A 226,480-nucleotide genomic window follows, 5' to 3' on the forward strand; every position below is an offset into this window, starting at 1 on the left:
CATCAGCTGCTCACGGCTGATGCCACGGGCGATGCGGGTGATCTCGATGCCGTCGACATTGCGTTCCTTGCCGAGCGAATAGATGTGGAAGACCTTGTCGGTCAGCATGGCGAGATCACGGATGCATTCCAGATGGCGAACCGAGGGATGGATATCGATCGGCTCGACCGGATAGCCGCCGGTGCAGTTCAGGATGTTGTGCATCTGCGCCAGGCGCAGGAAGTTGCGGTAGTCGGCCTGGTTGCCGGGCCGGCGGCCGCGGTCGAGGTCGGAGCAGTTCGGCGCCGAGGCCATCATCGACAGGATGACGTTGTTGCCGCCGAAGCGCAGATTGTGCGCCGGGTTGCGGGCGTGCAGCGTGAATTCCGACGGGCAGTGCGAGACGAGCTCGAGGATCATGTCGCTGTCGAAGCGCACGCGCTCCGAGCCTTCGCGCACATCCGCGCCATGCGCCTTCATGATGCGGCGGGCTTCGTCGTGCAGAACGTCGACGCCGATCTCCTTCAGCACCCGCAGCGAGGCGAGGTGGATCGATTCCAACTCGTCGTCGGAGACGAACTTGGTCGGCGTCAGCGGGTTCTTCAACTGCCGGAAGGCGGGCTGCTCGAAAGCGGCCGCGCCGCCGGCGCGCTTGCCCGCGCGGCCGCCACGGCGGGCGCGATCGGTAGCCGGTGCCGGTTCGGCGGGAAGGAGGGCAGCGGTCATGAAATGCCTCGTCAGGGTCCGTATTTGGCCGGCATAATGGACCGGCGGCCATGCAGCCGGTGAGGAGGCGGCGACCACTAGGGCGAGGGAAGCGACATGCCGGGACGGCAACCGGGCGCCTGCCGTTTCGCTACGTGAAGCCTGTTACATTCCCGTCTTTTACTTTTGCTATACTTGCTGGCCGAGCATCTTGAGGGGGATAGCGATGCCTGACGTCATTAAAGTGCGCGCGGCGACCAACAACGAGGTCGCGTTTCTGGCATGGGATATTGATGGGATGATCCCCGGCTGCCTCGGCTTCGAGATCGTCCGCCTCTATCCCGATAGCGGGGAGGAGCGTTGCCTGGCGGCGTGGGTGCCGTTCAAGGGACAGCGCAATCCAAGATGGATACCGCAGGACACCGGGGTGTGGCCGGTGCAGAAGACGTTCTGGCGCGACCTGACGGTGCGCCGACGCCGCGATAGTATCGATCTCAGGCCGGAGGGCGAGATGATCGCCTACCGCGTGCGGCCCGTCGGCGACATGAAGCCGGGCCTCGAACCAGTGCCGGTGCGTCCCGATCAGGTCGTGGATGGCAAGCCTGCCTATACGGGTACTCCGCGTCCGCTCGGCTATCTCGGGCAGGGCGCCGTCAGTCCGCCGATTTTCCTCGGGCAGATGTTCGGCAAGGCGCGGGTCGCCTTCACCAATGGTGTCTTGTCGACGCAATGGATGTCGCGCGCGCTGGCGGAAGCCGGCATCAAGGTCGGGCAGCGCGACAAGATCGCGGCCGAGCTGCAGAACCCGGCAAGCAAGATACGCGCCTATCTGCATGGCGATGTGCCTGACGTGCTTACCAGCCTGATGAAGCGGGCCAAGAGCGAAGGCGGCACCGTCAGGCTTGCGCTCTACGAGCTCGGTGACGGCGAATTGTGCGACGCGATCATCGCCGCCAAGGACGTCGTGGAGGTCATCCTTTCCAATTCGGGCCGGGACGACAAGACCGGGAAGTGGGACTTGGGCAACGCGCCGTTCAGGAAGCGCCTGCATGACGCCGGCGTCGTGGTGACCGATCGCCTGTTCAACAACAACCATATCGGCCACAACAAATTCGCCGTCTATCGCGATGCCCAGGGCGATCCGCGGGCGGTGATGACCGGCAGCACCAACTGGACCTCGACCGGTATCTGCGGCCAGTCGAACAACGCCTTCGTCCGCGACGATCCGGCAATGGCCAAGGTGTTCAATGCCTATTGGGAGCGCATGAAGACCGACGTTTTCCCGCCGCCGGCCAGCGAGAGCGCCGCCGGACATACGGCGCAGACCCAAGGCGTGCCGTTCCGCAAGGACAATCACATGGCGAACCCGTTCGACGGCGCGACGGCAGCGCTGGACGGCATGACGGTCTGGTTCTCGCCGAACGACCCGGAGCGCAACAAGAAGGATATCTCGGTGCGCCCGGTCGACCTCGAGGACGTCTTCGCCCGCATCAAGGCGGCGAAGCGCGCGGTGCTGTTTCTCGTGTTCAATCCTTCGCTGCTCGGCGAGAACTCGATCGTCGACCAAGCGGTGGCGGCGGCGAAAGCCGATCCGAAGCTGATCGTGCAGGGGGCGATCAGCGACGAAACGGCGATGCCCAACTACGTCGCGCCGACCAAGGATCCGGTCACCCACAAGTCGAACAAGGACGGCAAGTCGCCCTTCGTGTTCCCGGAAAAGGTCTGGGAGGCGCCGAACGTCTCGATCGTCAGGGCGGCGAACTTGACCGGCGCGACGATCGCCCGCGATTTCCAGGCGGAAGTGCTGACCGTCGGTCACGCCATCGTGCACGACAAGATCGTCATCATCGATCCGATGGAAGACAATGCCACCGTCATCACGGGCAGCCACAACCTCGGCTACAAGGCCTCCTACGAGAATGACGAGAACCTGGTGATCGTGGAGGGCGATAAGACGTTTGCCGCCGCCTACGCGGTGCACATGCTGGATGTCTTCGACCACTACAAGTTCCGCGCCTGGCGCCGGACGATCGGGAAGGGGCCTTCGGACGACGACGGGATTTCCGTCGACGACAAATGGCTGAAGCCCTATGCCGACGGCAAGAAGGGGGCCATCGCCCGCTACTTCCCGTAGCAGCCTCCGCCGGCCCCGCCCATGCGGGCGGCGGTTGACGCAAGCGGATTTCGCCGCCGGCCTGACCGGCCCGGCCGAGGCTCCTGACAGGGTTTGGCTGGAGCAAGCGGTTTTCGCGCGCGAGGGCTTACGGCTGCCCAGGCGAACGGCTAAGGCTGCCGGCCGAGGACAGCCATGAGCACGGCGGATTCAAAGAGCAACGAGAGGGTACAGTGGGCCGCGATCACCGGCGTGATCGCGACGGTGTCGGTGTTCGCCATCGCGCAGGGCCTCTCCTATCCGCTGCTGAGCTTCATCCTGCAGCGGCAGGGCGTTTCGCCGGCGATGATCGGGCTGTCGGCGGCGATGACGCCGATCGGCTTCATCGTTTCCTCGCCGCCAATTCCGGCGTTGGCGCGCCGCTTCGGAGCGGGGCGCACCGCGCTCACTTGCGCGGCGCTCTCGGCGCTGGTGCTGGCGCTGGTCGGCTGGACGCAGAATGTCTATCTGTGGTTCCCGCTGCGCTTCCTGATCGGCGTGGTGACCAACCCCCTTTATGTGCTCAGCGAAATCTGGGTGATCGCGCTGGCGCCGCCGTCGCGGCGCGGCCGCGTCATGGGTATCTATTCGACAATCATCTCGGCGGGCTTCGCGGCCGGGCCGCTCTGCCTGCTCGCCGTCGGCACCGAAGGCTGGCCGCCTTTCCTGGTTGGCATCGGCGCCTTTCTCTTCTGCGGCGCCTGCCTGGCCGCGGTGGTGCGCCGGCTGCCTAAGGTCGACGAGGCCGAGAACAAGGTTTCGGTGCTGGGCTTCATACCGTTGGCCTGGCTGCTTTTGTCGTCGGTCGTCGTCGCGGCCGGTTTCGAGCAGGCGATACTGGCGCTGCTGCCGGTCTATGGAACGCATCACGGCATTCCCGAAGCGCGCATGTCGGCGCTGCTTTCGGTGATGATCGCCGGCAACATCGCCATGCAGGTGCCGCTCGGCCTGCTCGCCGAAAGGCTGACGGCGCGCCTCGTGCGCTTCGGCTGCGTGGCCGTGACCATCCTTGGATGCGTGCTCTTGCCGGCGCTGATCGAGACGCCACTGATCTGGGTCTGCGTCTTCGTCTGGGGCGCGGTGTCCTACGGCATCTACACGATGTCGATCATCGAGCTCGGCGAACGTTTCAGCGGCTCGGCGCTGGTCGCCGGCAATGCCGCCTTCTCGCTGATGTGGGGCCTTGGCGGCATCATCGTGCCGCCGCTCACCGGCGGTGTCATGGATGTGATTGGCGCCCCAGGCCTGCCGGTCACGCTGGGCGTGATTTGCGCCGGTCTAGCGGTGGCGACGGTCGTGCGCCGGCGGGTTTTGTGACCGATCTCGCCAAGGCTCTTGAATATCCAAGCAGCGAACGCGATGTAGGCGGGGCCGCCAGATGGAGACCCGCATGACCAGCACGATGACCAAAACCCAGCCCGAGTCGACGGCTGACGATCCCTTCCTTTGGCTGGAGGATCGCAACGGAAAGCAAGCGCTGGACTGGGTTCATCGCCAGAATGCGCTGACGGTGGCCGAATTGCAGGGCGACCCTTCCTATCAGCCGACCTTCGAGACCGCGCTCGATCTGATGACGGCCGAGGACAATATGCCGGTCGGGGCTGCACTTGCCGGTCACGTCTATAATTTCTGGCAGGACAAGACCAATGCGCTGGGCCTGTGGCGGCGCACGCCCGTCGCTTCCTACAAGACCGAGAAGCCGGATTGGGAGACGATCATCGATTTCGATGAACTCTCGGCGAAGGAAGGCGTGAAATGGGTGTTCGGCGGCGCCAGCCGGCTCTATCCCGATTTCAACCGCTGCCTGCTCTACATGTCGCCAGACGGCGGTGACGCCAGCGAGATGCGCGAGTTCGATATCGCGACGAGATCCTTTGTCGAGGGCGGTTTTTCCGCGCGCGCGTCCAAGTCGGGCTTTTCCTGGCTGGACAAGGACACGGTGCTCGTCTCGGCGGCGTTCGAGGAGGAAGACAAGACACAGTCCGGCTATCCGCGCGTCATAAAACTCTGGCGGCGCGGCACGAAGCTCGAGGACGCGGCGCCGATCTTCGAGGGCGAGAAGCAGCATCTCGCGGTCGGCGGCGGTGTCGAATATGACGGCGACAAGCGGCATGTGCTGCTCGGTAAGACGCTCGACTTCTTCACCTCGCACAGTTTCCTGCGACTGGCTTCGGGCGAAAGCAGGCGCATCCCGCTGCCCGACGACGCCACCGATACGGCGATCTTCAAAGGCCAGCTCGTCTTCGGGGTGCGCAGCCCGTGGACGGCGCCTGACGGCACACGTTGCCTGCCTGACGGGCTTTACTCGTTCGATTTCGACCGGTGGATCGACACGGGCGAGTTCGGTCCGTTCGAGACCGTGCTCGCGCCGGCGCATCGTGTTTCGATCGCGGGGCTGGCCAGGACGCAGGACCGGCTGTTCATCAACCTGATGGACAATGTGCGCGGCAAGGTCATCGCCTGCGATCGTATCGGCAACAGCTGGTCGCTGAAGCCTGTGGCGCTGCCCGACAACGGCAATGTCGGCATCAGCCATGCCGAGCATTTCGGCTCCAGCGTGTCTTTCTCCTTCACCGACTTCCTGACGCCGAGCTCGATCATCTGGTCGGACGACAATGGCGAGACGCTTGAAACAGTGAAGTCGCAGCCGGCCCGCTTCGATGCCTCGCCCTATGTTTCGGAGCAGTTCGAGGCGCGCTCGAAGGACGGCACGATGATCCCGTATTTCGTGGTCAGGCGCCGCGACCAGAACGGACCGGTGCCAGCGCTGCTTTATGGCTATGGCGGCTTCGAAGTGCCGCTGCTGCCTGGCTATGCCGGCATTCGCGGCAAGCTCTGGCTGGACAAGGGCAATGCCTATGTCCAGGCCAATATCCGCGGTGGCGGCGAGTTCGGTCCGGCCTGGCACCAGGCGGCGCTGAAGGGCAAGCGCCAGAACGCCTTCGACGATTTCGCGGCGGTGGCCGAGGATGTGGTCAGGCGCGGAATCACCACGGCGGCGCAGCTCGGCATCCAGGGCGGCTCCAATGGCGGCCTGCTCACCGGCACGTCGCTGACGCAGCGGCCGGAACTGTTCGGCGCCGTCATTATAGACGTGCCGCTGCTCGACATGCTGCGCTACACCGAACTGCCGCCCGGCGCCTCGTGGATCGCGGAATATGGCGATCCGTCGAACCCGGAGGAGGCGGCCTGGCTTAGCGCTTATTCGCCCTATCAGCATGTCGCTGCCAATGTCGCCTATCCGCCGGTGCTGCTGATGACCTCGACCGCCGATGACCGCGTCCATCCTGGCCACGCGCGTAAGATGGCAGCGCGGCTGCAGGAGGCAGGTCATGGCCGGACGCTCTTCTTCGAGGAGACCGAGGGCGGCCATGGTGGGCGCGGCGACCGTCGGCCGCAGGCGGCGCAGACGGCGATGCGTTACATCTTTCTGCAGCGGTCGCTCCGTAAGACTGCATGACTGGGGTGGCTTGAATTTTGGGCCTCGGGCGGCATAAGCTGCCGCCATGATCCGCTTCAGCACATCTGGCGCCTTCGGGGTCGCGGTGACGCCGTCACCTCGGACCCTTCGCGCCGAGCTTTTGCGGCTGTGCGCCCGCATCGGCTATTCGCCGCCCGCTTTCCTCTGAGAATCCGCCCCGGCCGTTGCCGGATTGATTCAAGAGGAAAGACCAAATCCATGACCTATCAGAACTATTCGCTGAAGCAGCTTCAGCAAATCGACGCCGCGCATCACCTTCACCCCTTCACCGACCACAAGGAACTGCGCGAGGCGGGCTCGCGCATCATCACCCACGCCAACGGCCCGTTCATCTACGATTCCGAGGGAATGGAGATTCTCGACGGCATGGCAGGCCTTTGGTGTGTCAATGTCGGCTACGGTCGCGACGAGCTGGCCGAGGCCGCTTACGCGCAGATGAAGGAGCTGCCTTACTACAACTCCTTCTTCAAATGCTCGACGCCGACGCCGGTGCTGTTGTCCAAGAAGCTGGCGGAGCTGGCGCCGAAGCATGTCAGCCAGGCCTTCTACGGTTCCTCCGGCTCGGAGGCCAACGACACGGCGCTCAGGCTCGTGCGCCACTACTGGGCGCTCGAAGGCAAGCCCGAGAAGAACCGCATCATCTCGCGCAAGTCGGCCTATCATGGCTCGACCATCGCCGGCACCTCGCTCGGCGGCATGGAGCCGATGCACAAGCAGCTCGGCGGCGCGGTGCCCAACATCGTCCATGTGATGATGCCTTACGCCTATGAGCTGGCGCTGCCGGGCGAGAGCGACCACGATTTCGGCATCCGCGCGGCCAAGGCGGTCGAGGACGCGATCCTGGAAGCCGGCGCCGATAAGGTCGCCGCCTTCATCGGCGAACCGGTGATGGGCGCCGGCGGGGTAAAAATCCCGCCGATGAGCTACTGGCCGGAAGTCGAGCGCATCTGCCGCAAATACGATGTGCTGTTGATGCTGGACGAGGTCATCACCGGCTATGGCCGCACCGGCGAATGGTTCGCGGCGCAGACCTTCGGCATCGAGCCCGACACCATCACGACCGCCAAGGCCCTGACCTCGGGCTACCAGCCGCTGTCGGCGCTGCTGGTCGGCGACCGCGTCGCCAGGACGCTGGTGGAAAAGGGCGGCGAGTTCTATCACGGCTATACCTATTCCGGTCATCCGGTGGCCTGCGCGGTGGCGCTCAAGAACCTCGAGATCATCGAGAAGGAAGGGCTGGTGGAGCGCGTCAAGAACGACACCGGGCCGTATTTCGCGCAGGCGCTGCAGGAGCGGATCGCCGGGCACAGGCTGGTCGGCGAGGTGCGTTCGATCGGCCTGATGGGCGCGATCGAGATCGTCAAGGACAAGGCGACCAAGGAGCGTTATCTGCCGTCGGGAAGTGCGGCGGTCGTGGTGCGCGACCATGCGATCGCGAACGGCATGATGCTGCGGGCTACCGGCGACACGATGATTCTCTCGCCGCCGCTGATCTGGACGCGCGACACGATCGACATGGCCTGCGAGCGCATCGCCAAGGCGCTCGATCTCGCGGATGCGGATTTGCGTAAGCGCTGAGGGGCATCCAAGCTCCGTCGTCATCCACGGGCGAAGCAAGGAGCGAAGCGACGCAGCGCAGACCCGAGGATCCATGCCGTTACATCGACGCTCCGCCAGCAGTGCAGAATTCTGCCCCGCTGCGCCCTGCGTCCGAGGTAACGGAATGGATCCCAGGGTCTCCGCGACGGAGCTTCGCTCCTGCTCCGCCCTGGGATGACGACGCTGCTGATGTCTCCAAACGCAAAAACCGCGCCCCAACGGGAACGCGGCTTTGCCAGATACGCATGGCGTTTCGCTACGAAACACTTGCGAAACTTACGGGCTCCGGTACGCGAGACCTGATCCGGAGCGCCGGGCGGACGCGCTGTCCGCCTCGCAGTCCGTTTTAAAGGCACATCGTTACCGGTGGGTTAGCGAGACCTTAAGCAAATCTAAATTTGCCGGCTTCGCGCTGGCAAATTTTTCAAATAACCTTTGAAAAGCAGTGGCTTACGCCTGGTTGCCGCGCAGGAAATTAATAATGCCGGAAAAATCGACGCCGGCATGCCCTTGCGCGTCGAACAGCGCATAAAGCTGCGTGGCCTCGGCGCCGAGCGGGGTCACGGCGCCCGCGCTTTGCGCGGCTTCCTGCGACAGTTTCAGGTCCTTCAGCATGAGCGCGGCGGCAAAGCCCGGCTTGTAGTCGCGATTGGCCGGCGAGGCCGGCACAGGGCCGGGCACCGGGCAATAGGTGGTGAGTGACCAGCATTGGCCCGACGATGTCGAGGCGACGTCGAACAGCGCCTGGTGCGACAGGCCGAGCTTTTCGGCGAGCACGAAGGCTTCGGCGACGCCGATCATCGAGATGCCGAGGATCATGTTGTTGCAGATCTTGGCCGCCTGGCCGGCGCCGTCGCCGCCGCAATGAACGATGCGCCCGGCCATCGGCTTCAGGATCGGCTCGGCGGTGGCGAAGGCTTCGTCCGAGCCGCCGGCCATGAAGGTCAGGGTTCCGGCCGTGGCGCCGCCGGTGCCGCCGGAGACCGGCGCGTCGATCGAGGGCAGGCCGTGCCTGGCGGCAATCGCATGCGCTTTGCGCGCCGATTCGACATCGATGGTCGAGGAATCGATGAACAGCGCGCCTTTCTTGGCTTTCGGCGCGATGTCTTCGTAAACCGACAGCACATGCTTGCCGGCGGGCAGCATGGTGATCACCACGTCGGCGTCCTTTACCGCCGAGGCAGCGTTCGCCATCACTGTCACGCCGTGCTCTTTCGCCACCTTAAGGTTTTCGGGCACAAGGTCGAAGCCCAGCACCGCATGGTCAGCCTTGACCAGATTGGCGGCCATTGGATTGCCCATATTGCCCAGGCCGATGAAGGCGATGGTGCTCATTGTCTCTCTCCCAAAGTCTGTTCAGCGGCCGATCAGCGCTCGCGCGATGATGACGCGCATGATCTCGTTGGTGCCTTCGAGGATCTGGTGGACGCGGAGATCCCGCACCAGCTTCTCGATGCCGTAATCGTGCAGATAGCCGTAGCCGCCATGCAACTGCAGCGCCTGGTTGGCGATGTCGAAGCCGATATCGGTGACGAAGCGCTTGGCCATAGCCGACCATTTGCCGGCATCCGGCGCCTTGCGGTCGAGTTTCGAGGCGGCGGCGTAGAGGAAGATGCGGGCCGCCTGCAACTCCGTCTCCATGTCGGCCAGCCTGAACTGCAGCGCCTGGAACTGGTTGATCTTGGAGCCGAAGGCCTTGCGCTCGGCCGTATAGGCGAGCGCCTTGTCGAGCGCCGACTGCGCCCCGCCGAGCGAGCAGGCGGCGATGTTGAGGCGGCCGCCGTCGAGCCCGGCCATGGCGATGCCGAAGCCCGCGCCCTCGGCGGCGAGCAGGTTCTCGGCCGGCACCTTGCAGTCCTCGAAGATAACCTGGCGGGTCGACTGCATGTGCCAGCCCATCTTGTGCTCGTTGGCGCCGAAGGACAGGCCCGGCGCATCCTTGGGCACGACGAAGGTCGAAATGCCTTTCGGGCCATCGCCGCCGGTACGCGCCATCACGACATAGAGGTCGCTGTCGCCGGCGCCGGAAATGAACTGCTTGGCGCCGTTCAAGACATAATCGCCGCCGCTCTTCACCGCGCGCGTCTTCAGCGCCGCGGCGTCCGAGCCGGAGCCGGGCTCGGTCAGGCAATAGCTCGCCAGCCACTCCATCGAGGTCAGTTTCGGCAGGAAGCGCTGGCGCTGGTCGTCCGAGCCGAAGCGGTCGATCATCGAGGCCGCCATGTTGTGGATGGAAATGAAGGAGGAAAAGGCCGGGTCGGCGTGGGCGAGCGCCTCGAAGATCAGAACGGCATCGAGCCGCCCAAGCGCCGAGCCGCCGACATCGTCGCGCACATAGATGCCGCCGAGGCCGAGCGCCCCGGTCTCGCGGATCACATCGGCGGGAAAATGCTTTTGCTTGTCCCAGTCAAGCGCGTTGGGCGCGACGCGGTCCGCCGCGAAGGCCTGGGCCATCTCCTGGATGGCGCGCTGTTCCTCGTTGAGTTCGAATTGGCCAGTGCCCGCATCGACTGCCGCGTCCATGGCGTGCTCCCTGTCGTTTCAGGCCTTGTGGCCTGTCGTTTTTGGCTTTGCGCGCCGTTCAATCTAGACCAATGATGCCGCCGCGCAACCCGGGCCGTTGAGAACCGGCTGTGCATGGAATGACTAACGGAGCTCTTGCGTGCCGACAATTTTCGATGATTTGCTGGAGCGCTTCCATGTCTATCTCGCCGGCGTCGACAACGATCTGGCCGCGGACGAAGTCGCGCGGATCAGCTGGGATATGCCTGCCCGTCCTCTCGAACCGCGCGCGCTTGGCTGCCTTGGCTATCTCGATCGCATCGCCGAGCTTGCACCGGCGGACGCGAAGCCGCTGACGCGGTTGGTTGCCGACCATCGGGACGAGCTGCGCTGGGGGCAGACCTACACCGCAGCCGATTTCGGTCAGGGTTTTGTCGACAATTACGGCTGGCTGGAAGTGTTCGGCACGCGCGGGCATTTCGTCAATAACGAGGTCGCGGGCGGCCTGCTGATTCTCGGTCCGAACATCGTCTATTCCGACCACCACCATATCGCCGAGGAGATCTATATCCCGCTGACCGGCGGCACCGCGTGGCGGATGGGCGAGGGGAATTTTCATATTCGCGACGCCGGCGAGGTCATTCACCACGCCTCCAACGTCAATCACGCCATGCGCACCGGCGAGGACCCGCTGATGGCGCTCTATCTCTGGCGCGGTGGGCCGCTGGCGCAGAAGTCGACCATCGGTTCGGGGAGCAGGGGCTGATGGCAAAAGCGATCATGCTGCAGGGCACCGGCTCCGATGTCGGCAAGACCGTTCTGGTGGCCGGGCTTTGCCGCGCCGCGAAGAGCCGCGGGCTGAAGGTCAGGCCCTTCAAGCCGCAGAACATGTCGAACAATGCCGCCGTCGCCGACATTCCCGGCGAGGTCGGCGAAGGCGAGATCGGCCGTGGGCAATGGCTGCAGGCGCTGGCCTGCGGGGTTCGGCCGACCGTGCATATGAACCCGGTGCTGCTCAAGCCGCAGAGCGATATCGGCTCGCAAGTGGTGGTGCAGGGCAAGGTCCATGGCGAGGCGCGGGCGCGCGACTACCAAGCGATGAAGGCGGGATTGATGGAGGCGGTGCTCGATTCCTGGAGCAGGGTCGGAGAGGGCGCCGACCTCGTCATCGTCGAGGGCGCGGGCTCACCCGCTGAGATCAATCTCAGGACCCGCGACATCGCCAATATGGGCTTTGCGACGCGCGCCAATGTGCCCGTGATCCTGGTCGGCGACATCGATCGTGGCGGCGTCATCGCCTCCGTCGCCGGCACGCATCTTATCCTGCCGGAGTACGACCGGCGCATGATCGCCGGCTACCTCATCAACAAGTTCCGTGGCGATGTCTCGTTGTTCGACGACGGCATCAAGGCGATCGAAAAGTTCACCGGCTGGCACTGCTTCGGCGTCGTACCGTGGCTGAAGGCAGCCGGCCGGTTGCCGTCCGAGGATTCCGTGGTGCTCGAACGCCTCGCTTCCGGCCAGAAACGGGCGCTGAAGGTGGCGGTGCCGATGCTGGCGCGCATCGCCAATTTCGATGACCTCGATCCGCTGAAAGCCGAGCCGCAGGTCGAGGTAATGTTCGTGCCGCCGGGCAAGAGGTTGCCGGAGGATGCCGGGCTGGTGGTCATTCCCGGCTCGAAGTCGACGATCGGTGATCTCATCAAATTCCGCGAGAACGGCTGGGATCGCGATCTTCTCGCCCACCGCAAGCGCGGCGGCCATGTCGTTGGCATCTGCGGCGGTTACCAGATGCTCGGCCGCATGGTGCGCGATCCCGATGGCATCGAAGGCAGTGTGAGAGAGGCCAAGGGCCTCGGCCTGCTCGACATCGAGACAGTGATGGAGCCGGAAAAGACCGTGCGCAATTCGAGCGCGCATTCGGTGCAGTTCGGCCTGCCGCTTGAAGGCTACGAGATCCATCTCGGCCGCACCACTGGTCCGGACACGGCGCGGCCGTCGACGATCCTCAACGGCGCCGAGGACGGCGCGGTCTCCGCCGACGGCAAGGTGATCGGCACCTATCTGCACGGGCTGTTTTCCGCCGACGCTTTTCGCGCCGCTTACCTGGGGAGCCTTGGCGTCAAAGGCGGCGGCATCGACTATCGAGCCGAGGTCGAGAAGGCGCTGGATGAGGTCGCTGCCGAGCTGGAGAGGCATCTCGACTGCGACGCGATTTTCGGCTTGGCGCGTTAGGCGGATCGAAGTTCCACTTTCCATTCGCTAACGTCGGCAAAATGCGATGCCGCTGGCCGATGGGCGGCTTTTGCGGGAAGATGGACGCAGCAACGGAGACCACGCAGATCGAATAGAGTTCACCAACCAGAGATATTGGGGGTATGAAATGGCTCAAGGCACACAAGCAAGGCAGCTTAACCCTGATCTCCTCCTCGGCAGTTGGAAGATGACGTCGTGGATGACGAGAGACGTCGCAACTGGGGAGCGGCGAGAGGCGCTGGGCCAGGATCCGCAAGGCATCGTCATCTATACGCCGGAGCGCGTCATATTTTTCATCCTCAGGAACAATCGCACTCGGCCCGAGCGGTTGCCACCATCGGACGAAGAGAAGATCGCGCTGTTCGAATCGATGTTCGCCTACTCGGGCAGCTATACGGTCGAACCGGACCGGGTCGTCCACCATGTCGACATGAGTTGGAATCAGGCATGGAGTGGCACCGAGCAGGTGCGGTTCTGCAGTGTCGACGAACATACGCTGTCTTACACGTCGCCTCCCTCGCAAAACCCATTCGACGGGCGCGAGATCGTCCATGAAGTGACCTATGTACGAGAGAGGCGCCAGGCCGCTTAAGCCTACTTCTCCGCCGCCTTCGGCCAATAGGTGCCGAAGGACCAGACATTGCCTTCGGGGTCGAGGCAGATGAATTCGCGGCTGCCGTAGTCGCGGTCGACCCGTTCCTGGATAATTTTCGCGCCGGCCTTCTTCGCCCGTGCATAGGCGGCGTCGACGTCATCGACGGCGATGTAGATCGACTTGCCGCCGCCACCGCTTGGATCACCGACCATCTTGCCGTAGTCGTCATCGCGCGCGGTGCCCAGCATGATCATCGAGGAGCCGAAGGTCAGCTCGGCGTGGTGGACGATGTCGCCCTCGCCATAGCGGGCGCGCACTTCAAAACCGAAGGCTTCGCCCAGCCAGTCGATCATCTTGGCTGCGTTCCGGTAGCGAAGGGCGGGATAGATGCGGGGTGCTTCGGTTGACGAGGGCATGAGGATCTCCTTGTTCGCGTCGATCGGCCCACTGTCCATCACGGCCGTGTTGGCGTCTTGAAGAAATGTTACCTCGGCTCAAACCTACATCAGCGCCGCGAGACTGGTCGGCGTTTCGCCGGCAAGCTGGCGGAATTCGCGCACCAGATGTGCCTGGTCGGCATAGCCGCAATCGGCGGCGATGCCGGCCCAGTCATCGCCCTGCCGCTTCGACAGGGAAAGCGCGCGGTTGAAGCGCACGATGCGCGACAATGTCTTCGGGCCAATGCCGATCACGTCGGTGAACTTTGCCGCCATATGCTTGCGGCTCCAGCCGATCTCGCCGGCGAGCGCCGCAATGCGGGTGCGACCGCCCGACGCGATGACCGTCCGGTAGGCCCAGGCGATTTCGGGCGACAGCGCATTCGCTTCCGCAAGGCGGCCGGCAATGAAGCCCTCGGCTATGTCGAAGCGCGCGTGCCAATCCGACGCCTCACCAAGCCGTTCGCGCAATGCCATGCCGTCAAAGCCCAGCGCATCGTCGAGCCCGACCATGCGGTCGCGCAGCTTGCTCATCGGCAGGCCGAAGAACCGTCTGGCGCCAAGCGGCGTGAAATTGACCTGGACGCAGCAGGCGCCGCCGAAGGATTCGATCATGACCGGACCGGCATAGAGACCGGCGGCGAAGCTGGCGTGGCGGTCATTGTCGCCAGGCGTGTGGCCGAGCCCGATGGCGAAGGCTTCGGCGAAGCTGATCACCAGCGGCACGGTGAGCGAGGCATATTCGACGATGCGGAAATGGCCGGGCCTTGTCTCGCGATAGCCGCAGAGATCGGTGACGATGCCCGAAAGCGAGGCGGTTGGCTTGCGCCGCACCATCTCGAAATGGAGGGCGGGCGAGTGGTTATCCTGTCGATGGTGCTCTGTCTCGTCGGACATGGCGCGAGCCTATCAGAACATGCTCGCAAGAATCAAAAGCGCCCGGCAGGGCCGGGCGCTCCCGAGTTGCCTGAGATCTGCGAATTTCAAGCGCCGCGCATCAAGCAGCCGGCGGCGAGCACGATATAGGCGATGAGCATGATCCAAACGGACGCAAGCGGAATGAATGCAAGAACGCCAAGCGCGGCGAGAAGACCGATGACGGCGATGACCAACGAAATGATGAACACGATTTGGGTAGGCGCACTGAGATTCATGTCTAGTCCCTCCAACATGATTCGCGCGCGCATATTGTACCAGTGGTGCGGTCACATACCAATTAGCTGGCGCAAGGGATTGGCCGGGTCGGCCAACAGCTTCGCGGCGAGCGCCAGGCAGACGACGACGAGCAGCGGCTTGATCAGCCTGGCGCCGATGCGGATGGCAAGGCTGGCACCAACACGGGCGCCGATGAACTGCGCCACGCCCATCATCAGGCCGATCTTCCAGTCGATGACGCCGACGGCGGCGAAGACGATGAAGCCGCCGATGTTGGAAGCGAAATTGAGCAGCTTGGTGTGCGCCGTCGCCTTGAGCACGCCATAGCCTGCGAGGGTGACGAAGGCGAGCATGTAGAAGGAGCCGGCGCCGGGACCGAAGACACCGTCATAGAACCCGACCAGCGGCGGGATGATCAGTCCGAACAGGAAAGGCGACAGCCGTTCGGCGCGGTCGACGTCGTCCATGTTCGGCTTCAGCGCGAAATAGAGCGCGATGGCGATCAGGAGCAGCGGGAGCAGGGCGCGCAGGAAATCGCCGGGCACGACCGTCGCCAAAAGCGCCCCGACCGCGCCACCGGCAAGCGCGAGCAGCGCCGACGGCAGCTGGCGGCGCAGGTCGACCTGGCCGTTGGCCGCATAATGGATGGTGGCCGAGCCGGAACCGAACATGCCCTGCAATTTGTTGGTGCCGAGGGCTGCCACCGGCGAAAAGCCGGCAAGCAGCAGCGCCGGGATGGTGATCAGCCCGCCGCCGCCAGCGATCGAGTCGACAAAGCCAGCGGCAAAGGCCGCGGCAATCAGGATGAGGGCGGTCTGCAGGGTAAGGTCGATCATCGGGAAGGGATGTTTGGAAGGAAACCGCAGCTTCCACCACGCTTGCCCCGTTTGCGCAAGAGCGATTCCAAGCTAACAATCTCGACTGAATCGGAAAGGGGAGCTTGATGGCGATGGCGCTGCTCGATCAGATACGTTCGATCTTCGATGGTGACCCGGGCGTACGCAAGGTGGCGGACGATCCGGTGCTGTCGGCGGAGCTTTTGATGCTGTTCCGCATGATCCTGGCCGACGGTACGGTTTCGGAGAGCGAGATGGTTGTCTTCCGCCACATCTGCAAGGAAGCCTTCGGCATCCCCGAAACCTCGATCGACAGCGTCATCGAATATCTCAACGACTATGGCTACGAGACCAACGGCTCGCAGGCGATCGCGCTGTTCCGCGATCTCGATGTCGAGCGCCGGAAACTGCTTGCGCGCCACATGGCCGAGATCGCCAAGGCCGACTCCAAGCTGGCGGAGAGCGAGGTGAAGCTCCTGCGCCGCACGCTCGACCTGCTCGATATCAGCCCTGTCGATTTGGTGAAGCCGGAGGAATAGCCGGCCCGGCCGGTTACCGGCTGCTTAGCCCTGTTCCTGCATTTTGCGCGCGATCGCGCGGTGAAGGTCGGGCGCCGCCGCCACCAGGGCCTGCGCCGCGTCGGAGCGCGGATGGTCGAGCACGTCGGCGGTCCGGCCACGCTCGACGATCTTGCCCTCATGCATGACCAGCACCTCGTCCGCCATGGCGCGGGCGACCGTCAGGTCATGGGTGATGAAGAGATAGGCGATGCCGAGCTTCTGATTGAGCTCGGCGAAAAGGTCGAGGATCTGGGCGCGGATCGAGACGTCGAGGGCCGAGACCGGCTCGTCGGCCACCACCAGCTTCGGGCGCGTGATGATGGCGCGGGCGACCGACAGGCGTTGGCGCTGGCCGCCCGAGAATTCATGCGGGTATTTGTCCATGTCGCGCGGACCGAGCCCGACTTCATCGAGCGCATGCGCGACCATCTCGCGGCGCTCGGCCTGCGTCGGCTGTTTTTCCAGAAGATGCAGCGGCTCGGCCACCAGCTTCTCCACCTTCTGGCGCGGGTCGAAGGAGCCGTAGGGATCCTGGAACACGACCTGCATGTCGCGCCGGGCCGGCTTCAGCGCCTGTTCCGGCTTACCGGTGATGGCCTCGCCGCGAAAGCGGATCGTGCCCGCCGTCGGCTTGTCCAGTGCCAGGATCATGCGGGCGAGCGTGGACTTGCCGCAACCCGAGCGGCCGACGAGTGCCACCGATTGCGCCGGCTCGATGGTGAGCGAGACATCGTCGACGGCGCGGATCGGCTCTGCCGGCCGGAACAGGGATTTGCGCCGTCCCGGATAGTCCCGGCTGACGCCTTCGACGTCGAGCAAGGGCTTTGCCGATCCGGCAAGGTGCTGTTTCGGCCGCGCCGGCACATGCATGGAGGCCAGCGCCAACTCGCGCGTGTAGGGATGCTGCTGCTCGGACAGCGTGCGCGCCGTGTCACCGGCCTCCGTCACCTCGCCATGGCGCAGGATCGTCAGGCGATCGGCCATCTCGGTGACGACCGCGAGATCGTGCGAGATGAGCAGCAATCCCATGCGATTCTCGCGGACCAGATCGCGCAGCAGGTCGAGGATCTGTGCCTGCAGCACCACGTCGAGCGCCGTCGTCGGCTCGTCAGCAATGAGGAGTTTCGGCTTCAGCGCGCAAGCAATTGCGATGACGACGCGTTGGCGCTGGCCGCCGGATAATTCGTGCGGATAGCGCGACAGCGGGAATTTGGCTTCCGGCAGCCCGACGCGGTCGAGGATTTTTCGCGCGCGGTCCTCGGCTTCGGCACGGCCTGCCTTGGTGTGCCAGCGAATGCCTTCGGCCACCTGCTCGCCGATCGTCTTGACCGGGTTCAGTGCCGTCATCGGCTCCTGGAAAACCATGCCGATATCGTCGCCGCGCAAGGCGCACATCTGGTCTTCGGTGGCGCCGAGGATGTCGATGCCGTCGAAAGCGACGCGGCCTTCGGCGCGCGCCAGATGGGGGAGGAGCTGCATGATTGTCAGCGCCGTCATCGACTTGCCGGAGCCGGATTCGCCGACAAGGCCGACGACCTCGCCCGGCGAGACCGTCAGCTCGACGCCTTTCAGGATCGGTGTGGCGCCGATCGTCAGCGACAGGTTCTCGATTTCGAGCAGGCTCATCGGCGCCGCCGCGATTTCGGATCGAGGATATCGGCGATCCCGTCGCCGAGCAGGTTCAGCCCAAGCACGGTGATGACGATCGCCATGCCGGGAAAGATCGCCATCCAGGGCGCGGTCACCATGCGCGTCTGCGCGTCGAACAGCATGCGGCCCCAGCTCGGCATCGGCGGCTGCGCGCCCAGGCCGACATAGGAAAGCCCGGCTTCGGCGAGGATGCCGAGCGCAAACTGGATCGTGCCCTGGACCAAGAGCAGCGTCGCGATGTTGGGCAGGATGTGCTCGATGCTGATCCGCGCCAGGCCCTTGCCGGCGGCGCGTGCGGCGAGGATGAATTCGCGCGGCCAGATCGCCAGCGCGCCGGCGCGGGCGACGCGGGCGAAAACCGGGATGTTGAAGATGCCGATGGCGATGATGGCGTTGACGGCGCCGGGGCCGAAGATCGCGGTGATCATGATTGCCGAGAGCAATGCCGGGAAGGCGAAGACGAGGTCGTTGAGGCGCATCAGCGCCTCGTCGGGCAGACCGCCGCGGGCGGCGGCGAAGGCGCCGAGCGGCACGCCGATGCCCATGCCGATGCCGACGGCGACCAGCGCGACTGCGATCGAATTGCGGGCGCCGACCATGATCATCGACAGGATGTCGCGGCCGAAATGGTCGGAGCCGAACCAGTGCGCCCAGGAGGGCGCCTGCGTCTTGTCGGCGATCACCAGCCTGGTGACGTCGTAAGGCGTCCAGACGAAGGAGATGAGCGCGACGGCTACGATCAGCAGCGTGATGACGAGCCCGATCAGGAAGGAGCGGTTGCCGAAGGCCTTGGCGAGCACGCCGGCAAGCGTTTCCTCGGGCAAGTCGATACGCATGGTCATTGCCGGCCTCTAAGACGCGGGTCGACGATGGCGTAGGAGAAATCGACGAGGAGGTTGATCAGGATCACGGCGGCGACCAGAAGCATGACGATGCTTTCGACCACGATCAGGTCGCGCTGGGTGATGGCCTGGAAGATCAGCCGGCCGAGGCCAGGCAGGTAGAAGACATTCTCGATGATGATGGTGCCGGCAAGCAGGAAGGCGAATTGCAGGCCGAGGATGGTGAGCACCGGGATCATGGCGTTGCGCAGCGCGTGGCGCCACAGCACGGCGCGGTAGGGCAGGCCCTTGGCGCGCGCGGTGCGGATATAGTCCTCGTTAAGCACCTCGATCAGCGCCGAACGCGCGACGCGCCCGAGGATCGCCGCCTGCGGCAGTGCTAGCGCGATGGCGGGCAAGATCAGGGACTTCAGCGCAAGCCAGATACCGGCGCCCCAACCCGGAAAGCCGCCGGCCGGTACCAGCCGCAGCCAGACGGCGAAGAGGTAGATCAGCATCAGCGCGAACCAGAAATTCGGGACCGCGACGCCGAGCTGGGCGGCGCCCATAGCAAGCGTGTCGCCGGCGCGACCCTGGCGGCTGGCCGAGAACACGCCGACCGGAATGGCGATGATGGTCGAGAGCGCCAGCGCGATCAGCGCCAGCGGCAGGGAAACGGCAATGCGCTCGCGCACCAGCTCGATGACGGGCACCGAATAGGTGTAGGAGCGGCCGAAATCGAGGCTGAGCAGCCCTGCCACCCAGTGCAGGTAGCGCAGCAGCAGCGGCGCGTTCAGCCCCATCTGGTTGCGCAGCACCTCGACCTGGTCGGCGCTGGCGTTGAGGCCCAGCATCAGGCGTGCCGGGTCACCGGGGAGGATCTCCATGACCGCGAACACCACCATCGAGGCCAGCACCAGGGTGAGGGCCGCTATGATGAGGCGTTTCAGGAGGTAGGCGGTCATTGCGGAATGGCTTGGTTGCCGGGTGTAGAGACTGGGCAAGGATGGCGTTCTGGCGCCCCCCTCTCTGGCCTGCCGGCCATCTCCCCCTCAAGGGGGGAGATCAGCAGTTTCTGCGCCGGTGGCACCAACGCGGCACAGGTAATTGGCGAAAGCAGAGAAGAGAGCGCAATCTCCCCCCTCGAGGGGGAGATGCCCGGCAGGGCAGAGAGGGGGGCGACGGAGCGCAACGTTTGCCCTTGGCCGACAGACCTCACTCGCTCCACTTCACCTTGGTCAGATCATCCGCCTCGATCGGCCAGTTCGTCCACATGCCCTGCAGCTTGGCGTCCCAAACGCCAATCTTGGGCAGCTCGAACAGGTAGACGGCGGGCACGTCGTGCGCGAGAATCTTCTGCGCCTCGCCCAGCAGTTCCAGTCTCTTGTCCTTGTCGACCGTGGTGCCGAGCGCCTTGATGAGATCGTTGAACTTCGGATTGTCATACTGGAAATAGTAGCCGGGCCGCGAATAGATATCGATGTCGTTTGGCTCGACATGGGAAACGATCGTCATGTCGTAGTCCTTGTTGGTGAAGACCTGGCTCAGCCACTCCGCCCATTCGACCGGAATGATCTGCAGATCGACCCCGATCTCCTTCAGTTGGGACTGAATCACCTGGCCACCGTCGCGTGCGTAGGGTACGGGCGGCAGCTTGATCGTGGCCGAGAAGCCGTTCTCCAGCCCCGCTTCCTTCAGATACGCCTTGGCCTTGGCGATGTCGTGCGGATAGACGCCGGTGAGATCGATATAGCCCGCGTCGCCTGGCGAGAAATGAGAGCCGATCGGCTTTCCAAGACCGTTCGAGGCGGCTGCGATGATGGCGCTACGATCGATCGCGGAGGCGAGCGCCTGCCGCACCGCCAGCTTGTCGAAGGGCGGCTTCTTGTTGTTGATGGACAGGATCGTCTCGCCCTCGGTCGCGCCGATCACGACGCTGAAGCGCGGATCGGACTGGAGCTGCGCGAGCGCGTCTTGTGCTGGCATGTTGGCGAAGGCCTGGATGTCGCCCGAGAGCAAGGCGGGAACAGCCGCGGCGGCGTCGGGAACGATGCGGAATGTCGCCTTGTCGAGCGCGGCGGGCGTACCCCAGTAGTCCGGGTTCTTGACCAGCGTGATCTCGGAAGCCTTGGCCCAGTGATCAAGCTTGAACGGACCGGTGCCGATCGGCTTGTCCTTGTTGCCGTCGGCCGATCCCTTCCCCACGATCACCGCCGCAACCTGGCCCATGTCGTAGAGGAAATTGCCCTGCGGGCCGTCGAGGGTGACCTTGGCCGTCGCCGGATCGACCGCCGTGACATCGGTGATGTGCGCAAACAGCGGCTTTTGCGGATTGAGCGAATCCTTGGCGCGCGCCCGGTCCAGCGAGAATTTCACGTCGTCGGCGCTGAAGGCCGAGCCATCGTGGAACTTCACGCCGGAATGCAGCTTGAACGTGTAGACCTTGCCGTCGTCGGAGACGGTCCAGCTCTCGGCGAGCCCGGGCTGAACCTGGCCGTTATCGTCGATGCGAGTCAGCCCTTCAAAGACATTGGCATAGGTGATTTCGCCGATGGCCGCGGCCGCGCCGGCGGTCGGATCGAGATGCGGCGGCTCGAGCACGATGCCGAGCGTGAGGTCGGTGCGCGCGGCAAAGGCCGACGTGGCGGCGGCAAGCGACAGCATAGCCGCGGCCAGGGTGGTCTTCCACAGTTTCATCGCTGAACTCCCATTGCTTGCTCAAGCCGGCGGATAGAAGCGTGATTTGGCGTGCGAGTAAATTGCGTTTCGTGCTGCCGGGCGGCGCCGGACGGAATGTTTTTACCTGTCATCCGGTCGTGCCGCGCAAGAGCACATTGAGGCCGATCGCCATCACCTTGGCCGATTCCACCATGTCGGCGATGGCGACCCATTCGTCCGGCCGGTGCGCAAGGTCGAGAATGCCCGGGCCATAGGCGATGCAGTCATAGAGGTGGCCGATGCGCGCGACATGCTTCTGGTCGTAGGTGCCGGGCGAGATCACGTAGTCCGGCTCGCGGTCGAACACCTCCATGATGCCTTTCGCGACGGCCTTCACCACCGGCGCGTCGCGCTCGGTCATCAGCGGCAGCACCTCCATCAGGTCGCGGATCTCGTAATCGAATTTCTTGCGCTCGCGCTTCAGCCGCTCGAGGATGCCGGTGACCTCGCCTTTCACGGTAGCGATATCCTCTTCGAGCAGAAAGCGCCGGTCGATGGTGAGCCGGCACCAATCCGGCACATTGGGCGAGGGAAGTCCGGGCCGGAAATCCTCGGTCTGGCCGCCATGGATGGAATTGATGTTCATGGTCGAGCGCCGGGCGCCCTGCGGCACCACCGGCATGCGCGTCATCTTTCGGTCGAGCGCCGGGAACAGTTCCTCCTCGAAAGCCTGCAGCACGGCGCCCATATGGCGCACCGCATTGTCGCCGAGGAACGGCATCGAGCCATGCGCGATCTCGCCCTTGGTCTCGATCTCGGCCCACCAGACGCCGCGATGGCCAAGGCAGATGCGATCCTTGTTCAGCGGCTCCGGGATGATGACGTGGTCGACCTTCGGCTTTGAGAAATAGCCGAGCCGCGCCAGATGGGCGACGCCGCCGAAACCGCCTGATTCCTCATCCGCCGTGCCCGAGATTTCGATGGCGCCGGGGAAATCCGGATAGGCTTTCATGAAGGCCTCGACGGCGATGACGGAGGCCGCTAGGCCGCCCTTCATGTCGCAGGCGCCTCGGCCATAGACCTTGCCGTCCTTCACCACGCCGGCAAAGGGATCGACGGTCCAGCCGTCGCCGGCCTCGACCACGTCGATATGCGAGTTGAAATGCACGCAGGGGCCGGGCGAGCGGCCGTCGAAGCGCGCGACCACGTTGACTCGCGGATAGCGGTCGCTGTCGCCTGGCGCGCCTTCGGCACGGATGAATTCGGTTTCGAAGCCGAGTTTCTTCAGACGCGCGCCAAGGAACTCTGCGCAAGGCCGATAGGCCTCGCCTGGCGGATTGACCGTCGGGAAGCGGATCAGGTCCGCCGTCAGCGCAACGAGTTCGTCTACCCGGTCGTCGACTGCCCCGAGAAGTCGCTCATTCATGCGAAGTCGTTCATTCATCCGGCGGATTGAAGAAGGAACGCAGCGCTTTTGCAAGCAACCAGTTGCTCATTGCCACATGACGATCCGGGCATGGCCCAATGCCCGTGTTTAAACTCAAGAGGGTGCGTGTCGCAGCGGCAACTATGCCGGGAAAATCGTTCAAATTCACCGCATTGGATTGGCGGAATCGTCAAGGAGTGTGTGGTACTTAACGCATCTGCCGGCAAAAAGATGGAAAAACCGCGTCAATGGCAGGGGGCAATCAAAGGGGTTTGATCGCATGAAAAACTTCGTTCTCATGGCAACCGTGCTGGCGACCGCGTTGTTCGGCATGTCTATCGCAAGTCGGGCGGCCACGCTGGTCGCCAATATCGACGTGTCGTCGCAGACCATGACCGTCAGCAAATATGGCCAGGTGCTCTACCGCTGGAGCGTGTCGACGGCGCGTCCTGGATATTTCACGCCGCGCGGCAGCTACCGGCCGCAATGGACCGCCCGGATGTGGTATTCGCGCAAGTATGACAACTCGCCGATGCCTTATTCGGTGTTCTTCCACGGAGGCTTCGCCATTCACGGCACCGGGGCGGTCAGAAATCTCGGACGCCCGGCGTCGCATGGCTGCGTGCGCCTGCATCCGGCCAATGCCGCGACCTTCTATTCGATGGTCAAGGAAGTCGGCTTCGGCAACACGCGGATCGTCGTCACCAACTGAACCGGATGACAACGCATCTCTGACAGTCGCGGGCAGCATTTCTGCCTGCTCGTTAGCGCGGCGTTGCAGCGATGCCTCACATGCTCCGAAAAACAACGGCTTATGCATTCAGTAGCATTGCCGAAGCTGGTTTGCATGAGGCCACGGTGGTAAGTACGACGTGTTAGTTCTGCTGCTGGGGGGCTGTAATGTATCGATTTCTTTTGGGCACCGCGATCGCGGCCACTGCAACGGCTGCTTTCGCTGCAGACGCGCCGGTTGTTCTCGATCAGGAACTCGCCCAGCCGCACATTTCCGGCTACGGCGAACTCTATGTGGGCGGTCTCTATATATCGGTCCCTGGTGACCACGCCACAGGCACCGCGGCAGGAGGCGCGGCTAGGGTCAACTTCCCGATCGACGCCCGCTGGAACATTCAGACGGACGCGGTGGTGGACTCGATCTGGGTCCAGGGCGTGAATATCTACAGCTACGGAGGCGCGGTCCACGGCTACTGGCGCGACCCAAGCTCTTATGCGCTCGGCGGGTTTGCCACAATCACCGGATACGGCGGCGACGAAGGCATCAGTGACGCGAACCTCTATAGCTTCACCTTCGGCCCTGAAGCCCAAGCCTATTTCGGCAATGTGACCGTCTATGGCCAGGTTTATTATGGTCAGTTGCGAGCCAGCGGCGAGTCCGAACATTTCGACAATTGGGGCGGTCGCGGCGTGGTGCGCTTCTTCGCCCAAGACAACCTTCGGTTCGATGGCGAACTCGGCTTTTCGCGACTTTCGGCCGATGGCGGACACCTCGATACTGTCACGGCTGCCCTACAGGCCACCTACCGGTTTTCCGGTACGCCTTGGTCGGTGTTCGGACGCTACCAACTGGATCATCTGACGGCAACCGGATCTTCGGATAGCGTGAACGTGCACAAGTATGTCGTCGGCCTCAGGGCAAGCTTTGGCGCAGATACCTTGCTTTCCGAGGACCGCAACGGCGCTACCATGGATACTTATCGGCCGAACTTCACATTGCCGCTCTTCTGAAATTGCCGCGCAGGCCTGACAGTTAGCCAATATCGAGGCCGCGAGGATCAATCTTCGGGGCTTTTCTTTTTTGGGCGGCAAGCGCCGGGTATTGTCCAGGCGTGCTCCGGCAGGTCACGATTACTGAGCATCCAGGTTGGCTTGTTTCGCCTGTCTGCGCTTGCGGCGGCGGCCGCTGATTTCCCAACGCTTGTGGAACCACATCCACTGTCCTGGATCCTCGCGCACCCAGCGCTCGACCACATCGGTGAGCAGTTGGGTGGTGGCATCGACGTCGACGCTGCCGTCTGCGGTGCGCGGCAAGTCCAGCTTGTCCTCGATCTCCAGACGAAAGCGGTTGCCCGGCAGCCTGACGCAGCGGGCGGGGTAGACATCGCAGTCGTAGTGGCGGGCCAGCATGCCAAGCATCGGGTTGGTCTGGCACGGGCGGCCGAAGAAATCCGTCTCCACGCCGCCCGAGAATTTCTGATCGACCAGCACGCCGATGTTGCCGCCTTTCTCGAGAATGGCGGCGAGGGCGAAGGAGGCGCCGGCGGCGGAGGGCAGCAGCGCGCCCATCGAGGAGCGGCGCGTCGAATGGATGTAGTCGGCGAGGTAGGGGTTGTTCGGCGGGCGAAACAGCGCCGTGATGTTCATGCCGAACGTGGCCGCGGCCACCGGCAGCAGCTCGAAATTGCCGAGATGGCCCGTAAAGAGGATGTGAGACTTCTTCTCGCCGGCGATCTCGACGAAATGTTCGACGCCGCGAACCTCGACCCGGCCGGGCTTCGAAGCGTCCGGGTCGAAGTCGAACAATGCGTCAAGGAAGATGTACTCGGCCGCGAGGCGGGCCATGTTGCCCCACATGTCGCGTGCGATGGCCTCGATTTCGGCGTCGCTCTTCTGCGGATAGGCCAGGCGCAGATTGTTGACCGCGACGCGGTGGCGCCCGACCAGCGGGCCCACCCGGCGGGCGGCGCGGTCGGCGAAATTGAGCGCGCTGTCCGGCGGCAACAGGCGCAGCAGCCAGAGCAACACCATGGCGAGCCTGGCGACCAGCCAATGCTCCATCTGGCGCAGCCGCCTGCCGTAGCGGAACATGAAGTCCCGGCGGGCTTTCCTGAGCGCGTTGCCGACCATCCACCTTCCCTGTTTAGGAAACGCGCAGGATGATCTTGCCGAAGACGTCGCGGCCTTCCATGCGCTTCAGCGCCGCATCGATGCCGTCGAAACCCACCTCGGTATCGATGACGGGGGCGACAAGACCGGCGGCCATCTTCTGCATGGCGTTGGCCATGTTCTCCATGCGGCAGCCGAAGGAACCGAGCAGCTTCAGCTGCTGCTGGAAAAGCTGCATCAAATTGACCTGCGTCGACACGCCCGAGGTCGAACCGCAGGTGACGAGGCGCCCGCCGCGCTTCAGGGACAGCATCGAGCCGGCGAAGGTGTCGGCGCCGACATGCTCGAAGACGACGTCGACGCCTTTCTTCTTCGTCAGCTTGCGCACGACGCCTTCGAAACGGTCCTCACGGTAGTTGATGACATGGTCGGCGCCGAGCGCCTTCGCCTTGTCAATCTTGTCGTTCGAGCCGACCGTAGTGATGACTGTGCAGCCCATCTTCTTGGCCAACTGGATGGCGGCGGTGCCGATGCCGGAGCCGCCGGCATGGACGAGAATGGTCTCGCCAGGTTCCAGCTTGGCGTTGTCGAACAGCATGTGCTCGACCGTGCCGAAAGTCACGGGCGCGACCGCCGCGCCGATCTCGGTGACGCCGGGAGGAGCGGGTACCAGCAGGCGCGCCGGCAGGTTAATCTTTTCCTGGGCGAAGCCATCAAGATGGAAGCCGTGCACGCCGGAAACGTGCTCGCAGAGATTGTCGCGGCCTTCGCGACAGGCACGGCACAGCCCACAGGTGCGCGCGCCGTAGATCGAGACCAACTGTCCGGGCTGGAGGTTGGAGACGCCAGGGCCGACCGCTTCGACCTCGCCGGCGGCTTCGGCGCCGACGACCAGCGGCAGCTTGCGCTTGGCAAAGGCCATGCCGCGCCAACCCCAGACGTCGATGTGGTTGAGCGCCACCGCCTTGATGCGCAGCGTCACTTCGCCGAGCGAAGGCGGCGGGGGAGGCGGCAGGTCCACCGTTTCAAGACGGCGGTCCTCGATAAGTTGCAATGCGCGCATAGGGCCTGTCAGTTCGGTTCTAAAGCGCAATGCGCTTTAGGTTCTTTGTTATGCATGTCGTTGTCGCAAAACCGATTTCACTTTTGCGCGACATGCATTGGCGGAAAAACGTCCGCTTAGACCGGTTCCCGCGCCATGACAAGGCAGGTGTTCTGGCCGCCGAAGCCAAAGGAGTTCGACAAAACCGTGCCGACCTCGGCGTTGCGCTTCTGGTTCGGGACGACGTCGAGGACAATAGCCGGATCCGGATTGTCGTAATTGATGGTCGGCGGGATGACGCTTTCGCGCATGGTCATCAGCGAGAAGGCGGCCTCCACTGCGCCAGCGGCCGACAGCGTGTGGCCGATCATGGACTTGTTGGACGAGACCGGCATCGAGCCGATACGCTCGCCGAACACGGTGGACAGCGACAGATGCTCCATCTTGTCGTTTTCCGGGGTCGAGGTGCCGTGCGCGTTGACATACTCGATCTCGTCCTCGCTCATGCCCGCATCGGCAAGGGCGGCGCGCACCGCCGCGATCGCCGGTGACGCATCTGGCTTGGAGCGGGTGCGGTGGAAATCGTCGGCCTTTTCGCCGCAGCCGCGCATGATACCGAGGATCGTCGCGCCGCGGGCCAGCGCGGCTTCCAGCGATTCCAGCACCAGCGCGCCCGACCCCTCGGCGAGCACGAAGCCATCGCGATCCTTGGAGAAGGGTTTCGACGCCTTTTCCGGGATGTCGTTGTGGGTGGAAAGGGCAGAGAGCAGCGAGAAGCGGATCAGGGCCTCGGCGGTCGCCGAGCCGTCGGCGCCGATCGACAGCGCCTTGTCGCATTCGCCGCGCCGGATCGCCTCGACGCCAAGCTGGATGGCGGTGGCGCCGGAGGCGCATGCGGTAGAGAGCGTGATCGGCAGGCCCCGCGTGCCGAAGCGGTCGGCCAGGCGGTCGGCGATCGAGCCGAACTGGGTGGTTTCGAAGATGTCGAGCTCCTTCAACGCGCGGGCGACGCGCAGCAATCTCTCGGAACCGCCATCCTTCTTGTCGGAATTGTAGAGCGAGAAACGGTCGGCCCAGTCGAGCTCGACCGGCGGCGAGGCAAGGAACAGCGGGCCGCCGAAATCGCCGGAATCGAGGCCTGCTTCCGATACGGCTTCCTGGGCAACGGTCTCGGCCAGTTCGTAAGTGAGGTGGCTTGCGCCCTTCGAGCTCGACGGCAGGAAGTCGACCATGCCGGAAATGCGGGTGTTGAGCTGATCGACCGGAAAGCGGGTGATCGGATGGATGCCGGATTTGCCCGAGGTCAGCGCCGCCCAGTTGTCTTTCTTGCCGACGCCGAGCGAGGTCACCACGCCGATGCCGGTCACGGCGACGATCGGCCTGCCCATGTGGTCGCGGAGATTGGCCATGATTCTTTCTTTCTAAGCGGCCTTAACCAGCCCAAGGCCCTCGAATTGGTGATAGCCGATCGCGGTTGCAAGGACGGAAGTCGGTGTGCCTTCGAATGGGCGTTCGACTGTTGCATCGAAGACAGGGTAGCCGGCCTTACGGTCGACGGCCATCGCGGCGAGCGCTACGGCGAAGGGAAACTGCGCCTCCTTCATATGGCCGGTCAGCGTCGAGAAGGCGCGCACGGCCAAAGCCGGGTTGGCGTCGAGTACCGCTTTTTCGGCCGCGGTGGCCGCATGGGCGCCAGAGGCGGCGGAAATCGTCAGCAGGTCGCCGTCGGGAAGGGCGGCCTGCTTGAGCAATGCGGCGATTGCGGCATTCAGTTCGCCGCGCCGGCGCCTGGCGCGGCCGGAGACTACGGGGCCGAGCTCGGCGTAGATCTTGCGGCCCCGGTTTTCCGCGTGCTCGCGCTGCTCCAGCACCAGGAAAGCGCCGCCCGAACCGGTGACCACGCCGCCGCCCTCAGAGCCCTGGCGCTGCCAGACTGGTTTCCACGGGCCGCGATGCAGGTAGCCGGCGAGCTCATAGCCGAGCAGCATGTCGGAATGCTCGGTCTGGAAGGCGCCGCCGACCAGCACATGGGTCGACTGTCCCGAGCGGATGCGTGCAGCCGCCGTCTCGACAGCCGAAACGCCGGCGCCTTCCTCGCCCATGAAGGTGCGCGACGAACCGGTGACCTTGTGGACGATCGAGATGTTGCCGGCGAGCAGGTTGGAGAGCTGCGCGAGGAACAAAGTCGGCCGCAATTCCGTCGTCAGCTTCTCGTTGAGCAGCACGTCGCGATCGTTGCGGTTTTCGGAAGCGGCAAGGATCGCTGCATCGACGGCCTCGTCGCGCTCGCCGCCGCCGGCCGCCACCACCATGTCCATGGTCGTGGAAAGCTCGTCATTGCCCTTTATGCCCGCATCGTCCAGCGCGAGCCCGGCGGCATAGGTGCCGAGGCGCTGCCAGGTTTCCATCTGGCGCTGGTCGCCGCGCTTGGCAATCTGTAGGTTCCAGTCGATCTCGGGCAGGGGATGGATGGTGTAAGGGGCGAAGCGTTCGGCCTCGAGCACCGGCTGGAAACCGGGCCGCGTCAGCTTCTGCCAGTGCGCGTCAGGCCCTTCTCCCAGTGAAGAGACAAGGCCGATGCCGGTGATGACGACGTCGTGGGAACTCATGGGCGGCTGTTGTGGGTCAGCTGGCAGGGCGCGTCAAGACCGCGCCCGAGCCGCTTCAGGCGGCCTTGGCCGCGACCAGCTCGTCGATCTTGGCGCACAGGTTCTTCATGACGAAATAGTCGTCGGTCGAAGCCTTGCCGTCATTGACCTCCTGCGTCCACTTCTCGAGCGGCACCTTGATGCCGAATTCCTTGTCGATGGCGAAGACGATGTCGAGGAAATCGAGGCTGTCGATGCCGAGATCGTCGATGGTGTGGCTCTCGGGCGTGATGGTGTCGATATCGATCTCGCTGGTGTCGGCAATGATCTTGGCGACTTTCTCGAACGTGGTGGACAAGGGCTCTTCCTTCGGTTGCGGGCGGAATCTGTCCGCATCTTGTTTGGGCGCTGTCTAATCGGTTTTTCCCGGCAGGAAAAGGCCTGATGCGCCGGGGGCAGATGGGTAGCGGGTTGTGGGAAGGCAAGAAGGGCCGCCGTTCGAACCGGCGGCCCTTCTCATCTTACGCTGCGTCAATCCCGCTATTCGCGGAGCTTGAGACCAGGTCATTGAGCAGCCCGCCCGTTCCGTTGTGGACGGTGAGCCGCTCGACCTTGCCGGCGATGGCTTCGAGAGCTTCGAGCTCCTTCAGCCGCAGCATCACCGGGTTCTCGGCCATCACCTTGGCCGTGTTGAGCAGCGAACGCGTGGCGTTCGTCTCCTCGCGGCGGCGGATGACGTTGGCCTCGGCCTGCTTCTCGGCCGAAACCACCTGGTTGAGGATCTCGCGCATATCGCCTGGCAGGATCACATCCTTGAGAGCGATATCGCTGACCTCGACGCCGATCGCGGCCATGTCGTCGCGCACCTTGGCCGCCGCGTCCTCGTCGACCGTGACCTTCTTGTCGAGGATCTGGTCGAGCGTGAGCGCGCCAAGCGTCTTGCGGAAGGCATACTGCAGGGCGCGGTAGAGGGCTTCCGAGAAGTCCTTCACCGTGCTCACCGCCTTGACCGGGTCGACGACCCGGTATTCGGCGGCGATGTTGACGCGGATCGTCACGCGATCCCTGGTCAGCACTTCCTGCCCGGCGACATCGAGCGACTGGCGCTTGATGTCGACGACCTTGACCTGGACCATGCGCCCGACATTCCAGAAGGCATGCACGCCCGCTTCAAGCGTGCGAACGAGCACACCATCCACGAAGAGCAGACCGACCTGACCGTCCACGACCGGGTTGAGGAACATGTGTTCCGTCTTCCGGGCCTGGCCGAGCCGGCGCATCAGCGCCGGATCGATGGCGAGGTCGGCCGCCGTGTCGACGGTCGTGACCTTCCACGGACCGGCATCCGTCCACAGCACAAGCTTGCGGTCCGGCGACAGCACGGAATGCAGCGCGCCGTCACGCTCGACCACGGCGATCTCCATGCGTCCGGTGCGGACGACGGTGAAGTGACGCGCGGCCACGTCCGGGAGCTTGTCGAACAATGCCTTCTCGTAAGCCGAAACGAATTCCGGGTTCTTCAGGTCGTGCCTGGAGATTTCCAGGTTGCCGCGCCGGTTGGCGAGCCAATGTTCGCCCGGCATCAGGACAGCCTGGATCTCGCCCTTGTAGAGGGCGACGGCACGCTCATTTTCCTTTACGAGGACGCGCTGGCGTCCAAGAAGCTTTTCGAGAATGGTCTTCATTGTCTTACTCCTGTCGGGCATGGCCCCATGCGAGGCGTCACGGCATGCGTCGATCATCCTTTTCGTTTCTCGTTTCACGTCGTCGTACTTCATGTTCCTGGGCACGAATGATCCGGAGACCGGTGGCATCGGCGCGTGGCGGGCCTTCGGGAGCGGATCGCGGGGCGGCGAAGCGGGCGCCGGAAGCCGAAGCTTCCCTTGCCGGCCGCGCCGCGCCTTGATCGTCACCGCGGGCCTGGCCGCGAGCCGATGGCGCAGGACATCGCCGCCCGGAGAGTCGAAGCCCTGCCGTTCGTGAAGTCCTCGCATTCCGGTCCCCGGACCGTTTTTTCGAATAACACCGTGAGAGGGTGCTGGCTTTCGAGGCCAATGGAGAAGGATTCGAACCTTCGACCGTCAGATTATCAGTCTGATGCTCTACCCAACCTGAGCTATCCGTGGTGGGATGAGGGGACTCGAACCCCTGACCTCCGGACCCAAATCCGGCGCTCTAACCTCTGAGCTACACCCGCAATCCCTATCCCGAAACGGCGCCGTACACAGTGCGGCAAAGCCGCCTGCGCGGGCGGAGGCAGAAGCTCCAACCGTTGTGCTCGCTTCGGTTTTCGTGACCGGGAGCGCGCCTATAGACCCTGCGACGGGTTGTCGCAAGCGGCATTGTCACAGCGAATTTGCGGCTTCTTCCGGGAGTTGTATTTCGGCAACACTGGCTGCCGCCACAGCTCAGAAAGTCACGCGTCCCAGCACCTTGAGGCCGTCGCCGTCCGGCGCCACCACCACGGCCTCGCCCTCGCGCGGCGCCACGCCGGTAAGCGCTTCGATGTTTTCGAGATGCGTGACCAGCACCAGATTGTCGGAGCCTGAATAGCCGCGGATCTCCTTCATGATTGCCGCCATCTGGGCGGCTTTCTCAGCCGGGTCGGTCTTCAGCAGGTCGAGGGGCGCGAAGGGCTGCGGCTCGGATTCGAAAGCGATGCGGGCAGTGTCGAGGCAACGGCAGTAGCGGCTGGAGAGCACGTGGTCGATGGGTGCTGCGCGCGCCGCGAACAGTGCGCCGATGCGGCTCGCCTCCTGCTTGCCGCGCTCCGACAGGTTAAGTTGGGTCGCGCAATTGCCGATGTCGAAATTCGCCGGGTCGGTCGCCCCAGTGACAAAGGCATGGCGAAGCAGCACGACATGGCCGCCGTCGCGCAGCAGCGCCCAGCCGGCGTCGGTCGCGTGGGCAAGGCTCGGAACAGCAAGCAGAAAAAGCGCCAGAACAAGTCGCAGCATTTGAAGTCCTATGGCGGCCCGGGCGGGCCGTGATTGGCATATAGGGACCGCAAAGCCGGCCGGAAAACAAGCGCAGGCGCAGGAGATAGGCGCGCGGCGCCAATTGCACCGCGGTCGGGGCTCGCCTATCACGGGAAAAATGTCTCCGCCCGCAAAATGACTCCGCTCACCGAAACCGTCCTCTTCGTCTTCAGTCTTGTGGCGCTCGGCTATCTGGCCGGGCTGACCGGCTATCTGAAGCCGGCGAGCGGAGAGGGTATCTCTGAGTTCGCCGTCAACGTGGCGATGCCGCTGCTTCTGTTCCAAACCATGGTCAAGTCGGATTTCCATGGTGTGGCGCCATGGTCGCTGTGGGGTGCCTATTTCGCGGCTGTCGCCGTCACCTGGGCCGCGGGCCATCTGGTCACGACGCGTGTCTTCGGTCGGGATGCCCGGGCCGGCATCGTCGGCGGCGTTTCCTCGGCCTATTCCAATGTCGTGCTGCTCGGAGCGCCCTTCATCCTCGGCATATTCGGCGCCAGCGGCTTCGAGGTGCTGTCGCTGCTGGTCTCGATCCACCTGCCGATCATGATGATGGCCTCGATCGTGCTGTTCGAGATGTTCGGACGCGGCAGCGGCGAGACGGTCCACCCGCTGCGCGTCGTCAAAAGCTTCCTCAGGCGCCTGTTCATCAATCCGCTGATCATCGGCATCCTGGCGGGGCTGGCCTGGCGCCTCACCGGCGCGCCGCTGCCGGACCTCGTCGAGCGGCTGGTCGACACGCTTGCCGATACGGCAGGCCCGGTGGCGCTGTTCGCCATGGGCTCAGCCTGCGCCGCTTCGGCATCTCCGGCAACATCCGGCCGGCGCTGGCGCTATCGGGGCTGAAGCTGTTCCTGATGCCGGCGCTGGTGCTGGTCTTCGTCTGGCTGCTCGGCCTGCCGCCGCTGACGGCCAAAGTCGCGGTGGTGGTTGCGGCGCTGCCTTCAGGCATCAATTCCTACCTCATCGCCGTCCAGTTCAACACCGGCCAGGCGCTGGCCTCGAACCAGATGACGCTTGCCACGGCAAGCGCGGTGGTGACCACGTCATTCTGGCTGACGGTCGTCATCCACGTCTTCGGATAAGGGATGTCGTTCTCCAGGTGAGTCCGGCCTGCAAACAGAGATTTCCTGCGCTTCCGGTGCTCACGTACTTTAAGTACGCTCCGCTCCGGTTCTCGAAAATCGCTGTTTTCGGCTCGGCCTGACCTGAATCTCAACATCCCTGCCAGCGATTGAGGCGCTCGCCTTTGCTGGCCCAACCCCTATATGCCATCTTGTGATTGCTTGCCTGCCTTTCCCTAGGTAAGAGCAATGCGCCGGCGTGCGGCACTTGAAGCACGCTTCAACGGATATCCAGAAAACGGCCGATCAGCGCGCCGAACGGAGGCCAGACCATGCTTCAGAAAACCAGCCATTTCATGCGCCAGGCCAATCTCATCAATGGCGAATGGGTGCAGGCCGACAGCGGCCAGACCATCGACGTCAACAATCCGGCGACGGGCCTGAAGATCGGCACTGTGCCGAAGGCCGGCAAGGCCGAGACCCGCCGCGCCATCGAGGCGGCCGAGGAAGCTTTCAAGAGCTGGCGCAAGACCACCGCGCTCGAGCGCTCGAAGCTGTTGCGCAAGCTGCATGACGCGATGATGGACAATCAGGACGTGCTGGCCGAGCTGCTCACCATCGAGCAGGGCAAGTCGCTCACCGAATCCAAGGGCGAGATCGGCTCGTCCGCGGCCTACATCCTGTGGTTCGCCGAGGAAGGCCGCCGCGTCTATGGCGACATCGTGCCCTCGCCCTGGGGCGACCGCCGCATCCTGGTGACCAAGGAGCCGGTCGGCGTCATCGCCGCCATCACGCCGTGGAATTTCCCGTCCTCGATGCTCGCCCGCAAGATCGGCCCGGCCTTGGCCGCCGGCTGCACCGCTGTGGTGAAGCCCGCTTCGCAGACGCCTTATTCAGGCCTCGCCTGGGGTGCGCTCGCCGAGGAAGTCGGCTTCCCGAAGGGTGTCGTCAACGTCGTCACCGGTTCGGCCGGCGAGATCGGCGACGAGCTCTGCACCAATCCGCTGGTCAAGAAGATCACCTTCACCGGCTCGACCGAGGTCGGCAAGATCCTGATCCAGAAGTCGGCCTCAACGGTCAAGAAAGTGTCGATGGAGCTCGGCGGCAACGCGCCGTTCCTGGTCTTCGACGACGCCGATGTCGACCGCGCGGTGACCGGCGCCATCACCGCCAAATACCGCAATTCCGGCCAGACTTGCGTGTGCACCAACCGCTTCCTCGTCCAGGCCGGCATCTATGACCAGTTCGTCGAGAAGCTTGCCGCCGCCAGCAACAACCTCAAGGTCGGCTCGGGCCTCGAGGAAGGCGTGCAGCAGGGACCGCTGATCGACGAGAAGGCGGTCGAGAAGGTCGAGGAATTCATCGCCGACGCCACGTCCAAGGGCGGCAAGGTCGTCGCCGGCGGCAAGCGCCATGCGCTTGGCGGCTCGTTCTTCCAGCCGACCGTCATTTCCGGTGCAACGCCGAACATGCGTTTCATGAAGGAAGAGATCTTTGGGCCGATCGCGCCCGTGTTCAAGTTCGAGACCGAGGAAGAGGCGGTGGCCTTGGCCAACGACACCGAGTTCGGCCTCGCTGCCTATTTCTATACCGGCAATCTCGGCCGCGCCTTCCGGGTCATGGAAGGCCTGAAATACGGCATGGTCGGCGTCAATGAGGGCCTGATCACTACGCCGGAAGCGCCCTTCGGCGGCGTCAAGGAATCCGGCCTCGGCCGCGAAGGCGGGCATCAGGGCATCGAGGACTATCTCGACACCAAATACGCCTGCTTCGGCGGCTTGGGGCTCTGATATCGACCGGCCGTACCTGGATAGGTTTGAAGAGTCGTCCGTCGTTTCACTGAAACGATGGGCGGCTCTATCTGTCTGGTTCGGCGAAATCCGGGGCGAAAAACAGTCAGACACCTGGAATTGCCTGAGCCTGCCCTTGCCGGATCATCCATCGCCGGCCTAAATCCATTGATCGACAACTTACATTTTCGGGCATGGCGATGAAGGACGGCGAGGTCTTCGGCACCACACAGGCGGGCGAGGCCGTGCGCCGGTTTACGATCCGGGGAGGCGGGCTCACCGCCAACATCATCGGGCTCGGCGCGATCGTCCAGGATCTGCGTCTTTCCGGCCACGATGCGCCGCTGGTGCTGGGCTACGACCGCTTCGAACCTTACGAGACCGACCGCGCCTTCTTCGGAGCGGTCGTCGGCCGCTTCGCCAACCGCATCGGCGGCGGCCGCTTCACGATCGCCGGCAACCGCTACCAGACCGAGCAGAATTTTCTCGGCAAGCACACGCTGCATGGCGGCTCGGAAGGCTATTTCCACCGGCCATGGACCGTGTCGCTGCATGGCCGCGATTTCGTGACGCTGACCCTGCACGACCCGGACGGCGCGATGGGATTCCCGGGGGCGCTGGATGTCACCTGCACCTACCGGCTGAAGATCCCTGGCACGCTCAGCATGGAATTGACCGCGACTTGCGAGGAGCCGACGCTCTGCAATCTGGCGCAGCATTCCTATTTCAATCTCGACGATGGCGGGGCCGGCGACATTCTCGACCACCGGCTGATGCTCAACGCCGGCGCCTACACGCCCGTCGATGACGAGATGATCCCGACCGGCGTCGTGAAGCCGGTCGACGGCACGCCTTTCGACTTCCGCCAGGCGCGGGCGCTGCGCATGGAAATGGAAGGCGAGCAGCTTCAATACGACCTGAATTACTGCCTCGCCGCCAGCCGCGGACCGCTGCACCAGGCGGCATGGGTGCAGGGCGCCAATTCCGGCGTCGAGATGGAAGTCTGGACCACCGAGCCCGGACTGCAGCTCTATAGCGGGCAGTATGTCGCGCCGACATCGCCGGGGCTCGACGGCCGCCATTACAAGGCGTTCTCAGGCCTCTGCCTTGAAGCGCAGACCTGGCCGGACGCGCCGAACCGGCCCTATTTCCCGCAGGCGACGCTGTGGCCCGGGCAAATCTATCATCAGGTCACCGAATACCGGTTCCGGCTGCCCTAGGATTTAGGTGAGGCCGGCCTGCAAATGGCGGCTTCCTGCGCTTCCGGTGCTCACGTACTCTAAGTACGCTCCGCTCCGGTTCTCGGATGCCACCCAGTTTGGTCGCTTCGCGCCCGTCTTCGACTCCGACTCGGCCTGACCTAAATCTGACAGGTCCTAGCTGTCGAACGCAGCCCTCAACGTCTCAAACGGGGCAAGCGCACCGCGAACCTGCACAACCGCGGCGGCGACTTTGTGCGCGCGGCGCGCCGCGTCGGCGGGTGCATGGCCGGCAAGCCGGGCAGCAAGATAGCCTCCGTTGAAGGAGTCGCCCGCGCCGGTCGTGTCGACAGGGGTGGCAACATGCACCGCGTCAACGAATTGTGAAGCGCCGTTCAGCGCGATCAAGGCCGGCTGCTCGCCATTTTTGACCACGACCTCGCCGGTCAACCTGCCGAGGCGGTGGGCGGTCGCCTGCGGCGTCGGATCCCCGAACAGCATCTGCTCGTCCGGAAAGGTCGGCAGCGCGATGTCGGTAACGGCAAGCGCCTCCAGGATCGCTGTCTGGGCTGCCTCGCGGCTCGGCCACAGACGCGGCCGGTAGTTCGGGTCGAAAGCGACGAGCGCGCCGGCCTTGCGGGCAGTCGCCACAGCGAAAAGGAGGGTTTTCCGCGCGGCCTCGTTCAGAATTGCCAGGGTGATTCCAGAAAAATAGACAAGCGCCTGGTTTTCAAGGCTTTTCGCCAGCGCTGCCGGATCGGAGGCGAGCTGGCGCGCTGCCGCGTCGCTTCGCCAATAGGTGAAGGCGCGTTCGGCTCCGGTGAGCGTGATGGCGTAAAGGCCGGGGCGCGCGCCGGCAATGAGCGGACTGTTGCCGATGCCGATGCCGTTCCGGGCGAAGAAGGCGATCTGGTCGCGCGAGAAGGGATCATCGCCGAAGGCCGAGACATAAGTCGCGGGGCGCTCCGGGCTCAGCGCGTGCAATGCCCACAGCGTGTTGAAGGTGTCGCCGGCAAAGCCCATGCGCCAGCTGTCGCCGGTCTGTCCCGACAATTCGATCATGCATTCGCCGATCGACGCGATACCCTTGGCGGCCATGTGGGTTCTATCCTTCTTAAGGTCTTGTTGCTGTAGCTTTTTGCGGCCGGCAGCGCCATGCTTGGCTGCCGGCGAATTTTGCGCCAGAAACGATTTCCCACAGGCAGGGCGGGACGCGGCGAGCGGCCCGCGACGTTAGCAGCCGAAGAGGAACGGGTTTGGCATCGATATGGCGTTACATCCTTGCGGGGCTCGGCCTGGCCGCACTGCTGGTCGGCATCGTGGCCGCCGTCTATCTGACGCTGCCGCATTCGGCGTCCGGTCCGGACCTGTCGCGCTCCAAGAAGACGGCGAACGGGCTGTTCGTCGCGAGCTTCGAGCCGGAGCGTGGCGTCATCCGGCAGGGCGAGCTGCAATCCTGGCTGCTGACGCTGAAGACCGCCGCCGGCGCGCCGGTGGAGGGGGCGGCGATCACCGTTTCCGGCGGCATGCCGCAGCACAATCATGGCCTGCCGACCAGTCCGCAGGCGACCGATTATCTTGGCGAGGGGCGCTACCGCATCGACGGCGTGAAATTCACCATGAGCGGGTGGTGGCAGCTGCACTTCGGTATCTCGGCGGCGGCGGGTTCCGATTCCGTCGTCTTCAACATCGTGCTGTGAGCGGGCGATGGGGCGTCTGACGAGCGTCGCATGTCTTTTGGCTTTGGCTGCTCTCGCCTTGCTGGGTGGCTGCGGCGAGCCGCAGTTCAGCGATGCCGAGAAGAAGACCATCGCCTCACTGGCGCTGAATACGCTGCCGTCATTGAAACCCGACACCACGAACCAGTATGCGGATATGCCGGCGGCTGCCGCGCTCGGCTCGACGCTGTTCTTCGATGCCGGCATGAGCCGTGACGGCACGGTGTCCTGCTCGACCTGCCACAAGATCGACCGGCAGTTCCAGGACGACCTGCCGCAGGCGGTCGGCGTCGGCCGTACCAACCGCCGCACCATGCCGCTGGCGGGCGTGGCGCGCAATCCGTGGTTCTTCTGGGACGGCAGGCGCGACAGCCTGTGGGCGCAGGCGCTGACGCCGCTTGAAAACCCGCTGGAGCAGGCCGGCAACCGGGCTGCCTTTGCGCATTACATCAAGAAGCGATTCAGCGAGCGATATGAGCGCATCTTCGGGCCGCTGGCGGATCTTTCCACCGTGCCGGCCAATGCCAGCCCGTTGGGCACCGATGCCGAGAAAGCGGCTTGGAACGCGATGCCCGCCGCTCAGCAAGATGAAGTCAACCGCGTCTATGCAAATATCGGCAAGGCGATCGCCGCCTTCGAGCGGTCGATCGAACCTCAGCAGACGCGATTCGACCGCTTCGCCATCGATCTCGCGACCGGCGCCAAACCCGAAGGGGACGCGGCTTTCTCGCCGGAAGAGATCCTCGGGCTGAAACTGTTCATCGGCAAGGCCAATTGCGTGACCTGTCACAATGGTCCGCGCTTCACCGACAACGCCTTCCACAACACCGGCGTACCGCCCGTCGAAGGCCTGCCGCCGGACCGCGGGCGGGTCGATGCGGTGGCGCAGGTCCAGGCCGACCCGTTCAACTGCTTCGGCAAGTTCCGCGACGGCGACGAAAGCGCCTGCCGCGAGCTGCGCTTCATGGTCAAGGACGGTCCGCAAATCATGCGCGCCTACAAGACGCCGTCGCTCAGGGGCGCGGCGGATCGCCCACCTTACATGCATGCCGGCCAGTTCTCGACGCTCGACGAGGTCGTGGCGCATTATTCGAAGGCGCCGCCCAGCGTCGAAGGCGTATCGGAAGTGCACCGGCTCGACCTGTCCGATCGCGAGCGCGCGGCCTTGGTGGCGTTCCTCAAGACGCTATCGGACTAACGATCCTTGACCGTCTCCATCGCCACGAAGGTCGAGGTCTGCGCGACGTGGGGGAGTGCCGAGATGCGCTCGCCAAGCACCCGGCGATAGGCGGCGATGTCGGTGGTGCGGACCTTCAACAGATAATCGAAGCTCGATGCCATCATGTGGCATTGCTCGATCTCCGGCACGCCCTGCACCGCGCGGTTGAAGGCGTCGAGCGCCGCCGAGCGCGTGTCCGACAGCTTCACCTGGACAAAAGCGACATGGCCTTCGCCCATGCGTTCGCGGTCGATGATCGCGCGGTAGCCCCTGATATAGCCGTCTTTCTCAAGTCGTTTCACACGGGCCTGCACCGGCGTCTTCGACAGGCCAACCTTCAAAGCCAGTTCCGACATCGAAAGCCTGCCGTCGCGCCCGAGCGCGGACAGGATATTTCGGTCGATGCGGTCCAATTGGTCTTCGGTCACGGATTTGGCAGTCAAAAACATGCAAATGGTGCCCATATGATAGATCGATCGGACTATCTTGTCGATTTCTTTGGACCGACTGAAATTTCGCGACTGTGCTAGCTTGCGCCATTCGGTCCGGCGACCGCCAGACCGTTCGCTCACGCTCGCTTTCATGGACCCGATATGTCGCTCGACGCCATCCGCCAGCAGATCCGCGCCAATTATTTGCCCGACGAAGACGAGGCGGTGAAGCGCCTGTCGGCGGCGGCGGGCTTGTCAGCCGAAGAGCGCAAGGCGATCTCGGTCCGCGCCGCCGATCTGGTGCGCGCGGTGCGCGGCTCGACCGACCCCAGGCTGATGGAGGTTTTTCTCTCGGCCTATGGGCTGTCGACCAAGGAAGGCGTGGCGCTGATGTGCCTGGCCGAAGCGCTGCTGCGCGTGCCCGACACCGAGACGATGGACGATTTGATCGCCGACAAGATCGCGCCGCATGACTGGTCGGCGCATTCGGGCGGTTCCAGCTCGATCTTCGTCAACGCCTCGACCTGGGCGCTAATGCTGACCGGCCGCGTGCTCGACGAAGGCGAGGGCGGCATCGAAGGCACGCTGCGCGCCATGGTGCGCAGGCTGGGCGAGCCGGTGATCCGCAAGGCGGTCGCCGCGGCGATGCGCGAGATGGGCGAGCAGTTCGTGCTCGGCCGCACCATCGCCGAGGCGGTCAAGCGCGGCCGGCCGATGACGCAGAAGGGCTATCTCTATTCGTTCGATATGCTGGGCGAGGCGGCCCGCACCGAGGCCGATGCGCTGCGCTATCACCGGGCCTATGCGGATGCGATCTCGTCGCTGGATGCCGGGTCGAACGGCCCGGACATCCGCTACAATCACGGCATTTCGGTCAAGCTCTCGGCGCTGCATCCGCGCTACGAGGTGGCGCAGCGCGAGACCATGCTGCCGGTGATGGCCGAGCGGCTTCTGTCGCTGGCGCTTGCCGCCCGGCATTCGCGCATGGGCCTCAACATCGATGCCGAGGAGGCCGACCGGCTCGATCTGTCGCTCGACGTCATCGAACGCGTTCTGGCGGAGCCGGAGCTCGGCGGCTGGGACGGTTTCGGCGTCGTCGTCCAAGCCTATGGCCCGCGCGCGGCCTTCGCCATCGATTGGCTTTATGCGCTGGCGAAGAAATACGACCGCCGGATCATGGTGCGGCTGGTCAAGGGCGCCTATTGGGACACGGAGATCAAGCGGGCGCAGACGCTCGGCCTGTCCGGCTATCCGGTCTTCACCCGCAAGGCCAACACCGACGTTTCGTATCTGGCCTGCGCGAAGAAGCTTTTGTCGATGACCGACCGCATCTATCCGCAGTTCGCCACCCACAACGCGCACACGGTGGCCGCGATCCTGTCGATGGCGAAGGACCGCGACACCTTCGAGTTCCAGCGCCTGCACGGCATGGGTGAGGCGCTGCACGAGACGGTGCGGCAGGCCGAAGGCACGCGCTGCCGCATCTATGCGCCGGTCGGCGCGCATTCCGACCTGCTCGCCTATCTGGTCCGGCGTTTGCTGGAAAATGGCGCCAACTCCTCCTTCGTGCACCAACTGACCGACGAGGAAGTCGAGCCCGAGGAGATCGCGCGCGACCCGCTCACGGCGGTCGAGACGCAAGGGCCGGCGGCCAACCCGGCAATCGCGCGTCCAGCCGCGATCTTCGGCGCCGGGCGCCGCAACTCGAAAGGCTTCGACATCACCGATCCGGTGACGCTCGCGGCCATCGACAAGGCGAGGGCGGAATTTGCCGGACCGGACCGCTGGCACGCAAAGCCGGTCACGCGCGCGGCCGGCTATGGCAAGCAGCGCCAGATCGTCAATCCGGCCAAGCCCGACGAGGTGGTCGGCACCGTGCATGAGGCGGCGGCCAAGCAGGTGGCGACCGCCGTGCGCATCGCCGTCGACGCGCAGCCCGCCTGGGCGAAGCGTCCGGTTGCCGAGCGCGCCGCGATCCTCAACCGCGCCGCCGACCTCTACGAGGCCAATGCGGCCGAGTTCTTCGCTCTCGCCACCCGCGAGGCCGGCAAATCGCTGGCCGACGGCGTCGCCGAAGTGCGCGAGGCAGTCGACTTCCTGCGCTATTACGCGGCCGAGGCGGCCAATGCCGAGGCAGGCACCGAGGCGCGCGGCGCGATCGTCTGCATCTCGCCGTGGAACTTTCCGTTGGCGATCTTCACCGGCCAGATTGCCGCGGCACTGGTCACCGGCAATTCGGTCATCGCCAAGCCCGCCGAGCAGACGCCGCTGATCGCCTTCCGCGCCGTCGAGATGCTGCGCGAGGCCGGCGTGCCGGAGGATGTCATCCAGCTTCTGCCGGGCGACGGGCCCTCGGTCGGCGCGCCCCTCACCGCCGATCCGCGCATCGCGGGCGTGTGCTTCACCGGCTCGACCGAGGTCGCCAAGCTGATCGAGAAGCAACTGGCCGAGACCGCGGCGCCTGATGCCATGCTGATCGCCGAAACCGGCGGGCTCAACGCCATGATCGTCGATTCAACCGCGCTGCCGGAACAGGCGGTGCGCGACATCCTCGCTTCCGCCTTCCAGAGTGCCGGCCAGCGCTGCTCGGCGCTGCGGGTGCTCTACGTCCAGAAGGATGTCGAGAAGAAGATGCTGGAGATGCTGAAGGGCGCGATGGAAGCGCTCAACATCGGCAATCCGTGGGCCATCTCGACCGATGTCGGGCCTGTGATCGACGACGAGGCGCAGGCTTCGATCAGCGACTATTGCAAGAAAAAGGGGCTGGAAGGCCGGCTGATCGCCAAGCTCGAAGCGCCGGCTTCCGGCCGCTTCGTCGCGCCGCATGTGTTCCGCGTCAAAGGCATCGAGGAAATGGAGCGCGAGGTGTTCGGCCCGGTGCTGCATGTCGCGACCTTCGACGCCGACGAGATCGACCAGGTGATCGCCGCCATCAACCGCAAGGGCTACGGCCTCACCTTCGGCCTGCACACCCGCATCGAGGGCCGCGTCCAGCATTTCGTCGACGGCATCCATGCCGGCAACATCTATGTCAACCGCAACCAGATCGGCGCCGTGGTCGGCTCGCAGCCCTTCGGCGGCGAGGGATTGTCGGGCACCGGCCCGAAGGCCGGCGGCCCGCACTACCTGCGCCGTTTCCGCAAGGGGCCGGAGGCCGGCACCGAGGTTGCCGACGGCCATAAGGTGACCGCGACCGAGCTTGCCGACAATCTGCCGGATCCGACGCTCGGCGGCTGGTCGACGCGGCCCGATCGCGTCGCGATCCTGAGGAAGCACCTGCGCGGCAAGGGCGCGGCGGCGATCGCTGCCGCGGCCAGCCTCGATTTCGGCCAGGTCGACCTGCCCGGGCCGACCGGCGAGGCCAACACTTTGTCGCTCGCGCCGCGCGGGCGGGTGCTGTGCCTCGGTCCGGATGCGGACACGCTGCTTTCCCAGACCATCCAGGCACTTGCGGCCGGCAACGCGGTGCTTGCCGTGGCGCCGGGCGCGCCGGCGGCGCTGTCGGCGTTGACCGGCAAGGGCCTGCCGCTCGCGGCCATCGACGGCCGGCCCGATCCGGTCGAGGCGCGCTCACTGCGTGTCGATGTCGTCGCCTTCTCCGGCACGCCCGAAGCGGCACGCATCGTGCGCAAGGTGATCGCCGACCGCGCCGGGCCGATCGTGCCGCTGGTCAGCGAAGTGCTGAACCCCGCGGCCTACGCGCATGAGCGCGCGGTCTGCGTCGACACGACGGCGGCGGGCGGCAACGCCAGCCTGCTCGCCGCAGCTTAGGTGCAGGCCAAAAACGATCTATCGAAGGCGCGTTTCAGGCGCCTTCCACGACCGAGAAGCCCTCGAATTGCGGGTGGCCGAGATAATGCACTTTCGAGCCGCCGGCGTTGCGATGGGCGGCGCGGAAATTTTCCGATTTGGTCCAGGCGACGAAATCCTCCTGGCTTGCCCACACAGTGTGCGAGGCAAAGAGCGTGTAGCCCTCGGTCTCATTGACCGGGCCGCGCAGCAGGTGGAATTCCTTGAAGCCTTTCATTTCCGAGAGGCTTGAATCGCGGTTCTTCCAGACGTCCTCGAAGGCTTCTTCCGAGCCGCTCTGGACTTTGAAGCGGTTCATGGCGATGTACATTGGTTTCCTTTCATGGCGATGCTGATGGCTGACGCCGTGTTGCCGCGTCTATTCAAAATGGGCCGATATTGATTTCGAACTCGAAGCTCGGGCTTGCTGCCTCTGGCGGGATTGGAGGGAAGGGAGCCGCCTTGCGCACGATACCGAGCGCGGCCTGGTCGAAAACCTCCGATCCTGAGGTTTCGAGAATGCGCAACTCGTCTATGTTGCCCTTCCTGCCTACCACGAAGGCGACTACCGCATTGTTGCGCGCCGCCAGCTGCAAAGAAGGCGCGAGAGTCCGATTGACCTTGCCGAGTCTTGCAAAGACATCGCCGCGATAGCTGTTTTCGGCAGAGTTGCCGACCTCGTTCTTGTTCTTCTTACCCTTGCTCGCCGTTGGCTCAGCCCGGTTTTCGCCATCCGCCGCGCCGCTTTTCACATCGGGCGCCTGGGATTTGGCCACAACGGGTCTGACGGTCGGGACCGGCGGACGCGCCGGGGTGGGCGGAGGGCTGGCGCTTTCATGCTGAACAGTGACCGGTTCGGTCGCCTTCGCGTCAGGCGCCATACTGTCGGCGTCCTCACGCGGGGCATTCGCCACCAGTATGTCAGGCTCCGCCGGAGTTTTGCTGGCCTCCGACGCAGGTTGCGGCTTTGCGGCTTTGACCAGCGGCGCCTTTTCGGCTGGCGGCATCGGTTTCGCCGGCGGCCGGGGAGGCGGCACCAAGGCGACGTTGATCGACTGCTGCTCAGGGTTGAGGGCGCTGCCGGCAACGTTGGCGCCGGATCGATCGCTGCCTTCCGCCTGCGCCGGATCCTGGAGATTGGCCTTCGAGCCCGGCGAGATCAGGAAGGCGGCGGCCACCGCGCCGTGGACCAGGCATGAGGCGGCAATCGCCATCGTCCACTTGCCATGTTCGCCACGCGGACGAGATCCGGCCAACGCCTCGCCGGGAGCGGCCGTCAAAACGCTGTCGGTATCCGGGATGTCGCTGGTGTCCTGCATGGCGCGGGCCGGAAACTGCCGCGACAAGCGGGAAATTGTCAAATCAAGATCGGTTGCCGCAAACGGCGCGACACGCATTCCAGGCGAAGGCCGGAGAACGGCGTTGCGCGCGAGTGCCGGCTCCATCCCCACGGCCGATTCAGACCCCGAAAGCGATGCTGGTCCTGGTAGATGTCTTCAGGCCACGCATGCAGGCGGCCGGCTCGACGCCGGTGCCGGCGCATTCGGTCGCGCTGTTAATCAGCACGCGGCTGAGCTTGCCGCAGTCGGCGCCGGCAAGGTCGAAGCGGGTGACCTTGGTCTTGCCGGCGGGCAGGTCCTTGAAATCGAGCACGGTGAGCCGGTCGACGACGCCGGCCTCATTGAACAACGCGATCTCGAACGCGGCCTTCGACAGGTCGGTTCCGAGCGCGTTGTTGACGACGAAGGTCAGCCGGCAGCCTTTTTCCGAAGGCTGTGCGGCGTTGAGCTCCAGGCTCAATGCCGCACCTTGGGCCGGAGCAGGCGCGGACTGGGCCCACGCGGGCGCCAGACCGAGCGACATCGCCAGCGCCGAGGTCAAGAGGCGAAGCGGTGTCGTCGGGCTTTTCATCCCTCAGCCCCCGAAGCGCATGGTTGCCGCCAGCTTCAGCGTGACGCCAGGCTCGTAGAGAACTGCGGTCGTGCTTCCGTTGAGCGGGTTGGTGTATTTGACGTCGAAGAGATTGTCGGCGCGGAAGTCGAGCTTGAGCTTGTCCGTCGCCTGGTAGCTGGCGAAGGCGTTGACCAGGGTGAAGTCCTTGGCCACCGGATTGCCCTTGGGCTTGCCGTTGTATTGCACCTCGCCGCCGACAGTCAGCTTGTCCTCGAGGAAGCGCAGGCCAAGCTGCGCCGTCACCTGCGAGGAGGGGATGGTGGCGAGGTCGGCCCGCTCGCCTTCATAGGAGATGGTGTGGCCGTTGATGACGGAGGCCGACAGGCCGGCATAGCCCCAGCCGGCGTCGTAGACGCTTTCCAGTTCGAAGCCGTTGATCTTGGCCTTGGCGAAGTTCTGGTACTGGAAGCAGATCGGAATGCCTGGGCCGAACGGACAGCCGCTGGTCGGGTCGACGGGCGAGAGCGTCACGCCGTCGATGTAGTCGTCGACATTGTTGTTGAAATAGGCGGCCTTGAGCCGCAGCGCGTCGCCGCCTTCGATGATGTCGTTCTGCTTGTAGTTGACGCCGAACTCGGCGGTCTTGCCGGTCTCGGGCTTCAAGTTCGGATTGGGCAGGAACGGGAAGCTGACGCCGGCGGGATGGTTACCGCTGATCAGCGTTTCGGTCAGCGAGGGCGAGCGGTAGCCTTCGGCATAGGTGCCATAGAATTGCAGGCCGGCCAGGCCGACGGTTTCAAAGGGCGAGACACCGACGGTGATGCGCGGCGAAACCCGGTCGCCGGAGGTCTCGTTCGTGTCGTCCTTCAGGCTGTAACTGTCGTAGCGCAGGCCGCCAATGACCTCGAGCCACTCCCAGGTCAGCTTGTCCTGAATATAGGCGCCGGAGACGTTACGCTTGCCGCCAGGCGTATAGAAGCTGTCGCCGCCGGCGCTGCCGCCGGTATCGACATTGTCGCCGACCCAGTCGCCGCCATAGGTCAGCTCATGCGCGACGCTCGCCATCTCGAAGCGCGACGTGTTCCAGATGTCGATGCCGGTCGTGCCGACATCGAAGGTGGACAGCGAGCCGGCCGGCAGCACCACGGGCAGGCCAGTGGTCGGATCGAAGCGGTTCTGCGCGGTAAGCGTCGTCAGGTCGAGCAAGGTCTTGTTGTAGGAGGCGTTGATGTGCAGGTCGAGCCAACTCTTGGCGTCGTCGGTGATGTTGTAGCGGGCGGTAAAAGTGTTCGACTTCAGATCGACATCGTTGGCAGGCACGCCGCCGCTGGTTTCGGTCCAGCCGTCCTTGGAGCCGACCCAACCGAGCTTCAATTCGCTGTTCTCGGTCGGGCGTATTGTGGTCTTGAGCATGCCGCTCAGCACATCGAAACCGGTGCCGGCAACGGTGTCGCCGCCGCCGTTCTTGTAGTCGCCATAGTCGCGGTAGACGATGTTGCCGAGAACATCCCAGTTGTCGTTGATCTTGTAGGCGCCGGTGGCGCTGGTGGTCCACCCCTTGCCGTTGCTTTCATAGCGCCCGGTCAGCGAGCCGGCCCAGGTCTCTTCCGGCCTGAGGAAATCCGCGGCGTCCTTGGTATCGAAGAAGACGACGCCGCCGATGGCGCCGGAGCCGTAGGTGTTGGCGACCGGACCGCGTATGACGTCGACCGACTTGATGAGCTCGGGATCGACATAGAAGGTCGACTGCGTGCCGTGGTCGGAGCGTTGGAAATCCTGCCTAGCGCCGTCGACGATCACCGCGACGCGGCCGAAATCCTGCAGGCCGCGGATGTTGATGCTCGAAGAGACACGCCGCGCGTCGGCCTGCACGGCGACGCCGGGCACGCCGAGCAGCATCTCGTTCGGCGTCGTCGCCATGCGGCGGTCGAGCTGTTCCCGGTCGACATGGCTGGCCGAGGCCAGCGACTGGATCGCCGTTTCGCCGGTGCGGCTGATGACGAGGATCTTGTCGAGCAGGGTTCCTTCGGCGGCGGCCTTCTCATCAGCCCTCTTTTTCTGCTCGGCCTGCTGGTCGGCTGCCGGCTGCACGGCCTGTTGAGCTTTTGCCGCTGATACGCTGATTGCGATCGCCGCCGCTCCGGCCATCAAGATGGCAATGCCGCATGCCATCGATTGGAAGCCCGGACCCGCGCTATTGCCCGCCAGGCCCGTCCGTCCCCAAGTCACCAACCCCATGCCCCAACTCCAGATTTTCAGGCTCGTAGCTGGCTGGCCAGTGGCTCGCTCGCATTTTTGATCACGTCCGGCGTCTTAAATGTTGACTCATTTACTCCGGTAATGCAGTGACTAGTAAACATGATTATTCGAGTCAAGAATTGAATCGGCATTTTATGAGCTGCGGCCAAGGCGGCCGTCAGAGGACAGGGACCGACCCGATGAACACGCACAATCCCAATGATTTCCGCTACCGCGTCCACCGTCCGGAAGACACGCAGATGCCTTACGAACGGGTACCGCTGGCGGTGAGGACGCTGTCCAGCAACACGCTGTTCCAGGGCGAGCATGAGATCGGCATCGAGCATCACGGCGCGCTCTACCGCCTGAAGATCACCCGCCAGGGAAAGCTGATCCTCAACAAGTGACCGCAATCGGCGGGCGAGAGACGAACATCAGGCAATACAGGTGAACGACATGGACCAGCGCGTAAAACCATCGCCGGAAGAGATCCGGCGGGCGCGAGAAGAAAATCCGAAAATGCGGGAGCGCGATCTCTCGGCGCAACTGGGCATTTCCGAAGCGGAACTTGTGGCGGCGCAATGCGGCATCAGCGCGGTGCGCGTCGAGCCGCGTGTCAATGATCTGCTGACCGGCCTCGAGGCGCTCGGCGAGGTCATGGCGCTGACCCGCAACGAAAGCGCCGTGCATGAAAAGATCGGCGTCTATGACAAGGTCGTCACCGGCAATCACAACGCCATGGTGCTTGGCGAAAATATCGACCTGCGCATTTTCCCGAAGGTCTGGGCGCATGGCTTCGCCGTCGAGAAGCGGGACGATGGCGAGATCCGCCGCAGCCTGCAATTCTTCGACGCGGCGGGCGAAGCGGTGCACAAGGTGCATCTGCGCCCGGCCTCCAACCTCTATGCCTACCAGAAACTGGTGGCGAGCCTCGAATCGTCGAACCAGGAACCGGCCGTCGCGATCCTCCCAAGCGCCGCGGAAGGAGAGGGCGAGGGGCAGGGTTCGGAGGCCTCAACCGACGATCTGCGCGACCGCTGGAGCCGGCTGACCGACGTGCATCAGTTCTTCGGCATGCTGAAGACGCTGAAGCTCAGCCGCCGCGAGGCGGTGCGCATGGTGGGCCAGGACTATGCCTGGCTGCTCGACACTGATGCGGTGAGCGCCATGTTCCACCACGCGGCGGAAGGCGGGATGCCGATCATGTGCTTCGTGGGCAATCGCGGCTGCATCCAGATCCATTCGGGCCCGATCAAGTCGTTCAAGCCGATGGGCCCGTGGATCAACGTGCTCGACGAGACTTTCCATCTGCATCTGAGGACCGACCACATCCACGAGGTCTGGGCAGTGCGCAAGCCGACCAAGGACGGCCATGTCACCTCGCTGGAGGCTTATGACCCCAAAGGCGGCATGATCATCCAGTTCTTCGGCAAGCGTCATGAAGGCGAAGGCGAGCGGGAAGATTGGCGTTTTCTCGCCGAGAACCTGCCCCGCATCCCCAGCCCGACCGCTGCATGAGGTAGCACCCAATGCACTTTGTTCTCAATTTCCGCGCGGCGCTTGCGCCGATGCTCGGCGTCCTGCTTGCCGTCGCCATCCAACCAGTCAGGGCGGAAGAAGGCACGACCGTTGTTTCGGACACCTCGCGCATCGCCTCCATAGGCGGATCGATCACCGAGATCGTCTACGCGCTCGGCGAGGAGGGCCGTCTCGTCGCCCGCGATTCGACCAGCGATTATCCCGAGGCGGCGGCGAAGCTGCCGGATGTTGGTTATATGCGGGCGCTGTCGCCCGAGGGCGTCCTGTCGGTCAACCCGACCGCAATCCTGGCGCTGCAGGGCAGCGGCCCGAAGGAAGCGGTCGACGTGCTGAAGAAGTCGAGCGTGCCTTTCATCGAGGTGCCGGACCACTACAATCATGAGGGCATCCTCGAAAAGATCCGCATCGTCGGCACGGCGCTGGGCGTCGACGCCAAAGCGGAGAAGCTCGTCGCGGAGACGGACGCGAAGCTGACGGCGGCGGAAAAGCAGACGGCCGCCATCAAGGAGCGCAAGCGCGTGCTGTTCGTGCTGTCGACGCAAGGCGGCAAGATCCTTGCCGCGGGCAGCGACACGGCGGCCGACGGCATCATCAGGCTGGCCGGCGCGGTCAACGCGGTCGAGGGCTTTTCCGGCTACAAGGGGATGACGGACGAGGCGATCGTCAGCGCCAGGCCGGATGTCATCCTGACGATGAAAGGCGGCGGGCCGCCGATCTCGGAAGAGGAGCTGTTCGCCAACCCTGCCGTCGCCTCGACCCCGGCAGGCACGAACCGCAAGATGATCAGCATGTGGGGCGGCTATCTGCTCGGCTTCGGCCCGCGCACGGCCGAAGCGATCCACGATCTTGCCGTCTCGCTCTTTGGCAATCAGGTCACGGACTGAGCGGCGATGTCCGAACAGTCCATTGCCGGCGCGGGCAGGGCGATGACGGCCGAGGGCGATCGTTCAGCGCGGGCAAGGTTCGTCATCGCGCTTTTGTGCCTGGCGCTGGTCCTTTCCCTGTTCCTGTCGCTGACGTCGGGCGCTTCCGATGCTTCCGCCGTCCGCGTCATTCGCGACTGGTTCACCGGGGCCGTGCCGGCGGATGCGGCGCTTGCCGCGCGCGACCAGCTGATCGTCCATGACATCCGCATGCCGCGCGTGCTGCTCGGCGTGCTGATCGGCGCGGCGCTCGCCGTCTGCGGCGCTGTTATGCAGGGCCTGTTCCGCAATCCGCTTGCCGACCCCGGCCTGATCGGCGTTTCCGCCGGCTCCAGCCTCGGCGCGGTGGCGATCATCGTGCTCGGCACCACCTGGCTTGCGCCCGTCACGCTTGCGTTCGGCACGCTCGCCTTGCCGCTCGCGGCATTCTTCGGCGGGCTCGCGGTGACGTTGCTGCTTTATGCCATCGCCACGCGCCAGGGACGGACGTCGGTCGCCACGATGCTGCTTGCCGGCATCGCCATAAGCGCTCTTGCCATGGCGCTGACCGGCGTCCTCATCTTCATGGCCGACGACCGGCAGTTGCGCGACCTGACCTTCTGGCAGCTCGGTTCGCTTGCCGGCGCGACATGGCCGAAGATCGGCACCGTCGGGCCGGTGATCATCCTGGCGCTGGCCGCCATGCCGTTCCTGTCGAGCGGCCTCAACGCGCTGGCGCTGGGCGAGGCGACCGCCGGCCATCTCGGCATTTCGGTGCAGCGGTTGAAATACATAGCGATCGTCGGGGTGTCGGCCGCGGTTGGCGCATCGGTCGCCGTCAGCGGCGGCATCGGCTTCGTCGGCATCGTCGTGCCGCATGTCCTGCGCCTCGCGATCGGACCGGACAATCGCTATCTGCTGCCGGCGTCAGCCTTGCTCGGCGCCTCGCTGCTGCTGCTCGCCGATTCGGTTGCCCGCACCATCGTCGCGCCGGCCGAACTGCCGATCGGCATCGTCACCGCGATTGCAGGCGCGCCGCTCTTCCTGTGGATCCTGCTGCGCAAGCGCGGCGTCATTGATCTGTGAGCCTGCCATGATCGAAGCGCGCGACATCTCCGTGGCGATCGGCGGCAAGCGCATCGTGGCGGATGTCGATTTCGCGGCGCGGCCGGGCGAGGTGTCGGCCATCGTCGGACCGAACGGATCCGGTAAGACGACCCTGCTCAAGGCGCTGACCGGCGAGCTCGCCTATACCGGCACCGTCACGCTCAACGGCCGCGACCTGTCGGCCATGAAGCCGGTCGAAGCGGCCACGTTGCGCGCTGTGCTGCCGCAGGCCACGGCGCTGTCCTTTCCCTTCACCGTGCGCGAGATCGTGCGCCTCGGCCTGATCGGCGGACGCTCCGGCGTGCTGCCCGGCGAGGATGCGCGTTTGCCCGAGCGGGCGCTGGCGCGTGTCGACCTCGACGGCTTTGCCGGCCGCTTCTACCAGGAGCTTTCAGGCGGCGAGCAGCAGCGCGTGCAGCTTGCCCGCGTGCTTTGCCAAGTCTGGGCGCCGGTGCTCGAAGGGCGGCCGCGCTATCTCTTCCTCGACGAGCCAGTCTCTAGCCTCGACGTCAAGCACCAGCTCATCATCATGAACATCGCCCGCGATTTCGCCCGGCGCGGCGGTGGCGTCGTGGCGATCCTGCACGACCTCAATCTGACAGCCATGTATGCCGACCGGATTTTCATACTCTCCCGCGGCCAACTGGCGGCCGCCGGGGCGCCGACGGACGTGCTCAATGACGAACTGATCGAGAAGGTGTTCGACTGCAGGCTGAAGGTCGGCGCGCTGCCTGCGGGAAGCGTGCCGTTCGTGCTGCCGCAGTCGGCGGCTTAGGCCGCCGGGGCGCGTTGCTCCAGAAGGTCGATGCCGAGCAGATGGCGCACGTTCGGGCGCGCCGCGATCAGATCGGCGATCGTGTAGCGGGAAAGCACGGCGAAGAAGGCGTTGAGCGCCTCGCGCAGCGCCGAATTCAGGGCGCAGCTGTCGACCAACGGGCATTCGGCGGCGTCGTTCTCGAAGCACTCGGCCATGGCGAAGCTCTCTTCGGTGACGCGCACGACATCGAACAGGCTGATCTGCTCGGCCGGACGGCCGAGCCTGACACCGCCGTTGCGGCCACGCACGGTTTCGACAAGGCCGGCCTCGACCAGCGGCTGCAGGATCTTGAACAGGAAGAGTTCCGACACCGAATAGGCGGCGGCGATCTCGGGGATGCGGCTCAGCCTGTCGGTATTTGCGGCGCAGTACATGAGGATGCGCATCGCATAATTGGTCTGGCGCGTGAGCCGCATGGTATCCTCGCGAAAATATTAGCTTAAAGCCGAATATGGCCCATAGTTTGGAACAATTCCAGACTGGACCGGTACATAGCTGAATAATCGTGTCAACTTTTTGTGCGCGCCGGCGGGGATGGTGACCCGATATGGCTCCCAAGGTTCGAGCGAGCGTTTCGCAGGCGCAGGCACTAGATAGAGGCGGGTGCAAACAGGAAACGGCCTTTTCATGTCTCAATCAGCTCCGGCCCTCGCGCCGGTTCGATTCGACGCCGATGCGCAGGCAAAGCGCTCGGCGCTGCGGCGGACCAAGTTCATCGCCGCGGCCGCGCTTGGGCTGTGCATCCTTGTCTTTGCGCTGGCGAAGTCCTTCCAGGCTGTCTATCCGTGGCTCGGCTTCGTCGCCGCTTTCGCCGAGGCGGCGACCATAGGCGGCATCGCCGACTGGTATGCCGTGGTGGCGCTGTTCAGACGGCCGCTCGGACTGCCCATTCCGCACACGGCGATCATTCCGGAGAACCAGCACCGCATCGCCGACAATCTCGGCCGCTTCATAGCGGCCAATTTCCTGGCGCCGGAGCCGGTGCGCGAAAAGCTTGCCGAGGTCGATTTCGCCGCTCTGGTCGCCGACTGGCTGGCCGACGCCGAGCGTGCCGCCGGCCTGTCGCGATTCGTCGCGCGGCTGGTACCGCAGACGCTGACAGCGGTGGAGCAATCCGGCCTGCGCGACTTCGTCACCAGCCGCATGCTGGAGCAGATCGAAAAGGTGCCGCTGGCGCCTTTGGCCGCCGACCTGCTGTCGGCGCTGACCGACGATCGCCGCCATCAGAAGTTGTTCGATGAATTCACCAGGGTCGTCGGGCGCTTCCTCAATGAAGAGCAGGCGCTGGCGACGATGCGCGAGAAAATCCGCGAGGAATTGCCGTCGCTGTTCAACCTGTTTCGCGCCGATGCTTACCTCTTGAAGAAAATCGTCGCCTCAGCGGGCTCGCTGCTGGATGAGGTGAGGGCCGATCCCGATCATCCGATGCGGGCTGAATTCGACCGTTTCGCGCTTGCCTTCATCGAGCGGCTCAGGACCTCGAAGCAGTATGCAAGGCGCGCCGAGAAGCTGAAGCGCGATTTCCTCGGCCGCCCGGAGGTTAGGGCGCTGGCCGGCGATGCCTGGGCGAGCCTGCGCCTGTTCATCGAGCAGGACGTCAATGCGCCGAATTCGACGATCCGCGAGCACCTGGCGAATATGTTCGTCGAAATCGGCCGGCGTCTGGCCGATGACGCGCAGATCAGGGCCGACATGAACCAGGGCTTTGTCGTGGCGCTGTCCTCGTTCGTGGAAAGCCAGAAGAGCGGCGTGTCGAAATTCATCGCCGACCAGGTCAAGCGCTGGGACCTGGCGCAGCTGACGCGGCTGATCGAGACGAATATCGGCAAGGACCTGCAATACATCCGCTTCAACGGCATGATCATCGGCGGGCTGGCCGGCTTGGCGCTCTATACGGCGGAGCGGCTGTTTCTGGTCAATTGACGCCGGCCCGGCGTGCACTATTCTGCCTTGGGTCCTAGGCAATTCCGGACGGAAGGCTACGGCAAAGTCGCCGAGCTTAACCGTTACACACTTTTCCTGGAATTGCTCTTGGGACGCCGCGAACGCGGCAAACGGGAGGCAGGCATGGCAAAACAACCGGAATCCGACTCGTTCCTCGACATGTTCAGCAGGTTCGGCCGCGACCTGAAACTGCCGAATGTCGATGTCCAGGCGATCCTCGATCATCATCGCAAGAACCTCGAAGCCCTGGAAAAGTCGGCGAGGGCAGGCGCGGCCGGCGCCTCCTCGGTGCTGGCGAGGCAGCATCAGATGGTGCAGAACGCCATAAACGAAATCACGCGGATGGCGCAGAACTACCAGACGCCCGGCAACCCACAGGACCTGATGAGCAAGCAGGCTGAATTTGCCCGCAAGGCGTTCGAGACGACGCTGAAGAACGCCAGCGAAGTGGCTGACCTTGTGCGCAAATCCAGCACTGAATCGGTCGAGATCCTGCGCGACCGGATCAGGGATGCGATGGCTGAAATCCGCGCCGGCTACGAAAAGAAATAGGCTGCCCGGCGGTTTCGGACCCACATCGACTGGCATGCGATGCAACCGGTCCAAGCGCGGGCGCGTTCTCCGCTTGCCATGAAAGCATCAACTCTGCCGGCGAAAATTGCGAAGCGTCGAATTGACAGAGGCTGCCGCTTCATGGTCGGGAGACAGGCTAGAGTGACGGGAAAGCCGGAATGACCGAACCACGGCGGAGGACGCCGCCGACTTTTGAACAGTTGCGCACGATGTCCGGGCAAGAGCTTGGCGTGTCCGATTGGACGACGGTCGACCAGCGGCGCATCGACCAGTTCGCCGAATGCACGGGCGACCATCAGTGGATCCATGTCGATCCCGAGCGGGCAAAGCGGCAGAGCCCGTTCCGCACCACGATCGCGCATGGCTATCTGACCTTGTCGATCATCGGCGCGCTGGCGCTGGAGATGGGCATCGTGCCGGAAAACACGCAGGCCGCCTTCAACTACGGCTTCGACAAGGTGCGCTTCCTGGCGCCGGTAAAAGCCGGGGCGCGCATCAGGCTGCGCATCACGCTGCTTTCCATGGAAGATCGCGGCCCCGGCCAGTATTTGATGAAGGCCGCCAACACCGTCGAGATCGAAGGCGAGCAGAAGCCGGCGCTGACCGCCGAGACGCTGGTGATGATGTATGAGCGCCGCAAGCGGGCAGGCGCTTAGGGGTCTCTGAGAACGGCATCATCCATGATAGCCAAGGCAGATCGCGCCTAGCGCGACAACGCCGCAGGCCGCAATGCGCTTCGGCGTCAGTGTCTCTCCCAGGAAGAGCCGTCCAATCAGCACCGCGAAAACCACGCTCGTCTCGCGGATGGCCGTGATCGGGCCGGCCGGCCCGAGCGCGAAGGCCGCAACCACGGCGCCGTAGGCAATCAGGGCGAAAATCCCGCCGCCAAGCGCCTTCAGCGCGTCGGGCGAACGAAGGTCGACGGTGAGCTTGCCGCGGCAGATGATGAAGGTGACCGGCAGCAGCATGCCGTAGACCAGCAGCACCCAGGCCGTGTAGGCGCCTGAGCTTCCCGCCGACCGGACACCGACGGCGTCGACTGTCGCATAGGCCGCGATGATCGCGCCGGTCGCCAGGGCATACAGGATTGATGTGGTTGCCGCACGCCCTTTGCCAAGCGAAAGGCTCATGATGCCGAGCGCGGCGAGAACGACGCCAAGGGTCTGAAGCGTGCTCAGGCGCTCGCCCGCCAGAGCGAACCCGCCGAGTGTCACCAGGAGCGGCACCGAGCCGCGAACGATCGGGTAGACCTGTCCCAATTCGCCGTAACGGTAGGCTGCCACCAGAAAGAGGCTGTAGCCGACCTGGAGGCATGCCGAGAGAACGATATAGGGCCAGGCCGATGGCACCGGCAGCTGATGGAAGAGCGCCAGCGGAATGGCGGCGACCGTTGCCGAGAAGCTCATGACCGTGACGGTCCACAGCCTGTCGCTGCCGGTTCGCAAGAAGGCGTTCCAGCTGGCGTGCAGGATCGCGGCGAACAGCGCCAGGCCAATGACTGTCGCGCTCATTGCAATCTCTCCCGCGCGGCGAGGATGGCCATTGCCGCCTTGCGGGCGTCGCGAATGGCGGTGTCTGGCTGTCCCATCCGGGCCATCAGCGTCGCGCCTTCGATCAGCATCAGCAGGGCGGCCGAAATACTGTCGGCCTCGTCGGCGGGCATCATCTCTTCGAGGATCAACTGCATCCGCCGCTTGAGGTCATTCTTCTGCCTGGCGGCGGCCTGAAACACCGGGTGCGCCGGATCGCCGAATTCGGCCAGGGCATGCGCGAACAGGCAGCCGTGGAAGTCGGCGCTGTGGAACCAGCGACCGTACCAGTCGAAGATTGTGCCGATTTTCTGTTCGGGCATGGCCGCCGTTTCAGCGACACGGTCGAGTTGACGCTCGAAGCGCCCCGCACGGTAGGCCAGGACCTCGACCATCAAATCGTCCTTGCTGGGAAAGTGCCGGTACATGGTCATCTTGGCCACGTCGGCTTCGGCGATGATGCGGTCGATGCCGGTGGCGTGAAAGCCCACGCGCTTGAACAACGCATAGGCGGTTTCAACGATGTGCTGGCGCTTGTCGGTTCTGGTCGGTTCGGTCATGACAGCAGTTGTAGTGAGACAGGTCTGTCTATCTATGTCTTGCGCGACTAGGCCTGTCAATTGCCGGTTGGACCGGAGGCGGGAGGCAAGCGCAACCGGCATCCGGCTTTGAGCCCCCCGCAAGATCGCTTGGGCAATCGACGGTCGCGCCTACGCGGCTTTGCGGCGGGATGCCGCCATCGCTTTGTCCAGGGCCCTGAAAATGCGCTGGTCTTCGCATTGCGCCACATTGAAGCGCATGAAGCGGCCCGCGGTGTGCGACAGGCTGAAGGCGTTGCCAGGCGCCAGCACGACATTGTCCGACAGTGCATGGCGGGCGACATCGGCGGCATCGATGCCGTCGGGCAGGCGGCACCAGAGGAACATGCCGGCCGGCTGGTCGATCCAGGGCGTGATGCCGATCGCCTTCAGCCTGCCCGCGGTCTCGGCCATGGCGCGCGACAGGCGCGTGCGCAACTGCTCGACATGCTTGCGGTAGCTGCCGTCCTTCAAAAGGGTCAGCACCAGTTCAGCGGACAGCCGCGCACCGCCGAATGTCGTGGCGATCTTGAGATCGGTCAGGCCCTCCATCCAGTCGGGTGGCGCGGCGATGAAGCCGCAGCGCACCGAGGCCGACAGCGTCTTGGAGAAGGAGCCGATCTGGATGACGCGCTGCAGTCCGTCAAACGCCGCGAGCCTCGGGGCAGGGCTGTGTTCGAAGTCGGCAAAGATATCGTCCTCGACGATGGTGAGATCCGCCTGGTCGGCGAGCTTCAGCAACCGATGCGCGGTGACCGGCGACAGGATCGCGCCCGTCGGGTTGTGGATGCCGGAATTGGTGATGTAGAGGCGCGGGCGGTGCTCGGCGAGCGCGGCGGCGAAAAGCTCGATGTCCGGTCCCGAAGGCGTGTAAGGAACGCCAACCACTTTGGCCTGGTGCGCGCGCAACAGCGCATGGAAGTTGAAATAGCAGGGGTCGTCGACCAGCACGGCATCGCCGGGTTCGAGCAGGAAGCGGCACAAAAGGTCGATCGCCTGGGTGCCGCAGTCGGTCAGCATGATCTGGTCCGGCGAGACCTCGATGCCATGCTCGGCCATGCGCCTTGCCAGCAATTGGCGCAGCGGCGGCAGGCCAAGCGGCGTGCCGTAGTCCGCAAGCGCCACGTCCTCCGCGCGGGCCGCGCTGCGCAACGCCCGGCGCAGGGCCGCCTGCGGCATCCAGGACGCCGGCAGCCAGCCGCAGCCGGGTTTCAGCATCTCCTCGCCCGCTTCCAGCGATTGCCGCGACACCCAGAGCGGGTCGACGGCGCGGTCAAGCCGAGGGCCGATCTCGGCCAGCGACAATGGCGCAAGCTGGCCGGCGGCGTAGAAGCCGGAGCCCGGGCGCGAACGGATCGTGCCTTCCGCCGCAAGGCGCTCATAGGCCTCGACCACGGTCGACTTCGACACCTGCATGGATTTGGCCATGGCCCGTATCGACGGCAGGCGGGCTCCGGGCGTCAGCGTGCGCGCCGCGATACGCTGACGGATTGCCGCCATGACGGTTTCGACGAGGGTGGCGCCGCTGGCATTTGGGCCTGATACGTCCATCTGTACTTCCCCGCTGACCATTACAGTTTTGTGGAATTGTACTCCATTGTCTCTGGCGACACCATGGCCGGCGCCGGTAGGGAAGCGCAAACGGAGCAGATCATGGAAAAGAGTTTCGACGGCTGGCTCAGCGGCTTCATCGGGGTGCTGATCTTCAGCGGATCACTGCCGGCGACGCGAGTGGCGGTGATGGATTTCGACCCGACCTTCCTGACGGCGGCCAGGGCGGCGATCGCCGGTTTGCTCGGGATTGCGATGCTGCTGCTGTTCCGCGAAAAGCGTCCGGAGCGAGGAGATCTGATCTCGCTCGCGGTCGTCGCGCTGGGCGTCGTGGTCGGCTTTCCATTGCTGACGGCGCTGGCGCTGAGGCATGTCACTTCGGCGCATTCGATCATCTTTGTCGGCCTGCTGCCGCTGGCGACCGCGATCTTCGGCGTGCTGCGCGGCGGCGACCGTCCTCGCCCGGCTTTCTGGCTGTTCTCGTGCCTGGGCAGCGCTTTGGTCGCCGGCTTTGCCCTGGCGCAAGGCGTGACCGCCTCGCCGGTCGGCGACGGCCTGATGCTCGGCGCCATCATCGTCTGCGGGCTGGGCTACGCCGAAGGGGCCAAGCTGTCGCGCAAGCTCGGCGGCTGGCAGGTGATCTGCTGGGCGCTGGCGCTGTCGCTGCCGGTCATGCTGGCGCTGAGTTTTCTGACGCTGCCGCCGTCCTTCGCGGCCATCGGCTCAAGCGCCTGGATCGGCCTCGCCTATGTCTCGCTGTTCAGCATGCTGATCGGCTTCATCTTCTGGTATCGCGGCCTCGCGCAAGGCGGCATCGCCGCCGTCGGGCAGCTGCAGCTCCTGCAGCCCTTCTTCGGCCTGGCGTTGGCGGCGAGCCTGCTGCACGAAAAGGTCAGCTCGATGATGATGGTCGTCACGCTCGGCGTCGTGGCCTGCGTGTTCGGGGCGAAGAAGTTCGCGCGGTAGGGGCTTGGTGAAATTGAGCCCTATTCGTTTTGAGGTGGGTCAAATGAACAGTAGGTTTCGTCAGCCACCCCACGATGTGTCTTGCCGAAGCTGCTGAAATTGCGACCATCCCATTCAGCAACCGACTCCGCACAGTCTGCCTCATTACCATTTAAGCCGTCTATCCATCGGGCCTTTATCAATCGACTATCCAACGAGTATTTCAGTTCCAAATTCGAGTATTCCATACCGCCAAGCGGGAAATCCCAAACTTTTCCACTATTTGTATCCGCGAAATACACACATAAATAACCTGTACCGCATCCGATTTCGACAATCGTGTAATGTCCGGCAAAATTCGCGCCGGATTTCATCGCATCTGATATTCTTGTGCGATATTCCCGCGCCCCGCGGTCTCTGCCATCGAACTGAGGCAGTTTAACAGGCCCGTTTTGAAAAACCCTCGCCGGAAAGGTTTCGAAGCTCAATTCATCGCCGGGCGATATCTTCGCCTCATCAGACGGCATGCGGACTTTATCAATCGGCTTTTCACATTGTAGACCAGTTTCAAGCTGCTTGTGCCTTCCCCACCCAACGGGAAGGCGTGGATCGCGCCGCTTCGTCCGTAGACAACCCAAGCAGATTTACATTCAGTGCCGCATGCCACTTCGGCGATCGTATAGTGTCCGGCGAAATTGTAGCCGGATTTCACCGCTTCCCTAATTTTGGCTTTGGTTTCCGGCGTCCAGTTTGGTCCGTTGAAGCGAGGCATTGCCCCAGGGCCTTCGGGGGTCGGCTTGCAGGGTATTTCTCAAAGCGCGGAGCATCCCATCCTGGCGATGCTGCCGCAGGGGCGGGTGGCCAATCTGGGGTTGCCCCACGGCTTACTTGCTCTGCAGCAGCCGCATCAACCGTAGAAACCAGCAACACAAACAAAAATAAGTACGAAGCAAGCCTCATTGCCCTCAGCCCAACATACATTGGTTTATTCCAATATGATGTTCACTTTATGTTCCTTATAAAAATACTGCAAGCACGATAAGCGCGGGCGCTCGCCGCCTTTGCCTAGCGCGTGCTAAAACTTCGTCACCACCCCGATGCCGATCCCTTCGAAGCCGCCCATCGCCATGAGAGCGGCCGGCGCTTCCTCGAGGCTGATCTTCTTGCCGACCAGCAGTTCCGGCTTCAGCTTGCCGGTGCGGATCATCTCCATCATCGCGGAGTAGCGGTAAGCTTGCATGCCGTGGCTGCCGAGGATTTCGAGCTCGAAGGCGATTATCTTGTCCATCGGCACTTGCGGGCGGGCATGCTCGCCCAGCATCAGCCCGACCTGAACGTGGCGGCCGCGCCGGCGCAGGTTCGAGATCGAGTTGAACGAGGTGGTCGGGTGTCCCAGCGCGTCCATCGACATATGCGCGCCGCCATTGGTGATCTGCTTGACCGCCTTGACGACATTCGGCGTCGTCGAGGCGTTGATCGTCGCCACGGCGCCGATCTTTCTGGCAAACTCCAGCTTCTCGTCGGTGAGGTCGATGGCAATGACGTTGGCGCCCATCGCGCTGGCGATCATGATCGCCGAGAGGCCTACTCCTCCGCAGCCATGCACCGCGACCCATTCGCCGGGCTTCACCCGCCCCTGGTCCACAATGGCGCGAAACGAGGTGACGAAGCGGCAGCCGAGGCTGGCGGCGGTCGCGTATTCCATCTCTTCGGGCAGGCGCACGAGATTGGTGTCGGCGTGCTCGATGCCGACATATTCGGCGAAGGAGCCCCAGCCGGTGAAGCCAGGCTGCGTCTGGTGCTCGCAGACCTGGTGATTGCCGGAGGTGCATTCGAAGCAGCGGCCGCAGCCGACGGCGAAGGGCACGGTGACGCGGTCGCCAGCCTTCCAGCGGCTGACCTGCTTGCCGGCGGCCACCACGACGCCCGCCAGTTCATGTCCAGGGACGTGCGGCAGCGTGATGCCGTCGTCATGGCCCATCCAGCCGTGCCAGTCGCTGCGGCAAAGACCGGTCGCCTCGACCTTGATGACGACGCCGTCCGGGGCCGGCTTCGGATCGGGCACGGTCTGGATCGTCGGCGCCTCGCCGAATTTTTCGAAGACAACGGCTTTCATCGGCAACTCCCACATTTTTGAGGTGACGATAGCCGATTCCGCCGCCGGTCGACCGGAAATCGATTCTGCCAGTGTCGGGGCCGGCGGGTTGCGCGGCTAAACCGGCTGCTCGCGGAAATCGGCCAGCCGCGTGTCGTCGGGCGCAAGCACGCCGGCATCGGCCTGGCTGCGCTGGCGTTCTGGGCGGTGACGCTCAGAGTGGGGCGTTAGTTATGGTGGGGCATCAAGCAGTGGCTGCCGTTTGCGAAACCATTCGTCGGCTTCGGCATCCCATGGCCAAACACCGGACGTTGTCGGAGAGATAAGCTGCATAATCCGGAAATCCGGGCCGTCGTAGAACCATATGTCCCAGCCGAAATATTCTTGGTAGTGATCGGGATGGACCGCACCGAACTGGCAGTCGAAGCCACCTCCCAGAAAGCCCGACGCCCGCTCACCAACACGGAACTTCTCGCCGCTGCGCACCCGTCGGCAATACTCGTTGATGATGGTCATCGAAAGCTCCGGCTTGAGCCCGATGACGACCAATTCCGGGACGCCAAAATTGTGCTCGATCCCGACCGAGTATGCGAATGGCGGATGCTCGTCCTCCTCCAGCACATAGAGGATGTGGCAGCCGTACTCTTCGATGTCGGCGAGCGCCTTGGCCTCCTCGGCGTCTTTCGCTTCCCTACTCGGCATCGATCTGGTTCTGCGGCGCTGCCTTCTGGAACGCCGGCAGCGCCATGCAAGCGGCGTTGATGCGTGAAATCACCGGGTAGGGCGCCATGTCGACGCCGAAGCGGGCGTTGTTGGTCACCTGGGCGGCGAGGCAGATGTCGGCGAGGCCCGGTGTGTCGCCGTGACAGAAGGTGCCGGTCTCGGGCGAGGAGGCGAGAATCTTTTCAAGCGGCTGGAAACCTTCGTTCACCCAATGCCGGAACCAGTTGACGACGTCCTCATCGCCGGCGCCGAACAAAGCGCGCAGCGAGGTCAGCACGCGCAGATTGTTCACCGGGTGGATGTCGCAGGCGATCATCTGCGCCAGCATTCTCACGCGCGCACGGCCCGGCGCATCCTTCGGCAGCAGCGGCGGCTCGGGCTCGATCTCGTCGAGATATTCGATGATCGCCAGCGACTGCGTCAAAAGCCTGCCGCCGTCCAGCACCAGCGCCGGCACCAAGCCTTGCGGGTTGACCGCAAGATAGGCGGGCTCGAGATGCTCGCCGTGGCGCAGATGGTGCGGCACATAGGTGTAGTCCAGCCCCTTCATCGCCAGCGCGATCCGCACCCGGTAGGAGGTGGACGAACGGTAGTAGTTATGGAGCACGAGGTCGCTCATCGCCTCGGCTGTCCGATAGCCACATCGACCATGCCGATGCCGTCGACGCCGCCGGTGATCCTGTCGCCGGCCTGGACCGCGCCGACGCCGGCCGGCGTGCCGGTGAAGATCAGGTCGCCCGGCCGAAGCTCGACCGCCTCGCTGCAGATCGAGACGATGTCGGCGATCGGCCAGATCAGCTCGGCAAGATCGCCGTCCTGCTTCACCGCGCCGTTGACGGCGAGCCAGATGCGGCCGTTCTCCGGGTGGCCTGATTTCGTAGCCGGAACCAGCGGACCGCAAGGTGCTGACTGGTCGAAGGCCTTCGACCAGTCCCACGGACGCGCGGCTTTCTTCGCCTGATCCTGCAGGTCGCGGCGCGTCAGGTCGACGCCGACGCCATAGCCCCAGACATGGGCGAGCGCATCGGCGCGCGGAATGCGGAAGCCGGCCTTGCCGATGGCGACGACCAGCTCGATCTCGTGATGCAGGTTGGAGGTCAGCGGCGGGTAGGGGATATCGGCGCCGCTGTCGACAACCGCATCGGCCGGCTTGGTGAAGAAGAAGGGCGGATCGCGCTCGTCATTGCCGAGCTCACGCGCGTGTGCTGCGTAATTGCGGCCGACGCAGAAGATACGGCGCACGGCAAACCGTTCCGCCGATCCGGCAATGGCGACCGAGGCGATTGCTGGCGGCGGAAGGACGAATTCTGGCATGGACGGTCTCTATGCTGGCATGAATCTGCGCACTCTCGGCCGATTTCGACGGCCGGGCAAGACTGAGGACGCTCACGCGCACGTCCGCCTGTCGTTTCAATCGCACGCCCTGTACCATTGGGCGATATACTATTTGCCAATAATCTGGCCATGGTCACCGGACTATCCTGTGCCAGACGAAATCGAACCCATGCCCGAACCTCTGCCATGAGCTCCGTCAGCGACCGCGCCCGCTTTCTGATCATCGACGACCACCCGCTGTTTCGCGAGGCGCTGCACAGCGCCGTGCAGATGGCCTATCCGGACGTCGACACGGTCGAGGCGCGCTCGATCGCGGAAGCGATCGAGCTTCTTGCCGACGCCAAGCCCTTCGATCTGGCGCTGCTCGATCTCAGCATGCCCGACGTGCATGGTTTCGAGGGGCTGTTGCAGCTGAGGACCCGCTATCCGCGGCTGCCGGTGGTGATCGTCTCAGGCTATGAGGAGCCGAAGATCATTTCCGAGGCGCTGTCCTATGGCGCGGCCGGCTTCATCCCGAAATCGGCGCGCAAGAGCGATCTCGCCGCCGCCATACGCTCTGTGATGGAGGGCGCTGTCTACGTGCCGGAGAACTACGAGGGCCAGAAGCCCGACCCCGATAGCACCGACCGCGCCGACATGGTGCAGCGCCTGGCCAGACTGACGCCGCAGCAGCTGAGGGTGCTGCAGATGCTGCGCCAGGGCATGCTCAACAAGCAGATCGCCTATGAGCTGCAGGTTGGCGAGACCACCGTGAAGGCGCATGTTTCGGAGATTTTGCGCAAGCTCAATGTGTATAGCCGCACGCAGGCGGTGATCGAAGTGTCGAAGCTGGACAATGCGGAGCTGTTCAGGGATCAGGCTGGATTTTAACCCTGCACTGTCACCGCAATTCCAATTTTAAGCTACCTTGGTATATCAAGGAGCTTCAATCTCCGAACAGCCTCATCAATTGCTGACAGAAGTAAGTTTAGTTCGATACATACCTCCGGTGTGTTTTTGTTTCTTAGAATTTTTCTCGGCCGTCTGATATGAACGAAAAAATTGAAACGTCTATTCTTTCGCGGGACTCCTCTTGACTAAGTATTAGTCCAAATTCCTTCGAAGGAAATCTAACCTCGGCCACTAAATTTTCGTATGACTCGTCGTCGATAACCGCAACCTCAAACGGCACTTCCTTTTCCATTTTGTCCTTCTCCGGCCGTCTAGTTCTCTGACTATCTAGCTGTTTGCAAAATCACTCACCACTGCGTGGATTTTTAGGAGCAGACGGCTTTCCCGCAACGTCGGCGCCGCCCCTCATCCGGCCGCCGCCACCTTCTCCCGTATGGTGACGGGGAGAAGGGACCAGAGATCCTAAGCCAGCAGATGCGCCAGCAGCGCGCGCAGCTGCGCCGGCTTCAGCGGCTTGCGCATCAGCTCTATGCCGGCGGCGCGCGCCGCCTTGGCGACGAGCTCTGACCCATCGGCGGTGACGATCAGCGCCGGCACCGGACGGCCGAGATAGTCGCGCACTTCGGCTATTGTCGCGGTGCCGAGGTCGCCACCGTCGAGATGCTGGTCGGCGATGACGATGTCGGGCACCCAGTCGGTGTCGCCCAGAAGATCGAGCGCGTCGTCGGTGGAGGTCGCTGCGCGCACCAGGCACTGCCAGCGTTCGAGCAGCGAAGTCATGGCGGAGAGCACGTCGGCGTCGTTCTCGACCAGCAAGACCTTGGTGCCGAAGAGGCCGTAGCCGCGCGGACGGTCCATGTCGGCGATGGCCGTCGCCGGTTCGGCTGCCATGCCGATCGGCACGTCGATGTGGAAGATGGTGCCGCGCCCAACCCTCGAGGAAAAGGTGACGGGATGGCCTAGTGCGGCCGCCATGCGGCGCACGATGGCGAGGCCCAGCCCCAGTCCGCCGGCCAATCCGCCGTCGGCAAGCGTCGAGGTGCCGCGATGGAACTCCTCGAACACCGCCTCGCGCTGGTCCTCGGCAATGCCGCAGCCGGTGTCGGCGACGTCGATGCGGATGGTATCGCCGCGGTGCCTGGTGCCGACCAGCACGCCGCCGGAGCGGGTGTAGCGCAGCGCGTTGGAGAGGATGTTCTGCAGGATGCGCCTGAGCAGCGTGCGGTCGGAGCGCACCACGACATTGACCGGCCGGAACTTCAGCGACAGGCCTTTTTTCTCAGCCTCGGGCTGGAAATCCGAGCGCAGCGACGAAAACAGCGTTTCCAGGCTGACGTCTCCGATTTCGGGCTGCACAACGCCGGCGTCGAGCTTGGAGATGTCGAGCAGCGTGCGTAAGAGGTCTTCCATCGTCTCCAGCGAGCGCTCGACCTGGCGCACCAGCTTTTTGCCTTCCTCGCTGGTCTGGACCTCGGCCAGCGCCGAGACCGACAGATGCGCGGCGTTGAGCGGCTGCAGCACGTCGTGGCTGGCGGCGGCGAGGAACCTGGTCTTGGAGAGGTTCGCCAGCTCGGCGTTTTCCTTCGCCGCGCTGAGATCGATGTTCGATTGCTCGAGCCGGCGCAGCGTCGCGTGCAGTTCCTCGGTGCGGTTGCGCACCCGGTTTTCCAGCGAAATCGCGGTCTGGAACAGCGAGAAGGCGTTGCCCTGCTGGTCCATCGAGCGCTCGACGCGGCTGACAAGCGCCGCGTTGATCTTCTTCAGCCTGTCGACGTCGGCGATGTCGCGCAGCGGCATCTCGTTCACTCGGCCGCCTGGCGCTCGCCGAAGGCGATGCCGGTAAAGGTCTGGTTGAGGTGCATCGAGCGGTACTGCTCGCCATAGGTGCCGAAGCCGATGACCTTGTTGGTCCGGTAGAGCTCGGAGATATCGCGAAAAACCTGGCGATTGCGGGCGTCGAGCCGGCGCAGCACGCAGTCGAAGCCGAGGATCATATCGATGCCGCCCAGTCTGTGCTCGACATCCTGGAGGGCGCTGCGCGTCGCTTCCACCATGTTCTTCGGCTGGGCGATGGACAGAACCACGCCGTCGTCGATGGCGCAGAAGAAAGACAGCGAGCCGTCAGGGTGCATGCGCTGGATCGAGCGGCAGTAATATTCGCCGCCGACCTTCACCACGACGGGGTGCGAGGCAAAGCTCAGCGGCGTCAGCGTCTGCGGCAGGATGCCGACGGAGGCTGCGTATTCCTCCGCGGCGTTGGTGGCGTTGAATTCGCGCACGACGCGATGATCCGGGTCGGATGCCGTCACCACCAGCTTCTCGTCGGTCGGGATGAAATTGTCGGTCTTGAAGACGTGGAAGGGGATCTCGGTCGCGACCAGCACGACGATCGCGCTGTCCGAGGCGACCTTGCCGTTGGCGATCAGCCTGGTCGTCTCGAATTTGAGGTCGTCGCCGGCCGAGCCGCCGATCAGCGGGACGTCGTCCAGCCCCCAGTGGATGGCCGAGGTCACCGCTTCCTCGGCATAGGACAGCCCGTCGATGAAACAGAGCGCGAAAATCCCCTTGGAGCGGTCGTGGCCGATGCGCCCGCGCAGCAGGCGCCGCAACGCCACGACCTCGCCGGTGATACTGTCCATGCTGGACGAAGAGAGGTTTTCGACCATGGTGGAGACGGTTGAAAACGACGCCGAGGGCAAAAGCAGGGCAAGGATATGTCCTTCTTCCAGTCCCTGCGGCGTGATCTCGCCGGCGGTCGAGCAGCCGGCATAGGCGAGCGACGGCGCGTATGCTTTCAGCGCCTGCGCCAGCGCCGCCGCGTCGACCAGGCCTTGGGAGAAGAACAGAAGCGCGAAGCCGGCGTCGACGATCGCCGCTTCGGCCGCGATGGCCCGCGCAAAGGCATTCGGGTCGGGCTCGTCCGTGGTGAGCGCCGATAGGCCCGACGCATAGCGTGTGCTCGAACTGGCCAGCTACCTTCTCCGCAATTCCTCCAACGCGGTTTTATGCGTTTCTTTTCTTATGCGTGCCAGGCACGCTCCGCGTCGAGGGCATCTTTGCCCTCAATCGCTGATTTGGCAATGGGCCTGCAAGCGTGCCCCACAGCATGCCGGCCATGACCGAAAGTACAAGGAGCGGAGCGCTGGCAGCGCTGTTTTGCCCGTTGTACGCTACCCCAATAACGCACTGCCGAAGCACGGCATCGGCAAGTGATAACCAAGGTTAATACCCAGGGAGGTTGCATGTCGGACGTGTCGTTGACTGTGAATGGGAAACGGGTCAGCGGGAGCGCCGAGGACCGAACGTTGCTGGTGCATTTCCTGCGGGAACATCTGGGCCTCACCGGAACGCATGTCGGCTGCGATACGTCGCAATGCGGCGCCTGCGTCGTGCATGTCGATGGCCGGGCGGTGAAATCCTGTACGATGCTGGCCGTTCAGGCCTCAGGCTCGACCATCGTCACCATCGAAGGGCTGGCCGACGGCGCGGAGCTGCATCCGGTCCAGGCCGCGTTCAAGGAGCATCACGGCTTGCAATGCGGCTTCTGCACGCCAGGCATGATCATGACGGCAACCGATATGATCGCGCGTCATCCCGAAGGCCTCGACGAGGCGACGGTGCGCACCGAGCTCGAAGGCAATATCTGCCGCTGCACGGGCTACCACAACATCGTGAAGGCGATCCTCGCCGCATCGCAAACGATGGCGAAGGGGTCGAAGGGCAAGGCGAAGCAGGCAGCGTGAGGATCGAGCGAGTAGCGAAATAGTGAGTAGCGAATAGTCGATATTTTTCCGGCCGCTCTGCGCTCCACCAATTCACTACTCGCTATTGGCTACTCACTACTCGCTATTTTCGGGAGGAATTTCCTAATGGGTATCGAAGGCGTCGGCGCCCGCGTGGCGCGCAAGGAAGACAAGAGGTTCATCACCGGCGGCGGCCGTTACGTCGACGACATGGTGGTTCCCGGCATGAAGCATGCCGTGTTCGTGCGCAGCCCGCACGCGCATGCGCAGATCAAGAAGATCGACGTGAAAAAGGCTCAAGGCATGCCCGGCGTCGTCGGCGTGCTCACCGGCAAGGAGCTCAAGGCCGACGGCATCGGCAATTTGATCTGCGGCTGGATGATCCATTCCAAGGACGGCACGCCGATGAAGATGGGCGCCTGGTCGCCGCTCGCGGTCGACAAGGTGCGCTATGTCGGCGACGCGGTCGTCATCGTCGTCGCCGATACCAAGGGCCAGGCGCGCGACGCGGCGGAAGCGGTCGAGATCACCTACAAGGAACTGAAGGCCGTGGTCGACGCCACGAAGGCGATCCAACAGGGCGCGCCGCAGATCCATGCCGAGTCCGACAACAATCTGATCTTCGACTGGGAGATCGGCGACGCCAAGGCGACCGACGCGGCGATCAAGTCGGCGGCCCATGTCACGCGCATGAAGATCGTCAACAACCGGCTGGTGCCGAATGCCATGGAGCCAAGAGCGGCGCTCGGCCATTACGACAAGGCAGAGGACCACTATACCTGCTGGACGACATCACAGAATCCGCATGTCGCGCGGCTGGTGATGAGCGCCTTCTACAACGTCGCGCCCGAGAACAAGCTCAGGGTCATCGCCCCGGATGTCGGCGGCGGCTTCGGTTCCAAGATCTATATCTATCCCGAAGAGATCGTCTGCCTGTGGGCCTCGAAGAAGACCGGCGTCCCGGTCAAATGGGTGGCCGACCGCACCGAGAGCTTCCTGGCGGACGCGCATGGCCGCGACCACGTCTCGATGGTGGAGATGGCCTTCGACAAGGACAACCGGATCACCGGCCTCAAGGTCGACACGATAGCCAATATCGGCGCCTATATGTCGCTGTTCTCGTCCTGCGTGCCGACCTATCTCTATGCCACGCTGCTGTCGGGCCAGTACAACATCCCGGCGATCCACGCCAATGTGCGCACCGTCTACACCAACACCGCGCCGGTCGATGCCTATCGCGGGGCAGGGCGGCCGGAGGCCACCTATCTCCTGGAGCGGACGATGGAAACCGCCGCGCGCGAGCTCGGCGTGTCGCCGGCGGAACTCAGGCGCAAGAACTTCATCACCTCCTTCCCGCACCAGACGCCGGTGATCATGAACTATGACGCCGGCGATTATAACGCCTCGCTCGATGCGGCGATGAAGGCGGCCGACTATGCCGGTTTCGCCAAGCGCAAGGCGGATGCCGCGAAGCGCGGCAAGCTGCGCGGCATCGGCATGAGCTGCTATATCGAGGCCTGCGGCATCGCGCCGTCGGCGGCGGTCGGCTCGCTCGGCGCCGGCGTCGGGCTTTGGGAATCGGCTGAGGTGCGGGTAAACGCCGTCGGCACTATCGAGGTGCTGACAGGCTCGCACAGCCATGGGCAGGGCCATGAGACGACCTTCGCGCAACTGGTCAACCAGCGCTTCGGCGTGCCGATCGACTCGGTCTCGATCGTTCATGGCGACACCGACAAGGTGCAGATGGGCATGGGCACCTATGGCTCGCGCTCGGGCGCCGTCGGCATGTCTGCCATCGCCAAGGCGCTCGACAAGGTCGAGGCCAAGGCGAAGAAGATCGCGGCCCACCTGCTCGAAGCGGACGAAGGCGACATCGTCATCGAGAACGGCGAGGTCAAGGTCGCCGGCACCGACAAGAGCCTGCCCTGGTTCCAGGTGGCGCTTGCCGCCTACACCGCTCACAATCTGCCGGCCGGCATGGAGCCGGGCCTGAAGGAAACCGCCTTCTACGATCCGGCGAACTTCACCTTCCCGGCGGGCTGCTACATCAGCGAGGTCGAAATCGATCCGGAGACCGGTGTCACCGACATCATCCAGTTCGTCGCGGCGGATGATTTCGGCAACATCATCAATCCGATGATCGTCGAGGGCCAGGTGCATGGCGGCATCGCGCAAGGCATCGGGCAGGCGCTGCTCGAAGGAGCCCATTATGACGGAAGCGGGCAGCTGCTGACCGCAAGCTATATGGACTACACAATGCCGCGAGCGGGCGACCTGCCGTCTTTCAAGGTCTCGACCTCGAACACGCCGTGTCCCAGCAATCCGCTTGGCATAAAGGGCTGCGGCGAGGCCGGCGCGATCGGCTCGCCGCCCGCGATCATCAATGCCATCGCCGATGCGCTCGGCATCGTCGACATCGCCATGCCGGCGTCGCCGTCGACCGTGTGGTCGGCGATCCGTGCGAAGAAGCACTGAAACAGGAGTGAATGGTGAATTGTGAATGGTGAATGGAAGATGGGCCGCGATACCGCGCCGGTCGGACCATTTACCATTCACTATTTCACCATTCACCATTCATTTTAGGGGAGGATCCCATGTACTCAGTCAACTATCACCGCGCCGCCTCGGTCGCCGATGCCGCCAAGCTGCTGAAAAGCGGCGACGCCAAGCTTCTCTCCGGCGGCATGACGCTAATCCCGGCCATGAAGACGCGGCTTGCGGCGCCGTCGGACCTTGTCGACGTGTCGAGGCTGAAGGAGCTTCAGGGCGTCAAGGTGTCCGGCAGGACGGTCACCATAGGTGCCGCGACCACGCATTACGATGTCTCGGCCGACGCGAATCTGAAGAAGGCCTGCCCGGCGCTTGCCCATATGGCATCGCTGATCGGCGATCCGGCGGTGCGCTACAAGGGCACGATCGGCGGCTCGATCGCCAACAACGATCCGGCGGCCGACTATCCGGCGGCATTGCTGGCGCTGGGCGCGACAATCATCACCAACAAGCGCGAGATCGCGGCGGACAAATTCTTCAAGGGCCTGTTCGAGACGGCGCTGAAGGAAGGCGAGATCGTCACGGCGGTGAGCTTCACCGCTCCGGCCAAGGCGGCCTACCAGAAGTTCCGCAACCCGGCCTCGCGCTACGCCATCGTCGGCGTGTTCGTCGCCAAGGGCAAGGACGGGGTGAGGGCGGCGGTGACCGGGGCCGGCGAGGACGGTGTCTTCCGCTCCAAGGAAATCGAGGCGGCGCTGGCGAAGAGCTTCGACGCCTCGGCGCTCGACGGCCTCAAAGTGCCGGCAAAGGGGCTGATGAGCGATATCCATGCCTCCGCCGACTACCGCGCCAATCTGATCGCGGTGATGGCCAAGCGCGCGGTGGCAGCCGCCAACGCCTGAAACGTTTTCAACCCGGATCAAAGGAAGGGGCTCGTCGCGGCCCCTTTTCCTTTTGTATTCGCAACAACTTGGCGGGAATACCCGAGAATTCGCAGCTTCGCACTTGCACAATAATATCCCGCACTGCAAAATAAACGCGGCGGGAGACGAAGCGGTTCCGGTACGGCGATCCCGTGCTGGCCTCGAGTTGCGAAAGACGGGCATGACCGACATCTCCGCGACCGCCGGTGCCTTGCCACGGGCCTCAGAAGACAAAGCGGCACGCGCAAGGCTGGCCTATCTCGATGGTTGGCGCGGCCTGTCGATCGCCCTGGTGCTGATCGGCCATTTCTTCCCGGTGCCGGGAATCAATCTCGGCGTGCTCGGCGTCGAGTTCTTCTTCGTGCTCAGCGGTCGGCTGATGGGCGAAATCCTGTTCATCGAGCGTTATCCGCTGAAGAAATTCTTCAAGCGCCGCTTTTCGCGCATCTATCCCGCGCTTGTGGTGTTCGTGATTGCCGCCATGATCGGCCTTGCCGGGACCTTCATCATGTTTAAATGGAGGGCGGCGCTGACGGCGCTGACCTTCACCTACAATTACGCCGGCATCTTCATCAACCGGGCCGGCGCGCTCGACCATATCTGGTCGCTCTGCGTCGAGGAGCACTCCTATATCCTGCTGGCGCTGATCAGCGTGATGGTCACCGGCAGGGCGAATGTCGTGCGGCTTCTGGTCGTGCTGGCGCTGCTGGCAATGGCCAACGGCGCCATTTCGTATGGGCTTCTCGGCATGAGCTACGAGACCACCTACTGGCGCACCGACGTGCACATCGCCTCGATCCTGCTATCCGCCGCGATCTGCCTGCTCAAGGCCGACGGCCGCCTGCCGGCTTTCCTGAAGAGCCAGCATGTGGCGCTTGCAGCCGCAATTGCCGGCGTATTGCTGTTCCTCGATCCGGTGCCGACCCCGATCCACTATCTCGTCGCCGTGCCGCTGCTGGCGCTTGCCGTCAACACGCTTGACTTCGCCGGCGGCTACCTGACGGGGCTGCTGTCGTCGCGGCCGATGGTCATGCTCGGCCTGTGGTCCTACTCGCTCTATCTCTGGCAGCAGCCTTTCTACAAATTCGTCGATGAGCGCGGCAGCGTGCCGGTGCCGATGCTGGCGGCCGTGTTCGCCTGCGCGCTGGCGAGCTATTACATTGTCGAGAAACCGGCTCGCGGCTGGCTCAACCGCAACTGGTGAGGTCAGGCCTTGCCGTTCCTCCGAGCGGCGAGATAGCGGCGAAGTCCGGCTTCGCCGCGCGGCGTCGTCCAGCGATGGTTCCAGGCGAAGGCCGGTCTCAGCAGTGGCGCCAGCAGCTTGAGGATCGGCCTCTCGACGGTGACCTGCCAGACCAGGTCGACATGCGTGCCGCTTCCGAAAGGAGACAGCTCCGCTCGCCAGAGCCCGTCGAAATCGCCAAAGGTTTTTACCACCACCAGCCGGCCGGGTATGAGCTCGGCAGCCTCGATGATAAAGTTCAGCTCATAGGGCAGGGCGCCGCGCGCTCTCGCCCTGGCGCGGGCGCCGACAACGCCCTTGCCCTTCTTGTCGAGCGGCTCCACCTCCTTATAGGCATCGCCCCACCAGAGCGGCAGCAGTTCCGCGTCCGACAGCACGTCCCAGACTTCCTGCGGCGTGCCTTCAGGGATGTTCCAACTTTCGTCGAAGCGGAAGACATTGCTCGCCATGATGTCGCGCCCCCAGCCAGCCGAGCGGTTATATTAGCTTCGGCTTGTTCTTCTGGCCAGCAGCGTTCAAGTGTGTTCAGGTGGCGATTGGTTTTGCCCAATAGCGCACCGATTTCTTGCCGCCATGGATCACCGCATCGCCGACTTCGGTGAAGCCGAGCGCGGCGTGGAAGGCATCTGAAGCCGGGTTGGGCGGATCGGCATTAACCTCGCATGTGACGATCGTGTGGCCGGCGCGCCGCGCCTGCTCGAACAGATCCTCATAGAGGCGGCGGGCGTGGCCGCGGCCGCGCGCCGCGGCGGCGACCACCACGCGGTCGACATAGACGAAGCGCCGATAGCGCTCGCGGAACCAGAGGAAGTTCGGGCTGTCGTAATCTGCGTCCTGGTCGAAGCATAGGATGAAGGCTTCGAGCGCGCCGATGCGGCGGGTGTAGAAAGCCTCGCCGAGCAGGAATGAAAGCCGCTCCGGCTTGAGCCAGGACAACTCCGCCGCATGCTCGTTGTTGAGCGCCAGGATGACGGCCTCGTCGGCGGGCGAGATCTGTTCGATCGGCGGCAATTCCTTGCTCATTGTTTGCGCCTTTAGGCTCTCGCGGCCGCGATCGTCGTCGCCACCAGGGCTTCGTCAGTCACCGTGTTGCGGTATTCGCGGTCGAGATCGGTGCCGCCCATGCCGACATTCGGGTTGCGGTAGCGCATGGCGCTCGGCACGTCCGCAAGGGCTGCAAAATGCATCTCGGTCAGCCCGGTCCGCCTGCGCACCTCGCCGATGGTGTCGGGCGCCAGCGCCCCGCAGCCGAGGATAATGATGCGATCGCCCGCCAGGCGCACGAGCTCAGTCAGAAGCTCCATGCCTTCGACGGCCGTGTCGCGCTGGCCGCTGGTCAGCACGCGGCCGACCTTGCAGCGGATCAGGGCTTCGAGCGCGTCGGCCGGGTCGCGCGTCATGTCGAAGGCGCGGTGGCAGGTGACATTGAGCGGGCCGGCGGCCGCAACCAGCGCGCTCATGCGCGCCTCGTCGATGGCGCCGTCAGCGGTCAGGCAGCCGACGACGACACCGGCAACGCCGAGCTCGCGGAGCGCCTCGACATCGGCGAGCATCGAGCGGTATTCGGCCTCGCTGTAGAGGAAATCGCCACCGCGTGGGCGCACGATGACATGGAAGGGAATGGTCGCGCTTTCGAGCGCGGCGCGCACCGTGCCGAGGCTCGGCGTGATGCCGCCCTCGATCAGGCTGGCGCAGAGCTCGACCCGGTCGGCGCCGGCGGCCTGCGCGGCAAGCAAACCGTCAATGCCTTCGACGCAGATCTCGATCAGGGGTTTTTGCGTGTCCGCCACCGTTTTCCATCCATGCTTTCGAGGAGATGTCCTGCCCTAGCATCGGGCGTGTCGCCGCGAAAGCCGCAACCATCGGTCCAGCCATCAGAGCCGCTTGACAATGCATAACTGCAAAGTTATGGGTAACTCATAACTGGAAAGTTATGTATTGGTACGGGCCTGTCGGCCGCACTTACCTGAGGAGACGGATGATGGAAGCAAGATTGAAGAACCCGGTGATGCTCATTCCCGGCGCGCTGCAGGCGCTCTTGGCGCTCGACAAGTCGACCGAAGCCGGCGACGTGCCCTATGTCACGCGCAAGCTCATTCACCTGCGCGCCAGCCAGATCAACGCCTGCGCCGTCTGCGTCGACATGCATGCGCGCGAGCTGAAGAAGGCTGGCGAGAAGGATGAGCGGATCTTCGCTGTGTCGGCATGGCGCGAGACGCCTTATTTCACCGATGCCGAACGCGCGGCGCTTGCTCTGACGGAGGCCGCGACGCGCCTGGCCGACCGCTCGGACGCGGTGCCCGACGACGTCTGGGACGAGGCGGCGCGCCACTATGACGACAAGGCGCTCGCCGCTTTGGTGATCCAGATCGCGCTGATCAACGCCTTCAACCGCCTCAACGCCACCACGCGGCAACCGGTGGGTGCTTGGGGGTAGGCACAATGGGCCTCCGTCGAAGGGGAGGCCTTCTCGCCTTCAGCCCTACTGCTTCAGGATCGTGTTCTTGGCGCCTTGCTCGACCTGGTCGATCACCAACAGCTTCACCGGATCGGCGCCGATATTGGTCGCCTGATGCCATTGGCCGATCATCTCGATGATGAAGTCGCCGCTCTTGTAGGTGTTGGCGACACCGGTCTCGACATTGGTCACCTTGAGCGTGCCTTGCTCGACATAGGCATAGCGCGGGAAGGGGTGCTTGTGCACCGGAAGCGTCGTGCCAGGGGCGATCTGATAGGCAGAGACCTGAACCTCTACGTTCTTTTGCGGCAGTGTGATCGGCTGGCCGGACGCGGTCGTCGTCTTCGACGCCAGCGGCGTCACCACGACCGGCGTGTTCGAGCTGTCCAGCGCGCTCGCGCTGGTCGTGAAGAATGCCGCCGCCAAAAACAGCGCCGATGCCGTGATGTTACGCATGAGATTCCTCCAGAGATCGCCAGCTTGGCGCGGAGGACGCTAAGGCGCAAGCTCGGGACAATGGAATAGCTATCGTTTCGCTGGCGCCTGTTTGGGCGGCCGCAGCAAGAGGGCAAACGGCACCAGCACTGCCGTTGCAATCGCGCAGTAAAAGAAAACGTCGACATAGGCGAGCAGCGAAGCCTGCCGGCCGATCTCCTGGCCGATCCAGCCGACTGCCTGCTGCCTGGCTTCGACCAGCGGAGAGCCCTCGGCAACGAAATGGTTCGTCACCTGGCGAAGCGTCTGCTGATAGGTATCGCTCGACTGCGCGGTGTGGCCGACCAGCACCGACTGGTGGAATTGGGCGTTCTGCGCGATGACCGTGTTGGATAGCGATACGCCGATGCTGCCGCCGATGTTGCGGGCAACGTTGATCAGCGAGGATGCCTGGTCGGTCTTTTGTGGCGGCAGCCCGACATAGGCTGCGGTCGAGATCGGAATGAACAGGAACGGCAATCCGATCATCATGAAGACGCGAGCGTAGGCGAAGAAGCTGAAGCTGGCGTCGGGCGTCAGCGAGGTCGTGTGCCAGAGCGCGACCGCGACCACCGACATGCCCAACATGATGAGATAGCGCGGCTGGATGACACCGGCCGCAAAGCCCGAGATCGGCATCAGCATGAGCATAGCAATGCCGCCCGGCATCATCGACAGGCCGGAGAGCGTGGCGGTGTAGTCGAAGGTCGTCTGCTGCAGTTGCGGCAAAAGCTGCGTGGTGCTGAAGAGCACGGCGCCCACCGCCATCATGACTAGGAAGGACATGCCGAATTGCCGGCTGAACAGCAGGCGGATGTCGACGATCGGATCGCGCCTTGTCCACTCCCAGGGGACCAGCAGCAGGAACGATACCGCCGAGATCACGGCGAAGGTGGTGATGAAGGTCGAGGCGAACCAATCGTTGCGCTGACCTTCGTCAAGGAAGACTTCGAGGCAGCCGAGCGCCATCGCCACCAGGATGAAGCCGATCCAGTCGACCTTCAGTCCCTTGCTCAACCGCTCCTGCCGCTCGCGTTCCAGGATGTCGGGCTCGATCACCAGCCATTGCACGAGCGCCAGCGACATGATGCCGAACGGCACGTTGATGAAGAAGATCCAGTGCCAGGAGAAATTGTCGGTCAGCCAGCCGCCGATGGTCGGCCCGACCGTCGGCGCGACGATCACCGCGATGCCGTAGAGCGCAAAGGCCTGCGAACGCTTTTCGGGCGGAAACGTGTCGGCGAGGATCGATTGCTCGCTTGGCGCCATGCCGCCGCCGCCGAGCCCCTGCAGGATGCGAAAGGCGATCAGCGTCGGCAGGTTGGGCGCCAGCCCGCAGAGCAGCGACGACAGCGTGAAGGTCGCCACGCAGATCATGTAGTAGCGCTTGCGGCCGATGATGCTGGTCAGCCAGCCGCTGACCGGGATGATGACGGAGTTGGCGACGAGATAGGTGGTGATCACCCATGTGCTCTCGTCCATGCCGGCGGCCAGGCTGCCGGCAATGTTGCGCAGCGCGACATTGGCGATCGAGGTGTCGAGCACCAGCATGAAGGTCGCGATCGAGACGACGATGGCGATCAGCCAGGGGTTACGGCCGCCGGCCGCCGACCGGCTCTGGTCACCCCGGGCTGTTGCGGCGGCATCGCTCATCGTACCTTGACCGTCGGCACCACCGACATGCCGGGACCGACATACACGCCGGGCGGCTGGTCGAAGACGATCTTGACCGGCACGCGCTGCACCACCTTGACGAAATTGCCGGTGGCGTTTTCGGCCGGCAGCAGGCTGAACGCCGTGCCGCTGCCGGCCTGAACGCTGTCGACATGGCCATGGAAGGTCTTTTCCGGATAGGCGTCTATGGCGATGTCGACGGGCTGGCCCGGCCGCATCAGGTCGAGCTGCGTCTCCTTGAAATTGGCCTTCACCCAGACGTCGGTGGGCACGAACATCATCAGCACCTGGCCGGGCTGCGCATAGGTGCCTTTCGCCGCTGTGATGCTGGTGGCATGGCCGGCGACGGGTGAGGTGACGGTGGTGCGGGTGAGGGTGGTCTTGGCCTGGTTCTCGGCGGCCTCAGCCTGACGAAGCTTGGCCTCGGCGCTCTTGCCTTGCGCCTGCAGAACGGCGAGCTGGCTTTTCGCCGCCTCGGCATTGGCGTTGGCGGCGTCCAGCGCCGCCTGGTCCTGACGCAAGGTCGAAGTGGCCTGCTGCGCCTGCTGCTGCGTTGCCGTGCCCTTGGCCAGGAGCTCGCGGTTGCGCTGGTCCTCGGATTTGGCGAATTCGAGCGCCGCCTGAGCCTGCGCCACCTGCTTGCCGGCGGCATCGATCTTGGCGTTCTGCGCCTGGGTCTGCGCCTGCACGTTGGCGATCTCGGCCCGCGCCGCCACCACGCCGGCTTCCGCCTGTTTGAGCGAGGCCCGATAATCGCTGTCGTCGATGCGCAGAAGCACGGCGCCGGCCTCGACCGGCTGGTTGTCGGTGACGGCGACATCGGTGATGCGCCCGGCAATTTCCGCGCCAACCGTCACCGTGCGGGCGTCGATGAAGGCGTCGTCGTCCATTCATACTGCCGCGCGTTGATCCACCAGACGACCACGGCCGCGATGACCAACAGGATGAGGATGGCGACGATCGCGGCTATGTAGGGATGGCGTCTGATGAGGCCGGGTTTGTTGCTGTCGGACCGACTGTCATTCGCCTGCGTGTCTTGCGCGCGCTTATCGTCCGCGCGCTCATTTTCCACGCGTTTTTCGTCGCCCGGCGGGCGTCGATCGGAGCGGGGCTGAGCCCGCGTTTCTTCGGCGGGAGCGGTTTCGCGCTCTTTTCTTTCAGTTTTGGCGTCCATGGGAACGGGTCCCAGATATCGTTGGCCCCCTCGCAGGAGGGTCAACGAGCGGTTTCCGCAAAGGTTCCTGTCGCCGGGGACCGACCCGACCGTCAGCCGGCCATCCAGCCGCCATCCACCATCAGGTTGATGCCGGTGACGTAGCTCGCCATGTCGCTGGCGAGAAACAGCGCCGCGCTCGCCACGTCGTTCGGCTGCCCGAGCCTTGGCCAGGGTGTGCGACGGCGCGAATAGTCGAGCGCATCAGGGTCGTTGGCGACGCCCGGCTTGCCGGTGATGATCTTGCCCGGTGCGATGGCGTTGCAGACGATGAGGTCGTCAGCATGGTCGACCGCGATCTGGCGCGTCATCTGGACGATACCTCCCTTGCTTACGGAGTAGGGAAAATCGCCGGGGCAGGCGACCATGCCGTGCTGCGAGGAGATGTTGATGATGCGGCCGCGCACCTCGTTGACCGGCGCCTGGGTGAGCATCTGCGTGACGGCCCGTTTGTTGCAATAGAAGAACCCGGTGAGGTTGACGCCGATGACGCGGTTCCACTGTTCCGGCGTGGTCGCGATCAGGTTGGTGCTGGTGTAGATCGCGGCGTTGTTGACCATCACATCGAGCCGCCCGAAGCGATCGACGGTTGCGCCGACAAGCGCGTCGACGGCGCTCCAGTCCGAGATATCGGTTCTGACATAGATGGCTGTGCCGCCGGCCGAACGGATCATGTCGACGGTGGCTTGGCCGCCCTCGATAGGCTGCTCCACCGTGTCGGCGACGACGATGTTGGCCCCTTCGGCGGCGAATTTCAGCGCGATGGCGCGGCCGATGCCGGAGCTCGCTCCGGTGACGATGGCGGTTTTGTCTGCGAGCAAGGCCATGAGGCTTCAGTTCTCCTGGGTGACGATCTTTCCTTGCGCGGCGCCGACCAGTTTTCCTTCGCGCACGATCTCATCACCGCGCAGGAAGACGCTGATCAGGCGCGCTTTTGCGGTCCAGCCGTTGAAAGGCGTATAGCCCGCCCGCGATACCTGATCGGCATTGGCGACGGTGCTGGATTGGTGAGGGTCTAGAATGAGCAAATCGGCATCGTAACCGACGGCGATCCGCCCCTTGCGTAGGCCGAGGCCGAAGCGCTCGGCCGGATTGGTTGAGCACATACGCACCAGGTCGGACAGGGCGATAAGCCCCTCGTCGACCAGCCTCAGCATGGTCGCAAGCAGCGTCTGCAGCCCCGGCATGCCGCCCGGGATGTCAGCGAAAGCCGCGTAGGGCGCCGCCTTCTCGGCCGGCGCGTGCGGGGCGTGGTCGGTGGCGACGATATCGATCAGCCCGGCGCTCAGCGCGGCGCGCAGTGCGTCGACGTCGTGTGCGAAGCGCAAGGGCGGCGAGGCCTTCAGGTTGGCGCCCTGCGTTTCGTAATCTTGCGCCGTGAAGAACAGGTTCTGCGGCGTCGTTTCTACGCTGGCGTCGGCCATGCCGCGCAGCCGGCTCCAGGTCTCGACGCCGAGTTCGGAGTTGATCTGGCGGACATGGATCCTTGCCTCGGTCGAGGCGGCGGCAACAAGCGCCCGCGCGATGCCATTGGCTTCCGCGAGCGGCGGCCGGCTGTCCAGGAATGCGGCGATGGTGCCCGAGCGATCCCGCTCCGTGCTGCCGGTCAGGATCGACTGGTCGCCGGGCGAGATGCCGATCATCGTATCGGCGCCGGCGAACGCCTTCAGAGCTTCGGCGACGTTGTCGAGCGTTGCGAACAGGAAAGCGTCCGGCACGTCGGCGGTGAACAGCTCGAAGGAAACCGGGGCGTGGTCGAGCAGGCGAGGGATGAGCGACAAGTCCCGGCTGACCACGGCCTGCAGGCCGACATCGACATGGATGCGGTTTGCGGCGGTCGCCATCTTGTCATCGAGTTGCTCGGCCGTGGCCGTCCAAGGCTCGTCGGTCGGCATGTCGAGCACGGTGGTCACGCCACCGAGCGCCGCCGCATGGGTTCCGGAGGAGAAATCCTCCTTATGGGTCAAGCCGGGGTCGCGCAGATGCGCATGCGCATCCACAAGACCGGGCAACAGAAAGCTGCCGGAGGCGTCGACAACTGTCCTGGCTTCGGCGGCTTCGCCTGGCGCGACGATTGCGGCGATCCTGCCCGCGGCAATGCCGATATCGCCGCGGCTGAGGCCATCGGCGTTCACCACCGTCGCGCCGCGGATCAGCGTCTCCAACATCCCTCAGCCGCGCTGTTCGAAGCGGGCATGGTTGGCGTGCCAGAAGCGGGCGATGTCCTCGCGGCGCATGAAGGCGGCGCCGTTGCTTTGCTGGACATGCTCGATGACCTCACGCAGACCCGAGGCGCGGTTGGGCTGGCCCGTCCAGCGGGCGTGAATGCCGATGGTCAGCATGCGGCCGCCGGTCTCGTCCGCCTCGTCGAGCATATAGTCGATGGCCGAGCGGCAGTCCTCGGCGAAGTCGCGCGGATTGCCGTAGCCGGGCGCCACGAGATAACGGCTGTCGTTGAGCGCCTTGGAGTAAGGGACAACCAGGATCTCCGTGCCGCGATGGTCGAGGAAATAGGGCAGGTCGTCGTTGCAGGGATCGGAGTGGTAGAGGAAGCCGCCTTCCTCGACCAGAAGATCGCGCGTGTTGACGCTGGGCAGCGAGCGGCAGTTCCAGCCCAGAGGCCGCTTTCCCAGCAGCTTCTCGTAGAGCGCGATCGCCTCATGCAGATGGTGCTCTTCCTCGGCTCGTTCCATCGTCGTGTAGTCGATCCAGCGCAGGCCATGTCCCATCAGGTCATGTCTGCGCGCTTTCATCCACTCGACCAGAGGCGGGTTGCGCTCCAGCGCAACGGCGCAGGCGGAAAAGGTGACCGGAATGTCGTAGCGGTCGAACAGCCTGGCCAGGCGCCAGACGCCTGCGCGGCTGCCATATTCGTAATGCGTCTCGGTGCCGAGGTCGCGCACCGGCATGCTGCCGGTCAGATTGTATTCGCCCCAATTGTCGTTCCGGCCGTCCTCCAGCCAGTTGTACTCCGACCCTTCCTCGTAGTTGAGCACGAGGTTGACGGCGAGCTTGACGCCGCCCGGCCAGGTGACGAAGGGCGGGTGCGGGCCGTAGCCGACAAAGTCGCGCGGCTGCTGCGCTTGCTGCGGATCGGTCGGCATCGGCTGGTCTCCTCTGATCTCGTCGGCTTCAGTTCTCGTTGGCGGCGATCCAGTCCATGTAGGCGTGGAAGGCTTCCTTGCCGGGGCGTGGCCGCCATGCTGTGTCGCGCATGATGCGGGCGATGTCATAGGCGCCCCACATGCCGCCTTTCAGCGTCACATCCTGGACGATATTGGCGTCTTCGCCTGACGTCACCTCGGCCTTCAGCCCCGGCACGCGCTCCCTTGCCCAGCCGATGATCTCGCCGATGGTCTGGCTGGAGCCGGAGCCGATATTGTAGTGGCGGTAGTTGAGGTGCTGAGCATCGATCAGCGCCAGGATCGCGGCGGCAACGTCGGTCGAGCTCAGGTAATCGCCGACGGGCTCGAGGCTGTTCGGCCTGATCGTCTCGCCGGCCAGGGCCATATGCGCCACGCGGTTGGGAACATGGCGAAAATCGCGGCTCTCGGTGGCGCGGTCCATCGGACCGTAGACGGAAGCAAGCCGCACCGAGACCGCCGACAGGCCGAACAGGTCGGCATAGCGGTTGGTGACCATCTCGGAAGCGAATTTCGAGATGCCGTAAAGCGTCAGCGGCGCGACATAGCCATCCTCCGGTAGCGGCTCGCCGCTCCAGTCGGGGCCGTTGTGGCGGTAGACGGAACCGGAACTGACATAGATGAAGCGCTTGATACCCGGTCTTGCGCGCGCCCAGTCGAGCATCCGCACGGTGCCCATTAGATTGACGTCGACGATGCGAGCGGGGTTCTCGGCCTCCGGCTGGCGTTTTGCCTCCGAGGCGCTGCCGCGCGAGATCGGCGTGATCGTCGCGCCATGGACGATCGCCGTGATGCCTTGCCTGTCGAGCGTCGCTGACCAGACCTCCAGGTCGAGAATGTCGGCGGAAATCACCGTCAGCCGATCGCGCACCGGCGCGAAATGCTTTTCGGCCGCCGCGTCGAGGCCGGACCGGTCGAGGATCACGGCGCGGGCTTCGGGGTCGCGATCCAGCCATGCGCGCGCAACCACGCTCATGACGAAGCCGGTGCCGCCGGTGACGAGCAGGGTCATGGGAACTCCTTTGAAAACACGGGTTCAGCGCGTCGCATAGCCGCCATCCACGAGCATGTCGGATCCGGTGACGAAGGAAGCGTCGGAGGAAAGCAGGAAGGCCGCTGCCGCGGCGATCTCGTCTGGCTCGGCGATGCGGCCGAGCAGGTGCGCAGGCCCGAGACCGGCATTGGCCGCCTCGAAATCGGAAAACCGGCGCAGCAATCGCGTCGTGGCAACCGCGCCCGGCGACAGGCTGTTGACGCGGACCTTGTCGGGCGCGTGGTCGACTGCCATCGCCTTGGCCAGGTGGATCAGCCCGGCCTTGGCGGCGCAATAGGCGACCGCCCTGGTGGTGGCGACGCGCCCGAATTGCGAGGCGATGAAGACGACGGAGCCGCCGCCGCTGGCAGCGATCAGCGGCACGGCGAACTTGCTCATCAGGAAAGCGCCGGTCAGGCCGACATCGATCTCGTGCCGCCATGCGCTCTCGTCGAGATTGACGACGGTGGCGCTGGTCGAGGACGCCGCCGCGTTGTGCACCAGCCCGTCGAGCCGGCCGTATTTTTTCTCGGCGAAGTCGACGGCTGATTTGGCGGAGTCAATGTTCGTCACGTCGCACTGGCAAGCGGCGGCGGAAGGCCCGAGCGCGTCAGCGAGTCTTGTTGCCGGCTCCAGATCGTAGTCGGCGCAAACGACCTTCGCCCCTTCCGCGATGCAGCGGCGGGCAATCGCAGCCCCAATGCCGCTGGCGGCGCCGGCGATCAGGATGACGCTGTCTTGCAGGCGGTTCTTGGCTGGATTCGTCATCAGACCTGCTCCTCTATGGCCTGCAGCGTCGCCGTGGTGACTGGACGGCGCAACAGATTGTAGCAGGCAGCGAGCGTGACCAGCACGGCGCCGCCGCCCAGAAGCAGGAACATGGCCGGCGCGCCCATATGCTGCATCAGGCCGGCGGAAATGCCGGGCGTCGCCACATTGCCGATCGAATAGAGCAGGAGCAGCGTGCCGGACGCGCCGACCATGTGCCGGCTGTGCAATTGCGAGGCGCCGAACGCCATCGCCACCGGATAAACGGTCAGCGCCGTGCAGCCATAGACGAAGAACAGCACGAAGAGCAGCGGCACCGAAGAATTGCCGAGCCAGGCGATCGTGGCGCAGAGCGTGACCGACAGGATGCCCTGGACAAGCAGTATGATGCGCCGTTCAAACCGGTCCGACAGCCAGCCGACCGGGGTTTGCGCCAGCATGCCGGCGATGCTTACGGTGGTGACCAGCCCGACCGTCGTCGCCGCCGACAGGCCGATCTGCGTGCCATAGATCGGCGTCAGCACGAAGATATTCATGTTGGTGATGCCACCCTGGAAGATGGCGACGACCGTCACCGGCGCCAACCGGAACAGCGCCATCGGGCCGAGGCGCTTGACCGGTCTTGCTGAATTCGCGTGCTCCGGATCGGTGGCAGGCAGTGCCGGCCAACGTCCGCCGACAAATTTGGAGACCAGCGCCAGCAGCACCGTCGCGGCCGCGACCAGGAAAAGATGTGGCGATTGCGGGCCGACCAGGCCGACAAGAACCTGTCCGAGCAGCACGGCAATCGCCGTCGTCAGCATGTAGAGCGAAAACAGCACGCCGCGATTGTGCTGCTCGGCGTAGAGGTTGATCCAGCTCTCGCAGACGACGAAGAGCGACGCCATCGCCATGCCGCCGAGCAGGCGGAAGCAGATCCAGCTTGGCAGGAAATCGGTGAAGACGAAGCCGCAAGCCGCCAGCAACGCCAGCACCTGGATCACCACGAAGGTCCGCTCATGGCCGTATTGCGCGACCGCCGGGCGGGCCACCAAGCATCCGACGAGGAAGCCCACTGGGTAGGCGGTCAACACGATCTGCACGACCTGGGGAGACATGCCGGGCTTGCCGAGATGCAGCGATACGGCGGTGGTCAGCATGGCGCTGCCGATACAGGCCAGGCAGACGCCGACCAGGATCGGCAGCATGGCGCGGGAGCGCTCTGCATTTTGCCAGAGCCGCGCCGCGGATTGAGCGATCGACCTCATGGATGCGGCTGCAGTGGCTCCCCTGGCGTGACCGTTGACCGACGGCAGCCCGAGAAGAAGCTACACTCTAGCGTGGTTGCCACAAACGAAGATTGACGCGGCTATGGCTAAAATTTTTTTGGCCATGCCCGCGAAGGAAAGCGGCTTCTTGGCTTCCGCCGGGCTTTACAGCCGTTTTGCACCCTCCTTACCATAGGCAAAAGCCAAGAACCGGGAACCTGCGGAAGGGAACATCATGACGATCGAACGCCTGGAAAACGGCCAGCGCTTCTGCCGGGTGCTGCGCTACAACGGCACCGTCTATGTGGCCGGCCTGACCGCCGATGACCTTTCGGGCGACACCACCAGCCAGACCAGGCAGATCCTCGCCAAGATCGACGCGCTTCTGGCCAAGGCCGGCAGCGACAAGTCGAAGCTCTTGAGCGCGCAGATATGGCTCCGCGACATCGCCGACTTCGAGATGATGAACACGGCCTGGGACGCGTGGATCGACCGCAGCGCCATGCCGGTGCGCGCCACGGTGGAAGCGCGGCTTGCCGGCGACCAGTATCGCGTCGAGATCATGGTGACGGCGGCTGTCGGTTGAGCCGGCCGGCAGGGGTAAGCCGATGCATGAGCTGGTGATCAAAGGCGGGCGCGTGGCGCTCGACGACGGCTGGGCCGAGTGCGACGTCGGCATCGACGGCGGCCGCATCGCCGCCATCGGCAAAGATCTCTCCGGCCAGAAGTCGATCGACGCCGGCGGCCGCTGGGTGATGCCCGGCGGCATCGACGCGCATTGCCATCTCGACCAGCCGGTCTGGGGCGGGGCGGGCAATGCCGACGATTTCGAATCCGGCACGATCTCCGCTGCCTTTGGCGGCACCACCTGCATCGTGCCGTTCGGCATGCCCGGACAGGACATGACGACCGTTGGTGCCATCGACCGGGCGCTGGAGCGCGCCGCGGGACGCGCCGTGATCGACTACGGGCTGCATGCCGTGGTCACCATGGGCACCGGCGCCGATGTCGAAGCGCAGCTTGAGGCGCTTGCCGGGCGCGGCATCGCCTCGGTCAAGCTGTTCATGACCTATCAGGGTTTTGCCGTCGACGACGATTTGTTCTTCAAAGTGCTCGACGCGGCAAGGCGCCTTGGCTGGATCGTCATGGTCCATGCCGAGAACGACGCCGCGATCCGGCGCACGCGGCAGCGGCTGATCGATCTCGGGCGCACGGACATCCGCTACCACGTCGTCGCCCACAGCGAGACGATGGAGCGCGAGGCGACGCATCGTGCGCTGGCCTTCGCCGAAATGACCGGCGCACGCATGACCATCGTGCATGTATCGTCCTGGCAGTCGGCGGAGGAGGTGGCGCGGGCGAAAGCGCGCGGTGTGGCCGCCATCGCCGAGACCTGTCCGCAATACCTTTTCCTGGGCGCGGGCGATCTTAACCGCCCGGCAATCGATGCCGCGCGCTTCGTCTTTTCGCCGCCGCCGCGCTCGCCGCACAGCCATGAGCACCTGTGGCAAGAGCTGATCAATGGCGGCATCGACCTCTGGTCGTCCGACCATTCGCCATACTATTTCGCGGACAAGATCGGCCGTTCCGAAACGCCAGGCTTCACCACGACGCTGAGCGGCATTCCCGGGATCGAGACACGGCTGCCGCTGCTGTTTTCGGAAGGGCTGCTCACCGGCCGGCTGACGCTCGAGCGCTATCTCGACCTGACCTCGCGCAATGCCGCCTCGACCTACGGTTTCGCCGATCGCAAGGGTCGCGTTGCCGTCGGGCTCGACGCGGATCTGGCGCTGTGGGATCCGTCGACACGCTGGACGATCGGGCACGCGGCGCTGCATTCGCGCGTCGATTTCACGCCTTATGAGGGCAGGGTCGTTACCGGCAAGCCGACCACGGTGCTGGTGCGCGGCGTGCCGGCGGTCGCCGACGGCAAATTGCAGGCGCGGCCGGGCTTCGGACGCTTTGTCCAGCGGACTGCGGCAGATCCGGCGCATCTCAGAAAACCAGTCGAGGATTGGACGCCATGGCTCGATGCCTGACCATCGCCGTTTGCCAGACCGGGCCGATCCAGCGCAGCGCCTCGCGCGCCGAGACGGTCGGGCGCCTGGCGCATCTGCTGGAAAAGGCAGCGGCTTCCGGCGCCGAGATTGCGGTCTTTCCGGAAATGGCGCTCACCACCTTCTTCCCGCGCTGGCGCATCGACGGCCAGGCCGAAATCGACGCCTTCTTCGAAGCCTCGATGCCAGGCCCGGAGACGCGGCGGCTCTATGACGCGGCGGCGCGGCTGAAGGTTGGCTTCGCGCTCGGCTACTGTGAGCTTGCGCAGGAGGACGGCCGCACGCGTCATTTCAACACGATGGATCTGGTCGGGCCGGACGGCGGCTTCATCGGCCGCTATCGCAAGATGCATGTGCCGGGTTCGAGCGAGCCGGAGGCGGGCACGACCACGCATCTCGAACGGCGCTATTTCGAACCGGGCAATCTCGGCTTCCCAGTCTTCGATTATCGCGGCGTTCGCGTTGGCATGGCGATCTGCAACGACCGCCGCTGGCCGGAGACCTATCGCATGCTCTGTCTCAACGGCGCCGAGGTGGCGCTGCTCGGCTACAACACGCCGCTGCTGCTCGACGAAGCGCCGGCGCTGGCGCATCTACGCATGTTCCACAACCACCTGCCGATGCAGGCCGGCGCCTATCAGAACACGCTCTGGATCGGCGCCGCCGCCAAGGCGGGACTAGAAGACGGCCAAGCGCTGATCGGTGGCTCCTGCATTATCGCGCCGACGGGTGAGATCGCCGCGCAGGCGATGTCGCTCGACGACGAGGTGATCGTGCACCGCGCCGATCTCGACCTGATCGAGACATGCCGGAAGGTGAATTTCAACTTCGCGCTCTATCGCCGCCCGGACCAGTACAAGCGCATCTCGGATCCGGTCTGACATCGATGGGCCCGATCGAGACCAGATGCAGCCAGGACACAGCGCCGCTTGGGCCCGATCCGCTGTCGCTCGGGGAGATCATCGAGAATGGTCTTTGCATCGGCTGCGGCCTCTGCCGGTCGATCGCCGGTCCCGGTGACGTCGAGATGGTGACGACGCCCGAAGGGCGCGAGCGGCCGGTGGCGTTGCGAGCGTTGGACAAGCCGACACTGGCGAAGATCAACGCCGTGTGCCCGGGAACTCGCATCGCCGGTCCGCTGCCGGCGCAGATAAGCGAGGCTGCGTTGGCAGACACGGTCTGGGGGCCTGTCGAGCGTATCGTGCTTGGGTCCGCCGGCGATCCCACGGTCCGGTTTGTCGGCTCCGGCGGCGGGACCCTGACGGCGCTCGGGCAATTCCTGCTCAACTCGGGGCGGGTCAAGTTCGTGCTGCATGTCGCGGCCTCGCGCTCGATGCCGATGCGCACGGAACGCAGGCTGAGCTTCGACGCCGCTTCGGTGCTGGAAGGCGCCGGCTCGCGCTATGGGCCGGCGGCGACGCTGGTCGATTTCAACGACATCCTCGATCGCGGCGAGCCGTTCGCGCTGATCGCCAAGCCCTGCGACATCACCGCCGTGCGCAACCTGGCACGGCTCGATCCCCGCGTAGACGAGCACATGCGCTACGCTCTCGCCTTCGTCTGCGGCGGCGCCTCGGACCTGACCAAGTCGGAGCAGGTGCTGCAGCGTTTTGGCCTCCGCGAGGACGAGTTGTCTTTCTTCCGCTACCGGGGGCACGGAAACCCGGGCCTCAATCGGATCGAAACCAAGGACGGCCGCGCTTTCGAGATCAGCTACCGGCAGCTCTGGGAAGACGAGGACAAATGGATGATCCAGCCGCGCTGCAAGATCTGTCCCGACGCGATCGGCCAGGTGGCGGACATCGCGGTCTCGGATGCCTGGCTGAACGGCGGACCGGCGGTCGAGGACGAGGCGCTCAACGGCATCATCGTGCGCACGAAGCGTGGGCTGGAGCTGTTCGACGCGGCTGTCGAGGCTGGCGTGCTGCGGATCAAGCGGGAGAGCGGTATTGCCGAGATCAGCGAATTGCAGTCGCATCAGGTGCGCAAGCGGCGCGCGGTTTGGGCGCGGCTGAAAGGCATAACAATCGCCGGCAAGCCGGTGCCTTTGGTCACCGATCTCGCATTGCGGGATTGCGCCTTGCAGAACTCGCCGGCCGACAATCTCGCCGAAGGGCGAGGCGCTCGCGATCGCGCGCGGCGCGGCCGGCTGGGCGAGCCGCCTGCCGTGCCGCGCGGACCAGTTTTGGGGGATCCATGAACGAACAAACCGACGTGATCATCATCGGTGGTGGCATGGCCGGCGCGGGTGCGGCCTTCGAGATTTCGCGCGACAGGAAGGTTGTGCTGCTCGAGCGTGAGAGCCATTGCGGCTACCACACCACGGGACGGTCGGCGGCGAGCTTCACCGAGAATTACGGCAATGGCGTCATCCGTCGCATCGTGCTCGCCAGCCGCGCATTCCTGACCGAGCCGCCGACAGGTTTTTGCGATTATCCACTGCTCAGCAAGCGTGGCATGATCACCGTGGGGCGTGCCGACCAGCTCGACCTGTTGCACGAGGATCTGGCGGCGGCGCAGGCGCTGGTGCCTTCGATCGTCGCGATGACGCCGGACGAGGCGATCGCGCGCGTGCCGGTGCTGCGCCGGGATTATCTCGCCGGCGCGTATATCGAACCGCATTCGATGGATATCGACGTCAACGGCCTGCACCAAGGTTTTTTGCGCGGTGCCCGGGCGCATGGCGCACGCATCTTGACCAAGGCCGGTGTGAGAGGCATCGGCAGGCAGGGCGGCCAATGGCGGGTCGAGACGGAAGCGGGCACATTCCTTGCGCCGCTGATCGTCAATGCCGCCGGCGCCTGGGGCGACGAGATCGCGCTGATGGCGGGCGTGCGCCCGGTCGGCCTGCTGCCGAAACGCCGCACCGCCTTCAACATCCCGGCGCCGGCCGGTCTCGACATCAGCGACTGGCCGCTGGTCAACGATGTCGGCGCGGAGTTCTATTTCAAGCCGGATGCCGGGCAGCTGTTCGTGTCGCCGGCCGATGCCACGCCGTCTGAGCCGATGGACGCCTTTGCGGAAGACATCGATGTCGCGATCGGCGCCGAGCGTCTCGAACGGGCGACCACGATCGAAGTGCAGCGCGTGTCGCGTTCCTGGGCGGGCCTCAGGACCTTCGTCGCCGACGGCTCGCCGGTGGTCGGGCCTGATGACGAGTTTGCGGATTTCGTCTGGCTGGTCGCACAGGGCGGCTACGGCATCAAGACGTCGCCGGCGCTGTCGCGCGTTTGCGCCAGCCTGATCGCCGGACGCGGCCTGCCGGACGATGTCGCGAGGCAAGGCGTGTCGCTGGACGATCTCACACCGCACCGGCTGCGCAACGTCTCGCCCGAGGCCAGCAAGGTTGCGTCATGAACAGCGCCGTCCTGACGGCTGGAGGCGAACTGGCCGGGCGCATCCTGGATGCGCTCGCTGACGCGACGACCGATGCGCCAGGCATTACACGGGTCGCCTATGGACCCGGCGAGCGCTTCGCCCATGATCTCGTGCGCAATGAGGGGGAAAAGGTCGGCGCCATCGCTCGCACCGATGCCGCCGGCAATCTCTATCTGACGCTGAAAGGCCATGACCCGGATTTGCCGGCGATCGTCATCGGCTCGCATCTCGACAGCGTGGCGCATGGCGGCAATTTCGATGGGGCCGCAGGCGTCGTGGCCGGTCTGGCAGTGATAGCCGAGCTGGTCGCGCAAGGCATCCGATTGCCGCGCGATCTGATCGTTCTGGCGACGCGCGCGGAGGAGGCGGTCTGGTTTCCGCTGTCCTATCCGGGCAGCCAAGCTGCACTCGGTTTGCTGGAGCCGCAAGCGCTCGAAGCGAAGCGTTCCGACAGCGGCCACACACTGGCCGAGCACATGCGCGAGGAAGGGTTCGACCCCGATGCCGTGCGGCGCGGCGTGCCAGGCATCGATGCCGGCCGGATCGCGGCCTTCATCGAAGTGCATATCGAGCAGGGACCGCGCCTTGTCGCCGCCGGTGCGGCGGTTGGCATCGTCACCGGGATTGCCGGCGGGTTCCGCTATGTCGACGCCAAATGCCTTGGCGCTTATGCCCATTCCGGCGCCGAGCCGCGCTTCGCCCGGCATGACGCCGTGCTCGGCTTTGCCGATCTGGTCGCCGCGCTCGAGATCGAATGGGATGCGCTCGAACGCGAAGGGCATGAAGTCACCATCACCTTCGGCCGCGTGCAATCCGATCCGACACAGCATGGCGGTAGCCGCGTGCTCGGCGAACTCGGCTTCACGCTCGATGTGCGCAGCGCCGAGGCAGCCGTTTTGGAGCGGATCGAAGCGAGGCTGCGAACCATTCTCGGCGAGATCGGCAGCAAGCGCGGCGTGACCTTCGAGCTTGGGCCGCGCTTCACCTGGGAACCGGCGACGATGTCGCCGGCGCTGATAGCGGGCTTGGATCGTGCCGCGGCCGAACTGCAGATGCGCGCACCGCATGTGCCGAGCGGCGCCGGGCACGACGCGGCGACCTTTGCTGGCGCCGGCATTCCGACCGCCATGCTCTTCGTGCGCAATGAGAATGGCAGCCACAACCCGCATGAAGCGATGGAGATCGCCGATCTCGATCAGGCGATCCGGCTGCTCCTGCGTTTCGTCACCGATTTCGACAATCCCCTGGATCAGCCATGAACCTCGCCAAGGCCGCCTTGCTCGTCATCGACCTGCAGAATGAATACCGCCCCGGCGCGGCTTGGCCGGTGGTCGGCTATGATGCGGTGCTTGTCAACACTGCCCAGTTGATCGAAGCCGCCCGCAAGGCGGGCCTGCCGGTCATCCATGCGCAGGCCTGGGTAAAGCCGGAAGAACGCGACGGCTATGCCAGGCAAGAAGAGATCCTGACCGAGGAATTCCGCTCCGCCGTCGCCGGCAGCGAGGGGGCTCAAATCTGCGCCGAGGTGGCGGCGCTGCCGGGCGACATCGTCATCCACAAGCACTGGCCGAGCGCCTTTCGGAGGACCGATCTTTCGCAGCGGCTCGCCGTGCTCGGGGTTGAGAACCTGATCGTCGCGGGCGTGCTGACCGATAGCTGCGTGACCGCAAGCGTCTTCGACGCGGTCTACCACGGATTTCGCGTCTGGCTGGTCAAGGACGCCTGCGGCAGCATGACGGAAGCCATGCACCGCACCGGCATGCTCGACATGGCGAACCGGCTTTATGGCGGTGGCATCCTTCGTCTGCCCCAGGCGCTGAAGGCGCTTGCCGGGCAGCCTTTCGACGGTTGGCGCTGCACGCGGCCGGTGGAGTTCGCCTACACGCTGGAGACGGTCGATAGGATTTACGAGGCGCTGTGATCGGCGCCGCAGCCGCATGCGCCTCTGACGGTCGGTTTTGAAGCCGATGGTTTCAGAACCAAACCCGGCAGCGCGCCGGTCGCCCTGCCGCCGCGCCACACCGATACGCCGTTGACGAAGACATGCTCGATGCCGGCGGCGGGCCGGCGCGGCTCCTCGAAAGTGGCGGTGTCGATGATCGTCTCGGGATCGAAGACGACGAGGTCAGCGAAATTGCCTTCGGCAAGCAGGCCGCGTTGCGCGATGCCGAATTCCCGTGCGGGCAGGCCGGTCATGCGGAACACCGCTTCCTCGAGAGTGAGCAGTCCGATGTCACGCGCGTAGTGCCCGAGCACGCGTGGAAACGTGCCCCAGAGGCGCGGATGCGGATGGATGTCATGCGGCAGGCCGTCGGAGCCAATCATCGTGCGCGGATGGGCGATGATGTTGCGGACATCGTCCTCGTCGAGCTGGAAATAGACCGCGCCGGCAGGCAGCAGGCGCTGACCGGCATCGCGTTCGGTGCAGTTCCATTCGCGCGCGATGTCCGCGATCTCGCGCCTGGCCATCTCCGGATGCGGATCGGACCAGGTGATCAGGATCTTCAGCCCGGTGTCGCAGCGTTCCAGCCGAAGCACGGTCGAGCTCGCGGCATAGGGGTAGACATCCATGCCGATGTCCATCGTCTCGCGCGCCCGGTCAATCCTTTCCAGCGAGGGCCGGCTCTTGCCGAAATTGGCGCGGCCGGTGCACTGGTGGTGCGAGATGAACAGCTTGCCGCCAGCATGGTCCGCGATGTCGATCGCTTCCTCGATCGCTTCGTCCATCGTCTCGAAATAGTTGCGCGTGTGGGTGACATAGGGGCCGCCGAGGCTTGCCGCCGTGGCGGCGAGGGCCTTGACCTCTTCGGTCGAGGAGTTGACGGCCGGCGGATAGTCGAGGCCGGTGCTGAGGCCGAACGCGCCTTCCGCCATCGCTTCGGCGACCGCTTCCTGCATCGCCGCCGTTTCCGCTTCATTGGCCGGCCGGTCGGTCACCGCCATGCAGCGCTGGCGCAAAGTGGTGTGCCCGACGAGCAGGGCCGCGTTGGTGGCAATGCCGCGGCGCTTCAGCTCGGCGACATAGTCGGCAAAGCGGTCGAAGCGGAAATTCTCGCGGCCGCCGACCAGCGTGAAGGGCGGGGGCGGGGTCTTGTCGAGCAGCAGCGGCGCGAGGCTGACGCCGCAATTGCCGGCAATCACCGTTGTCACACCCTGGCTGATCTTCGGGTCCATGCCGCGCGGGGCTAGCAGCGCGCCGTCGTCATGGGTGTGCACGTCGATGAAGCCCGGCGCGACGACCTTGCCTCGCGCGTCGATTTCCTCAACGCCTTTCGCATCGCCGAGCCGCCCGATCGCCGCGATCCTACCGCCGGTGACGGCGATGTCGGCCTCGAACGGTTTCGAGCCATCACCGGCAATCAGCGTCGCGTGACGAATGACGAGATCGTAAGGCATTAAACGAATTTCCTAAGCTTCCGGATTGGCCGCGATCTCCTCGCGGCGGCGCGCGACATAGGCGTCGAGCTCCTCGCGGATCGTGGGGTCCATCACCGGTTCCTCGTAATCGTGCAGCGCCTGCTGCCAGAGCTCGGTCGCTCGCTCCAGCGCGTCCTTGCCGCCGGCCTCCTCCCAGGCGCCGTGGTTCTGCCAGTTGGAGAGCATCGGCTGGTAGAAGGCGGTGGTGTAGCGCGACATGGTGTGCTCGGCGCCGAAGAAATGGCCGCCGGCCGGAACCGACTTGATCGCTTCGAAGCCGAGGTCGTCTTCCTGGAACGGTAAGGGCCGCAGGAACTCCATCATGTTCTGCAGGATCTCGACGTCGAGCACGAGCTTCTCGTAGGACGCGGTCAGGCCACCCTCCAGCCAGCCGGCCGCGTGGTAGATGAGATTGGCGCCGCCGAGGACCGCGCCCCAAGTCGCCATCTCGGTCTCATAGGCGGCCTGCAGGTCGACGACGTTGGAGGCATTGGCGTTGGAGGTGCGATAGGGCAGGTTGTAGCGGCGCGCCAATTGCCCGGCGATGATGTTGGCCTTGGCGTTCTCCGGCGTGCCGAAGGCGGGCGCGCCGGACTTCATGTCGACATTGGAGGTGAAGGCGCCGTACATTACCGGCGTGCCGGGACTGACGAGCTGCGTCAGCACCACGCCGAACAGCGCCTCGGCGTTCTGCTGGCAAAGTGCTGCGGCAAGCGTCACCGGCGTCATCGCGCCCATCAGCGTGAACGGCGTCACGGTGACCGGCTGGCCATGCTCGGCCATGGCGATCAGGCCTTCCGCCATCGCATCGTCGAATAGGCGCGGCGAGTTGATCGAGATGATCGTGGTAACGCCCGGCGAAGCGCGCATCTCTTCGACAGAGATGCCGCGCGCGATCGCCATCATGTTGATGCCGTCCATCGCCCTGGCGCGGCCGATCGCCGTGCAATGGAAGGAGAGGTCGCTCAGCGTCAGATTGGCGTGGTAGGTGTCGAGATGGCGCGAATTGGCCGGCAATTCGATCGGCGCCACCACCTGGTTGCCGATGATGTGGATGGCGTTGAAGTGGTGCGCCAGCCGGATGAAGTTCTGGTAGTCGGGGAGGTTGCCTGGACGGCGGCCGTTGATGCGGTCATGCACGTTGGGCGGACCGGCGACCAGGCCGAAGACCAGCGAATTGCCGCCGAACTCAACCTGCTTGTCGGGGTTGCGGCTGGTCAGCGTGAAGGAGGAGGGAACGTTGCGCAGCGCCTCGGCGACGATGCTCTCGTCGATGCGGATGGTGTTGCTCTCTCGGTCGACGATGGCGCCGGCCTTGGCGAACAGGTCCATCACCTTCTCGCTCATGACCCGGATGCCGAGTTCGGACAGGATGCGCATCGACGTCTTGTGCAGCTGATCCATGCGCTCCTCGTCGAGGAGCTGCATCGGCGGGTAGGGGTTTCTCACGCTCTGCCACGGCAGTTGCGCAATACCGCCGCCGCTGCGCCCAAGTTTCGATCGGCGGCCGCCGCCACGTCTGTCCTGTGACATCGGATTATTTCCTCCCGGCTTTCAGTACCCGCGTTCCGGATTGACCACATTCTCCAGCGGCTCGCCTTTGCGGTAGCGCGCCAGATTGTCGGCGAACATGTGCACCGACTTGATGTCCCAGCCGTCATAGACGGCCGCGCAATGCGGCGTGACGGCGACGTTGTCGTAGCCCCAGAGCGGATGCTCCGCCGGCAGCGGCTCGGTCGCGAAGACATCGAGGGCCGCGCCCCTGATCCGCCCCTTGTCGAGCGCGCTGAGCAATGCGGCTTCCTCGACGACGCCGCCGCGCGAAATGTCGATGAGCACGGCGGAGGGTTTCATCGCGGCGAAGACGGCCTCGCCGAGCAGCCCGCGCGTGGTCGGCAGCAGAGGCACGCAGCAGACGATGAAATCGGCGCGGCCGATCAGCGCCAGCAGCGCGTCGGGACCGTGAACCTCGTCGAGCGAAGGCATCGGCTTCGGCCGTGCGCGGACGCCAAGCGTGTGCAGGCCCATCGCCTGCGCACGGCGCGCGACGGCTTCGCCGGTCTTGCCGAGGCCGAGGATCAAGACGGTCTTGCCCTCGATCGGCTCGACGCGGCCGCCGCCCCATTGGCGGGCCCGCTGGCGGCGCTCGAATCCGCGCAGGTCGAGCGAGAAGGAGAGCATGGCGCCAAGCGCATATTCGGCCAGCATGCCGGCGGCGACGCCGGCCGAGTTCGTCACCGTGACATGCGTGGGATCCCAGCGCCCGAGATGGTCGGTGCCGGAGCCGCCGATCGACACCCATTTTACCGTCGGGCTCTCGACAAGGGCCTGGCGCGGATAGCGCGGCGTGCCGTCGAAGCGGATCGAATAGACCACCTCGGCGCTGGTCTGCTCGATCAGCGCGGGAAGGCCGGCATAGGTATCGCAGGCATGGACATCGAGGTCCGGATGCGTCTCGGCGAGCACGGCAAGCGCGCCGGCCGGCTTGTCGGTGTGCAGGATGATTGTTGGGCGCGCCGACATCGCTATCTCAATCGCGGCCGATATGGTCGGCGGCGCTGCCGAGGGTGGCAAGCAAAGCCTGGCCGTTTTCCAGCGTCGCATTCTCGTGCGGGGCGCGCAGGTTCAGCCAGCGCCGGTCGCCGGACTTGACCGCAAGCACCGCCTTCATCGCCGGGATCAGCCCGGCATCCTGGATCACCTTGCGGAACGCCTTGACGGCCGCATCCGCCTCGGTGACATCCTCGCCCTTGCGGGCCGCGTCATAGAGGCGGCGGATGGCGGCGGCGTTCAGATTGACGGTCGCCGAAATGCAGCCGGCCGCGCCGCTCGCAAGACCCTTGGTGAGCTGCGCTTCAGAACTCGGGAAGACCGAGATGTCGGGCGCTGCTGCGATGACGGCGGCGGTGTTGTTCCAGTCACCGGCGCTGTCCTTATAGGCGACCACCGTGCCCGGGAACGTCTTGCTCAATCGCGCCGTCAGCGCCGGGCTGACCGGCACGCCGGAATTCTGCGGGATGTGATAGAGGATCACGCGCATCGAAGGCTTTGCCACCTTCTCGATCAGCTCGCTGTAATAGCGCGCCTGCCCGTTGTCGCCGGCGCCGGTATAGAAGAAGGACGGCAACACCATGACCGCGGCGCAGCCGAGGCCGACGGCATGCGCTGACAGCTCGACGGTTTCGGGCAGCGCGGTAACGCCGGTGCCAGGCATCAGCTGGTCCGGCGCGATGCCGGCCTCGACCAGCCATTCCAGCGCCTGCATGCGTTCGCGCAAGGAAACCGACAGCGCTTCGCCCGTCGTGCCGAACGGCGAGAGGAAATGCGCGCCTTGGCCGAGCACCCATTTGGCGTGAGATATCCAGAGATCGCGCGCGATGCGGCCGTCGTCTTCGAACGGCGTCAGGATGGGAGCGATTGTTCCTTGCGGGCGGGTCATGAAAGTCCTCTGTGCTGGTCGGTGTGGCCGGCCACCGCCGCCACGGTGCGGGCGAAGTAGGCCGAAGCGGTGATGTCGAAGAGTATGTCGAAACCCGCCGGCGAACGGAACGTCACGGCTTCGATGTGGCCGACGCGGGTCTGGGCGATGTCGTCGGCGCCGAATTTTTGGGGTCTCAGGTCCAGTGTGCAAAGCGCGCTCATCGCTTCGGCGAGGCGAGGACCGGAAAGGCGCATCCATGCCCAACCTTCGTCGCGCCACGACGAATAGCCCTTCGGCGCTGACGCGCTCTGCCAGGCGGCTTTGACCTGGGCGAGCGCTTCGCCGGCGTCCTCGGCGAGAAGCAGGATGTCCTCGTTGCCGAGGCGCAGGACGCGCATGCCGCAATGCTCGCCGATGCGGTTGACGGCGGGGAGAGGAATGCCCTGCGCGGCAAGCCAGGCGGCGCTGCCGCCGCCTTTCAGGCCGAAGCGCGGCTTGTCTATAAGATCGCTCAGCGCGACCGCGCCGGAAACCAGCTTGGTGCCGTCGGCCGCGCCGCCGGGCATGAAAGGATAAATGCGAGTCGCGGTGCCGGCGGCCATCTAGATCTCCTGCCGCCCGTTGGTCGGATCGAAGAAGGCGTGGGCGACAACCGGGGCCTCGACCAGTTGACCATCGCGGCACTTCACCGTCACCCGGCTGCCTTCCGCCTGGTCGTCGACATGGACATAGGCCAGCGCAATGTGGCGCCTAAGCGATGGCGAATATCCGACCGACGTGATCTGACCGACGGGAGCGCCATTGCGCAGCACCAGGCAGCCTTCGCCGGGGATATTGCTGGCGCCGGCGGGGTATTGCAGCCCGACGAGCTTGCGGGTCTGGCCGAGCCTCGCGCGCATCTCGATGGAGCGCTTGCCGACGAAGAACGGCTTCTTCTTCGAGACCGCCCAGCCAAAGCCCAGCTCATCGGGCGTGGTGATTGCATCCGTATCCTGGCCGATCAGGATGTGGCCCTTCTCCAGGCGCAGGATGCGGGACGCTTCCAGGCCGTAAGGACGCAAGCCGTGGGGCTTGCCCGCGGCCATCACGGCATCCCAAAGCGCGGGCGCCAGGCTCGAAGGGCAATGCAATTCGTAGCTGAGCTCGCCGGTGAAGCCGATACGCATCACCCGCACCGGGACGCCGGCGACCATGCCTTCGCGGCCGCTCAGATAGGGGAAGGCGTCGCGGCTGAAATCGATGTCACTCTCCAGCGCCTGAAGCACCTGGCGCGCCTTGGGTCCAGTCACGTTGAGGCCTGAGAAGGCGCCGGTAAGGTTGAGCACGTCGACTTTGAGGCGCCACTCGGCATTCCAGAACAGCATGTCGGCATAGACGCGCGCCACGGCGCCGGTGGTCGCCGTCACATAGAACTGATCCTCAGCCATCCGGTAGGCGACGCCATCATCGACCACCGAGCCCATCTCGTTGAGCATCAGGCAATAGCGGACACGGCCGACGGGCTGGTTGGCGTGCGCCATCGTGTAGAGGCGGTCGAGGAACTCGCCGGCGTCCGGCCCGCGGATCTCCAGCTTGCCGAGCGTCGAGACGTCGAGCAGGCCGATGCCTTTGCGCACCGCAAGGATTTCCTCGCGGACGGCTTGCTCAGGGCTGCTGTCGTTGCCGTAATAGTAGGGCCGCCACCATGCGCCGACCGGCTTCATCGCGGCGTTCAGCTCGACGTGCCGCGCATGCAGCGCCGTGCGGCGCTCCAGCACCTCATGGTGGCCGGCGAGGACGCCGAGCGTTTCCGGCCCGACGGGAGGACGCGCCGTGGTGATGCCGATCTCGCCGACTGTCCGCCCGGTTGCCTTGGCGACGATGCGGGCGGTCGCCAGCGCTGAATGGCGTCCCTGGCTCGGGCCCATGCCGACGGTGGTGAAGCGCTTGACCAGCTCGATCTCGCGATAGCCGTCCTTGGTCGCGTTCTGCAGATCCTTGACCTGCAGGTCCTCGTCTAAGTCGACGAAGTCGCGTCCCTTGGGATCGGCGACGATCGGCTGCACGTATCGTGGCCGAGCGCTCTTTGACGTCACCGGCGGTTCTGCCGCTATTGCATGACCGAGCCGCAAGAGCGCGGCTGCCGCCGCGCGCCGGCCGCTGGCGATAGCGTCCTCGAGCTCGTCCGCGCCGGTAACGGCGCCGGCGAGATGGACGGAGCCTTGCGGCAACGTGATCGTCATCATTTGCATGGCGGCGTCGTAGCCGACCTTGCCGCCGGCCTGGCACGGCAGCTGCCATGCTGGCGCGCTGCCGATCGAAAGGGCCAGCAGGTCGCAGGCGATCCAGCTTCCGCCGACACGGACGCGGGCGAGGTGACGGTTGCCGGCCCTGCCTTCCGCCGCCTCGACGGTTGCGGCTTTACGGATGGTGACGCCTTTGCCGCGGAGTTCGGCTTCCAAGGCGCTGGCGTCAGCGGCCGGTCTGGGATCGACAAGCTCGACTACCAACACGCCTGCGTCCAACAGGTCCAGTGCCGTCCGGTAGCCTTCGTCATTGGCCGCCAGCACCACGGCACTGTGGCCCGGCCGTACGCCATAGTGCCTGATCAGGCGCTGGGCAGCGCTGCCGAGCATGATCCCCGGCAGATCGTTGTTGCGGAAGACGGCCGGCTGCTCGATGGCGCCGGTCGCCAGGATCACCTCGCGAGCGCGGGTGCGGTGAAGCCGGTTGCCCTGGATCAGCGGCAGCCAATTGTCCTCGTACCAGCCATTGCAGACGGTGCCGGTCAGCAGCTTGAGATTGGGCAGCGCCGCGAGCCGCGACGACAGCCCGGACAGGATGGCCGGATCGTAGCGGCCGTAGCTCAGCGCGCCGCCGATCTCGGGGTTCTCGTCGCACAGCACCACATCGGCGCCGGCCTCGGCGGCGGCGATCGCGGCGCTCAGTCCCGCCGGGCCGGCGCCGACGACGAGCACGTCGCAATGCAGATGCGTCTTGTCGAAATGCCGATGCGGAGCCTTGGTGTCGACGACGCCCAGGCCTGCCTTGCGGCGGATGATCGGCTCCCAGAATTTCAGCCAGCTGTCGCGGCGCGGACCCATGAAGGTGCGGTAGTAGAAGCCGACCGGCAGGAAGCAGCCGAATCTGTCCATGATGGCGTCGCGGTCGCGCTCGAGCGAGCCGTTGACGTTCTGGGCGCTCACCCGCAGCCCCTCGCTGATTGGCGTGCGCTCCGCGGCGGCGTTCGGTTCGGACAACAATTGCACCAGCGCGTTGGCGTCGGCTCCGGTCATTGACAGGATGCCGCGCGGGCGGTGGTATTTGAACGAGCGCGACAGCACCCATTGACCGGACGCGGCAAGCGCGCTGGCAATGCTGTCACCTTCATAGCCTTCAAACGACTTGCCCTCGAAGGTGAAGCGGATACGGCGGCTTCGGTCGATCCGGCTTCCGAAAGGGGCGGGCAGCCGGTTCATGCGCGGTCCCGCAGTTCGGAGGCGTCAAAGGTGCGGATGACCTCATTGCTAACCAGATCACGCTCGGCCAGGAAAAAATAGTTGCTCGGCACGTGCCGCCACCACTCGACCACGATGCCCTTGCGGTTTTCGGCGCGGAACAGGTGCCGCGACCAGTCCCTGTCGGCGGTTGCGTTCGGATCAAGTCGCGCGCGCACCGGCCCGAAAGACTGGAACTCGTCGATGTTGCGGGGGCCGTTCATGGGGCAGGTCAAAAGCTTCATCGTCAATGGCTCGCGGCGGTCGCGCCCATTTCATTGAGCAGCCGAAAGGTTTCGAACCGCTCCAATGCAAATGGTTTCAGGATGTCGGGCACACGGCCGTCGGCGATGGTCTGCGCCATGCGCTTTCCCGCGACGGGCGTCGCCTTGAAGCCCCAGGTGCCCCAGCCGCAGTCGAGCCAGAGATTGGCGAGCGGGCTGGCACCCATGATCGGGCTGTAGTCCGGCGTCATGTCGGTGATGCCGGCCCATTGCCTCAGCAGCCGAACGCCTTGCAGGAAGGGAAAGAGGTGGACGGCGCCTTCGGCGAGATGCTCCTTCATGTCGAGCGTCGAGCGCGTCGAATAGAGCTGGTAGGGATCGGAGCCGCCGCCGATGACGACCTCGCCGCGTGAGGATTGCACCAAATAGGTGTGCATCGAGACCGACGAGACCAGCGTGTTGAGCCATGGTTTCAGAGGCTGGGTCACCATGGCCTGCAGTGGGTAGCAGCGGATCGGAAGCTCGACGCCGGCCATCAGAGCCACGTCGTAATTCATGCCGCCGGTGGCGATCAGCACCTGGCCGCAGGCGACGCGGCCTCTGTTCGTCTTGACCGCCTGGACGCGGTCGCCGACGACATCGAAGCCTTGCACCTCGGTGCGCTGGTGGATCTCGACGCCGCGCCGCGACGCCTGGGCGGCGTAGCCCCAGGCGACGGCATCGTGGCGTGCCGTTCCGCCATCGGCATGCCAGAGCCCGCCGAGGATTTCGAGCGGACCGCCATAGTCCATGTTCAGCAGCGGGCAGAGCTCCTCGACGCCCTTCTGGTCGACGACCTCGGTGCGTGCCCATATGCTTGCCCATCTCGGCGCGCATGTGGAAGCTGCGCATCGTCGCCTCTGTATGCGCCAGCGTGAGCTGACCGCGCTGCGAGAACATGACGTTGAAGTCGAGCTCTTGCGACAGGCGCTCGAAGAGTTCGACGCCCTCCTTGTAGAAGGCGATGCCTTCCGGCGTGATGTAGTTGGAGCGGATCGTGGTGGTGTTGCGCGCAGTGTTGCCGCCGGCGAGATAGCCCTTCTCCAGCACCGCCACGCTCGTTATGCCGTGGTATTTTGCAAGATGATGCGCGCAGGACAGTCCATGCCCGCCGCCGCCGATGATGACGACGTCGTAGGCCGGCTTCAGCTCCGGCGTTGCCGGGATGTCGCCGCTGACCGGATAGTCCCTGCTGAGACCGTATTTCAGGAGCCTGAGGGGCATTGCAGGCTCAGCTCGAAGCCGTGGGAGGATCGTAAAGCAGCGCCGAGAGATCGGAGAAGCGGCTGTCGCGGTCGTCGAGCGAAAGCACCGTGTCGCGGATTGCCGCAGCGCGGTCGGGTCCGAGCACGGGTGTGGCGAACTCCATGTATTTGGCCTCGACGTCTTGCCTGGTCATCGGCGCTTCCGGGCCGCCGCGCGCATGCACGTCGCCCGACATCAGCACGCGTCCATCGTTGGTCGTGATGACGACGTCGGCCCAGCGGCCGGCCGGGAAGCGGGCGCTGTGGCGCTCGCATTCGGTGACCGCGATGCGGGTGAGCATGTCGGCGACTGCGGTATCGGCGAGCCCGGCCCCGGAAATATGCTCCAGCCCGATGCGCCCATGAAGGATGAAGGTCGCGACGGCGAAGCGCAGGCTGTACTGCGCCTTCGAAGTCGTGTCAGGCATGCCGTCGAACAGCGTCACCGCGTAGTGGAAGCTGTTGACCTGGACATGGGCGATGTCGGAGGGGGCAAGATTGTGCGCCAGGCAAAGTCCGCGCACGGCGTCGATGGCCGCATGCGCCCAGCGGCAGATCGGATAAGGCTTCACATACTGATGCAATGATTGCCAGAAGACGCCGAGGTCCTGCCAATGCGTCGCAACCTCCGGCGCCTCCACCGTGATCGCCGGCGCGCCGGTGAAGCCGCGTTCGGCCAGCACCGCGGCCGAAAGGCCGATAAGGGCGCCTGGACCGGAGCCGTCATGCAGCATCGTCGGCGTGGTGATCTCGCGTATCATCTGGCTGCGCGGGCCGTGATACTCGGCAATGCCCAGCGCCTCGCGCAATTGCGTTTCGTCGAGCCGCCGCAGCCTCGCCGCGATCGCCGCCACGCCCAATGCATTCCAGGCACCCGAGGTGTGATAGTCGCTCACCGTCGCATGCAAGGCGATGCCGGCCCGGCCGGCGACTTCGTAGCCAACGACCAGGGACGCCAGCGTTTCCGGTCCCGTAAGATCGGGCCGCGCCTCCGCGAGAGCGGCAAGCGCCGGCACGACCGCGACGCCGATATGACCCTTGGTCGGGCTGTAGCCGTCATGGCCGTCAAGATTGTCGGTCTGCGTGGCAACGGCGTAGGCCGCGCCGGCAATGCTGGCGCGGCGCCCGTCGAACAGCATGCGGGCCGAATAGTGCGGATCGTTCGAACCGTAGAGCAGCACGGCGGCATCGCGCGCGATCCGGCCCGCGTCCATCGGACCGGCCGCGATGGCGATGCCCAGCGTGTCGAGCAGGAGGTAGCGTGCCTGTTCGAGCACCGGTTGAGGGAAGACGGAAGCCGGACGCCGCAGCACGAAATCGGCGAGCCGCGTGAACGTATCGGAAATGACGACAGGCCCCTCACGCCGGTATGACGGCACAGCCACGCGCTTCTCTCCCCTGTCTCTCCACAACATCATTAAAATGGGTTCATCGCGCAGGCACGCGATTAGTTTGGCGGCTTTGGCCAAAAATATTGATGCCATGTCGCCTGTCTGCGATTGAACGGCCGGTTGCCCATGCTATGGCAACTGTGGAACAGGAGACTGGGATGAAGCCGCCACCCCCCTTGAACTATATCCGGTCGTTTGAGAGCTCGGCCCGTCATTTGAGCTTCACCACGGCGGCCAAGGAGCTGGGCTACACGCAAGCCGCGGTCAGCACACATGTGCGTGCGCTGGAACATTATATCGGCCGGCAGCTCTTCATCCGCTATCCGCGCAGCCTGAAGCTGACCGAGATGGGGGAGGCGTTTCTGCCGACCTTGCGCCAGGCGCTCGACCAGATCGACCAGGCGACCGAAGCGATCGTGGCTTCCTCACGCAACCGCACCGTGGTCGTTTCCTGCCCGATGAGCCTTGCCGAGAACTGGCTGGCCGGCTGCATGGCGGCGTTCCGCAAGAAGCATCCCGAGATCGAGATCGTGCTGCACGGCACGATTTGGGAAGACATCGGCGAGCAGATCGCCGACATCACCATCTCGACGCGGCGTTTCGACGACCGGCCGCCCGCCGCCATTCCGCTCTGGAACGACGAGCTGGTCCTGCTCTGTGCCCCCAGGCTGCTCGAGGGCGAGCATGCGCTGAAGACACCGCAGGACATGCTCAAGGTTGACTGGATCTTCGTGCATGGCCGCCAGGAATACTGGCAGGTGGTGACCGAGGCGCTCGGGGTCGATCTGGAAGAGCACGACAAGGGCCTGTCGACCAATGCCTCCAACATCGCGCTCGAGCTCGCCGCCATGGGCGCCGGCCTGGTCGCCACGCAGCGTTCGCTCTCGCACGCCTATATGGATCGCGGGCTGCTCGTCGAGCCGTTTCCCGTGCGGCCGTCAAGCCCCTGGAATTACTATCTGACCGAGGGCCAGCTTTCGAAGGGAAACATCGCGCGCACCGTCAAGGAATGGATCCTTTCCAGGGCCAGGGAAGACGCCGCGCGACCTTAGCACCCGTTTCACCCTCAAAAATTTGACGGGCCAATGGCATCGTTTTTTTAGGCCTCAAAGGCCGGGTTTCTGCGGTTTGTGAAGGATCGAGCCCTTCCGGGATTTTTGCATCGCCCCTAACATGCATGCCGCAAGGGGAATGCAACGGGCAAAAAGCCCTGAACCGGAGAACAACGATGACGATGTTCAAGAGCAACGGTGACCGCGTCCCGGCGGTCATCGAAAGCTACGCAGCCGAAGTCAAAAAGGGCGGGATGGACCGCCGCGAATTCCTGGCCATGGCAAGCGTGATGGGCGCTTCCACGGCGCTCGCCTATTCGATGGCAGGGATCGAGCCGGCCAAGGCCGCTGCACCCTTGCCCGGCAAGAAGGGCGGCATCCTGAAGATGCAGATGATCATCAAGGATATGAAGGATCCGCGCAGCTGGGACTGGTCCGAAATCGCCAATGTCATGCGCCAGTGCAACGACTACATGATCCGCTACACCACCGACTTCACCTTCGAGGGCCATCTGGTCGAGAGCTGGGAGGTGAGCGACGACGCCACCGAATACACGCTGCATCTGCGCAAGGGCGTGAAATGGTCGAACGGCGACGACTTCAACGCCGACGACATCGTCTACAATATCGGGCGTTGGTGCGATAGGGCGGCCGAAGGCAATTCGATGGCCGGCCGCATGAGCTCACTGATCGATCCCGCCACCAAGAAGGCCGCCGCCGGCGCCATCACCAAGGTCGACGACCATACGGTGAAGCTGAAATGCAACCAGTCGGACGTCACCATCATCCCGGGTTTTTCCGACTATCCGGCGGTCATCGTCCATCGCGACTTCGACAAGAACGGCGCCGACATGCTGAAGACGCCCGGCACTGGCCCCTATGAGCTGATCTCCTACAAGGTCGGCGAGTCTGCCTCGGTGCGGCGGCGCAAGGACTTCACCTGGTTCGGCGGCGAGCCCTATCTCGACGGCGTCGACTGGACCGACTACGGATCGGACGCCTCGAACCCCGCCATCGGCAGCGCCTTCGAAGCCGGCGAGATCGACTGCAACTACCAGACGGTCGGCGGCACGGTCGATCTCTATGACAGCATGGGCCTGGTCAAGGAGCAGGTGGTCACCGCCGGCACGATCGTGCTGCGCACCAACGTGACCAACAAGCCTTACGACGACAAACGCGTGCGCAATGCCATTCAGCTCGCGGTCGACAACGAGACGGTGCTGAAGCTCGGCTATAGCGGCTTGGGGCAAGTCGCTGAAAACCATCATGTCTGCCAGATCCATCCGGAATATTACGCGCTGCCCAAAGTTCCGCGCGACCTGGCAAAGGCCAAGGCGCTGATGGCCGAGGCCGGCCAGACGGATCACGAGTTCGAGCTGATCTCCTACGATGCCGACTATGTGAAGGACCCTGCCGACGTCGTCGCCGCGCAGATGCGCGACGCCGGATTCAAGGTCAAGCGCACCATCATCCCGGGCTCTTCGTTCTGGAACGATTGGACGAAATATCCGTGGTCGACCACCGACTGGGGCATGCGGCCGCTGGGCGTGCAGGTGCTGGCGATCGCCTACCGCAGCGGCGAGGCCTGGAATGAGTCAGGCTACGCCAATCCGGAGTTCGACAAGAAGCTCAACGAGGCGATGGCCGTCGCCGACCCGGCCAAGCGCAAGGAGCTGATGAAGGAGGTGGAGTTCATCCTGCAGGATTCCGGCATCCTCGTCCAGGCGTTCTGGCGCTCGCTCTACCGCCACCATGCCCCTTACGTGAAGAACCTCGGCATGCATCAGACATTCGAGCTGCAGCTGGACAAGGTCTGGCTGGACAAGGCCTAGACTGGCGGCTCAAGCACCAATTCAGGGGCGCGGTTAGCGCCCCTGAATTCACCGGCGACTGGGATCGATCAGTCAGCTAGATGAAATTCCAAAAGCGCTGCCAAAGAGCGCGAAAAAAGTCGCCGAACCAAGGGAAGAAAGCTCAACGATGCGTACTCAAGCACAAGCCGTCGTCATTGGCGGCGGTCTGATCGGCTGCTCGATCCTCTATCATCTTGCGAAGTTCGGGTGGACGGATGTCGTGCTTTTGGAGCGCAGCGAGCTGACCTCCGGTTCGACATGGCACGCGGCGGCCAACATCCACGGCCTGCATGATTCCACCAACATCAGCCGGCTGCAGCACTATACGATGGCGCTCTACAAGGAGCTGGAGGCCGAGACAGGCCAGGGCTGCGGCATCTTCCAGCCGGGCTCGCTCTATCTCGCCCAAACCGAGGCGCGTGAGCATCAGCTCAGGCTCCAGGAAGCCAAGGCGCGGCGCTACAAGATGAATTTTTACGAGGTCAGCCGCGACGAGGCTGAGCGGCTGCATCCGCTTGTCGATTTCGACGGCATACGCTGCATCATGTACGAGCCGGAGGGCGGCAATGTCGATCCTTCAGGCGTGACGGCGGCCTACGCCGCCGGCGCGCGGCAGCGCGGCGCCGAGATCCATCGTTTCACGCCGGTCACGGCGACCGAGGCGCAAGCGGACGGCAGCTGGATCGTGCGCACGCCGAAAGGCGACATCCGCACGCAATGGGTGGTCAACGCCGCCGGACTGTGGGGCAGGGAGGTCGCCGCCATGGCCGGGCTGCAACTGCCGCTGATCCCCACCGAGCACCAGTATTTCGTCACCGAGACCATCCCCGAAATCGCTTCGATGGGTCGGCGCCTGCCGTCCGTCGCCGATCGCGACGGCGAATATTACCTGCGCCAGGAGGGCCTCGGGCTGCTGATCGGCGCCTATGAGCGCAATATGAAATTCTGGGCCGAGGAGGGAACTCCGCTGGACTTCGGCCACGAGCTGTTTCCCGACGATCTCGACCGCATCGAGGAGAACATGATGCGCGCCGTTCAGCGCGTGCCCGCGGCCGCCACCGCCGGCGTCAAAAAGGTGATCAACGGTCCGATGATCTGGTCGCCGGACAGTGCGGTGCTGTTCGGGCCGGTGCCGGAGCTCAGCAATTATTTCTGCTGCAACGGCATCATCCCCGGCTTCTCGCAGTCGGGCGGCATGGGCAAGCTCGCGGCCGAATGGATGATCGAAGGCGAGCCTTCGCTCGATATGTTCGGCTGGGACATGGCGCGCTTCGGCCATTGGGCCGGCAAGGCCTTCACCAAGGCGCGGGTGCAGGACCAGTACAGCCACCGCTTCAAGATCCATTTCCCGAACGAGGAGCGCGCCGCCGGCCGCCCGGTGCGGACGCGGCCGGCCTATGACATGCAGAAGGAGATGGGCGCCGTGTTCGGCCTCAATTTCGGCTGGGAGCATCCGCTGTGGTTCGCGGCCGCAGGCGAGCCGCGCGAGGAAACGATCGGCTTCACGCGCCAGAACTGGTGGGGGCCTGTCGGCCGCGAAGCTCGTATGCTGCGCGAGCATGCCGGCATCATCGACATCTCCAATTTCGCCAAATACGAAGTGAAGGGTCCGGGCGCGGAAGCCTGGCTCAATGCGCTCTTCGCCAACCGCATGCCGACCAAGGTCGGCAACTCCTGTCTCACGCCGCTGATCGGCAAGCGCGGCGGCATCGCCGGCGACTTCACCGTGACCAGGCTGGCGGAGGACGAGTTCATGGTGATCGGCTCAGGCATGGCCGAGCGTTTTCATCGGCGCTTCTTCAAATCGGTGCCGCTGCCGGAAGGCACGACCTTTCGCTCGCGCACCGAGGAACTGGGCGGGTTCAACGTCGCCGGGCCGAAATCACGCGAACTGCTGCAGCGGCTCACCAATGACGACCTGTCGAACGAAGCCTTCCCCTTCATGCGCTCGCGCCAGATCACTGTCGCCGGCGTCGATGTCGTGGCGCTCAGGGTCTCCTTCACCGGCGATCTCGGCTGGGAACTGCACTGCAAAGCCGCCGACCAGGTCGAGCTCTACCGCGCGCTGCTCAAGGCGGGCGCGGAGGTCGGCGCCGGGCCGGTCGGCTCGCGGGCGCTGATGTCGCTGCGCGTCGAGAAGGGCTACGGCAGCTGGAGCCGCGAGTATTCGCCGGAATACTGGCCGCAGGAGGTCAAGCTCGACCGCCTGATCAAGACGGACAAGGAATTCCTCAACCGCGACGCCTATCTCGCCGTCGCCGAGAAGCCGGCGCGCGACGAGCTGATCATGCTTTCGGTGTCGGCCATGGATGCCGACGCCACCGGCGGCGAGCCGATCTTCCTGCCGGACGGCACGCCGATCGGCCAGGTGTCGTCGGGCGCCTATGGCTATTTCGTCGAGCAGTCGCTGGCGATGGGCTACGTCAAGGCGGGAACCGCAAAGGCCGGCGACAAGGTGACCGTCGCCATCCTCGGGCGACCGCATGATGCGGTGCTGCTCGCGCATCCGCCCTTCGATCCGGAAGGCAAGCGGCTGCGGTCGTAAGCCGCGAACGCTTGGCGACTGGGAGTACGCGACATTTGAAGAGGACTTCAAGCAACTAAAAATAAAGGGGAATCGCATGATCAAACGGCATTTGCTGGGCACGATGCTTGCCCTGGTGCTGACGACTGCCGCACAGGCGGCCGACGTCAAGGTGGTCAACGACGACGCGTGGTTCGCCGAAGGTCCGATCTGGTATCAGGACAAGCTTTTCTACGTCGAATACGGTCGCGGCTCCGTGGACGTGTGGGACGGCAAGAAGAACGATATCTTCTGGAAGATGGATGGCTGCGGGCCTTCGGCCGTGCTGCCGACGACGACCGGCGAATTCCTCGTCACCTGCTACGACAACAACACGATCGGCCGTATCTCGGCCGACGGCAAGACGCTGCCGGCCTATGACAAGGATACGGATGACAAGCCGTTCAGCGGGCCGAACGATTTCGCGCCCGACAAGGATGGCGGCGTCTATTTCACCGGATCCGGCAAGGTCGGCCCGCTGATCGACCCTTCGGCTTATTACATCGGCAAGGATGGCAGCGTGAAGAAGGTCGCCGGCGACCTGCACAATGCCAACGGCCTCGTCCTATCGAATGACGGCAAGATCCTCTATCTGGTCGAGACCGAGGACAACCGGATCATCGAGTTCGATGTTTCGTCCGACCACAGCCTGAGCAATCGCCGCGTCTTCCTGCGGCTCGACGATCTCTTCCCGAACCAGCCGCATATCTGGCCCGACGGGATCAAGATGGACAAGCAAGGCGAGATGTATATCGGCCAGAGCCCGCGCTCGCTCGACGCGCCTGGCAAGATCATCGTCGTCGACAAGGACGCCAAGCTTTTGCGCACGCTTTCGGTGCCGTCGCCTTCCATGCCGAACTTCGCCTTCGGGCCGGACGAGAAAATGCTTTACGTGATGGCGCTCGACCAGATCGACGCCGCGCCTTGGCACGGCAAGGTCTATGAGGTGCCGAACAAGTAGGGGCTTCGCCTACGGGCGGCGCTGGCTGGCCCCGCCGGCTAATCGACTGCCGATAGCTGGCTCAGCCGCCGAAGCGGCTCAGCCAGTGGCGGGCGAGGTCGGAGCGGCGGCAGACCCAGATGTCTGGGTTGGCAGTGATCTTGTCGAGGAAGCGTTCCAACCCGATCATGCGGCCCGGCCGGGCCGCCAGCCGGCAATGCAGCGACACCGTCATCATGCGCGGGGTCTTTTGGCTTTCCTTGAGCAGCCAGTCGATGCCGTCGCTGACATAGTCGAAGAACTGGCTTCCCGTCTCCAGGCCTGAGCCGCGCGAAAAGCGGCTGTCATTGTTGTCGAAGCTGTGCGGCACGACCAGATGCCGTTTGCCGCCGACATCGACGAAATAGGGCAGGTCGTCATTGTAGTCGTCGCAGTCGAACAGGAAGCCGCCATGCTCGACCACCAGCCTTCTGGTGTTGAGGCTTGGCCGGCCGGTGTACCAGCCCGTCGGATCGACGCCGGTGATCTCGCGGACTGCATCCACCGTCATGGCGATGTGCTGGCGCTCTTCCTCTTCGCTGAGCGGCGCGTAGTCGATCCAGCGCCAGCCATGGCAGACGATGTCGCTGCCGAGCGCAGCGATCGCCTTGCCGGCAGCCGGGTTTAGCTCCAGCGCGCGGCCAACGACGTAGAAGGTCGGGATGACACCCTTGTCCCGGAACAGCGAGATCAGCCGCCAGACGCCGACGCGCGAGCCGTATTCGTAGAGCGATTCCATGTTGCGGTTGCGCAAGCCGGGTACGGCCGGCGACACGGCAAGATCGGACAGGATCGTCTCGGAAACGCCGTCGCCTTCGCCGATCGAGTATTCAGCGCCTTCCTCGTAATTGACGACGATGTTGAGCGCCAGCTTCGCGCCGCCGGGCCATTCAGCCTGTGGAGGCTGCTCGCCATAGCCGATGAAATCGCGGGCGGGCAGATACGGCATGTCTGACGTCACGTCTCGAAATCCCCTCGGATAAAAACCCTTACCAGCATTGCCGGCCGCGCAGGGCGGTGAGCGCACGCAGCGTGCGGTCCATGATGTCCTGCGGCCCGATCGTGATGCGCAGGCAATCGGTTAGGCCGTAGCCGGAAAGGCCGCGCACGATGATGTCGGCGCCGCGCAAAGCATTGTCGGCGGCAGCCGCTGCCGCCGTGTCGGCAAAGCGGACCAGGACGAAATTCGTCCGGCTTTCCGGGACCTCGTAGCCGGCCGCCCGCAGGCCCTGCGCGAAGCGATCGCGAATGTCCGACGTGCGCGCCACCGTCGCGCGCATATGGGCCTGGTCCTCGACGGCCGCGACGGCCATGGCGAGGCTCACTCTCGAGACCTGGTTTGAGTTCTGCATCTTGCGCACTTCAGCGGCGATCTGGGGCGCGAACAATCCCCAGCCGATGCGCGCTCCGGCGAGACCGTATGCCTTGGACAGACTGCGCAGCACGACCGTGTCGCCGCGCCCGGCCAACGCAAAGATTGCTTGCGGATCCTGGTCGTCGAATTCGCCGTAGGCCTGATCGACCATCAGGAGAACGTCGCCGGGCAGCGCCGCGCGCAGGCGCAGCAGCTCGGCGTTCTTGATGCGCGTGCCGGTGGGGTTGCCCGGATTGCAGACAAAGATGATGCGCGTCGCAGGCGTCACCGCCGCCAGGATCGCGTCGATCGACACCTCGTAGCCGCGCTCCGCGGCCTTGACGTAGGTCGCCCCGGCACGGGCTGCCGCCGAGGCGGCAAAATTATAGGCATAGTCCGTGCCCAGCACGGCCGCGCCGGGACCGGCGAAGGCCGCGATAGTGCAGGCGATCAGCTCCATCGAGCCGGCGCCGCACAGGACAAGGTCGCGCTCGACGCCATACGCCCTGGCGATCGTATCGCGCAGCAAGGTCCAGTCCGGATCCGGATAAAGGTGGCTGCGCGCCACGGCGTCGCGGCCTGCTTCGATTGCGCTTGGGCTGGGTGGGAAAGCGCTCTCGTTCTGCGCCAGCGTCGGCCGGTCGTAACCGCCGAAATTCGCCAGCGCGAAAGCGGACATGGCCTCGATATGGGCGGTGGCTTTCAAAGGCACGGCATAGAGGTCCGGCTATCGGCTTGTCGGCAAGGTGTTGCGCAACGAGGCTAAGGCAGGCCGATCAAGCCGCAAAGCAAAATTCGCCGGCACAATGCCTATGGGATTTTGGCCCATGCGGGTGAGGGTAGAGGCGGTGGCGCATGCCATCTCGTCGTTAGCCGGGCCAGCCGGCTTTCCTGCGATTGGGTTTTCGTGATTGTCATCAACTCGTCCTGCGAGGCGTTCGGGATTTATTTAAATGCGTCGTGGTTGACGGTGATGGCTGGAGGCTTCCACCCGCCGCCTCCCGGCATGTCCAACGATGCGTTACGGAAACTCCGCTCGACTTCGGCGGTGTAGGTGCCGTCGTTCTCGAAGCGGTCCCAGAGAATGAAGCCAATAATGAGCGCGATGACGAACAGGGGCCAACGCATCGGACAAACCCTCAGATGCCCGATCGATATTATCCAACTGCGGGACAACAAATACAAGCTTTTGCTAATATATGGCCTGACAACGGCATAGGGCGACAGTGCACAAATTGCTGTGAAGGCCGTTGATCAAGCCCCAGCGCATTCGCGAATACGAGGCAGGTCGCAAACGGCTACATGTCGTATCGGGGACCAGCTTCGGCGACGCCGATGTTCCCCATCAGGCCGGCGCCGGAGCCGGTCAGGGTGACGGACGATCCCGCGGGCGGTTACTCGCCCTGCAGCTCCGGAACATGTTCGTTGAGGCTGTCATCCACAATCGCCTGATAGCTGGCATGGATCGAAGGTAGCGGCGACACGCGCCGGCGCTCCGCATGCCGGAACCATTTCCACTTGGCGCCGGCGAGTCGGAGTGACCGTGCTAGTATACTGGTCGCCGCTACTGTGATGTGTGCTGGTTGTTCGGTGATAGGCTATCATGAAGGGAATTGAGGAAGGCATTAGTGCCGCCTGATCGAACAATAGCTTTTCCCAAAAGAGCAGGGGTCTCCTAGCGCTGGTTCAGTGTCTTGCGAATGGCTGGCGGATACCAGAGGCATCAGCTTGCCCACCTGATCAATTCCGACCTCCATTCGTCGGCATAAGCACAATGCTCATAGCCGGGCATGGCGGGGGTTCCATCCGTAAAATGCACGATGGAGGGATCAATCCCTGGGTCGGAGTGACCGACCAGCCAGTTCCACTCGGGCGACAGTTCGCCGATCAGATCGTCTTCCAGCCAGCAGAAACGGTGCAGGTCCCGCCCGGGTACGGAGTTGACAAGTTCAAGCGTCAGAGCCTTGTTCGCCGGATGGTCGCAGTTGAAAAGCATGACGCTCGACCAGTTCTTGCGGGCGTAACGGAGCTGGGCTTGCCCATCCATTTTAACGTCCATCGTCGGCTGGTGATTGTGCTTGACCACCATCACCGCCTTTGACGGGTCCGCAAGACCGAAAAGCCGCTGCAGGTCCCTGCGGACCAGCATGTCGCAATCCATAAACAACGCCCAACCCGAATTCGCCAGATGCGGCACCAGGAAACGAGAACAGGCGAACTCCGTTGCCATTGGAGCTTCAGAAATCTCATCCCACAGGCGGCCGTCCTTGCGGCTTGTCGGGCGGGTGTAGAGCCCCCGAGCCCTGAGGTCTGCCAACACCACCCCGCGCGCCGATACGGGTGAGATCATGTGGCGTCTTATCGAGTTGCGAGCGACCGCAAATGCATCGATTTCACGAGGATCGAAACCGATCCAGATTGACTGCTTACCCGCCATCTAATTCCCTGCGCACAATAGTTATCAGGAGATCTGCGATCGCAGATTTGCTCAATTCGTTTTTATAGCCGGAGTTTCAGGTACGTCGGTGCAGGAGCCGGACGGCAATGCTGCCCATTTGCTATAGGTGTAACTTGCGCAATAGCCGGCGACAAGCAAACCAACCGCTCCATCAAGCATACCGAAGCGAATAACATACCCATTAAGATAGGCCCAGGCAGAGTGAAGCAGCGCCTTTGTCGTCGATCCTTTCTTACCCATGCTTTCTATATGCTTGGCTGACGCTTCGGCATACATCCGGATCTTACGGTGCGCGTCGCCGAGATCGGTGATGCATTCATGCTCCAGGGGGTGCGAAAGGCGAGACAGATTACCGCGCAGGACAACCTTTTCGTGGACCGGATAGTCGGTGAAGCGACCGGCATCTTTGCGAAACAGGCGCAGGACATAGTCCGCAGACCAGCTTCCATGGTTTACAACGCGTCCGCAGAAGCGCGATTTCCGGGGAATCTCGAAACCTGCACAGCCTCGCGGGTCCGCAATGGCCTTCTTTATTTCCGCGGCGAGAGAAGCGTCCACCCACTCATCGGCATCCAACGACAGTACCCAGTCTCCGGTGGCTGCGGCAAGCGCACGACCTTTTTGCACGCCGAACCCCGGCCAGTCTTCGGTGACGTGCACTTTTGCGCCCATGGCACCGGCGATCTCACGGGTCCTGTCGGTGCTGCCGCTGTCGACCACGATGATTTCGTCGGCAAAGTCAACCGAACGCAGACAACGCTCGATGCAGGCCTCTTCATTGAGGGTAATGACGATGACCGATAGCTTCGGCATCATCTTGCCCCTCCGATGAACAGCCAAGGCTCGTTGACCTTGTGGTGATTAGGCATCCGCCCCCGGGACCTCCAGCGCCAGAATGGCGCCGCACAAAATCGACACCACGAGGCATAACGAATAAGCGGACGGCCCTCATCCCGTCCCTCCAGCACATTCGTGAAATCGAATATGCCCCAACGGTAGCTGCCAGCGCAAGCCCGCCAGGGCTAAGGGTCGCAACAATGGTCGTCCTTGGCTGAGCGCCTTGCGCCGCGGTCACGCTTATACCCGCGGTGCGGCCGCCGCCTCTTCACCACGCTTTTCCGCCAAGACCCTTTCATAAAGGGAGAGGGTTCTGTCGATCATGGTGTCGAGATCGTACTGCCTCGCCGCCTGCCTGACCAAGGATGCGGCCTCAGGGGAGCGGGAGTGCTGCAGAGCGCGCAAGAGGCTCGCCCCGAGCTCGTGCCGCTTCGCAATGTTGCACACCAGGGCAGGGTCGAAGCGCTCGACCAGCTCGCGGCCGCCGCACATCGTGCTCACCACGGTCGGCAGCCCGCATGCCATCGCCTCCAGAACTACGGTCCCGAAGGGCTCGTACACCGATGGAAGGGCGGCGATGTCGGCCGCTCCGTACCATGGCCTCACGTCCTTTTGCGGCCCGACGAATTTCACACGGTCACCCAGGCCGCGCTTTTGCGCGAGGCGCCTGAAAGTCTCCATTCGGGAATCGTGCCCGACGACCCACAATTCCGGCAGAGGGTCCAGGCTTGCGGCGGCTTCGATGAGAGGTCCGAGACCTTTCCTGGTGAAACCCGAGCCAACGAACAGGATGACGGACCTGTCCGCGGGAACATTGAGCTGCGCCCTGACCCTTGCCCGATGTTGCTCGCGCAGCTCGAGACTATATGTGGCGAGCGAGACACCATTGGGGATGTGGTGGATCCTGTCGCCCGGAAAATCATCATAATGGCGACGAATGTCGTCAGCCACCATCTTCGATATGGCAATCACGGCCCTTAGCCTCAAGCTTCGAAAGGTAAGCCGCTCAAGACGCAGCATTTCCTTGTGAAACAGGCTGAGCCTGAGCCCTGCGCCGTCCAATTTCGACAGCCGGCGGCGCTCGGCGAGGTAGGCCGCATGGACACCCTCTCCGGCGCGAAAGATATCACAGCAGGGCAACCTGTCGTTGCTCTGGACAAGCGCCGGCGCCGGGTCAAGCTGCGAAATCCTGCGACACGCCGCCGTGGCGAAGGATTTAGCCCGCCACGCACGCGGGAAACTGCGGCCGGTGCAGCGAATGAACTCTATGCCTTCACCAGCCGGCCAGTCGCCGGACATGATCGCGACCGCCATGTCCCTCGCGCGGAATTCCTTGGCTATTGTGTCGAGCATGATCTCGCCGCCGCCGAATGGGGAATATTGCCGGCGCACGAAGAGAATGGGCTGCACGCGATCGGGGCGAGGCCGTTTATCAAGCCGTGAAACGGACATTTGATCTCACTGCGCCTTTGATTATCCGCGCCATATCATCTTGCGATGCACTACGGACTCACCCGTTGATGTGATATGCCGCGCAACAGCGATTTCGTTCGACGCTGTCCGCGGAGGTTGCCAATGATCACTGGTCCAGTCGAGACTACTGATACGTCTGTCACGCGCAAAGCCAAAGCCGGCGCGATGCGGCGCATCGAGCGCTCTTTACGGCCAGGGTTGCAAGGTCTTCGTGATCGGATCAAGGAACCATTTCTTGCGTGGGCATATCCTGAGGCGTTGTCATTCTACCAAAGAACCATGCGAGGTGCATATTTGCCGGACGACCTGATTGATGTGGTCCCGCAACTGAAGATTCTCTATCTGGCTGTTCCCAAAGCGGCAAGCAGTCGTATTCGAAGCAATCTCGCGGCTTTGATTGGCAATGACACCATCTCCGGCTGGACAAGCAGCCGGAACTGGAGGGTGCACAATCGAAAGGCGTCTGGGCTTCGGGCGCCACGCCATAGCATTCTGCAGTTTTACCATCTGGCTGTGAGCCCCGAGGCCTTGCGGTTCACCTTCGTTCGCAATCCATACGCCCGGCTTTTGTCATGCTGGGCCGATCAATATCGCGACCGTCCACTCGTGCCCGGATACGGAAGGGTCGAGGTCTATCTGGCCCACCGCGAAAAAGCCGATCCGGCGCTGCCGGTTGGTCCGGATAAAACGCTGTCTTTCCAAGACTTCGTTGCCTTCACTTGCGCGACTTCCACATGGCGCATCGACAAGCATTGGCAACAGCAAGGCGATATCGTTGAACTTCCAGGCATCACATTCGACCTAATCGGCAAGACCGAGACTTTCGCAAGAGATTTCAATCGCGTTCTCGATCATGTCGGCGCCAGCGACGAGGTACGGCGCGCGGCAATGCCGCCGCTCCATACCTCAACTCGCCGCGGGCTCTCCGACTATTTCACGTCGGAACTGGCGGGCCGCATCTATCGTGCCTACGAGCGCGACTTCGATCAGTTTGGTTATCCACGCGCTCTTCCGGAGTAAGATCGGCGCCGTTTCAAATATAGCCGAATGCCTGCATCAGGAGCTTTCCCCGCCCTTCGGTGAGCTCCTTCAATTGAGGCTCGCCGAGTTCGCTCTTCCACCGGCCACGTCCATCGTAGATTGGTTGGTTGATCTGTCTGTTGCGCAAGTCAGCATGTTCAGGCCGCGCGTGGGCCGTGAACCATCGTTGCGGCTTTCGATAGTAGTTCAGCAGATCCGGTTTGAACGACAATTCCAGGAAGGTGCAGATCCTCCTGACGATCGTTTCCGGGTCTTCGACAAGATCTTCATAACGATAGATCAGGACATCGGCGCAACCCTGTTCGGCCAGCACGAGGCTATTGTCCGAAATCCAGCGATCCAGGCTCGCCGCCGCGTCGCCAAGCCGCTTCGTCAACGAAGCAACCGAATCCCGTCCGTCGCGCACCGGCATCACAAATTTCGCGCCGGGCACTAAGCGTCGTATCCGGTCCACGCGCCTGACGTGGCGTGGTGTTTTCTCGATCAACGCAGGTTTGCCCGCCAGAACGGCCGCGCGCTGCAGCTTCGAGTAGCGATAAAGAGCAATCGGAGTCCACTTGAAGAACACATTTGTTTCCTCGAACGGGAGGTGGACATCGGGGTGCGAGGCAAGAATCGTTGCTATAAGCGTGGTGCCGCTATGCCCGCACCCGCAAACAAAACCCCGGCAGCGGATCAATTCACACCCGCCTTGGATTCATCGTCAGCGCGATATGATATGCCATAGCGAACAATGGCCTCGTCCAATTGCCTCCAGTAATCAAGCCGTGCGAGCACACCGTCACAGTAGGCAATAGCTTCGGCATCCAGATAGTCCAGATAGCCGCCGACCTTGCCTCTTCGCACTTTGAAGCTCTCGGGATCATCCGGGTCCCGCGGGCGCAGTTTTCCACCGTAGCGCAAGCCCAACTCCCCGGAGGCTTCCGATTGGCGCATGCGCTCGAACGATCTGTTGTAGGTCACATCGGCAAGGTCGGAATCCGCAAAATGCCGTCCGATAAAGTCTCCGATGGCTCGCAACGTTCCCTCGGTGTCTCTCTGCATGTCCTCATAGCGTAAAAGGGCTATGTTCTTCATCTGCCTTGCGGCCGCAAACCACTGAAGGTTGAAAAGCGCGATCTTCTCGATGCCGTGTTGCGCACTTCTTACAAAATCGCCGATCGAGCCGGCTTGCAAATGATGACGTTTGCCAACCTGGAAAAAACCCGAGACCGCGGTGTCGCGAGGGTCCCGCGCCATGAACAGGACACGATCCCGTCTATAGCGGGTTTTGTCTGGGTCGATTTGCGCGATTTCGCGGAGCTCCTTGTGATCGGAACCATCATGGGTATAGGCAGCATCAACGCCGAGGTCGTCAAGCATGACCCTCAACCAAGTCCGCCCCGACTTTGGAAACGAGACGACAAGCAGACGCGGCCGTTTTGCAAAAAGGCTGGACACCAAACTCAATCTTCATGACTCCGCTTGTGGACAGTTTGATCGTCCAAATTAGCGATTGTAAATATGGTGCAGTGCGTCGGCGATCCGCTGTGCTGCAGGAATTTCTGGATCGATCGATAAATTCGCATTCAGGAAGCGCATGCCTTGCTCGAAGTAGGTGGGCCTCGACCTGATCGCCGCGCGGATATCCTCGACGAGGTCGTGCCTCGATGATGTCGGTTTGAAAGCACCTTCGGGTCTGTCAAATTCGACCATGGGTGAAACAAGTGGAAACAAGACTACTGGTATGCCGCACGCAACAGCTTCATAGACGGTGGTGCTCGGGCGAGTAACCAGCACCATTGCATCTGGAAGCAGCTGAGCGAAATCCGCGGCAGATTTGTTCGGCATCTCAACCTTGGCGAACATCGTTGGATGAACGCTGATGACACAGGCTAAGCCGAGCTCGGCGCATGCTGCCGTTACCGCTTCAAGTGAGTCCCGGTCAGTTGGATCGTCAATGTCTCCCTTGAAGTTCACCAGCACAAAAAGTCCCTCCGGGTGTCGTGCGCCGGCGTTCTTGATCGCGCGCTCGATCACTGGAGAACCGACGACATATGTTGGCTGGTATCTTTGTCGGAGCGCCGCTGGGCCCATCGCAAGGATATAGTCTGCTCTGACAAACCTATGCGGCTGCAAAAGCCGCGCTCCGCCTATGTAACCGACAACACGAACCATCTCAAAGTTGATAGAGTCTATAAACCGCCTAAAGAACTGCGGAGCGTAATCATTTCCGGTCACCAGCATATCGCGGGGTCTAATCGCCTGCTCGAGTTCAGCAAAGTCAATATAGCGCAAACCGCGAGCCTCCAACTCGGGCCGTGCCACGCCCCCGCTTTTCAGGCCGTCGAGATGTGCGAACACGCATCCGATGCCCCGCCTTGTCAGAATCTCTGCGGCCTCGGTCAACAGGCGAACGTTGTTGCGATTATGGGGTACGAAATATACGGTCCGCGTGTCCCCTTTTCCCCGAGCATAGATGCGCGCTCGTCTTAGCAAATTGCTGGGGTGCATCAGCCGACAGATAGTGAGGAAACGTTGCTCGAACCTCTCCTTGGGAGATGCACTATTTCTGGTCCGTGCCTTTCGTCCACGCATCGACAATGGTCCCCTCGCATCTCGAATATCCATACACCGGAAGTGCAGCCTTGCGTGCCGCGTGCTGTGATCAGATCCCGCCGATGAGGACGCGCAAGTTATCTGGCACTTCTTGCATTGCCGCAGCCGGTCCCGATGCTTCTTCGAGACAAGCCCGGCAGAAGGGTAATAAGCTGTGCGGCGGTTGCCTTCGACCGGCCATCGGCGTTTGAAGCCGTCACACAAGATAAGACCGACGGAACATCCTGCGCGTTCGCCAAATACGCGGCATCCATGGTCGCGACTTGAGCCGCGAAGAGATCCACATCGACGATGGCTCTTTCTAACAGATCTCGTTTATCGTTAATTTCTATTTTCAGGCACCTCAATCCGGGACTGCTTCTCATCTCCTTTCCGAGAGGATCGAAAGCGCTTCTCCATATGCGTCGTTCATAGCGGCCAACCAATCCCTTCCTGCCCTGTGGATCAAGTGCACTGAGGGATACTGCGCAATCCGATTGCCGGAAGCTGGCCACATCAAATGGAACCGGTCTCCAAGCATTACGATGGCTGGTACGCCTAACGCTCCTGCCAGATGAGCAGCGGTATTGCTGACGGTCACTACCATATCAAGCGCAGAGACTTGCGCGGCGAACCGATCCATGTCCGCAAGTTGGTCCACCGAACTATCTTGGATGATGTGCTCAGGCACCCAGCGCTCGAAGTCGGAAAGCGCTGGGCGGACTTCGCCATATTGCAAACTGACAAAACGACCTGGCAGCCTACCGAGCAGAGCTCGCCAGTCTTCCAAGGCCGGCAGGTCCTTTTTTTTGTTCAAACTGCCCCAGGCAAATCCGATCAAAGGACCCGGGCCGCGATCAAGATAGCTGCGGCGTAGTTCGTCAACCGATGCTGGATTGGGCTTCAATGGAACAAACGGCGCACGGATTTGCGGTTCGTCCGGCCAGAAGTGCTCCGCCAGTGTCTCGAAGCAGGCGAAAACGTCGGCGCCCACAGCATCCGGCTCGTCTTCTCCTTCGATCCTGACATCGAGTGCCGGATAGGTCCGGCGGTAGAGCGACGCCAACCTGGGTTCGACGAACAGGACGCATCGATCGGCGGCCGCGACAGCCGGACCCATCAGCGATGCGAACTGAAGGAAGATCGCAAGGTCGCCGGCGCGACGGTCGACGAGCAGCGTTCGGCCGACAAGATCGCTGCCGTCCCATTCAGGTCTGCCCGATACGCGCTTGCTCCTCGCTATCAGTTGCCAGGCGCGGTTGCCGCCCTTGAGACGTCTCAAGGCTCGCCCTGCCTTCGTGACCAACTCGGCGTCGCCGAAGCGCTCGCCGAGTTCGCCCAGCGCAAGCGCGTGGTCCCTGGCGGCCAGCCAATCCTTGCGCCCGATGCTCTTCTCCATCAGCTGCATGTGCCGCTGGACCGTCCCGTCCGCATGCCGTGGAGGCAGCTCGAAAAAGTCTCTCGCCCGGTCGATAATCACCCGCAGGCGCTTGCCGGCACTGCTTTGTGGCCGAAGGTCCGCTGACCTCGCCTTCTCGAGGATCGACCGCGTCATTATCGGCTGCCTCCAGTCGAGCCATGCATAGCAACCCCGCCAAATACAGGTGGCTGATTCTCCACGATCAGTCGCTTCGCCAGCGGATGCCGAGTGCGGCTGAAATTCGTTTCTTCGCACTCATGCCGCCGTCCTTGCCGACTCGAAGTTGTCTGGCGAACTGTTTTATCGTGCCATGGAATGGCACGAAGACTGGATCTAATTCTGTCTGTGGCGTCCTTTGCCGAGACAGTCAATGGGCCGCAGGGTTGCTCCATGCTGGTGGCATTTCGGCACTAGATCAGGATGGCGTTCCGTTGAATCGCATCCTGATCTGACTCTATCCTGGAGCATGATCTTATCCGAACCGAAGGTCAGCGAAGCAAAAAAATCGGTTCCCGCTTTTCGGATCATGCTCCAGCGACGACGGGCTCTTTCGTGAATGCCCCGATCTCCTCGCCGTCTGTCGGTCAGAAATGGCGAGCACGTCCTGAAATCAGCGGTCACCCTGCTTAGCTGTCCTATATGTTTCGGCGACCACGACGGCATAGTGCAACAGTAGCGGGATTATGATGATCAGGCTGAATTTCAAGATGGTTCCATGCACGAGGCAGCCTGTCTTGCAGAAGTTCTGGATTTCCTCGTTCAATTCCCCCGAGAAACCAAAAATGATCAAACGTGCGCAAATGATGTTGAAGAGCATCGTGGCGACAAGGATCAAAACTGTTTTTCGAACGGTGGTCCGAAACCCAGTTAAAATAGATCCTATCTTCCAGTCGTAATTTAACAATTGAACGGCATGGATGGCTCCGATGAAGATCGTCGACAACCCATCCAGTATTGCTATCAAAACGGCTGCGCTGATCATGATATCGGCGTCAAACGCCCAATCGATCACGATCTTGAAATACAAAAACGTCCCAATTACCCAAGCAATAAACAGTCCCGCCATCAGTGATCCCCGACCTTGGCCATAAATATGTGGCGATCTCCAGGCGCGGCAAGGCGGACCAAGGTCGGCGGTCAGGCGAGCAAATGGTCGCCAAAATTCCGGCCTTCAAACGATGGATCCAGAATTTCGGATCTGCGGAAGGGTGATCTATGATCCGCTTCACCTTCATCCGCGCATGGCGCGAATTTGGCTGGAAGGCGACGATCCTACGCTCGACGACGTTGATGCGCGTCCGGGGGCGGCCCGATCGTTTCGCGCACAGAGCGTGCAAGGGGTAGGGCAAAGGTCCGAGTGGAGGCCGGGCAGGGCGACCAAGCGGCGAAGCGAAATCGGCCGTATAATGGCCATGACGGCGACCGTCCGAGTTTACCGCATTTTTGCGCGGCCGCGGTCGAAAGCGGGCCAGGCGTAGGCAGTCTTGGAATTGTTGGCTCCCCGGGCCGGATTCGAACCAGCGACCAACCGGTTAACAGCCGGTTGCTCTACCACTGAGCTACCGGGGAACGGAGGCTCTGACGTGAGTGGCGCAGCCTATAGCAAACACCTTTCGGCTTTGCAAAGAAGCAATTCGCAATTTTTCTCCAGTTTTTGATGCGGCTATTTGTGCCATCGTTCGGCGTGCCCACATATGAAGGGCTTCACACCGGCAGGGAACAAAGCGGCCGGTGATCGCCTTTTGGCTTTGCCCGTGGATAGGATTTGGTTTTGAATGACGGCAGCTGACGACGACAACGCCCCGGCGCGGAAGATCTCGATCTTCGGCCGCGAATTCACGATGCCGCGCTCGCGCGGTTTGCGAATCGTGATTGGCATGCTGCTCACCCTTGGCGGGATTCTTGGCTTTCTGCCGATTCTCGGCTTCTGGATGATTCCGCTCGGTCTCCTGGTGCTTTCCTATGAATTCGCGATGATCCGGCGTCATCGGCGGCGTTTCGTCGTCTGGTGGGAACGTCGGCGTCGACCCGACTGAGGAGCCCCGGCGGCGGGCCACCGGCTCGGCGACTGCGATGCTCCAGCCATCACAACCGATTGGTAATCACCATTTTCGCCGCTCTACGCGAAAGCGTCGGGAATGACGCGCCGGCGCTTGACGACCCTTGAGCGTCAACATAATGAGTTCGCTCGGAACGCCGGGAGCATTGCGAGGCCTCGTGGCGGAGTGGTTACGCAGAGGACTGCAAATCCTTGCACCCCGGTTCGATTCCGGGCGAGGCCTCCAGATGCTTGCGGGCTCCAGCGCAACCGCGCCGGGGCGGGGGTTCCGGTTGAAATTCTAGCCGCGCATTTGGCGCGGGGAGCGGATTGTTGGGACATGAGCGCTGATTTTTCCGAACGCCGCGTGAAGATGGTCGACGGCCAGGTCCGCACCACCGATGTCACCAGCGCGCCGCTCATCGAAGCGATGCTGACCGTCCCGCGCGAGGCCTTTGTCGGCGCCGGACAACAGGATCTGGCCTATATCGACGAAGACATCCGCATTTCCGATGGCGCGAATGGCGCCGCGCGCTACCTGATGGAGCCGTCACCGCTCGCCAAGCTTTTGCAATTGGCCGAGATCGACGCGAGTGATTCGGTGCTCGATATCGGTTGCGGCAGCGGCTATTCCGCCGCATTGCTGTCCAGGCTGGCGCGGTCGGTCGTGGCACTGGAGAGCGATCCCGCGCTGGCCGAGACCGCGAAATCCACGCTTTCCAGCCTCGGCTGCCAAAATGTCACGGTGGTCACCGGGCCTTTGCCGCAAGGGCATGCCGCTAAAGCGCCCTACAACGTCATCTTCATCGGCGGCAGCGTCGAGGAAGTGCCGCCGGCGCTGCTCGAACAGCTTGCGGAAGACGGACGCCTGGTTGCGGTCGAAGGACAAGGCAACTCTGGCGTGGCCCGGCTGTTTTTTAAAGCAGGGGGGGTTGTAACCGGAAGACGGGCCTTTAATGCGGCAATTAAGCCACTACCGGGCTTCGAACGTGCTCACGCGTTTGAATTCTGAGCGTTTTTGCCTTGCAGCGAAGGCGCTGTCATGATCGCTTGCGCCTGACAATCGTTGCTGATTTGGTTAACCGAGCGTTTGCGGGAGGCCGTCAGCGGGGGAACGATAAACAACGCGGCGCCGGCCGATCCGTAAGGGTAGGCTGACGTGGCGTGGTTCCCATGTAAACGAATGAGGGAAATAACGTGCCGCCCCGACACAAAAAAGTTTTAGCAGCTATTCTCGTTTCCGCGACGGCGCTGTCGCCGCTGGCCGCCTCCGCCGAGACCATTACGGGCGCGCTCGCCAAAGCCTACCAGTACAATTCGCAGCTCAACGCCGCTCGTGCCGGCGTACGCGTGACCGACGAGGGCGTGGCCATCGCCAAGTCGGGCTGGCGCCCGACCGTCACCGGTTCGAGCAGCATCGACTACACCAGCACCCATGCGCAGGGGGCCACCCAGAACATCACCACGGGCAGCTTCGGCGTGCAGATCAATCAGACGCTGTTCGACGGCTTTCAGACAAAGAACAATGTCGCCGCCGCCGAATCGCAGGTGAAGGCTTCGGTCGAGAGCCTGCGCAACACCGAAGAGAACATCCTGTTCAACGCGGCCAGCGCCTATATGGACGTGATTCGCGATCGCCAGGTCGCGGTGCTGACCGAGCAGAACCTGCAGTTCCTGACCGAGCAGGCGCGCGCCGCCCGCTCGCGCTTCGAGGTCGGCGAGGGTACCCGCACCGACGTCGCCCAGGCCGATGCCTCGCGCGCCACGGCCGTGGCGCAGCTCAGCGCCGCCCGCGCGACGGCGCTGGCGAGCGCCGCCACCTATCACCAGATCGTCGGCGACGAGCCGGGCAAGCTCAAAGCGGCCTCGCCGCTGGGCAAGCTGTTGCCGGGCAACCTCGATTCGGCGCTGGCCGTCGCTTCCGCCGAGCATCCGGCCATCCTGGCAACCCAGCACCTCGTCGACGCGGCGGCGTTTTCGGTGAAATCATCGGAAGGCGCGCTGCTGCCGCAAGTGACGGCCTCGGCCGGCGTTTCGGACAATTATAGCCACTCCGTTCCCGACTTCAGGGGCACCAACGGCACTTCGACGTCCGCCAATATCGGCGCCACGCTGACCATTCCGATCTATTCGGGCGGGCGGACTGAAGCGCTGGTGCGGCAGAACAAGGAATCGCTCAGCGAGGCGCGCATCCAGGTCGACGTCAGCCGCGACCAGGTGCGACAGGCCGTGGTCTCGGCCTGGACACAATATGTCGCGGCGCGCGAAAGTGTGGATGCCAACCGGCAGGTCATCGACGCTGCTCAGCTGGCGCTCAACGGCGTCATCGAGGAGCGCAATGTCGGCCAGCGCACGACGCTGGACGTTCTGAACGCGCAGAACGCCGTCATCACCGCCAAGATCAACCAGGCGAGCTCCGAACGCGACGTGGTGGTGGCAAGCTACGCCATCCTGTCGGCGATGGGCCGGCTGTCGGTCGATCGCTTGGGCCTGGCGGTCACCAAATACAGGCCGGAAGAGCATTACAATGCCGTCAAGGACAAGTGGTTCGGACTGCGCACGCCTGACGGACGCTGATTTCCGATCCGAGCTTTGACAAACGCCGCGCGTCCATTGGATGCGCGGCGTTTGTCTTTTCTGGATGGCTGACCGGGTTGCGCTTCGCCTAATCTGTTGAAATCCAACGAGTCCCCAGATTGGGGATTCTCGGATGACGATCGGTCGGTTACGCTGTCACCATTGATTCGAATTCCGGTCCGGGCAGGACGGAATTGCGTAACGGGTCACAAGGGCGGCGGATGTGACGATGGCGACGGCAAGCAGCGCGCAGCGCGAACCTTCCATGGAAGAGATACTGGCTTCCATCCGAAGGATCATCGAGGACAGCGACACCGGTCGCAAGCAGCCGGCCGAGGCCGGTGAACTGCGCCAGGACCTGGAACCGGCCGTCGTCAACACGCCTCCCGCTGTCGAGGTCGACGCCTTTCGTTCCGAACTGCATGCCGAACCCGGCCCCCGCAGGCCGGCGACGCTGGCGGAAGTGCAGGCCCAACTTGCAGCGACCGATCCCGTGCTTGCGCGCGCCGAGGCTCGCCCGGAGCCGGTGAAGGCAGCGCCGGCGCCGGCGACCCCGGCGGAGGCCGATGCCAGGCGCGCGGTCGAGCCGAGCCCGCCGGCAGCCGCCAACAGGCCCGCCGCTGCAAACGCGCCGCAGACCGCCGAGACCATCGTCGCCGATTGGCGGCGGGAAATCGCCGCTGCCGGCGGCAGCACGGTTACCGCGAAGCCGGCTGTCCGCGCGCCGGAAGCCGTGCCGCGGGTCGAGATCGACAAGGAAGAGCCCGCGGTCGAAGCCGCCGTGCATGCCGGCGCTCCCCAGGCATCCGCGCCTGAGGCTCAGCCGTCTCGTCCCGCGATCCTTTCCGAGCACACGGGCAGGCAGGTTGCCGCTGCCTTCGGCGAACTTTCCGATGCCTTTGCCAGCCGCGGCAAGAAGAGCTTCGATGAAATGGCCGAAGAGATGCTGCGGCCGATGCTGCAGGATTGGCTCGACAACAACCTGCCGACGCTGGTCGAAAGGCTGGTGCGCGAAGAGATCGAGCGCGTGGCGCGCGGCGCGCAGTAGGCTGCCGCAACACGCAAGCTGAAAAGTGCCGCCTTCGGGCGGTGCTTTTGTTCAAGGCTGGTCAGGTGAGCGCGCTTTGCTCCCGCTCGGCCGGGATTGTCGCCGGTCGAGGGCAGGCCTATCTGTGGCAGTGATCGCAGCTCTCGCGGTTGACTCGGCCAAGACCTTCCGATTTACAGCGGACGCTTGTTACCGACAGTTCGGACCTCCTCCATGCTTGAAAAGACCTACGACGCCAAAGCCGTCGAGCCGAAGATCGCCAAAATCTGGGAAGAGGCCGACGCCTTCCGGGCCGGCGCGGGCGCGGAGGAAGGGGCGGAAGCCTTCACCATCGTCATCCCGCCGCCGAACGTCACCGGCTCGCTGCATATGGGGCATGCGCTCAACAACACGCTGCAGGACATTCTTGTGCGCTTCGAGCGCATGCGCGGCAAGAACGTGCTTTGGCAACCCGGCATGGATCACGCCGGCATCGCCACGCAGATGGTGGTCGAGCGCCAGCTCATGGAAAAGCAGATCCATCGCCGCGATCTGACGCGCGAGCAGTTCATCGAGAAAGTCTGGGAGTGGAAGGCCGAATCCGGCGGCGCGATCTTCAACCAGTTGAAGCGCCTCGGCGCCTCGGCCGATTGGTCGCGCGAACGCTTCACGATGGACGAGGGCCTGTCCAAGGCCGTGCTGGAAGTCTTCGTCACGCTCTACAAGGAAGGCCTCATCTACAAGGACAAGCGCCTTGTGAACTGGGACCCGAAGCTGCTGACCGCCATTTCCGACCTCGAGGTCGAGCAGCAAGAGGTCAACGGCAATCTCTGGCACTTCCGCTATCCAATCGAAGGCGAAGCGTTCGACCCGGAGAACCCGAAGACCTTCATCACGGTCGCCACGACGCGTCCCGAGACGATGCTTGGCGATACGGCCGTGGCCGTGCATCCGGGGGACGAGCGCTTCACCGATCTCGTCGGCCGCAACGTCGTGCTGCCGATCGTCGGCCGCAAGATACCGATCGTCGCCGACGAGTATTCCGACCCGGAAAAGGGCTCCGGTGCGGTCAAGATCACGCCGGCGCACGACTTCAACGATTTCGAGGTCGGCAAGCGTCACAAATTGCCGGCGATCAACATCCTGACGGTCGAAGCCGCCATCAAGCTCAAGGACAACGAGGATTTCCTCGCCGGTCTCGAGGCCACGCCGGAGCGCCAGGCCGTGTGGGACGAGCTGGACGGGCTCGACCGTTTCACTGCCCGCAAGAAGATCGTCGAGCTGATGGAGGCCGGCGGGGTCCTCGACAAGGTCGAGCCGCACCGGCATACCGTGCCGCATGGCGACCGCGGCGGCGTGCCGATCGAGCCGTTCCTGACCGACCAGTGGTATGTCAACGCCGCCGAGCTCGCCAAGCCGGCGATCGCCTCGGTGCGCGAGGGCCGTACCAATTTCGTGCCCAAGAACTGGGAAAAAACCTATTTCGACTGGATGGAGAACATCCAGCCTTGGTGCATTTCGCGCCAGCTCTGGTGGGGCCACCAGATCCCGGCCTGGTATGGGCCGGACGGGCATGTCTTCGTCGAGAAGACAGAGGAAGAGGCTTTGGCGTCGGCGGTCGAATATTACCTGGCGCTGGAAGGGCCGTGGAAGGCCTGGGTCGAGGATAAGCTGGAGAATTTCCAGCCGGGCGAGATCCTGACCCGCGACGAGGACGTGCTGGACACCTGGTTCTCGTCGGCGCTGTGGCCGTTCTCGACGCTCGGCTGGCCCGACCGAACGCCCGAGCTCAAGACCTACTACCAGACCGACGTGCTGGTGACCGGCTTCGACATCATCTTCTTCTGGGTCGCCCGCATGATGATGATGGGCCTGCACTTCATGGACGAGGAGCCGTTCCACACCGTCTATGTGCATGCGCTGGTGCGCGACAAGAACGGCGCCAAGATGTCGAAGTCGAAAGGCAACGTCATCGATCCGCTCGACCTGATCGACGAATACGGCGCCGATGCGCTGCGCTTCACGCTGACCGTGATGGCGGCTCAAGGGCGCGACGTGAAGCTTGATCCGGCGCGCATCGCCGGCTACCGCAATTTTGGCACCAAGCTGTGGAACGCGACGCGCTTCGCCGAGATGAACGAGGTCGCGCGCGACGACGATTTCTGGCTGAACGACGCCAAGCTGCCGGTCAATCGCTGGATCCTGACAGAGCTGACGCGGGCGGCGCGCGCAGTCACCGAGGGCATCACCAGCTACCGGTTCAACGAGGCGGCGGGCGCTGCCTACCGCTTTGTCTGGAACCTGTTCTGCGACTGGTACCTGGAACTGTTGAAGCCGGTGTTCATGGGCGCGGACGAGACCGCCAAGGCCGAGAGCCGGGCCTGCGTCGCCTTCGTGCTCGACGAAATCTACAAGCTCCTGCATCCGATGATGCCGTTCATGACCGAGGAGTTGTGGGCGCAGACCGCTGGCGAGGGCAAGGAGCGCTCCTCACTGCTTTGCCATGCCGCCTGGCCGTCGCCCGACTTCGAGGACGAGGAGGCCGCCGCCGACATCAACTGGCTGGTCGATCTGGTCTCGGGCCTCCGCTCGGTGCGCTCGGAAATGAACGTGCCGCCGGCGGCGATCGCGCCGCTGATGGTGATCGGCGCCAACACGCTGACGCAGGAGCGGCTGGAGCGCCACGCCCAGGCGATCAAGCGGCTGGCGCGCGTCGGCGATATCGCGTTGGTCGACGCGCCGCCAAAGGGCTCGGCCCAGATCGTGCTCAACGAAGCGACGATAAGCCTGCCGCTCGGCAGCCTGATCGATCTCCAGGCCGAAGCCGCGCGACTGCAGAAGGAATTGGCGAAGGTCACCGAAGAGATTGCTCGCCTGCACAAGAAGCTCTCCAACGAAAAGTTCGTCGCCAACGCGCCGGAAGAGGTGGTCGAGGCCGAGCGCGAGAAGCTCGCCGAATACCGCGAGGCGCAGGAGAAGCTATCGGTGGCTTTGACTAGGGTTCGTGACGCCGGCTGAGGGCAAGAATCGCCCTCGGCGCGGAGGTGCTTTCCGGTACGTTAGCTGCCTCGAAAATAGGCATTCCGCCACGTTAATTTTGACGTAAACGGAAAGTTTGAGCCGCATTGTTGCCATAATGTAACAATGGGCCTTCTGAGGCTCAAAATCGGCTGTTTTTGGCCTGTTTTTGGTGGGTTTTCCGGATTTTTTCGGTCGTTCGAGGTCGGTATGCGCGATTTATGCGCCAATCGCGGCGCCCCTCACCATGGCAAAAATAAGCGTTGTCAAGGTGTACGTGTACAGCCCTTGAAAACGTTGTTGCGTCGTTAACCCGAATTGGTTCTAGCTTGAGCCACTTGTATTTGGGGAGGGATTTCCATGAACAATCTCCGGCTCAAAGCGCTGCTGGGGGCAGGCTGCTTTTCGCTGGCTCTGCTCGGCGCCGTGATCCATCCCGCGCATGCTGGCGGGCTGGAGCGCGGCGGCTACGATATCGACCTGCTTTTCGATTCTTCGCCGGTCGCGTCGGAAGCGGAAGCGACCTATGTGATGCCGGATCGCAAGTATAAGAATGCGCTCGGTCCGGGGGGGGCTCCCTTGGGTCCGGGCTTTAGTTCTACGGCAGACGGAGCGGAGCCTTACTGGGTCCCGCGCATCGGCGTCAAAGCCCAGGTTGTCCAGGGTGTCGACTGCATGTTCGATTACTCCCAGCCTTGGGGCGCCCATACCGCGCCTGGTAGTAACTGGAACGGCGCGATCTCGAACATTGAAACCGACATCAAGAGCGACAATTACGCGGCGACCTGCTCGTACAAGTTTGACGCGGGCAAAGGCCAGCTTCGGTTCTTGGGCGGTGTATTCTATCAGAAGGTCTACGGCTTCAAGGAAGGGCTAACGGACATCGGCTTTGGCCCCATGGTCGGGCGGGTGGATCTTGACAGCAGCGGTTGGGGGTGGCGCGCGGGTGTTGCGTATGAAATTCCGGACATCGCATTGCGCGCCAGCCTTGTTTACAATTCGCAGGTGAAGCTCGACAATATCTCCGGCACGTTGGACATCGGTGGCGTCGTCTCCACCCCGATCTACGCTCCAACCCAATCCATGCCGGACACGGTCGAGTTCAAACTGCAGTCGGGCATCGCGCCCGGTTGGCTTGCTTTTGGCTCGGTAAAATGGGTGAATTGGAGCGTTCTGCAGATTGTTCCGATTTGTAGCGATGCCTCGAGGGACCTCGGCTTCGCCTGTAACAGCGGAGTGAATATCCCGGCTGTCCGGCCAACTTCGCTTGACCTGATGTATCGCGACGGCTGGACCATTTCCGGCGGCATCGGTCACAAGTTCAACGATGAGTGGAGTGCTGCAGGCCAACTTTCCTGGGATCGTGGCACTTCTCATGGCTATGGAGTCCAAACCGACACCTGGACGCTCGGCGGCGGCGTTGCCTACACGCCTCGGCCAAACATCGAGCTACGCTTGGCAGGTGCTGTCGGCGTCATGACCAGCGGCCATTCTGGAACGCTTACCGATGAGAATGGCTTTATTGCGGGCGAAGATGCTACCTATGACGTCGGCAACGATCTAGTCACGGCGATCTCGGGCGGAATCAAGATCAAGTTCTAAGTTACTGAAAAGTCATCGAAAAGGCCGGGCATTGCCCGGCCTTTTTCGTGTGTGCGACCGCGATCAGATCGTATCCCCAACTCGCTGTTGCATATTCGCGTCACAGCCGGCGCCTCGTACGATTGTGACGTTTTGGCAACAGTTTATGAACAACCCCCGCGCTACAAGTCCGGCAGAGGGAACTGCCCATTTCCCGCCATAAACCCGGAGCAACCCGGATAGGTCTCGGGATGCGTGCCAGGTTGGCCCGGCGATGGGACCGGCCGCGGGGTGTGCGGCAAGGACGAGTATGGACGCCAGGGTAATCTCCAAGGCCAAGCTGCCCAGCCGCTACGTGACCGAAGGTCCGGCGCGCGCACCGCATCGTTCCTACCTCTATGCCATGGGCCTGTCGGCGGCCGAGATCGCGCAGCCACTTGTCGGCGTCGCCAGCTGCTGGAACGAGGCGGCGCCCTGCAACATCTCGCTGATGCGCCAGGCGCAAGTGGTCAAGAAGGGCGTTGCTGCCGCCAACGGCACGCCGCGCGAGTTCTGCACCATCACCGTCACCGACGGCATCGCCATGGGCCACCAGGGCATGAAGTCGTCGCTGGTGTCGCGCGAGGTGATCGCCGATTCGGTCGAGCTCACCATGCGCGGTCATTGCTATGATGCCCTGGTCGGGCTTGCCGGCTGCGACAAGTCGCTACCCGGCATGATGATGGCGATGGTGCGCCTCAACGTGCCGTCGATCTTCATCTATGGCGGCTCGATCCTGCCCGGCAGCTATCGTGGCCGGCAGATCACCGTGCAGGACGTGTTCGAGGCCGTCGGCCAGCATTCGGTCGGCACGATCAGCGACGCCGAACTGCTCGAGATCGAGCAGGCGGCCTGTCCTTCGGCCGGCTCCTGCGGCGCCCAGTTCACCGCCAACACCATGGCCACCGTCGCCGAGGCGATCGGCCTGGCGCTGCCCTATTCCTGCGGCGCGCCGGCGCCCTACGAGATGCGCGACCGTTTCAATTTCGCCTCGGGCGAAAAGGTCATGGAGCTGATCGCCAAAAACATCCGGCCGCGCGACATCGTTACGTTGAAGGCGCTGGAAAACGCGGCCACCGTGGTGTCCGCCACTGGCGGCTCAACCAATGCGGCGCTGCATCTGCCGGCGATCGCGCATGAGGCCGGCATCAAGTTCGACCTCTTCGACGTGGCGGCGATCTTCGAGAAGACGCCCTATATCGCCGACCTCAAGCCCGGCGGCAAATATGTCGCCAAGGACATGTTCGAGGCCGGCGGCATTCCGCTCCTGATGAAAACGCTGCTCGACCATGGCTATCTGCACGGCGACTGCATGACGGTCACTGGCCGCACTTTGGCCGAAAATATGGAGCACGTTTCCTGGAATGAGAGCCAGGATGTTGTGCGTCCCGCCAATCGGCCGATCACCAAGACAGGCGGCGTTGTGGGCTTGAAGGGCAACCTTGCCCCCGAAGGCGCGATCGTGAAGGTCGCCGGCATGTCGGAACTGAAATTCTCGGGGCCGGCGCGTTGCTTCGATTCGGAAGAGGAGTGCTTCGAAGCGGTCACGCAGCGCAACTACCGGGAGGGCGAGGTTCTCGTCATCCGCTACGAGGGGCCGCGCGGGGGTCCGGGCATGCGCGAGATGCTGTCGACGACGGCGGCGCTCTACGGCCAGGGCATGGGCGGCAAGGTGGCGTTGATCACCGACGGACGGTTCTCGGGCGCCACGCGCGGCTTCTGCATCGGCCATGTCGGACCGGAGGCGGCGGTCGGCGGACCTATCGGGCTGATCAAGGATGGCGACGTGATCTCGATCGATGCCGTGAACGGAACGATCGAAGTGGCCCTGTCGGACGCCGAGCTGGCGGCCCGGGCAAAGAGTTGGAAGGCGCGCAAGACCGACTATCAGTCCGGCGCGATCTGGAAATATGCGCAGACGGTAGGGTCGGCACGCGACGGTGCGGTCACCCATCCGGGCGCGGCCAAAGAAACGCACTGCTATGCGGACATCTGAGGTGTTGAGGTCGTCTGTCTTTTCGGCACTGGTCGCTTTGGCGACCTTGGGCGCCGTCGGGCAGGCCATGGCCTTCGACGACAAGGTGTTCGACGACAAGACCGGCGTGAAGCCGCAGTCGAGCCCTTGGGCGGTGTTCCAGTTCGGCTTCTCCGCTTACAAGAGCGGCCACAAGGACCAGGCGGTCGAAGCTTATAAATATGCCGCCGAGAACGGTCAGATCGGCGCCACCTGGAAGCTTGCGCGCATGTATGCCGAGGGCGACGGCGTGACGCGCGACGACTATGCGGCCTTCAAGTTCTTCTCGGAAATCGTCGACCAGGATGTCGAGCCCGGCTCGCCGGAAGAAAGCTATGTGTCGGACGCGCTGGTGGCGCTCGGCGACTATCTGCGCAAGGGCATTCCGGGCACGCCGGTCGAGGAGAACGACGTGGCGGCGCAGGAATATTACATGCGCGCCGCCGCCAACTACCGCAATCCGAACGCCCAGTTCGAGATCGGCCGCATGTTCCTGAAGGGCGAGGGCGGCGTGAAGGCCAGCGTCAAGCAGGCCGGCCGCTGGCTGCAATTGGCAGCCGAGAAGGGCCATGCCGGCGCGCAGGCGACGCTCGGCAACCTCCTGTTCCAGAGCGGCAAGATCGTGCGCGGCCTGGCGATGATGACGGCAGCACTCGAGCGGGCTCCGGCGGCCGACCAGCCCTGGATCCGCAACATGCAGGAAGAGGCCTTCGCCGCGGCCGGCGAGGCCGATCGGCGGACCGCGATTTCGCTCGCCGACGATATCCTGACCAAGGGCAACAACGGCGACCAGTAACCGCAGGTTTGGCGATAGCGTGCATGGCAGCTTGGCGCGTGCATCGTCTTGTGCGGCGCTGGTCGACCCCCACTCCTCTCGGCTTCGCCGAGCCACCTCTCCCCCGATCGACGGGGTAGAGGAAGGCGCCAAGCTTTTTGCCGTCAACGCTCGTCCAGCAACGCTCCCTTCCTTTCCCTCCGGAGGGGGAAAGGTGGCGCTGCGAAGCAGCGACGGATTGGGGGAACCACATGGCAATCAAGCCTCGGCCCGATCAGTTACCTGTGCATGGCGTACTCTGTATGGGGTTGATCGGCAGCGCCTCAGTTCTCGGTCGGCTCCGTCGGGGCGGGACCAGGCATCGGCGTCGAGATCGATGTCGGGTGCGGTTTTGGTGCGTCTCCCGGACATTCGTCCTTGATCCTGGTCCAGGATGTGTTGTTGAGAACCATGTCGCAACGGGCGAGGTGGCTTTCGCCGGCAATAGTCAGGCACGCCGTCTGGCCGACATTGAAGGACTTGCCGTTGGCCAAACAGGTCGGCGCCGCCAGCGATGGCGTCGGCGCGGCAAGCGCCAAACCAAGGCCGACCGGCCAGATAAGATAACGGATCGCCATCCAACCCCCACAGCAACCCGTATCAAAGACGGGATTTGTGGCGATATCTGGGTCCTCGCGGCGCCTCAGGCCGGCTGCAGGCTGAGCTCGATCGCGACCGGCACGTGGTCGGAAGGCTTCTCCCAGGCGCGGACGTGCTTTTCCACCGAGGCCGACGAAAAGCGGTTGGCGGCTTCCGGTGACAGCAGCAGGTGGTCGATGCGGATGCCGTTGTTCTTTTGCCAGGCGCCGGCCTGATAATCCCAGAAGGTGTAGACGCCGGCCGAGTCCGTCACCGCGCGCACCGCCTCGGTGAAGCCGAGATTCTTCAGCCGGCGGAAGGCCTGCCTCGTCTGCGGCTGGAACAGCGCGTCGCCCAGCCAGTTTTCCGGGAAGCGGGCATCGGCCGGCTCTGGAATGACGTTATAGTCGCCGGCCAGCACCAGCGCCTCTTCCAGGCGTAGCCGCTCTTCCGCCCAGCGCTCCAGCCGCGCCATCCAGGCGAGCTTGTAGGAAAATTTCCGCTCATCGTCGATCGGATTGCCATTCGGCAGATAGAGCGAGACGACGCGCAGGGCGCCCTGGTCGGTCGAAAAGACGCCTTCGATGAAGCGGGCGTGGTCGTCCTCGTCATCGCCTGGCAGGCCGCGGTTGACCTCGTCGAAGGGAAGCTTCGACAGGATGGCGACGCCGTTGAAGCTCTTCTGGCCGTTGGTCTCGACATTGTAGCCCAGCGCCTCGATCTCGGCGCGTGGGAACTGGTCGTCGACCGTCTTGATCTCCTGCAGGCAGACGATGTCCGGCGCGCTTTCGGTCAGCCAGTGGGTGAGGTTGCCGATGCGGGCGCGAACGCCGTTGATGTTCCAGGTGACGATCTTCATGCAGGCCTCGATGCTGTTCGGACGGAAGGCGTTCGACGAAGCGGATCGTATTGCCTGTACGGACCTTTCGAAAGGCCGTCCATTCGCATTCCTGCCAATAGCCGGGGACAGCCACGCGCCCCCCGGTTCACCCCGGTCATGGGCTTGCAGGTTTTCGGTCGATCAGATGGAGAAGCTGGTGCCGCAGCCGCAGGAGGCGACCGCGTTCGGGTTCCTGATCTGGAAGGACTGGCCCATCAGATCGTCGACGAAGTCAATCACCGAGCCGCCCATATAGACCAGCGACAGGTCGTCGATCAGGACGGTCGCGCCGTCCTTCTCGATGGCGACATCGTCTTCGTTCGCACCTGCAACGAGGTCGAATTTGTAGGAAAAGCCGGAGCAACCGCCGCCTTCCACGGAGACGCGCAGAGCCGTTTTGCCGGGTTCGCCGGCCACGATCCTGGCGATCCGCTTTGCCGCGGCGTCGGTCATTTCGACCTTCATGGCAGTCTTGGCATCCGCGCCCATCGGCGTCACCTTGCTTTCGGTTTCACATGATAGGTATGAAGCAGGCGGGGCCAAGTCAACTGGTGGGTCAATGGAAGAGCAGCGGGGCAAGGATGCTCTCGGCGACATCGGGTTCGGCTACCGGCCGCGCGCCGTCTATGCGAGCGACCCGGCGCGTTCGCGCGGGCGCCTGTTCCCGGAGGCCGAAAGCCCGACGCGCACGCCCTTTCAGCGCGATCGCGACCGCATCATCCATTCCACCGCTTTCCGCCGGCTGAAGCACAAGACCCAGGTCTTCGTCGCGCATGAGGGCGACCATTACCGCACCCGGCTAACGCATTCGATCGAGGTGGCGCAGATCGCGCGTGCGCTGGCGCGGGCGCTGCGCGGCGACGAGGATCTCGCCGAGGCCGTGGCGCTGGTGCATGATTTCGGCCACACGCCGTTCGGGCATACAGGCGAGGACGCGCTCAACGAGAAGATGGCTGCCTGGGGCGGCTTCGATCACAATGCGCAGTCGCTGCGCGTGGTCACGCGGCTTGAGCGGCGCTATGCCGAATTCGACGGGCTGAACCTCACCTGGGAGACGCTGGAAGGGCTGGTCAAGCACAACGGTCCATTGACCGACGCGAGCGGGAAGGGGCTCAAAGGTCCGGTACCGCAGGCGATCCGCGACTATTCCGAACTGCATGATCTCGAGCTCGACCGTTTCGCCGGCATCGAGGCGCAGTGCGCCGCGATCGCCGACGATATCGCTTACAACACCCACGACATAGACGATGGCCTGCGCGCCGGTCTGCTGACGCTGGACATGCTGGGAGGCGTCGGGCTGCCGGGCTCGATCCTGAAGGGCGTGCGCGCCAAATACCCCCAGCTTGACGATGTCCGCACCGGCCACGAGTTGATGCGCCGGCAGATCACCTTGATGGTCGAGGATGTCATCGCATCGACCACCGCCAATATCGAACGCCTGAAGCCGGACAGCGCCGATGCGGTGCGGATGGCGGGCGAGACCCTGGTGACATTTTCGCCAGGCATGGCGGCGGCCGAGAAGGAACTGAAGGCCTTTCTCTACAAGCATCTTTACCGGCACGCCGAGGTGATGCGCGTGCGCTCCGAAGCCGAGCGCATCGTGCGCGAGCTGTTCGACGTCTATTTCGCCGATCCGCGCGCCATGCCCGACGGCTGGCGCGAGGGGCTCGATCGGGCCGAGGATCGCATCAAGGCGCGCAGCGTTGCCGACTTCCTGGCAGGCATGACCGACACCTATGCGCTGAAGGAACATCGGCGTCTGTTTGACCATACGCCGGATTTGAGCTAGGGCGAGCCTCGATTTTGCCGGCCGTTGGGCCGGTCGCCTCTTAAAGCCCAGAGCATATCCAATGAATATCTTCGCCGATTTCAACGCGCGGATCGTAAAGGCCGTCGAAGCCCTTGACCTGAAGGACAAGGACGGGGCGGCGCTCGACCTGTCGCGTATCGCAGTCGAGCCGCCGCGCGACGCCAGCCATGGCGATCTCGCAACCAATGCAGCGATGGTGCTGGCCAAGCCAACTGGACAGAACCCGCGCGCGCTTGCCGAGAAACTTGCCGGAGCGCTGCGGGGCGACGCCGATATTGCCTCGGCCGATATCGCCGGGCCAGGCTTCGTCAACCTCAGGCTCAAGAATGCGTTCTGGCACGCGCATCTGGGGGCGCTGCTTGGCGAGGGGCGCAATTACGGCCGCTCGACCATCGGCGGCGGCCGAAAGGCCAATGTCGAATATGTCTCGGCCAACCCGACCGGCCCGATGCATGTCGGCCATTGCCGCGGCGCCGTGGTCGGCGACACTTTGGCCAATCTGATGGCCTTCGCCGGCTACGACGTGACCAAGGAATATGTAATCAACGACGCCGGCTCGCAGATCGATGTGCTCGGCCGTTCGGCGCTGCTGCGCTATCGGCAGGCGCTTGGCGAGGACATCGGCGAGATCCCGTCTGGTCTTTATCCGGGCGACTATCTTGTCCCGGTGGGCCGGGCGCTGGCCGAGGAATTCGGCCTCGGCCTGCTGGAGGTTCCCGAAGACGAAGCGCTGGCGATCGTCAAGGACCGCACCGTCGATGCGATGATGGCGATGATCCGCGAGGATCTGGCGCTGCTTAATGTGCACCATGACGTGTTCTTCTCAGAGCGCACGCTGCATGCCGACAACGCCAGGAAGATCCGGGCTGCGATCGCCGACCTGACGCTGAAAGGGCATATCTACAAGGGCACGCTGCCGCCGCCGAAGGGTGAGAAGCCTGACGACTGGGAAGACCGCGAGCAGACTTTGTTCCGCTCAACCGCGGTCGGCGACGACATGGACCGGGCGCTGGTCAAGTCGGACGGCTCGTTCACCTATTTCGCCGCCGACGTCGCCTATCTCAAGGACAAGGTCGAGCGCGGCTTCGTCGATCTCATCTACGTGCTTGGCGCCGACCACGGTGGCTATGTGAAGCGGCTCGAGGCGCTGGCGCGGGCGGTGGCCGGCGACACCGTCAAGCTGACGGTGCTCCTTTGCCAGCTGGTCAAACTCTTCCGCGACGGCGAGCCGGTCCGGATGTCGAAGCGGTCCGGCGATTTCGTCACCTTGCGCGATGTCGTGGAGGAGGTCGGCCGCGACCCGATCCGCTTCATGATGCTTTACCGCAAGAACGACGCGCCGCTCGATTTCGACTTTGCCAAGGTGACGGAGCAGTCGAAGGACAATCCGGTGTTCTATGTCCAGTACGCTTCGGCGCGCTGCCATTCGGTTTTCCGGCAGGCGAGCGAACAGCTTGGCGAGGCGAATTTCGACCGCAACCGGCTCACGGCCTCGGTGGCGGCGCTGACCGACGAGGGCGAAATCGCGCTGATCCGGAAGCTGGCTGAATATCCGCGGCTGATCGAATCCGCGGCGCTTTCGCTCGAGCCGCACCGGCTTGCATTCTACCTCTATGACCTGGCTTCAGGCTTCCATGCACAGTGGAATCGTGGCCACGACAACCAGGACTTACGTTTTGTTAAGGTTAACGACCGAGAATCAACTTATGCCAGACTAGGGCTGGTGCAGGCTGTTTCGGATGTCTTGACCTCCGGCCTGACGCTGATCGGGGCTGACGCGCCTACCGAAATGCGTTAGGTTTAACTAAAAAACCTGTCACCTTTTGCCCACATTGCGCTGGTAAGGGCCAACCCTGCGCGACGTCCATGGCGTCCGACTGTGTGCGAGTTCGGGAACAATAATGGCAGACAGAACCCCGCTGAAAGCAGCCGACCACAACAATATCGCCGACGATGATCCGTTCGCGGAGCTGACCCGGATCATGGGTTTCGATCCGCGCCAGCCGGTCAGGCAGCCGGCCCCCGCGGCCGAGAAAGCCATGCCGGCTAACCAGGCTCCTGCTGCGGACGACTTCGACATCGACCTCGAGAAGGAGTTGATGGGCGAGTTCGATTCCGTCGAGGAAAGCGAGCCGGTCGCGCAGCAGGCTGTCGTGCATCAGATCAGGCAGGAACCGGCTTTTGAGCCTGCCGGCGTCGCCGCGAATGCCGACGAGCTGACGGCATCCTTCGAGCAGGATTTCGTCTTCGACGACGCGGCCGACCACGCCGACTTTGCCGTGGCGCCCGCACCGGAGCCGCAGTTCGCTCCAGAGCCGCGCGTCGCGGCTCAGCCGGAAGTCGCGCCAGAGGCGCATCTCGCATCCGAGCGTTTCGCACCGGAGCCGCAAGCGGTTCCCGAGCCGGAAGTCGCTTTCGACGATGATTTCGACAAGGCCGTCGCCAGTTCGCTCGATATCTCGCCGGTCGAAGATGAGCTTCCGATCGATCATGAAATGGCGGCTTCGCTGGACCAGGATTTCCGGCTCGACCATCACGAGCCGGCGGACGCCCGTCAGGATGCCGTCGAAGCCATGCAGGCCGCGAGCGAGGAGGCGTTCGACGCCGATTTCGATAGCGCGGTCCAGATATCGCTCGAAGACGAGCTGTCGTTTGAAAGCCATGAGCCCGAGCAGCATGCGCAGGCCGTCGAGCCGGTCGAAGTTCATGCAGCCGCTCCGCTGATTTCCGAGGATGATTTCGCCGGTCATTTCGACCAGGCGCTGAGCGATGACATCAATCTCGGCCAGGATCAGGGCCTTCAGGAGCCGGAGCTGTCGCTCGGCGACGAGCCTGCGCCGGTGGAAGAGGCGGAGGCCGCCCACTTTGCCGCTGAGCCGGAACCCGTCGCGCCCGGACCTTCCGCCGCGCTGACCCTCGATGACGATTTCGAGCTGAGCTTCCGCGACGCGCTGAACGAAGAGCCGCAAGCTCCGGCCGTCGAGCCCGCCGCCGTATTGCAGCCGGCCGCGCCGGCCCCGGTCGTTGCCGCTCCGGTCCCGCCAGTCGCCGCTGCTCCGGTTGCGGCAGTGGAGCCGGCAAAGCCGGCCGCCAGCGAGCGTAGCCTGGAGGACGAGCTCAACGCGTTGCTCGGCGCCATGACCGCGCGGCCGATGCCCACGGTCAAGGAGCCTGCTCCCGCGCCACGGCTGGTTGCCGAACCCGAGAGCCACGCCGGTGGGCACGCGGCCGCCGACGATCTCGACTGGGATATCGACGAGCACCAGCCGGCGCAGGACGGGCAGGATGCTCAGCCGGTCGAGAGCGATCTGGACGACCTGCTCGCCAGCGAGCTCGACCGCCAGGATTTTGCGCCCTCGGCCAGGGCCGAACCCTCCGGGACCGAGTCTTCTGCGGCCGAACAGGGCATTGATTTCGACGACGACGCGTTCGGCGCCGCTTTCGCCAAGAGTATCGAGGCCGAGCAGGCGGCCGCCAGGGCGAAGTCTCCGGCAAATTCGTCCGATTGGATACATCCGACGCCGGTCGAGCAGACAAGGTCGTGGAGCCGTTCGACCCCGACCGCCGCTCCGCCTGTGCAAGCCTCGTTTGCGGCACAGCCGGCCCCCGCGGCGCCGGTGCAGATGGCAGCGCCTTCAGTGCCGCTGCAGATGACCGCGCCTGCTTATCGCAACGAGCCGGCACCGGATTATTCCACCTATGCCAAGCCGGCGCAGGCCCCGATGGACGCGCCGCAGCCCAGCCAGCACGACGAGGTGCCGGACGTCGAGACGGTCGATGTGCCGGAGCGCGTGGTCGCGCTCGCCGACGATCTCGACATTCCGGAGCTCAGCTTCGAAGAGGATCAGCCGGCGGCCGCCGCTTATGACGATCTGGACGCGGAATTCGCGAGCCTGCTTACCGACATGAACGCGACGGAGATCGCATCGGCGCCCGTGCAGAACCGCGGCTATGACGACGAAACCTACGGCGCCGGCTTCAACGGCTATGACCGTCGCGACCTGCGGGCCGAGGCTCAGGCGGCTCCGGCCGCTCCGGCTTCCTTCGCGGCCGCCAATGATTACGACGCCGACGATCTGCCCGGCAGCCGGCCGGTGCAGCAGCAGGACGAGTTCGCCGCCGATGAGCTCGACTATGATCCTGAGCTCGAAGAGTCGATGGCGATCCCCGGGCTTGGCGAACGCGAAGCGGCGCAGCCAAGCCGTCGCGGCATGATGATCGCGGCCCTGGTCGGCGCCGTGGTGGTTCTCGGCGGCCTCGGCGCGCTGGCCTTCTCCTTCGGCGGCAAGGGCGGCAGCGAGGCTCCGGTTATCGTCAAGGCCGACAATTCGCCGATCAAGGTGAAGCCCGAAAATCCAGGTGGCGCGGTGGTGCCGAACCAGGACAACAAGGTTTATGACGCGGTCGCCAAGGGCGGCGGCGCGGCCAAGCCCGCCGAGCCGGTGCAGCAGAAGCTGGTGAACACCACCGAGCAGCCTGTGGACCTGGCCTCGAAGGAACCGCCGCCGAGCCGCGTGGTCGATCTTTCGCCCAACGACAACGACGCCGCGGCCGGCACTGACGCTGCTGGCAGTTCGAACACGGCATTGCCCGGCGTCGAGCAGGCGGCTGCACCCGAAAGCGTCCAGCCGGCCGCGCCGGCAAGCACGCAGCCGGCGGCACCGGCGCCGAAGTCCGAAGACCGCATCGCCCAGGTGCTGCAGCAGGATGAGGCCAACACCGCCAACAACAACGATGTCGTCGCTGTCGCGCCGCGCAAGGTGAAGACCATGATGGTCAAGCCTGACGGCTCGCTGGTGCCGCGCGAGGATCCGGCTCCGGCCGCGCCGAAGGTCGCGGCGGCCGAGCCGAGCGATCCGGCACCGCAGCATGTCGCGCCGGCCTCCGACGGTCAGCAGACGGGAACCGTTGCTTCCGACACGGACCAGGCCAATACGGGCCAAGCCAATGCGGGCCAAGCCAATGCGAGCCAGGCCGATGCGGCGACCGTCAAGCCCGCGAAGCCCACGAAGAAGGCTGAAGCCAAGGCGCAGTCGACCAACACCCCGGCGGTGGTGCCGGTGGCGCCGGCGCGCCCGTCCGACCAGCCGGTCGATATCGTCGGTGAGGTCAAGCCGGACCAGGTCGCTTCCATCGATCCGGCGGCGGCCGCCGGCGGCGGCTCGTGGTCAATGCAGATCGCCTCGCAGCCGACGGTCGAAAGCGCGCAGTCGACGTATCAGGATCTGCAGCGCCGCTATGGCAGCGTGCTCTCCGGCCGTACCGCCAACATCGTCAAGGCCGAGGTCGCGGGCAAGGGCACCTTCTACCGCGTCCGTGTCCCGGCGCAGTCGCGCAACGATGCGATCAATCTTTGCACGAGCTACAAGGCGGCCGGCGGCAACTGCTTCGTATCGCGCTGATAGATTTCAGCTTCCAAAGCCGGCGCCGCCGCAAGGCCGCGCCGGCTTTTCGTTGTGGACGGTTGTGGGCTTTGGCCAGTCCGAGGGCAGGGGTGATTCCCTTTGCTCGCTCAAAGTCTTAAGCTTCCGTGCATGAGCGAATCAAAATCCATGATCCTCGGCTGCGCCGGGAAATCCCTCACCGAAGACGAGCTCCGCTTCTATCGGGACGAACGTCCCTGGGGTTTCATCCTGTTTGCGCGCAACATCGGCGAGGCCGGGCAGATCCGCGACCTCGTCGCCGCGATGCGCGACTGCGTCGGTCGCCCGGAAGCCCCGGTCTTCATCGATCAGGAAGGCGGCAGGGTGCAGCGTCTGCGTCCGCCGCTGGCGCCGAATTATCCGGCCGGGGGTGCGCTTGGCGCGTTGTGGCGCGATGATCGCGAGGCCGGCCGCCGCGCGGCCTGGCTGCTGGCGCGGCTGCATGCCTTCGATCTTTCCCGCCTAGGCATCACCGCCGACTGCCTGCCGGTGCTCGACGTGCCGGTGGAAGGCGCCAGCGACGTTATCGGCGCGCGCGCCTATGGCAAGGAGCCCAATGCCGTGATCGAGCTTGGCCGGGCCTCGGCCGAGGGGTTGATGGCCGGCGGCGTGCTGCCGGTGATGAAGCATATTCCCGGCCACGGCCGCGCCTTTGCCGACACGCATTTCGCGCTGCCGACCGTCGATACGTCGCTCGATGCGTTGCGCCGGCATGATTTCGCCCCGTTCAAGGCGCTTAACCAGTTGCCGATGGCGATGACGGCGCATGTCGTCTACAGCGCCGTCGACCCGGACAATCCGGCGACGACGTCCGCCAAGGTCGTCGATCAGGTGATCCGCGGCGAGATCGGCTTCGACGGGCTGCTGATGAGCGACGACACGTCGATGAAGGCACTTTCTGGGGATTTCCCGACAAAGGCGGCCTCGATCCTTGCGGCCGGCTGCGATCTCGTCCTTCACTGCAACGGCGTTTTCGAGGAAATGTCGGGGATCGCGTCGCGCACGACGGCGCTGTCTGGCAGGTCCTTGCAGCGCGCGGAGCGGGCGCTGACCTATATAAAGGATCGCGACGTCGCCGACGAAACGGCGATACGCGCGGAATTTGCCACCTATTTCGAAGCGGTGGCCTGAACCGAAGGGACGAAAGGCGAGTGGCGGAGACATTGGAAGGCAAGGCCGCGAAGGCCGCACCGATGGACCGTCTGTGGGCCGAGAACGACGATTCACGCCTTACCGGCGACCCGTCGCTGGTCGTCGACGTGGCCGGCTTCGAAGGCCCGCTCGATCTTCTCTTGCATCTTGCCCGCAACCAGAAGGTCGATCTGGCGCGCATTTCCATCCTGGCTTTGGCCGAGCAGTACCTGGCCTTCATCGAAAAGGTGCGGGCGCTGAGGCTCGAGCTTGCCGCCGATTATCTGGTGATGGCGGCATGGCTCGCCTTCCTGAAGTCGAAGCTCCTGATCCCGAAACAGCCGGGCGAGGAGGGCGAAAGCGGCGAGGAACTGGCGGCGGTGCTGCAATTCCGGCTGAAGCGGCTGGAAGCCATGCGCGACGCCGCGGCGCGGCTGGTCAACCGCAACCGCCTCGGTCGCGACGTCTTCGCGCGCGGCATGCCGGAAATGGTGATCGTCGAGAAGCGCAACCGCTTTTCGGCCTCGCTCTACGATCTGCTCACCGCCTACGCGCAACAGCGCCAGCGGCAGGCGATCAACAATGTGACGATCGCCCGGCGCGCGGTGTGGTCGCTGAAGGATGCGCGCGAGGTGCTGGCGCGGCTGGTCGGCTCGATCGGCGACTGGACGGCGCTCGACAGTTTCCTGATCGAATATCTGGCCGCGCCGGAAGAGAAGCGCACGGCCATGGCCAGTTCCTTCGCGGCGACGCTCGAAATGGTGCGCGAGGGCAAATTGGAAGTGCGGCAGGATCAGGTGTTCGCGCCGATCTATCTGCGCAGCCGCGCGCAAGGTGCAAGGGCAGTCGAGGTGGTATCATGAGCGAACGCGCCAACGCTTCGGTCATCCCGTTCAGGGTCGAGGATGAGCCGGAAGACGAAATGGCCGAGCAGGGTTCGATCGAGAATCCCGCCGAGCGGCTGCAATTGTCGGAAGCCGTGCGCATGGCCGAGGCGATCGTTTTCGCCAGCGCCGAGCCGGTCAGCGAAAAGCAGCTTGCCGCGCGTCTGCCTGAAGGCGTCAACATCGCCGCCGCGATGGCCGATCTGCAGCAGATCTATGCCAAGCGCGGCGTCAATCTGGTGCGGGTCGGCGATGCCTGGGCCTTCCGCACCGCCGGCGATCTGGCTTTCCTGATGAGCCGGGACTCCGTCCAGCAACGGAAGCTCTCGCGCGCGGCGCTCGAAGTGCTGGCGATCATTGCCTATCACCAGCCGGTCACGCGTGCCGAGATCGAGGACATCCGGGGCGTGGAGACCTCCAAGGGCACGCTCGACACGCTGCTCGAAACGGAATGGGTCAGAATGCGCGGCCGCCGCCGCACACCTGGGCGGCCGGTGACCTATGGCACCACCGATGCCTTCCTGGACCATTTCGCGCTGGAGGAGATCCGCGATCTGCCCGGCATGGAAGAGCTGAAGGGCGCTGGCCTGCTCTCGACGCGCATGCCGGCCAATTTCTCGATGCCGGTGCCGCCGGCCGATCCCGACGCGCTGACCGAGGACGAGGATGAATTGACCGATATCGATCTCGAGGAGCTCGGGCTGCTGACGCCGCGCGTCACGGAAGAGTGACCGCGCAACCGGCACGAATGGTCTATTAGCAAGGCCTGCGCGGATTCGTAGCAAGGTGCTCACGGCGAAAGTGCGTGACATCCGCTAGCCATTTTATCAACTTCATTGCGGTTGTGTTTGAATCCCCGAGCGAAAACGCATAGATCATCGCCGAGGGAAAACATTCGAGAGAGATCGTTATGGGTTCGTTTTCGATTTGGCACTGGATGATCGTGCTGGTCATCGTGCTTCTGGTGTTCGGCCGCGGCAAGATCCCCGAGCTGATGGGCGACATGGCCAAGGGCATCAAGAGCTTCAAGAAGGGCATGGCTGACGACGACGTTGACGACAAGCGGACCGTCGAGCACCGCGCCGACGAGACTGTTTCGCCGGGCAAGGAAAAGGTCAGCAAGAGCTGACCCGATTGTTGGTTTGAGCATGCCGTTGTCCCAAAACCGCTTCGCATGTGCGGGCGGCATGCACTCGTCGGAATAGATTGCCATGTTCGAAGTCGGTTGGAGCGAACTGCTGGTGATCGCGGTCGTCATGATCGTGGTCGTCGGGCCTAAGGATTTGCCCAACATGCTGCGCACCTTCGGCCGTACCGCGGCGAAACTGCGCGCCATGGCCGGCGACTTCCAGAAGCAGTTCAACGAAGCGCTGAAGGAAGCCGAACTCGACGACGTCAAGAGCTCGATCGACAGCCTTCGCAGCCTCAATCCGATGAACGAGGTGCGCAAGCAGCTCAATCCGTTCGAGCAGGCCGCGGCCGATGTGCGCGCCGGCGTCGACACGATGATGAAGCCAAAGCCGGCCGCCGATCCGACGGCGCCGGCGGCAGAGACGCCGCAGGCGGCCGAGCCGTTGAAGAACGGCGCGACGGACATGCCAGGCGTCGGCACGACCGAGCCTGCTCCGGCTGCACCAATCTTTCCCGCCATGACGGACGCCTCCGTGACCGCCCCCGTTTCGGATGCGCCTGTGGCGGCAAAGCCGGCGAAAAAAGCGGCGACCACGAAGGTCAAGACGACCGGCGCAGCGGCGAAAACGGCAACGGCACCGAAGCCCGCAAAGGCGCCGGCCAAGGCCACGCCAGTGCCGGCCAAAGCCGCCGTGCCCGCGCCCAAGGCTGAGGCAAAGCCTGCCGCGGCCAAGAAGCCGGCCGCCAGGAAGACAGCTGACAGCAAGAAGACGGCGGGAGCCGCCAAGTGAGCGTATCGGACAAGGAGCGGGAAGAAATCGAGAAATCGTCGGCGCCGCTGATCGAGCATCTCATCGAGCTGCGCCGTCGCCTGATCTGGTCGCTGGGCGGCTTTTTCGTCGCCTTCCTCGTCTGCTTCTTCTTCGCCAAGCGCCTGTTCAACCTTCTGGTCATCCCGTTCAAATGGGCGACGCAATGGGCAGGCCTCGATCCGCACAAGGTCGAGCTGATCTATACCGCGCCGCAGGAGTTCTTCTTCACCCAGGTGAAGCTCGCCATGTTCGGCGGCATGGTCATCGCCTTCCCGCTGATCGCCACGCAGATCTACAAGTTCATCGCGCCAGGCCTTTACAAGAACGAGCGCAATGCCTTCCTGCCGTTCCTGATCGCGTCGCCCATCCTGTTCCTGATGGGCGCCTCGCTGGTCTATTTCTTCTTCACCCCGATGGTGATGTGGTTCTTCCTCGCCATGCAGCAAGCCGGCACCAACGACCAGGTGCAGATTTCCCTGCTGCCGAAGGTGTCGGAATATCTCAGCCTGATCATGACGCTGATCTTTTCCTTCGGCCTGGTGTTCCAGCTGCCGGTGGTGACCAGCCTCTTGACGCGTGTGGGCCTGCTGTCGTCGCAGGCGCTGGCCGAGAAGCGCAAATGGGCGATCGTGCTGTCCTTCGTCGTCGCCGCGGTACTGACGCCGCCCGATCCGATGAGCCAGTGCGGCCTCGCCATTCCGACCATCATCCTCTACGAGGTCGCCATCTGGTCTTCGCGCATGATCGAGCGCAGCCAGGCACGCGACCGCCTGGCGCGCGAGCAGGCGGAGTCGAACAGCTCGGTCGCTGGCGACAAGACACCGGACGCGCCGTCCACCTAACCGGCGGCGAGGCAGGGAAATCGAGGCGGCGCGCTTATCCGCCGTCTTGCATCGATGGCGGATGCGGTTTACGCCCTCGATCCTTAAAGCACGTCGCGCTGAAACGGATTCAAGCGACGAGCTTTAAGTCTTAGTTTTGATGCATGTCGTTGTCCCAGAACCGCGACACACTTCTGGGCGACATGCATTGCTTTGAGGATCGAGCATGCTTGACATCAAATGGATTCGCGACAACCCGAAGGCCCTTGTCGAGGCGCTGGTGAAGCGCTCGTGGTCGGCTGACGAGGCGCAGTCCACGGTCGATGATCTGATCGCCAAGGACGAGGCGCGGCGTTCGCATCTCAGCGAATTGCAGGTCAAGCAGGAGCGCCGCAATGCCGCCTCGAAAGAGATCGGCAACGCCATGCGCTCGGGCGATTCAGCACTTGCCGAAAAGCTCAAGGGTGAAGTCAGCGACATCAAGGCGTTCATCCAGAACGGCGAAGCGCGCGAGCGCGAGTTCGACAAGGCGCTGAACGACGCGCTTGCGGTGCTGCCCAACGTGCCGCTGGAGGACGTGCCGGTCGGCAAGGACGAGCACGACAATGTCGTCAAGCGCATCGTCGGCGAGGTGCCGACCCGCCCGAACTGGGTGAAGGAGCATTTCGAGATCGGCGAAGCACTCGGCATGATGGATTTCGAGCGGGCGGCGAAATTGTCCGGCGCGCGCTTCACCGTGCTGAAAAGCCAGCTGGCGCGCATGGAGCGCGCGCTCGGCCAGTTCATGCTCGACCTGCATACGACGGAGCATGGTTATGAGGAGGTCATTCCACCGCTGATGGTGCGCGACGAGGTGCTTTTCGGCACCAACCAGCTGCCGAAATTCGAGGAAGACCTGTTCTTCACGCGGCATGGCGACGGTCGGCTTGGTCTGATCCCGACGGCCGAAGTGCCGCTCACCAATCTCGTGCGCGAAGAGATCACCGCGCATGAAAAACTGCCGTTGCGTTACACGGCGCTGACGCCGTGCTTCCGCTCGGAAGCGGGCTCGGCCGGCCGCGACACGCGCGGCATGCTGCGCCAGCATCAGTTCTACAAGGTCGAGTTGGTCTCGATCACCGACCAGGAAAGCTCGATCGCCGAGCATGAGCGCATGACGCAATGCGCCGAGGAGGTGCTGAAGCGGCTCGGCCTGCCGTTCCGCACGATGACGCTCTGCACCGGCGACATGGGTTTCGGCGCGCGCAAGACCTACGACATCGAGGTGTGGCTGCCGGGGCAGAACGCCTATCGCGAAATCTCGTCCTGCTCGGTCTGCGGCGATTTCCAGGCCAGGCGCATGGATGCCCGCTACAAGGACAAGGACGGCAAGGGCAACCGCTTCGTCCACACGCTCAATGGTTCGGGCACCGCTGTCGGCCGCGCTCTCATTGCTGTCATTGAAAACTACCAGAATGAGGATGGCAGCGTAACGATTCCTGAAGTGCTGCGGCCTTACATGGGTGGTCTCGCCAAGATCGAAGCGAAATGACTTGATGCGCATTCTCCTGACCAACGACGACGGCATCCACGCCGAGGGGCTGGCGTCGCTCGAACGCATCGCCCGCACGCTGTCGGACGACGTCTGGGTGGTCGCGCCGGAGCAGGATCAGTCCGGCTATGCGCATTCGCTTTCTATCTCGGAGCCGCTCCGGCTGCGCAAGATCGGCGAGAAGCACTTTGCCGTGCGCGGCACGCCGACCGACTGCGTCATCATGGGCACGAAGAAAATCCTGCCCGGACCGCCGGACCTCATCCTGTCCGGCGTCAATTCCGGCGCCAACATCGCCGACGACGTCACCTATTCCGGCACCGTTGCGGGCGCCATGGAAGGCGCGCTGCTCGGCGTGCGCTCGATCGCGGTCAGCCAGGCCTATTCCTATGTCGGCGAGGACCGCGTGGTTCCTTATGAGACGACCGAGGCGCTGGCCCCGGCGCTGCTCAAGCGGCTGGTGGAAACGCCGCTGCCGGAGGGCGTGCTGCTCAACGTCAATTTCCCGAACTGCGCGCCGGACGAGGTGGAAGGTACCGTCGTCACCTCCCAGGGCAAGCTGGTTCATAGCCTCTGGGTCGACGAGCGGCGTGACGGGCGCGGCCTGCCTTACTACTGGCTGCGCTTCGGCCGCGAGCCGGTCGAAGGCAAGAAGGGCACGGACCTTCATGCGCTGCGCAACCGGCTGGTGTCGGTGACGCCGCTGCAGCTTGACCTCACCGCCCATGAACTCCGCGATCAACTGACCAAGGCGTTGTCATAAATAAGGTTTTGGCATGAACACGGCTATCGACGACCGCGAAGGGTTTGCCGCTTTCCTGCTCAGGCTGCGGGGCAGGGGCACGGCGCCCAAGGCGCTGGTCGCCGCGTTCGAGGCGACGCCGCGGCGTGGCTTCCTGTCGGCCCAGTTCCACGCGCTCGCCTGGTCGGATGGCATGCTGCCGATCGAATGCGGCGAAGCGATCGAGGGCGCCGATCTGCAGGCAGCCGTGATTGCAGCGCTCCACATTGAGCCGGGCAACCGCGTGCTCGAGATCGGCACCGGTTCGGGTTACACGGCCGCGGTCATGTCGCGGCTCGCGGCGCGGGTCATCACCATCGACCGCTACAAGACGCTCACCGAGCAGGCAAAGCAGCGCTTCGAGGCGCTTGCCATCAGCAACATCATCGTGCGCCAGGCCGATGGCTCCAACGGCCTGCCCAATGAGGGGCCGTTCGACCGCATCGTCGCCTGGGCGGCCTTCGACAGCCTGCCGCGCTTCCTGCTCGACCAATTGTCGAGCGGCGGCGTCGTCATCGCGCCGATCGGTCCGGAAGAGGGCGAGCAGGTCCTGGCCAAGCTCACCAAGGTCGGCAGCCGCTTCGAGCGCGAGGACATCGGCATGGTCAGGTTGCAGCCGATCCTGCGCAGCGTCGCGGCGGTGATTTAGGGACGAGCTGATATTCAGGTGAGCCCGGCCTATCGAAAGGCGGTCTCCTGCGCTTCCGGTGCTCACGTATTGTTAGCACGCTCCGCTCCGGTTCTCGGACACCGCCATTCTCGACTCGGGCTGACCTGAATCTCGGCCCGTCCATGCGGTCCGAAATGTTTTAAGAAAATTTTCGTCGGATTCTAAGGGGTTAACCCGGCAGTAACATTAACGCGCTTTAATCAGGGCCAGTTTGTACCGGGTCTGTGCGGGTTAGTGCGATGCAATTCAATCACTTGAAAGCAAACAGACGCAATCTGGCGCGCGGTTGCGCTGTCCTGATGATTGCCGGCGCGGCGGCCGGGTGCAGTTCCCAGTCGATGCGCTTCAACGGTGTCGATGACGTATTCACGTCATCCACCAACAATCAGCGCGCCATCATCAACAAGCAGAATGTCGACCAGCCCTATCCGGGCGACACGGTCGCGCCTGCGCCGGTCGATGGCACGCACACCCAGTCGGTGAGCCGCTCCAGCCTCGAGCCGGTCACGACCCAGCAATTGCCGCCGCCCTCGGCGCCGGCTTCGGCAAAGCCGATGCGTAGCGCTTCGGCTCCTGCCCTCGCGCCGGCTCCGGCGCTTGCTCCCGCGCCGCATCTCGACAGGACGGCCACCGGTACCGTCGCGCCGGCCGCAAAGCCCTTCAAGACGGCCGAGCCCGATGCGGTCCGCAACGCAAGTGCTGCGCCGCATGCGACCGAGATCGTCGTCCGGGACGGCGAGACGCTTTCGGGCCTGGCGGCGCACTACCACGTACCGGCCGATGCCATCGCCAAGGTCAACGGGATCGATCCGAAGAAGGGCATCCGGTCCGGCCAGAAGATCGTCATCCCCGCTTATGCCTATTCGAGCAAGGCGGAGCCGAAGGTCGCCGAAGGCAAGCCGACGGACACGCCAAAGCAGCCTGCTCCTGAAAAGGTCGCGGTGCTGCCGCAGCAGCCCAAGGTCAAGGACGGCAAGTCGGCCGCCCAAGTCGACACGTCTGCAGCGGCCACGGGTTCCAAGAATCCCAAGCCCGCGCCGCAGGTCGCCGAGGCGAAGCCTGCCGGCGCCGGAGGTACCTATACTGTCCAGCAGGGCGACTCGCTGTCGTCGATCGCCAGGAAGACCGGCGTCAGCGTCGTGGCGCTGAAGCAGGCCAATGGCATGCAGGCCGGGCTGCTCAAGATCGGCCAGACGCTCAAGGTTCCGGCCGGCGGCACCGTCGTGGCGGCTGCCAAGCCGGCGGCCACCAAGCCCGCGGTCGATCCGGTGATGACGGCAACGACGCCGCCTGCGACCAAGACCACCGAGACGCTCGCCTCCTACACGCCGCCGAAGAAGGATGCCAAGGTCATCCAGCAGGCCGAGGACGACAATGCGGAGGCGCCCGATGCGACCGGCATCGGCAAGATGCGCTGGCCGGTGCGCGGCCGCGTGATCTCCAGCTTCGGCTCCGGCAAGGACGGCGTCGACATTGCGGTACCGGAAGGAACGCCGATCAAGGCGGCCGAGAACGGCGTCGTCATCTATGCCGGCGACGGCCTCAAGGAGTTCGGCAACACCGTGCTGGTGCGGCATGAGAACGGCCTGGTCACCGTCTACGGCCATGCAAGCTCGATCGAGGTGCAGCGCGGCCAGAAGGTCAAGCGCGGCCAGGAGATCGCGCTGTCCGGCATGAGCGGCACCACCGACTCGCCCAAGCTGCACTTCGAAGTGCGCAAGAACTCGGCGCCGGTCGATCCGTCCGGCTATCTCGAATAGAACAAGAACAATTGCGGGCCGCCTGACCTCCAGTCCGGCCCGCCGTCTTCAGCCCGCTCCGCGAGGAGCGGGCTTTTTCAGTTGCGCGGGATACAGGGCTCAAAGATGATCGCGGAGCGTGTCGGCGATCATCTCCTCGAGGCTGCTGGCCTTCACGCCCAGAAGCGTCTCCGCGTCGGAGGAATCGACCAGCAAGGGGGTCTCGAAGAGATACCTCATCTCGATAAGCTCCTGCATGCCCAGCGCTTCCATCTCGGGGATGGAGTAGGAGTGCGTCTCGGCAACCTCGCGGCCGAGCATCGCCGCAGTTTTGCGGATGAGCTCGTTGGGTGATGCGTGTTGCGAGGGAACGTGAAACGCCCGTCCCCATTCGCCCGAGTAGCGGGAGGCCTCGACGAGCGTCCTGGCGACGTCCTTGGTGAAGGTCCAGGCATGAGTGGCGTCGAGGTCGCCGATGAAGGCGACAGGCTTGTCCTCGATGATGGAAGGCAGGGCGATCAACGAGAAGTAGCTGATCGCGCCGTGCCCGAGATAATCGCTGGACCGTATCTCGATCGCCGGCACGCTGGCGCGGGCCGCGCGCTGCCACATGATCGTCCTGGCGGTTCCCTTCTTCGAATTCGGGTCCAGCGGCATGTCGGAGCGAAGCGGGTCGTCGCCATTCTTGCCGTAACCATAGAGGTTTCCGAGCACGATGAGCTTGGCGCCGACTGCTTCCGCGGCGCGTACGGTGCCGTCGATTATGGGGAAAAAGTCGGTTGGCCAGCGATGATATGTGGCCATGGCACACATGAACACGGCATCGGCGCCTCGGCAGACACGCGACAGCGCCGAGGCGTCCGTGGCGTCGGCCTGTATCGAGCGCACATTGCGCAACGCGTTCGAACCGACGCTTCGGCTGGTCAGGATGACATCGTGGCCCTCTTCGCCAAGAAGGCGAGCCGTCTCGCGCCCAACCGGGCCTGCGCCGACAACAACATACGAACTCATGGCAACCTCTCTTCCATGTTTGAAGGAGAGGCGGGAGTACAGGGTTGCGGCGTTGAAAATCGCGCGGGAATTGCCAAATCTTGAACAGGTTTCGCCATGAATCGAGAGAGCATGCTTCCGCAATTCGCTCTGGCCCCGTCCGACGTCACGATGGTTTCCCGGCATGTCGGGGCAGGCGTCCATCGCCTGCCCCGGGCGCCGCACCATCGCATCATGGTGCATGCGAGCGCGGCGACGCGCTCCTACTGCAATCAGGCCGAGCGATATTTCGTCAGGCGCGCCGGCGACATCGACCTGGTGCCGGCCGGCGAGGAGGGCGGCTTCGAGGCCGAAACGCCGTTCGAGACGATGGAGATCGTCTTGCCGCCGGCCTTGATGGAAAGGGTCGCCGCGGAACTTGGCGGCAAGGCGCGGACATCGCGGCTCGACACCCGCCATCTGCTTCGTGACCAGCGCATCGAGCATCTCGCTCGAGCGCTGCAGAGCGATCTCGCGGCAGGCGCACCAAGTGGCTCTTTGTTTGCCGACAGCATTGGCGCTGCGCTTGCGGTGAGGCTGCTTGGCCTCGATGGCCCAGACATAATTCGCGTGAACCGGCTTTCGGACGCTCAGCTCAAGCGTGTGCTGGAGCACATCGAGGCCGCTCTCCATGAGCCGCTTTCGATCGATCGCCTGAGCCGGGTTGCCGGTGCGAGCAGCTCGCATTTGCGCACATGGTTCAAGGCGGCGATGGGCGTCACCTTGCATCGGTATGTGTTGCGCCGTCGCGTGGAAAGAGCATGTGTCCTGCTGCGACGCGGCGATCTCAGCACGAGCGAGGTCGCGGCGTTGACCGGCTTCGCGCACCAGTCACATCTGGCGTATTGGATGCGCCGCGAGATCGGCCAGACGCCGCGCGACTTGCGACGGGCGCAGCCGCCCAAGTGACATTCAATCCTTCAGCGGCTTGCCGAGCCGGCCGGCGAGGTCCTGCGTGAACTGCCAAGCGACGCGGCCGGAACGGCTGCCGCGCGTCGTCGCCCATTCCAGCGCTTCGGCTCGCAATTGCTCGGGTTCGATGACCAGGTCGTGATAGCGGAGATAGCCGTCGATCATGTCGAGATATTCGTCCTGCGAGCATTTGTGGAAGCCGAGCCAAAGGCCGAAACGGTCGGAGAGCGAGACCTTTTCCTCGACCGCTTCCGAAGGGTTGATGGCGGTCGAGCGCTCATTGTCGATCATGTCGCGCGGCAGCAGGTGACGCCGGTTGGACGTGGCGTAGAAGATGACGTTGGCCGGCCGGCCCTCGACACCGCCTTCGAGCGCCGCCTTCAGCGACTTGTAGGAGGTGTCGTCATGGTCGAAGGAGAGGTCGTCGCAAAACAGGATGAAGCGATAGGGAGCCGCCTTCAGCAGACCCATCAGCTTGGGCAGCGTGTCGATGTCCTCGCGGTGAATCTCGATCAGCTTCAGCGGCTTGTCGAGCTTATCCGAAGCGTTCACGGTGGCATGCACGGCCTTGACCAGGGACGACTTGCCCATGCCGCGCGCGCCCCACAACAGCACATTGTTGGCCGCATAGCCGGACGCGAAGCGCTCGGTGTTGTCGAGCAGGATGTCGCGCACGCGGTCGACACCGCGGATCAGGCCGATGTCGACGCGGTTGACCTTGCGCACGGGCTCCAGAAAACCGGGATCCGCCTGCCAGACGAAGCAGTCCGCCACGCCGAGATCGGTCTCCGGCACCGGCGGCCGGGCAAGGCGGGAAACCGCCTCGATCAGGCGGTCGAGCTTTTTGTTCAAGGCGTCCAGGCTGTCGGTCATTTTGGGTCTTTTTGTTGAGGTCTTTCAGCGCGTGGGAGCAGCTTCCATGACATCGCTGCAAGAACCACGCCCAAGCTTTTGTTGGAGCATGATCTTTCGGTGGCCTCGAAGCCGCTTCCGCTGCGACGCTCTAGCACGCCGCAACCGGCTGGAAAAGCAACGGATTGGGCTCGCAGCGCAGTTGCATTGGCAAGTTTACCGACTATATTCCGGCCAAATTTTCGCGGGGCGGCCGCGGCGGAATTTCACCATCCAGGAGTTTCTTGATGTTCGTTACACCGGCATACGCCCAGGGCGTCGGCGCTTCGCCAGACATGTTCATCTCGATTTTGCCGTTTGTCCTGATTTTCGTGATCATGTATTTTCTGATCATCCGGCCGCAGCGCGCGCAGCTGAAGAAGCGCCAGGAAATGCTTTCGGCGGTGCGCCGCGGCGATACGGTGGTGACCGGCGGCGGCTTCGTCGGCAAGGTGACCAAGGTGATCGACGACAATGAACTGGAGATCGACCTTGGCGGCGGAACCAAGGTGACGGCGCTGCGTTCGACGATCTCGGACGTGCGTGTCAAGGGCGAGCCGGTGGCGAACCAGAACGCCAAGAAGTAGGCGAAATCCCGGCGGCGATGGCCGCGGGCAGGGCTCCGACGAACGGCAACATATGGTCCATCTTTCGCGCCTGAAGATCGTTTTGATCGGGCTTGCCCTGGTCTCGATGGTCTTCGGCGCGCCGGCTGTTTTTGCATCGGTGCCGGGCGCACATGTTCTGCTTCACCTGGATACGGACCAGGTAAGAAGCCGCCGGCTGGAAGCAATGCGGGATCAGATCAGGACGCTGCTTCGCGACGCCGAACCGAGGATCAACTATAACGGCCTTGTTGTATCCGGCCCTACGGTTCAGGTGCGCATCAGCGATGCCGCGCAGGTTGAGGCCGCCATGGTGGCGCTCAAGGCGGTTATCGATCCCATTGCCGGCAAGGAAGGTCCGGTCCAGGAGTTTGCGCTCGACGACAGCGAGCCTGGCTTGCTGAAGTTCACCATGACCGATGCCGGCGCAAAATATCGGACCTCTGCGGCGCTCGCTCAGTCGATCGAGGTCATCAAAAATCGCCTCAACGAACTTGGCGTGGCCGATGCCGCGGTCCAGTTGACGGATGACGGCATACTGGTTCAAGCGCCAAGCGTTGCGGATCTGCACGGCCTGGCGCAGACCCTTGCGCGGCAGGGCCGGCTGAGCTTCCAACTGGTCGATACTTCGATGCTTGTGGACGACGCAGTCAATGGCCGGGTGCCTGCCGGTTCAACGGTGCTTTACACGCACGACGATCCACCAGTTCCCTATCTGGTCGAAGACCGGGTGCTTGTCTCGGGCGACAGCGTGCTGGACGCGGAAGCGACACACGACAGTTCGACAGAACAGTTTGTCGTCGCATTCCGGCTCGATTCCAAAGGTACGCAACGTTTCAAGTGGGCGACCACGCGGAATATCGGCAAGCCGTTTGCGGTGATTCTGGACGATCAGGTGATTTCCGCGCCTATCATCCGGGAACCGATCGAGCATGGCACCGTGCAGATATCGGGCAATTTTACGGCCGCGAGCGCCAAGGAATTCGCCGTGTTGTTGCGCACCGGCGCGCTGCCGGCGAGATTGACAATCGTCGAGGAAGCGCGATAGGGCCGGCCGTGGTCGGAATGATAACCATAGCTGACAACCTCGCCGATGGCGGAACGCTGCCGCTTGTACGCCTGAACGGATAAGAACGAATGCTTTATTTCTCGCGCCTGAAGATGATCCTGATCTGGCTCGCCGTGGCCGTCACAGTGATCCTTGCCGCGCCCAATCTCTTCCCGGCAAGCATGCTGGCGCAATTGCCGAGCTGGGTGCCGAAGCGGCAGATGACGCTCGGCCTCGACCTTCAGGGCGGTTCGCACATCCTGCTCCAGATGGACCAGAACGATCTGATCAAGGATCAACTGGAGACGACGCGCGACGAGATCAGGACGCTGCTGCGCGACGCCAAGATTCAATATACCGGCCTTGGCGGCACGGGCCGCACCGTGCAGGTGCGTATCAACGATCCGAGCCAGGTCGACGCCGCAAAGAATGCATTGAAGCCGATAACCAACCCGGTCACGGCCGGGCTCTTTAGCGGTGGTTCCGTCCAGTCGATGACGCTCGATGATTCCGAGCCCGGGTTGCTGAAGTTCACTGTCACGGATGCGGGTATCAAGTACCGCACATCGACGGCGTTATCACAAGCGATCGAGGTGGTGGAGCGGCGCGTCAACGCGCTCGGCACCACGGAACCGATCGTGCAGCGGCAGGGTGACGATCGCATTCTGGTTCAGGTGCCCGGACTGCAAAATCCGCAAAGGCTCAAGGATATCATCGGCCAGACCGCCAAGCTGACCTTCCAGATGGTCGATACGTCGGTGCCGGTCCAGGACGCGATGAAAAATCGACCGCCGCCCGGCGACTCCGTTCTTTACTCGCAGGATGATCCTCCCGTTCCTTATCTGGTCGAAAACCGCGTCATCGTGTCGGGCGAAGACCTGTCGAACGCGACGCCAACCTATAACTCGCAGACCAACGAGCCGGTCGTTTCGTTCACCTTCAATTCCCGCGGGGCGACGCGGTTCGGCCAGGCGACCCAGCAGAATGTCGGCAAACCTTTTGCGATCGTGCTGGACAATCAAGTCATCTCCGCGCCGGTCATCCGTGAACCTATCCTTGGCGGCACGGGGCAGATTTCGGGCAACTTCACGGCAGAGAGCGCCAACGACCTCGCCGTCCTGCTGCGCGCCGGCGCCTTGCCGGCGAAATTGACCATCATCGAAGAGCGCACAGTCGGCCCGGGCCTCGGCCAGGACTCGATCCATGCCGGCAAGGTGGCCGGTTTGATCGGCTCGGTCCTCGTCGTCGCCTTCATGTTCGTCGCCTACGGCTTCCTTGGCTTCCTCGCCAACATCGCGCTGGCTGTCCACGTGGCGATGATCGTGGGCGCGCTATCGCTGCTCGGCGCCACGCTGACGTTGCCGGGTATCGCCGGTATCGTGCTCACCATCGGCATGGCAGTGGACTCCAACGTCCTGATCTATGAGCGCATCCGCGAGGAGCGACGAAACGGCCGCTCAGTCATTCAGGCGATCGACACCGGCTTCTCCAAGGCCCTGGCGACCATCGTCGATTCCAACGTTACATCGCTGATCGCGACCGTCGTGCTGTTTTTCCTCGGCACCGGTCCGGTCAAAGGCTTTGCTGTCACCTATGCGATCGGCATTCTGACCACGGTGTTCACCGCCTTCACCTTCACCCGCATGCTGGTTGCGATCTGGCTGCGCCGCGCTCGCCCGAAGGAATTGCCGCGTGCGCCGGTCACCTTCATTCCGCCGGGCACGAAAATCCCGTTCATGGGCATCCGCCGCTGGACCTTCGCTCTGTCCAGCCTGTTGTCGGTGCTTTCGGTCGTCGGCTTCCTGACCATCGATATCAATTACGGCATCGACTTCAAGGGCGGCTCGATGATCGAGGTGCAGGCGAAGCAGGGCAACGCCGACCTCGGCGACATCCGCAACCGGTTGTCCGAGCTCAACATCGGTGAGATCCAGGTGCAGCAGTTCGGCGCGCCGAACGACGTGCTGATCCGCGTCGGCACGCAGGATGCCGGCGAGAATGCCGAGCAGACCGTCATCGACAAGGTGCGGGGCGAGCTGCAGGACCAGTATGATTTCCGTCGCGTTGAAGTGGTCGGCCCGACGGTATCGGGCGAGCTCGCCAAGCAGGGCACGATCGCCATGCTGATCGCGCTGGTCGGCATCCTGCTCTATGTGTGGTTCCGCTTCGAATGGCAGTTCGCGGTCGGCGCCATCGTCGCCACGGTGCACGATGTGGTGATGACGATCGGCTTCTTCGTCCTGACTGGGCTGGAGTTCAACCAGTCGTCGCTGGCTGCGATCCTGACCATCATAGGCTACTCACTGAACGACACCATCGTCGTCTATGACCGCGTCCGCGAGGATCTCAGAAAATACAAGAAGATGCCGCTGCCGCAGCTCCTGAACAACGCCATCAACGAGACGCTGTCGAGAACCACGCTCACCTCGGTGACGACGTCGCTCGCGCTGCTGGCGCTGGTGCTGTTCGGCGGTGAGGTCATTCGCTCCTTCACGCTGGCGATGCTGTTCGGCGTCGTGTTCGGCACCTATTCGTCGATCTTCATCGCCGCGCCGCTGCTGATCCTGTTCCGGTTGCGGCCGCAAGCCGCTGCCGAAGAGGAGAAGAAGCCGGTGAACGGCAAGGCCCTGACGACCTGACGCTGCCGGATCAGGAGGACGTTCCGTTGAACCGTCCTCCTGATCTAACCTTTTGTTGGAGCATGATCTTTTCCGAAAACCGGCTCCCAATTTCCGGGATCATGCTCTAGAGCCGGATGAGTTACGCTCTAGATCCATGGCCAAAGGCATCATCATCCGCGAGGCGCATTTCCCCGGCAAGGCGGCGATCGAGGCCTATGGCAATGGCGGCTTCCGCTTCGCGGACATGTCGCATCGCGGATCGCTGCTTGTCCTGCCGTCGGGCATCCATGGCTGGGAACCTGCCGATCCGCTGGCGCTGAAGGCCTCGGACTTCGACAAACTGCTCGCCGAAGCCGACCGAGTGGAGATACTGCTGGTCGGCATGGGCAAGGATTTGCGGCCGCTGCCGGCGGCGCTGCGCGCCGCGCTCAAGGAGGCCGGCATCTCCGCCGACCCGATGTCGACGGGCGCGGCGGTGCGGACCTACAATGTTCTGCTCGCCGAAGACCGCGCCGTCGCCGCCGCGCTGATCGCCGTCGACTGAATGGCCGACACGCCCGACATCGTCGACAATGGCGACATCGTCATGGACGCGGTGCGCGCCGCCGACCATGACCGCTATTTATCGGCGCTCTACGCGCCGGCCGACAAGCGCGGCGCGCTGCTTGCGCTCTACGCCTTCAATGCCGAGATCGCCGGCGTGCGCGATCGCATCCACGAGCCGCTGCCGGGCGAGGTCAGGCTGCAATGGTGGCGCGACGTCATCGCAGCCGACGGGGATGCCGGGACAGGCCACCCGACCGCCGATGCGTTGCGCGCGACGATCGCCGCTCACCACCTTCCGAAGGCTGCTTTCGAGAACATGCTCGAAGCGCGGATCTTCGATCTCTATGACGATCCAATGCCGTCGCGGACCGACCTCGAGGGCTATTGCGGCGAAACGGCCGCAGCGCTGATCCAGCTTGCGGCCTTGATGCTCGATCCGGTGGCGGCGCCAGGCTTTGCCGAACTGGCCGGCCGGGCCGGTTGCGCGCAGGCCATCACTGGCCTGCTGCTTTTGCTGCCGCTGCACCGTCGGCGCGGCCAGTGCTTCGTGCCCGCAGAAATCCTTGCGGCAGCCGGCACGACGCCGGAAGAGTTCATCAAGGGCGAGGGCGGGGCTGCCGCCGAGCGCGCGGTTGTGGCGATGATCGCGCTGGCGCGGGAGCATCTCAACGCGTTCGAGAAAGGTGCGGCGGCGCTTCCCGTTTCGTTGCGGCCGGCCTTCCTGCCGTTGGCGCTGACCCGCGCCTATCTCGACAAGATGGAGGCCGCTGGCAGGTCGCCACTCAACGCCACGGCGACGCTTTCCATCCTGCGCCGGCACTGGCTGCTCCTGCGTCACGCGATGCGGGGTTGGAGGCCCCTTTGACGTAAACGTCAATCGTGCTAGGGGTTCTGTCGCGTGGACCCGCGTCAAAGAAATGCGGGCCGCCGGAGGAGCCGCGTTTCCATGAGCCTGCCAGTCCTTGTCGTCCTAGTCGTGTTCGGCATCGCATTGTCGGTCGCGGCCGTGCATTTCACCGGCGGCACGACAACCGCGACGCTTGCCGGCGCCGATCAGGCGCTCGCACGCTTTGCCGAGGATTTTCCCGATGAGAAGCCTGGCGCTGTGCGGCTGACCGCCGACAATCATGCCGCGTTTCTCGACCTCGGCCCGCGACGCTGCGGCATTGTCCAGAGCATCGGCGACTGCTTTCTGACGCGCATCGTCACGCCGCACGACATTCTGGCGCTTACGAGGGAAGGGAAAGCGGTGTCGCTGCGGCTCAACGATTTCACATGGAAGGGCGGCAGGTTCGTCTTTGCCGGCGAAGCCGATGCGCGAGCCGTGGCGGCGGCCCTGCAGACCAGCGATTGGATCCGGGAGGCGGCGTGATGGACGAGTATAATTTCCCGCAGGTCACCCAGCTTGCGATTCCTTTCTTCGTCGCGGCGATCCTGATCGAGCTCTGGCTGGTGCGCACCGGCCGCGCCAAGGGATCATTCGAGACGCGCGACACGCTGACCAGCCTGATGATGGGGACCGGCAATGTCGTCGCCGGCCTGCTGCTCGGCGTCCTGTCCTATTGGGCGCTGCTGTGGCTGTGGCAATTCCGCTTCTTCAATCTCGGCCTGTCGATCTGGGTGTTCGTCGCTGCCTTCCTGCTCGATGACTTGCGCTATTATGTTTATCACCGCATAGCGCACCGCGTGCGCTGGGTGTGGGCCGAGCATGTCAACCATCACTCCAGCCAGCACTACAATCTCTCGACGGCGCTGAGACAAAGCTGGACCGGACTGTTCACCTTCACCTTCATCCTGCAGGCACCGCTGGTGCTCGCCGGCTTCCATCCGGCGGTGATCGCCTTCGTCTTCGGCTTCAACCTGGTCTGGCAGTTCTGGATCCACACCGAGACGATCGGCAAGATGTGGGGTTGGTTCGAGTTCGTCTTCAACACGCCCTCGCACCACCGCGTCCACCACGCCACCAATCCGCGCTATCTCGACGCCAATTATGCCGGCACGCTGATCATCTGGGACCGCATGTTCGGCACCTTCGTCGAGGAGTTGGAGGAAGACCGGCCGCGCTACGGCATCGTCAAGAACATCGGCACCTTCAACCCGCTGAAGGTGGCGTTCCACGAATGGATCGGCATGTTCAGGGATGCGCTGGCGCCGGCGCTAACGCTTCGTGAGCGCTTGAACTACCTCATCCAGCCGCCGGGCTGGAGCCATGACGGCTCGCGCGACACGTCGGAGACGCTGAAGGCGGCCTATGTCAGGCGAAATCCTTCCCAGGCCGGCAAGCCTGGCCTGCCGACTGCGACTGCCGAGCCGGCGGAATAGCGATCGCCAAGGGGAAGGCGCTGCCGCGATACCACCTTCGGCGACAGCCAAGTCGAGCCGCTCCATCCTTCGACAAGATCAGCAAGCCTTTCATCGCGTCCCCTTTGCGGGGTCTTTGCGTGAAATGCCGTCGATGAGCGCCTCCGGAGGGGCGTCGGGACGAAATTCCGACCTGATCAGCCAAAAGCGGGGCGCGGCGTAGCGCGCGGCGTTCTCCTCGGTCAGCATTCGTGCGGATCGCAGCGGCCGGCTTTCAAGCCAGACCCTTGTCGCGCCAGGGGGAGTGTCAAGCTGGATTTCGCAAAAGACCTCCAATGCGGTCTCCGCGCGCGGAAGCTTCGGGCGCACATGGAAGGCGGCAACATGCCCGGCGTCGCTGTTGATCTCGAAGGCGAGACGCCGCCATTTCACCGACGCCGGCAATCGGATGTGCAAGCGCAAAATGCCGACGCGATCGGGGAGAGGCAGATCGGCGCGCAGAACGCCCTGGCCAGCAGGCAAACCCCTGCTGAATTTCGTCTTCAGGCGCGGTCCCGGTTTCTGCTCGCCGCGTGGTTCGGACTCGGCCAGCTCAAGCGACTTGCGACGCGTCTTTGCAAGCCAACGAAGGGCGGCACCGGCAGGAGTCTCACTTTGCCTGGGCCTTGCTTGAACGAAAGCCATCCAGGCGGCCATCGACCCGGGAAGGGCCCCCTCGAAGCGTCTCATCGCTTCTGCATCAACCGCATAGCCTGCCCGCGCTTTTAGCCAGCCAAGCGCGATCAATGTCGGCACCGCAATGTCGCGGGCGAGAATCTCATCGGAAAACAGTTTCCAATCGAAACCGGGCTCAACGATGAGACGGGACAGATCGACCAGCCAGTCGCTGTTGGCGTGAGCGTCGAGACCGCCATTCGCGATGGCGATCACCGCCAGGTCTTCCCGGACCGGCAGTCCGCAGGCCACCGAATTGAACTCCACCGATCTGGCTCGCGCCCAGACCCGGCCATCGTCGCCGAAGCTGCCCTGGCCCGGACGAAAGATGCAGCCGTGAAGATCGATGTCGCCGTAGCGGCCCCTGTGAAGATTGACGCTGCGCAGCCGTCCTGCCAGCGTCAGCATGCGCATGGCGCTGGAACCGCTCGACGGTTCCCAGCCCAGTTCAATGAACACGCCCAGGGCATCGCCCAGCCGGTTCCTCGGGACCACGATATCGAGGTCGTGGAACGAGCGTCCACCCCGTCCAACGGGATCAGCGGCACGCGCGGCTCCCTTGATGAGCATCATCGGCACGTCCGCCGCAGCCAGCGCCGCGAATGCCGGTTGGCACTCTCGCATCAGAAGCATGGTTCGCGTCCACAGCATCCGTTGAAGCCCGGCAAGCCTCGGCGCATCCGGCAGATCCCCCAAACCGGGTCCGAGCCTGTTCCAGGCGGCGAGAATCAACCGCTGCTCGCTGAACGTGCAGTCGTTCAGGTCGTGCGTGCCGATCCAGGCGCGCAGTTCCCTTTCGGCCGCCCCCGGATCGACGTGCACGGCGGCCAGCAGCAGGCGCTCGTGATCGCCAGTGGGCCAGGCGCGATCAAGAGACGGATACCAGAGAGGCCTCATTGCCCCCCTCTTTCTCCATCGTCCTCAGCCCTCTTGGCCATGATCGCCCGGCGTGCGATTTCAAGAAAGTCGGATGCCATGCCGGCCGGTGCGCCGCCGGCGACGGCCACCCTTCTGGACAACGTGCCTGGTCGAATGCGGCGTCGATGAACCGTCTCGTCCAGCATGGTCATTTTCATGCCAGCGGCAATAGCTCTGCGGTACCAATCTATGAAGGAGCCAGTGCGCAGGCTTTCATCGAACAGGATGCCGAGCCGCTCGACAGTGCTTCGCTGCACCGCAAGCGAACTCGCCAGGTAGCCCGGATAGCGGCCTTTCTTATAGTGGAGAGAGTGAAAGGCTTCGGCGGGGTATTCCGGGCTTTCGAAGGTTTCGCTGTGGCCAAGCACGGCGTCCAGCGAGGAATCGGAATCCAGCGCTGCCCTCTGTAAGGCCAGCTTGTCGGGCGTCCAGAGGTCGTCGGCATCGAGGAAAGCAAGAACCGCGCCCTGGGCGGCTTTTATGCCGACATTGAATGCGGACGGCGCTCCCCCGTTGGCCTTTCTAACTATGCGCGGATGCGAAGCATGGCACTGAGCAACCTCGACCGTGCGGTCGCTCGAGCCGTCATCGATGACGATAACCTCCCGCCGCGAAAGGTCGTTCTGCTCCGCGATGCTGTCGAGCGTCTCATGAAGCGTGGTGGCCGCGTTCCACGCAGGAATGATGACGCTGAAATACGGCGTTTCCACTCACTCCTCCATCAGATGCTTGAAGGGAGGCAACGGCTTTGTGCTGCCGCTCTTGCGCCGACGCATGAGCGACAACATCAGGGCGCGGTTGAAGTCGCGCTTTTCTTCCGCCGTATAAGTGCTCGTCATCGACTCCGCGTGCCGGCGGTAGCACAGGGTTACCGCGTTCAGGATCGTCATCGGAATTTCGGCTTCGCGAATCCGGAGCATGAGGTCCACGTCTTCGGAATAAAGCAAGTTTTCATCGAACATCCCGACCCGCTCGAAGACCGTCCGACGATAAAGGGTTGCACCCAGATGAACATGGAAAAGTTCTTCTGTTATCGCCGCTGGGTCGGGCGCGGGAGCATCCGTCATCTGCCGATCGAAATAGCTGACGAAGCCGGAAACGACATCCATATGAGGTGTTCGGGCAAAGCGCGCAAGATGCAGCGACAGCTTGTCGGACGGCCAGAGGTCATCGCAATCCAGGAAGCCGATGAACTCGCCGCCGGCGATCCGTAGCCCGACATTTCGTGCTGGCCCCGGGCCGCGCCGCGGCCCGTCGAGGACACGGATCGCCGGGAAACGCGAGGCCAGGGACTCGACGATCTCGCGCGAGCGATCGGTCGAGCCGTCGTCGATCACCAGGATTTGCTGCACCGGCAACGCCTGATCGACTACGGTTTTCAGCGCGTCGGCGATGTATTTCTCGCCATTTCGCACCGGCATGATGACGCTGATCTTTGGGCTGTCGCTCATGCTCTCAGTTCCCGCAGGAACCCTCGCAGCACGGTTGTCGCCTCCATCGGATCATTGCCGATCAGAAACTCATGGCAGGGAAGCGACCGCGACAGGCTGGCGACCTGCTGGAATGTCTCGTTGTGACCGGTCCGCAAGATTTTCGACGTGCTCGGCGAGATGGCACGGATCATCTCGAACCGGGAAGCGGGACGGATTACCGAAGCATTCTGGCCGGTGAGTTTGCATGAGACAAGGGCCTTCACCGCCATTTGCGGGACGAGTGCGTCCTGTATCGTCGTGCTGATCGGGATGAGCGCCTTTTCTTCCGGGCGACGGTCCCGGTTCACCGCTTGCGCGGCAAGCTCGCTGAAGAGGGTCTCCGCCATTCCAGTGAGCTTCATGGTGTCGAAAAGCGAGTGGCTTCGCCAGTCTGCCCCAGACTGCGACACCAGCACGAAATCATCGCCCGTGGTCTGCATCCCTGAAGAAATCGCGGCAGCCGTCAGCGTTGATTTGCCGGAACCTCCCGGACCGGCGAGCATCACGCCCGCGTCATTTTCGCCGACAACGGCGGAATGGAGCATCGCATGGCCGGTGGCCAACGCGCCCCAATGGATGTGATGGCGGAGCGGCGATCCATATTCCCAGCCCGGCAGCCCGGTTGCGGCTCCGACCCAATAGACGCCGGTGCCGGTGGACAGATCGTGCAGATGCCAGATTCCACGGCTCTCGTCGGATACGACTGCGACACCGGCCTCTACGTCCCACGCGGTCCGGTTGACGGCGTCGGCCTCGCCGGCTTCAAAGGGCCATTCGGCGGGCGGAGCCGCAAAGCCGTCATCCTCATACGAGACGGCGTAGACAGTGATCGAGCCGTCTCCCGCGGTGGCTTCCGTTGTTTGCGCATGGCGTAGAACCGGCAGGATGACCGGATCGAGCGCGGTTCCGCATGTGCGCAGCCGCAGCGTCAACCCGCCAAGGCGAAAGCAATGCTCAGCGCCGGATTCGGACCACCGGAAACTCGCGTCGGCAATGACGCGGCGGACGAATGCTGCAGGCGCCGTAGGGGAATCGACGGCGGCTTCGACCATTCGGATCAGCTGTCCCCCAATTCCCGCCTCAGCGGCCATCCACCGCCCGGATCCACGTCATGGATGGGATCGAGGACAATCAGTTCCTGCAGGTCCGTGTGGATCTCCATCTCCGGCCTCACGAACGATGCACGGCCGGAAATGTCGGGCAGCTTTGGCGATGCGATCGGCGAGGCCGGCTGAAGTATGCCTTCCTCCACGAGGAGGTCGAGGAAACGTTGCACCGAAGCAACGTCGTCATCGTCCAAGTCGGGATAACCCGTCCTCAACGCCGTCTCAATCATGGCGGGATCGACGGGCTCGCGCAACATCTCCCAGATGAGCTGCGCGCTTCCCTTCATGCCGTAGTACTTGCCAGTCGCAAAATTCACCGCGACGACTTCACCGTCGAAGATCTCACTCGACAAATTTGTTTCGTCCAAGACGACGCCCGACATTATACCGCCCTTCGCCCCCGTAAATGCGGGGTGATACACTATGAGACCGTATGGGGGAAGCGTTCCTTGGTCACAGTATCCCAGGCAACTTCGTTCGGAGCGGTCGGTAGTCGCCGGTGAAGGGGGCGCCGCTGGTCTGGTAGCCTGGTGGCAAAAGCTGGGACGGACGCGAGACGTCAGCCCAGATCAAGCAGCCGCTTCCGTCCGGGGAGCCTGTCCCAACCACTCGCGGCAATCGGCCAGCGCTCTCGCTGTGATCGCATGACGTTTGGCGACGGTCTTGTCCTTGCCGCGCAGGCGCTTGCCGTCGGTCTTCGGCGCTTCGACCGAAGGGAAAAGCCCGAAATTGACGTTCATCGGCTGGAAGGAGCGTTTGCCGGGCTCATCATCCGACACGATATGCCCGCCGGTAATGTGGTTGAGCAGCGCGCCGAAGGCGGTGGTCGCCGGCGGCAGCGCGGGCGCCTGGCCAAGCCGCTCGGCGGCGGCGAAGCGGCCGGCGAGCAGGCCGATCGCGGCGCTTTCGACATAGCCCTCGCAGCCGGTGATCTGGCCGGCAAAGCGCAGGCCCGGCCGCGATTTCAGCTGCAGCGAGGGGTCGAGCAGAGTCGGCGAGTTGATATAGGTGTTACGGTGCAGGCCGCCGAGGCGGGCGAACTCGGCATTTTCGAGTCCGGGAATGGTGCGGAAGATGCGCACCTGCTCGGCATGCTTCAGCTTCGTCTGGAAACCGACCATGTTGTAGAGCGTGCCCAGCGCATTGTCCTGACGGAGCTGCACCACGGCATAGGCTTTTACCGAGGGATTGTGGGCGTTGGTCAGGCCCATCGGCTTCATCGGGCCGTAGCGCAGCGTCTCGACGCCGCGCTCGGCCATCACCTCGATCGGCAGGCAGCCGTCGAAATAGGGAGTGCCTTCCCACTCTTTGAATTCTGTCTTCTGCCCGTCCAGCAGCGCCTGGACGAAGGCGAAGTACTGGTCCTTGTCCATCGGGCAGTTGATGTAGTCCTTGCCGGTGCCGCCGGGACCGACCTTGTCGTAGCGCGACTGGAACCAGGCGGTGTTCATGTCGATCGTGTCGAAATGCACGATCGGCGCGATGGCGTCGAAGAAGGCAAGCGCGTCGGCGCCGGTCGCCTCGGCGATCGACTGCGCCAGCGACGGCGCCGTCAGCGGACCGGTTGCGATGATCGCCTGGTCCCAGTCCGCGGGCGGCAGCCCAGGCATTTCCTCGCGCAGGATGGTTATCAGCGGATGCGCTTCGATCTTCGCGGTGACCGCGTCGGAAAACCTGTCGCGGTCGACGGCCAGCGCGCCGCCTGCGGGAACCTGGTTGGCATCGCCGGCGCTCATGATCAGTGAGCCGGCCAGCCGCATTTCGGCATGCAGCAGGCCGACCGCGTTGCTCTGCGCATCGTCGGAGCGGAAAGAGTTCGAGCAGACGAGCTCGGCTAGGCCGTCGGTCTTATGCGCGTCGGTGCCGCGCACCGGGCGCATCTCGTGCAGCACGACCGGAACGCCGGCCTCGGCGATTTGCCATGCCGCTTCGGAGCCGGCGAGGCCGCCGCCGACGACGTGTATGGGATTTTTGCTCATGGGCGTCGGAATAATCGCTTGGCGGCCCGATTGCAATTGCCGGGCGGCGACGGCGAGAAGCTAGCGCCGAAAACAACAACACCCGCCGGGGGAGGAGGTCCGGCGGGTGTCGTTTTGGGGGTCGATCCTCGGGAGGAGGTGAAGATCGACCTAATTCGTCATCGCCGGGGAGGAGGTCGGCTTTGACGAAATCTCTTTCGCCGTCTCAGAAGGGGGCGAAACCCCTGGAAGACGAACTACGTTCGCTTAGAAGACGAACTGCGTTCGCTTCTGAACAACGCCCGCCGGGGGAGGAGGTCCGGCGGGCGCCGTTTCAGTGGCCAACCCTCGGGAGGAGGTGAAGGTTGACCGTATCCGTCAGGGTCGGGGAGGAGGTCGACCCTGGCGAAATTCCTTGCTTAGATCGCCTTGCGGGCGACCATCTTGATCTCATCGCGAACGATGCCGAGATCATGGAGCTGACGGTTCGAAAGCCGACCCAGCTCGGAAACCGTCTCGCGATAAACGCGCCAGTTACGGTAGCTACGGATCAGGTTCATTGTCTTAACTCTCTTCAAAGCTGGTTCGGACCATTTGCGGTCCGAAGCGGATTAGACCGCCTTGCGGGCGACGTAGTGGATGTCGCTGCGGCTGATGCCGAGGTCGGTCAGTTCACGGTTCGACAGGCGGTTCAGCTCGGAAACGGTTTCCCGGTAGCGGCGCCAGTTGCGGTAGTTGCGGATCAGGTTCATGGTAGTTCTCGTTTCGTCTTTAGTTCGGATCATTCCGTTTGTGTACGAACAGAAAATAAGTGGGATCATATCGGTTTAAAAGTGCCGTTGGCGCATGGCAGCAATGCAAATTGTGCAATGCAACATTAACGACCACTCACGCCTGCGTCACAAAGAAGGCCGAATCGAAAAATGCCGCTGCGTCAACGGTTTGGCTGTTTCGACTAAGGAAGTCGTCAGGCTTGGGGGAAATGCATGGCGGGCTATGCCACACGGGTGAAGGCGGATATCGCCCGCTGGCGGGAGATCGGGCTGATCGATCCCGCCACGGCGGAGGCGCTGGCGCGCGATGTCGCCGCCGATGAGCGCGCGTCGCTGAGCTTCGGCTCCATCCTGGCGATGATGGCGGCGCTTTTGTTCGGCGCGGCGATCCTGATCTTCGTCGCCGCCAATTGGGAGGCCTTCCCGCGCCTGTTGCGCGTGGCGGCGCTTTTTGTCGTGATCCTCGGCGGCTATGTCGGTGGCGCGGTGCTGAAGACGCGTGACCATGCCGCGATCGGCGAGGCGCTGTGGATCATTGCCGCGGCGGCGTTCGGCGGATCGATCGCGCTGATCGGACAGATGTACCACCTTTCGGGCGACGAGGCCTCGGCGCTGGTGACATGGTGCGCCGGCACGGCGCTGGCGGCAGTCGCGCTGCGTTCAAGCCCGCTGACGGTCGCGGCGGTCGGCATTGCCGACGCCTGGCTGGTCCTCAAGGGGTTCGGCTTCTACTGGCGCGCGGAAACCCCGCATCTCTTTATCGTCGTCGCGATCGTCTTGTTCGCCATCTCGTTCTGGACGCGCAGCCGGGCCGCGCGGCACCTCGTCATTCTGTCGGTCATTCTCTATCTGGTTCTGCTGGCGACGGATCGCGAGACGCTGCCGGTGGCCATGTCGCTGGCCATCGCCTCAGCGCTGCTCTTTGCCGCTTCGGTCTTTGCGGGCGATCCGATCGACAGGATCCTCCAGCTCGGCGGCCGGCTGCCCTTGCACGCATTGCTCGGCTTCCTCACCGGCATGGCGATCATCCAGTTCGAGCTGGCGGATGAAAGCACCTACAACAGCGGGTTTGCCGTCGCTTCGATCGTGGCGCTGGCCAGTATCGTGGCGGCAATCATGCTGGCGGGGCGCGAGAGCAGGGGCTTGCGCTGGCTGGCCTATACCGGCTTCGCCTTCGAGCTCGCCATCATCTACAGCGTCACCTTGAGGTCGATGCTGGATACGGCCGGCTTCTTCCTGGCGGCGGCGGTGCTGCTCGGCATACTGGCGCTGATCATCATCCGCATCGAGAAGCGCATGAAAGCGCCTGCCGGAACAGGAGCGACAGCATGACCGGCAAGAAACTGATCATCTCCGCGCTGGTGCTGGCGCTTGTCCAGATCGGCTTTCTCAGCTGGATCATCGCCGGCCGCGCCGCGATCCTGCGCAACGGCAAGGAAGTGCTGCTGAAGGTCCAACCGGTCGACCCGCGCGATCTTCTGCGCGGCGATTACATCTCGCTCAACAACAACATCTCGCGCATCCCCGTGAAGCTGATCGCCAACATTCCGCAAGGCAAGCTCTCCAGCGACGACACATCGATCGTGGTCCGGCTGAGGAAGGGCGATGACGGCTACTGGCAGCCGACGACCGCCTGGTTCGGCCAGGCGCCGTCACCGGCGGGCGAGGGCGAAGCGGACATTGCCGGCCATGTCGTGGAGGGCTGGGGCTTTAGTGACCCGGAAGCGACGATCGCGCCCGACTATGGCATCGACCGCTTCTACCTGCCGGAAGGCGAGGGCATGACGATCCAGGACGATATTCGCGTGCGGCCGTTCGGCATCAAGCTTGCGCTCGCATCCGACGGCACCGCACAGATCAAGGCGCTGATGGACGGCGACAAGACGCTGGTCGAGGAGCCACTGTATTAGTGCCTTGGCTCAACGCTGACAGCGCCGGTCCTCCTTCGCCAAGGCTTCGGAGGACACTCTACGCTTTAGCGAGCTCCAGGTGGCTCGCCACCCGAAGCTCGCTAAAGCGTAGGGTGGTGCGGATGAAGGGACTCGAACCCCCACGCCTTTCGGCACTGGAACCTAAATCCAGGGCGTCTACCAATTCCGCCACATCCGCTTATCCCGGCAATCCCATGTAGCCATCATTCTGTCAATGTCGGGGCTCAGATCATGCTTATCCGGCTAGACGCGAAGATAGTTGAAAATTGGCCTAGCCTGTGACAAAAGGCGTGTCGAATGTGACGGAACGTGAGTTTCCGCTTCTGCAAGATGTGAAAAGCTATAGGAAAAACAAAAACTTATTCGCATCTGGCAAAGCGTAGTTCAGGAGAATTTGAACCGCATTAGCGGTCAAATCGCCAGGTTCCGTACCAAAAGCCATTTCCGGCAACATCATACCGGCAGGCTGTAAACGGCTAGGACCGTTTGGCAGTCTCATCGTTAAAACAAAGGTTCTAGGATGCAGGTCACCGAAACGCTCAACTCCGGTCTCAAGCGCGAGATCAAGATCACCGTGCCGGCCGGTGACATGGAAGCCAAGCTGATGGCTCGGCTGACCGATGCCCGCGACAAGGTGCGCATCAACGGCTTCCGCCCGGGCAAGGTGCCGGTGCAGCATCTGCGCAAGATGTACGGCAAGTCGTTCATGGCCGAGGTCGTCAACGAGATCCTCAACGACTCGACCCGTTCGATCATCACCGGCCGCGGCGAGAAGGCCGCCATGCAGCCCGAAGTGATCATGACCGAGGACGAGAAGGAAGCCGAGAAGATCCTGGCCGGCGGCACCGATTTCGAATTCAGCCTCAATTACGAGGTCATCCCGGCGATCGAGATCAAGGACTTCTCCGACATCAAGGTGACGCGCCAGGTCTATGACGTGCCGGAATCGGAAGTCGACGATCAGGTCAAGCGCGTTGCCGAATCGGCGCGCAGCTACGAGCCCAAGACCGGCAAGGCCGCCGAGGGCGACCGCGTGACCATCGACTATGTCGGCAAGATCGGTGGCGAGGCCTTCGCCGGCGGCGCTGGCACCGACCAGCCGCTGGTGCTCGGCTCCAAGGAGTTCATCCCGGGCTTCGAGGACCAGCTGATCGGCGCGAAGGCCGGCGACGAGAAGCAGATCACCGTCACGTTCCCGGAGAACTATCAGGCCGCGCACCTGGCCGGCAAGGAAGCCACCTTCGACGTCACCGTCAAGGAAGTGTCAGCGCCCGGCGAGCTCGAGGTCAATGACGAGACGGCCAAGAATCTCGGTCTGGAATCGCTCGAGCGCCTGCGCGAGATCGTGCGCGGCCAGATCGAGAGCCAATTCGGCTCGATGACCCGCCAGAAGGTGAAGCGCCAGCTGCTCGACCAGCTCGATGCTTCGTATTCGTTCGAGGCGCCCTCCAAGCTCGTCGAGGCCGAGTTCAACAACATCTGGGCACAGGTCAACCGCGACCTCGAGGCCGCCGGCCGAACCTTCGCCGACGAAGAGACGACGGAAGAAGAGGCGCGCGCCGAATATATGCGCCTTGCCGAGCGCCGCGTGCGCCTCGGTCTGGTGCTCGCCGAGATCGGCGAGAAGGCCGGCGTCACCGTGTCGGACGAGGAGCTGCAGCGCGGCTTGTTCGAGCAGGTGCGCCGCTTCCCGGCCAACCAGCAGCAGGAAGCCTTCGAGTTCTATCGCAGCAATCCGGAAGCCATCAACGCGCTGCGGGCGCCGATGTTCGAAGAGAAGGTTGTCGACTATCTTCTCGGCCAGATCTCGGTGAACGACGTCAAGGTCGGCAAGGACGAATTGATGGCCGACGACGAGGAAGCCGAGACCGCGACCAAGGCGAAGCCGGCCAAGAAGGCTTCGAAGAAGGCCGAAGCCAAGGCAGAGGCGGGCGAAGTCGCCGACGAGGCGGAAGAGCCGAAGAAGAAGGCCGCGCCGAAGAAGAAGGCCGCCAAGGAAGCCGAATAACGGGTTTCAGCACCGCAATTTCGAAAGGCCGCCTCCGGGCGGCCTTTTTCATTAGGCCTATGTCATTGTGGCGGCGCGGCAACACACGCAACTTGTCTTGATGGTCTGCCGCTGGCGATACCAACCGTTGAAGATTATCTGTTTTCGATGGCGTCCGCGGGGTCGGAGGCATTTGTGAGGCTGGGTTCATGGTAAGAGGCTTAGTCGTTGCCGCGACGCTCTTGTTGGCGGCGATCGGCGGGAGCGTTCGCGCCGAGCCGGATGTCCCGTCGCTCCTCTTGGCGGCGGCCGAAGGAGGCGCCCGGACAGAGCCGGATTTTGGCGATTGGCGCGTCGACACCGGCAGCGACGCCCAGATAACGGCCTCGCTGCATGCCATCAACAAGCTGATCACCGGGGGCGGAGCGCTGGGCTACAGCCCGGTGCTGACCTTGGCTTGCCGGCGCGATGGCGAACCACGCTGGAGCGAATGGCTGCAGCTCAAGGATCCGGTCTCCGCCAGCCGCAAGATCACGATCTCAGTCATTGTCGACGGCGGCAAGACCGATGAAAGCTGGTCGGTCGGCCCCCGCGGCAGAACGCTGGTCAGGGACGGGGGCGACGGCATCAAGCGCCTGGTTTCAGCGAGCCGGCTGACGCTGTCATGGCGCTTCGGCCTCCTGTCGGGGCGCGGCGAGGCCGATTTCGAGCTTGCTGGTCTCTCCAAAGCGATCGGCCAGATCGCCGCGAGCTGCAAAACCGATCCACCTTGACCTCGCCGCCTAAAGCGCATCGCGATCTTTCATATTCGCTCCATCGCTTTAGGTTTTTGATTTTACGCGTGTCTTTCTCCCGAAACCGGTTCCCACTTTCGGGAGACATGCTTACAGGCTTTCCAGTTCGGTGGTCGTCATGGCGCGCCCGAACACCTTGCCTTTGATATCGAGCATCGCATTGTGCCTAAGCCTCAGCAAAAGCTGGCTTTTTCTATCCGTTTGGGCGATTCTGTGGTATATAGGTGCCGCAATTCCACTGAAGAAGCCCGGGATCCTCCGCTCTAGTGCGTGGCGCACGCAAGCGGGCCGGTGTGGTGCCGATCGTTCCGACGCAAAACGAGACCATCAGGGAGGAAATGCGATGCGTGCAACAGCGCTTTTTATCGTCCTGTCCGCTACGACCTTCTTCGCAAGCCCATCGCAGGCGCAAGATGCCGCCGCGGGCGAGAAGGTCTTCACCAAATGCAAGGTCTGCCACGTTGCCGACCAGGACCAGAACAGGATCGGTCCGTCTCTGAACGGCGTCATCGGGCGGGTTGCAGGTACGCATCCCGGTTTCACCTATTCCGCGGCCATGATCGCGGCTGGAAAATCCGGCGTCAAATGGGACGAGCCGACCCTGACGACCTACCTCCACGCCCCCCAGTCAATGGTCAAGGGGACGAAGATGACATTTCCCGGCCTCAAGGATGATAAGGACATAGCCAACGTCATCGCCTACCTGAAGCAATTTTCCAAATAGACGGCCCTTCCGGGCGCCATCGCTGGCCGTCCGCCAGTTGCACTGTTGAAAGGTCGCGACGCGCGCCGTTTAAGCCGGCAGCGCGAAGAACCCCAACAGCAGCAGGACAACTATGCCAAGGCCGAGTATGACAAGCGTCCGCGTGTCCATCACGTTCACCTTCGACCGGGCGTATGCCCCGAAAATCGGGATCGATTTTCGAAAAAGGACCGTAGGCCCATCAAAGCGGTACAGCGTCCCGTTGCACGCCCAAAAAGGCGGCGCGCGACGCTGCAGGAGAATATCGAAAAAAGTCTTCTGGAGCCAGTGCGCCGACCTGGCCGACTGCCGCACCCGCGGCAATGAAATGACGACAAATCGGGCGCAAGGGAGTATGTTGGCGGTCGGTGCAGGTCGCGGTTTGCGTGGCCATCACGCAGAGCGGTAGCACCGTGAATTCCGCGACCTTGCCGGGCCCGATCTGGAGGAACGGTCATGGCAAGCTTTCACGTGATTGCAGGCGCCAGCGAAACGCTGGAACATACCAGGGTGAGAAAGATCGGCGTTTCCGATCTTTTCGACGCGCTCAAGCGCGGTGTCGACGACTTCATGGTCAAACCCTCGCACATCGTGTTTCTGTGCATGATCTATCCACTCGTCGGCGTGGTGCTTGCCACGTGGACATCGGGCGCAAACGCGCTGCCGCTGCTGTTTCCGCTGGTGTCGGGTTTTGCGCTGATCGGCCCGTTCGCGGCAATCGGACTCTACGAAATCAGCCGCAGACGAGAGGCCGGGCTCGATGCATCCTGGCAGCACGCATTCGAGGTCAGGAACTCCCCGGCGGTGCCGGCGATCGCCGCGGTCGGGATCATGTTGTTTGCAATCTTCATCGCCTGGCTTTTGACCGCCAAGATCTTCTACGAGCAACTGTTCGGCCCTGAGCCACCGGCGTCACTGTCCAGTTTCATAGCCCAGATATTCGCCACCGGGCGCGGCTGGACGCTGATCGTGCTGGGGCACGCCATCGGGTTCGTGTTCGCCGTGGTCGTGCTCTGCACCACCGTGGTGGCATTCCCACTGCTGCTTGATCGCGACGTCGGTGCCTACGAAGCCATCCACACGTCGGTGCGCGTGGTCCTGGCCAACCCGATCGTGATGACCGTGTGGGGACTGATCGTCGCCGTTGGGCTGATCATCGGTTCGCTGCCAGTGTTCGCCGGACTGGCGGTCGTGCTGCCGATCCTCGGTCACGCCACCTGGCATGTATATCGCAAGGTCGTGGAGCCGCCGGCCAACCCCAGACCGGCGACGTAAGCAAGCCCTGTCGCCGCGTATTGGCGATCTGTGCCGGAGCGCTTAGAAGGCCGGGTGGCTGAACCGCGCCTGGCGCGCGCCGGTGGTCAGGTTGCGGAAATCCTTGCCGCTGACATGCACCAGCGTCTTGTGGTCGCCACCTTCGAAATAGACATCGGCGGCATCGCGCAGGCTTTCGTCCAGAATGACCGGCACGTCATAGGCCGCGCCGATCGGCGGTACGGCGCCGATGTCGCAATCATCGAAGAGCGACACCACCTCGTCCTCCGAAGCGAGCCCAAGGCGCTTGTCCATGACGTCCTGCAGCTTGCCGAGTTCGATCCTGTGGGTGCTCGGGACCACGGCCAGCGCGTAACCGAGCTCGTGGTGAACGACCACGGACTTGGCCATGATGCTGCCGGGCACATGCGCGGCGATGGCAGCCTGCCTGCTGGTGGATGTGCGGTGATGCGCAACGGTGTCGTACGGGATTCCCTTACCGTCGATAAAATGCCTCAGCCTGTTTGCTATGGTCATTGTCCGCGTCCTTTTGCTTGAGTTCACGACGCATGCGCAAAACGGGGCAATCACGATTGCGCCCGGTTGCTGCTCCGGAAAATGGATCGGCCGCCTGTCGTTTCAAGGCGCCGGCATCCGCGGTTCCGGCGGCCGCGAATGTATCCGGTCAGGGGCCGGGTCCGAAAAACGCGATACGGGTCAGCAGCGTATAATCGGCTTCGAAAACCATCATGGTCACGAAGACCAGCACCAATATCGGCGGCAGGATGATCGCATACATCATCGCCAGCCGCTCCCAGGCCATGTGCATGAAGACGGCGACGATCAATCCCGCCTTGAGCATCATGAAGATCAGGATCAGCGACCATCTGAGATAGCCGTGGATGCCGAAATAGTCGACCAGGTAGGAGCAGGTGCTGAGGATGAACAGCCACGCCCAGACCACCAGGTAGAGCTTGATCGGGTGCTCCTGATGAACCTCGGCGGCGACCGGTGCCGTGGCCGCATCCTGCGCATGGGTGGCGTGCAGTGCGTGTTGTCCGAGACCGTTTGCGGTTGCTTCTGCCATATCTGCCTCTCACCAAAGATAGAAGAAGGCGAAGATGAACACCCAGACCAGGTCGACGAAGTGCCAGTAAAGGCCCATGATCTCGACATTCTCGTAGCGACCCCGGCGACTGGTGAAGAAGCCGGGCCGCCCGATGTCGAAATCGCCACGCCAGACTTTTCGCGCCACGATAATCAGGAAGATCACGCCGATCGTGACGTGGGTGCCGTGGAAGCCGGTGATCATGAAGAAGCATGAGCCGAACTGCGCGGCCCCCCAGGGATTGCCCCATGGCCGCACCCCTTCGGTGATCAGCTTGGTCCATTCGAAGGCCTGCATGCCAACGAATGTCGCGCCAAGTGCCGCGGTCAAAAGCATCAGGATCGCGGTTTTGCGGCGATCGTGGCGGTAGCCGAAATTGACAGCCATGGCCATGGTGCCGCTGCTCGAGATCAGCACGAAGGTCATGATGGCGATCAGGATCAGCGGGATTTCCGAACCGCCGATGCGCAGGGCGAAGACCTCGCTCGGATTCGGCCACGGCACGCGCGTGGATATACGCGCGGTCATATAGGAGAGCAGGAAGCAGCCGAAGATGAAGGTGTCGCTGAGCAGGAAGATCCACATCATGGCCTTGCCCCAGGACACGTTCTTGAACGCCCGCTGGTCCGAGGCCCAATCGGCGGCGATGCCGCGCCAACCGGCGGGCCTGGGCTCCATCTGGCTGGTATGCGTCATGGTCGTCTCGGCCATCGCGGTCTCCTAGGTCAGCAACCGTTGGCAGATGTCGATGAAGGTCGCGGCCCAACCCGCCAGCAGGGCGAAGATGCAGAGCCAGACGAAAAGCAGGAAATGCCAATACATGGCGCAGAGCTCGACGCTGAGGCGAAGGCGCTCCGGCCGCGCTCCGTTCCAGGCGCCTATGCTCGTCTTCCCAAGTCCGACCAGACCGCCGAGTATGTGCAGGCCATGCATGCCGGTGATCAGATAGAAGAAGCTGTTGGCCGGGTTGGACGTGAGCACATAACCGTCTCCGGTCAGTTGTCGCCATGCCATCAACTGACCGACGAGGAAGGCAAGCGTCGTGAGCCCCGCCGTGGCTAGGCCCAGTCGGACGTTGTCGATCTGGTCTTTGCGCGCGGCGACCACGGCACATTGCAGGGCGACGCTGCTAAGCGCCAGCACGCCGGTGTTGAGCCAGAGCAGGCGCGGCAGCGGCAGCGGCTGCCAGTCGGGCAGGCCCATGCGCATGAAATAGGCGCTGGTGAACAGCGAAAACAGGCAGCCGACGACGGCGAGGAAAACGCCGAGGCCGATCTTGGCGGTGGGCAGCGCCGACCGGTCGAAACCGACGAAATCCCCGGCCAGGCCTTGCTCCAGCCAGGGCTTGGCCGTCAGCCGCTGGTGCGAAAGCCACCATCCGGCGAAGCCGGCGATCACCAGCAGAAAGACCAGGATGACGCTCATGCCGGCTCCCTCGAGGGAGCGAAGTCGCCCGGCACGTTCTGCGGGATGAAGTCCTCCTTGGCTCCCGGCACGCTGTAGTCATAGGCCCAGCGATAGACGATCGGCAGTTCCTTGCCGAAATTGCCGTGCGCCGGCGGGGTCTCAGGCGTTTGCCATTCGAGCGTGGTCGCCCGCCATGGGTTGCCGCCGGCCTCGCGGCCATGCCGGATGCTCCAGATCAGGTTGAACAGGAACACCATCTGGGCGAAGCCGACGATGAAGGCCATGATCGAGATGAACGAGTTCAGGTGATGGGCCGATTCCGTCATTATGGTCATGTCGGTGAGCTCGGCGTAGCGCCGCGGAACGCCCATCAGGCCGAGATAATGCATGGGGAAGAAGATCAGGTAGGCGCCAACGAAGGTCACCCAGAAATGGAAGCGGCCGAGCGTCTCGTCCAGCATTCTGCCGGTGACTTTCGGGTACCAGTGATAGATCGCGCCAAAGATCACCAGGATCGGCGCGACGCCCATGACCATGTGGAAATGGGCCACGACGAACATGGTGTCCGACAGCGGCACGTCGACGACGACATTGCCGAGGAACAGCCCGGTCAGGCCGCCATTGACGAAGGTGACGATGAAGGCGAGCGCGAAAAGCATCGGTATGGTCAGATGGATATCGCCGCGCCACAGCGTCAGCACCCAGTTATACACCTTGATCGCCGTCGGCACGGCAATGATCAGGGTCGTGGTCGCGAAGAAGAAGCCGAAATAGGGATTCATGCCGCTGACATACATGTGGTGCGCCCAGACAACGAAGCTCAGGGCGCCGATGGCGATGATCGCCCAAACCATCATGCGGTAGCCGAAGATGTTCTTGCGCGCATGCGTGCTGATCAGGTCGGACACAATGCCGAAGGCCGGCAGGGCGACGATGTAGACCTCCGGGTGGCCGAAGAACCAGAACAGATGCTGGAACAGGATCGGACTGCCGCCATTGTGCTGCAATTGCTGACCCATCTCGACGATCGCCGGCATGAAGAATGAGGTGCCGAGGGCGCGGTCGAGCAGCATCATCACACACGCCACAAACAGCGCCGGGAAGGCGAGCAGCGCCATGACGGTGGCGGTGAAGATGCCCCAGACTGTGAGCGGCAGGCGCATCAGGGTCATGCCGCGCGTGCGGCCCTGCAGCACCGTGACCACATAGTTGAGGCCGCCCATGGTGAAGCCGATGATGAACAGGATGAGCGAGGAGAGCATCAGGATGATGCCCCAGTCCTGTCCGCCGGGCGTGCCGGACATGATCGCCTGAGGCGGATAGAGCGTCCAGCCGGCGCCGGTCGGTCCGCCCGGCGCAAAGAAGCTCGACACCAGCACCAGCACCGCGAGCAGATAGATCCAGTAGCTCAGCATGTTGACATAGGGAAAGACCATGTCGCGGGCGCCGACCATCAGCGGGATGAGGTAGTTGCCGAAGCCGCCGAGGAAGAGCGCGGTGAGCAGGTAGATCACCATGATCATGCCGTGCATGGTGATGAACTGGTAGTAGGCCTCCGGCGTGATGAAGTCGAACGTGCCGGGAAAGCCGAGCTGCAGGCGCATGAGCCAGGACAGAACCAGCGCCACCAGGCCGATTGCGGTTGCCGTTGCCGAGTACTGGACCGCTATGACCTTCGCATCCTGCGAGAAGACATATTTCGTCCACCAGCTGTGCGGATGGTAGAGTTCCACCTCCCCAACTTCGGCGGGCGGAACGGCATCTGCGGGTGTGACGTCGACCATTGGAGCACCTCCGTGCCCTATTGCGCGGACCTCGAAAGTTTCGAGTTTGCCGCGACGCCCAGATTGGACGCGATTATCTTTCCTGGCAGCTGGTTCGCCGAGCCCGATTGCTGGGGCGCCGACAGTTGCGCAAAAGTCTGCTGCTGGCCGAGCCAGGCCAGATAGTCCTGCTCGGTGTCGACCACGACCACGCCATGCATCAGCGGGTGCCCTTGGCCGCAAAGTTCGGCGCACAGGACCTGGAAGGTGCCGGTCCTGGTCGGGGTGAACCAGAAATAGGTCACCGAGCCGGGGATCATGTCCATCTTGGCGCGGAATTCCGGGATATAGAAATCGTGCAGCACATCGATCGAACGCAGCAGCACCTTGATCGGCTTGCCAACCGGCAGATGAAGATCGGCGGCTTCGACCAGGACATCATCCTGGCCGTTCGGATCCTTGGGGGCGACGCCCAACGGATTGTCAGCGGTGACGTCGCGGGTGTCGGAAGTGCCGAGCTTGCCGTCCTTGCCCGGCAAACGGAAGCTCCACTGCCATTGCTGGGCGACGACCTCGATTTCGGTCGCATCGCCTGGCACCGTGACGAAGCGGCTCCAGACGAACAGGCCGGGAACCAGCAAAGCAGTAACGCCGAATGCGGTGACGATCATCAGCCACGATTCGAGGCGCTTGTTCTCGGGTTCGTAAACCGCGCGATTGCCTTCCCGATGCCGGAAGCGGAAGACGCAATAAGCCATGAAGAGGACGACAGCGGCAAAGACGATGCCGGTGATCCAGAAGCTGATGATGATGGTGTTGTCGATATAGTCCCAGTTAGAGGCAATGGGCGTCCACCACCATGGGCTCAGGAGGTGGAACAACACCGAGCCCACGACGATCAAAACGAGTACAAGCACAACGGCCATGTCCCGTTCCTCCCGGCATTCCCAGGAGCAAGAAGCATTCGAGAATGCCAAGCCGCATCATGCTCGATTTCCGGTAGAAATTCCAGAGCCGACTATCCGATAGGCAAAACCTTGCTCTTTACGCCCGGCTTTCGGGCGCAAGGCAGTGGCTAGATCAGCAGCAGGCCCTTCATCGAGGCGTTGCCCTTGCGGCCGATGATGATGTGATCATGCACGGCGATGCCGAGGGGCTTGGCCGTATCGATGATCTGCTTGGTCATCTCGATGTCGGCGCGGGACGGTGTGGGATCGCCCGAAGGGTGATTGTGGACCAGGATCACGGCGCTGGCCGAGAGTTCGAGCGCGCGCTTCACCACCTCGCGCGGATAGACCGGCGTGTGGTCGACGGTGCCGGTCTGCTGCACCTCGTCGGCGATCAGCCCGTTCTTCTTGTCGAGGAACAGGATGCGGAACTGCTCGCGGGTCTCGAAGGCCATGGCGGAGCGGCAATAGTCGAGCAGTTGCGTCCAATTGGACAGCACCTCGCGGCCGCGCACCTCGCCGCGCGCCATGCGCTGGGCAACAGCGGCGACGACCTTGAGGTCGGTCGCGACGGTCGGCCCGATGCCTTTGACTTCCTCGAGCAGGGATGCCGGCGCGCCGAGCACCTCGGCCAGCGAGCCGAAGCGAGCAATCAGCGCCTTGGCGATGGGCTTGGTGTCGACGCGCGGGATCAGCCGGAACAGCAGCAACTCGAGCAGTTCGTAGTCGGGCAGGGCGTCCGGTCCGCCGGCGACGAAGCGTTCGCGCAGGCGGTCGCGATGGCCGTGATAGTGCGGCTTCTCGATGGGCGCGGCCTTTTTCAGCGCCGCCTTAGGCGGCTCGATCCAGCCTTCGGAAAAGAACGCCCGCTCGTCGTCGACTTTGCCCATGACTGCTAACCCCCAAGGCTTTGGGTGAAGCTTAGGCGGGCAGGCCGGGGCGGTCGAGCTTTTTCGGCGACAGCGTGAAGATCTCGCAGCCGGTGTTGATGACGCCGATCGTGTGCTCGTGTTGCGCCGAGAGCGAACGGTCGCGCGTGACCGCCGTCCAGCCGTCGGAGAGCACCTTCACATACGGGCGGCCGAGATTGATCATCGGCTCGACGGTGAAGATCGTGCCGGGCCGCGTCTCGGCGCCTTCATTGACGGTGCCCGTTCGGATGGGCTGACCGCCGGCGCGGCCGATCCGTCACGACAGCCGTCGCGGCTGCGCACTCGTCGAACCTTCCCAGCGCGTCAGCATCGCCGCGACCTAACTGATGCGGGTCCCTTTTCGCGCCCCGCTCAGGCCTCGTCCTGCCACCTGCGCAGATCCGTCTGGTCGTGATAGGCCATGCGATCCGGCGTGGTGATGAATTCCATCGTTGTGCCCCACGGCATACGGCAATAGCAGACCTTGTTTCCGGGACCTTTCTCGGTTGCGTAGGGAATAGCGCGCGGCGCGGTGAGGGGTGTACCTCCCGCCTTCTCGAAGCGCTCGACCGATGCGTCGATGTCGTCGGTGTAGACACCGAAGTGCGTAATGCCGAAGTCGCTCGCCCGGATCGGCAGAGCTTGCTCGGAACCGTGCATTTCGAAGAGCTCGATGTCGGGTCCGGTTCCGATTTTGACCATCGCCTGCGCACGCACGACCGTTCCGGGGAACGCGCCGACGGCCCGCTCGAATTCGGGTCCCCGCCGCGGCGGATCCTGCGGTCCGAAGGACTGGTAGATCACCTGGCCGCCAAAAGCGTCCACCAGGAACGATTTTGCTGCTTCGATGTCGGGCACCGTGATGCCGATATGATTGACGCCGCGAATGACGGGTGCGGTCATGACAGTCTCCATTCTTGTTTGGTCGATTCGCCCGGCCCCCGACGGCGCCGGCGCAGAGTTTCAATTGGTCTTCAGAAAATCGATCAGAGCGGCGGCAACTTCATCCGGCCGCTCGTCCGCGACATAGTGGCTGCACCTGGCGATCGAGCCGCCCGTCACATTGGTGGCGAACTCCTTGAGCATAGGGACCATCTGCGCGCCGAAGCGATGGTCCCCACCCAGGCCAAGCACCGGTATCTCGAGCGGCTGCTTCTTGTACCCGAGCGCGGCCGCATGGTCCGCCGCGAGGGTGCGATACCATTCCATGCCGCCACGCGTGCGGCCAGGAAGCGCCATCGCCTTGGCGTAGATCTCGATGTCAGCCGGATTGTAGGTGCTGTGATCGTAGAACCGCTCCGCCATGAAGGTCGAAACATAGTCATATTCACGGCCATGGATCAGGCGCTCGGGCAGATCCCGGTTCATGTGGAAGCTGAAGTGCCAGAGCCTGGCGGTTGTCGCCTCCCATCCAGTCCAGCCGGGAAGCGGAACATCAAGGATGGCCAGGCGGGTAACGGCCTCCCGATAGATGGCGGTCTGCGGCAACGCCACCATTCCGCCAATGTCATGGCCGCACACGGCGTAGCGTTCATACCCAAGGGCAACCATGACCTCGTGCGCGTCGCGCGCCATCGTGGCCTTGTCATAGCCGTCAAGTGGGCAGTCGGAAAAGCCCGCGCCGCGCAGATCCATGGCCACCACGCTGAAATGCTCGGCGAGCCGCGGCATCACATGGTGCCATTCCCACCATGTTTCCGGCCAACCGTGAAGCAGAAGGATCGGCGGGCCCGAGCCTCCCGTGACGGCGTTGATCTTGATGCCATTCACCGGCACCAGCTGCTGGGTAAACCCTTTCAAAGTTGCGATCATGATCGCTTTCCAATCGATGTTGACGTTCAAACGGAGCTCGCGGCCAGCGCTCAGGGCTGGTCGAAATCGGTGGCGATCGTGATGTCGCGCCAGGCGTCGATATCGCTGCGGAAGGAAGCCAGCTTTCGCTCGGCGATCGCGTGCGCGATCGGACCGAGCGGCAGATGAAGCGGGGCGTCATCGGCGTCGACAGCCTGCAGGATCACCGCGATCGCCTTGTCGGGATCGCCCGCCTGATTGCCGTCGTTGGTCTCGCGATAGTGCTTGCGCGAGGTCGCGGCATATTCCGGCATCTCGTTGGCCGCTATCGTGATCGAACGGCCAAGGAAATCGGTGCGAAACGGCCCGGGCTCGACGATCAGCAAGCGGATGCCGAACTGCTTCAGTTCGCCGGCGAGCGCTTCGGAAATCCCTTCCACGGCAAACTTGGCGGCGTGGTAATAGCCTCCGCCGCCACGGCCCTCGATGCCAGCGCCGGACGACATGTTGACGATTGTTCCGCCCGAACGTCGTAGGGCCGGTAGCGCGGCTCTGGTGGTTTCGATCAGACCGAAGACGTTTACCTCGAACATCGGCCGATATTCCTCGGGCGTGCTTTCCTCGATCGCGCCGAACAGCGCGTAGCCGGCATTGTTCACGAGCACGTCAAACCCGCCGAAGGTCTCGACCGCCTTTGCCACCGCTGCCTTGGCTGCCGCCGCATCGGTCACGTCGAGCGGCAAGGTGATCATGCGGCCGCCGAAAGGCTCGGCCATTGCCTCGATCGTCTTGACATTGCGGGCCGTCGCGATGACCCGGTCGCCGCGCTGTGCCGCAGCGAGCGCGAGCCGCTGGCCGAAGCCGCTTGAGCAGCCTGTGATGAGCCAAGTTTTCACTACTTTTTCTCCGAGTTGTTTTCAGACGACGCCACGCTGTCGCCGCCGCGAATCGGCCATGATCGACCGAGAGCCGCGCCGATGAGTTGGCCGGTCGCGATGCCGAAGCCACAGGGGTGGCTTCGGCGCATGGGTCACGAAACTTCCGCGGCCCTGAGCCTGAACATCAGGGCATCGGCTTCATTTGCTCGCCGCTTCGGCGATGACATCGGCGACTTCGCGTGGATGCGAGATGTAAACCGCATGGCTGGCACCGGGCACCTCGGTGACCTTGGCACTTGCCCGCTCGTACATAGACCGCTCCGCCTCGGCGCTGATAGCCATGTCCTGCCCGGCCACGATGCCGTAGCTCGGCTTGGTCTTCCAGGCCACGTGCTGCGTCTTGGTTCCGAGGATTTTCGCCGAAACCGGCACCTGCGAGTCAGTCATGAAATCCGTCTCGGCCTTGGATAGGTCAGCGGCGAATCCCGCCCGGAACTTCCCGGGATCGAACAGCAGGAAGCCGTCAGAGGTCGGCTTGAACGCATCCGCGGTCGGGCTCGGCCACTTCTCAAACAGATCGCCCACGCCCTCGCCAACATTCGGGACGAGGGCCGCGACATAGACAAGTGCCGAAACCTTCGGGTCGACGCCGGCTTCGGTGATGATCTGACCGCCATAGCTGTGGCCGACGAGGACGACCGGCCCATTTTGCTGCTCGATAGCGCGGTGAACCGCCTGAACGTCATCCGCCAGCGAAGTGTTCGGTTCCTGAACGACCGTGACTTTCAAGCCCTTGGCGACCAGACTCTCATAAACGCCCCTCCAGCCGCTGCCATCGACCAACGCGCCATGGACCAAAATCACATTTTGGGCCGGCTGCGCGAAAGCGGAGGGCGCGCCCAACACCGCTGCAAGAGCCGCAGCACCGAGATAGAGAGACTTGAGAGACATTTGCCGATCCTTCCGAATGACATGAGGTGATACACGAGAGACGGTCCGATCGACCGATGGTGGGAATCTAGGTGCTTAGATTTGTTCTTTAACTGACAGAAATGTATTCTCGGCGTTCAGTTTTGTGTGGGTGGTCGCATGGAATGGAGTGACGTCAGAATCTTTCTTGCTATTGCGCGATCCGGCACGCTCGGCGGCGCCGCGCGTTCTCTTCAGACAAGCCATCCGACCGTCGGCAGGCGCCTTCGCGCACTTGAGCAGTCGATCGGCCACACGCTTTTCCAGCGGACAGCGGACGGTCTTGTTCTGACCGACGAGGGCCACGGGATCATCGCGCTGGCGGAGCAGATGGAAGAGGGCGCGCTGGCCATGGAGCGCCGGCTTGCGGGGCACGAGCAGAATCTCAAAGGCAGTCTGCGCATTTCGTCAGCGGACTGGTTTGGGGCCTATGTCCTGCCTCCCATCCTGGCGGATTTCGCGAAAGCCTACCCCAATGTCGACGTCGAGGTCCTGACCGGCACGCGCCTGTTTAACCTCGCCCAGCGGGAGGCCGACGTCGCTTTCCGTATCGTTCCGTTCAACACTGCCGATGTCGTTCAGCGGCGGCTTTTGAAGCTCGAATACGGCGTCTACATCGCCGAGGGGTCTCCTGATCCCAAATATGGCGATGGGACCGGTTTCCGGCTGATCACCCATGACACATCCACCGGCCATTTCCCCGACATCGCGTGGCTCATCGAGAGTTTCCCCAACGCGAGACCGGTCCTGCGATCGAACAACCGCAACGTCCAGGGGCGCATGTGCAGGCAAGGCGTCGGCATCGCTGTCCTGCCACGCGTGGTCGGCAATCAGATCCCGGGTATCCGCAGACTGGAACTGCCGACGCCGCCGCCGGCGCGAGACATTTGGATGGGATACCACCGGGACTTGCGGCGCCTTCAGCGTCTTCGCGCGTTCATCTCGACGGTATCGGCCCATCTCGTGAACGCGACGGCATGATGTGCGGCCCGCAAATGACTCAAGCTTCCCGAAGAAAACACCAAGATCGCTGCAGTCGTCTCGGCCGGTCGATCCTCGGCGATCCAGTGCCCGGTTGCCTGGAATTCGATCATAGTCGCATGCTGCGCGGAGCGATCAAGTAAAGCCTTGAGGAACGGTGTGCTGATTCCGCTGGTGCCTCGACGCTCGGTCGGGATGCCGGACGCCGCGTTGAAGGGGATGCGCAAGCGCCGCAGCGAGGTGCTCCAACTTCGGAAAAGAACCCCCGCTCGTCGTCGACTTTGGCCTAAGCGCGCTGACCTCAAGGCTTTGGGTGAATCTTAGGCAGGCAAACCAGGCCGGTCGAGCTTTTTCGGCGACAGCGTGAAGATCTCGCAGCCGGTGTCGGTGACGCCGATCGTGTGTTCGTACTGCGCCGACAGCGAGCGGTCGCGCGTGACCGCGGTCCAGCCGTCCGACAGCACTTTCACGTGCGGGCGGCCGAGATTGATCATCGGCTCGACGGTGAAGATCATGCCCGGCCGCATCTCGACGCCTTCGTTAGCGGTGCCGTAGTGGAGGATGTTCGGCGCATCGTGGAACAGCTGTCCGACGCCGTGGCCGCAGAAGTCGCGCACCACCGAGCAGCGCTCGGCTTCGGCATAGGTCTGGATCGCGGCGCCGATGGCGCCGGTGCGGGCGCCCGGCTTGATTGCCGCGATGCCGCGCATCAGGCACTCATAGGTCACTTCGAGCAGGCGCTCGGCGGCGCGCTTGATGGTGCCGACCGGGTACATGCGCGAGGAATCGCCGTGCCAGCCGTCGAGGATGTAAGTGACGTCGATGTTAACGATGTCGCCATCCTTCAGCGGCTTGTTGTCGGGAATGCCGTGGCAGACGACATGGTTGATCGAGGTGCAGGACGACTTGGTGTAGCCGCGATAGTTCAGCGTTGCCGGCAGCGCGCCGTTGTCCATGCCGAATTCGAAGACGAAGCGGTCGATGGTTTCCGTTGTCACACCGGGCTTGACCATTGGCACCAGCTCGTCAAGGCAGCGCGCCGTAAGATCGCAGGCCTTGCGCATGCCGGCAAAACCTTCCTCGCCATAAAGCCTTATTTGACCGGTGTTTCGAAGGGGGGCCGTGGCGGCGTCGAGATAGGTAACCATTTTTGTCCGTTTGCCGGCGTTGGCTCCAAAGGGAGCCGAGTGCCAAAATCTGCCCCAGATTTGGCACCGGAAGCCGCAAGGTTCAAGGACGAAGTGCGAGCGCGCCGTCCATTGCGGCTTTCCTTCGGCCATTCCATGGGTTAGGGCGGGTCCTGGATCCGGAGATTGCCTTGACGGCACCTGAACGCGAAAGATCGAAGCTGCTGCCGGTCAGGACCGCTTTTGCGGGCCTGATGGCGCTGCTGATGCTCGCGTTGCTGGGCTTTGCCCAGGCCGGAATTTCCGCGTCGGCCATTTCGCTCCAGGGTGGCTCCAGCATCAGCGCCGCCCGCCAGGGCGATACGATCGCGCTGCTCAGGACCTCCGGCAAGGCCCAGGCACTCGAGGTTCGGGCCAGCCGGCCGCTTCCCGTAAAGCTTGTCGGCGGCAATCCCGGCGTGCTTGCGCCCGCAGCCGATTTTCTGGTTATCGGCCAGGCGTTGCCAGCCGAAATGGGCGTCACGCCCGTATCGGCGAGCGCAACGGGCTCGCGCGCCAACCAGCCACGCGCACCGCCCGCCGCATAAGCCCCTGGCCGCTGAGCGCGGCATCCAAATCAAGACATTCCTTCGCGTCGCGATCCGGCGACGGCCGCCGGCCGTCCGCCGGTCGCGAGTGCATCAATTCGGATTTTCGTCAATGCAACGCATCAAGACGTTCAAGACACTCACCCGCGCGGCCGCCGCGGCCTGCTTCCTGGCGGTTCAGGCGGTGATCTGCATCGGCACCGTCTACTGGGCCGTTGCCGCTACCCTTCGCGTGGAAGGAACGGCGGCGATCGTGCTCGCCGCCATCTTCGCGCTGCCGTCCGCCTATGTGCTGATGGTGGTGACCCGCATGGCCTACGACGCGGAGACGGACCCGGCCAATCAGTAGCGGCAAAGGCATGGAGGAAGGGACAGGGGGGCAGGGCTGCGCGGGTTGTGTCGCCCTGTCATCTGGCCTGCGCGGATTGGCCGGCCGCCGGCCCGACGCATCCGTGAACCGATTGTTGACCGCACTGAGGTCACATTCCTGAGTCAGAAGGCCGCCAAAGCAACTTTTCACATCGAGCGGCGTTGCTGGGGCTGCGCCAGTTCGGGAGACAGGGAATGGACAGACTGCAATTCGAGGTGCCGGTGCGCATCACGCCCGCGCCCGGCCTGCCGGTCGAGGAAATCTACAGTGTCGAGCAGGCGCTCGATTTCCTGCAGGATTGGCCGAAGCGCCGGCAGGGCAAGATCTACGAAGCGGCCTTCAATGCCTGCTTCGGGGCGACGGTCGATGTGGCCAGCACCGAGGAAGCATGCCGGGCGTTTGCAACCTTCTGCCGCGTCAGCGGATTGCTGGCGAGGGACGCGATGTTTCTCGGCAAGCGCAGGGCAGGGACGCATCGCGAGGCGCGCGCCTGAGTCTTTGTTTCGTCCAGGTCTTTCCCAAGACCGTATCTACGGGCGACATGCACAAGGCGTTGATCGCACTGGTTCAGCCGCCAAACGACACGCCGCGGTAGCGCATTCCCACCTGGACGCCGCGCACGATCACGCGGGACAGGATCTCCATATCCAGCGGCATTTGCGGACGCCACACGTCGAGCAGGAGAGCGACGCGCGGCTGATCCGAGTTGTTCGTGACTTCGTGCTCGAACGTGTCGTCCCACAGCATGCATTCGCCATCGGCGATGCGCCTTTCCTCATGGTTGATCATCATGATCGTTGCCGGGCGGCCATCCGGCTGCTTCGGGATGACGAGGCCGAGATGGAAGCGCATGATGCCGCGAAATGGTCCGCGGTGCGGCGGGATGTGCTTGTGCGGGGCGAGGAACGAGATGGCCGCCGACTTGACCTCGGGGCATTCGGTGAGCAGCCGGCTCAGCACCGGCATGCGCGCGAGGTTTTCCGGGACCGTCATGTCATAGGCTTTGAGCACGAACATGCGCCAGTCGAGACCGTCATTGGCTGAGATATCGGCCTGCTCCGGCATGATGTCGTGGAAACGCGGCGCTTTGTTCAGCTTTGCCGCCAGCGCCTCGTCGCGGATGTCCTGCCAGGCGGCGGCGAACTTCGCTGCATTGGGAAAATGCGTGCCGGCATCAAGAATGGCCGGCGCATCTATGCGCTTTTCATAAATACGGCGGACCAGGTTGGTTCCGAGATCGTAGGCGCCTGTCATCTCATTACCTCAACGAGGCTGTTATATAGTGGGATATTGTTTGCGAGCGTCGCTCACGGAGATTTGTATGGTTGTCAACAGGCGGGGCCTCCCCTGCCTTTTCAAGGCTTCGCTCGCTGCATCGTGACCGCGCCACCGTTGCGGAGCGGCGGCGCCGGATGCGAACTTAACGATACGATGTTTTGCGAGGATGCCACCATGCCCATGCGCAGGATTGCGTTTTGCGCGGCAGCGATGATCGTTGCCGCCACAAATTTCGCCGATGCACGGCCCGACTCACGCAAAATGACCTGCGCGCAGACCCAGGCGCTGATCCAGAGCCGGCATGCGGTGGTGCTGACCACCGGGGCGAACACCTATGAGCGCTATGTCCGCCAATTCGGCAACGAGTGCGATGCCCCCTACGTGCCGATGGTCGACTATGTCACGGCCAGTGACGGGCGGTGCATGGTCTATCGGTGCGAAGAGCCGGCGCCGATGATTCCGGATTGATCCGAGACCGCCGCTTCGCTCTTGCCGGGAGCCCGCCGCCGAGCGCCCCGCTGCCTCTCACTTGACCTTCTTAATCTCCGGGCCTGACGGCTGGTCGGTCGCTGGAGCTGGCGTGCAATCCTGCCCTTTGCATTCCAGGGCGGGGTCGTCCTTCGGCGGCAGGCAATTCTGCCCCTGGCAATGAACGGGCGGCTGCGCCGGGTCGCCGTTCGGCTGGGTGGGCTGATCTTCGGCGCGGGCGGGCTGCAGCCCGGCCAGGCCGGTCATTGCAACGCATAAGAGCGCTGTCCGAAGCAGGTTCATCCGCGCCTCCATGTCGAGGCAGAACTCTACACCGTCTGATCGTTGCCAACATGCGTCACCCAATAACGCCGTTAATGACGGGTTTCAGCCGGGAAGCGCGAGGTGCCGGATTTTGGAGCTGTTCAGGGGAGATAAGTCTGGTACGCCCAAGGGGAATCGAACCCCTGTTACCGCCGTGAAAGGGCGGTGTCCTAACCGCTAGACGATGGGCGCGCTCAGACGAAGCGGCTTATAATTGCGTTGTTGGCAACCGGCAACCCATCTGCCGCCACATGCGACAACTTTTTTCAAAGGGCTGCAAAAGCCGGCTTTCGGGGCAGGCACGGTTTGCGATCTCGCTTGGTGGCGCACCCTTGGAGATTAGTCGGGACTTCCCTCGCGATCGTCATTCTATGGCGGAGCAAGGAGCGAAGCGACGCGGCGCAGACCATAGAATCCATTCCGTTACCTGTGAGCGTTGCAACGGGGCAGAATCTGCGCCGCTGCACTCCACGGTCGAGGTAACGGAATGGATCCTCGGGTCTGCGCGTCCGCTTCGCTCCCGCTCCGCCCGTGGATGACGAAGCTCGGAAGACTTTGGCCAATTGCGAACGCCCCGACGGCTTGTTGGAGCAGCGTGCTATGCCTGGGCCAAGCCGAATATCAGCCGTCTTCTCCACCGCCGCTGCGGCGACGGCAGCGCCAGTTCCAGTCGCGCTCGGGGCCGACGTCGACATGGATGGATTCGGTGTGGCAGTAGGTGCCGACGCCGCCACGGCCGGGCATCGTGCGGACATAATTCGCCAGCTCCCATTTCGAGACGCCGGGCACCTGGATGTCTGCGGCGGCGCAGTACATGTGCAGCGAGTTCTTGGCGCCGTTGGCGCGGCGGTTGCGCGAGGGGTCGCGGTAGCCGGAGGTGACGATCATCTTGCGGCCGAAATGGCCCTCGATCGTCTTCAGCACCCGCACCAGCGACGGCTTGAGGCAGGCGACGTCGACGCTTTCGTTCTGCTTCAGAAGGCCGTTGGGCGCGAGCCTTGCCATGCCGGCGGCCGAGGCCACCTGATAGGAACCGCCGCCGCCCTCGTCCTCGTTGAGGTCGACGTCGCTCTCGTCGTCGATGCCGGACTTGCGCTTGATCTCGAACAGCGCGGTCTGGCGCACGCCGGGCAGCGCGTCGGCGCCGGTGATGTGATAGCTCGGGTCGTCGAGCGAGGCGAGTTGCACCGGCTTTGCGGCCGGCGTCGCGGAGGCCAGCTCAACGATCGGCTTGGCGGGAGCCGGCGCGTCGGTTGCGGTCTTGGCCTGCGCCGCCGGTTGGTCGCCGGAGCGCGAATTGTTGATCAGCGGCGCGGGTGCTGCCGATGCCGGCGTGGTGCTGAACAGCGAGGCGAACAGGCTCTTCTTTGGCGCGGCGACCTGCGGCTGCGCCGGCTCGCCCGCGGTCACATAGACGCCGTTGCTCATGGCCTGCGTGGTCGCCTGCGCCTTGGACGCAATGGCGGCGGCATCGCCGGCGGCGATCTGCTGGGCCACGGCTTGCGTCTGTTCCGTCGTTTGCGCCGGCTGAACCAGCGGTTGCGGTGTGTTGCCGGCAATCGCGGCGGCGCCGGCGGGCACCACGACGGCGGGGAAGGCGGCTTGCGGCCGCGTCTCCGGCACATAGGCGACCTTCTCGGGCAAAGGCGGGTCGCCTTCGCTCATCACGGTCGCTGCCGCATCGGCAGTCGCGGATGCCGCCTGAGCCGACGAATCGGCGGTTGTTGCCGCCTTGGCGCCGGATGTCGCGCTCATTTCGGTGGCGGTTGAATTGTAGGCAGGCGAAACGACCGACATCGTCGGGTCGCCGGTCGATGTGCAGGAGGCCAGAAGCACGGAGAAAAGCGCTGCCGCTATGCTGCGACCTTCCCTTCGTGCAAGACGCCAACCTACTGATTTCAAAATAAATTCCCCCTCGGCATCCGGTCGGTCCGTCATCGCCGCGCCACTCCAGCATTGCGCTGCGATAACCCTCCTGTTCCCAACCGGAAACGGGATATGTGTCGAATCTGCAAGCCTCGAAATTATTCTGCGTCGGAAGGCGAATTGAGGCCGTGAAACGATTGACGCCACCATTTCGCCCTGTTTTGGCGGCCCGTCAACTCACCAGACATTACAGTCCGTTACACACGCACCTTGACATAGGTGCCCGGCGCATCCCCCAAGGTTTTCATACGCTTGCCCGGTTTGCGGGCGGGCACGCGGATGTTGTCCTGGTTCTCGATCCAGTGTTGCCAGTGCGTCCACCAGGAGCCTTGATGCTCGTGCGCGGCGGCAAGCCAGGCGTTGAAGTCGCCCACCGGCTTGCCGCCGGTCCAGTACTGGTACTTTTTGGCGGCAGGCGGGTTGACGACGCCTGCGATGTGGCCGGAACCCGCCATTACATATTCGACGTCGCCGCCGAAGAACCGCGAGCCCAGGAACACCGAAAGCGCCGGCGCGATGTGGTCTTCCTTCGTGGCAAGGTTGTAGACGGGGATCGTGATGTCGGCCAGCGACACCGTGCGGCCGGCAAGCTCCATCGTGCCGCGCGAAAGATTGTTCTCGAGATAGCAGTTGCGCAGATAGAAGGAGTGGTTGGCCGCCGCCATGCGCGTGGAATCGGAATTCCAGTAGAGCAGGTCGAAGGGCAGGGGCTCTTTGCCGCGCATGTAGTTGTTGATGACATAGGGCCAAATCAGGTCGCCCGAGCGCAGCATGTTGAAGGCGGTGGCCATCTTGGTGCCTTCGAGATAGCCCTTCTCGCTCATCGAACGCTCGACGGCGGCGACCTGGTCCTCGTCGACGAAGACCTTGAGGTCCCCGGCATAGGTGAAGTCGACCTGGGTGGTGAAAAAGGTGGCCGATTTGATGCGGTGGTCGCCTTCCTGCGCCAACAGGGCCAGGGCAGCGGCAAGCAGGGTGCCGCCGACGCAATAGCCGATGGCGTTGACTTCCTTCTCGCCGGTCGCCTTCTCCACCATGTCGAGGCCGTATTGCAGGCCTTCGCGGATATAGGCTTCCCAACCCTTGGCGCCGTGGCGCTCGTCGGGGTTGATCCAGGAGATGACGAAGACCGTGTGGCCCTGCTCGATCGCCCAGCGGATGAAAGATTTCTGCGGGTTGAGGTCGAGGATGTAGAATTTGTTGATCCATGGCGGGCAGATCAGCAGCGGCCGCTTCAGCACCGTTTCCGTCACCGGATCGTATTGGATGATTTCGGCGACATCACTGCGGCCGATGACCTTGCCGGGCGTGGTGGCGATGTTCTTGCCGATTTCGAAGGGCGTGTAGTCGGCCTGGCGCAGCTTCAGGTCGCCGCGGCCGGCGGCGATGTCTTCTGCCAGCATCTTCATGCCGCGCACCAGGTTCTCGCCGTTGGAGGCGACAGTCTCGCGAAACAGTTCCGGATTGGTCAGGATGAAGTTCGACGGCGCGATCGCGTTCGACACCTGCTTGACGTAGAAGCTCGCCTTGTGGCGGGTGTGGTCGTCCAGGCCCTCGGCATGCTCGACGAGCTCGTTCGCCCAGCGCGAGGTGACGAGATAGGCCTGCTTGAGGAAATCGAAGAAGGCGTTGCGGCCCCATTCGGGATCCTGGAAGCGCTTGTCGCCGCGCTCGGGCTGAACCGCGTCCGGCGGCGCCTCGGTGTTGGGATTGACCTTCTGGATGGCGTTCGCCCAGACCGTCATATAGCCGGCGAACAGACGCGTCTGCGCTTCGAGCGCGCGCTGCGGGTCGCCCAGCCAGTATTCCGACAGCTTGGAGAAGGTCTTGACCATGTCGACGACCGGTTCGGCGACATGGTCGCGCACCTCACCTTTCTCGCGCGGCTCGGTCCAGGCGGAAGCCGCCTTGCCGGCCTGCTCTATCATGCGCGCGATGTTCAAGGCGAAGCGCTCGGGGTCCTTCACCAGATATTGCTCGATGGCCGAAGGTCCGCCATTTTCCGCTTTGTCCGAATCGTCAGGTTTGGACATGGTCCGCGGGGTTCCTCCCGGAGCGTTTTCTTGACATATTACCATGGGACATCTGACCGGGTCCAATTCGCTGTAACCCGGCTGCCAGGAAAACAATATGACGATTAATGTTGGCGGGACTTTTTTTCTCAGGCCGGGTTCGATCTGCCGCAAGGCGGTGCTGGCCGGGCTGGTCGGCGTGCTGTTGCCCGCCGGCGGGTGCACGAGCACCAGCACCAACAATGCAGCGCCGACCGCCTTGACCGAAGGCCCCAAGGACACCGGCTCCTACCCGAATCTCAACATTCCCCCGCAGGTGGCCGCCAAGCAGCTCACCAAGGAGGAGACCGCGGCGAACCTCGCCAAGCTCAAGGCCGAGCAGCAGGCGCAGGCTGCCAAGGGCGGCAGCGTCAAGGCGCCGGCGAATTCCACGGCGCTGAAGACGCTTGCCAAGACGCATGGCGACGACACGCTGAAGCAGATCGAGGGCAAATGCGACCCGACCCTCGACCCTAACTGCAATTAGGTTTATATCGCGCGCCGAAAGCGCCCCCTTCGATCGTCTGGAACTAACATGGAAGAATTTCACAAGGTCCGCCGGCTTCCGCCTTACGTGTTCGAGCAGGTCAACCGGCTGAAGGCCAGCGCCCGTTCGCGCGGCGCCGACATCATCGACCTTGGCATGGGCAATCCGGACCTGCCGACGCCGAAAGCCATCGTCGACAAATTGTGCGAGGTGGTGCGCGATCCGCGCACGCATCGCTATTCGTCCTCGCGCGGCATTCCGGGCCTGCGCCGCGCCCAAGCCAACTACTATGCCCGCCGCTTCGGCGTGAAGCTCAACCCCGACACGCAAGTGGTGGCGACGCTGGGCTCAAAGGAAGGCTTCGCCAACATGGCGCAGGCGATCACCGCACCGGGCGACGTGATCCTGTGCCCCAATCCGACCTATCCGATCCATGCCTTCGGCTTTATCATGTCGGGCGGCGTCATCCGTTCGCTGCAGGTCGAGCCCGATGACGGCTTCATCCCGGCGGTCGAGCGCGGTATCCGCCATTCGATCCCGAAGCCGCTGGCGCTGATCCTCAACTATCCGTCGAACCCGACGGCGCTGGTCGCCTCGCTCGACTTCTACAAGGACGTGGTCGCCTTCGCGAAGAAGAACGACATCATCATCCTGTCCGATCTTGCCTATTCCGAGATTTATTTCGACGGCAATCCGCCGCCTTCGGTGCTGCAGGTGCCGGGCGCGATGGATATCTGCGTCGAGTTCACCTCGATGTCGAAGACCTTCTCCATGCCGGGCTGGCGCATGGGATTCGCTGTCGGCAACGAGCGGCTGATCGCGGCGCTGACACGCGTGAAGTCCTATCTCGACTATGGCGCGTTCACGCCGATCCAGGTGGCGGCCGCGCATGCGCTGAACGGCGATGGCGCCGACATCGAGGAGGTGCGCGAGGTCTACCACAAGCGGCGCGACGTGATGGTCGATTCCTTCGGCCGCGCCGGCTGGACCATACCCGCGCCCGCTGCCTCGATGTTCGCCTGGGCGCCGATCCCGGAACAGTTCCGCCATCTCGGCTCGCTCGAATTCTCCAAGCTGCTCATCGAGCATGCGGATGTCGCGGTGGCGCCGGGTGTCGGCTTCGGCGAGCACGGCGACGATTATGTGCGCGTGGCGCTGGTCGAGAACGAGCACCGGATCCGTCAGGCCGCGCGCAACATCAAGCGCTTCCTGGCATCGACCGCCAAGCAGCCCAACAATGTGGTGCCGCTCGCCGCTCGGCGCTGAGTCTGCCTTATATCCATAGAATTTTTGAGGGGCGTCGCCGGACATGGCTGAAGCGTTGCGTGTTGGAATTGCCGGCCTCGGCACGGTTGGCGCCTCGGTGGCGCGTGTGCTGCGCGACAAGGCGGCGGAGCTCACCCGCCAATGCGGCCGCGACATCGTCGTGACGGCAGTTTCGGCCCGCGATCAGAAGCGCGACCGCGGCATCGATCTCAGCGCCGCGAAATGGTTCGACGATCCGGTCAAGCTGGCCGAAAAGGCTGACATCGACGTCTTCGTCGAGCTGATCGGCGGCGACGAGGGACCGGCGCGGCTTTCGGTAAAGGCGGCGCTCGAGGCGGGCCGGCATGTCGTCACCGCCAACAAGGCGCTGCTTGCCAAGCATGGCGTGGCGCTTGCCGAGATCGCCGAGAAGAAGGGCGTTCTGCTCAATTACGAGGCGGCGGTGGCCGGCGGCATCCCGGTCATCAAGACGATGCGCGAGGCAATGGCCGGCAACGCGGTGACGCGTGTCTTCGGCATCCTCAACGGCACCTGCAACTACATCCTGACCCGCATGGAAGCCGAAGGCATCTCGTTCGATGCCTGCCTGAAGGACGCGCAGCGGCTGGGCTATGCCGAGGCCGATCCGACCTTCGACATCGAAGGCCACGATACGGCGCACAAGCTGTCGATCCTGACCAGCCTTGCCTTCGGCACGAAGATCGCCGCCAACGACATCTATATGGAAGGCATCTCCAACATCACCCAGGCCGACATCCGCGCGGCGGCCGACCTCGGCTACCGCATCAAGCTGCTCGGCGTCGCTCAGCGGACCGACAGCGGCATCGAGCAGCGCGTCCATCCGACGATGGTGCCGACGGCGTCGGTCATCGCGCAGGTGCACGGCGTCACCAACGCCGTGGCGATCGAGACCGACATTCTGGGCGAGCTTCTGCTTTCTGGCCCCGGCGCCGGCGGCAATGCCACCGCCTCGGCGGTGATCGGCGACATCGCCGATATCGCCAAGAGCCGGCCCGGCTTCCAGCACGCGCCGGTGTTCGGCTGGCCGGCGAAGGAGTTGAAGCCTTACAAGAAGGCGCAGATGCGCAGCCATGCCGGCGGCTACTTCATCCGGCTGACCGTGCATGACCGCACCGGTGTCTTCGCGGCCATCGCCAAGCGCATGGCCGACAACGACATCTCGCTGGAATCGATCGTCCAGCAAGCGGCCGGCACGGAAACAGAGGCGCAGAAGACGGTCATCCTCGTCACCCACGAGACGACGGAAGCGGCGGTGCGCAAGGCGGTCGAAGGCATCACCAAGGACGGTCATCTGACCGACAAGCCGCAAGTGATCCGCATCGAGCGGGCGGAATAAGTCAGGTCCGATTCCGTCTTCAATCGATTGATTTTGCTGTCATTTCGAAAAATGACGGGCCAAGTCTTGCCGTTGTCATGGAGCTTTGCCAGAAGAAGCCCGCCTCTGGCGGGAGGCGGAGCAATTCCGGTGCTCAACCGTTCTGGGATTGCTCGACGCAAACAGACAACGAGGAATGCGTAATCCATGAACATCGCCCAGAACATTGCTGCCGGCCTCGACCGGATCCTCACCATGGAAGTGGTGCGCGTCACCGAGCGGGCCGCCGTCGCGGCCGCCAGGCTGCGCGGGCGCGGCGACGAGAAGGCGGCCGACCAGGTGGCTGTCGATGCGATGCGCCAGGAGCTCAATCGCCTCGCCATCAAGGGCACGGTGGTGATCGGCGAGGGCGAGCGTGACGAGGCGCCGATGCTCTATATCGGCGAGGAGGTCGGCACGGGCAAAGGCCCGGCCGTCGACATCGCGCTCGATCCGCTCGAGGGCACGACAATCTGCGCGAAGAACCTGCCCAACGCGCTGGCCGTCATCGCCATTGCGGAAAAGGGCAGCCTGCTGTTCGCCCCCGACGTCTATTTGGACAAGATCGCGATCGGCCCCGGCTATCCGGAAGGCCTGATCGACATCGACGCCTCGCCGGCGGAAAACCTCGCCAACCTGGCCAAGGCCAAGGGCGTGGCGGTTTCCGACATCACTGCCTGCATCCTCGACCGGCCGCGTCACGCCAAGCTGATCGACGCCGTGCGCGCCACGGGCGCGGCGATCCGGCTGATCGGCGACGGCGATGTCGCCGGCGTCATCCACACCACCGACCCAGACGAGACCGGCATCGATATCTATCTCGGCACCGGCGGCGCGCCGGAAGGTGTGCTGGCGGCGGCAGCGTTGCGCTGCGGGCAGATGCAGGGCCGGCTGATCCTCGACACGCCGGAGAAGGTGGCGCGGGCCGAGAAGATGGGCATTTCCGATCCGAAGCGCGTCTATCGCGCGCAGGACATGGCGCGCGGCGACGTGCTCTTTGCGGCGACCGGAGTCACCGACGGCAACCTGCTCGATGGGGTGAAGTTCGGCCGCACCTTCATCACCACCCACACCATCGTGCTGCGCTCGTCCTCGCGCACGGTTCGCGAGATCAAGGCGCGCCACCAGGATCTGGACAAGTTCTGATTTCGCCTCGCTTCGGGGCTTTGCGAAAAGCCTTCCATAGTTATCCCCGAATTGCTCACTTCCCTGCAATTGCTCCCGCCGTCGCATATTGATATCTGCCCAGGATGATGTGCAGACGGCGCGTCGCATGACGGGCGAGAAACGGTTCTTCCTCGATGTCAGGCAGTCGGCGACCGGTGTTTCCTGGCAACACCGGCTGACCGAGCGGCAGGACATGGCCGCCTTGGCGATCGCGCAGGGCCACGGCGTGCCCGACATCGTTGCACGGGTGCTTGCCGGGCGCGGCGTCAGCGCGGAGCAGGCCGAGCGCTTCCTCGACCCGACCATTCGCGAGCTTCTGCCGAATCCGGCATCGCTGACCGATATGGAGAAAGCGGCGGCGAAGCTCGCCGATGCGATCGTCTCGCGCGAGAAAGTGGCAATCTTCGGCGACTACGATGTCGACGGCGCCGCCTCGTCGGCGCTCCTGAAACGCTTTCTCACGCATTTTTCGGTGCCGTCCGAAATCTATATCCCGGACCGCATCTTCGAGGGCTACGGGCCCAATCCGGAAGCCATGCGCGAGCTGATCTCGCGCGGCGCGAAGCTGATCGTCACCGTCGATTGCGGCACCAACAGCGCGACCTCGATCGAAGCGGCCAGAGAAGCCGGCGCGGACGTCGTGGTGCTCGACCACCACCAGGTCGGCGGGCCGCTGCCGCCGGCGGTGGCCGTGGTCAATCCCAATCGCGAGGACGATTTGTCGGGGCAGGGGCATTTGTGCGCCGCCGGCGTCGTCTTCCTGTGCCTGGTCCAGACGGCAAAGCTGCTGCGCGAACGGCTGCCGAACGCCGCGCCAGTCGACCTGCTTTCGCTGCTCGACCTCGTGGCGCTGGCAACGGTCTGCGACGTGGTGCCGCTCACCGGCGTCAATCGGGCCTTCGTGGTCAAGGGGTTGCAGGTATTGCGTCAGCAGAAGAATGAGGGGCTGGCGGCGCTGGCGCGGGTCTCGCGCATCGGCGAGCCGATCAACACCTTCCATCTGTCCTTCCTGATCGGGCCACGCATCAATGCGGGCGGCCGTATCGGGGATGCGGCGCTCGGCAGCCGGCTTTTGGCCACCGACGATCCCGTCGAGGCGGCAAGCATCGCCGAGACGCTCGACCGGCTGAACCAGGAACGGCAGCAGATGGAGCAGGAGATGCTGGCGCAGGCGCGCGCCGAGGCTGATGCCGAGCTTGCCGGCGGCAACGGTCCGGCAATCATCGTCACCGCCAGCAACAGCTGGCATCCGGGCATTGTCGGGCTGATTGCCTCGCGGCTCAAGGACTATGCGCGCCGGCCGGCCTTCGCCATCGCCTTCAATTCGACCGGTATCGGCACGGGTTCCGGCCGTTCGGTGACCGGCTTCGATCTTGGCCGGCTGGTGCGCGAGGCAGCGGATGCCGGGCTGATCGTCAAGGGCGGCGGCCATGCGATGGCCGCAGGCATCACCGTCGAGCGCGCCAAGCTCGGCGAACTGCGCGCCTTTTTCGAGGAGCGCGCCGCGGCCGATGTCTTCCGGCTGCAGAACGAGGAAAGCCTGGCGATCGACGGCGCGCTGGCCGCGGAGGGCGCCACCATCGCGCTGCTCGATGCGCTGGAGAAAGCCGGGCCGTTCGGCGCCGGGCACATCGCGCCGGTATTCGTGCTGCCGCGCCACCGGCTGACCGACGCGCGCGCGATCGGAACCAATCACATTCGCGTGGACCTGCAGTCGCAAAGCGGTGGCAACATCCAGGCGATCGCCTTCCGTGCCGTCGACACGGCGCTCGGCGAATTCCTGTTCAAGAACAGAGGCAGGACCGTGCACATCGCCGGTTCGCTGTCGGGCAATTACTGGAACGGCAACCGCACGGTGCAGTTTCGCATCAGCGATGCGGCGCTCGCTTAAGGTGTGTCACACCAGAACGGACTGCAGCCGGGTCAGTTCGCTGATCTGCGACTTCGTCGTCTGGTAACCAATGCTGATCGCCTCGTCGGCGCGGTGGAATTCCGTCAGGCCGATATGGCTGAGCTTCGGCTGCAGCGACATGTCGGGCGGATCGCCGGCCAGCCTGGCGCGCGAAATCCGGTCCTGGATGATGTTGAAGGCCTCGACCATGACGCCGGTGATGCCAAGGCGGCTCTGGTGCGACTGGGGATTGAACTGGCCGGGTCGCGGAGCGTCTTTCTCGACGACCAGCTCGCCGGCGTTGTGCTTGATGACGGCGGCGCGTCCGAACAGATCGTAATGCAGGTTGACCGCCACGACGAGCGGCTGCTCGTAGGCGCGGCAGACCGAGACCGGCACCGGATTGACCAGCGCGCCGTCGACCAGCATGCGGCCGTTGCAGGCCACCGGCTCGAAGACGCCGGGCAGCGCGTAGGAAGCGCGCATGGCGGTGACGAGCGAGCCGCTCGACAGCCAGATCTCGTGGCCGGTGCGGATTTCGGACGCGACGGCGACAAAGGGTTTCGACAGGTCGTCGAAGCGGGCGCCGTCGAGATGCTCGCGCAGACGCTGATCGAGCTTCATGCCGCCGAACAGACCACTGCCGCGCAGATTGAGATCGAGCAGGCCGAAGATACGCCGCTTGGTCAGGCTTCTGGCGAACTCTTCCAGTTCGTCGAGCTTGCCGGCCAGGTAGCAGCCACCGACCAGCGCGCCGACCGAGGTGCCGGCGATCATCGACACTTCGATGCCGGCTTCGTCGAGCGCGCGCAGCACGCCGATATGGGCCCAGCCGCGCGCGCAGCCGCCGCCGAGCGCCAACGAGATGCCGGTCTTCCTGCCGGACTTAGGATCTGGCAAGCCGCCGAATGACGCGGGGCCGTTGGCCTCCCGAACGTCAGGTTTGCTGCGCAATGACGCCCATTCGAGCATCACGATCTCCCTTGTCCCATATCCCTTCTATCAAAAGGATATTTGAGAATAGTGAATCTGAGTGGTTTGTGAATATTGAATGGTTCACGCCGGCTTCCGATACGTCTGGTCCGTATCGAACAGCGGCTTGCTGCCATCGTCGGCAAGCGTCGCCTTGCCGTCGTTGAACCCCACCGTCCGATAAAAGCAGGAACGCCGACCGGTGTGACAAGTTGCGTCGTGGCCCAACACTTTGACGCGCAACCATATCGCGTCCTGGTCACAATCCGTGCGCATCTCGACGATGTGCTGGAAATTGCCGGAGGTCTCGCCCTTCTTCCACAGCGCGCTGCGCGAGCGCGACCAGTAATGTGCGATGCCGGTTTCGAGCGTCAGCGCCAGCGCTTCGGCATTCATATGCGCGACCATCAACAGCATGCCGTCAGCGGCGTCCGTCACGACGACGGTGACGAGGCCTGCGGCATCGAAGCGCGGAGAAAGAACAGAACCTTCCTCCAGCGCCTTCTTGTCTGACGGAGCTTTCGGGAACTGCAGTGCCGGTAGTTCTTTGCTTTGGACCATGATCTTATCCGAAAACCGGTCTCCACTTTTCGGGATCATGGTCCGCCGGCCGGTCATCAGCCGCCGGCGCGCACCATGGTGACGAAGCGGACCTGCTCCTCGGGCGTGTCCTTGAAGACGCCTGTGAAAGTGGAGGTCAGCGTGGTCGAATCCTGCTTGCGGATGCCGCGCATGGCCATACACATATGCTCGGCCTCGAGCATGACGGCGACGCCGCGCGGGTTGAGCACGTCCTGGATGACGCCGGCGATCTGCGCGGTCATTGCCTCCTGCGTCTGCAGGCGATGCGCGAAGATGTCGACTACGCGTGCGATCTTGGACAAGCCTACGACCTTGCCGTCCGGCAGATAGCCGACATGCGCCTTGCCGATGATCGGCACCATGTGGTGCTCGCAATGCGAATGGAATTTTATGTTCCTGACGATGACGAGATCGTCATAGCCGGCAACTTCCTCGAAGGTGCGGCCGAGCTCGTCGGCCGCGCACATATCATAGCCGTTGAACATTTCGCGGAAGGCCTTGGTGACACGCTTGGGCGTGTCGATCAGGCCTTCGCGGTCCGGATTGTCGCCGGTCCAGCGCAACAGCGTGCGCACGGCGGCCTCCACCTCGGCCTCGCTCGGCCGGTCGGTGACCGGCTTTTCCATATATTCGGACGGGGGCATGATTTTCTTGATGACGGCATCCATAAAGGCGTCTCCCGTAGTCCCACTCAAGGGTGGGACGAGTTGAACGGACCACGACCTTTTGGGTGAAAATCGCCCATTTCCATCCCGCAAGCGGCGTGAACATGTGGGCAGGGACAATGGCCTGTCATCGCCTTGTCGATGCCCGACTGCCACCATTATATATGGTTCTGACGGAGCGAAAGGAAGACGCGAGAGCGGCAAAGCCTGTTCGCTGGGCGGCGACGGATTGGAAAAATATGATCGACGACGTCTACAATGCGAAAATTCTCGGCTTCGCCGGAAATATAGGGCGGATCGGCCGGCTCGACGATGCCGACGCGACGGCCAGGGCACATTCCAAATTGTGCGGCTCGACCGTCACCGTCGACCTCAAGATGGATGGCGATGTGGTCACCGATTTCGCCCACGACGTGAAGGCCTGCGCGCTCGGCCAGGCCTCGTCGTCGATCATGGCCCAGCATGTGGTCGGCGCCAGGGCCGACGAATTGCGTGCCGTGCGCGAGACCATGCTGAAGATGCTCAAGGAAAACGGCGCGCCGCCGGAAGGCCGCTTCGCCGACCTCAAATATCTGGAACCGGTGCGCGACTACAAGGCGCGCCACGCCTCCACCATGCTGACCTTCGATGCGGTGGTCGACGCGATCGGCCAGATCGAGAAGAAGCGCGCCGGACAGGCGGCTTAGGTTTCGCTTTTCCCGGGACTATTCCTCAACTCCTCGACGAGCCAGTCTGAAAAGGTCTTCGCTGGCCAGCTCAGATGCTGGAAATCAGGAGCGACAAGCCAGTACGCCCCAAATGGAACTTCCATCTCGAAGGGACGTACAAGCAAGCCGGCTCGCAGGTCGGCACCGTTCAGTATGCGATCCCCCAAGGCGACGCCATGCCCGAGCTTCGCCGCCTGCATGGCAAGCGCGGCATCGGTGAACAACGGCCCTCTCTGAAGCGCGAGGTCCGGAAGGCCCATCGCATGGAACCATGTGGCCCAGCCGTCACGATTGTAGTCATGCAACAGCGTGTAATGCCGCAGGTCAGCAGGTGTTGCCAGCGGGACGCCTGATGCCAGAAGGTCTAAGGCCAGGACTGGTGTCACCATCACATCAACCAGATGCTTTGCTTGTGTGCGCGCCCATGAACGAGCATTCGCTCCGTAACGAATGGCAAGTTCTGCTTCGTTGCCACGAAACTCTATAAGGCGAGATTCGGCATCGACCGAGATGTCGATCTGCGGGTATTGCAGCCTGAACGAATTGAGACGCTGGATTAGAAACTCGCCGGCAAAAGACGGCTCGACGCTCACCCGTAGTGCGCTCTGCTCCGGCCTGCTGACGATTTGCGATAGACGGCGGTCGATATCGTCAAAGCTGGTTGTCAGTTGACTGAGCAGGGCCTGGCCCGCTTCCGTCAGCTCAACCCTGCGATGAAGCCGTTCGAAAAGCGGCTTGCCGATCAAGGCTTCGAGTTCTCTGATCTGGCGGCTGATCGCAGCCTGTGAAACGTAAAGCTCTTCCGCCGCGCGGCTGAAGCTCAAGTTCCGGCCTGCCGCTTCGAAACTTCTCAGCGCCGTCAGCGGCAGCCGGCTACGCTTCATCTCGCATAATCTCAAGTTATCCGAAGCCGAAAATATACTCGTTTGAGAACAAAGGCCAGCGGCGGTCTTATCGGTGCTCAAAGGAGCACCGCCATGTACCAGTTTCTGGCCATTTTAACCGAAGTGGTACGGATCGCGACCCTTCAATGGCGTGGCGAAGCCAGCCGTGGTCACGACTGCCGGGATCATCAGGATTCCTTCCGCCGTCATGAGCCATGGACCGACAAGCGCCCCATCCGCCGATCCAGGCGGTGAGAAGCCGACCCAGGCGATAAAAGGCAAAGGATCGTTGCGTTCGCGGCCCAAAGCTCACATCTATCGGGTGGATGAACGCACCATGGAGCTGACTGGTTGACTGATCACCAGGGGCATACGCATAGCGCCCGGCCGATCCAGCGCGGACGCAATTGGCCGGGGCCATGGCGCAAGACGCCCGGGCGCATCCTCGGCACGTCGCTCGTGCGCCTGTATCAGTTGACGCTCTCAGGTTTCGTCGGCAACAGCTGCCGGCACCTGCCGACTTGCTCCGAATACGCGCATGAGGCGATCGCCCGTCACGGCCTGTGGGCCGGCGGCTGGATGGGGCTGTTCCGGGTCATGCGCTGCGGGCCGTTCGGAACGCATGCCATCGACCGCGTCCCGGAGGTGCTTGCGGCCCGCTATGTCTGGTTCATGCCCTGGCGTTACTGGCAAATCGGCAAGCGGCGCGGCGACCCCGAAATCTGATTGCATCGCCGTTACCCGGCCCGGATTTTAACGGTCCGGTAGGGTTAACGCGAAGCTGCACAAACATTGCCAATTTGAGACAAAATCGAGACAAGTCGCCTCGCTAAGCCGCTCCCGCAATCTCATACCGGAGTGACTTCGCCATGCGCCAGATGGACCGCTACCCCTTCATTTTTGCCATCGTCCTTTTCCTTCTGGCCTGGATGCTCGGCTTGCCGGTGCGGGCGCAATCGGCACCGCTCAGCGACATCCACTGTACGCTGATCCAGGATCAGCAAAGCGGCGAAACGCTTTACCAGGACGGTGTCTGCGACAAGCGCGTTAGTCCGGCCTCGACGTTCAAGGTGCCGCTCGCGCTGATCGGCTACGATGCCGGAATCTTAAGCGACGCGCACATGCCGAGCTGGGACTACAAGCCGGAATTCAGGGCGGCGAAGCGCGACCAGAAGACCGTCGATCCGACGATCTGGGAACGCGATTCCATCGTCTGGTACTCGCGCGAGATCACGCGGCGGCTCGGCGCCGAAAAGTTCGCCGACTACGTTTCGAAATTCAGCTATGGCAACAAGGACGTCTCGGGCGATGCCGGCAAGGAGAATGGACTGACGCAATCCTGGATCAATTCCTCGCTCGAAATATCGCCGGTCGAGCAGACGGAATTGCTGCGCCATTTCCTCGCGGGCAAGATGCCGGTGTCGGCGAGGGCGCATGAGATGACCAAGGCGATCCTGCCGAGCTTCGCGGCGGGGGACTGGGCGGTGCAGGGCAAGACGGGCAGCACGAGGCTCGGCCAGGACGGCAAGCGCTCGCTCGGCTGGTTCGTCGGCTGGGCCGAGAAGGACGGCCGAAAGATCGTCTTTGCCAGGTTGGTCGTCGATACGAAACGCACCGACGCGCCGAAAGGTCTCGCGACGCGAGCAAGCTTCCTCAAAGACCTGCCGCAACTGGTGAAGTAGCTTTTTCTCAGATGCTGCGGCGGGCGCGCAGGATGTGTCCGCCGGAATTGTTTTTGGTGCTCGGCGACCTGGCAAAACGGGCGGCGATGTCGCCGCTGTCGAGATCCTCGATATCATTGAAGCCGAGATCGGCGAGCGACTTGGCCAACTCATCGGGAACAAAGAGACTGATCCAGGGCTCGCCGATCGCCGCGACGCGCGCCGCGTAGAAGGCAAGCGTCGCCCGGCCCGCGGCGTCGCGGTTCCCGGCCGGCTCGCTGTAGTCGAAGACGACTTCCGAGCCGGCGACGCCGGCAATGTAGCCAAGCGTTGCAAAAATCGCTTCGCGCGTCAGGTAGGGCACGACTCCCAGCCAGATGAAGAAGCTCGGCTCATCCGGCTTCAGGCCCGCCGCCGCCAGTTCCCCTGCCAGGCTCTGGTGTTCGAAATTGACCGGCACGAAGGCGGCGCCGTCCGGCTCGGCAAGACCGGCCTCGGCGATGCGTTGGCGTTTCCAGGCCTGTGTGGCCGGATGATCGACCTCGAACACTGTGACGTCCGGATATGGATTGCGCAGCGAGAAGGTGTCGAGGCCGGCGCCAAGCACCACGACCTGGCGGACGCCGCGCCGCACCGCCGCCGCCAGCCAGTCTTCGGCAAGGCGGGCGCGTGATGTAACGAATAGGCGCATGCGACGGCCATGCTCGTCTTCCTGCGAGAGTTCCCCGGCGTTCGGCGCGGCCTCGCCCAGAATCGCAAGCGCATAGGGATCGCGAAACAGCGCCGCCTGCGGTGAAAATTGATGAAGAGCCCGCAAGCGCGCGACGCGCAGGGCGGTTCGGCTGGGTGATGCGTCTTCCATGTCCATATACAAGCCGCGCCGCGCGGCGTTCACAAGCCCGCGCGAAGCGCCCGCGACATCACTGGCGACATTTCCTGACGAGCCGCTCTTTACCTGGCGCGACACTGCCTCTAAAACCGCGCCGCTTGCCGGACGCCTCCGGCTAACCCTCTGCATGCGGCAAAGCATCCTGCGACATGCATTTCACCACCCGCGCTCGTTTGCGGGACTGGATAGGAGAACCCTGATGCCGAATTCCGTTTCCCTGACATTTCCCGATGGCTCGGTCCGCGACTACGACGCGGCGCTGACCGGCGCGGCGCTTGCCGAGTCGATATCCAAGTCGCTGGCCAAGAAAGCTGTCGCCTACAGCCTCGACGGTACTTTGCGCGATCTTTCCGATCCGCTCGGCAAGTCCGGCAAGGTCGAGATCATCACCCGCGAGGATCCGCGCGCGCTGGAGCTCATCCGCCATGATGCGGCGCATGTGCTGGCCGAGGCCGTGCAGGAGCTTTGGCCGGGAACGCAGGTGACCATCGGACCGGTGATCGAGAACGGATTCTACTACGACTTCGCCAGGAACGAGCCGTTCACGCCGGACGATTTCCCGGTGATCGAGAAGAAGATGCGCGAGATCATCCAGCGCAACAAGCCGTTCACCAAGGAAGTCTGGTCGCGCGAGAAGGCTAAAAAGGTGTTCGCCGACAAGGGCGAGCGCTACAAGCTCGAGCTGATCGACGCCATTCCGGAAGACCAGGACCTCAAGATCTACGCGCAGGGCGACTGGTTCGACCTCTGCCGCGGTCCGCACATGGCTTCGACCGGGCAGATCGGCAACGCCTTCAAGCTGATGAAGGTGGCCGGTGCCTACTGGCGCGGTGATTCCAACAATCCGATGCTGACGCGCATCTACGGCACCGCGTGGGCTGACCAGGCGCAGCTCGACGCCTACCAGACGCTGCTGGAGGAGGCCGAGAAGCGCGACCACCGCAAGCTCGGCCGCGAGATGGACCTGTTCCATTTCCAGGAAGAAGGCCCGGGCGTCGTCTTCTGGCACGCCAAGGGCTGGAAGATGGTGCAGAACCTGATCAACTACATGCGCCGCCGCCTGGACGAGCATGGCTATCAGGAAGTCAACGCGCCGCAAGTTCTGGACAAGAGCCTGTGGGAGACCTCGGGACACTGGGGCTGGTATCGTGACGCGATGTTCAAGGTGACCGTCGCCGGCGACGACACGGACGACGACCGCGTCTTCGCGCTGAAGCCGATGAACTGTCCCGGGCACGTGCAAATCTTCAAGCATGGGTTGAAGTCTTACCGCGAACTGCCCGTGAAACTTGCGGAGTTCGGCAATGTGCATCGCTATGAGCCATCCGGCGCGCTGCACGGGCTGATGCGGGTGCGCGGCTTTACGCAGGACGATGCGCACATCTTCTGCACGGAAGAGCAGCTGGCGGCCGAATGCCTGCGTATCAACGACCTGATCCTGTCGACCTATGCCGATTTCGGCTTCGACGAGGTGAGCGTGAAGCTCTCGACGCGGCCGGACAAGCGCGTCGGCACCGACGAGGCATGGGATCATGCCGAGGCGATCATGAGCAATGTGCTGGATACGATCCGCACGCGCTCCGGCAACCGCATCAAGACCTCGATCAATCCGGGCGAGGGCGCTTTCTACGGCCCGAAATTCGAATATGTGCTGAAGGACGCCATCGGCCGCGAATGGCAGTGCGGCACCACGCAGGTCGACTTCAACCTGCCGGAGCGCTTCGGCGCTTTCTATATCGGCTCGGATTCGGAAAAGAAGCAGCCGGTGATGGTGCATCGCGCCGTCTGCGGCTCGATGGAGCGCTTCCTCGGCATCCTGATCGAGAACTATTCCGGCCATTTCCCGCTGTGGTTCGCGCCGCTGCAGGTGGTGGTGGCGACCATCACCTCGGACGCGGACGAATACGCCCTGAAAGTCGTCGACCGGCTGAAGGCCGCGGGATTGCTCGCCGAGGCCGACCTGCGCAACGAGAAGATCAACTACAAGGTGCGCGAGCATTCGCTCGCCAAGGTGCCGGTCATTCTCGTCTGCGGCAAGCGCGAGGCCGAGGAGGAAACCGTCAATGTCCGCCGCCTGGGCTCGCGCGACCAGGAATCGCTGAAGCTCGGCGATGCGGTGAAGGCTCTCGCCGACGAGGCGGTCTCGCCGGATCGCAAGCGTCGCGCGGCAGCCTGACATACCAACACTTTCCAAAATGGCGGTGGCCGGTCCACCGCCATTTTCATATGCCTGTCACGCCAGCCCTGTAACTAGCCGCCATGCTCAAATTGAAACTGCGGGAAAGACGTTTTCCCGAGCTCTCCTATGCCAACCCGCATCAGCCGGTGCTGACGCGCTGGTTCATCCATTCCGTCGAGGGCCTGTCGGGGCGCGATCGCTTCGCCGTGCTTTATGATTTCTGGCGCCGGCAGGTGGTGCCGACCGGTGATCGCGTGTTCAGCCGTATGCTGGAACTGATCGACGTCAAGGTCCGCAACGCCGTGCAATGGCCGCCGGCGGCGCTGCCGGAGACACCGCTGGTAATCGTCGCCAACCATCCTTTCGGCATCGGCGACGGCATTGCGGTGCTGTCGCTGGTCGAGCAGCTCGGCCGGCCTTTCCGGGTCATGATCCACAAGGATCTGCTCAGGATCCGCGAGATGGAGCCCTTTTCGCTGCCTGTCGACTTTTCCGAGACCAAGGAAGCACTGAAGAACAACATGGCGATGCGCCACGAAGCGGTGCGGCTGCTGAAGGAAGGCGTCACTATAGTGATCTTCCCCGCTGGTGGTGTCGCCACCGCGCCCAAGGTGTTCGGTCGCGCCATCGACCTGCCATGGAAGATGTTCCCGGCCAAGCTGGTGCAGGAGGCCAAGGCCTCTGTGATCCCGATGCACTTTTCCGGCCAGAACGGCCGGCTGTTCCACCTCGTCAGCGGCCCCATGAACATGGCCGAGCGCGATAACCGCGTGGCCAAATTCATCGGCAGGACATCGCTGACGCTGCGCCTTTCCTTGCTTATCCGTGAGTTTGCCCGCCTGTCGGGCAAGGAGATCGAGGTGCGCATCGGCGATGTGCTGACATGGAGCGACCTCGAGCCGCTGCGCGACCGCAAGGCGCTGCTCGACCGCCTCTACCGCGCGGTGTTCGACCTGGCTGCGCCTGCTGCGCAGCGTGGCCGGGTTCCGTTCCTGCCGAAGCGAATGCGCAAGGCGGCCTGAAAGCGTGAGCTTGTTTTAGTCCGCGCCTTCTTCAGGGTCGATCGCGGACTGTTCATTGGCCAGAACCTCGATTTCCTGGTTCTGACCGGCGACGACCGTGAAATCCTTCTGGTAGATGCGGTCGCGGTTCTTGGCGATGATGGTGTACTGGCCCTCGGCCAGCACCATCGAGGCGAAGGCGCCGACCGCTTCCTTGATCGGGTCGCCGCTCTCGTTGAGCAGCGACCAGGACGTATCGGCAATGGCCTCGCCGCCGGGCTCGCGCACCAGCTTCATCGTCATCTCGGCGGCGCGGTGCTCGACGGTTGCCTCGGTCAGCTTGCCGGCCTCGACGCGGATATCGGAGCGGATCACGGCGTTGACCGCGCCATAGGTGGAGACGACGTGGTAGGTGCCGGCATTCAGCCGCACCACGGTGTTCGGCGCGACGTCGGGGGCGATCAGCGCCCGGTCGCCATTGGCCGCGAGATGGTCTTCATAGATCGAGAAGCGCAGCTTCTTCGACTGGATGGGCGCGCCGCCGGAGGTCACCGCGTCGAGCTTGAGGCCGCCGGCGTCGAGGACGAGGCTTTCGCGCCTGGCGTCCTTGCCGACGGTGATGCGTTTGGTGGCGCCGGCGCGTCCATAAGAGGCGTGGACGAGATAGCTGCCGGGGTCGAGCTGGAACACGGCCGTGCCGCCATGGGCTGAGGCCACCATCGGAAGCTTGCCGTCGCTTGACGGTTGCGGTTTGAACACCCGCCAGACAATGCCGCGGGTGATGTCGGCGCCCTTGTCGGTCAGTTGCGCTGACAGGGTGATGGCGCCGCCATTGCCAAGCGCCAGCGGTGCTCCCGTCTTCGGCGTCGCGTAGCTCGAAATGCCTGGAAGCTTGAGGTCGCCGACATCCTTGGCGTTCTGGGCCAACGCGAAGGAAACCGGCACCGCGAACAACGCGGCGACCAGCGCGATCACGAAAAGGCGCAGTGTCCCCTCAAACATGCCTTGCGTTGAAGCCCAAGCCGGTGGCAATTTCAAGGCCTAGAAGCGCGTCGCGCCGCGCGGCGGCTTCTTATCCGGCGCAAAAACGCCACCGCCCGAGCCGCCCGACATCCCGATGGCGTGCTTCAGCTCAAAATTGAATACTATAGAATGCTGAGGAGACTTGCGCCCATGGCGTCGCCGATCATCGACTTCCTGCTCACCCGCAATTCCGCGCCGATCCCCGACCTCAAGGAACCGGCACCGAGCGATGCCGAGATCGCGACGATGATCACGGCTGCCTCGCGCGTTCCCGACCACGGCCGGCTCGAGCCCTGGCGGTTCATCCTTTATCGCGGTGAGGCGCGCATCGAGATCGGCAAGAAGCTGGCAGCACTTGCCGAGCAGCGCGAGGGGCCGTTGCCGGAGGGCAGGCGCAACCAGGAGCTGGCGCGCTTCTCGCGCGCCCCGCTGGTGATCGGCGTCGTGTCGGTGCCGAAGGAGAACCCGAAGATCCCGCAATGGGAGATGTTCCTGTCGGGCGGCATGGCGGCCATGAACCTGATGATCGCGGCCAACGCGCTGGGCTATGGCACCAACATGATCAGCAACTGGTACTCCGACGTGCCGGAGGGCAGGGCGATCCTCGGGCTCTCGCCGCAGGAGCGCGTCGTCGGCTTCGTTCATATCGGCTCCTACCAGAGCCCGGCGCCGGAAAGGCCTCGGCCCGATCCAGCCAAGCTCTATGCCGACTACACCGGTCCCTGGGCGGGGTGAGCGGCCTAATGCCGCGAAGGAGCGTGGGCCAGCTCACGATCCTTCGATGTGCCCGCGCCGACGGCAGGATTGGAGCGGCGCGCTGTCATGACGGCGCGCACGTAGCCGGGCTCACCGATCCGGATGCTGCCGTCCGGCAGTCCTAGAATGCGGTCGAGCGCGATCTCGTAGAGCCTGACACGCCTTTCCAGGGCCTCGAGCGCGACGTCCATGTCGGCATCGTTGCCACCGGCGAACGCCTTGGCAACCACATCGTGGGTGGCCAGGCCGAACTGCATGACGATGTCGGCAACGCCCTCGGGATCGAAAGTCCGGAATGTTCCGTCTTCGACGCCCTGGCGGATGATCTCCACCAGGATCGGCGAGAAGGACTTGCTCGCGGCCAGGTTGATGCGGTGGAAAAGCACCAGGTTTTCCGCGCGAAACAATGTCTCGAACAGCGCCCATGCTTCCGGCGCGGTTTCGATCTTGGCCTGGCGCGATTGCGCGAGGAGCCCGTTCAGGCGCCCAAGCGGATCGAGGTCCGGATCGTCGAGAATCTTCTGGACACCGGCCAGCGCCTGCCTGGCGAAACGCTCCGCCAATGCCTCCAGCAGCGCCTCCTTGGAGGCGAAGTAGTGATAGAAGGCGCCTTTTGAGACGCCGGCGGCCGCGATGACGTCGTTGAGGCTCGCTTTGTCGTAGCCCTGCGTCAGGAACAGAGCCTGGGCATGGTCGAGCAGTTCTTCGCGCCTGAGTTCCGGATGTTTGATGATGCGGGGCATGGCGAAACCTTGTGCATGCGGCGGCCGTTCTCGTCCAGAGCGCCGGGCGTGCCTTGAGTTATAGACCATCGGTCGGTATAATAGACTACCGGTCGGATTCGGCCAAATCGCGGCTGGCGGCATGTCATGGAAGGTTCGTCATGATCTCGAGATTGGTTTTCCAGACATTCGTGTGGTTCGGTGTGATGGGCGCGCTGATGTTCGTGTCTGCAGGAACGCTGCACTGGTGGGGCGCCTGGGTGTACATAGTCGTGATGGTCGGACTGAGCCTCACTATGGGCGTGGCGCTCGCCCGGCGCGATCCAGGCCTGATGAACGAACGCCTTCGCCCGCCGATCCAGAAGACCCAGACCGCGGCCGACAAGATATTGCTGAGCATATTGCTGGTCGGCATCTTCGCCTGGCTGGCCCTGATGGGGCTCGACTTCCGATTCGGCTGGTCGGAAGCTCCCGTCTGGGTGCAGGCGATCGGCATGCTGGTCCTGCTCGTCGGCATCTGGGTCTGCTATCTCACGATGCTGGAAAACAGCTTCGCAGCGCCTGTCGTCAAGATCCAGGACGAGCGTGGGCAGAAGGTGATCAGCACCGGTCCATACGGCTATGTCCGCCACCCTATGTATGCAGGCGCCATACTTTATTTTGCCGGCACGGCGCTGGTGCTTGGCTCCTGGTGGGGGCTGGCAATGGTCCTCGTCTTCATCGTCCTGCTCGCCATCCGCACCTTCATCGAGGAAAAGACCTTGCGGACCGGGCTGCGGGGCTATGACGATTACGCCGCGCGCGTCCGCTACAAACTGATCCCGATGGTCTGGTAATCTCAGGCAGATGTGCCGGACGCCTTGGCGCGGGCCAGCAGGCGCTCGGCAAGGCGCAGATGCGGTCGGTCGTACATCTTGCCGTCGATGCCGACGACGCCCGGATTTCCTGCCGCCGCGAAGGCATCGACGATCGCCCGAGACCGCGCGACCGCTTCGGCAGACGGCGTGAAGGCGGCGTTGATGACCGGCACCTGCGCCGGATGGATCGCCATCTTGCCGGTAAAGCCGTCGCGCTCGGCCTCGCGGCATTCTTTCTCGAAGGCGGCCATGTCGCGGAAATCGGGAAAGACGGTGTCGATGGCAGCCACTTCGGCCGCGCCGGCCGCCAGGATGGTCATGGTACGCGCCAGGCGAAACACGTCGGTGTAGCGGCCCTTGTCGTCGCGGGCCGCGCGCGCGCCGATCGCCGCCGACAAATCCTCCGCGCCCCAGGTCAGGCCGGCGAGCCGTGCGCTCGCGCCGGCATAGCTCGCCGCCGCAAGCACGCCTGCGGCGGTCTCGGTGATGATCGGCAGGATTTTTATGCCGCCATCCGGCAGTCCGCTTTCGGCTTCGTGGACCCGAAGCTTTGCCACGAGTTGCTGGACATCCTGCCCGCTGTTCGACTTGGGCAGCATGATGCCGTCGGGTTTTGCAGGAACCAGGGCCGCGAGGTCGTCGTCGGTGAGGCCGGTGGACAGGTCGTTGATCCGGACATAGACGGCGGGACCTCTCCGGTGTCTTTTGTCGGAGATGAAACCGGCCGCGGTCGCGCGCGCCGCGACCTTGTTCGCGCCGGCGACGGAATCCTCGAGATCGACGATGACCACGTCGGCGCCGGCTCCGAATCCCTTTTCCAGCTTGCGCTCGGAATCGCCGGGCACGAACAGCAGCGAGCGCATCAGGCCGCCTTCTTCAGCATCATCGCCTGCCTGGTGCATCTGGCGACAAGAACGTCATTTTGATTGTAGGCGCGATGCTCGAACTCGACGATGCCGCGATCGGGTTTCGATTTGGACTCGCGCACGGAGACGACCGTCGTCTCGACCCGAATGGTGTCACCGTGAAAGACGGGGTGCGGGAAGATGGTTTCCTTCATCCCCAAATTGGCGACCGTGGTGCCGACCGTGATGTCGTTCACCGAAATGCCGATCATCAGGCCCAGCGTGAACAGCGAATTGACCAGCGGCTTGCCCCATTCGGTCTTCGCGGCGAAGTCGAAATCGATGTGCAAGGGCTGCGGGTTGAGCGTCATCACCGAAAACAGCATGTTGTCGCTCTCGGTCACGGTCTTGCGCAGTGTGTGATGGAAGACGTGGCCGATGACAAACTCTTCCAGATAAAGCCCGGCCATGGTCGATCTCCTCCACTTCCACCGCTTGATAGGCGTTGGCTGAGCCTCCATCAAGCCGGTTAAGAAACATGGTGAACCGTTCGTAAACCATTTCCAGCCTACCGTTCACAGCGGGGCCGGGACATTCTGGCAAGGGCGTAGCTGGTCGGCATGGTTGTTTCGCACTTTCTAAAATGGATTGATACGGCAAGGGTTTCCGAGCGCGCCGCCGCCGCGAGCGCATTGGCGCGCGCCTACATCAATTCCGATCTGCCGTTCGAGGACCGCTGTGCCGCAGAGGCGGCGCTGACGCTGCTTCTGGACGATGCTTCCGCCAAAGTGCGCCTGGCGCTCGCCGAGGCGCTGTCGATGAGCCGTCACGCGCCGCCGCAGGTGATCAGCGCGCTGGCCGCCGATCAGCCGGAAGTGGCGGCGCTGGTGCTGGCGCGTTCGCCGCTGCTTACCGATGCCGATCTGGTCGAGCGTGTCGCCTGCGGCCAGAAAGCGACGCAGAAGCTGATCGCCAACCGTCCGGTCGTCTCGATGTCGCTGGCGGCGGCAATCGCCGAGATCGGCGAGGCGGAGGCCTGCGCGGCGCTGGTCGGGAACAGCGGCGCGGAGATCGCTTCGCTCAGCTTCCGCCGCATGGCCGAGCGGCATGGCCACGTGCCGCTGGTGCGCGAGGCGCTGATCGCCGATCGCCGGCTGCCGGCCGACTGCCGGCATATGTTGCTGGTCAAGCTTGGCGAGACCCTGAAAGGGTCGCCACTGGTGCTGGCGATGATGGGCGCAGCGCGCGCCGATCGCGTGATGCGCGACGCCTGCGTGAAGGCCTCGGTGACGCTGATCGAGGGAACGCGCATGGAAGAGCATGCCGCGCTGATCGAGCATCTGAGGCTGCGCGGCGACCTCACCGCCAGCTTCATCATCCGCACCATTGCCCATGGCAAGGTCGACTTCTTCGGTTCGACGCTGGTGGCGCTTGCCCGACAGTCCGAGCAGAGGGTAACGGCACTTCTGGCCGGCGGGCACGACGTGGCGCTGCAGGCGCTGTTCCGCAGCGCCGGTCTTGCGCCGGCCACGCATGCCATCATGCTGCGCGCGCTCAAGATCTGGCGCGAGGTCGCCAATGGCCGGCGTGTCGCCGGCGTGCAGGAAGTGAGCTGGCTGATGCTGAAGGAACTTGGCGGGCAATCGGCCGAAGGCGATCTCGCCGGGCTGGTGAAGTCGATCCATCTCGACGCATTGCGTGAAAACGCGCGGGGGCACGCGCTGGCGATTGCAGCGGCCTAGCGCACATATCAGGTCTCAGCTGAGTTCCTGGGCAAGTCCGATGAGAAGCCCTTCAGGCCCACGGATGTAGCAGAGCCGATACGCGTCCTTGTACCGGACGACTTCGCCGACGAGCTCGGCGCCACGCTTGCGAAGCCTCTCCAGCGTGTCGTCGATGTCGTCCACGGCGAACATGACGCGGAGATAGCCCAGGGCGTTTACCGGGGCGTTGCGGTGATCGGCGACGACAGGCGGCCTGATGAAGCGGGACAGCTCGAGCCGGCCGTGGCCGTCCGGCATGCGCATCATAGCAATCTCGACATGCTGATCGCCCAGTCCAGTGACGCGTCCGGCCCATTCTCCTTCGATCGAGGCCTGTCCTTCGAGTTCAAGGCCGAGCTCGCGAAAGAAATCAATCGCCCCATTCAGGTCTTCGACGACGATTCCGACGTTGTCCATCCGTTTGAGCGCCATGTGTCCAACCTAAAAAGTGTCGACCAATCCAACAAGGAACCATTTCCAAACCGGTCCGACCTGAAACGCGACATGGCCCCGAATTGTTCAAGCGCGGCCCTTGGCAAAGAAATCCGGATAGTCCTCCATCGCCGCGGCGATGATGCGCAGCGAGGCGGCGATCCGCAGCATTTCGAGCCGATCGCTGCGTTCGCCAATGCTGGCCGCATATTGCCTTGCCACAGCGATGGTCGCGGTCTGCGGCTCGCCCGGCCGACGGAACAACAATTCGCGCGCCAGGCCGCGCAGAAAATTGCCGATGGATTCGACTGTCTCGTGCGGTACGGTGGAGTTCAGTTGCGCATGGCGAAGCCGCAGCACCTCCAGCCCGACGGTGACGGCGGCGATGCTGCCGCCAAGAATGGGGTCGCCCCTGCGGCCCGTTCGCTGCACCTGCGGCATCAACTGATTGATCCGGTCATAGGCGAGGCTTTCGAAAGCCGAACGCCGAGGTATCCGCTCATGCAGGCAAAGCCGCGCCAGATCCTCGCGCATCGCCTGCGAGATACGCTCCACGGTGACCCACGGATCGGCGGGCAGAACGACGATGAAGACGCCGATGGCGATCAGGATGCCGACCAGGATCGAGGCCGAGCCCGCGAAGAACGGCCCGGGATCATAGATCATCTGCTGATGCGGGCTGAGGAAGGCGAGGAAGTTGATGGCGAAAGCGGTGGCGATGCCGACATGACGTGGATTGGCCATGCCGAGCGCCGCAGGCACCAGGATCGGCACCACGAAGAGCGTGAACCAGCCGAAGCCGGGCAGCGCCGGCAGCGCGACCTGGCCCACCAGAAAGGCAAAGGGCAGCGCGATCAAGGTGCCGGTGAAGAAACCCCAAGCCGACTGCACGGGATCGGGACGCGCCGCGAACAGGCTGGAGACGACCGCGACGAGGATGACGGTGCCGGCCGCTTCCGACCATTTGGTCGTCAGCCAGAAGACCGCGACGAGCAGCGTCGCGAGCCCGGCGCGCACGGCGTTGCGCCATGCGGCCTGATAGTCGCGGTGGACGACGAGCGCCGGCTGGCTTCGCTCATTCGATTTCCGGGAGATAGGCGAGAAAGCGCATCGAGGCCGTCCAACACCTGCTTCAGCGCTTCGGCAAAATCGCCGGCAATGGTGAGGCGGGTGATGGTGCCCACCTTGTCCTCGGCGCCATCGATTGTACCGGCATCGTTGGGTAGCGCCGGCACCTCTCTGGCCTTGCTGGCGATCGCATCGAGCCGCGCCACCCAGGGGCCCGTGTCGTCGAGCGCGCCGGGTGTCGCCGCCAGCTCGCCGACAAAGGCTTTCAAGTCGCGTCGCATGGGGATGAGCGCCGCATTCTTCGGCGCGCGGTGGCTGTGCAGTGTGCGGGCCGCCGACAGCGCCCACAGAAGCTGACCGATGGTGCGCCTCACCGGGTGGGCGCGGGGCGCGAAACTCGGCGCTTCCAGCCGCGCATAGGTGCGCATTTCAGCGAGCGTCTGGGCGTCGGTGATCAGCTTGCGCTGGAGCGCGGCAAGGCTTGCCGGATCGCCGCCGGAAAAGGCCCCGGACGCATATTCCGCGAGGTCGAGGATGCTGCGCTTCAGCCTGGAAATGATGGCGTCGGCCGCGAGCTTGGGCAGGATCAGCCGGCTGGTGACGCCGGCGCAGACGATGCCAAGCACGATCTCGGCGCAGCGCGCGATTGCCAGGTCGACGACCACATGCGGCTGTCCAAGCGCCGGCAGGCTGATGATCATCGCCGTGTAGCCGGCAAGCGCCGCGCCATAGGCCTCCGGGTTGCGCAGCAGCGAGGATACGAGCGTGCATATGCCGATCCAGAGTGCCAGGAGAGTGACCAGCAGCCAAGGATTGCTACCGGACAGTGACGTGATGCCCACAGCGGCCAGGCCGCCGGCCAGCGTGCCGAGCAGCCGGTAGAAGCCCTTCGCCAGCACCATTCCGGCCACCGGCTGGGCGACGATGAACACCGTCATCATCGCCCATTGCGGATGGTCGAGCCTCAGCGCGTAGGCGGCAAGAAGCGCGATCAGTCCCGCCGAAACCGTGCGCAGTGCGAAAATCCAATCCGAACGGGTCGGCTGTGTCAGGCCGCTCAGCGATGCTTCGGCAAGCTCTTTGAGCCGCGTCCAGGTCACATGCCCGTCTCCATATCCGAGCCTGTTATGGACCGGACGGCGTTCAGATATCCAGCACGTCCGTCTCGGCGAATTCGGCGCGCTCCTGGATGAAGCGGAAGCGGGCTTCGGGCTTGGTGCCCATGAGCGCGTCGACGGCATCCTTGGTGGCCTGCTCGGCGTCGATCACGTCGACCCGCAGAAGCGTGCGCTTCTTCGGATCCATCGTGGTCTCCTTGAGCTGCGAGGCCATCATCTCGCCCAGGCCCTTGAAGCGGCCGATCTCGACCTTGCCGCGACCGGTGAATTCGGTGCGCAGCAATTCGTCCTTATGCGCGTCGTCGCGGGCGTAGCCGACCTTGCCGCCCTGCCGGATCGAGTAGAGCGGCGGCACGGCCATGTAGAGATGGCCGCCGCGGATCAGGTTCGGCATCTCCTGATAGAAGAAGGTGATCAACAGCGAAGCGATATGCGCGCCGTCGACGTCGGCGTCGGTCATGATGATCACGCGGTCGTAGCGCAGGTCCTCGTCGCGGTACTTCGAGCGCGTGCCGCAGCCGAGCGCCTGGATGAGGTCGGAGATCTGCTGGTTGGCGGCTAGCTTGTCGTTGCCGGCGCTGGCGACGTTGAGGATCTTGCCGCGCAGCGGCAGCACCGCCTGGCTGGCGCGGTCCCGCGCCTGCTTGGCCGAGCCGCCGGCCGAGTCACCCTCGACGATGAAGATCTCGGCGCCGGCGGCCGCGTTCTGCGTGCAGTCGGCGAGCTTGCCCGGAAGGCGCAGCTTGCGCACGGCGGTCTTGCGCGAGACTTCCTTTTCCTGGCGGCGGCGCACGCGCTCGTCGGCGCGCGCGATGACCCATTCGAGAAGCTTCGAGGCTTCCTGCGGATTGTCGGCGAGCCAATGGTCGAACGGGTCGCGGATGGCGTTTTCAACGATGCGCATCGCCTCGATGGTCGCCAGCCTGTCCTTGGTCTGGCCGACGAATTCCGGCTCGCGGATGAACACCGACAGCATGCCGGCGGCCGAGATCATCACGTCCTCGGTGGTGATGATCGAGGCGCGCTTGTTGCCGATCAGGTCGGCATAGGCGCGCAGTCCGCGCGCCAGCACGTTACGGAAACCGGCCTCATGCGTGCCGCCTTCGGGGGTCGGGATGGTGTTGCAGTAGGAGTTGAGGAATCCGTCGCCGCCGAACCAGGTCACCGCCCATTCCAGCGAACCGTGGCCACCCTGCTTGTCGCTCTTGCCGGCAAAAACCTCGCGCGTGACCTGGAACTCGTCGCCCAGCGTCGCCTTGAGATAGTCCTTCAGGCCGCCGGGGAAATGGAACTCGGCCTTGGCCGGCGTCTGATCCTTGTCCTTGATCAGCGACGGATCGCAGGTCCAGCGGATCTCGACGCCGCCGAACAGATAGGCCTTCGAGCGCGCCATGCGATAAAGCCGCGCCGGCTCGAAGGCGGCGCCCTTGCCGAAGATCTGCTCGTCGGGGTGGAAACGGGTCCTCGTGCCGCGGCGGTTATGGACCTCGCCCAGATGCTCGAGGCCGCTGACCGGGACGCCGCGGGAAAAACGCTGGCGGTAGAGCTGGCGGCCGCGCGCGACCTCGACTTCGAGGTGGTCGGACAGCGCGTTGACGACCGAAACGCCGACGCCGTGCAGGCCGCCGGAGGTCTCATAGACCTTGGAGTCGAACTTGCCGCCCGAATGCAGCGTCGTCATGATGACTTCGAGCGCCGGCTTCTTGAATTTCGGATGCGGATCGACCGGGATGCCGCGGCCATTGTCGGTGACGGTCAGGAAGCCGTCGGCGGAAAGCTCGACGTCGATGAAGGTGGCGTGGCCGGCCACGGCTTCGTCCATCGAATTGTCGATGACCTCGGCGAACAGGTGATGCATCGCCTTGTCGTCGGTGCCGCCGATATACATGCCAGGACGGCGCCGCACCGGCTCGAGCCCTTCCAGCACCTCGATATCGGCGGCGCTGTAGCTCTCGCTGCCGTCGCGGGCGGCGGTCGAGCGCTTCGCGGCCTGCACCAGCGGATCGGCGGGGCGCGAGGGCGCGCGCACCGGCTGTGCCTGCTTTTCCATCTTGCCGAAGAGGTCGTTGCTGTCGTCCATGCGAGGTCTAGCGTCCGGTAATGCGAATCACGTCTCGATACTGCCACGCTTTTTGCGGGCGAACGAGTTCCTGTTCCGTTCAGGGATAAAACTGTCTCTTATTCCAAAACCATTCGATAACCAAGCCGGCCGAAATAGGGCGGCCCGCGCGGCCCGCTGTTCCTTATTCTTTAACATTAACGCCTAGCGTGAGGCCCAACCAACAAAAGACCACGGGCGTCAGGGGTTTCGTTGTGAGGGGCAGGGTCATAACCATGATCGGTATCGCAGCCGTCTTCGGCGCGATCTCGATCTTTGCGGCGGACTTCTGGGTCAAGAGCCAGGCAAAGGCTCAGCCCGAGGTCAAGGTCGTCACGGTCGAAGCTCCGCAGCAGCCCAAGGTCGAGTTCAAGACCATCGTGGTGGCTCAGGCGCCGCTCCGTTACGGCATGGAGCTCGGACGGCCGCAACTAGCCGAGATTCCGTGGCCGCAGGATTCGCTGCCGCAAGGCGCTTTCCCGACGATCGACAAGCTGCTTGCCGACGGCAGCCGGGTCGTGCTGTCGCCGATCGAGGTCAACGAACCGGTGCTGCTCGCCAAGCTGTCGGGACCGAACGGTCGCGCCACGCTTTCCAACATGCTGTCGCCCGGGATGCGGGCCGTCACCATCCGCACGGACGAGATCGCCGGTGTCGGCGGCTTCATCACGCCGGGAGACCGGGTCGACGTCGTCCTGACGCGCGACGCGGGAGACATCCAGGAAGTATCCAAGAATGCTCAAGGGGCGGCCGGCTCGACGGTGACGTCCGAGGTCGTCGTTGCCGACGCCAAGGTGCTTTCGGTCGGCCAGGGCGCCGACGAGCGCAAGACCGAGCCGCAGGTCGCCAATTCCGTCACCATCGAAGTCACCAACGAAGGCGCGCAGAAGGTGGCGCTGGCCCGCACCGTCGGCACGCTGTCGTTATCGCTGCGGTCCGCCGCCGACGCCAGCGCCAGCAAAAGCGGGCTTACGACGATCTCTTCCTTCGGCGGCTCGGCTGCCGCAAGCGCTGAGGCAAGTGCGGCCTCGCTCGTCAATGCGGTGACGAAAGAATCCGACGAGCCGAAATTCAAGACGGTGATCGTGACGCGTGGCGAGAAGGTCGAAGAATACAAGGTTCCTTCACGGGAAGCGCCGCAGGAACTGCAGCAATAGCCGGTGGGGACCGGCGGGGACGGGGACAACATGTTCGGGTTCAATGCATTTCGGACGGCCGGCGGATGGCGCCTTCCTGGCGCGATCGCGCTGGCGGTGTCGCTGGCTATGCTCGGCTTCGCCGCGCCGGCAAGGGCGGACAATGACGTCGTCTATGTCTCGGCGAACAAGAACGCCTCGATCAAGGTCGCCAAGGGCAAGCCGAAGACGATCATGACGAGCGCCGCCTTCTACCAGATCGTCATCGGCGATCCCGAGATCGCCAACGTCAACCCGCTAACCGACAAGTCCTTCTATGTGCTGGGCAACAATCTCGGCACCACCGGTATCGCCCTGTTCGACCAGAACAAGCAGCTTGTCGGCACCATCGACATCGAGGTGACGCTGGACACCGATCAACTGGCCAGCACCATCCGCGCCAGCGTGCCCGACGCCAAGATCAAGGTCGGTTCGGCAAACGGCCGCGTCGTATTGTCGGGCGAGGCCGACGATGCGGTCGCCGCCGACAAGGCCAGCAAGATCGCCTCGCGCTTTTCCGGCAATGAGGAAGTCATCAACTCGGTCAACATCTCGTCCTCGCAGCAGGTGCAGCTCAATGTCCGCTTCGTCGAGATCAACCGCCAGGCCGGCCAGGATCTCGGCGCCAAATACGGCGCCAATTTCGCCTTCGGCATGGGCGGCCGCGACGTCGTCATCGATCCGGGCACGGTGCCATCCGCTGGCACCGGCGAGATCATTGGTCGGCTGCTCTCCAACGGAGTCTCGATTGACATCGCCATCAAGGCGCTGGAAGAACGCGGCCTGGCGCGGCGGCTTGCCGAGCCGAACCTGATCGCGCGTTCGGGCCAGACCGCGAGCTTCCTTGCCGGCGGCGAGTTCCCGATCCCGGTTTCGGAAGACAATGGCAAGATCAGCGTCACCTACAAGAAGTACGGCGTCGGCCTGGATTTCACGCCGACGGTGCTGAAGGACGGACTGGTGAGCCTCGACATCGCTCCGGAAGTGTCCTCGATCGACCCGTCCGCCTCGATCCAGGTCAGCAGCGGCATTTCCATTCCGGCCTTCATCGTGCGCCGCGCCAGGACATCGGTCGACCTCAAGAACGGCCAGAGCTTCATGATCGCCGGCCTTCTGCAGTCGCAGAACGACATCACGACATCGCGAGTGCCGGGGATCGGCAAGCTGCCGGTGCTCGGCCCGCTGTTTTCCTCGAAATCCTATCAGCGGCGCGAGACCGATCTGGTCATCATCGTGACGCCTTACCTGGTCAAGCCGGTCGATCCGTCGAAGAAGATGGTCGAGCCGACCGACGGTACCCGGCCGGCAAGCGCCGCCGACTATTTCCTCAACAACACCGAGGAGGTGGACGCCTCGGCGCCGAAGCGTCCGCTGGCGTTCGCCGACGGCGCCGCCGCCCGCTCCGTATCGGCCACGTCCGGCCACTTCCTCGACCTGCCGAAGGATTAAGGCCATGCGCAGCCTCTCTTGCATCGCTCTGCTCCTGGCCGGCGCTGTCGTCGCCGGCTGCACCAGCGACGACTTTGTGCGCACCGAAGGGGTGACGCCGGGCGTAGGCAACGCGCAGGCATCCAACACCGCCATGCAGATGGTCGACCCTTGGAAGTACGGCGTCCAGAACACAAGGCTTCTCGTGCCGGCTCAACGTCCGGGCTCCGAGACTGTCGCCGTCGGCGCGAAGGCCGGCGCCGCGTCCGCGCCGACAACATCATCAACGACATCGAATTGATCGGCCGACGACGATGGCATCTGCTACCAAGACCAAGAAGATCCTGCTCGTTTCCACCGACAGGGCGTTCGTGCAGGACACGCGGACGGCGTTTGCGACCTCCGAGGTCATCGAGCTCCTGACGGTGGAAAAGAGCATCAACGAGCTGCGCGGCGAAGCCCTCGAGACCGATTTCGGCACCGTCATCGTCGATATGGACGCCGCCAAGCTCGAGGAGATCGAGTCGCTGCAGCGCGTCATGCGCCGGCTGGAAGGCAGCGTCCCCGTGGTCGTCGTCACCCAGGAATTCAACGCGGCGGCGGTGCGCATCCTCGTGCAGCTCAAGGTCGCCGATTTCCTGGTCAAGCCGATCACCACGGCAGACCTGGTGCGTTCCGTCATCCGGGCGCTGCAGGGACCGGGGCGGGAAGAGAACACCGAATCGCACATCTATACCTTCATGCCGGCCGCCGGCGGCGTCGGCACCACCACGCTCGCCCTGCAGACGGCCTTCCAGTTGCATCATTCGGTGACGCGCGGCGCCTCGACATGCGTGGTCGACCTCAACTTCCAGCAGGGCGCCTGCGCCGAATATCTCGACCTCGAACCGCGCTTCGACATCACGGAAATCGAGAACCAGCCGGAGCGCCTCGACCGGCAACTGCTCGATGTGATGCTGTCCAAGCATGCCAGCGGGCTATGCGTGCTCGCGGCGCCGACGCGCCCCTCGGACATGCGCTCGTTCAAGACCGATGTGGTGGTTCGCATGCTCGACCTCGTGGCGGCTTATTTCGACAATGTCGTCATCGATATGCCGCGCACCTGGTTCCCGTGGACCGAGACCGTGCTCTTGGGTTCCAACAAGCTCTACATCGTCGCCGAGATGACGGTGCCTTGCCTGCGCCATACGCAGCGTCTCATCCAGGCCGTCTACGAGACCGCCGGCAAGGAAGTGAAGCCCAACGTCATCGTCAACCGCTTCGAGCAGAAGATGTTCGACAGCGGCATCAAGCAGGCCGATGTCCAGGACATACTCGGCGAGCATTTCGTCGGCGGCATCTCCAACAACTACCGGCTGGTGCGCGAGGCCGTCGACCGCGGCGTGCCGTTGCACGCCATCGACCCCAACGCCAATGTCGTCAACGACCTGAAGAAGATCATCCTGCCGGAAGAGGCCGTCCAGACCACGGTCAAGTCGAAATCGCTGTTCGGCCTCGGCAAGGGCTTGCTGAGGAGGAAGGCGGGATGAACAGTCGCTTTTCCAACCTGCAGAACCGCGACCTTCGCCCGCAGCGGGCGCCGGAGCCCGCGCCTGTGGTGCACAATGCGGTGGTCATTCCGACGACCCGCAAGCCGGCGCCGCCGAAGCCGGAAGCGGCGCCCGCAAAAAGCGCCAACAAGGTGCTCGATGCGCGCGTGCGCATCCATCGCATGCTGCTCGAGGAGATCAACCTCGTGGCGCTGGAGCGGCTGCCCAAGGATGAAATGCGCCGGCAGGTGCATGAGTTCGTCTCGGAAAAGACGCGCGAGGAGCGGATGGCGATCAACATCGCCGAGCTCGATGCGCTGGTCGACGACATCGTCGACGAGATGGTTGGCCTCGGCCCGCTCGAGCCGTTGCTCAAGGACCCCGAGATCAACGATATCCTGATCAACGGCCACGAGAATTGCTTCGTCGAAAAGCGCGGCAAGCTGCAGCAGGTCCACATCCCGTTCAAGGATGAAGCGCATCTGCTTAGAATCATTAATAAAATCGTCGCGGCAGTCGGCCGCCGCGTCGATGAATCGCAGCCGATGGTCGACGCCCGGATGCTCGACGGCTCGCGCTTCAACGCGGCGATCCGTCCGGTCGGCGTCGACGGGCCGCTGGTGTCGATCCGCAAATTCTCCAAGAACAAGCTCGGCCTGCACAAGCTGGTCGAGTTCGGCGCCATCACCCAGAACATGGCCGAGGTTCTGGCGGCGGCGGTGCACGCCCGCAAGACCACGATCATCTCCGGCGGCACCGGCACGGGCAAGACGACGATGCTCAATGCGCTGTCCGCCTTCATCCCGGAAGACGAGCGCCTGATCACCATCGAGGACGCGGCCGAGCTGCAATTGCAGCAGCCGCATGTGGCCCGCATGGAGACGCGCCCGGCCAACATCGAGGGCCATGGCGAATTGAAGCAGCGCGACTTGGTCAAGAACGCGCTGCGCATGCGTCCCGACCGCGTCATCCTCGGCGAGTGCCGCGGCGAGGAAGCCTTCGACATGCTGCAGGCGATGAACACCGGCCATGAAGGCTCGATGGCCACCATCCATGCCAACACGCCGCGCGATGCGATTTCGCGTCTGGAACAGATGCTCGGCATGACCGGCATGCCGATGACGGTGCAGTCGATCCGCAGCCAGATCGCCAGCGCGCTCGACATCATCGTGCAGTTGACACGCCTTTCCGATGGCAAGCGCAAGGTGACCAGCGTCGCCGAAGTGACCGGCATGGAAGGCGATGTCATTCAGATGCAGGAGATATTCCGCTTCGTGCGCACCGGCATGGAGGCGGACGGCAAGATCCTCGGCCACTTCGAGGCGACCGGCATCCGCCCGCGCTTCCTCGAGGACCTG

General features: G+C 63.8%; 211 protein-coding genes, 5 tRNA genes and 4 pseudogenes (2 of these 220 cut by a window edge). 103 read left to right on the plus strand and 117 right to left on the minus strand.

The genetic code is table 11. The features are described 5' to 3' along the window. Positions 1-705 carry the start of a trimethylamine methyltransferase family protein gene (locus EN852_RS07280; RefSeq protein WP_127874221.1) on the minus strand. Its footprint begins 873 nt before the window's first position, so only the first 705 of its 1,578 coding nucleotides appear in the window; it begins with the start codon at positions 703-705; its stop codon lies beyond the left edge, outside the window. 205 nt (positions 706-910) lie between these two features. On the opposite strand from EN852_RS07280, the gene EN852_RS07285 reads away from it, so the two are divergent. From EN852_RS07285 to EN852_RS07305, 4 genes are all read left to right on the plus strand, one after another. Next, a complete protein-coding gene (locus EN852_RS07285; protein ID WP_127874220.1) occupies positions 911-2,818 on the plus strand; it encodes a phospholipase D-like domain-containing protein in 1,908 nt (635 codons plus the stop codon). Between the two features lie 174 nt (positions 2,819-2,992). Beyond that, positions 2,993-4,153: an MFS transporter gene (locus EN852_RS07290; protein ID WP_127874219.1), complete on the plus strand. Its 1,161-nt coding sequence runs from the start codon at positions 2,993-2,995 to the stop codon at positions 4,151-4,153. A gap of 73 nt (positions 4,154-4,226) precedes the next feature. After that, positions 4,227-6,296, plus strand: coding sequence for a prolyl oligopeptidase family protein (locus EN852_RS07295; protein WP_127874218.1), 2,070 nt, complete (start codon positions 4,227-4,229; stop codon positions 6,294-6,296). A 219-nt stretch (positions 6,297-6,515) separates the two neighbouring features. Next, entirely contained in the window at positions 6,516-7,895 is a 1,380-nt protein-coding gene (locus EN852_RS07305) for an aspartate aminotransferase family protein (RefSeq protein ID WP_127874217.1), read from the plus strand. Positions 7,896-8,366: 471 nt separating this feature from the next. Here EN852_RS07305 and mmsB read toward each other — a convergent pair whose 3' ends face one another. Continuing rightward, positions 8,367-9,251, minus strand: coding sequence for a 3-hydroxyisobutyrate dehydrogenase (gene mmsB / locus EN852_RS07320; RefSeq protein ID WP_127874215.1), 885 nt, complete (start codon positions 9,249-9,251; stop codon positions 8,367-8,369). Positions 9,252-9,272: 21 nt separating this feature from the next. Further along, complete coding sequence (locus EN852_RS07325) at positions 9,273-10,439, minus strand: isobutyryl-CoA dehydrogenase (protein ID WP_127874214.1); 1,167 nt, start codon at positions 10,437-10,439, stop codon at positions 9,273-9,275. A 139-nt stretch (positions 10,440-10,578) separates the two neighbouring features. On the opposite strand from EN852_RS07325, the gene EN852_RS07330 reads away from it, so the two are divergent. Genes EN852_RS07330 through EN852_RS07340 form a run of 3 tightly spaced genes read left to right on the plus strand, consistent with a single transcriptional unit; the run spans position 10,579 to position 13,266 of the window. Beyond that, on the plus strand, positions 10,579-11,184 hold the full coding sequence (locus EN852_RS07330; protein WP_127874213.1) for a dimethylsulfonioproprionate lyase family protein: 606 nt from the start codon (positions 10,579-10,581) through the stop codon (positions 11,182-11,184). Then, positions 11,184-12,653, plus strand: coding sequence for a cobyric acid synthase (locus EN852_RS07335; RefSeq protein WP_127874212.1), 1,470 nt, complete (start codon positions 11,184-11,186; stop codon positions 12,651-12,653). Before EN852_RS07330 ends, EN852_RS07335 begins: the two co-directional genes overlap by 1 nt. Before the next feature lie 46 nt (positions 12,654-12,699). Beyond that, complete coding sequence (locus tag EN852_RS07340; protein ID WP_127874211.1) at positions 12,700-13,266, plus strand: lipocalin-like domain-containing protein; 567 nt, start codon at positions 12,700-12,702, stop codon at positions 13,264-13,266. A 2-nt stretch (positions 13,267-13,268) separates the two neighbouring features. Here EN852_RS07340 and EN852_RS07345 read toward each other — a convergent pair whose 3' ends face one another. The 4 genes from EN852_RS07345 to EN852_RS07360 form a co-directional block, all read right to left on the minus strand. Then, positions 13,269-13,685 (minus strand): VOC family protein, encoded by a 417-nt coding sequence (locus EN852_RS07345; protein WP_127874210.1) that lies wholly within the window; start codon positions 13,683-13,685, stop codon positions 13,269-13,271. An 84-nt stretch (positions 13,686-13,769) separates the two neighbouring features. Then, positions 13,770-14,603 carry an AraC family transcriptional regulator gene (locus EN852_RS07350; protein ID WP_127874209.1) on the minus strand — a complete coding sequence of 278 codons (834 nt, stop codon included), beginning with the start codon at positions 14,601-14,603 and terminating at the stop codon, positions 13,770-13,772. Positions 14,604-14,689: 86 nt separating this feature from the next. Then, positions 14,690-14,860, minus strand: a complete 171-nt coding sequence (locus EN852_RS07355) for a hypothetical protein (protein WP_108702979.1) — start codon at positions 14,858-14,860, stop codon at positions 14,690-14,692. Between the two features lie 51 nt (positions 14,861-14,911). After that, entirely contained in the window at positions 14,912-15,697 is a 786-nt protein-coding gene (locus tag EN852_RS07360; protein WP_127874208.1) for a TSUP family transporter, read from the minus strand. Positions 15,698-15,804: 107 nt separating this feature from the next. Here EN852_RS07360 and EN852_RS07365 point away from each other — a divergent pair, with 107 nt between their 5' ends. After that, positions 15,805-16,236, plus strand: coding sequence for a TerB family tellurite resistance protein (locus tag EN852_RS07365; RefSeq protein WP_127874207.1), 432 nt, complete (start codon positions 15,805-15,807; stop codon positions 16,234-16,236). A 24-nt stretch (positions 16,237-16,260) separates the two neighbouring features. On the opposite strand, the gene EN852_RS07370 is transcribed toward EN852_RS07365, so the two are convergent. From EN852_RS07370 to EN852_RS07395, 5 genes are all read right to left on the minus strand, one after another. After that, on the minus strand, positions 16,261-17,883 hold the full coding sequence (locus tag EN852_RS07370) for a dipeptide ABC transporter ATP-binding protein (protein ID WP_127874206.1): 1,623 nt from the start codon (positions 17,881-17,883) through the stop codon (positions 16,261-16,263). After that, positions 17,880-18,749 (minus strand): ABC transporter permease, encoded by an 870-nt coding sequence (locus EN852_RS07375; RefSeq protein WP_127874205.1) that lies wholly within the window; start codon positions 18,747-18,749, stop codon positions 17,880-17,882. Before EN852_RS07375 ends, EN852_RS07370 begins: the two co-directional genes overlap by 4 nt. After that, positions 18,746-19,693 carry an ABC transporter permease gene (locus EN852_RS07380; RefSeq protein ID WP_127874204.1) on the minus strand — a complete coding sequence of 316 codons (948 nt, stop codon included), beginning with the start codon at positions 19,691-19,693 and terminating at the stop codon, positions 18,746-18,748. Before EN852_RS07380 ends, EN852_RS07375 begins: the two co-directional genes overlap by 4 nt. A 250-nt stretch (positions 19,694-19,943) precedes the next feature. After that, positions 19,944-21,425: an ABC transporter substrate-binding protein gene (locus EN852_RS07390; protein WP_127874202.1), complete on the minus strand. Its 1,482-nt coding sequence runs from the start codon at positions 21,423-21,425 to the stop codon at positions 19,944-19,946. A gap of 109 nt (positions 21,426-21,534) precedes the next feature. Beyond that, positions 21,535-22,812: an acetylornithine deacetylase/succinyl-diaminopimelate desuccinylase family protein gene (locus tag EN852_RS07395; protein ID WP_127874201.1), complete on the minus strand. Its 1,278-nt coding sequence runs from the start codon at positions 22,810-22,812 to the stop codon at positions 21,535-21,537. Positions 22,813-23,092: 280 nt separating this feature from the next. Between EN852_RS07395 and EN852_RS07400 the strand changes: the two genes are divergently transcribed. Both EN852_RS07400 and EN852_RS07405 read left to right on the plus strand, forming a co-directional pair. After that, the gene (locus EN852_RS07400; protein ID WP_127874200.1) at positions 23,093-23,524 is read left to right on the plus strand and encodes a L,D-transpeptidase; all 432 of its coding nucleotides are present in this window, start codon (positions 23,093-23,095) and stop codon (positions 23,522-23,524) included. 188 nt (positions 23,525-23,712) lie between these two features. Then, positions 23,713-24,555 (plus strand): hypothetical protein, encoded by an 843-nt coding sequence (locus tag EN852_RS07405; protein WP_127874199.1) that lies wholly within the window; start codon positions 23,713-23,715, stop codon positions 24,553-24,555. Between the two features lie 120 nt (positions 24,556-24,675). Here the strand turns inward: EN852_RS07405 and EN852_RS07410 are convergent, their stop codons facing one another. The 8 genes from EN852_RS07410 to EN852_RS07450 all read right to left on the minus strand — a co-directional run bounded on the left by EN852_RS07410 (position 24,676) and on the right by EN852_RS07450 (position 32,240). Further along, positions 24,676-25,674, minus strand: a complete 999-nt coding sequence (locus EN852_RS07410; RefSeq protein ID WP_127874198.1) for a lipid A biosynthesis lauroyl acyltransferase — start codon at positions 25,672-25,674, stop codon at positions 24,676-24,678. Between the two features lie 13 nt (positions 25,675-25,687). After that, entirely contained in the window at positions 25,688-26,716 is a 1,029-nt protein-coding gene (locus EN852_RS07415; protein WP_127874197.1) for a zinc-binding dehydrogenase, read from the minus strand. A gap of 116 nt (positions 26,717-26,832) precedes the next feature. Beyond that, positions 26,833-28,104 carry a beta-ketoacyl-ACP synthase gene (locus EN852_RS07420; protein WP_127874196.1) on the minus strand — a complete coding sequence of 424 codons (1,272 nt, stop codon included), beginning with the start codon at positions 28,102-28,104 and terminating at the stop codon, positions 26,833-26,835. 12 nt (positions 28,105-28,116) lie between these two features. Continuing rightward, positions 28,117-29,304, minus strand: coding sequence for a beta-ketoacyl-ACP synthase (locus EN852_RS07425; protein ID WP_127874195.1), 1,188 nt, complete (start codon positions 29,302-29,304; stop codon positions 28,117-28,119). A gap of 55 nt (positions 29,305-29,359) precedes the next feature. After that, positions 29,360-29,641 (minus strand): acyl carrier protein, encoded by a 282-nt coding sequence (locus EN852_RS07430; protein WP_127863450.1) that lies wholly within the window; start codon positions 29,639-29,641, stop codon positions 29,360-29,362. Between the two features lie 163 nt (positions 29,642-29,804). Then, positions 29,805-30,968 (minus strand): slipin family protein, encoded by a 1,164-nt coding sequence (locus tag EN852_RS07435; protein ID WP_127874194.1) that lies wholly within the window; start codon positions 30,966-30,968, stop codon positions 29,805-29,807. A gap of 366 nt (positions 30,969-31,334) precedes the next feature. Then, positions 31,335-31,404: transfer RNA gene (locus EN852_RS07440), tRNA-Ile, on the minus strand. Positions 31,405-31,691: 287 nt separating this feature from the next. Beyond that, the gene (locus EN852_RS07450) at positions 31,692-32,240 is read right to left on the minus strand and encodes a histidine phosphatase family protein (RefSeq protein WP_127874192.1); all 549 of its coding nucleotides are present in this window, start codon (positions 32,238-32,240) and stop codon (positions 31,692-31,694) included. 156 nt (positions 32,241-32,396) lie between these two features. Between EN852_RS07450 and EN852_RS07455 the strand changes: the two are divergent. The 3 genes and pseudogenes from EN852_RS07455 (at position 32,397) to EN852_RS07465 (ending at position 36,335) form a co-directional block, all read left to right on the plus strand. After that, a pseudogene (locus EN852_RS07455) lies at positions 32,397-33,346 on the plus strand (AEC family transporter). 311 nt (positions 33,347-33,657) lie between these two features. After that, positions 33,658-35,115, plus strand: coding sequence for an NAD-dependent succinate-semialdehyde dehydrogenase (locus EN852_RS07460; protein ID WP_127874191.1), 1,458 nt, complete (start codon positions 33,658-33,660; stop codon positions 35,113-35,115). Positions 35,116-35,309: 194 nt separating this feature from the next. Continuing rightward, positions 35,310-36,335, plus strand: a complete 1,026-nt coding sequence (locus tag EN852_RS07465) for an aldose epimerase family protein (RefSeq protein ID WP_127874190.1) — start codon at positions 35,310-35,312, stop codon at positions 36,333-36,335. A gap of 156 nt (positions 36,336-36,491) precedes the next feature. On the opposite strand, the gene EN852_RS07470 is transcribed toward EN852_RS07465, so the two are convergent. Further along, a complete protein-coding gene (locus tag EN852_RS07470) occupies positions 36,492-37,412 on the minus strand; it encodes a sugar kinase (protein WP_127874189.1) in 921 nt (306 codons plus the stop codon). Between the two features lie 158 nt (positions 37,413-37,570). Between EN852_RS07470 and EN852_RS07475 the strand changes: the two genes are divergently transcribed. Both EN852_RS07475 and EN852_RS07480 read left to right on the plus strand, forming a co-directional pair. Then, a complete protein-coding gene (locus EN852_RS07475; RefSeq protein ID WP_127874188.1) occupies positions 37,571-38,014 on the plus strand; it encodes a FixH family protein in 444 nt (147 codons plus the stop codon). Positions 38,015-38,021: 7 nt separating this feature from the next. Then, on the plus strand, positions 38,022-39,230 hold the full coding sequence (locus EN852_RS07480; RefSeq protein WP_127874187.1) for a cytochrome c peroxidase: 1,209 nt from the start codon (positions 38,022-38,024) through the stop codon (positions 39,228-39,230). Here EN852_RS07480 and EN852_RS07485 read toward each other — a convergent pair. Beyond that, positions 39,227-39,679: an Lrp/AsnC ligand binding domain-containing protein gene (locus EN852_RS07485; RefSeq protein WP_126088729.1), complete on the minus strand. Its 453-nt coding sequence runs from the start codon at positions 39,677-39,679 to the stop codon at positions 39,227-39,229. The two genes, EN852_RS07480 and EN852_RS07485, sit on opposite strands and share 4 nt — an antisense overlap. 165 nt (positions 39,680-39,844) lie before the next feature. Between EN852_RS07485 and putA the strand changes: the two genes are divergently transcribed. After that, complete coding sequence (putA, locus tag EN852_RS07490; RefSeq protein ID WP_127874186.1) at positions 39,845-43,453, plus strand: bifunctional proline dehydrogenase/L-glutamate gamma-semialdehyde dehydrogenase PutA; 3,609 nt, start codon at positions 39,845-39,847, stop codon at positions 43,451-43,453. Positions 43,454-43,487: 34 nt separating this feature from the next. Here putA and EN852_RS07495 read toward each other — a convergent pair whose 3' ends face one another. From EN852_RS07495 to EN852_RS07510, 4 genes are all read right to left on the minus strand, one after another. Next, positions 43,488-43,802 carry an antibiotic biosynthesis monooxygenase gene (locus EN852_RS07495; RefSeq protein ID WP_127874185.1) on the minus strand — a complete coding sequence of 105 codons (315 nt, stop codon included), beginning with the start codon at positions 43,800-43,802 and terminating at the stop codon, positions 43,488-43,490. 52 nt (positions 43,803-43,854) lie between these two features. Beyond that, positions 43,855-44,790, minus strand: a complete 936-nt coding sequence (locus tag EN852_RS07500; protein ID WP_127874184.1) for an energy transducer TonB — start codon at positions 44,788-44,790, stop codon at positions 43,855-43,857. A 139-nt stretch (positions 44,791-44,929) separates the two neighbouring features. Further along, positions 44,930-45,382, minus strand: coding sequence for a hypothetical protein (locus EN852_RS07505; protein WP_127874183.1), 453 nt, complete (start codon positions 45,380-45,382; stop codon positions 44,930-44,932). Between the two features lie 3 nt (positions 45,383-45,385). Beyond that, positions 45,386-47,602 carry a TonB-dependent hemoglobin/transferrin/lactoferrin family receptor gene (locus tag EN852_RS07510; RefSeq protein ID WP_127874182.1) on the minus strand — a complete coding sequence of 739 codons (2,217 nt, stop codon included), beginning with the start codon at positions 47,600-47,602 and terminating at the stop codon, positions 45,386-45,388. Between the two features lie 200 nt (positions 47,603-47,802). Between EN852_RS07510 and hemP the strand changes: the two genes are divergently transcribed. The 5 genes from hemP to EN852_RS07535 are packed head-to-tail and all read left to right on the plus strand — an operon-like array spanning position 47,803 to position 51,925. Next, positions 47,803-48,009, plus strand: coding sequence for a hemin uptake protein HemP (hemP, locus tag EN852_RS07515; RefSeq protein ID WP_127874181.1), 207 nt, complete (start codon positions 47,803-47,805; stop codon positions 48,007-48,009). A gap of 49 nt (positions 48,010-48,058) precedes the next feature. Beyond that, positions 48,059-49,120, plus strand: a complete 1,062-nt coding sequence (locus tag EN852_RS07520; protein ID WP_127874180.1) for a hemin-degrading factor — start codon at positions 48,059-48,061, stop codon at positions 49,118-49,120. Positions 49,121-49,131: 11 nt separating this feature from the next. Further along, on the plus strand, positions 49,132-50,025 hold the full coding sequence (locus tag EN852_RS07525; RefSeq protein ID WP_127874179.1) for a hemin ABC transporter substrate-binding protein: 894 nt from the start codon (positions 49,132-49,134) through the stop codon (positions 50,023-50,025). A gap of 6 nt (positions 50,026-50,031) precedes the next feature. Then, a complete protein-coding gene (locus EN852_RS07530) occupies positions 50,032-51,129 on the plus strand; it encodes an iron ABC transporter permease (protein WP_127874178.1) in 1,098 nt (365 codons plus the stop codon). Positions 51,130-51,136: 7 nt separating this feature from the next. Beyond that, positions 51,137-51,925, plus strand: coding sequence for a heme ABC transporter ATP-binding protein (locus EN852_RS07535; protein ID WP_127874177.1), 789 nt, complete (start codon positions 51,137-51,139; stop codon positions 51,923-51,925). On the opposite strand, the gene rirA is transcribed toward EN852_RS07535, so the two are convergent. Continuing rightward, positions 51,922-52,383 carry an iron-responsive transcriptional regulator RirA gene (gene rirA / locus EN852_RS07540; RefSeq protein WP_040982432.1) on the minus strand — a complete coding sequence of 154 codons (462 nt, stop codon included), beginning with the start codon at positions 52,381-52,383 and terminating at the stop codon, positions 51,922-51,924. The genes EN852_RS07535 and rirA overlap by 4 nt on opposite strands. Positions 52,384-52,594: 211 nt before the next feature. Between rirA and EN852_RS07545 the strand changes: the two genes are divergently transcribed. From EN852_RS07545 to EN852_RS07555, 3 genes are all read left to right on the plus strand, one after another. Further along, the gene (locus tag EN852_RS07545) at positions 52,595-53,890 is read left to right on the plus strand and encodes a DUF445 domain-containing protein (RefSeq protein ID WP_127874176.1); all 1,296 of its coding nucleotides are present in this window, start codon (positions 52,595-52,597) and stop codon (positions 53,888-53,890) included. 144 nt (positions 53,891-54,034) lie between these two features. Further along, entirely contained in the window at positions 54,035-54,463 is a 429-nt protein-coding gene (gene phaP / locus EN852_RS07550) for a TIGR01841 family phasin (protein WP_127874175.1), read from the plus strand. 179 nt (positions 54,464-54,642) lie between these two features. After that, complete coding sequence (locus EN852_RS07555) at positions 54,643-55,140, plus strand: MaoC family dehydratase (protein WP_112127469.1); 498 nt, start codon at positions 54,643-54,645, stop codon at positions 55,138-55,140. 18 nt (positions 55,141-55,158) lie between these two features. Here the strand turns inward: EN852_RS07555 and EN852_RS07560 are convergent, their stop codons facing one another. The 3 genes from EN852_RS07560 to EN852_RS07570 all read right to left on the minus strand — a co-directional run bounded on the left by EN852_RS07560 (position 55,159) and on the right by EN852_RS07570 (position 58,142). Then, positions 55,159-55,995, minus strand: a complete 837-nt coding sequence (locus tag EN852_RS07560; RefSeq protein WP_127874174.1) for a DMT family transporter — start codon at positions 55,993-55,995, stop codon at positions 55,159-55,161. Then, on the minus strand, positions 55,992-56,573 hold the full coding sequence (locus EN852_RS07565) for a TetR/AcrR family transcriptional regulator (RefSeq protein WP_127874173.1): 582 nt from the start codon (positions 56,571-56,573) through the stop codon (positions 55,992-55,994). Before EN852_RS07565 ends, EN852_RS07560 begins: the two co-directional genes overlap by 4 nt. 150 nt (positions 56,574-56,723) lie before the next feature. After that, a complete protein-coding gene (locus tag EN852_RS07570; RefSeq protein WP_127874172.1) occupies positions 56,724-58,142 on the minus strand; it encodes a PLP-dependent aminotransferase family protein in 1,419 nt (472 codons plus the stop codon). A gap of 102 nt (positions 58,143-58,244) precedes the next feature. On the opposite strand from EN852_RS07570, the gene EN852_RS07575 reads away from it, so the two are divergent. Next, positions 58,245-59,108, plus strand: a complete 864-nt coding sequence (locus EN852_RS07575; protein ID WP_127874171.1) for a DMT family transporter — start codon at positions 58,245-58,247, stop codon at positions 59,106-59,108. A 20-nt stretch (positions 59,109-59,128) separates the two neighbouring features. Here EN852_RS07575 and EN852_RS07580 read toward each other — a convergent pair whose 3' ends face one another. The 5 genes from EN852_RS07580 to EN852_RS07600 all read right to left on the minus strand — a co-directional run bounded on the left by EN852_RS07580 (position 59,129) and on the right by EN852_RS07600 (position 63,219). Then, a complete protein-coding gene (locus tag EN852_RS07580; RefSeq protein ID WP_127874170.1) occupies positions 59,129-59,614 on the minus strand; it encodes a class I SAM-dependent methyltransferase in 486 nt (161 codons plus the stop codon). 548 nt (positions 59,615-60,162) lie between these two features. Beyond that, positions 60,163-61,203: a zinc-dependent alcohol dehydrogenase family protein gene (locus EN852_RS07585; protein WP_127874169.1), complete on the minus strand. Its 1,041-nt coding sequence runs from the start codon at positions 61,201-61,203 to the stop codon at positions 60,163-60,165. Positions 61,204-61,413: 210 nt separating this feature from the next. Next, complete coding sequence (locus EN852_RS07590) at positions 61,414-61,884, minus strand: DUF4262 domain-containing protein (protein WP_127874168.1); 471 nt, start codon at positions 61,882-61,884, stop codon at positions 61,414-61,416. Then, positions 61,874-62,524, minus strand: coding sequence for a maleylacetoacetate isomerase (gene maiA / locus EN852_RS07595; protein ID WP_127874167.1), 651 nt, complete (start codon positions 62,522-62,524; stop codon positions 61,874-61,876). Before maiA ends, EN852_RS07590 begins: the two co-directional genes overlap by 11 nt. Beyond that, positions 62,521-63,219 carry a fumarylacetoacetate hydrolase family protein gene (locus EN852_RS07600; protein WP_127874166.1) on the minus strand — a complete coding sequence of 233 codons (699 nt, stop codon included), beginning with the start codon at positions 63,217-63,219 and terminating at the stop codon, positions 62,521-62,523. Before EN852_RS07600 ends, maiA begins: the two co-directional genes overlap by 4 nt. Before the next feature lie 207 nt (positions 63,220-63,426). Here EN852_RS07600 and EN852_RS07605 point away from each other — a divergent pair, with 207 nt between their 5' ends. Next, on the plus strand, positions 63,427-64,110 hold the full coding sequence (locus EN852_RS07605; protein WP_127874165.1) for a response regulator transcription factor: 684 nt from the start codon (positions 63,427-63,429) through the stop codon (positions 64,108-64,110). 483 nt (positions 64,111-64,593) lie between these two features. Here the strand turns inward: EN852_RS07605 and EN852_RS07610 are convergent, their stop codons facing one another. Both EN852_RS07610 and EN852_RS07615 read right to left on the minus strand, forming a co-directional pair. Then, positions 64,594-65,928: a hybrid sensor histidine kinase/response regulator gene (locus tag EN852_RS07610; protein ID WP_127864014.1), complete on the minus strand. Its 1,335-nt coding sequence runs from the start codon at positions 65,926-65,928 to the stop codon at positions 64,594-64,596. 5 nt (positions 65,929-65,933) lie between these two features. Next, a complete protein-coding gene (locus EN852_RS07615; protein ID WP_127863481.1) occupies positions 65,934-67,103 on the minus strand; it encodes an FIST N-terminal domain-containing protein in 1,170 nt (389 codons plus the stop codon). A gap of 270 nt (positions 67,104-67,373) precedes the next feature. Here EN852_RS07615 and EN852_RS07620 point away from each other — a divergent pair, with 270 nt between their 5' ends. From EN852_RS07620 to EN852_RS07635, 4 genes are all read left to right on the plus strand, one after another. Then, positions 67,374-67,874, plus strand: coding sequence for a (2Fe-2S)-binding protein (locus EN852_RS07620; protein ID WP_127874164.1), 501 nt, complete (start codon positions 67,374-67,376; stop codon positions 67,872-67,874). Between the two features lie 126 nt (positions 67,875-68,000). Beyond that, positions 68,001-70,349 carry a xanthine dehydrogenase family protein molybdopterin-binding subunit gene (locus tag EN852_RS07625; protein WP_127874163.1) on the plus strand — a complete coding sequence of 783 codons (2,349 nt, stop codon included), beginning with the start codon at positions 68,001-68,003 and terminating at the stop codon, positions 70,347-70,349. A gap of 119 nt (positions 70,350-70,468) precedes the next feature. Next, on the plus strand, positions 70,469-71,266 hold the full coding sequence (locus EN852_RS07630) for a xanthine dehydrogenase family protein subunit M (RefSeq protein ID WP_127874162.1): 798 nt from the start codon (positions 70,469-70,471) through the stop codon (positions 71,264-71,266). A 202-nt stretch (positions 71,267-71,468) separates the two neighbouring features. After that, positions 71,469-72,491 carry an acyltransferase gene (locus EN852_RS07635; RefSeq protein ID WP_127874161.1) on the plus strand — a complete coding sequence of 341 codons (1,023 nt, stop codon included), beginning with the start codon at positions 71,469-71,471 and terminating at the stop codon, positions 72,489-72,491. Between the two features lie 2 nt (positions 72,492-72,493). Here the strand turns inward: EN852_RS07635 and EN852_RS07640 are convergent, their stop codons facing one another. From EN852_RS07640 to EN852_RS07650, 3 genes are all read right to left on the minus strand, one after another. After that, positions 72,494-72,979 carry an SRPBCC family protein gene (locus EN852_RS07640; protein ID WP_127874160.1) on the minus strand — a complete coding sequence of 162 codons (486 nt, stop codon included), beginning with the start codon at positions 72,977-72,979 and terminating at the stop codon, positions 72,494-72,496. 76 nt (positions 72,980-73,055) lie between these two features. After that, on the minus strand, positions 73,056-73,553 hold the full coding sequence (locus tag EN852_RS07645; protein ID WP_127874159.1) for a GNAT family N-acetyltransferase: 498 nt from the start codon (positions 73,551-73,553) through the stop codon (positions 73,056-73,058). 11 nt (positions 73,554-73,564) lie between these two features. Then, the gene (locus tag EN852_RS07650; protein ID WP_127874158.1) at positions 73,565-74,320 is read right to left on the minus strand and encodes a copper homeostasis protein CutC; all 756 of its coding nucleotides are present in this window, start codon (positions 74,318-74,320) and stop codon (positions 73,565-73,567) included. Between the two features lie 191 nt (positions 74,321-74,511). On the opposite strand from EN852_RS07650, the gene EN852_RS07655 reads away from it, so the two are divergent. Next, complete coding sequence (locus EN852_RS07655) at positions 74,512-74,967, plus strand: carboxymuconolactone decarboxylase family protein (protein WP_127874157.1); 456 nt, start codon at positions 74,512-74,514, stop codon at positions 74,965-74,967. 45 nt (positions 74,968-75,012) lie between these two features. Here the strand turns inward: EN852_RS07655 and EN852_RS07660 are convergent, their stop codons facing one another. The 10 genes from EN852_RS07660 to EN852_RS07700 all read right to left on the minus strand — a co-directional run bounded on the left by EN852_RS07660 (position 75,013) and on the right by EN852_RS07700 (position 84,540). Next, positions 75,013-75,444: a cupin domain-containing protein gene (locus tag EN852_RS07660; protein WP_127874156.1), complete on the minus strand. Its 432-nt coding sequence runs from the start codon at positions 75,442-75,444 to the stop codon at positions 75,013-75,015. Between the two features lie 69 nt (positions 75,445-75,513). Continuing rightward, on the minus strand, positions 75,514-77,115 hold the full coding sequence (locus EN852_RS07665) for a DHA2 family efflux MFS transporter permease subunit (protein WP_127874155.1): 1,602 nt from the start codon (positions 77,113-77,115) through the stop codon (positions 75,514-75,516). Then, the gene (locus tag EN852_RS07670) at positions 77,112-78,026 is read right to left on the minus strand and encodes an HlyD family secretion protein (RefSeq protein ID WP_246694205.1); all 915 of its coding nucleotides are present in this window, start codon (positions 78,024-78,026) and stop codon (positions 77,112-77,114) included. Before EN852_RS07670 ends, EN852_RS07665 begins: the two co-directional genes overlap by 4 nt. Beyond that, positions 77,990-78,310, minus strand: coding sequence for a hypothetical protein (locus EN852_RS42215; protein WP_246694206.1), 321 nt, complete (start codon positions 78,308-78,310; stop codon positions 77,990-77,992). The genes EN852_RS07670 and EN852_RS42215 overlap by 37 nt, the downstream gene beginning before the upstream one ends. 92 nt (positions 78,311-78,402) lie before the next feature. Next, positions 78,403-79,176, minus strand: coding sequence for a glucose 1-dehydrogenase (locus tag EN852_RS07675; protein ID WP_127874154.1), 774 nt, complete (start codon positions 79,174-79,176; stop codon positions 78,403-78,405). Positions 79,177-79,182: 6 nt separating this feature from the next. Then, positions 79,183-80,517 carry a dihydroorotase family protein gene (locus EN852_RS07680; RefSeq protein WP_127874153.1) on the minus strand — a complete coding sequence of 445 codons (1,335 nt, stop codon included), beginning with the start codon at positions 80,515-80,517 and terminating at the stop codon, positions 79,183-79,185. Positions 80,518-80,520: 3 nt separating this feature from the next. After that, on the minus strand, positions 80,521-81,453 hold the full coding sequence (locus EN852_RS07685) for a polysaccharide deacetylase family protein (protein WP_127874152.1): 933 nt from the start codon (positions 81,451-81,453) through the stop codon (positions 80,521-80,523). A gap of 28 nt (positions 81,454-81,481) precedes the next feature. Next, positions 81,482-82,504 carry an NAD(P)-dependent oxidoreductase gene (locus EN852_RS07690; protein WP_127874151.1) on the minus strand — a complete coding sequence of 341 codons (1,023 nt, stop codon included), beginning with the start codon at positions 82,502-82,504 and terminating at the stop codon, positions 81,482-81,484. A gap of 24 nt (positions 82,505-82,528) precedes the next feature. Next, a complete protein-coding gene (locus EN852_RS07695; protein WP_127874150.1) occupies positions 82,529-83,293 on the minus strand; it encodes an SDR family oxidoreductase in 765 nt (254 codons plus the stop codon). Continuing rightward, complete coding sequence (locus EN852_RS07700; protein WP_189545768.1) at positions 83,293-84,540, minus strand: MFS transporter; 1,248 nt, start codon at positions 84,538-84,540, stop codon at positions 83,293-83,295. The genes EN852_RS07695 and EN852_RS07700 overlap by 1 nt, the downstream gene beginning before the upstream one ends. 235 nt (positions 84,541-84,775) lie before the next feature. On the opposite strand from EN852_RS07700, the gene EN852_RS07705 reads away from it, so the two are divergent. From EN852_RS07705 to EN852_RS07735, 7 genes are read left to right on the plus strand one after another with little or no spacing between them, the layout of a single operon-like run. Then, complete coding sequence (locus tag EN852_RS07705; protein WP_112127495.1) at positions 84,776-85,126, plus strand: RidA family protein; 351 nt, start codon at positions 84,776-84,778, stop codon at positions 85,124-85,126. A gap of 22 nt (positions 85,127-85,148) precedes the next feature. Then, a complete protein-coding gene (gene hydA / locus EN852_RS07710) occupies positions 85,149-86,579 on the plus strand; it encodes a dihydropyrimidinase (RefSeq protein ID WP_127874149.1) in 1,431 nt (476 codons plus the stop codon). Beyond that, on the plus strand, positions 86,564-87,478 hold the full coding sequence (locus EN852_RS07715) for a nitrilase-related carbon-nitrogen hydrolase (protein WP_127874148.1): 915 nt from the start codon (positions 86,564-86,566) through the stop codon (positions 87,476-87,478). The genes hydA and EN852_RS07715 overlap by 16 nt, the downstream gene beginning before the upstream one ends. A 5-nt stretch (positions 87,479-87,483) precedes the next feature. Continuing rightward, positions 87,484-88,797 carry a Coenzyme F420 hydrogenase/dehydrogenase, beta subunit C-terminal domain gene (locus EN852_RS07720; protein WP_127874147.1) on the plus strand — a complete coding sequence of 438 codons (1,314 nt, stop codon included), beginning with the start codon at positions 87,484-87,486 and terminating at the stop codon, positions 88,795-88,797. Continuing rightward, positions 88,794-89,954, plus strand: coding sequence for an FAD-binding oxidoreductase (locus tag EN852_RS07725; protein ID WP_127874146.1), 1,161 nt, complete (start codon positions 88,794-88,796; stop codon positions 89,952-89,954). The genes EN852_RS07720 and EN852_RS07725 overlap by 4 nt, the downstream gene beginning before the upstream one ends. Continuing rightward, a complete protein-coding gene (locus EN852_RS07730; protein ID WP_127874145.1) occupies positions 89,951-91,234 on the plus strand; it encodes a Zn-dependent hydrolase in 1,284 nt (427 codons plus the stop codon). Before EN852_RS07725 ends, EN852_RS07730 begins: the two co-directional genes overlap by 4 nt. Further along, on the plus strand, positions 91,231-91,896 hold the full coding sequence (locus EN852_RS07735; RefSeq protein ID WP_127874144.1) for an isochorismatase family cysteine hydrolase: 666 nt from the start codon (positions 91,231-91,233) through the stop codon (positions 91,894-91,896). Before EN852_RS07730 ends, EN852_RS07735 begins: the two co-directional genes overlap by 4 nt. On the opposite strand, the gene EN852_RS07740 is transcribed toward EN852_RS07735, so the two are convergent. The 10 genes and pseudogenes from EN852_RS07740 to EN852_RS07780 form a co-directional block, all read right to left on the minus strand. Next, the gene (locus EN852_RS07740) at positions 91,881-93,371 is read right to left on the minus strand and encodes a D-aminoacylase (RefSeq protein ID WP_127874143.1); all 1,491 of its coding nucleotides are present in this window, start codon (positions 93,369-93,371) and stop codon (positions 91,881-91,883) included. The genes EN852_RS07735 and EN852_RS07740 overlap by 16 nt on opposite strands. A gap of 12 nt (positions 93,372-93,383) precedes the next feature. Then, the gene (locus EN852_RS07745) at positions 93,384-94,925 is read right to left on the minus strand and encodes a trimethylamine methyltransferase family protein (protein WP_127874142.1); all 1,542 of its coding nucleotides are present in this window, start codon (positions 94,923-94,925) and stop codon (positions 93,384-93,386) included. Between the two features lie 21 nt (positions 94,926-94,946). Further along, the gene (locus EN852_RS07750) at positions 94,947-95,915 is read right to left on the minus strand and encodes a D-2-hydroxyacid dehydrogenase (RefSeq protein ID WP_127874141.1); all 969 of its coding nucleotides are present in this window, start codon (positions 95,913-95,915) and stop codon (positions 94,947-94,949) included. A gap of 7 nt (positions 95,916-95,922) precedes the next feature. Then, positions 95,923-96,831 (minus strand): dihydrodipicolinate synthase family protein, encoded by a 909-nt coding sequence (locus EN852_RS07755; protein ID WP_127874140.1) that lies wholly within the window; start codon positions 96,829-96,831, stop codon positions 95,923-95,925. Beyond that, positions 96,828-97,415, minus strand: coding sequence for a hypothetical protein (locus EN852_RS07760; protein WP_127874139.1), 588 nt, complete (start codon positions 97,413-97,415; stop codon positions 96,828-96,830). Before EN852_RS07760 ends, EN852_RS07755 begins: the two co-directional genes overlap by 4 nt. Beyond that, complete coding sequence (locus tag EN852_RS07765; RefSeq protein ID WP_127874138.1) at positions 97,416-100,271, minus strand: 2Fe-2S iron-sulfur cluster-binding protein; 2,856 nt, start codon at positions 100,269-100,271, stop codon at positions 97,416-97,418. Then, positions 100,268-100,534, minus strand: coding sequence for a sarcosine oxidase subunit delta (locus EN852_RS07770; RefSeq protein ID WP_127874137.1), 267 nt, complete (start codon positions 100,532-100,534; stop codon positions 100,268-100,270). Before EN852_RS07770 ends, EN852_RS07765 begins: the two co-directional genes overlap by 4 nt. Before the next feature lie 2 nt (positions 100,535-100,536). Further along, positions 100,537-101,304, minus strand: a complete 768-nt coding sequence (locus tag EN852_RS43140; protein ID WP_281407778.1) for an FAD-dependent oxidoreductase — start codon at positions 101,302-101,304, stop codon at positions 100,537-100,539. A gap of 124 nt (positions 101,305-101,428) precedes the next feature. Next, positions 101,429-101,776, minus strand: a pseudogene (locus EN852_RS43145) (FAD-dependent oxidoreductase); the annotation flags it as partial. Between the two features lie 7 nt (positions 101,777-101,783). Next, on the minus strand, positions 101,784-103,181 hold the full coding sequence (locus tag EN852_RS07780; RefSeq protein ID WP_246694207.1) for an MmgE/PrpD family protein: 1,398 nt from the start codon (positions 103,179-103,181) through the stop codon (positions 101,784-101,786). A 164-nt stretch (positions 103,182-103,345) separates the two neighbouring features. Between EN852_RS07780 and EN852_RS07785 the strand changes: the two genes are divergently transcribed. The 4 genes from EN852_RS07785 to EN852_RS07800 all read left to right on the plus strand — a co-directional run bounded on the left by EN852_RS07785 (position 103,346) and on the right by EN852_RS07800 (position 109,616). After that, positions 103,346-104,239, plus strand: coding sequence for a LysR substrate-binding domain-containing protein (locus EN852_RS07785; RefSeq protein WP_127874136.1), 894 nt, complete (start codon positions 103,346-103,348; stop codon positions 104,237-104,239). A 176-nt stretch (positions 104,240-104,415) separates the two neighbouring features. Beyond that, positions 104,416-106,071 carry an ABC transporter substrate-binding protein gene (locus EN852_RS07790; RefSeq protein WP_127874135.1) on the plus strand — a complete coding sequence of 552 codons (1,656 nt, stop codon included), beginning with the start codon at positions 104,416-104,418 and terminating at the stop codon, positions 106,069-106,071. Between the two features lie 148 nt (positions 106,072-106,219). Beyond that, entirely contained in the window at positions 106,220-108,637 is a 2,418-nt protein-coding gene (locus tag EN852_RS07795) for an FAD-dependent oxidoreductase (RefSeq protein ID WP_127874134.1), read from the plus strand. Between the two features lie 76 nt (positions 108,638-108,713). Continuing rightward, positions 108,714-109,616 carry an SMP-30/gluconolactonase/LRE family protein gene (locus EN852_RS07800; RefSeq protein ID WP_189545770.1) on the plus strand — a complete coding sequence of 301 codons (903 nt, stop codon included), beginning with the start codon at positions 108,714-108,716 and terminating at the stop codon, positions 109,614-109,616. Positions 109,617-109,677: 61 nt separating this feature from the next. Here the strand turns inward: EN852_RS07800 and EN852_RS07805 are convergent, their stop codons facing one another. From EN852_RS07805 to EN852_RS07830, 6 genes are all read right to left on the minus strand, one after another. Then, complete coding sequence (locus EN852_RS07805) at positions 109,678-110,595, minus strand: allantoinase PuuE (protein ID WP_246694208.1); 918 nt, start codon at positions 110,593-110,595, stop codon at positions 109,678-109,680. A 28-nt stretch (positions 110,596-110,623) separates the two neighbouring features. After that, the gene (locus EN852_RS07810) at positions 110,624-111,700 is read right to left on the minus strand and encodes a histidinol-phosphate transaminase (protein ID WP_246694209.1); all 1,077 of its coding nucleotides are present in this window, start codon (positions 111,698-111,700) and stop codon (positions 110,624-110,626) included. A 233-nt stretch (positions 111,701-111,933) separates the two neighbouring features. Then, on the minus strand, positions 111,934-112,116 hold the full coding sequence (locus EN852_RS07815; protein WP_127874132.1) for a hypothetical protein: 183 nt from the start codon (positions 112,114-112,116) through the stop codon (positions 111,934-111,936). A gap of 595 nt (positions 112,117-112,711) precedes the next feature. Next, positions 112,712-113,425, minus strand: a complete 714-nt coding sequence (locus EN852_RS07820; RefSeq protein ID WP_127874131.1) for a hypothetical protein — start codon at positions 113,423-113,425, stop codon at positions 112,712-112,714. Positions 113,426-113,476: 51 nt separating this feature from the next. After that, positions 113,477-114,262 carry a glycosyltransferase family 2 protein gene (locus tag EN852_RS07825; RefSeq protein WP_210238228.1) on the minus strand — a complete coding sequence of 262 codons (786 nt, stop codon included), beginning with the start codon at positions 114,260-114,262 and terminating at the stop codon, positions 113,477-113,479. A 261-nt stretch (positions 114,263-114,523) separates the two neighbouring features. After that, a complete protein-coding gene (locus EN852_RS07830) occupies positions 114,524-115,735 on the minus strand; it encodes a glycosyltransferase family 4 protein (protein WP_127874130.1) in 1,212 nt (403 codons plus the stop codon). A 123-nt stretch (positions 115,736-115,858) separates the two neighbouring features. Between EN852_RS07830 and EN852_RS07835 the strand changes: the two genes are divergently transcribed. After that, a complete protein-coding gene (locus tag EN852_RS07835) occupies positions 115,859-116,776 on the plus strand; it encodes a sulfotransferase family protein (protein ID WP_189545774.1) in 918 nt (305 codons plus the stop codon). Positions 116,777-116,789: 13 nt separating this feature from the next. On the opposite strand, the gene EN852_RS07840 is transcribed toward EN852_RS07835, so the two are convergent. The 7 genes from EN852_RS07840 to EN852_RS07870 form a co-directional block, all read right to left on the minus strand. After that, on the minus strand, positions 116,790-117,365 hold the full coding sequence (locus EN852_RS07840; protein WP_189545776.1) for a sulfotransferase: 576 nt from the start codon (positions 117,363-117,365) through the stop codon (positions 116,790-116,792). A 107-nt stretch (positions 117,366-117,472) separates the two neighbouring features. Continuing rightward, positions 117,473-118,159: a sulfotransferase domain-containing protein gene (locus EN852_RS07845; protein ID WP_127874127.1), complete on the minus strand. Its 687-nt coding sequence runs from the start codon at positions 118,157-118,159 to the stop codon at positions 117,473-117,475. 126 nt (positions 118,160-118,285) lie between these two features. Further along, the gene (locus tag EN852_RS07850; protein WP_127874126.1) at positions 118,286-119,185 is read right to left on the minus strand and encodes a hypothetical protein; all 900 of its coding nucleotides are present in this window, start codon (positions 119,183-119,185) and stop codon (positions 118,286-118,288) included. A 287-nt stretch (positions 119,186-119,472) separates the two neighbouring features. Further along, positions 119,473-119,760, minus strand: a complete 288-nt coding sequence (locus EN852_RS07855) for a hypothetical protein (protein ID WP_127874125.1) — start codon at positions 119,758-119,760, stop codon at positions 119,473-119,475. Further along, entirely contained in the window at positions 119,757-120,929 is a 1,173-nt protein-coding gene (locus EN852_RS07860; RefSeq protein ID WP_127874124.1) for a hypothetical protein, read from the minus strand. The genes EN852_RS07855 and EN852_RS07860 overlap by 4 nt, the downstream gene beginning before the upstream one ends. Positions 120,930-121,404: 475 nt before the next feature. Next, complete coding sequence (locus EN852_RS07865; protein WP_127874123.1) at positions 121,405-121,860, minus strand: hypothetical protein; 456 nt, start codon at positions 121,858-121,860, stop codon at positions 121,405-121,407. A gap of 428 nt (positions 121,861-122,288) precedes the next feature. Further along, positions 122,289-122,363: transfer RNA gene (locus EN852_RS07870), tRNA-Asn, on the minus strand. Between the two features lie 206 nt (positions 122,364-122,569). On the opposite strand from EN852_RS07870, the gene EN852_RS07875 reads away from it, so the two are divergent. From EN852_RS07875 to EN852_RS07915, 9 genes are all read left to right on the plus strand, one after another. Beyond that, complete coding sequence (locus EN852_RS07875) at positions 122,570-122,830, plus strand: PGPGW domain-containing protein (protein ID WP_095815344.1); 261 nt, start codon at positions 122,570-122,572, stop codon at positions 122,828-122,830. A gap of 175 nt (positions 122,831-123,005) precedes the next feature. Further along, a tRNA-Cys gene (locus EN852_RS07880) sits at positions 123,006-123,079 on the plus strand. Between the two features lie 93 nt (positions 123,080-123,172). Next, positions 123,173-123,844, plus strand: a complete 672-nt coding sequence (locus tag EN852_RS07885) for a protein-L-isoaspartate O-methyltransferase (protein ID WP_127874122.1) — start codon at positions 123,173-123,175, stop codon at positions 123,842-123,844. Between the two features lie 185 nt (positions 123,845-124,029). Continuing rightward, complete coding sequence (locus EN852_RS07890) at positions 124,030-125,409, plus strand: TolC family outer membrane protein (protein WP_127863535.1); 1,380 nt, start codon at positions 124,030-124,032, stop codon at positions 125,407-125,409. Positions 125,410-125,638: 229 nt separating this feature from the next. Next, a complete protein-coding gene (locus EN852_RS07895; protein ID WP_127874121.1) occupies positions 125,639-126,457 on the plus strand; it encodes a PopZ family protein in 819 nt (272 codons plus the stop codon). A gap of 213 nt (positions 126,458-126,670) precedes the next feature. Next, positions 126,671-129,454, plus strand: a complete 2,784-nt coding sequence (locus EN852_RS07900; protein WP_127874120.1) for a valine--tRNA ligase — start codon at positions 126,671-126,673, stop codon at positions 129,452-129,454. A gap of 360 nt (positions 129,455-129,814) precedes the next feature. Next, positions 129,815-131,056 carry an OmpP1/FadL family transporter gene (locus EN852_RS07905; RefSeq protein ID WP_127874119.1) on the plus strand — a complete coding sequence of 414 codons (1,242 nt, stop codon included), beginning with the start codon at positions 129,815-129,817 and terminating at the stop codon, positions 131,054-131,056. A 289-nt stretch (positions 131,057-131,345) separates the two neighbouring features. After that, on the plus strand, positions 131,346-133,070 hold the full coding sequence (ilvD, locus tag EN852_RS07910) for a dihydroxy-acid dehydratase (protein WP_127874118.1): 1,725 nt from the start codon (positions 131,346-131,348) through the stop codon (positions 133,068-133,070). Further along, the gene (locus EN852_RS07915; RefSeq protein WP_127863540.1) at positions 133,057-133,884 is read left to right on the plus strand and encodes a tetratricopeptide repeat protein; all 828 of its coding nucleotides are present in this window, start codon (positions 133,057-133,059) and stop codon (positions 133,882-133,884) included. The genes ilvD and EN852_RS07915 overlap by 14 nt, the downstream gene beginning before the upstream one ends. Positions 133,885-134,186: 302 nt before the next feature. Here the strand turns inward: EN852_RS07915 and EN852_RS07920 are convergent, their stop codons facing one another. The 3 genes from EN852_RS07920 to erpA all read right to left on the minus strand — a co-directional run bounded on the left by EN852_RS07920 (position 134,187) and on the right by erpA (position 135,850). After that, positions 134,187-134,480 carry a hypothetical protein gene (locus EN852_RS07920; RefSeq protein WP_127874117.1) on the minus strand — a complete coding sequence of 98 codons (294 nt, stop codon included), beginning with the start codon at positions 134,478-134,480 and terminating at the stop codon, positions 134,187-134,189. 65 nt (positions 134,481-134,545) lie between these two features. Next, positions 134,546-135,340, minus strand: a complete 795-nt coding sequence (gene xth / locus EN852_RS07925; RefSeq protein WP_127874116.1) for an exodeoxyribonuclease III — start codon at positions 135,338-135,340, stop codon at positions 134,546-134,548. Positions 135,341-135,502: 162 nt separating this feature from the next. Further along, positions 135,503-135,850, minus strand: coding sequence for an iron-sulfur cluster insertion protein ErpA (gene erpA, locus EN852_RS07930; RefSeq protein ID WP_127863543.1), 348 nt, complete (start codon positions 135,848-135,850; stop codon positions 135,503-135,505). Between the two features lie 70 nt (positions 135,851-135,920). Here erpA and EN852_RS07935 point away from each other — a divergent pair, with 70 nt between their 5' ends. From EN852_RS07935 to EN852_RS07995, 13 genes are all read left to right on the plus strand, one after another. Next, positions 135,921-137,150, plus strand: a complete 1,230-nt coding sequence (locus EN852_RS07935) for a deoxyguanosinetriphosphate triphosphohydrolase (RefSeq protein ID WP_127863544.1) — start codon at positions 135,921-135,923, stop codon at positions 137,148-137,150. 61 nt (positions 137,151-137,211) lie between these two features. Continuing rightward, a complete protein-coding gene (argS, locus tag EN852_RS07940) occupies positions 137,212-138,969 on the plus strand; it encodes an arginine--tRNA ligase (RefSeq protein WP_127874115.1) in 1,758 nt (585 codons plus the stop codon). A gap of 103 nt (positions 138,970-139,072) precedes the next feature. Next, a complete protein-coding gene (locus EN852_RS07945; protein ID WP_127874114.1) occupies positions 139,073-142,573 on the plus strand; it encodes an SPOR domain-containing protein in 3,501 nt (1,166 codons plus the stop codon). 132 nt (positions 142,574-142,705) lie between these two features. After that, a complete protein-coding gene (nagZ, locus tag EN852_RS07950; RefSeq protein ID WP_127874113.1) occupies positions 142,706-143,725 on the plus strand; it encodes a beta-N-acetylhexosaminidase in 1,020 nt (339 codons plus the stop codon). Positions 143,726-143,787: 62 nt separating this feature from the next. Beyond that, positions 143,788-144,588 (plus strand): ScpA family protein, encoded by an 801-nt coding sequence (locus EN852_RS07955; protein ID WP_127864020.1) that lies wholly within the window; start codon positions 143,788-143,790, stop codon positions 144,586-144,588. After that, a complete protein-coding gene (scpB, locus tag EN852_RS07960) occupies positions 144,585-145,340 on the plus strand; it encodes an SMC-Scp complex subunit ScpB (protein WP_127863548.1) in 756 nt (251 codons plus the stop codon). Before EN852_RS07955 ends, scpB begins: the two co-directional genes overlap by 4 nt. Before the next feature lie 179 nt (positions 145,341-145,519). Beyond that, entirely contained in the window at positions 145,520-145,738 is a 219-nt protein-coding gene (locus tag EN852_RS07965) for a twin-arginine translocase TatA/TatE family subunit (RefSeq protein ID WP_095815328.1), read from the plus strand. Between the two features lie 82 nt (positions 145,739-145,820). Next, on the plus strand, positions 145,821-146,531 hold the full coding sequence (tatB, locus tag EN852_RS07970) for a Sec-independent protein translocase protein TatB (RefSeq protein ID WP_127874112.1): 711 nt from the start codon (positions 145,821-145,823) through the stop codon (positions 146,529-146,531). After that, on the plus strand, positions 146,528-147,394 hold the full coding sequence (tatC, locus tag EN852_RS07975; protein ID WP_127874111.1) for a twin-arginine translocase subunit TatC: 867 nt from the start codon (positions 146,528-146,530) through the stop codon (positions 147,392-147,394). Before tatB ends, tatC begins: the two co-directional genes overlap by 4 nt. 205 nt (positions 147,395-147,599) lie before the next feature. Then, positions 147,600-148,904: a serine--tRNA ligase gene (gene serS / locus EN852_RS07980; protein WP_127874110.1), complete on the plus strand. Its 1,305-nt coding sequence runs from the start codon at positions 147,600-147,602 to the stop codon at positions 148,902-148,904. A gap of 4 nt (positions 148,905-148,908) precedes the next feature. After that, entirely contained in the window at positions 148,909-149,667 is a 759-nt protein-coding gene (surE, locus tag EN852_RS07985) for a 5'/3'-nucleotidase SurE (protein WP_127874109.1), read from the plus strand. 13 nt (positions 149,668-149,680) lie between these two features. Then, a complete protein-coding gene (locus EN852_RS07990; RefSeq protein WP_127874108.1) occupies positions 149,681-150,334 on the plus strand; it encodes a protein-L-isoaspartate(D-aspartate) O-methyltransferase in 654 nt (217 codons plus the stop codon). A gap of 260 nt (positions 150,335-150,594) precedes the next feature. Next, positions 150,595-152,115, plus strand: coding sequence for a LysM peptidoglycan-binding domain-containing M23 family metallopeptidase (locus EN852_RS07995; RefSeq protein ID WP_127874107.1), 1,521 nt, complete (start codon positions 150,595-150,597; stop codon positions 152,113-152,115). A gap of 99 nt (positions 152,116-152,214) precedes the next feature. On the opposite strand, the gene EN852_RS08000 is transcribed toward EN852_RS07995, so the two are convergent. Continuing rightward, positions 152,215-153,105, minus strand: coding sequence for an NAD-dependent epimerase/dehydratase family protein (locus EN852_RS08000; protein WP_127874106.1), 891 nt, complete (start codon positions 153,103-153,105; stop codon positions 152,215-152,217). Between the two features lie 111 nt (positions 153,106-153,216). Here EN852_RS08000 and EN852_RS08005 point away from each other — a divergent pair, with 111 nt between their 5' ends. Continuing rightward, the gene (locus EN852_RS08005) at positions 153,217-154,032 is read left to right on the plus strand and encodes an AraC family transcriptional regulator (RefSeq protein WP_127874105.1); all 816 of its coding nucleotides are present in this window, start codon (positions 153,217-153,219) and stop codon (positions 154,030-154,032) included. Positions 154,033-154,035: 3 nt separating this feature from the next. On the opposite strand, the gene EN852_RS08010 is transcribed toward EN852_RS08005, so the two are convergent. Further along, on the minus strand, positions 154,036-154,908 hold the full coding sequence (locus EN852_RS08010; RefSeq protein WP_127874104.1) for an ATP-binding protein: 873 nt from the start codon (positions 154,906-154,908) through the stop codon (positions 154,036-154,038). 266 nt (positions 154,909-155,174) lie between these two features. Between EN852_RS08010 and yajC the strand changes: the two genes are divergently transcribed. From yajC to EN852_RS08045, 7 genes are all read left to right on the plus strand, one after another. Then, positions 155,175-155,513: a preprotein translocase subunit YajC gene (yajC, locus tag EN852_RS08015; protein ID WP_041004168.1), complete on the plus strand. Its 339-nt coding sequence runs from the start codon at positions 155,175-155,177 to the stop codon at positions 155,511-155,513. A 52-nt stretch (positions 155,514-155,565) separates the two neighbouring features. After that, positions 155,566-156,579 (plus strand): hypothetical protein, encoded by a 1,014-nt coding sequence (locus EN852_RS08020; RefSeq protein WP_127863558.1) that lies wholly within the window; start codon positions 155,566-155,568, stop codon positions 156,577-156,579. A gap of 89 nt (positions 156,580-156,668) precedes the next feature. Further along, positions 156,669-159,218 carry a protein translocase subunit SecDF gene (gene secDF, locus EN852_RS08025; RefSeq protein WP_127863559.1) on the plus strand — a complete coding sequence of 850 codons (2,550 nt, stop codon included), beginning with the start codon at positions 156,669-156,671 and terminating at the stop codon, positions 159,216-159,218. Positions 159,219-159,354: 136 nt separating this feature from the next. Continuing rightward, positions 159,355-159,744, plus strand: a complete 390-nt coding sequence (locus EN852_RS08030) for an Mth938-like domain-containing protein (protein WP_095815316.1) — start codon at positions 159,355-159,357, stop codon at positions 159,742-159,744. 18 nt (positions 159,745-159,762) lie between these two features. Next, a complete protein-coding gene (locus EN852_RS08035; protein ID WP_246694218.1) occupies positions 159,763-160,611 on the plus strand; it encodes a phytoene/squalene synthase family protein in 849 nt (282 codons plus the stop codon). Positions 160,612-160,692: 81 nt separating this feature from the next. Further along, on the plus strand, positions 160,693-161,118 hold the full coding sequence (locus EN852_RS08040; protein ID WP_127874103.1) for a hypothetical protein: 426 nt from the start codon (positions 160,693-160,695) through the stop codon (positions 161,116-161,118). After that, complete coding sequence (locus EN852_RS08045; protein ID WP_189400857.1) at positions 161,118-162,068, plus strand: sterol desaturase family protein; 951 nt, start codon at positions 161,118-161,120, stop codon at positions 162,066-162,068. The genes EN852_RS08040 and EN852_RS08045 overlap by 1 nt, the downstream gene beginning before the upstream one ends. 90 nt (positions 162,069-162,158) lie before the next feature. On the opposite strand, the gene EN852_RS08050 is transcribed toward EN852_RS08045, so the two are convergent. The 8 genes from EN852_RS08050 to EN852_RS08085 form a co-directional block, all read right to left on the minus strand. After that, the gene (locus EN852_RS08050) at positions 162,159-163,658 is read right to left on the minus strand and encodes a nucleotidyltransferase family protein (protein ID WP_127874102.1); all 1,500 of its coding nucleotides are present in this window, start codon (positions 163,656-163,658) and stop codon (positions 162,159-162,161) included. After that, a complete protein-coding gene (locus EN852_RS08055; protein WP_127874101.1) occupies positions 163,655-164,389 on the minus strand; it encodes a glycosyltransferase family A protein in 735 nt (244 codons plus the stop codon). The genes EN852_RS08050 and EN852_RS08055 overlap by 4 nt, the downstream gene beginning before the upstream one ends. Then, the gene (locus EN852_RS08060) at positions 164,390-165,130 is read right to left on the minus strand and encodes a glycosyltransferase (RefSeq protein WP_127874100.1); all 741 of its coding nucleotides are present in this window, start codon (positions 165,128-165,130) and stop codon (positions 164,390-164,392) included. Then, the gene (locus tag EN852_RS08065) at positions 165,127-166,203 is read right to left on the minus strand and encodes a hypothetical protein (RefSeq protein WP_127874099.1); all 1,077 of its coding nucleotides are present in this window, start codon (positions 166,201-166,203) and stop codon (positions 165,127-165,129) included. Before EN852_RS08065 ends, EN852_RS08060 begins: the two co-directional genes overlap by 4 nt. 5 nt (positions 166,204-166,208) lie before the next feature. Continuing rightward, positions 166,209-166,640: a PqqD family protein gene (locus tag EN852_RS08070; RefSeq protein WP_127863567.1), complete on the minus strand. Its 432-nt coding sequence runs from the start codon at positions 166,638-166,640 to the stop codon at positions 166,209-166,211. A 186-nt stretch (positions 166,641-166,826) separates the two neighbouring features. Beyond that, the gene (gene trmFO, locus EN852_RS08075) at positions 166,827-168,236 is read right to left on the minus strand and encodes a methylenetetrahydrofolate--tRNA-(uracil(54)-C(5))-methyltransferase (FADH(2)-oxidizing) TrmFO (RefSeq protein ID WP_127874098.1); all 1,410 of its coding nucleotides are present in this window, start codon (positions 168,234-168,236) and stop codon (positions 166,827-166,829) included. Positions 168,237-168,634: 398 nt separating this feature from the next. Further along, positions 168,635-168,775, minus strand: coding sequence for a DUF1127 domain-containing protein (locus tag EN852_RS08080; RefSeq protein ID WP_082056374.1), 141 nt, complete (start codon positions 168,773-168,775; stop codon positions 168,635-168,637). Positions 168,776-168,826: 51 nt separating this feature from the next. Then, positions 168,827-168,967 carry a DUF1127 domain-containing protein gene (locus EN852_RS08085; protein ID WP_082056373.1) on the minus strand — a complete coding sequence of 47 codons (141 nt, stop codon included), beginning with the start codon at positions 168,965-168,967 and terminating at the stop codon, positions 168,827-168,829. A 234-nt stretch (positions 168,968-169,201) separates the two neighbouring features. Here EN852_RS08085 and EN852_RS08090 point away from each other — a divergent pair, with 234 nt between their 5' ends. Continuing rightward, a complete protein-coding gene (locus EN852_RS08090; RefSeq protein WP_127874097.1) occupies positions 169,202-170,320 on the plus strand; it encodes a DUF2157 domain-containing protein in 1,119 nt (372 codons plus the stop codon). After that, positions 170,317-170,898, plus strand: a complete 582-nt coding sequence (locus tag EN852_RS08095) for a GDYXXLXY domain-containing protein (protein WP_127874096.1) — start codon at positions 170,317-170,319, stop codon at positions 170,896-170,898. Before EN852_RS08090 ends, EN852_RS08095 begins: the two co-directional genes overlap by 4 nt. A gap of 114 nt (positions 170,899-171,012) precedes the next feature. Here the strand turns inward: EN852_RS08095 and EN852_RS08100 are convergent. Continuing rightward, positions 171,013-171,097, minus strand: a tRNA-Leu gene (locus tag EN852_RS08100). A gap of 342 nt (positions 171,098-171,439) precedes the next feature. Here EN852_RS08100 and tig point away from each other — a divergent pair. The 4 genes from tig (at position 171,440) to EN852_RS08120 (ending at position 175,717) form a co-directional block, all read left to right on the plus strand. Continuing rightward, entirely contained in the window at positions 171,440-172,927 is a 1,488-nt protein-coding gene (gene tig / locus EN852_RS08105; protein WP_127874095.1) for a trigger factor, read from the plus strand. Between the two features lie 188 nt (positions 172,928-173,115). Then, positions 173,116-173,679, plus strand: a complete 564-nt coding sequence (locus tag EN852_RS08110; protein ID WP_246694211.1) for a hypothetical protein — start codon at positions 173,116-173,118, stop codon at positions 173,677-173,679. Positions 173,680-174,043: 364 nt separating this feature from the next. Further along, positions 174,044-174,424, plus strand: a complete 381-nt coding sequence (locus tag EN852_RS08115) for a cytochrome c family protein (RefSeq protein WP_127874094.1) — start codon at positions 174,044-174,046, stop codon at positions 174,422-174,424. A 474-nt stretch (positions 174,425-174,898) separates the two neighbouring features. After that, positions 174,899-175,717, plus strand: coding sequence for a DUF2189 domain-containing protein (locus tag EN852_RS08120; RefSeq protein WP_127874093.1), 819 nt, complete (start codon positions 174,899-174,901; stop codon positions 175,715-175,717). A 42-nt stretch (positions 175,718-175,759) separates the two neighbouring features. Here the strand turns inward: EN852_RS08120 and EN852_RS08125 are convergent, their stop codons facing one another. From EN852_RS08125 to EN852_RS08180, 12 genes and pseudogenes are all read right to left on the minus strand, one after another. Then, a complete protein-coding gene (locus EN852_RS08125; protein ID WP_112127566.1) occupies positions 175,760-176,233 on the minus strand; it encodes an aminoacyl-tRNA deacylase in 474 nt (157 codons plus the stop codon). Positions 176,234-176,381: 148 nt separating this feature from the next. Continuing rightward, on the minus strand, positions 176,382-176,783 hold the full coding sequence (locus tag EN852_RS08130) for a cytochrome C oxidase subunit IV family protein (RefSeq protein ID WP_127874092.1): 402 nt from the start codon (positions 176,781-176,783) through the stop codon (positions 176,382-176,384). A 9-nt stretch (positions 176,784-176,792) separates the two neighbouring features. Further along, complete coding sequence (locus EN852_RS08135; RefSeq protein WP_127863576.1) at positions 176,793-177,515, minus strand: heme-copper oxidase subunit III family protein; 723 nt, start codon at positions 177,513-177,515, stop codon at positions 176,793-176,795. Between the two features lie 9 nt (positions 177,516-177,524). After that, a complete protein-coding gene (locus EN852_RS08140; protein WP_127874091.1) occupies positions 177,525-178,229 on the minus strand; it encodes a cytochrome c oxidase subunit 3 in 705 nt (234 codons plus the stop codon). Continuing rightward, entirely contained in the window at positions 178,226-179,995 is a 1,770-nt protein-coding gene (gene ctaD / locus EN852_RS08145; RefSeq protein ID WP_127874090.1) for a cytochrome c oxidase subunit I, read from the minus strand. Before ctaD ends, EN852_RS08140 begins: the two co-directional genes overlap by 4 nt. A gap of 17 nt (positions 179,996-180,012) precedes the next feature. Then, positions 180,013-180,900 carry a cytochrome c oxidase subunit II gene (locus EN852_RS08150; RefSeq protein WP_127874089.1) on the minus strand — a complete coding sequence of 296 codons (888 nt, stop codon included), beginning with the start codon at positions 180,898-180,900 and terminating at the stop codon, positions 180,013-180,015. Between the two features lie 149 nt (positions 180,901-181,049). Beyond that, positions 181,050-181,811 (minus strand): DNA repair protein RadC, encoded by a 762-nt coding sequence (radC, locus tag EN852_RS08155; RefSeq protein WP_127874088.1) that lies wholly within the window; start codon positions 181,809-181,811, stop codon positions 181,050-181,052. 31 nt (positions 181,812-181,842) lie between these two features. Then, positions 181,843-182,073 (minus strand): annotated as a pseudogene (locus EN852_RS08160) (type I methionyl aminopeptidase); the annotation flags it as partial. A gap of 131 nt (positions 182,074-182,204) precedes the next feature. After that, positions 182,205-182,735, minus strand: a complete 531-nt coding sequence (locus tag EN852_RS08165; protein ID WP_127874087.1) for a VOC family protein — start codon at positions 182,733-182,735, stop codon at positions 182,205-182,207. 60 nt (positions 182,736-182,795) lie between these two features. Continuing rightward, a complete protein-coding gene (locus EN852_RS08170; RefSeq protein WP_127874086.1) occupies positions 182,796-183,644 on the minus strand; it encodes an alpha/beta hydrolase in 849 nt (282 codons plus the stop codon). Positions 183,645-183,694: 50 nt separating this feature from the next. Beyond that, positions 183,695-184,519: an oxidoreductase gene (locus tag EN852_RS08175; protein ID WP_127874085.1), complete on the minus strand. Its 825-nt coding sequence runs from the start codon at positions 184,517-184,519 to the stop codon at positions 183,695-183,697. A gap of 180 nt (positions 184,520-184,699) precedes the next feature. Beyond that, a complete protein-coding gene (locus EN852_RS08180; protein ID WP_246694212.1) occupies positions 184,700-185,407 on the minus strand; it encodes an alpha/beta hydrolase in 708 nt (235 codons plus the stop codon). A 183-nt stretch (positions 185,408-185,590) separates the two neighbouring features. Between EN852_RS08180 and EN852_RS08185 the strand changes: the two genes are divergently transcribed. Further along, on the plus strand, positions 185,591-186,451 hold the full coding sequence (locus tag EN852_RS08185) for a LysR family transcriptional regulator (RefSeq protein WP_127874083.1): 861 nt from the start codon (positions 185,591-185,593) through the stop codon (positions 186,449-186,451). A gap of 320 nt (positions 186,452-186,771) precedes the next feature. Here EN852_RS08185 and map read toward each other — a convergent pair whose 3' ends face one another. Next, positions 186,772-187,599 (minus strand): type I methionyl aminopeptidase, encoded by an 828-nt coding sequence (map, locus tag EN852_RS08190; RefSeq protein WP_127874082.1) that lies wholly within the window; start codon positions 187,597-187,599, stop codon positions 186,772-186,774. Positions 187,600-187,832: 233 nt separating this feature from the next. Here map and EN852_RS08195 point away from each other — a divergent pair, with 233 nt between their 5' ends. The 3 genes from EN852_RS08195 to EN852_RS08205 all read left to right on the plus strand — a co-directional run bounded on the left by EN852_RS08195 (position 187,833) and on the right by EN852_RS08205 (position 189,029). Next, positions 187,833-188,165, plus strand: a complete 333-nt coding sequence (locus tag EN852_RS08195) for a hypothetical protein (RefSeq protein WP_135879536.1) — start codon at positions 187,833-187,835, stop codon at positions 188,163-188,165. A 112-nt stretch (positions 188,166-188,277) separates the two neighbouring features. Beyond that, positions 188,278-188,514: a hypothetical protein gene (locus tag EN852_RS08200; protein ID WP_127874080.1), complete on the plus strand. Its 237-nt coding sequence runs from the start codon at positions 188,278-188,280 to the stop codon at positions 188,512-188,514. 215 nt (positions 188,515-188,729) lie between these two features. Continuing rightward, positions 188,730-189,029 (plus strand): DUF982 domain-containing protein, encoded by a 300-nt coding sequence (locus EN852_RS08205; protein WP_127863596.1) that lies wholly within the window; start codon positions 188,730-188,732, stop codon positions 189,027-189,029. Positions 189,030-189,102: 73 nt separating this feature from the next. Here the strand turns inward: EN852_RS08205 and EN852_RS08210 are convergent, their stop codons facing one another. Next, complete coding sequence (locus EN852_RS08210; protein ID WP_127863597.1) at positions 189,103-189,789, minus strand: aspartyl/asparaginyl beta-hydroxylase domain-containing protein; 687 nt, start codon at positions 189,787-189,789, stop codon at positions 189,103-189,105. Between the two features lie 198 nt (positions 189,790-189,987). On the opposite strand from EN852_RS08210, the gene EN852_RS08215 reads away from it, so the two are divergent. Further along, positions 189,988-190,281, plus strand: a complete 294-nt coding sequence (locus EN852_RS08215; protein WP_127874079.1) for a hypothetical protein — start codon at positions 189,988-189,990, stop codon at positions 190,279-190,281. Between the two features lie 57 nt (positions 190,282-190,338). Here EN852_RS08215 and EN852_RS08220 read toward each other — a convergent pair whose 3' ends face one another. The 4 genes from EN852_RS08220 to phaC all read right to left on the minus strand — a co-directional run bounded on the left by EN852_RS08220 (position 190,339) and on the right by phaC (position 194,564). Continuing rightward, entirely contained in the window at positions 190,339-190,584 is a 246-nt protein-coding gene (locus EN852_RS08220) for a hypothetical protein (protein WP_127874078.1), read from the minus strand. Between the two features lie 138 nt (positions 190,585-190,722). Continuing rightward, a tRNA-Glu gene (locus tag EN852_RS08225) sits at positions 190,723-190,797 on the minus strand. Between the two features lie 429 nt (positions 190,798-191,226). Further along, on the minus strand, positions 191,227-192,402 hold the full coding sequence (locus EN852_RS08230; protein ID WP_246694213.1) for a YcbK family protein: 1,176 nt from the start codon (positions 192,400-192,402) through the stop codon (positions 191,227-191,229). Between the two features lie 326 nt (positions 192,403-192,728). Next, positions 192,729-194,564, minus strand: coding sequence for a class I poly(R)-hydroxyalkanoic acid synthase (phaC, locus tag EN852_RS08235; protein ID WP_127874076.1), 1,836 nt, complete (start codon positions 194,562-194,564; stop codon positions 192,729-192,731). A gap of 97 nt (positions 194,565-194,661) precedes the next feature. Here phaC and EN852_RS08240 point away from each other — a divergent pair, with 97 nt between their 5' ends. The 5 genes from EN852_RS08240 (at position 194,662) to recJ (ending at position 200,768) form a co-directional block, all read left to right on the plus strand. Then, the gene (locus EN852_RS08240; protein ID WP_189545778.1) at positions 194,662-195,069 is read left to right on the plus strand and encodes a hypothetical protein; all 408 of its coding nucleotides are present in this window, start codon (positions 194,662-194,664) and stop codon (positions 195,067-195,069) included. Between the two features lie 48 nt (positions 195,070-195,117). Beyond that, positions 195,118-196,335, plus strand: coding sequence for an LL-diaminopimelate aminotransferase (locus EN852_RS08245; protein WP_127863602.1), 1,218 nt, complete (start codon positions 195,118-195,120; stop codon positions 196,333-196,335). Positions 196,336-196,378: 43 nt separating this feature from the next. Next, positions 196,379-197,692 (plus strand): homoserine dehydrogenase, encoded by a 1,314-nt coding sequence (locus EN852_RS08250; RefSeq protein WP_127874075.1) that lies wholly within the window; start codon positions 196,379-196,381, stop codon positions 197,690-197,692. 186 nt (positions 197,693-197,878) lie between these two features. Then, a complete protein-coding gene (glpX, locus tag EN852_RS08255; RefSeq protein ID WP_127874074.1) occupies positions 197,879-198,856 on the plus strand; it encodes a class II fructose-bisphosphatase in 978 nt (325 codons plus the stop codon). Positions 198,857-198,983: 127 nt separating this feature from the next. After that, positions 198,984-200,768 carry a single-stranded-DNA-specific exonuclease RecJ gene (gene recJ / locus EN852_RS08260; protein ID WP_127874073.1) on the plus strand — a complete coding sequence of 595 codons (1,785 nt, stop codon included), beginning with the start codon at positions 198,984-198,986 and terminating at the stop codon, positions 200,766-200,768. Positions 200,769-200,774: 6 nt separating this feature from the next. Here the strand turns inward: recJ and EN852_RS08265 are convergent, their stop codons facing one another. The 3 genes from EN852_RS08265 to folE all read right to left on the minus strand — a co-directional run bounded on the left by EN852_RS08265 (position 200,775) and on the right by folE (position 202,990). After that, the gene (locus EN852_RS08265; protein ID WP_127874072.1) at positions 200,775-201,740 is read right to left on the minus strand and encodes a patatin family protein; all 966 of its coding nucleotides are present in this window, start codon (positions 201,738-201,740) and stop codon (positions 200,775-200,777) included. An 84-nt stretch (positions 201,741-201,824) separates the two neighbouring features. Then, on the minus strand, positions 201,825-202,301 hold the full coding sequence (hisI, locus tag EN852_RS08270) for a phosphoribosyl-AMP cyclohydrolase (protein ID WP_127874071.1): 477 nt from the start codon (positions 202,299-202,301) through the stop codon (positions 201,825-201,827). A gap of 56 nt (positions 202,302-202,357) precedes the next feature. Then, positions 202,358-202,990, minus strand: a complete 633-nt coding sequence (folE, locus tag EN852_RS08275; RefSeq protein WP_127863608.1) for a GTP cyclohydrolase I FolE — start codon at positions 202,988-202,990, stop codon at positions 202,358-202,360. 236 nt (positions 202,991-203,226) lie between these two features. Here folE and EN852_RS08280 point away from each other — a divergent pair, with 236 nt between their 5' ends. Further along, positions 203,227-203,673, plus strand: a complete 447-nt coding sequence (locus EN852_RS08280) for an iron-sulfur cluster assembly scaffold protein (protein ID WP_095815273.1) — start codon at positions 203,227-203,229, stop codon at positions 203,671-203,673. On the opposite strand, the gene EN852_RS08285 is transcribed toward EN852_RS08280, so the two are convergent. Continuing rightward, entirely contained in the window at positions 203,670-204,578 is a 909-nt protein-coding gene (locus EN852_RS08285) for a LysR substrate-binding domain-containing protein (RefSeq protein WP_127874070.1), read from the minus strand. The genes EN852_RS08280 and EN852_RS08285 overlap by 4 nt on opposite strands. Before the next feature lie 93 nt (positions 204,579-204,671). Here EN852_RS08285 and EN852_RS40770 point away from each other — a divergent pair, with 93 nt between their 5' ends. The 3 genes from EN852_RS40770 to blaOXA all read left to right on the plus strand — a co-directional run bounded on the left by EN852_RS40770 (position 204,672) and on the right by blaOXA (position 206,260). After that, positions 204,672-204,833, plus strand: coding sequence for a hypothetical protein (locus EN852_RS40770; RefSeq protein ID WP_189545780.1), 162 nt, complete (start codon positions 204,672-204,674; stop codon positions 204,831-204,833). A 96-nt stretch (positions 204,834-204,929) separates the two neighbouring features. Then, complete coding sequence (gene yidD, locus EN852_RS08290) at positions 204,930-205,304, plus strand: membrane protein insertion efficiency factor YidD (RefSeq protein WP_127874069.1); 375 nt, start codon at positions 204,930-204,932, stop codon at positions 205,302-205,304. A gap of 143 nt (positions 205,305-205,447) precedes the next feature. After that, positions 205,448-206,260 (plus strand): class D beta-lactamase, encoded by an 813-nt coding sequence (gene blaOXA / locus EN852_RS08295; RefSeq protein WP_127874068.1) that lies wholly within the window; start codon positions 205,448-205,450, stop codon positions 206,258-206,260. 7 nt (positions 206,261-206,267) lie between these two features. On the opposite strand, the gene EN852_RS08300 is transcribed toward blaOXA, so the two are convergent. Beyond that, complete coding sequence (locus EN852_RS08300) at positions 206,268-207,107, minus strand: SAM-dependent methyltransferase (RefSeq protein ID WP_246694214.1); 840 nt, start codon at positions 207,105-207,107, stop codon at positions 206,268-206,270. Positions 207,108-207,327: 220 nt separating this feature from the next. On the opposite strand from EN852_RS08300, the gene thrS reads away from it, so the two are divergent. After that, a complete protein-coding gene (gene thrS, locus EN852_RS08305; protein ID WP_127863613.1) occupies positions 207,328-209,304 on the plus strand; it encodes a threonine--tRNA ligase in 1,977 nt (658 codons plus the stop codon). An 83-nt stretch (positions 209,305-209,387) separates the two neighbouring features. After that, positions 209,388-210,329 carry a 1-acyl-sn-glycerol-3-phosphate acyltransferase gene (locus tag EN852_RS08310; protein WP_127874067.1) on the plus strand — a complete coding sequence of 314 codons (942 nt, stop codon included), beginning with the start codon at positions 209,388-209,390 and terminating at the stop codon, positions 210,327-210,329. 15 nt (positions 210,330-210,344) lie between these two features. Here the strand turns inward: EN852_RS08310 and EN852_RS08315 are convergent, their stop codons facing one another. Continuing rightward, positions 210,345-211,310 carry a hypothetical protein gene (locus tag EN852_RS08315; RefSeq protein WP_127874066.1) on the minus strand — a complete coding sequence of 322 codons (966 nt, stop codon included), beginning with the start codon at positions 211,308-211,310 and terminating at the stop codon, positions 210,345-210,347. Positions 211,311-211,481: 171 nt separating this feature from the next. On the opposite strand from EN852_RS08315, the gene EN852_RS08320 reads away from it, so the two are divergent. After that, positions 211,482-212,066, plus strand: a complete 585-nt coding sequence (locus EN852_RS08320; RefSeq protein ID WP_127874065.1) for a nitroreductase — start codon at positions 211,482-211,484, stop codon at positions 212,064-212,066. A gap of 5 nt (positions 212,067-212,071) precedes the next feature. Here the strand turns inward: EN852_RS08320 and EN852_RS08325 are convergent, their stop codons facing one another. Continuing rightward, the gene (locus tag EN852_RS08325) at positions 212,072-212,953 is read right to left on the minus strand and encodes a TetR/AcrR family transcriptional regulator (RefSeq protein WP_246694215.1); all 882 of its coding nucleotides are present in this window, start codon (positions 212,951-212,953) and stop codon (positions 212,072-212,074) included. A 17-nt stretch (positions 212,954-212,970) separates the two neighbouring features. Between EN852_RS08325 and EN852_RS08330 the strand changes: the two genes are divergently transcribed. After that, positions 212,971-213,645, plus strand: coding sequence for an isoprenylcysteine carboxylmethyltransferase family protein (locus tag EN852_RS08330; protein ID WP_127874064.1), 675 nt, complete (start codon positions 212,971-212,973; stop codon positions 213,643-213,645). Between the two features lie 2 nt (positions 213,646-213,647). Here the strand turns inward: EN852_RS08330 and EN852_RS08335 are convergent, their stop codons facing one another. Together EN852_RS08335 and EN852_RS08340 are read right to left on the minus strand one after the other, a co-directional pair. After that, a complete protein-coding gene (locus EN852_RS08335) occupies positions 213,648-214,529 on the minus strand; it encodes a CoA ester lyase (RefSeq protein WP_127874063.1) in 882 nt (293 codons plus the stop codon). Continuing rightward, entirely contained in the window at positions 214,529-214,981 is a 453-nt protein-coding gene (locus EN852_RS08340) for a MaoC family dehydratase (protein WP_127874062.1), read from the minus strand. Before EN852_RS08340 ends, EN852_RS08335 begins: the two co-directional genes overlap by 1 nt. A 150-nt stretch (positions 214,982-215,131) precedes the next feature. Between EN852_RS08340 and EN852_RS08345 the strand changes: the two genes are divergently transcribed. Continuing rightward, the gene (locus EN852_RS08345; RefSeq protein ID WP_127874061.1) at positions 215,132-216,253 is read left to right on the plus strand and encodes a DUF2336 domain-containing protein; all 1,122 of its coding nucleotides are present in this window, start codon (positions 215,132-215,134) and stop codon (positions 216,251-216,253) included. Positions 216,254-216,268: 15 nt separating this feature from the next. Here the strand turns inward: EN852_RS08345 and EN852_RS08350 are convergent, their stop codons facing one another. The 3 genes and pseudogenes from EN852_RS08350 to parE all read right to left on the minus strand — a co-directional run bounded on the left by EN852_RS08350 (position 216,269) and on the right by parE (position 220,972). Next, positions 216,269-216,706 carry a VOC family protein gene (locus EN852_RS08350; protein WP_127874060.1) on the minus strand — a complete coding sequence of 146 codons (438 nt, stop codon included), beginning with the start codon at positions 216,704-216,706 and terminating at the stop codon, positions 216,269-216,271. Between the two features lie 87 nt (positions 216,707-216,793). Further along, a pseudogene (locus tag EN852_RS08355) lies at positions 216,794-218,874 on the minus strand (FUSC family protein). Positions 218,875-218,917: 43 nt separating this feature from the next. Beyond that, positions 218,918-220,972, minus strand: a complete 2,055-nt coding sequence (gene parE, locus EN852_RS08360) for a DNA topoisomerase IV subunit B (RefSeq protein ID WP_127874059.1) — start codon at positions 220,970-220,972, stop codon at positions 218,918-218,920. A 254-nt stretch (positions 220,973-221,226) separates the two neighbouring features. On the opposite strand from parE, the gene cpaB reads away from it, so the two are divergent. The 5 genes in view from cpaB to EN852_RS08385 are tightly spaced (at most 30 nt apart) and all read left to right on the plus strand, a layout consistent with a single transcriptional unit that may run on beyond the window. Next, entirely contained in the window at positions 221,227-222,147 is a 921-nt protein-coding gene (gene cpaB, locus EN852_RS08365) for a Flp pilus assembly protein CpaB (RefSeq protein ID WP_127874058.1), read from the plus strand. Positions 222,148-222,177: 30 nt separating this feature from the next. Further along, positions 222,178-223,614, plus strand: coding sequence for a type II and III secretion system protein family protein (locus EN852_RS08370; RefSeq protein ID WP_127874057.1), 1,437 nt, complete (start codon positions 222,178-222,180; stop codon positions 223,612-223,614). Between the two features lie 4 nt (positions 223,615-223,618). Next, a complete protein-coding gene (locus tag EN852_RS08375; RefSeq protein ID WP_127863626.1) occupies positions 223,619-223,894 on the plus strand; it encodes a hypothetical protein in 276 nt (91 codons plus the stop codon). Positions 223,895-223,907: 13 nt separating this feature from the next. Continuing rightward, positions 223,908-225,122 (plus strand): response regulator/pilus assembly protein, encoded by a 1,215-nt coding sequence (locus EN852_RS08380; RefSeq protein ID WP_127863627.1) that lies wholly within the window; start codon positions 223,908-223,910, stop codon positions 225,120-225,122. Beyond that, on the plus strand, positions 225,119-226,480 hold the 5' portion of the coding sequence (locus EN852_RS08385) for a CpaF family protein (protein ID WP_127874056.1). The gene runs 60 nt beyond the window's last position; only the first 1,362 of its 1,422 coding nucleotides appear in the window; its start codon is at positions 225,119-225,121; its stop codon lies off the right edge, out of view. Before EN852_RS08380 ends, EN852_RS08385 begins: the two co-directional genes overlap by 4 nt.

The organism is Mesorhizobium sp. M2E.F.Ca.ET.209.01.1.1, from assembly GCF_004010375.2.
Lineage (GTDB): Bacteria > Pseudomonadota > Alphaproteobacteria > Rhizobiales > Rhizobiaceae > Mesorhizobium.

Excerpts from the sequence above, each read along its gene's own strand:
- EN852_RS07285 (WP_127874220.1), top strand. The coding sequence starts at position 911 with ATGCCTGACGTCATTAAAGTGCGCGCGGCGACCAACAACGAGGTCGCG.
- EN852_RS07290 (WP_127874219.1), top strand. The coding sequence starts at position 2,993 with ATGAGCACGGCGGATTCAAAGAGCAACGAGAGGGTACAGTGGGCCGCG.
- EN852_RS07295 (WP_127874218.1), top strand. The coding sequence starts at position 4,227 with ATGACCAGCACGATGACCAAAACCCAGCCCGAGTCGACGGCTGACGAT.
- EN852_RS07305 (WP_127874217.1), top strand. The coding sequence starts at position 6,516 with ATGACCTATCAGAACTATTCGCTGAAGCAGCTTCAGCAAATCGACGCC.
- mmsB (WP_127874215.1), bottom strand. The coding sequence starts at position 9,251 with ATGAGCACCATCGCCTTCATCGGCCTGGGCAATATGGGCAATCCAATG.
- EN852_RS07325 (WP_127874214.1), bottom strand. The coding sequence starts at position 10,439 with ATGGACGCGGCAGTCGATGCGGGCACTGGCCAATTCGAACTCAACGAG.
- EN852_RS07335 (WP_127874212.1), top strand. The coding sequence starts at position 11,184 with ATGGCAAAAGCGATCATGCTGCAGGGCACCGGCTCCGATGTCGGCAAG.
- EN852_RS07340 (WP_127874211.1), top strand. The coding sequence starts at position 12,700 with ATGCCGCTGGCCGATGGGCGGCTTTTGCGGGAAGATGGACGCAGCAAC.
- EN852_RS07345 (WP_127874210.1), bottom strand. The coding sequence starts at position 13,685 with ATGCCCTCGTCAACCGAAGCACCCCGCATCTATCCCGCCCTTCGCTAC.
- EN852_RS07350 (WP_127874209.1), bottom strand. The coding sequence starts at position 14,603 with ATGTCCGACGAGACAGAGCACCATCGACAGGATAACCACTCGCCCGCC.
- EN852_RS07355 (WP_108702979.1), bottom strand. The coding sequence starts at position 14,860 with ATGAATCTCAGTGCGCCTACCCAAATCGTGTTCATCATTTCGTTGGTC.
- EN852_RS07360 (WP_127874208.1), bottom strand. The coding sequence starts at position 15,697 with ATGATCGACCTTACCCTGCAGACCGCCCTCATCCTGATTGCCGCGGCC.
- EN852_RS07365 (WP_127874207.1), top strand. The coding sequence starts at position 15,805 with ATGGCGATGGCGCTGCTCGATCAGATACGTTCGATCTTCGATGGTGAC.
- EN852_RS07370 (WP_127874206.1), bottom strand. The coding sequence starts at position 17,883 with ATGAGCCTGCTCGAAATCGAGAACCTGTCGCTGACGATCGGCGCCACA.
- EN852_RS07375 (WP_127874205.1), bottom strand. The coding sequence starts at position 18,749 with ATGACCATGCGTATCGACTTGCCCGAGGAAACGCTTGCCGGCGTGCTC.
- EN852_RS07380 (WP_127874204.1), bottom strand. The coding sequence starts at position 19,693 with ATGACCGCCTACCTCCTGAAACGCCTCATCATAGCGGCCCTCACCCTG.
- EN852_RS07390 (WP_127874202.1), bottom strand. The coding sequence starts at position 21,425 with ATGAAACTGTGGAAGACCACCCTGGCCGCGGCTATGCTGTCGCTTGCC.
- EN852_RS07395 (WP_127874201.1), bottom strand. The coding sequence starts at position 22,812 with ATGAATGAGCGACTTCTCGGGGCAGTCGACGACCGGGTAGACGAACTC.
- EN852_RS07400 (WP_127874200.1), top strand. The coding sequence starts at position 23,093 with ATGAAAAACTTCGTTCTCATGGCAACCGTGCTGGCGACCGCGTTGTTC.
- EN852_RS07405 (WP_127874199.1), top strand. The coding sequence starts at position 23,713 with ATGTATCGATTTCTTTTGGGCACCGCGATCGCGGCCACTGCAACGGCT.
- EN852_RS07410 (WP_127874198.1), bottom strand. The coding sequence starts at position 25,674 with ATGGTCGGCAACGCGCTCAGGAAAGCCCGCCGGGACTTCATGTTCCGC.
- EN852_RS07415 (WP_127874197.1), bottom strand. The coding sequence starts at position 26,716 with ATGCGCGCATTGCAACTTATCGAGGACCGCCGTCTTGAAACGGTGGAC.
- EN852_RS07420 (WP_127874196.1), bottom strand. The coding sequence starts at position 28,104 with ATGGCCAATCTCCGCGACCACATGGGCAGGCCGATCGTCGCCGTGACC.
- EN852_RS07425 (WP_127874195.1), bottom strand. The coding sequence starts at position 29,304 with ATGAGTTCCCACGACGTCGTCATCACCGGCATCGGCCTTGTCTCTTCA.
- EN852_RS07435 (WP_127874194.1), bottom strand. The coding sequence starts at position 30,968 with ATGAAGACCATTCTCGAAAAGCTTCTTGGACGCCAGCGCGTCCTCGTA.
- EN852_RS07450 (WP_127874192.1), bottom strand. The coding sequence starts at position 32,240 with ATGCTGCGACTTGTTCTGGCGCTTTTTCTGCTTGCTGTTCCGAGCCTT.
- EN852_RS07460 (WP_127874191.1), top strand. The coding sequence starts at position 33,658 with ATGCTTCAGAAAACCAGCCATTTCATGCGCCAGGCCAATCTCATCAAT.
- EN852_RS07465 (WP_127874190.1), top strand. The coding sequence starts at position 35,310 with ATGGCGATGAAGGACGGCGAGGTCTTCGGCACCACACAGGCGGGCGAG.
- EN852_RS07470 (WP_127874189.1), bottom strand. The coding sequence starts at position 37,412 with ATGGCCGCCAAGGGTATCGCGTCGATCGGCGAATGCATGATCGAATTG.
- EN852_RS07480 (WP_127874187.1), top strand. The coding sequence starts at position 38,022 with ATGGGGCGTCTGACGAGCGTCGCATGTCTTTTGGCTTTGGCTGCTCTC.
- putA (WP_127874186.1), top strand. The coding sequence starts at position 39,845 with ATGTCGCTCGACGCCATCCGCCAGCAGATCCGCGCCAATTATTTGCCC.
- EN852_RS07495 (WP_127874185.1), bottom strand. The coding sequence starts at position 43,802 with ATGTACATCGCCATGAACCGCTTCAAAGTCCAGAGCGGCTCGGAAGAA.
- EN852_RS07500 (WP_127874184.1), bottom strand. The coding sequence starts at position 44,790 with ATGCAGGACACCAGCGACATCCCGGATACCGACAGCGTTTTGACGGCC.
- EN852_RS07505 (WP_127874183.1), bottom strand. The coding sequence starts at position 45,382 with ATGAAAAGCCCGACGACACCGCTTCGCCTCTTGACCTCGGCGCTGGCG.
- EN852_RS07510 (WP_127874182.1), bottom strand. The coding sequence starts at position 47,602 with ATGGGGTTGGTGACTTGGGGACGGACGGGCCTGGCGGGCAATAGCGCG.
- hemP (WP_127874181.1), top strand. The coding sequence starts at position 47,803 with ATGAACACGCACAATCCCAATGATTTCCGCTACCGCGTCCACCGTCCG.
- EN852_RS07520 (WP_127874180.1), top strand. The coding sequence starts at position 48,059 with ATGGACCAGCGCGTAAAACCATCGCCGGAAGAGATCCGGCGGGCGCGA.
- EN852_RS07525 (WP_127874179.1), top strand. The coding sequence starts at position 49,132 with ATGCACTTTGTTCTCAATTTCCGCGCGGCGCTTGCGCCGATGCTCGGC.
- EN852_RS07530 (WP_127874178.1), top strand. The coding sequence starts at position 50,032 with ATGTCCGAACAGTCCATTGCCGGCGCGGGCAGGGCGATGACGGCCGAG.
- EN852_RS07535 (WP_127874177.1), top strand. The coding sequence starts at position 51,137 with ATGATCGAAGCGCGCGACATCTCCGTGGCGATCGGCGGCAAGCGCATC.
- rirA (WP_040982432.1), bottom strand. The coding sequence starts at position 52,383 with ATGCGGCTCACGCGCCAGACCAATTATGCGATGCGCATCCTCATGTAC.
- EN852_RS07545 (WP_127874176.1), top strand. The coding sequence starts at position 52,595 with ATGTCTCAATCAGCTCCGGCCCTCGCGCCGGTTCGATTCGACGCCGAT.
- phaP (WP_127874175.1), top strand. The coding sequence starts at position 54,035 with ATGGCAAAACAACCGGAATCCGACTCGTTCCTCGACATGTTCAGCAGG.
- EN852_RS07555 (WP_112127469.1), top strand. The coding sequence starts at position 54,643 with ATGACCGAACCACGGCGGAGGACGCCGCCGACTTTTGAACAGTTGCGC.
- EN852_RS07560 (WP_127874174.1), bottom strand. The coding sequence starts at position 55,995 with ATGAGCGCGACAGTCATTGGCCTGGCGCTGTTCGCCGCGATCCTGCAC.
- EN852_RS07565 (WP_127874173.1), bottom strand. The coding sequence starts at position 56,573 with ATGACCGAACCGACCAGAACCGACAAGCGCCAGCACATCGTTGAAACC.
- EN852_RS07570 (WP_127874172.1), bottom strand. The coding sequence starts at position 58,142 with ATGGACGTATCAGGCCCAAATGCCAGCGGCGCCACCCTCGTCGAAACC.
- EN852_RS07575 (WP_127874171.1), top strand. The coding sequence starts at position 58,245 with ATGGAAAAGAGTTTCGACGGCTGGCTCAGCGGCTTCATCGGGGTGCTG.
- EN852_RS07580 (WP_127874170.1), bottom strand. The coding sequence starts at position 59,614 with ATGCCGTCTGATGAGGCGAAGATATCGCCCGGCGATGAATTGAGCTTC.
- EN852_RS07585 (WP_127874169.1), bottom strand. The coding sequence starts at position 61,203 with ATGAAAGCCGTTGTCTTCGAAAAATTCGGCGAGGCGCCGACGATCCAG.
- EN852_RS07590 (WP_127874168.1), bottom strand. The coding sequence starts at position 61,884 with ATGCCGAGTAGGGAAGCGAAAGACGCCGAGGAGGCCAAGGCGCTCGCC.
- maiA (WP_127874167.1), bottom strand. The coding sequence starts at position 62,524 with ATGAGCGACCTCGTGCTCCATAACTACTACCGTTCGTCCACCTCCTAC.
- EN852_RS07600 (WP_127874166.1), bottom strand. The coding sequence starts at position 63,219 with ATGCCAGAATTCGTCCTTCCGCCGCCAGCAATCGCCTCGGTCGCCATT.
- EN852_RS07605 (WP_127874165.1), top strand. The coding sequence starts at position 63,427 with ATGAGCTCCGTCAGCGACCGCGCCCGCTTTCTGATCATCGACGACCAC.
- EN852_RS07610 (WP_127864014.1), bottom strand. The coding sequence starts at position 65,928 with ATGCCGCTGCGCGACATCGCCGACGTCGACAGGCTGAAGAAGATCAAC.
- EN852_RS07620 (WP_127874164.1), top strand. The coding sequence starts at position 67,374 with ATGTCGGACGTGTCGTTGACTGTGAATGGGAAACGGGTCAGCGGGAGC.
- EN852_RS07625 (WP_127874163.1), top strand. The coding sequence starts at position 68,001 with ATGGGTATCGAAGGCGTCGGCGCCCGCGTGGCGCGCAAGGAAGACAAG.
- EN852_RS07630 (WP_127874162.1), top strand. The coding sequence starts at position 70,469 with ATGTACTCAGTCAACTATCACCGCGCCGCCTCGGTCGCCGATGCCGCC.
- EN852_RS07635 (WP_127874161.1), top strand. The coding sequence starts at position 71,469 with ATGACCGACATCTCCGCGACCGCCGGTGCCTTGCCACGGGCCTCAGAA.
- EN852_RS07640 (WP_127874160.1), bottom strand. The coding sequence starts at position 72,979 with ATGGCGAGCAATGTCTTCCGCTTCGACGAAAGTTGGAACATCCCTGAA.
- EN852_RS07645 (WP_127874159.1), bottom strand. The coding sequence starts at position 73,553 with ATGAGCAAGGAATTGCCGCCGATCGAACAGATCTCGCCCGCCGACGAG.
- EN852_RS07655 (WP_127874157.1), top strand. The coding sequence starts at position 74,512 with ATGGAAGCAAGATTGAAGAACCCGGTGATGCTCATTCCCGGCGCGCTG.
- EN852_RS07660 (WP_127874156.1), bottom strand. The coding sequence starts at position 75,444 with ATGCGTAACATCACGGCATCGGCGCTGTTTTTGGCGGCGGCATTCTTC.
- EN852_RS07665 (WP_127874155.1), bottom strand. The coding sequence starts at position 77,115 with ATGAGCGATGCCGCCGCAACAGCCCGGGGTGACCAGAGCCGGTCGGCG.
- EN852_RS07670 (WP_246694205.1), bottom strand. The coding sequence starts at position 78,026 with ATGGACGACGACGCCTTCATCGACGCCCGCACGGTGACGGTTGGCGCG.
- EN852_RS42215 (WP_246694206.1), bottom strand. The coding sequence starts at position 78,310 with ATGGACGCCAAAACTGAAAGAAAAGAGCGCGAAACCGCTCCCGCCGAA.
- EN852_RS07675 (WP_127874154.1), bottom strand. The coding sequence starts at position 79,176 with ATGGCCTTGCTCGCAGACAAAACCGCCATCGTCACCGGAGCGAGCTCC.
- EN852_RS07680 (WP_127874153.1), bottom strand. The coding sequence starts at position 80,517 with ATGTTGGAGACGCTGATCCGCGGCGCGACGGTGGTGAACGCCGATGGC.
- EN852_RS07685 (WP_127874152.1), bottom strand. The coding sequence starts at position 81,453 with ATGCCGACCGATCCGCAGCAAGCGCAGCAGCCGCGCGACTTTGTCGGC.
- EN852_RS07690 (WP_127874151.1), bottom strand. The coding sequence starts at position 82,504 with ATGACCCTGCTCGTCACCGGCGGCACCGGCTTCGTCATGAGCGTGGTT.
- EN852_RS07695 (WP_127874150.1), bottom strand. The coding sequence starts at position 83,293 with ATGACGAATCCAGCCAAGAACCGCCTGCAAGACAGCGTCATCCTGATC.
- EN852_RS07700 (WP_189545768.1), bottom strand. The coding sequence starts at position 84,540 with ATGAGGTCGATCGCTCAATCCGCGGCGCGGCTCTGGCAAAATGCAGAG.
- EN852_RS07705 (WP_112127495.1), top strand. The coding sequence starts at position 84,776 with ATGACGATCGAACGCCTGGAAAACGGCCAGCGCTTCTGCCGGGTGCTG.
- hydA (WP_127874149.1), top strand. The coding sequence starts at position 85,149 with ATGCATGAGCTGGTGATCAAAGGCGGGCGCGTGGCGCTCGACGACGGC.
- EN852_RS07715 (WP_127874148.1), top strand. The coding sequence starts at position 86,564 with ATGGCTCGATGCCTGACCATCGCCGTTTGCCAGACCGGGCCGATCCAG.
- EN852_RS07720 (WP_127874147.1), top strand. The coding sequence starts at position 87,484 with ATGGGCCCGATCGAGACCAGATGCAGCCAGGACACAGCGCCGCTTGGG.
- EN852_RS07725 (WP_127874146.1), top strand. The coding sequence starts at position 88,794 with ATGAACGAACAAACCGACGTGATCATCATCGGTGGTGGCATGGCCGGC.
- EN852_RS07730 (WP_127874145.1), top strand. The coding sequence starts at position 89,951 with ATGAACAGCGCCGTCCTGACGGCTGGAGGCGAACTGGCCGGGCGCATC.
- EN852_RS07735 (WP_127874144.1), top strand. The coding sequence starts at position 91,231 with ATGAACCTCGCCAAGGCCGCCTTGCTCGTCATCGACCTGCAGAATGAA.
- EN852_RS07740 (WP_127874143.1), bottom strand. The coding sequence starts at position 93,371 with ATGCCTTACGATCTCGTCATTCGTCACGCGACGCTGATTGCCGGTGAT.
- EN852_RS07745 (WP_127874142.1), bottom strand. The coding sequence starts at position 94,925 with ATGTCACAGGACAGACGTGGCGGCGGCCGCCGATCGAAACTTGGGCGC.
- EN852_RS07750 (WP_127874141.1), bottom strand. The coding sequence starts at position 95,915 with ATGTCGGCGCGCCCAACAATCATCCTGCACACCGACAAGCCGGCCGGC.
- EN852_RS07755 (WP_127874140.1), bottom strand. The coding sequence starts at position 96,831 with ATGACCCGCCCGCAAGGAACAATCGCTCCCATCCTGACGCCGTTCGAA.
- EN852_RS07760 (WP_127874139.1), bottom strand. The coding sequence starts at position 97,415 with ATGGCCGCCGGCACCGCGACTCGCATTTATCCTTTCATGCCCGGCGGC.
- EN852_RS07765 (WP_127874138.1), bottom strand. The coding sequence starts at position 100,271 with ATGAACCGGCTGCCCGCCCCTTTCGGAAGCCGGATCGACCGAAGCCGC.
- EN852_RS07770 (WP_127874137.1), bottom strand. The coding sequence starts at position 100,534 with ATGAAGCTTTTGACCTGCCCCATGAACGGCCCCCGCAACATCGACGAG.
- EN852_RS43140 (WP_281407778.1), bottom strand. The coding sequence starts at position 101,304 with ATGGACTATGGCGGTCCGCTCGAAATCCTCGGCGGGCTCTGGCATGCC.
- EN852_RS07785 (WP_127874136.1), top strand. The coding sequence starts at position 103,346 with ATGAAGCCGCCACCCCCCTTGAACTATATCCGGTCGTTTGAGAGCTCG.
- EN852_RS07790 (WP_127874135.1), top strand. The coding sequence starts at position 104,416 with ATGACGATGTTCAAGAGCAACGGTGACCGCGTCCCGGCGGTCATCGAA.
- EN852_RS07795 (WP_127874134.1), top strand. The coding sequence starts at position 106,220 with ATGCGTACTCAAGCACAAGCCGTCGTCATTGGCGGCGGTCTGATCGGC.
- EN852_RS07800 (WP_189545770.1), top strand. The coding sequence starts at position 108,714 with ATGATCAAACGGCATTTGCTGGGCACGATGCTTGCCCTGGTGCTGACG.
- EN852_RS07815 (WP_127874132.1), bottom strand. The coding sequence starts at position 112,116 with ATGCGTTGGCCCCTGTTCGTCATCGCGCTCATTATTGGCTTCATTCTC.
- EN852_RS07820 (WP_127874131.1), bottom strand. The coding sequence starts at position 113,425 with ATGGCGGGTAAGCAGTCAATCTGGATCGGTTTCGATCCTCGTGAAATC.
- EN852_RS07825 (WP_210238228.1), bottom strand. The coding sequence starts at position 114,262 with ATGATGCCGAAGCTATCGGTCATCGTCATTACCCTCAATGAAGAGGCC.
- EN852_RS07830 (WP_127874130.1), bottom strand. The coding sequence starts at position 115,735 with ATGTCCGTTTCACGGCTTGATAAACGGCCTCGCCCCGATCGCGTGCAG.
- EN852_RS07835 (WP_189545774.1), top strand. The coding sequence starts at position 115,859 with ATGATCACTGGTCCAGTCGAGACTACTGATACGTCTGTCACGCGCAAA.
- EN852_RS07845 (WP_127874127.1), bottom strand. The coding sequence starts at position 118,159 with ATGCTTGACGACCTCGGCGTTGATGCTGCCTATACCCATGATGGTTCC.
- EN852_RS07855 (WP_127874125.1), bottom strand. The coding sequence starts at position 119,760 with ATGAGAAGCAGTCCCGGATTGAGGTGCCTGAAAATAGAAATTAACGAT.
- EN852_RS07860 (WP_127874124.1), bottom strand. The coding sequence starts at position 120,929 with ATGACGCGGTCGATCCTCGAGAAGGCGAGGTCAGCGGACCTTCGGCCA.
- EN852_RS07865 (WP_127874123.1), bottom strand. The coding sequence starts at position 121,860 with ATGGCGGGACTGTTTATTGCTTGGGTAATTGGGACGTTTTTGTATTTC.
- EN852_RS07875 (WP_095815344.1), top strand. The coding sequence starts at position 122,570 with ATGACGGCAGCTGACGACGACAACGCCCCGGCGCGGAAGATCTCGATC.
- EN852_RS07885 (WP_127874122.1), top strand. The coding sequence starts at position 123,173 with ATGAGCGCTGATTTTTCCGAACGCCGCGTGAAGATGGTCGACGGCCAG.
- EN852_RS07895 (WP_127874121.1), top strand. The coding sequence starts at position 125,639 with ATGGCGACGGCAAGCAGCGCGCAGCGCGAACCTTCCATGGAAGAGATA.
- EN852_RS07900 (WP_127874120.1), top strand. The coding sequence starts at position 126,671 with ATGCTTGAAAAGACCTACGACGCCAAAGCCGTCGAGCCGAAGATCGCC.
- EN852_RS07905 (WP_127874119.1), top strand. The coding sequence starts at position 129,815 with ATGAACAATCTCCGGCTCAAAGCGCTGCTGGGGGCAGGCTGCTTTTCG.
- ilvD (WP_127874118.1), top strand. The coding sequence starts at position 131,346 with ATGGACGCCAGGGTAATCTCCAAGGCCAAGCTGCCCAGCCGCTACGTG.
- EN852_RS07915 (WP_127863540.1), top strand. The coding sequence starts at position 133,057 with ATGCGGACATCTGAGGTGTTGAGGTCGTCTGTCTTTTCGGCACTGGTC.
- EN852_RS07920 (WP_127874117.1), bottom strand. The coding sequence starts at position 134,480 with ATGGCGATCCGTTATCTTATCTGGCCGGTCGGCCTTGGTTTGGCGCTT.
- xth (WP_127874116.1), bottom strand. The coding sequence starts at position 135,340 with ATGAAGATCGTCACCTGGAACATCAACGGCGTTCGCGCCCGCATCGGC.
- erpA (WP_127863543.1), bottom strand. The coding sequence starts at position 135,850 with ATGGGCGCGGATGCCAAGACTGCCATGAAGGTCGAAATGACCGACGCC.
- EN852_RS07935 (WP_127863544.1), top strand. The coding sequence starts at position 135,921 with ATGGAAGAGCAGCGGGGCAAGGATGCTCTCGGCGACATCGGGTTCGGC.
- argS (WP_127874115.1), top strand. The coding sequence starts at position 137,212 with ATGAATATCTTCGCCGATTTCAACGCGCGGATCGTAAAGGCCGTCGAA.
- EN852_RS07945 (WP_127874114.1), top strand. The coding sequence starts at position 139,073 with ATGGCAGACAGAACCCCGCTGAAAGCAGCCGACCACAACAATATCGCC.
- nagZ (WP_127874113.1), top strand. The coding sequence starts at position 142,706 with ATGAGCGAATCAAAATCCATGATCCTCGGCTGCGCCGGGAAATCCCTC.
- EN852_RS07955 (WP_127864020.1), top strand. The coding sequence starts at position 143,788 with ATGGACCGTCTGTGGGCCGAGAACGACGATTCACGCCTTACCGGCGAC.
- scpB (WP_127863548.1), top strand. The coding sequence starts at position 144,585 with ATGAGCGAACGCGCCAACGCTTCGGTCATCCCGTTCAGGGTCGAGGAT.
- EN852_RS07965 (WP_095815328.1), top strand. The coding sequence starts at position 145,520 with ATGGGTTCGTTTTCGATTTGGCACTGGATGATCGTGCTGGTCATCGTG.
- tatB (WP_127874112.1), top strand. The coding sequence starts at position 145,821 with ATGTTCGAAGTCGGTTGGAGCGAACTGCTGGTGATCGCGGTCGTCATG.
- serS (WP_127874110.1), top strand. The coding sequence starts at position 147,600 with ATGCTTGACATCAAATGGATTCGCGACAACCCGAAGGCCCTTGTCGAG.
- surE (WP_127874109.1), top strand. The coding sequence starts at position 148,909 with ATGCGCATTCTCCTGACCAACGACGACGGCATCCACGCCGAGGGGCTG.
- EN852_RS07990 (WP_127874108.1), top strand. The coding sequence starts at position 149,681 with ATGAACACGGCTATCGACGACCGCGAAGGGTTTGCCGCTTTCCTGCTC.
- EN852_RS07995 (WP_127874107.1), top strand. The coding sequence starts at position 150,595 with ATGCAATTCAATCACTTGAAAGCAAACAGACGCAATCTGGCGCGCGGT.
- EN852_RS08000 (WP_127874106.1), bottom strand. The coding sequence starts at position 153,105 with ATGAGTTCGTATGTTGTTGTCGGCGCAGGCCCGGTTGGGCGCGAGACG.
- EN852_RS08005 (WP_127874105.1), top strand. The coding sequence starts at position 153,217 with ATGCTTCCGCAATTCGCTCTGGCCCCGTCCGACGTCACGATGGTTTCC.
- EN852_RS08010 (WP_127874104.1), bottom strand. The coding sequence starts at position 154,908 with ATGACCGACAGCCTGGACGCCTTGAACAAAAAGCTCGACCGCCTGATC.
- yajC (WP_041004168.1), top strand. The coding sequence starts at position 155,175 with ATGTTCGTTACACCGGCATACGCCCAGGGCGTCGGCGCTTCGCCAGAC.
- EN852_RS08020 (WP_127863558.1), top strand. The coding sequence starts at position 155,566 with ATGGTCCATCTTTCGCGCCTGAAGATCGTTTTGATCGGGCTTGCCCTG.
- secDF (WP_127863559.1), top strand. The coding sequence starts at position 156,669 with ATGCTTTATTTCTCGCGCCTGAAGATGATCCTGATCTGGCTCGCCGTG.
- EN852_RS08030 (WP_095815316.1), top strand. The coding sequence starts at position 159,355 with ATGGCCAAAGGCATCATCATCCGCGAGGCGCATTTCCCCGGCAAGGCG.
- EN852_RS08040 (WP_127874103.1), top strand. The coding sequence starts at position 160,693 with ATGAGCCTGCCAGTCCTTGTCGTCCTAGTCGTGTTCGGCATCGCATTG.
- EN852_RS08045 (WP_189400857.1), top strand. The coding sequence starts at position 161,118 with ATGGACGAGTATAATTTCCCGCAGGTCACCCAGCTTGCGATTCCTTTC.
- EN852_RS08050 (WP_127874102.1), bottom strand. The coding sequence starts at position 163,658 with ATGAGGCCTCTCTGGTATCCGTCTCTTGATCGCGCCTGGCCCACTGGC.
- EN852_RS08060 (WP_127874100.1), bottom strand. The coding sequence starts at position 165,130 with ATGAGCGACAGCCCAAAGATCAGCGTCATCATGCCGGTGCGAAATGGC.
- EN852_RS08065 (WP_127874099.1), bottom strand. The coding sequence starts at position 166,203 with ATGGTCGAAGCCGCCGTCGATTCCCCTACGGCGCCTGCAGCATTCGTC.
- EN852_RS08070 (WP_127863567.1), bottom strand. The coding sequence starts at position 166,640 with ATGTCGGGCGTCGTCTTGGACGAAACAAATTTGTCGAGTGAGATCTTC.
- trmFO (WP_127874098.1), bottom strand. The coding sequence starts at position 168,236 with ATGAGCAAAAATCCCATACACGTCGTCGGCGGCGGCCTCGCCGGCTCC.
- EN852_RS08080 (WP_082056374.1), bottom strand. The coding sequence starts at position 168,775 with ATGAACCTGATCCGTAGCTACCGTAACTGGCGCGTTTATCGCGAGACG.
- EN852_RS08085 (WP_082056373.1), bottom strand. The coding sequence starts at position 168,967 with ATGAACCTGATCCGCAACTACCGCAACTGGCGCCGCTACCGGGAAACC.
- EN852_RS08090 (WP_127874097.1), top strand. The coding sequence starts at position 169,202 with ATGGCGGGCTATGCCACACGGGTGAAGGCGGATATCGCCCGCTGGCGG.
- EN852_RS08095 (WP_127874096.1), top strand. The coding sequence starts at position 170,317 with ATGACCGGCAAGAAACTGATCATCTCCGCGCTGGTGCTGGCGCTTGTC.
- tig (WP_127874095.1), top strand. The coding sequence starts at position 171,440 with ATGCAGGTCACCGAAACGCTCAACTCCGGTCTCAAGCGCGAGATCAAG.
- EN852_RS08110 (WP_246694211.1), top strand. The coding sequence starts at position 173,116 with ATGGTAAGAGGCTTAGTCGTTGCCGCGACGCTCTTGTTGGCGGCGATC.
- EN852_RS08115 (WP_127874094.1), top strand. The coding sequence starts at position 174,044 with ATGCGTGCAACAGCGCTTTTTATCGTCCTGTCCGCTACGACCTTCTTC.
- EN852_RS08120 (WP_127874093.1), top strand. The coding sequence starts at position 174,899 with ATGGCAAGCTTTCACGTGATTGCAGGCGCCAGCGAAACGCTGGAACAT.
- EN852_RS08125 (WP_112127566.1), bottom strand. The coding sequence starts at position 176,233 with ATGACCATAGCAAACAGGCTGAGGCATTTTATCGACGGTAAGGGAATC.
- EN852_RS08130 (WP_127874092.1), bottom strand. The coding sequence starts at position 176,783 with ATGGCAGAAGCAACCGCAAACGGTCTCGGACAACACGCACTGCACGCC.
- EN852_RS08135 (WP_127863576.1), bottom strand. The coding sequence starts at position 177,515 with ATGGCCGAGACGACCATGACGCATACCAGCCAGATGGAGCCCAGGCCC.
- EN852_RS08140 (WP_127874091.1), bottom strand. The coding sequence starts at position 178,229 with ATGAGCGTCATCCTGGTCTTTCTGCTGGTGATCGCCGGCTTCGCCGGA.
- ctaD (WP_127874090.1), bottom strand. The coding sequence starts at position 179,995 with ATGGTCGACGTCACACCCGCAGATGCCGTTCCGCCCGCCGAAGTTGGG.
- EN852_RS08150 (WP_127874089.1), bottom strand. The coding sequence starts at position 180,900 with ATGGCCGTTGTGCTTGTACTCGTTTTGATCGTCGTGGGCTCGGTGTTG.
- radC (WP_127874088.1), bottom strand. The coding sequence starts at position 181,811 with ATGGGCAAAGTCGACGACGAGCGGGCGTTCTTTTCCGAAGGCTGGATC.
- EN852_RS08165 (WP_127874087.1), bottom strand. The coding sequence starts at position 182,735 with ATGACCGCACCCGTCATTCGCGGCGTCAATCATATCGGCATCACGGTG.
- EN852_RS08170 (WP_127874086.1), bottom strand. The coding sequence starts at position 183,644 with ATGATCGCAACTTTGAAAGGGTTTACCCAGCAGCTGGTGCCGGTGAAT.
- EN852_RS08185 (WP_127874083.1), top strand. The coding sequence starts at position 185,591 with ATGGAATGGAGTGACGTCAGAATCTTTCTTGCTATTGCGCGATCCGGC.
- map (WP_127874082.1), bottom strand. The coding sequence starts at position 187,599 with ATGGTTACCTATCTCGACGCCGCCACGGCCCCCCTTCGAAACACCGGT.
- EN852_RS08195 (WP_135879536.1), top strand. The coding sequence starts at position 187,833 with ATGGCGCTGCTGATGCTCGCGTTGCTGGGCTTTGCCCAGGCCGGAATT.
- EN852_RS08200 (WP_127874080.1), top strand. The coding sequence starts at position 188,278 with ATGCAACGCATCAAGACGTTCAAGACACTCACCCGCGCGGCCGCCGCG.
- EN852_RS08205 (WP_127863596.1), top strand. The coding sequence starts at position 188,730 with ATGGACAGACTGCAATTCGAGGTGCCGGTGCGCATCACGCCCGCGCCC.
- EN852_RS08210 (WP_127863597.1), bottom strand. The coding sequence starts at position 189,789 with ATGACAGGCGCCTACGATCTCGGAACCAACCTGGTCCGCCGTATTTAT.
- EN852_RS08215 (WP_127874079.1), top strand. The coding sequence starts at position 189,988 with ATGCCCATGCGCAGGATTGCGTTTTGCGCGGCAGCGATGATCGTTGCC.
- EN852_RS08220 (WP_127874078.1), bottom strand. The coding sequence starts at position 190,584 with ATGAACCTGCTTCGGACAGCGCTCTTATGCGTTGCAATGACCGGCCTG.
- EN852_RS08230 (WP_246694213.1), bottom strand. The coding sequence starts at position 192,402 with ATGTCGGTCGTTTCGCCTGCCTACAATTCAACCGCCACCGAAATGAGC.
- phaC (WP_127874076.1), bottom strand. The coding sequence starts at position 194,564 with ATGTCCAAACCTGACGATTCGGACAAAGCGGAAAATGGCGGACCTTCG.
- EN852_RS08240 (WP_189545778.1), top strand. The coding sequence starts at position 194,662 with ATGACGATTAATGTTGGCGGGACTTTTTTTCTCAGGCCGGGTTCGATC.
- EN852_RS08245 (WP_127863602.1), top strand. The coding sequence starts at position 195,118 with ATGGAAGAATTTCACAAGGTCCGCCGGCTTCCGCCTTACGTGTTCGAG.
- EN852_RS08250 (WP_127874075.1), top strand. The coding sequence starts at position 196,379 with ATGGCTGAAGCGTTGCGTGTTGGAATTGCCGGCCTCGGCACGGTTGGC.
- glpX (WP_127874074.1), top strand. The coding sequence starts at position 197,879 with ATGAACATCGCCCAGAACATTGCTGCCGGCCTCGACCGGATCCTCACC.
- recJ (WP_127874073.1), top strand. The coding sequence starts at position 198,984 with ATGACGGGCGAGAAACGGTTCTTCCTCGATGTCAGGCAGTCGGCGACC.
- EN852_RS08265 (WP_127874072.1), bottom strand. The coding sequence starts at position 201,740 with ATGCTCGAATGGGCGTCATTGCGCAGCAAACCTGACGTTCGGGAGGCC.
- hisI (WP_127874071.1), bottom strand. The coding sequence starts at position 202,301 with ATGGTCCAAAGCAAAGAACTACCGGCACTGCAGTTCCCGAAAGCTCCG.
- folE (WP_127863608.1), bottom strand. The coding sequence starts at position 202,990 with ATGGATGCCGTCATCAAGAAAATCATGCCCCCGTCCGAATATATGGAA.
- EN852_RS08280 (WP_095815273.1), top strand. The coding sequence starts at position 203,227 with ATGATCGACGACGTCTACAATGCGAAAATTCTCGGCTTCGCCGGAAAT.
- EN852_RS08285 (WP_127874070.1), bottom strand. The coding sequence starts at position 204,578 with ATGAAGCGTAGCCGGCTGCCGCTGACGGCGCTGAGAAGTTTCGAAGCG.
- EN852_RS40770 (WP_189545780.1), top strand. The coding sequence starts at position 204,672 with ATGTACCAGTTTCTGGCCATTTTAACCGAAGTGGTACGGATCGCGACC.
- blaOXA (WP_127874068.1), top strand. The coding sequence starts at position 205,448 with ATGCGCCAGATGGACCGCTACCCCTTCATTTTTGCCATCGTCCTTTTC.
- EN852_RS08300 (WP_246694214.1), bottom strand. The coding sequence starts at position 207,107 with ATGGACATGGAAGACGCATCACCCAGCCGAACCGCCCTGCGCGTCGCG.
- thrS (WP_127863613.1), top strand. The coding sequence starts at position 207,328 with ATGCCGAATTCCGTTTCCCTGACATTTCCCGATGGCTCGGTCCGCGAC.
- EN852_RS08310 (WP_127874067.1), top strand. The coding sequence starts at position 209,388 with ATGCTCAAATTGAAACTGCGGGAAAGACGTTTTCCCGAGCTCTCCTAT.
- EN852_RS08315 (WP_127874066.1), bottom strand. The coding sequence starts at position 211,310 with ATGTTTGAGGGGACACTGCGCCTTTTCGTGATCGCGCTGGTCGCCGCG.
- EN852_RS08320 (WP_127874065.1), top strand. The coding sequence starts at position 211,482 with ATGGCGTCGCCGATCATCGACTTCCTGCTCACCCGCAATTCCGCGCCG.
- EN852_RS08325 (WP_246694215.1), bottom strand. The coding sequence starts at position 212,953 with ATGCCGCCAGCCGCGATTTGGCCGAATCCGACCGGTAGTCTATTATAC.
- EN852_RS08330 (WP_127874064.1), top strand. The coding sequence starts at position 212,971 with ATGATCTCGAGATTGGTTTTCCAGACATTCGTGTGGTTCGGTGTGATG.
- EN852_RS08335 (WP_127874063.1), bottom strand. The coding sequence starts at position 214,529 with ATGCGCTCGCTGCTGTTCGTGCCCGGCGATTCCGAGCGCAAGCTGGAA.
- EN852_RS08340 (WP_127874062.1), bottom strand. The coding sequence starts at position 214,981 with ATGGCCGGGCTTTATCTGGAAGAGTTTGTCATCGGCCACGTCTTCCAT.
- EN852_RS08345 (WP_127874061.1), top strand. The coding sequence starts at position 215,132 with ATGGTTGTTTCGCACTTTCTAAAATGGATTGATACGGCAAGGGTTTCC.
- EN852_RS08350 (WP_127874060.1), bottom strand. The coding sequence starts at position 216,706 with ATGGCGCTCAAACGGATGGACAACGTCGGAATCGTCGTCGAAGACCTG.
- parE (WP_127874059.1), bottom strand. The coding sequence starts at position 220,972 with ATGGACGACAGCAACGACCTCTTCGGCAAGATGGAAAAGCAGGCACAG.
- cpaB (WP_127874058.1), top strand. The coding sequence starts at position 221,227 with ATGATCGGTATCGCAGCCGTCTTCGGCGCGATCTCGATCTTTGCGGCG.
- EN852_RS08370 (WP_127874057.1), top strand. The coding sequence starts at position 222,178 with ATGTTCGGGTTCAATGCATTTCGGACGGCCGGCGGATGGCGCCTTCCT.
- EN852_RS08375 (WP_127863626.1), top strand. The coding sequence starts at position 223,619 with ATGCGCAGCCTCTCTTGCATCGCTCTGCTCCTGGCCGGCGCTGTCGTC.
- EN852_RS08380 (WP_127863627.1), top strand. The coding sequence starts at position 223,908 with ATGGCATCTGCTACCAAGACCAAGAAGATCCTGCTCGTTTCCACCGAC.